Origin of the sequence: Bradyrhizobium sp. AUGA SZCCT0431, from assembly GCF_018131065.1 — a bacterium.
Classification (GTDB): domain Bacteria; phylum Pseudomonadota; class Alphaproteobacteria; order Rhizobiales; family Xanthobacteraceae; genus Bradyrhizobium.
This window is the reverse complement of the sequence record NZ_JAFCLR010000002.1, coordinates 109,016-296,936: the sequence shown is the minus strand read 5'-3', so window position 1 is coordinate 296,936 and position 187,921 is coordinate 109,016. Positions and strand designations below refer to the sequence as shown.

Sequence of the window (187,921 nt, the reverse complement as noted above, 5' to 3'; positions counted from 1 at the left end):
TCGTGTGCACTTTGTTTTGTGCAAACCGCACGCGAGACCGCGGGTGCAGCGCGCACCCGGTCTTCCCTGCGCCCTCTTTGAAGAGGGCCGGAAGTTTACAGCAAAACTCGGGCGCATTGCGTCGCGAGAATACGAAGCTATATCCACGTCGTCCCGGCGAAGGCCGGGACCCATAACCACAGGATTTAATGGTTATGCGAGATCGTCGAACAGCGTCTTCCAGAATAGACGACACGGCGTATGGGTCCCGGCCTTCGCCGGGACGACGATTGGGATATCCGGCGGCGTTTCAGCCCCTAGCTGAACGCATTCCGCAGCTTCTGCGCCATCTCGAGCAGGGCCGGATTGTGCTTCACCATGCGCTTGGTGCGGTTCAGCCCCGACATCACGCCTGCGGCGAGCTTGCCGCGCTGGCTCAGCGGGATAAAACTGTCGAAGATCGGTTCGTCGTCCTTGCAGAACAGCCGCTTGTAATCGTCCGATCCGATCCCGAGATCGAAGGCGCGATAATCTTTGGCAGCGAAGTGATCGATGATGTCGCGCATCAGGATCAGGCCGGGGCTGTATTTCGAATTGGCCGACATCGTGTAGGTGTTGAACATCATCGAGAAGCGATGGCCGTCGTCGACGCCGGTGAAGATCGCGATCACTTCCTCGTCGCATTCGAGCGCGTGGATATCGATGACGCGGTTGCCGCCGGCCACTTGTGCTGCGCAGGCGCTGCGGATGAAATCCTCGATGCCGGGCTCGGCGAATACATCAGGCAATTTCTGCTCGGCCATCCGCAGCGGCTTGATGCGGAAGAACCAGTCGAGCAACCGCGTGATGTCGGCGTCGGTGGTGGCGACGTAGTAGCGATAGCCGGGCAGGGCCTGCAGTTTGCGCGCCTTGCCCTTCAGGCGCTGCCGGAACGACTTGCTGATCAGCGTCGTAGCCTCAGCACCGCTCTCCATCTTCAACAGCGGACAGTCGTTGGCGGAGGGTTGATGCGGCAGCAGCGCGATCGGATTGGGAAGATCGCGCCAGCGCAGGGGCTGTTGATGCAGCGCCAGCACGTCGGCCTCGGAACGTTGCGAGATGGCCGCGATCAGGCCTTCGATATCGGCCCGCGTTGCGGTCGCGGCAAAATCCTTGTCCCACAGCGCCATGTTGAAGGTCGAGTGCTTGCCGCCCATGAAGCTGGCGCAGCGCGCGCCGTAGACATGCCTGACCGCGAGCGGGAGCAGCATCAACGGCCGGCGCTCCGCGTCGTACGCGATCACGATGAAGGGGGTGAGGCCTTCGCGCGCGCCGACATTGCGCTGCCAGGCGCTGACGAAGTCGAAACGCTGAAAGGGCGTGCAGGATTGCTGCTGCGCGTTTTCCAGGCCGCGCCAGATCGCTTCGGCGCCGGCCAGATCGCGGATGATGTCGATGCCGGCGATGCGCCCCGGCTTCGACCAGGTTTGCGTATCCGCCGTTCCGTTTTCAATCGCGGCAGCCATGGTCATCGCAGAACCTGTGTAGGAAATTGTTTACAATTTTCGGCTTTGGCCGACCTTCGCAGGGAAATGTCAACAAAGAGTAATAACAATGCAGGCGCGGCGGCGTACCGCGCGACCGTATTTGGGGGCGGGACGTTGGCATCGGACGTCGGGTTTTTGAAGCGGGCCCAAATGGAGCTCGCTTATTTCAGCGGCTACGCGCGGCTGAAGCAGCGCGGAAGCGGCGGCGCCGGTGTCGTGCTGCGGTTCGAACGCGTGCGCGCGCGGCAGCAGCGGCGGTTCCAGCCGCTCAAAGCGAGCGAGATCACCCCGCAATTTCTCGACCGGATGATCCGGGCTTTGAAGCGCTGGAAATACGACATCGTCTCGATGGACGAGGTATGCCGGCGCGCGGTCACGTTGCCGACGGCCAATCGGTTTGTCGCGCTGACATTTGACGGCGGCTACAAGGACGTGATGACGGCTGCCTATCCGGTGCTGGCGAAGCACGCGGTTCCCTTCACCATCTATCTGCCGACCGCGTTTCCGGACGGCCTTGGCGAAGCGTGGTGGCTGGCGCTGGAGGAAATGATCGCGCGGGAAAACCGCATCAGCCTGGTGATCGATCGCAAGGAGCGGCACTTTGCCATCCGAGGCACGTCGGAAAAATATCAGGCGTTCGAATTTCTGGTCAGCTGGATGCGGACGCTGTCGCCGCCGGATCTTTCATTCGCCATCAACGATCTCTGCAAACGCTATTCGGTCGATCTTGCGGGCCTGTCGCGCGGCGCGTCGATGGATTGGGACGACCTGACGATGCTCGCGGCCGATCCGAACGTGACGATCGGCAGCGCCACGGTGAATTACCCGGTTCTGTCGAACCTGAAAGATGCCGACGCCCAGCGCGAGATGGCGATGGGCAAGGCGGTGGCGGAAGCCGCCTTCCACCGCACCATCAAGCATTTCGCCTATCCGTTCGGCGATCCGGGCGCCTTTCGCCCGGCGCACGTGGCGATGGCGCAGGAACTGGGTCTCGCCAGCGCGGCAACCGTCCTGCCGGGCGTGGTCGCTTCGAAGGGATATACCAATCTGCACGCGTTGCCACGCGTCGCCTGGGACGGACGGCGGCGTTCGCTGCGCATGATGCGGGTGATGCTTTCGGGCGCGTTTCTGCCGCAGGTAAAGGCGAAACGAACCAATTGGGGGTGAGTGCAAAATTCAGGCGTCGGGCCGCGACATCCAGCTGATGATCGGCATCGCCGGCAGCACCCATCCAAGGCCCGCCACGACGTAGAAAATCGATTGCAGCAGCCCCGAATTGGCCAGCCAAGGCGTTTGCGCGATGGTCATGCCGAGCAGAGACCAGACCACGACGAGCACCAGCAAAAAGATGGTTCCGACGAATTTGCGGGTACGGATTGTCATGGCGGATATGTGAAGCCTTTACTGAGCTTGGAGCCTGTTGCGCGCGGGAAGGGGCGGACTATAAGGGGCGCAGCAATTCAATCAAGCATGGGCATCGAACGGGTTCAATGACCGGTATTTCCAGGAGCGAGGGGCCGCCGAACCGCGCTGTCAGGTGGTGGCTGTTTGCGGTCGCGGCCCTGATCGCGATCATGGTGCTGGTCGGCGGCGCCACACGGCTGACGGAATCCGGATTGTCGATCGTCGAGTGGAAACCCGTCACCGGAACCTTGCCGCCGCTGACCGATGCGCAATGGGCGCAGGCGTTCGAGGGCTACAAGACCATTCCGCAATATCGCGAACTCAACGCCGGCATGACTCTGGCTGAGTTCAAGACCATCTTCTGGTGGGAATGGAGCCACCGGCTGCTCGGGCGCGTGATCGGCGCGGTCTATCTGCTGCCGTTCCTGTTCTTCCTCTGGCGCGGCATGCTCGGTCCTGAGCTGAAGCGGCGGTTGTGGGTGATCTTCGGCCTCGGCGCGCTGCAGGGCGCGGTCGGCTGGTGGATGGTGGCCTCGGGCCTGACGCAGCGGGTCGAGGTCTCGCAATATCGGCTGGCGACGCATCTGATGCTGGCGCTGGTGATTTTTGCGGCGATCGTCTGGACGCTGCTGCGGCTGGCGGACCGGCCGCGGCCCGCCGCGAGTTCGCGGCTCAAAATCACCGGCCTCGCGCTGCTGGCGCTGACGTTCGTGCAAATCTATTTCGGCGCGCTGGTCGCGGGCCTGCGCGCGGGCAGGGTGTATAACACCTGGCCGCAGATCGACGGCGCTTTCATTCCCTCCGCGGCACGGCTGTTCTTCGAAGATCCATGGTGGCGCAATCTGTTCGACAACACGCTCACGGTGCAGTTCGAGCATCGCATGACCGCCTATGCGCTGCTGGCGCTGGCGGTGCTGCACGCGATCGATGCGGTCGCCTCGCGCGCCGGGACGGCCGTGGTCCGCGGCGCCTGGTGGCTGGTCGCCGCGATCGTCGTACAGGCGGTCCTCGGCATCCTCACGCTGCTGCATCAGGTGCCGATTGATCTCGCCTTGGCCCATCAGGCGGTTGCGATGGTCGTCCTGACGCTGGCGATTTTTCAGACCGAGCGGCTGGTGGCTCGCCGCACCGAGCCCGGCCCGGAGAGATTGGTTCAGCCGGTGGGGCAGCCCGGCTGAAATTGAACTATTCTAATTTGTCGTCATTGCAGGAAGTGCCCGGTTTGCAGGGCCTTTGCACAGAGATAACCAGCCTAACGTGTTTGTGTCGGACAGGACTGCTTTACTTGAAAACTCCGAACGATAAAACGAACCGAAAATAGGGGTTCGTTGATGTCCTCAGCATTCATCCAGGCCGCCGTCATCCTGCTCCGCGAGGGGCTTGAAGCCATGCTGGTGATCGCGGCGCTCGCGGGCTATCTGAAAAAGGTCGGCTCCGCGCACCGTGTCGGCGCGCTGTATGGCGGCGCGCTGGCCGCGGTTGGCGCCAGCTTCATCGCCGCCTGGCTGTTCGCGGTGCTCAATTCCGGCGACCACAGCGACGTCCTCGAAGGCGTCATCATCCTGTTCGCCGCCGCCTTGATGCTCTATGTCAGCGGCTGGCTGATGGTGAAGCAGGATCCGCGCGGCTGGCAGGATTATCTGGCGCACAAGGCCGACAGCGCGCTGGCGCAGGACACGGTGTGGGCGGTCGGCGCGCTGGCCTTCCTCGCCGTGTTCCGCGAGGGCGCCGAAACCGTGCTGTTCATCAACGCGCTGGCGAAGACCGAAGGCGGCTGGAGCGCCGGGTTGTTCGGCGGCCTTGCGGCGGCGGCGGTTGGGCTTGCCGTGCTGTTCTATTTCATCAACATGATCGCGCAAAAGCTTCCGCTGCGGCCGTTGTTCGTCATTACCTCGGCGTTCCTGTTCGCGATGGCGATCAAGTTCATCGGCGAAGCGGTGCAGGAATTCCAGGAGCAGGCCATCATCACGGTCACCGAGGTCAAGGGCAGCGCGTTCTTCACCGCGATCGGACTCAATCCGAGCATGGAGGCGCTGTCGATCCAGCTGCTGGTTATTCTGTTTGCGCTCGCGACCTATTCGGTATTCCAGCGCAACAGCCGCCTGACGCGCGAGGACAAGGCCGCCGCGCGTCCGGCCGAGTAATCCTCACGTCATTCTCAAGCGGCCTGCCGCTTGAGATCGAGATAGTCGAGCCCGATGTCGAGCGCGGCCGAGCTGTGCGTGATCCAGCCGGCCGAAATCAGGTCGACGCCGGTCGCCGCGATCGCCTTTGCGGTGGCGGCGGTGATGCGGCCGGACGCCTCGGTGATCGCCCTACCGCCGGTCATGGCTACGGCCTGCCTGAGCTCCTCGTTCGACATGTTGTCGAGCAGCACCGCGTCGACGCCGAGCGCCAGCACCTGTTCGAGCTGCGCCAGCGTGTCGACCTCGACCTCGATCTTGACGAGGTGGCCGGCATGGGCCTTGGCCCGCGCGATCGCGGTGCTGATATCGCCGGCCAGCGCGATGTGGTTGTCCTTGATCAGGATGGCGTCGTCGAGGCCAAAACGATGATTGCCGCCGCCGCCGGCGCGCACCGCATATTTTTCCAGCGCGCGCAGCCCCGGCGTCGTCTTGCGGGTGCAGACGATCTGCGCCCTGGTGCCCTTCGCGGCGGATACCAGCGAGGCGGTGGCCGTTGCAACGCCGCTGAGATGACACAGGAAGTTCAGCGCCGTCCGCTCGCCGGTCAGCAAACCGCGTGCGGGGCCTTCGATGGTCGCGATGATTTCGCCCGGCGCGACAACGCTGCCGTCGGGCCGCTCCGCACGGAGCGTGATGGCTGGCGACGCGAACTGGAAGGCGCAGCGCGCGATGTCGAGGCCAGCCACGACGCCGGGCTGCCGCGCGCGCAGCACCAGCGCGGCCTGCTGGTCGGCGGGCACAATCGCGTCCGCCGTGATGTCACCGGCGCGGCCGAGGTCCTCCAGGAGGGCGGTTCGCACGATCGGTTCGTACATGATGGGCAGGAGGGGATTCAGCGTCATGATTGGGCACTCCCAAGAGACAAGGTGTCGGATTCCACAATCTCGCGAGCGGCGTCGAGCGCCTCGGAAAGCGAGATCGACGACGGCGCGGCGGTAGCCGGCGTGTCGGGATAATCGGTGCGAAAGTGCCCGCCGCGGCTCTCCTCGCGCCGATAGGCGGCAACGGCGATCATCAATCCCACCAGCGCCGGATCGGATGCCGCGCCATCTCTGTGGGCGATCGGCAAGAGGCCCCGAACCAGCCGACCGATTGCGTTGCGGTCGCGGAGCACGCCGAGGCCTTGCGACATCATCGGCCGTAGGGTCGATGGATCGGAGGCGGGCAGGGACGTAAGGGGCGCACGCGCCTTCAATGGCCCGCGGCTCGCTCGGCTGACACTCCCCGCAACCCACTCGGCACAGACGATGGCTTCCATCAGCGAATTGCTGGCAAGCCGGTTGGCGCCGTGCAAGCCGGTGCGGGCGACCTCGCCGCAGGCCCAGAGGCCACCAACCGTGCTGCGGCCCTCAAGATCAACAGCGATGCCGCCCATGTGGTAGTGCACGGCGGGCCGCACCGGAATCGGATCGGTCGCAGGATCGATCCCGGCCATTTTGCAGAACGCGGAGATGACGGGATAGCGCTCGGCAAAATCCTTGCCTGGATGCTTCCGTGCATCGAGAAATACGCGATGATCTTCAGCGCGGCGACGCCACACGGCACGCGCGACGATGTCGCGGGCTGCGAGCTCGGCGCCGGGCTCATCCGCCATGAAACGCTCGCCGGTCTCGTCGATCAGGGTTGCGCCGTCGCCTCTGATAGCCTCGGTGAGCAGCGGCATCGGCCGCGACGGTCCATCGAACGCCGTTGGATGAAACTGGATGAACTCCAGATCCGAAAGCTTCGCGCCCGCGTGCGCTGCCAGTGCCAGCCCCTGGCCGAAGCAGCCGGCCGGATTGGTGCTGTCGAGAAACAGTCCGCCGATCCCGCCGGTCGCGATCACGACGCGGCCGGTATCGATCACCAGCGGGCCTTGCGCGTTGACCGCGAGCACGCCCTTGACAGCGTTGTCCTCGACGATCAGCCGGCGCGCCTCGACACCCTCGAGCAGCGTGATCGACGGGCAGCGGCGTACCGCCGATATCAGCGCCCGCATGATCTCCCGGCCGGTGCCGTCGCCGGTGGCATGAACAATCCGGTTGCGGCTGTGGGCGGCTTCGAGGCCAAGCCTCCAGCGTCCATCCGGCCGCCGGTCGAAGGCGACGCCGAGTTGCGCGAGATGTTCGACCGCCGCGGGCGCCGCGCGGACGATCCGGCTTGCAGTGGTTTCGTCGCAAAGCCCGGCGCCGGCGGCGAGGGTGTCGGCGAGATGCAGCGCGGGGTCGTCGTCCGCACCCATCGCCGCGGCGAGCCCGCCTTGCGCCCACAGGCTGGAGGCCTCCGCCCCCAATGGGGCCTTCGACATCACCAACACCGGCTCCGGCGCCAGTTGTAGCGCCGTCATCAATCCTGCGGCGCCGCCGCCGATGATCACCGGACGGTTGGCCAGCGCTGAAATATCCGTGCTCATATCGCCAGCATCCTCTCAACGGCGCGCCGCGCGGAGGCGGCGATCGCGGGATCGATCGTCACCTGGTGCTGATTGGTCTGAAGCGCATGGCGGATATTTTTCAGCGTGATCCGCTTCATATGCGGGCACAGATTGCAGGGCCGGATGAATTCGACATCGGGATGCAGCACCGCGACGTTGTCGCTCATCGAGCACTCGGTCAACAGCACGACACGGGGCGGGCGCTGCTGCTCGACGTATCCGGACATCGCTGCCGTCGAGCCGGAGAAATCAGCTTCCGCCACCACTTCGGGCGGGCATTCCGGATGCGCCAGAACAGTGACGCCGGGGTGGTTCTCCCGGATCTGCCTGATGTCGTCAGGCGTAAAGAGCTCATGCACTTCGCAGTGGCCCTTCCACGCGATGATCTTCACGTCGGTCTGCTTGGCGATGTTCTGCGCCAGATATTCGTCCGGCAGCATGATGACGCGTTCGACGCCGAGCGACTCCACGACCTTGAGTGCGTTGCCCGAGGTGCAGCAGATGTCGGATTCCGCCTTCACGGCGGCCGATGTGTTGACATATGTGACGACGGGCGCGCCGGGATATCGCTGACGCATCAGCCGCACGTCTGCCGGGGTGATTGAGTCCGCGAGCGAGCAGCCGGCCGCAAGATCAGGGATCAGGACGATCTTCTGCGGATTGAGCAGCTTGGCCGTCTCGGCCATGAAGTGCACGCCGGCGAGCACGATGATATCGGCGGCGACCTTGGTGGCTTCGCGTGCCAAGAGCAGGCTGTCGCCGACGATGTCGGCGACGCCGTGGAAGATTTCCGGCGTCTGGTAGTTGTGCGCCAGGATGACCGCGTTGCGTCTGCGCTTGAGGTCGAGGATGGCGTCGACGTCGCCTGCGAAGGTCGCCCATTCGGGCGGCGGGATCACGCGTTTCACCCTCTCATAAAGCGGCGCGGTGCGGGCGAGGGCGTCGGCATTGAGGCTGGCCATTTATACTCTCCATGAGCATATCATGGCTTATACTTATCCTGAGCATAACTTAAGTCAAGTGCGCGAGAGGGGCAGCTTGGTTCCGGCGACGGCCCGTTCGGCCAGGACGGCGTGGCGGAAGCGGAACAGCTTGGCGGGGCGGCCGACGGTGTCGGCGGCGATTGCGCCAGTTTCCTCAACGAGTTGCTGTTGTTCCATCAGGCGGCGGAAGTTCTGCTTGTGCACCAGCCGTCCTGCAAGCGCTTCAACACTGCGTTGCAGTTGCAGCAGGGTGAATTCCGCCGGCATCAGTTCGAATACCACGGGGCGGTACTTGATCTTGGCCCGCAGTCTTGCGATCCCGGTCGCGAGAATACGGCGGTGATCGGCCGTCATCGGCCGGCCGGGCACCAGCGTGGCCGCATTGCCGCTTTCGCGAACCGCTTCGGGAATCAGCGCGGCCTCAAAGAGCAACTCGTAACGTTGCAGCACGAGTTCTTCATTCCACTCGCGGTCTTCGAACCCGAAGGTGATCGCGGCACGCTGCCAGCGTTCGCGCTGCAACGCCGCCGAGGGCGCGGATTTCGCCCATGCACGCAGTCGCGGCGTCAGCAGTTTCGCCAGCAAAGGAGGCGGCCCTTCCCGATGATCCTCCCACGGGAAATAATCATACCAGCCGGACCAAAGGGCCTCCGCCCCTTCGCCAATCTGATCCTCGCGAGTCAGTCCCAAATAGCTGATCGACACGCTATGCGGTGATTGCGCGTCGCCGGTCCGCCCGCGATCGGCAAAAGTATAGAGCTGCTCGACATAGCCGAGCGGATGGCCGGTTTGCGCTTCGACCCACGCCCGCAAACCTGATTGCAGCGAGCGGTGCTTGAATTCGAACGGGCCACTCGGCAGCGCACCCGCATTGGCGATCGTCATGATCTTGGGTTCGCCGTCGGTCACCGCGACCAGCACGGCAACCAGATCGGCGGTGATCGCGCGCGCGGAGCTCGGTGTCTTAGTTTTTCGCGGTGGCCCTGCCACGTCCAAAAGTCCGTTTCTGTTGCAGTCGCGGCTAGCGATAGCCATAGACGCCGCCAGCATAAGGCAGGCGATTCCAGTAGGGCGTGTAGGGGCCGCCGTAATAGGGGCCATCATAGCTGTAGGAATGGCTGGTGCCGTAGTAGCCCGGCAGGGTGTTGGAGCCCGGCAGCAACGGGACGCCGTACACGCGCGGCGCATAGGGGACGACGCCGACCGGCGTGAACAGGACGTCGGGATCCTCCTCCTCGACGACAACCAGTTGCCGGCCGCGCCGCACGTATAGCGGTGCCGCCGCGGGGGCGACCGTGGTCCGGTACTTGTAGTGCGCGCGGGGCAGGCCGGGCGGCAACTGGCTGGCAGCGCGAACCGCGGCGCGCCTGGCGGCGGCGGGGTTATCGGCGCGCTTTGCCACGGCTGGGCTTTTGGCGGGTGTGGTAGCGGCCGGGCTGTCGGCAGGCTTTGCTGCTGCGGTGCCATCGGTGGCCTTGGCGGCCCCGGGGCTCTCGTCCGCGGCAGCAGTTCCGATCGCGAAAATCGCGACCAGAAATGGCGTCATCCAGCGCAGCATCGTTTGCTCCGAATCATCAAGGGCAGATCAGCGCCACTTTATGCCGGATTGAGCGTTAACGAGAGGCCTGTGATGGACGGTACCTAAGGGCAAGCCGTCATGCCCGGCCATAGCCGTCCGAAGGACGGCGTCGCTTCCGCTCGCCTATGTGCCGGGCATCCACGGCTTGCTTGGTCTTAGCGCGAAGACGTGGATGTCCGGGACATCTAGCGCGAAGACGCGCTTCGCGCTTTTGCCCGGCCATGACGACTTGATGGGCGCAAACCCTTACGCCGTCAGCGCCTGCTCCAGATCGGCGATCAGATCTTCCTTGTCCTCGATGCCGATCGACAGCCGGACCACGTCGGGGGCGGCGCCCGATTTCACCTTGGCGGCGTCGTCGAGCTGGCTGTGCGTGGTCGAGGCCGGGTGGATCACCAGCGAGCGGGTGTCGCCGACATTGGCGAGGTGCGAGAACAGTTTCAGGTTCGACACCAGGTTGACGCCGGCGTCATAACCGTCCTTGAGGCTGAAGGTGAACACCGCGCCGGCACCCTTCGGCGCGTATTTGCGCGCCAGGTTGTTGTACCTGTCGTTGGCGAGACCCGCATAGTTCACCGCGGCGACCTTGGGATGGCCGGCGAGGAATTCCGCGACGGCCTTGGCGTTCTCGCAATGCTTCTGCATGCGCAGCGGCAGCGTCTCGATTCCGGTCAGGATCATGAAGGCGTTGAACGGCGACAGCGCCGGGCCGAGGTCGCGCAGGCCGAGCACACGGCAGGCGATCGCGAAGGCGAAATTGCCAAAAGTCTCCTGGAGCTTGATGCCGTGATACTCGGGGCGCGGCTCGCTCAGCATCGGATACTTGTTGTCCTTCGACCAGTCGAAGGTGCCGGCATCGACGATGATGCCGCCGAGCGAATTGCCGTGGCCGCCCAGAAATTTCGTCAGCGAATGCACGACGATGTCGGCGCCGTGATCGATCGGGCGGATCAGGTAGGGGGTGGCAAGCGTGTTGTCGACAATCAATGGCACGCCGGCCTTGCGGGCGACGGCGGCGATCGCCTCGATATCGGTGATGCTGCCGGAGGGATTGGCGATCGACTCGATGAAGATGGCCTTGGTGTGCGGCGTCACCGCGCGTTCGAAACTTGCGATATCATCTGAATCCGCCCATGCCACGTTCCAGCCAAAACTCTTGAAGGCATGGGTGAACTGGTTGATCGATCCGCCATAGAGTTTGCGCGCGGCAATGATCTCGTCGCCGGGCATCAGCAATTGCTGGAATACGACCACCTGGGCGGCGTGTCCGGACGCGACCGCAAGCGCGGCGGTGCCGCCTTCGAGTGCGGCGACGCGTTCTTCCAGCACCGCGTTGGTCGGATTGCCGATGCGGGTATAGATGTTGCCGAAGGCCTGCAGGCCGAACAGGGATGCAGCGTGATCGGCATCGTTGAAAACGAAAGACGTGGTTTGATAGATCGGCGTCGCCCGCGCGCCGGTGGTCGGGTCAGGCTGCGCGCCCGCATGCACGGCAAGGGTTGAAAATCCCGGGTGACGATCGGTCATTCTATGCATCCTGTTTTTGGTTCGTCGAAAATGCGCGGCATGCTGATCGCAAGCCGCGTCCGCCGTCAAGGCGACCGTTTCACATATCGTGGATTAGGAACGGACGTGCTTCACGGGAGCCTGTAGCCGGGCGGCGCTCCGCGCCGTTGGCCACGTTTGCGAAACAATCGTTTCGCATATGCATTACGGCAGTTCGCTCTTGTTTTTCGCGGCGCGATCGGAGGCCGCGGTTTCACCGCCGCCGACGCTCATCCGGTTCAGCGACAGCCGCATGCCCTGCGTCGGGATCGGCGCGCGTTTCGAGCTGAGCGTTCGCGAATTGACGCCCATCCAGGAAATCTCCGACGACAGCCGTCCATATTCGATCTTCGGGCAGCGGTTCATCACGACCTTGATGCCGGCGGCTTCGGCTTTTTCCGCCGCGGCATCGTCGCGCGCGCCGAGCTGCATCCAGATCACCTTCGGCAGCGGCGACAATTTCAGGGCTTCATCGACCACCGGCATGATGTGGCTGGAATTTCGGAAGATGTCGATCATGTCGATCGGGCGGTCGATATCCCCGAGCGAAGCAACGAAGGGTTTGCCGAGCAGGCTCTTGCCGACATGGCCGGGATTGACCGGGATCATGTCGTAGCCGCGCTGTGCCAGATATTTGAACGCAAAGTAGCTCGGCCGCACATTGACCGGCGAGGCGCCGACCATCGCGATCAATTTCACGCTGTTGAGGATCGCGCGGATGTAATTGTCGTCGTAGGCGTCGTGGTTCATTTAGAGCAACCAATCATTTCGATCGTCATTGCGAGGAGCACAGCGACGAAGCAATCCATACTTTCTCTGTCGCGCGATGGATTGCTTCGCTGTGCTCGCAATGACGGAAAAAGCTATTTATCCTGCCACTTCGGCTCGCGCTTCTCGATGAAGGCGCCGATGCCTTCTTCGGCGTCGCGCGCCATCATGTTTTCGGTCATCACCTCTGCGGCATAGCGATAGGCGTCGGCGAGGCTCATTTCGGCCTGGCGATAGAAGGCCTCCTTACCAAGCTTGACGGTGTAGGCGGATTTCAGCGCAACCTTTTGCGCGAGTGCAATCGCCGCATCGCGTTCGGTGCCGGGTGGAACCACGCGATTGACGAGGCCGAGGTTTTGCGCCGTCGTGGCGTCCACCGGCTCGCCTGTGAGCAGCATTTCCATCGCCTGCTTGCGCGGCACGTTGCGCGACAAAGCCACCATCGGCGTCGAACAGAACAGGCCGATATCGACGCCGGGCGTGGCAAAGCTTGCGGCCTCGGAGGCGACCGCCAGATCGCAGCTCGCCACCAGCTGGCAACCGGCGGCGGTGGCGACGCCCTGAACCGCGGCGACCACGGGCTTCGGCAACTGCACGATCGCCTGCATCATCGCGCTGCAGGCATTCATGATCTCTGCGAAATAGGCGCGGCCGCGATCGGCATCGCTGCGGCGCGCGGTCAATTCCTTCATGTCGTGGCCGGCCGAAAACGCCGGGCCGTTGGCGGCGATGACGAGTGCGCGTACATTCTTGTCGTCGTGAATGTCCTTCAGCGCCGCATGCAGTTCGGCGATCAAGCCCTCCGACAGGCTGTTGCGCGCCGCAGGCCGGTTCAAGGTAAGCACGGCGACGCTGCCGACGTTCTCGCGCAGCAGGATCGGCGATTGATGGGCGGGCGCGCGGGCGGTCTGGGGCGACATCTCAAAAATTTCCGCTCAGTGGTTTTCTTGGGTTTTCTTTGGGCTTTGATGACAACTTAATGTAACAGGCGATCTGAAGCGAGGGCAGGGTACGGCATGGCGGCAGCGAAAATGAGCGTGGCTGAACTGGAGAAGTTCCTCCACGACGAATTCCCGCAAGCGTTCAAAGGCGGCGATATCACCATCGAAAGCGCCGATGGCGAGACCTGCCTGCTGCGCCAGCGCTATAACGAGAACATGCTGCGCCCGGGCGGCACGGTGTCGGGCCCGACCCTGATGGCGATGGCCGATTTCGCAATGTATGTGGTGCTGCTGTCGGCGATCGGACCGGTTGGGCTTGCCGTGACCACCAATCTCAACATCAATTTCCTGCGCAAGGGCCAGCCCGGACAGGACGTGCTGGCCGCGGCCCGGCTGTTGAAGCTCGGCAAGCGGCTGGCGGTGGGGGAAGTCAATCTGCTGTCGGGCACGTCGCCCGATCCGATCGCGCACGTGACGTCGACCTATTCCATTCCAAACAAATAGGCTTTTATACGGTAATATAACACCATATTTATAAGCCTTTGTTTTTACTGTTGTAATTATCGTCATTTGGCATTGACGCGCCGCGCGCGGTTCTCTAGAAACCGCGCAGTTCGGCGCAGCCTGCGCCGCAGTCCCCTTTTACGGATTTCCTCACATGAAAACCTTTTCGGCTAAGCCCGCCGAGGTGACGAAGAAGTGGGTGCTGATCGACGCCAAAGGTCTGGTGGTCGGACGGCTCGCTACCCTGGTCGCCATGCGTCTGCGCGGCAAACACCTGCCTACCTACACGCCCCACGTCGATTGCGGCGATCACGTCGTCATCATCAATGCGGCGCATGTCGTTCTGACCGGTCGCAAGCGCGACCAGAAGGTCTATTACAAGCACACCGGCTTCATCGGTGGCATCAAGGAACGCACCGCGAAGTCGATCCTCGAGGGTCGCTTTCCCGAGCGCGTGGTCGAGAAGGCCATCGAGCGCATGATCCCCCGCGGTCCGCTTGGCCGCGTGCAGATGGGCAATCTGCGCGTTTACCCCGGCGCCGAACATCCGCATGAAGCCCAGCAGCCCGAGACGGTTGATATCGCTTCGATGAACCGCAAGAACATGAGGGCCGCATAAGATGTCAGACACCATGCAGTCGCTCGACCAGTTGTCGCAGCTGAAGCCGGCAACGCCGGATGCCCCGAAATACGTCAAGAAGGTCGACAAATACGGCCGCGCTTATGCCACTGGCAAGCGCAAGGACGCGGTCGCCCGCGTCTGGATCAAGCCGGGCGCCGGCAAGATCCTGGTCAACACCCGCGAAGTCGAAGTCTATTTCGCGCGTCCCGTTCTGCGCATGCTGATCCAGCAGCCGCTGGTCGCAGCTGCCCGTGCCGGCCAGTACGACGTCATCTGCACGGTCGCCGGCGGCGGTCTGTCGGGCCAGGCGGGTGCCGTGCGTCACGGCATCTCCAAGGCGCTGACCTGCTTCGAGCCGGATCTGCGCGGCGTATTGAAGAAGGGCGGCTTCCTGACCCGCGACTCCCGTACCGTGGAGCGCAAGAAGTACGGCCGCGCCAAGGCGCGCAAGTCGTTCCAGTTCTCGAAGCGCTAATTGCTTCGCTAAAATTTGCAGCGATTGCTGCATTCAAAAACGAAGGAAAAGGGCGCTTATCAGCGCCCTTTTTGTTGTTAGTTTAGAGATGAATTAACGCAGATTTTCGCGAAAACTTTCGTACGCGTACACACGAATTTGGAACCCGAGCGTCCTAGCGTGCCAGGACTGCGGGGGCGCAGCATCACATTTCCAAATGCGCTCCCAGCATTGCATCACACTTTTACGGTGGGGCTCATGTCGTTCGATACGTCCACGCTATATCTGTTCGCGACCATGGTTGCGGGCATGCTCGGGGCCATGCTCATTTTCTTCGGCAAGCAGGAAAATGTCCCGGCGTTGAAGTGGTGGGGCACGGCCTATTTGCTCGGTGCAGCCTCGGTCGCGATCTGGACCGTCGGCGGCGCCAGCCTTGGCGGACCGCTGACGCTGGCGTTGAACGCGGTCGGCTTCATCGCCTGCGGCATGGTCTGGAATGCGGCGCGCGTCTTCCTCGGCCGCGCGCCCAACCTGCCGGGGCTGGTGTTCGGCGCGATCGCCTGGGTCGGCGTATCAGTGGCCTTGCCGTGGCTGGATCCGGCGATGCGCCTTACCGCCGGTGCGGCCATCGTTGCGATCTACGCGGCGTTGACGGCCTCGGAATTGTGGAGCGAGCGGCGGCGCAGCATGCAGAAGCGCTGGCCGACCGTTGCGGTGCCTGTCATGCATGGCTGCGTGCTGATGCTGCCGATCCTGCTCGGTGATCTGCTGCGGCCGCATGACGAAACCTTCTACAGCAGCATCTGGGTGACGGCGTTTTCGATCGAGCTCGTGCTCTATGCGATCGGCACCGTGTTCGTGATCTTCATGTTGGTGTCGGATCGTGCCGTGACCGTGCACAAGACCGCAGCGTCGATCGATCCGCTGAGCGGTATGTTCAACCGCCGCGGCTTTGCCGAAGCCTGTGCGCGGGTGATCGAACGCGAGGCCAAGGCGGGCCGGCCGGTGACGGTGATGATCTTCGACATCGACCATTTCAAGGGCATCAACGACCGTTTCGGTCATCCGGCGGGCGATGAAATCCTCAAACTGTTCTCCACCGTCGTGGTCAACAATCTGCGCATCAGCGATCTGTCGGGCCGCATCGGCGGCGAAGAGTTCGCCGCGCTGTTGCCGTGTGCGCTGGACGAGGGCGTGCTGGTGGCCGAGCGCGTGCGTGAAGCTTTCGAGGCGTCCGGAATCGTGTGCGAGGAAGGCGCTGTCGATACCACCGTCAGCATCGGCGTGGCCGGTGGGCCGGCGGGCACCGAGCTCGAAGTGCTGCTGGCGGCGGCCGACACCGCGCTCTATCAGGCCAAGCGCAGCGGCCGCAATCGCGTCGAGGCCGCCGAAGAGCTGCCGCTGTCACTGGAGCACTGGCGGCGCAAGACCGCGGGCCTTCCGGCGCCGGCCCGTGCGCAGGCTGCCGCTACCTAGAGCGTTTTCCAGCGAACCGGTCGCCGCTTCGCTTGAAACGCGCTGCAGGAAAATGCGGCGGTAACCTCGCGTTTACCATTCCGTCCATATTATTTACTTATGGAATCGATACGCTCGCGAAACCCCCAGGCTGCCCTGATGTCGCTCGAAGCGGCCGCAGTCTCCGCCCGTGGCGGCTTCGCCTGCATGTTCTCCAGCTCGGAAGAATTCGAGACAGCGCTCATAACCGAGCGCCGGGCGCAGGGCCGTTACGATCAGCGCAGAACGCGCTGGCCTGCCATCCTGTTCATCGGTTGCGCGATGATGGTCGTGGGCACGGTGCTGCTGTTCAATTGAGCCGAACTTTCGGGATGCTGATGCCGGGCGCCGCAAGGCGCCTTTTTCTTTTGGACGGCCCGGGCTAAACCACGGTTATTCCCAGCAAGAGGCTGTAACCGCCATGATCACCGAAATCGCACAAATCGACGTCAAGCCCGGCACCGAGAAGGATTTTGAAGCCGCGGTGGCCAAGGCGCGTCCGCTGTTCCTGCGCGCCAAGGGCGGCAAGGGGTTTGAGCTGCACAAGTCGATTGAGAAGCCGCAGCGCTATCGCCTGATGGCGCAATGGGAAACGCTGGAAAATCACACCGTCGATTTCCGCGGCTCGGAAGATTTTACGGCATGGCGCGGCCTGGTCGGGCAGTACTTTGCGGCGCCCCCGGAGGTCGAGCACACCGAGACGGTGCTGACGTCGGCAGGCTAAAGCGGCTTACACGATCGCCTTTTCGGCCTTGAAATGGTCGATCATGACCTTGGCGATCGCCATCAGGGGGAGCGCCAGCGCCAGCCCCCAGATGCCGAACACGACGCCGAGCAGGATCTGGAACGCGAACAGCGTGGCGGGCGGAATATCCAGCGCCTGACGCTGGATGATCGGCGTCAACACGTAGCTTTCCAGCGCATGGACGCCGAGGAACAGGATGAACGCGCTCAACGCCGCGACCCATCCGGAGGCGAGGCTCGCCAGCACCACGATCAGCCCACCGAGGATCGCGCCGACGGTCGGAATGAAGGCGAGCAGCCCGGCCTGGATGCCCAGAATGAACGAGCTGGGGATGCCGATGATGGCAAGTCCGACCCACGTGACAAAGAACACCGCGGCCATGGTGATGATCTGCGCGATCAGCCAGCGCTCCAGCGTCCAGCCGATGCGGTCGATAATGATGGTGGCACGGGCGCGGTGCTTGGCTGGCGCCATGAACAACAGCCCGTTGCGGTAAACGCTCGGTTGCACGGCAAAGGCGAGGCCCAGAAACAGCACGATAAAGAAGTTTCCGACGGCGCTCACGGTGCCCAGGATCAGCTTCAGGCTCTGGCTGAAAATGGCACCGCCGCTCGAAGCGATGGTGCTGGCGCTGGGAAGGCTATGCGGCGTTGTTGGCGCCGCCGGCGCAGACGCATCCGAAGCCGCATTGAGGCTGCCGAAGTCGAAAAAGCTGGTATCGACCCCATTCCTGTCCAGGAAGGCTTTGAGGTCGACCAACTGCGACTTGATCGTGTCGCTCAACACCTTGGTCTGTTGCGCGATGGTGGCGCCGCCGAGGAAAAGGATACCCGACAGGAGCCCGGCCAACACCAAGCCCACGACGGTGAGCCGCAGCGAATGCGGGAGTTTGACCACGCGGCCGAGCATATTGGCCATCGCGGTGAGGGCGACGCCGAGCAGCGCGCCGGCAAAGATCAGGAACAGGGTCGCGGCGAAATACCAGGTGAACAGCAAGAGTGCCGTGAACAGCACGACGCCGATGCCTCCGACCGAGATCGCCCACGCCAGATCGTTGCGGGCCAAAAGACGACCGTCAGCCGGACCTGTCACGTTGATTCCTTCCTGCAGAATATCCCGCGCCAGTCTTTCGCGAAAATTCGCCCGGGATCAAGCGGCGAGGCACGCGCCGGTTTGACGCTGCCATGCCCGGTGTGCCAAGCGGTGCAGGCTAACTAAAGCGTTTACCAGCGAAGTGGACGCCGGTTCGCGTCAAGAAAACGCGTCAAATCAAGAATCTGGAGCTCCGTTCCGATTCCATCGGAACGGAAAAGGCTCCAGCGACAGGCGCGTCGGCGAGGATGAGATGAATTTCAAATGGTTGGGGCCGGTCGCGCTGCTGGCGGCGATCTATATCGGCGACCAGATCAGGATCAACCGTCCCGGCCACAAATATCGCTTGACCGTCGAAGTCGAGACCCCCGATGGACGCAAATCGGCGAGCGGAGTCTTGGCGGTCCACCCGTATCGCGGCTACAGCGGTATCGGCCCAACCCGCACCGTGGGCGATGCCGTTTACGTCGACCTCGGCGGCGGCAAAAATCTGGTCGCGCTGCTGGCGCATATCGACAAGAAACTCGAATTCGACGGCATCAATTATGTAGCCCTGCGCGCCTACACGGCCGCCGCCGACGGCAAACGCGTGTCGTTCAATGAATTGAACCGCCAGACCGGCATCGTGCCGGTAACGGGCGCGCTGATCCCGGTGCTCGTGACGTTTGCCGACCCGGCCAATCCCGGGACCGCGCGCAACGTGCAGCCTGACGAAGCGGAGGCGACGCTGGGGAAGGGATATCGCCTCCGCGGGATATCAGCCGAGGCGGTGCCGAACGGATTTTGGCCACTCGATTTCGGCGGCGTGCTGGGCGAGCCGGTGACCCGCGCCATCCAGGCGAAACTGCCGTGGCTGAATGGCGCCGACAATTCCGCCGCGACCGCGCTTCGGGCGGCCGGTCTGCCCGGCGTCGAGGCTGTTGATGCCAGGGAAGCCTTTACGCGGAAGTAGCTGCCTTTGCCGCGCGTCAGGCCGCTCCACGAGCCAAAATGCGTGCCTTGTGCCTATTCCGACGCCGGGCTTGCCGGCACGGCCTGGGATTCGCGCGGAGCTGTAAAGCAGAAGTGGGCAGCATATCATGTTGATCCGGCACGATCTCGCAGGCATGATCGGCCAACATCATGGCTCAACCTAGAAGATCCTTGCGCAGGACGATGAAAGCAGAAATTTGGCGATGAGACGGCCCGTGGTCGGTGTGATCGGGAACGCCCATCGCATCGAAAATCGTTTCACAACCCAGATGGTCGGAGAGCGCAATCTCCGCGCTGTAGCCGACGTGTCGGGCGCACTGCCGCTGATGTTTGCGGGATCGCCCGAGATCACCGATATCGGCGCCTTGCTCGAAGCCGTCGACGGGGTGGTGCTGACAGGCGCCCGTGCCAATGTCCATCCGACCCGTTTCAAGACCGAGCCGCATGAGAGGCACGAGCCCTACGATATTCACCGCGACGACGTCGCCCTTGCGCTGGCGGAAGCCTGCGTCGCCCGCGGCGTACCGATCTTCGGCATCTGCCGCGGCTTGCAGGAAATGAACGTCGCCTTTGGCGGCTCGCTGCACCCGGAGATTCGCGAAATCCCCGGCCGCATGAATCACCGCATGCCGCGGCTGGAGAACGGCGAAATCCACCCCGATCCGTTGGTGATCTTTGCCGACCGGCATGACGTCCATCTCACCCCGGACGGCGCTTTTGCAAAGCTGCTCGGCTGCGAAACCATTCGCGTGAACTCGCTGCATGGGCAAGGCATTCTCGATCCCGGCGAGCGCGTCGTCATCGAGGGCGTGGCGGAAGACGGCACCATCGAAGCGATCCGGATTGCCGATGCACCGAGCTTTGCGCTCGGCGTGCAATGGCATGCGGAGTACGACCCGCAGCGCAATCCGATCAACCGTGCGCTGTTTGAGGCATTCGGCGAGGCGCTGAAGGCGCATCAGCGGGCGAGCTAGAAGGCGGTTTCGAACGAACAGGCGGCCGATAAACGGTCGGGCTACAAGGGGGAGGGTGCGATGCGGGACCGCCGATGGTCGAGACGCGACCTGTTGAAGGCGTCGACGGCTTCCGTTGCCGGCCTTTTATTCGCCGAGCCGGTCAAAGCCGCGGCGCCGCCGCCTTCCGAAGTGACGCCCGCGCTGATCGAGGCTGCCAAGAAAGAGGGCAAGGTGTCGTTCTATACGGCGCTTGAACTCAACACCGCCGAACGGGTGGCGCGGTCGTTCGAAGCCAAATATCCGGGTATCAGCGTCCGGGTGGAGCGTTCCGGTGCGGAGCGGATCTTCCAGCGCATCGCGCAGGAGCAGGGCAGCGGCATCAACGCCGTTGACGTCGCCAACTCGACGGACCCGGCGCATTATCTCGACTGGAAAAAGAACAACTGGCTCGCGGCCTACCTGCCGGCGGAGGTCGCCAAACATTTCCCGGCCGATCAGATCGACCCCGATGGCATGCACGCGACGTCCTGCGCCTGGCTGGAGGCCATCGGCTACAACACCAATCTCGTCAAGCGCGAGGAAGCGCCAAAAAGCTATGCCGATTTGCTCGACCCGAAATGGCAAGGCAAGATCGTCAAGGGCCATCCCGGCTACAGCGGCGCGATTCTGACCGCGACCTTCGTGCTGACGCGCGATCTCGGCTGGGTCTATCTGGAGAAACTCGCGCAGCAGAAGGTCATGCCGGTGCAGTCGGCCGCCGATCCACCAAAGAAGATCCTGCTCGGCGAGCGTGCCATCATGGCCGACGGCAACGACTACAATCTGGTGCTGGCCAAGGACCAGGGCAAACCGGTCGAGGTGGTCTACCCGACCGAGGGGGCGCCGTTGATCATCGTTCCCTCCGGAATCTTCCGCGGCGCGCCCAATCCGAACGCGGCACGATTATTTCAGAACTTCTTTTTCAGCGCCGAAACCCAGCAGATGCTGGTCGACGTGTTCGCACACCGCTCGTTTCACGCGCAGGTGAAGGAGAAGGGCGAGCACATCCCGCTGGCGAATCTGAAATTGCTCAAGGCCGATCCCGCTGCCGTGCAAGCGCAAAGCGAGGAGATCAAGGCGCGTTACACCAAGATATTCGGGGTATAATTTGATTCGAAATATCCATGTCTCTGGGACGTTGTCCGTAATTCTACGGAATCGAAAACGTGGGATCGCGGCTGAGAACTCGGCTAAGCATTGGGGTAGCTGAGGACGCCGAACAAAAGGCCTGCATTGACGACATTGGCGCGCAGCGCCGGACGCGCATTCATACTCGCACCTATTGTCGCGGCCATTTCCTGGGCGGCTTTCTGGCAGTTTTCTTAGTGATTTTATTGGGCAGTTGGTTGTCATGACTTTATGGAGCCGTCTTGCATTCGCGATGGTGTTCCTGGTCGTGGGCACCATTTGCGCTCTTGCTTTGTTCGGTGATGGTTTTGGCCGCGCGACATTCATCGTCGGGGTGATCGCGATTTTGGTCGCGCTGGTGCTTGCGGCCGCCATCGCGGGCTCGCTGTCCCGACAGCTGACCCAAATGACCCGGGCGGTCGAAGGGCTGTCGCGCGGCAAGCCGGTTGCGATGCCTTCCGAAGGTAGCCGGGAGATGGCCCCGCTATCAGCGGCGTTCGCCGAATTGTCGGGCCAGCTCGGCGCCAGGCCAAACTTGCTGGAAAACACGGTCGAAAGCATCCGCGATTGCGTTGTCGTCGCCGACGAGAATGCGGTGGTCGTCGTTGCCAACGGCGCAGCCCGCCAGCTGCTGGGTGTGGACCGCGGCTTCGACAGCCTGACGGGGGTAAGAAAATTCGCCTGTTTCCTTTCGGACGGTACCACGCCGCTGCCGATCCCGGATTCGCCGCTTGCGCGGGCGCTGCGCGGCGAACATGTCGATGATTTCGAACTCATGGTGCAGTCCGAAGGGTCCTGCGCAAAAGCCCACATCGTCGCCAACGCCCGGCCGCTGCGCGACGAACGCGGCAGGCTTTGCGGGGCGGTGACCGTGCTCCGCGACGTCACCGAACAAAAGCGAGCCCTGCAGGCTCTGGTCGACAGCGAACAGATGGCGCAGACCATCGTGAGCACCGCGCTCGACGCCTTCGTCCAGACCGACGAAAACGGCTTCGTTCTCGAATGGAGTCCGCAGGCCGAAGCCTTGACCGGGTGGACGCGGGCGGAGACGGTTGGTGTGAAGCTTGTCGAGCTGGTGTTTCCCGAACACCTTCGCGCGGCGCACCGGCAGCGGATCGCCAAATTCCTGCGCGAGACCGCCGGCGGCGCCATGGGCATGCGCTATGAGGCGCCGGCGCTGCACCGGGACGGTCACGAATTTTTTGTCGAAGTGTCGCTCACGGCGCTGCGCCGCGGCGACGGTTACATCATCAACGCCTTTGTCAGGGACATCACCCAGCGGCGCATCGCCGAGGAGCGACTGATTCAGGCGCAAAAGATGGATACGGTTGGGCAATTGACCGGCGGCATTGCCCATGACTTCAACAACATGCTTACGGTGATCACAGGCACGATCGAAATTCTGGCCGATGGCGTCAAGGACGTTCCGCACCTGGCTTCGATCACCAAGTTGATCAGCGACGCCGCCGACCGCGGTGCAAACCTCACCGCCAGCCTGCTGGCGTTCGCGCGCAAGCAGCCGTTGCAGCCGGCCGAGATCGACGTCAATGATCTTGTTCGCGAGGCCGTTCGATTGCTCGCGCCAACCGTCGGCAAGAACATCGAAATCGAGGTCGCCTTGAGCGACGACGCGTGGCCGGCATTCGTCGATCGTAGCCAACTCTCCTCCGCGGTCGTCAATCTCGCCATCAACGCCCGGGACGCCATGGCAAATGGCGGAAAGCTGACCATTGCGACCGGCAATATCACCCTGGGCGTCCCCGAGGCCGTGGCCCGCGGCGTCGAGCGCGCCGGCGATTATGTCGCCGTCGAAGTGAGCGACACCGGCACCGGGATTCCGCCGCCCATTCTCGACAAGATATTTGAACCGTTCTTTTCCACCAAGGAGGTCGGCCAGGGAACGGGGCTCGGGCTCAGCATGGTGTTCGGCTTCGCCAAGCAGTCGGGCGGAAGCGTCGACGTGCGCAGCGAGGAGGGAAGCGGCACGACGTTCACGATCTATCTGCCCAAAGCCGACACCAGTGCGCTTCAACCGTCGACGCGAGACGAGGATCTGCCGGTGCAGGGCGGCAGCGAAACGATCCTGTGCGTCGAGGACGACCGCAAGATCCGCGACTATGTGACGATGCAACTCGAGAGCCTCGGCTACAAGGTGATCTCGGCCGCCAACGCGGACGAGGCCCTGGCCATCGTCAATCAGCGCGCCAAGTTCGATCTGCTGTTCACCGACGTCGTGATGCCCGGCAGCATGAACGGCAGGCAACTGGCTGAAACGCTGATGGCCAGGCGTCCGTCGCTCCGGGTGCTCTTCACCTCCGGCTACAGCGATGGCGCGCTGCCGCTAAAGAACCGCGCGGGGCACGGGATTCCGCTTTTGACCAAGCCCTATCGGCGCGCGGAGCTGGCGCGAACGTTGCGCCGTTGTCTTGATATTGCGGTCGATCCGGCCGGCGATCCGATACCGACGCCTTATTCCGTGCAGCCGGAGCTCGAGCGTTTCCTGCGCAAGTATCCGCCGAAGGAGGGATAGAGTGCAGTCGCGAGGCGGCGGACTCGTCGTCCGCTCTATCGGTCCTATCGGAGATCATGTCGATGAACGACAGGGAAATTCTGCTCGCGATCCAGAGGCTGCTGGACGGCAAGCAATGGCACACCGAGACGGTCGATCAGATCGCCATGATCGTGGAGCGCGCCGGCTACCCTATCCGCACCTGGGGTGAAATGCCTTTTCCGCCCCGTCCCGAGCCAGCAGCAGCAGGTAGCCACATGAAATCCCGCGTCGAGACGCTCACGCCGCCGAACACACCGAACCCGATCGGTCCTTACAGTCATACCGCCAAGGTCGCCAACAGATATGGATCGGGGGGACGGCCGGCTTCGATCCGGCGACGGGACAATTGGCTGGCGCTGATGTTGGCGCGCAGACACGGCAAATCCTGAAGTCGTTCGTGGTTATGCTTGAAGCTGTCGGGTCCGACCTCAGCCATGTCACGCATATCAATATCTTCCTGCAGCGTATGTCCGACTTCGAGGCGATGAACGGGGCCTATGTCGAGATCATGGGGGACCTTAGACCCGCGCGCACGGTGATTGCCGTGCAGGAACTTCCCAAGCCCGGCGCGTTGCTGACGATGAATCTCACCGCCGTGACGCGGGAAGGATGATCCTGCGTTCTGAGCACTGGTGTTCAGGTGGGTTCAAAAACAAAAGGCGCCCCGTTCGGAGCGCCTTCGCGTTTGTGAACCGTGACATCAGCGGCGCGAACGCCGCGAAAAAATCACAGCGAATAGTACATGTCGAATTCGACCGGATGCGGGGTCATCTCGAAGCGCTCGACTTCGGTCATCTTCAGCTCGATGTAGCTGTCGATGAAGTCGTCGTCGAACACGCCGCCGTTCTTGAGGAACGCGCGGTCCTTGTCGAGGTTTTCCAGCGCCTCGCGGAGCGAACCGCACACCGTCGGGATCTGCTTCAGCTCTTCCTTCGGCAGGTCGTAGAGGTCCTTGTCCATTGCCGGACCCGGATCGATCTTGTTCTTGATGCCGTCGAGGCCGGCCATCAGCATCGCGGCGAAGCCGAGATACGGATTGGCCATCGGGTCGGGGAAACGCACCTCGACGCGCTTGGCCTTCGGGTTGGCGGTGTAGGGGATGCGGCACGAGGCCGAACGGTTGCGCGCGGAGTAGGCGAGCAGCACGGGCGCTTCATACCCGGGGACCAGGCGCTTGTAGGAGTTGGTCGACGGGTTGGTGAAGGCGTTGATCGCCTTGGCGTGCTTGATGATGCCGCCGATGTAGTGGAGGCAGGTCTCGGAGAGGTCGGCGTATTTGTTGCCGGCGAACACCGGCTTGCCGTCTTTCCAGATCGACTGGTGGACATGCATGCCCGAGCCGTTGTCGCCATAGATCGGCTTCGGCATGAAGGTAGCGGTCTTGCCGTAGATGTGCGCGACCTGATGGATGCAGTATTTGTAGATCTGCATGTGGTCGGCCATCAGCGTCAGCGTGTCGAACTTCATGCCGAGCTCGTGCTGGGCGGAAGCGACTTCATGGTGATGCTTCTCGACCTTGACGCCCATCTTGGCCATCGCGCCGAGCATTTCCGAGCGCATGTCCTGCACCGAGTCCTGCGGCGGCACCGGGAAGTAGCCGCCCTTGGTGCGGATGCGGTGACCGAGATTGCCGCCTTCATATTCGGTGTCCGAATTGGTCGGAAATTCCGAGGAGTCGAGCTTGAAGCCGGTGTTGTAGGGCATGGACGAAAAGCGCACGTCGTCGAATACGAAGAACTCGGCTTCCGGTCCGACGAACACGGTGTCGCCGACGCCCATCGACTTGACCATCGCCTCGGCCTTCTTGGCCATGCCCCGCGGGTCGCGGTTGTAGGGCTCGCCGGTGGTCGGCTCGAGCACGTCGCAGGTGATGACCATGGTGGTTTCGGCGAAAAACGGATCGATCGTCGCGGTGACCGGATCGGGCATCAGGCACATGTCGGATTCGTTGATCGCCTTCCAGCCGGCAATCGACGAGCCGTCGAACATGGTGCCTTCGGCAAAGATTTCCTCGTCGATCATGCCGATGTCGAAAGTCACGTGCTGCCACTTGCCGCGCGGGTCGGTGAAGCGCAGGTCGACGTATTTTACGTCGTTGTCCTTGATCGATTTCAGGACGTCTTTGGCGGTCTTCATGAATACCCCTTTTGGTTTCCAGGACTCTGCGACAACGACATTTTCGCAAACAACACGCACGCACAGATACAGAGTGGTGAGATATCGCAAACGAAATCAGGCCGCCGAAGCAGCCCTTTTCTTGTTTTTCAGTCGCAAAATGCGGGATAGCACCCGGCTTAGATAGCGTCCAGCCCGGATTCTCCGGTTCTGATCCGGATCGCTTCTTCGATGTTGGAGACGAAGATTTTGCCGTCGCCGATGCGGCCGGTCTGGGCGGCGCGCCGGATCGCGTCGATGGCTTTCTCGACCAAGTCATCCCCGATCACGATCTCGATTTTGACCTTGGGCAGGAAGTCCACGATGTATTCCGCACCGCGATACAGTTCCGCGTGACCCTTTTGCCGGCCGAAACCCTTGGCCTCGGTCACGGTGATGCCTTGCAGTCCGACCTCCTGAAGCGCCTCTTTCACCTCGTCGAGCTTGAACGGCTTGATGATGGCTTCGATTTTTTTCACTGAGCGCCTCCCGGGCATTTCAAATTGCAGAGCAGATAGTTTCGATGTCGCGCGTGGCGCCGTCTGGTCGTCGATCCCTGATCAGGGCCCGAAACGCTCGCAATTGCCGCGAACGCCGACGGTCCTGAGCCGGCTTCCTTACCGGCTTCCCCAAAAGCAGGGTCTATGCCAAGTTGTTAATGAGCCTGATTTTGGAATGTTTTCAGACTTTTAACAGGCAATCGGCAGAGGTCGAACCGGACGCTGCATGATACCCAAGCCTACGAAATAGGCAAACCGATCAATTGGTATGCAGCTAGTGTAAAATTGGCTACGGCCGATATCGGAAATGCCTCTGGAAAAGGCTGATAGATCGAGGATTCGGCATGGAAGTTCTGACCACCACTGAGATGGAGCGCGCCGACCGAATGACCATTGCCGCCGGCACGCCCGGCTTTGCCCTGATGATGAGCGCGGGCCAGGCCGTTGCCGAAGCCGCGATGGAACTGGTCGAGGAGGGCGCGATCGTGGTGGTTGCCGGCCGTGGCAACAATGGCGGCGACGGGTTTGTCGCTGCGGCCGAATTGGCCGCGCGCGGCCGCGATGTTTCGGTGATCCTGTTGTGCGAGCGGGACAGTCTGACGGGCGATGCGGCACTTGCGGCGAAGGGTTGGAAATACCCGGTGCTGCCGTTCAATCCCCAGGCGATCGGAAAGCCGGCGCTGATCATCGATGCGCTGCTCGGCGCCGGTCTCAATCGTCCCGTGAAGGGCGATCCGCTTGAGATGATCGAGGCGATCAACGCCAACGGCGCGCCGGTCCTCGCCGTCGATCTGCCGAGCGGCATCAACGGCACCACCGGCGCCGTCATGGATGTTGCGATCAACGCCGTCGAGACCGTGACGTTCTTCCGCAAGAAGCCGGCGCATCTGTTGCTGCCGGGACGGATGCATTGCGGCCGCGTCCACGTCGCCGACATCGGCATCGATGCGCATGTGCTGGGCGAAATCCAGCCGCAGACAACGGAAAACGTCCCGCAGGCCTGGCAGGGATGCTTTCCGGTGCCGCGTATCGATGGCCACAAATATGCGCGCGGTCACGCTGTCGTCGTCTCCGGCGACATGGCCTCAACCGGTGCGGCGCGGCTGGCGGCACGCGCCGCGCTGCGGGCCGGCGCCGGCCTCGTCACGCTGGCGTCGCCGCGCGAGGCGCTGGCGGTCAATGCTTCGGCCCTGACCGCGGTGATGATCCGCGCGGTCGATAGCGCGGTCGAATTCGCTGACATGCTGAACGACAAACGGCTCAATGCCTGCGTGATCGGGCCGGGCGCCGGAATCAGCGCGCGCACGCGCGATCTCGTCCACACCGCCTTGTCCGCGAAACGTCACCTCGTGCTCGACGCCGACGCGCTGACGAGCTTTGCGCAGGAACCGGAGCGCCTGTTTGAATCGATCAAGGCGTCCAGCGATCCGCAGGTCGTGCTGACCCCACACGAGGGCGAGTTTCCTCGGCTGTTCAGCGACATCAGCAACAAGCATCCGGGCCGCTCCAAACTCGAACGGGTGCGCGACGCCGCCTTACGCTGTGGCGCCGTGGTACTGCTGAAAGGGCCGGATACGGTGGTGGCGTCGCCCGACGGGCGCGCCAGCATCGCCGCCAACGCGCCGCCCTGGCTCGCCACCGCCGGCGCCGGCGACGTGCTGGCGGGGATCGTCGCAGGGTTGTTGGCCCAGGGCGTGCCGGCGTTCGAGGCCGCCAGCATCGGCGTCTGGATCCACGGCGAGGGCGCGCGCGAGGCGGGACCGGGCCTGATCGCGGAAGATTTGACCGAAGTGCTGCCCGCGGTGTTCCGGCGGCTCTATGACGAGTTCGGTGTTGAGTACTGATGGGCAGCTTGATTATTGAAGGTGAGTAGTTTATAAACTACAAGTGCTTGAGCTGAAGCAAACAGAGACGTTTCGGAAGTGGCGCCAGCGGCTCAAGGATCACCGCGCCCGTGCGATGATCGCTTCGCGACTGGATCGGCTGGCTCAAGGACACGCGGGCGACGCTGCACCGGTTGGCGAGGGAATCAGCGAGCTGCGTATCCACTATGGCCCCGGCTACCGTGTCTATTTTCAGAAGCGCGGAAGCACGATCATCGTTCTGCTTTGCGGGGGCGACAAAAGCACTCAGGCGAAAGACATCAATACGGCGAAGCATCTTGCCAGGGCATGGAGTGAATGAGATGGGCGAGAAGCTAACGGCTTATGATCCGGCTGAGGATCTGCTGTCCGACGAGGCGATTGCCGTATTCATGGAGGAAGCCTTCAAGACGGAAGATGCAGGCTATATTGCGCACGCCCTTGGCGTTGTTGCCCGCGCAAAAGGGATGACACAGATTGCCAACGAAACCGGGCTTTCACGTGAACAGCTCTATCGCTCGTTCAGCGCCGACGGAAATCCGACCTTGAAGACGACGATCGCCGTGATGAAGGCGCTGGGAATTGAGCTCACTGCAAAGCCCCACGTCAAAGAAGACTCCGCGGCGTGAGATGGACGAGCTTAGGTACAATCTATCAATCCCGGCGCGGAGAGATGATGGCGGTCGCTTCGCTCCACCCATCCGCTAGCCACGACGAGTTCGGTGTTGAGTATTAGGCAACTCGAATTGGCCGACATGGACGCCGCCGCGCGGGTCCATCGTACAAGCTTCGACCATGCCTTACCCTGGCTCGCCGGTCTGCACACGCCCGAGGAAGATCGCTGGTTTTATCGCGAGCGGATGTTGAAGACCTGCACGCTCTGGGGCGCGTTCGATGACAATGCCATGACCGGCGTGATCGCCTTCCACGACGACTGGATCGAGCAACTCTACGTGCTGCCGGAAGCGCAGGGGCAGGGCGTTGGGACCGAATTGCTTGACGTCGCCAAGCGCGCTTCCGCTCGGCTGCAGCTATGGACGTTCCGGCGCAACGCACCGGCGCGCCGCTTCTATGAAGCGCGAGGCTTTGTGTTGGCGGAGCAAACCGACGGTGCCGGCAACGAAGAGAAGGAACCGGATGCGCGTTATCTCTGGACGCGCGTAGCAGGCGGTCGTTAGCTCACGAGATATGTCGCCACCGCCGCCTCGTTCCATTCCAGGCCAAGTCCAGGCCCCCGTGCGGTCACGGTACCGTCGATGATCTCGGCGGGGTGGGCGAGAATGACGCGGGCGAAATCGAGGAATTCGAGCCAGTGCGCTGATGGCGTCACCGCCAGCATGTGGGCGCTGGCTTCGGCGAACAGATGGCTCGACATCGGAATGTTGGCGGCTTCCGCTTGCGCGGCGACCTGAAGCCAGCCGGTGACGCCGCCGCATTTCATCAGGTCGGGCATGATGAAGTCGCTGGCGCCGGCCGCGATCGCCTCGGCAAAGCCGCGCGGGAACCACCAGTTCTCGCCGGCCTGGATCGGCGTCGGCGAGGTCTCGCGCACCTTGGCGTGGCCTGACAGATTTTCCTGCGGCACCGGCTCTTCGATCCAGTGCAGGTCATAAGGGGCGAGGCGCGCGATGCGGCGCCCGGCTTCCGCGGGATCGAGCGACTGGTTGAAGTCGATCATCAATGCGATGTCCGGGCCGAGCAAAGCGCGTACGCCCTTGACCACCCGCTCGTCATTGGCGGCGTCGCCGTCGCCGCCCTTGATCTTGATGCCGCGAAAACCCTGTTCCAGCGAGCGGCGCAGCGCCCTCTCGTCCGCGATCGGGTCGACCACGCCATAGCTGTCATAGGCCTTGATCGGCCGCGGCGCGCCACCCAGCAGCTCGGCCAATGGCCGACCGGCAATCTGGCCGAGCGCGTCCCAATAGGCCATGTCGAGCCCGGACACCGCCATGCCGACGAGGCCCTGCCAGCCGAGCAGGCGGAATTTTGCGTCCATCGCCTTCATCAGATCAAACGGCGCAACCGGCTTGCCGACGAGTTCGCGCCCGATCTCCTCGATCAGATGCACCAGCGGCTTCACCGTCAGTTTGGCGTAGGCAAAGATATAGGAGCGTCCGGTAACGCCTTGATCGGTCGCGACATCGATCAGCACCATCGGCGCCGCGTCGATCGTTGAGAAGGCGGTCTTCACGGGGCGGGCGATCGGCACCACGAGGCCCCGGGCAGTGACGCTACGAATGGCGGGAACGGACGCGCTCATGCTGATCTCCTCACTCCACACTGTACCATCGCACCAGGCGGGGGGCGGCCCAATCGGTCGCGACGGATTCGATCAGCCAGCGTCCGGCATATTCGGCGGCAAAGGCGATGCGTTGCGTTTGGCCGGGTTCGATGGCCAGCGTATCCAGCCAGAACGGCTTCCAGCCGTCATCGAGCCGGTCGAGCAGCCGGAAGTGATGGCCGTGAAGGTGAAACACCGTTGGGGTGGCGCCGCGGTTGTTCAGGGCCAGCACAACGGTGCGTCCCGCTTTGGTACGGACCGCGGGCGCGGCGGTCGCCGCGAAGTTCGCCGGCGGCACCCAGTCGCCCTGCGGCCCGCCAAGGGCCAGTTCGGCCCGGGTTGCGCCCTTGAGGTCGAGCCGCGCCGGCAGACCGTTGGAAGGTAACGGCGGCGCCGGGGAAAGCGGGGCGGCGCGGACCGCCGGTTCGCCCGTCACGATCAGCCTGCCGATGGGGCGGGCCTCCTTGCCGTCATGGACCAGAAGCGTTGCGGTGGTCCCGGCGGGCGCCGTCACATCGATAAAGGCATCGACGCGGCCGCCTGGAGCCAGCACCAGCGCGCCGTTTCGTGCCTGGAACGGCTCGGAAGGCTGGCCGTCGATAGCCATGACGCGGACGTCGAAATTCTCGATTTTCGCCGCGATCACAGACCGCTGGCAGCCATTGATGAAGCGAATCCTGATCCGTTCATTGGTTCGCACTGTAATATCGAGCGAAAGCCTGCCATTGGCCGTCAAAACCGTTGCGGCGTCCTTGGGGTCGATTCCGGGCGCGATCGCGGTTCCGTCCGGGCGCAGCCGCCAGTCCTCGACCAGAAACACCTCGTCGCGATCGACGGCGACGGTCTCGCTTTCCCGGACCACCAATGCGCGAGCCCGCGATGGCCGTGCCTGGCCGTCGCCGAGAAGGGCCAGATCACACAGCAGCGTTCCGGCATGTCGCAGCGGCAGTTGCAGAGTTTCCTTCACCCCGGCCGCGAGCGGCGCGCGGGCCGTCAGCGATTCGACGCTCGCGGCCCCGTCGAGCCCCCGCCAATTGAGGGCAACGGGCTGCGGCAGCTCATTGGCGAGTGTGACTTCAACGGTATCGCCGCGCTTGAATCTCGTTTCCGAACCGGCGAGTGACCAAACCGGCGTCTCCGGCGCCCCTGGCCGAAGCGCAACGACATCGGCTTTGGCTTGCAGCGCCAGCGCGGCGCGGCCTTGAGCGGAGCCAATGGAGGGCCATATCGGGAGCAGGGCGGCAGCGCCCAGTCCGGCCATCAGCTCGCGTCGGTGCAGCAGGGATTTGGGGCTTGCCATGAGACCGATGCGGACCATTTTCTGGCGGCCCTGTCCAGCTGTGACGCCTTGCCTCGGGCGAGGGGCAAGAATGGCCATTTTTTTGCTGCGGACCGGTGGGCGCATGTTATAAGCCCGCCGCTCGCGGCATCGCGGCCGGACTGGATGCTTTTTACGCGGGCGTGGCGGAACTGGTAGACGCGCTGGATTTAGGTTCCAGTGACGAAAGTTGTGGGGGTTCGAGTCCCTCCGCCCGCACCAAGCGCTCTATTCAAGCGTTTGCATGACGAATACTGGAGGGCCTGTTTCCCCGGTTGGGGAGTTGGGTCAGCCGAACCACCGGCGCAGGCTTTCGAGCCCCGCGTCGATCCAATTGACAATGTCGGGGCCATCAGGCCCGACGAAACGGAAGAAGATTGACGCCATGCAGGTCACCGAAACCCTCGTCGAGGGATTGAAGCACGAGTTCAAGATCAGCGTCCCCGCATCGGATCTCGATGCCAAGGCCGGCGCCAAGCTGATCGATCTCAAGGACAAGGTGAAGCTCAACGGCTTCCGTCCCGGCAAGGTGCCGGTGAGCCATCTGAAGAAGGTCTATGGCCGCTCTGTGATGGCCGAGACCATCGACCAGACCATCCGCGACACCAACACGCAGATCTTCACCGATCGCGGCTTCCGCCTTGCGACCGAACCGAAGATCACGATGCCGACCGAGGAAAAAGAGGTCGAGGAGCTCCTCTCCGGCAAGAGCGATCTTACCTACACGGTGGCAATCGAGGTGGTGCCGACGATCCAGCTCGCCGACTTCAAGAGCTTTACCGTCGAGAAGCCGGTCGTCGACGTGTCCGACAGCGATGTCGATGACGCCATCAAGCGCATCGCCGACCAGAGCCGCCCCTATAACGCCAGGAGCGAAGGCGCGAAGGCCGAGAACGGCGATCGCGTCACCATCAACTTCACCGGCCGCATCGACGGTACGCCGTTCGAGGGTGGTACCGGCGAGGGCATCCAGGTGGTGATCGGCACCGGCCAGTTCATTCCGGGTTTTGAAGAGCAGTTGATCGGCATCGGCGCGGGCGAGACCCGCACGCTGAAGGTTGCCTTCCCGAAGAACTACGCGAGCGAAAAGCTCGCCGGCCAGCCCGCCGAGTTCGAAACCACCGCCACCGCCATCGAGGCGCCCGGCGAGACCACCGTCGATGACGAGTTCGCCAAGACGCTCGGCCTCGAATCGCTCGACAAGCTGAAGGAAGCCGCGCGTGAGCGCCTGGTCGCTGAATTTGCCGGTGCGACGCGCCAGCGCGTCAAGCGCGCGCTGCTCGACCGTCTCGACGAGAGCCACAAATTCGAAGCGCCGCCGTCGCTGATCGCCGAAGAGTTCAATCTGATGTGGAACTCGATCAAGGCCGAAATGGATTCGAGCGGCAAGACCTTTGCCGACGAGAACACCACCGAGGACGCCGCCAAGGAAGAATACCAGAAGATCGCCGACCGCCGGGTCCGCCTCGGCCTCGTGCTGTCGGAGATCGGCGAGAAGAACAAGATCACCGTCACCGACGACGAAGTCAGCCGGGCCGTGATCGAGCGGGCGCGTTCGATGCCGGGCCGCGAGAAGGAAGTCTGGGACTACTATCGCAACAATGCCAATGCGCTGGCCCAGCTTCGTGCGCCGATTTATGAAGACAAGGTGGTCGATTTCATCCTCGAACTCGCCAACGTGACCGAAAAGAAGGTTTCGCGCGAAGACCTGTTCAAGGACGAGGACGCTGAGAAAACTGCCGCTTAATCCCGGCACCTGATGTTAATGATGAACGGCGAAACCGGCATAGCGACGGCATCCGTCGCTATGAGTTCGCCTGCGAATCAGTTTGAATTTGTCTAACGCAGCTCGCAATTGCTCGGCCTTGTGGCCGGGAAATTGGCTCATATCTGTGAGTTGTCTTTGAAGTTCTGCATCACGGACGTTCGTCCACCCCTGGCAAATCAGCTTGCTTGCCGATGGATGTTCGCCCCTGCCAACCTTTGGGTGACTAATGCGCGATCCCGTTGAAACCTACATGAACCTTGTGCCGATGGTCGTCGAACAGACCAACCGCGGTGAACGCGCCTACGACATTTTCTCGCGCCTTCTGAAGGAACGCATCATCTTCCTGACCGGTCCGGTCGAAGACGGCATGTCGACGCTGATCGTCGCTCAGCTGCTGTTCCTGGAAGCCGAGAATCCGAAAAAGGAAATCTCGATGTACATCAACTCGCCGGGCGGCGTGGTGACATCGGGCCTGGCGATCTACGACACCATGCAGTTCATCCGTCCGCCGGTGACGACGTTGTGCACCGGGCAGGCGGCGTCGATGGGATCGCTGTTGCTGGCGGCCGGCCACAAGGACATGCGTTTCTCGCTGCCGAATTCGCGCATCATGGTGCATCAACCCTCCGGCGGCTTCCAGGGCCAGGCCACCGACATCATGCTGCACGCGCAGGAGATCCTGAATCTCAAGAAGCGGCTCAACGAGATCTATGTGAAGCACACCGGCCAGACCTACAAGGCGATCGAGGAAGCGCTGGAGCGCGACAAGTTCCTGACCGCCGACATGGCCAGAGACTTCGGTATTGTCGACAAGGTGATGGATAAGCGTCCGGAAGAGCCGGCGATGACCAAGACCCCGTAAGGTAACGGGTGGAGGTACCCACGCGTTGACCTTGACAGGTGGGCTCAATCGGCAAATTACGCTCTAAGCGGCTCTCTGTGCCCGAACGCAGGCAGAAAGTTCCGCTTTCGTGCTGGTTTGGCAGCGTGGTAATCGCGCAACGCTTGGGTGATTTCGGCAACTTCTCCCCGTGCGAAGGCCGAAAATCACGGTATTGTCACGGTGTCCGCTCCGTGCCCGGTTAGCGAATTCTTGATAGTCGGGTGTCAGCATGGTTGGCTGTGAGGGATCGGACAGGATCGCGGGGATTCGAGTAAACCGTGATTCGAACGGCGCGTATTGAGTTAAGGTCTTTTTTGGTACGGAATTTGCTCTATCTACTTTCAGGTCCGGCTTGGTACCGGAATGGGTCGATCGAGTGACGGGATCGAACGGCGGACGGAGAATAGAATGAGTAAGGTCGGCACGAGCGACTCCAAGAACACACTGTATTGCTCGTTCTGTGGCAAGAGCCAGCATGAGGTCCGCAAACTGATCGCGGGACCCACCGTATTCATCTGCGACGAATGCGTTGAGCTCTGCATGGACATCATCCGTGAGGAGAACAAGTCCTCGCTGGTGAAGTCGCGCGACGGCATTCCGACGCCAAAGGAAATCTGCAAGGTGCTGGACGACTACGTGATCGGCCAGAGCCACGCCAAGAAGGTGCTCTCGGTCGCCGTCCACAATCACTACAAGCGGCTCAATCACCAGACCAAGCACAACGACGTCGAACTCGCGAAGTCGAACATCCTGCTGATCGGTCCGACCGGTTCGGGCAAGACGCTGCTGGCCCAGACGCTGGCGCGGATTCTCGACGTGCCGTTCACGATGGCGGATGCGACCACGCTGACCGAAGCCGGCTATGTCGGTGAGGACGTCGAGAACATCATCCTGAAGCTGCTGCAGTCGGCCGACTACAATGTCGAGCGCGCGCAGCGCGGCATCGTCTATATCGACGAGATCGACAAGATCAGCCGCAAGTCCGACAATCCGTCGATCACCCGCGATGTCTCGGGCGAGGGCGTGCAGCAGGCGCTGTTGAAGATCATGGAAGGCACCGTTGCCTCCGTGCCCCCGCAGGGCGGCCGCAAGCATCCGCAGCAGGAATTCCTGCAGGTCGACACCACCAACATCCTGTTCATCTGCGGCGGCGCCTTCTCGGGGCTCGAGAAGATCATCTCCGCGCGCGGCCGTTCGACCTCGATCGGTTTCGCGGCGCAGGTCCTGGCGCCGGAAGACCGCCGCACCGGCGAAATCTTCCGCCACGTCGAGCCGGAAGATCTCTTGAAGTACGGCCTGATCCCGGAATTCGTCGGCCGCTTGCCGGTCGTCGCGACGCTGGAAGATCTCGACGAAGCTTCGCTGAAGAAGATCCTGACCGATCCGAAGAATGCGCTGGTCAAGCAGTACCAGCGGCTGTTCGAGATGGAGAATATCGAACTCACCTTCGCCGACGAGGCGCTTGGCGCGGTCGCCCGCAAGGCGATCGAGCGCAAGACCGGCGCGCGGGGCTTGCGTTCAATCCTCGAAAGCATCCTGCTCGAGACCATGTTCGATCTTCCGGGTCTGGAAGGCGTCGAAGAGGTGGTGATCTCGCGCGAAGTGGTCGAGGGAACTGCCCGTCCGCTCTACATCTACGCGGACCGTTCCGACCGCGCCGTCGAGAGCAGCGCCAGCGCCTGATAGGCTCTGGTCCGGGATGGATTTCTGTCCCAAACAGGACGGCTGCCGGGACATTCCGGCGGCCACAGCGGCGTAGTTATTTCGCAGTAATCCTTCGCGTTTAGCCCCATTTGGCGGGCATTTTTCGTGACTTGACACCCCCGTACCCGATAGCCACCTAATGCTGTCGGTGGCGAAGCTCATGCTTGAGATTCGTCGCCAAACGATCCGGAAATACAGGCTGCGAAGGTGGCTTGCAGCCCCGGAACCTCCCGGCACCTTGTGGCGGTTGCGCACAACAGGCGGACTGCGTGCAAGGGGGCACAACAAAAGGAATTAGGCCATGACGACCGCCAAACCCCGGCCATCTATCGTCCACGGCGAAAGCCACTCTTATCCGGTGCTGCCGCTCCGCGACATCGTCGTATTCCCGCACATGATCGTGCCTCTGTTCGTCGGCCGCGAGAAGTCGATCCGCGCGCTCGAAGAGGTGATGAAGAACGACGCGTTGATCCTGCTCGCGACGCAGAAGAACGCGTCCGATGATGATCCGAGCCCGGATTCGATCTACGAAGTCGGCACGCTCGCCAGCGTCCTGCAGCTGCTCAAATTGCCCGACGGCACCGTGAAGGTGCTGGTCGAAGGCTTGGAGCGCGCACGCGTCCAGAAATATTCCGACCGCAGCGAATATTACGAAGCCACCGCAGTTGCGCTCGCCGATACCGATGCGACCTCCGTCGAGGCCGAGGCGCTCTCGCGTTCGGTGGTGTCCGACTTCGAAAGCTATGTGAAGCTGAACAAGAAGATCTCCGCCGAAGTCGTCGGCGTGGTTCAGGCGATCACTGATTTCGCCAAGCTGAGCGATCAGGTCGCCCAGCATCTCGCCGTCAAGATCGCCGATCGCCAGGGCATCCTGGAGACGTTGTCCGTCACGCAGCGCCTGGAGAAGGTGCTGGGCCTGATGGAGAGCGAGATCTCGGTGCTGCAGGTCGAGAAGCGCATCCGCTCGCGCGTCAAGCGCCAGATGGAGAAGACCCAGCGCGAGTATTACCTGAACGAGCAGATGAAGGCGATCCAGAAGGAACTCGGCGACGACGAAGGCCGCGACGAGCTCGCCGATCTGGAAGAGAAGATTGCCAAGACCAAGCTCTCCAAGGAAGCGCGGGAGAAGGCGCAGCACGAGCTGAAGAAGCTGCGCCAGATGTCGCCGATGTCCGCGGAAGCCACCGTCGTGCGCAACTATCTCGACTGGCTGCTGTCGATCCCGTGGAACAAGAAGTCCAAGGTCAAGAAGGACCTGGTGGCCGCGCAGGAGGTCCTGGACAGCGACCATTACGGGCTTGAGAAGGTCAAGGACCGGATCGTCGAGTATCTGGCGGTGCAGTCGCGCGCCAACAAGCTGACCGGACCGATCCTGTGTCTGGTCGGACCTCCCGGCGTCGGCAAGACCTCGCTCGGCAAGTCGATCGCGAAGGCGACGGGGCGCGAGTTCGTGCGCGTGTCGCTTGGCGGCGTGCGCGACGAGGCCGAGATCCGCGGTCACCGCCGCACCTATATCGGCTCGATGCCCGGCAAGATCATTCAGTCGATGCGGAAGGCGAAGACCTCGAATCCGCTGTTCCTGCTGGACGAGATCGACAAGATGGGCGCCGATTTCCGCGGCGATCCGTCGTCGGCGCTGCTTGAGGTGCTGGACCCCGAGCAGAACGGCACGTTCGCCGACCACTATCTGGAAGTCGACTACGACCTGTCGCACGTGATGTTCATCACCACCGCGAATACGCTGAATATTCCGGGCCCGCTGATGGACCGCATGGAGATCATCCGGATCGCCGGCTATACCGAGAACGAGAAGGTCGAGATCGCGCGCAAGCACCTGATCCCGAACGCCATCTCCAAGCATGGCCTCGATTCCAAGGAATGGTCGATCGACGACGATGCGCTGCTCTTGATGATCCGCCGCTACACCCGCGAAGCGGGCGTGCGGAATCTGGAACGTGAGCTCTCCACACTCGCCCGCAAGGCGGTGAAGGAGCTGATGATGTCCAAGAAGAAGTCGGTCAAGGTCACCGAGAAGTCCCTCGAGGAATTCCTGGGTGTGCCGAAGTACCGCTACGGCGAGATCGAGAGCGAGCCGCAGGTTGGCATCGTGACGGGCCTGGCCTGGACCGATGTCGGTGGCGAACTGCTCACCATCGAAGGCGTCATGATGCCCGGCAAGGGCAAGATGACGGTGACGGGCAATCTGCGCGACGTCATGAAGGAGTCGATCTCGGCGGCGGCGTCCTATGTCCGCTCGCGGGCGATCAACTACGGCATCGAGCCGCCATTGTTCGACCGGCGTGACATCCACGTCCACGTTCCGGAGGGCGCAACCCCGAAGGACGGACCGTCGGCGGGTGTCGCGATGGCGACCGCCATCATCTCGGTCATGACCGGCATTCCGGTCCGGCACGATGTCGCCATGACCGGCGAGATCACGCTGCGCGGCAGGGTGCTGCCGATCGGCGGCCTGAAGGAGAAGCTGCTGGCGGCGGCCCGCGGCGGCATCAAGACGGTGCTGATCCCCGAGGACAACGCCAAGGATCTCACGGAGATTTCCGATGCGATCAAGGGCGGTATGGAGATCATCCCGGTCGCCCGGCTCGACGACGTCACCGCCAAGGCGCTGGTGCGGCCGCCGGTGCCGATCGTCTGGGAAGAGGACACCAAGGTGGCCGTGAAGCCCGACGCATCGGATGAAGCGGCGGGCGGCCTGACGGCCCACTGAGCGCCTGGTCCCTGAAATGATAGAACGGCGCCTTCGGGCGCCGTTTCTTTTTGGGGCTGACGAACCCGCGGAGGAGGCGATGGAGATCGACGGAAAATGCCATTGCGGCCGGGTGGCCTATCGCGCCGAAATCGATCCGGAGCGCGTTTCGATATGTCATTGCACCGATTGCCAGACCCTGACGGGTTCGCCGTACCGGGTGACCGTGATCTGTTCCGCCGAACAGGTCAGGTTGACCGGTGGGATGCCGAAAATCTACGCCAAGACCGGCGACAATGGCCGAACCCGGTTTCAGCATTTCTGTGCGGAATGCGGCTCCCCGCTGTTCACCAGCGGTGACGGCGGCCCCGACGATTGGGGCATCCGCTGGGGCAGCATCCGCCAGCGCGGCGAACTCAAGCCGGCGCGGCAAATCTGGTGCCGCTCCGCGGCGCCCTGGATCAAAGATATCAAGGGATTGCCTGGACGGCCGGGCGACTAGGGTTTCCGAACATGCGGGGGTATCCGACCCTTGCACCGAAGGGGGCCGCAGGGCTAAACAGGCGACTTGAGGGCGGCTAGCTCAGCTGGTTAGAGCATCTCGTTTACACCGAGAGGGTCGGCGGTTCGAATCCGTCGCCGCCTACCATATTTTTCAAGCACTTTGCGTTTTCGCGCGTCCGTTACGGCAACGAAACGCGCGAGGGTCGTTGTCTGTTCTGCTGCCTGCGTCTGTTCCTGTACGCTAGTTGGTACTGGTCTGCTTCCGTCTCAGCGGCCCAGTTTGAATGGACGCATAAATCGAAGCGCCCCCGTAGGAGGCATAAATGCAAATTGAAGTTCCAAAAATCGACAGCCGGGGCGGCGGAAGCTCAGCAATCATCGATTTGGAAAGCGGCAAAGCGATTGGCAGTCTGATGACCAGACAGGGGTCGGATGCTGGCGACAGACGGGCTCCTAGCAGGAGCGTCAAACTGCTCGGCAAATACGTAGGCAGGTTCGAAATTCACGAAGAATGCGTTGCTTTCGCCAAGGGCGTAGAAGAGGTCTTGAATTTTATGGTGCGGATGGAAAAGTAAAACCGCCTCAGTTGGTGACCTCTTTCTGGGCTATGCGTTGTCAAGCGGCCCAGCCCTTCTTCCGCGAAAACGCCTACTATCCGCCGATTTGAGGCTGGCCGCCGCACGCCAGTTCCGAATACCCTGCTGCCATCCGTCGTGCGTTAGAGGATGCAGGCGTCGAGTTCATTCCGGCCAAGGGTGGTAAAAGACGTTGGAGTGCGGCTCAGGGCATAGAACGAATAGGAGCGACATTTGCTTCAAGCGTTCATCGATGACAGCGGATGGGACGGCCAATCGCCTGTTTTCGTATTGGCAGGTTACGTTGCGAAGACCGAACAGTGGGACGCGTTCTCGGCCGAATGGCAAAAGGCTTTGGATCATCCTGATCCGGCTTCTATCAAGGTATTAAAAACCAACCAAATTTATCGGAACAACGTTCCGAACACGATCTTTCACGGTTGGACGGAAGAACAGCGTGATGACCGGTTGAAAATGTTCATCGCCGCCATCAATCGGCATGCGATGCACGGCATTGTCTCTGTCATTCCCATTGAACCGTATCGCAGGCTGATAACGGGAAAGTTCAAGCTCGAACAATTGGATCAGCCTTACTTTCTCGCATTCTTTGGCATTATCATCCAGCTTCTGAGGTTAACTGAAAGGCTAAAGCTGGATGACAAGCTCGAATTTGTTTTTGATGAGCAATCCATAAATAAGCCAGTGCTTGAGGCGGAATTTGAAAAGTGTATGGCGGTGTCACCGCCTCGCGCAAAATCGCTTTGCGCTGGAATGCCAAAGTTCAAGAGCGACAATGACGCGCTGCCTCTGCAAGCGGCGGACCTCATTGCTTGGCACGCACGCCGATACTATTTTGACCAATACTCCGGAAGGAATCCGCAGGATCAGCCGTCGAACGTTTTCTTCGCGCACATGTTTGAACCAAAGCATGACATTTTTAGTCTGTGGACCGAAGAGAAGATCACTGTCGCAAGAGACCACTTATTGGGACGCAGGCGTTCGCCCCCTGCTAAGGACTTGTAAGATATGTCTCGCTCATTTGAATTGATCGAACGCGCGTACCGCGAAACGGTACTGTCTTCAACACCGGGCGGTTTATAATTGCCCCGGCGTGTTTAGATGATCGCAAAACGGCATTTTGCACGGCAAGCCTCTAACGGCGCTTGTCAGCCTGCTGCTCCATTGCTCCGGCCATCATCTCACAATAATGAGCGCGAAGATCGTCGTCGGTCATCTTTTGAAGGTCCTCGAGATGCGGCGTGCTTTTTACAAGCTCTAGTAACCGCGCTCGCGGCGTATCAGCGTAACACTCCATCAGCCACTCGAACAGTTCGTAGGTGGTCGTAAGCGTGCCCTTTGGCCTGTTGCGAGGATTGCCAAAGTAAGCATCGCCATACACTCTGTAGTCGGCCATCGCCTCGTCGGTCATGCTCTGATGGATAATGATCGAACCGCCTTGCGGCGGCGTGATAGCTATGTATGCAATCTTTTCAACCTCGTTGACCGTCGCCGCCGTCACGGTGCCGACTGTTCCATCTGGGCTGCCGACTCCCTCGAATTGATAAGTTTCACCGATCTTGATGCGTTGGGCAGTAGGATCGGAATTCGGAGAACCATCGAAAGATGCGGGAAACGTCAAATATTTCTCGATAGACTCGCAAATGTTGTAAATGTCGATGTGCTCCTGCTTGCGCCGGTAAGCTTCGCTAAGTCGCATCATCCCAGGCCGATTAAATTCAGGCATTCCTAAGCCAAGCGGAAAAGCCATGATGGCAGGTGGCTCATTCAGCATCCTATGAAACGGAAGGTTCGTAACAATGACATAAGCGTCGGCCTCCCCATGACGGCGTTCGTAACCCACTAGAGCAAAATGCGCTTTTTCCACCCACGCCGGTTTGCTGCCATCGGCTGGGTTGAATGGAGTATTTAGGTCAACAAAAATTAGGCGGTCGTCTGATGCGGGCTTTTTCAATGCCTCGGTAACGTGGTGAGAAAGATGCGAAATCGGATTCTCGCTCTTAGTCCCATCGGTATCTGTCTTACCCAAAAGGCCAGACACCGAGCGCATTTTGGCTTCTACCCAATATTTCTTCCCTGTTTTGCGGGATACTGCCGTGAACTCGCAGTGCTTCGTCGCGCCGTCCGTCTCGTCTTCAAGCTCCAGCGTGAACCCAGCACGGATGAGCGTATTAGCCACGAAAGTCTCGTAGTATGCGCCTTGGAATTGCGTAGGTTCAATGAGTCGCTTTACCAAGCGAGCCTGTAGCTCTACGTTATGTGCGATCAGATACAGGCTGTAAGCCAGACCAAGGTAGCAAGCCACCACGCCTGTCACGTTGGCGCTACTGACTGTGCCCGGTTCTTTTATCGTCTCACTCTGGTATCGAGCGTACAGGTCGTACCACTGCATAATCGGATGTCGGTCTGAAAACGGCTTGAGCAGTTCTGCATTGCCCCATTCGGGACCCAATGTCCTTTTGATGTAATCGTTGAGGAAGTCAGGAAACGTTTTCCACTTTTTTGACCAATGAATTGTATTGCCGACGGCGACCATCTGGTGGTCGTTAAGCCTGTGGGAGATGATCGGCTTGCCCAAACCCTGTTGGGCACGCCGAATTTCCTCCTGCGCCTTTTGCTGACGCAATATTGCAGCAATCTGCGCCTGCGTGGGACCGCCGCTGTTTTGTTGGCGTGCGTTGATCTTGGCGTGCTCCTGCTGCTGATCTTGCCGCAAGTGGCACATTTTGTATTTCTTGCCGCTGCCGCAGTGGCATGGCATGTTCCGGCCAAGCATAGACAAAAATAGAGTGCCTCCAACCACAGGCGCGGCCACTGCTCACGGTGGCGTCTAGTTCACAGTCGAGAAATCGGACGGATTCAACGGCAGCAATATTCCCGTGGCTTGTCGGAATTCAGCGAACAGGTGCTGATCTTCTATACGAATGTCGTCGTTATCGCTGTCGAAAATGAACGAGTGCGAGAATTCCTTGCCATCGTGGGCACCGTCTAGAATGCGATAATCCAATGCCAGCGTTGGTGTTCACGGCAACGAACGGCACGATACGACGTGAACGTACGAGGAATGGCTCGACAAACGTGAGCAAAAATCCTAAATAATTCAACGGTGTTGAATTCGATCTTGGCGTTTACACCGAGAGGGTCGGTGGTTCGAATCCGTCGCCGCCTACTAGCCTTCGCGCTTCGCGCTACGGCTGTGCAAGCCAGCTAAGGCGAAGGCAGTCTCGCCGTAGCTCGAAGCGCGAAGTCGGACTTTCAGAAAGTTTCCCCACATGGATACCCCCGCAGGCCACGAGCAGAACGCCGACCAGATCGCCTACTGGAACGGGCCGGCCGGGCAACGCTGGGCCGCGCGGCAGGCGGAGCAGGACGTCGTGCTCGGGCCGGTCGCCGACCTTCTGATCGATCGCGCAAAACCCAAACCAGGCGAACGGGTCATCGATATCGGCTGCGGCAGCGGCGTCACCACGATCGCGTTTGCGCGGAAGGTCGCGCCGTCAGGCCACGCGTTCGGCATCGACATATCAGGCCCGATGCTGGAACGGGCGCGGGCGAGCGCGCCGAAGGATTTGCCGATCGACTTCGCGCTGGCCGATGCCACGGTCTATCCGTTCGCCCCCGCGAGCTTTGATCTATTGGCGTCGCGGTTCGGCGTGATGTTCTTTGCCGACCCGGTGGCGTCGTTTGCCAACATGCGAAAGGCGCTGCGGCCGACGGGCCGGCTGGCGTTCGCCTGCTGGCGCGAGCCGCGCGAAAACCCGTTCTTCATGGCGCCGCTTCAGGCTGCCTACAAGCACGTGCCAAAACTGCCGCAGCAGGGGCCGGAAGATCCCGGGCCGTTCGCGTTTGCCTCGGAGGCGCGCGTGCGCCGCATCCTGAGCGAATCCGGCTTTGCGGGAGTGGAAATGGAAGCCTGTCCGCTGTTGCTGGACGCCGCGATCGGCCGCGGCGTCGATGGGGCGGTGCAGGGTTCGCTCGAAATCGGCCCGGTGAGCCGCGCGCTGGATGGCCAGCCGGAGGAGCTTCGTGTTGCCGCGGCCAATTCGATCCGCGAAGCGCTCACGCCGTTCGCCAAGGGGGACGCCGTGCTGCTTCCGGCCTCGGTCTGGATCGTGACCGCGCGCACTACCTAAATACCGCTAGCTGTGCCCCGTCCTACTTTGCATGGGGTTGTTTTCGCGATTTTGTGTCCGGGCCCTGCGTCTCGGCCGGCTACTCGACCGGCTTGCAATATTCCGTCGAGACCGTTGCCGATTGCCGGGTTTCGCTGACGAAGCAGAAATAGAGTTTTGGACCCTTGCGCAGAAACAGTCCGGCGCCGCCGCTCGGCGTCGCCGAGGTCCCGGCGATCGCGTAGTCCTGCGCGAGCAGGGAGCTCACGGTGACTTTCTCGGCCGAGGTTTGCGCCAGGGAAGGCGCTGCGCCAAACGCGAACAACCACACAAGACAAATCGAATTTCTGATTTTCACACTATCGCTCCCGCTCGTCAGCTAGGCCTTTTCTTCCCAAATCATCGCCAGGTGCACGATGGTCTGCACCGCCTTCTCCATGTCTTGCACGCTGACCCATTCCAGCCGCGAGTGGAAGGCGTGTTCGCCGGCGAAGATGTTGGGGCAGGGCAGCCCCATGAACGACAGCCGTGAGCCGTCGGTGCCGCCGCGGATCGATGAGCGCACCGGCGTCAAGCCGGCGCGGCGGATCGCCTCGATCGCGTAAGTGACGATTTGGGGGTGGCGGTCGATCACCTGCTTCATGTTGCGGTACTGGTGCTTGACCTCCATCCGGTAGGTCGAGCGCGGATAGTCCTTCATCACGTCCTTGACGATGCCCTCCAGCAGCGCCTCTTTTTCCTTCAAGCCCTCGTCGGTGAAATCGCGCACGATGAAGCCGACGGTGGCCTTCTCCAGCGCACCGGAAATGCCGATCGGATGCAGGAAACCTTGCTTGCCTTCGGTGGTCTCCGGCGAGCAGGTTTCTCTCGGCAGGCGATCGACGATGGCGGCGGCGATCTTGATCGCGTGCTCCATCTTGCCCTTGGCGAAGCCGGGATGGGTGCTGACGCCCTCGATGGTGATGGTGGCGCCATCGGCGGAAAACGTCTCGTCCTCGATATTCCCCGCGGTCTCGCCATCCATCGTGTAGGCGAAGTCGGCGCCGAGTTTCTTCAAATCGACCTTGTCGACGCCGCGGCCGATCTCTTCGTCCGGCGTGAACAGGATCTTGATGGCGCCGTGCTTCACTTGCGGATTGTCGATCAGGAACTGCGCGGCATCCATGATCTCGGCGAGACCGGCCTTGTTGTCGGCGCCCAATAGCGTGGTGCCGTCTGTCGTGACGATGTCGTTGCCGATCTGGTCGGCAAGCGCCGGATGATCGGCGAATCGAATCACCTGCGTCGTATCAGCCGGCAGCACGATGTCGCCGCCACGATAATTGCGCACGATCTGCGGCTTGACGTCTTTGCCGCTGCAATCCGGCGAGGTGTCCATGTGCGAGCAGAAGCAGATCACCGGCACCTGCTTGTCGGTGTTGGCCGGGATGGTCGCGTAGACATAGCCGTGCTCGTCGAGATGGGCATCGGAAAGGCCCATCGCCTTGAGTTCGGCCGCCAGCACGCGGCCGAGGTCTTTTTGCTTTTCGGTGGAAGGGCAGGTGGGTGAGGCCGGATCCGACTGGGTGTCGATCACGACATAGCGCAGGAAGCGCTCGGTGACACCGTGGGTAAAGGCGAGGGGCGAAGCCAGCATGATAACCACAACAGGATTTGAGAAACGACGGCGCTCTATAACAGAAAAGCGCCATTCCGGGCCCCCGGAACGGCGCTTGAATGTCGGACCTTAAAGCGTTGCTTAGACGGCTTCCTTGAGTTCCTTGGCCGCGCGGAAGGCAACCTTCTTGCTGGCCTTGATCTGGATGGCTTCGCCGGTGGCGGGGTTGCGGCCCATGCGGGCGGCGCGCTTGCGGACCTGGAGAATGCCGAGACCGACGATACGGATGCGCTCGCCCTTCTTCAGGTGCTTGGTGATCATGGTGACCATGTCGCTCAGAATCGACTCAGCCTGCTTCTTGGACAGTTCCTGGTCCTCGGCGATAGCTGCTGCCAGATGCTTCAGCGTGATCGTCGCCGGAGTCGCTGCTTTCTTCGCCATATTCGGCCCTCCTCGGTGATGAATGGCTTTACGGAAACTTAGGCGTATCAGGCCTTAAACGATTCGGGTGGCGGGTGCCTACGCTGTTTTGCCTGCAAATAGGCCATTATTTGCATCGGCATCGCAAAAAGGCCCATTTGACAAGGGGATTCGCAACGTCCTTGACTAAAACGGGGAGGGCCTTTAAGTCCTCGCTTCTGCGCGGATCAAGACGTGATTACGCATCCGCGGGAGTAGCTCAGTTGGTTAGAGCGCCGCCCTGTCACGGCGGAGGCCGCGGGTTCGAGTCCCGTCTCTCGCGCCATTTTTCAATGGCTTAAAGACAAATCCCCCAATCGTCGGACTGGAACTCGGTTGCGCTCACACGCGGCCCGATAGTTCCAGCGTGCGCGGAAGTGGCGGTGCAGCCAACAAAAAAGCCGCCCGAAGGCGGCCGTCTTGCCGGTGCTGAGAACGAAACCCTTTAGCGGACCGCCGAGGTCTGCGAGCTGGTGATGACCACCGGTTTGCCAGCCTTCACGACCTGGGTCTGGGCCGTCTGGGTGAATTCCGAATTGGTGCGTGCCGAGATACCGAAAGCAGCCACCGCGATACCAGCCACGAGTGCCACGACCACGATCTTCAGGTGGGTGCTGCGGTCCGCTGAGTGAATTGAGTGGTTCATGTGATGCCTCCGAGGCGTCTATGCGCCATCTGATGGCAAGAGATGTACGCCCCGTCTGTTTCGGGACGGTTTCGTGGATTCCGTGAAATGGTTTCGTCCGGCGGGTTTTCGGGGCGATTTTGCGCCTTTTCGGCGTCCTTAGGCGGTTCGCCGGCCATTGCTGCAACGGCAGAAACACAGGATGAAATCCGAAAATATAATAATAACAATAAGATATGTCGCGCGCGTTGCTTACGCCTCGCGAATGAAATTCCCCGCCTCGAATTCCACCGGGGGTGCGTGCGGGTCGAAAGAGATGCCGATCGGGTCGCGGCCTGCCGCCATCGCCTCGAGCTGATCGGTCAGCAGGCGCCGGATCATCAGGATGCCGCGGTCGCTCTGGCCGAAATGCTCTTCCGAATGCAGCGTCACCGGTCCCTGGCCGACCTGGGCTTCATAATCGCCGGGGAATAGCTGGTGTTCCTGCTCGGTCATGTCCCACCAGAATTTGCCGTTGAATTTGGAGCGCATCCGCCCGATGTCGCCGGCGTTCTTGACCCGGCCGGCGACATAGATGCGGAAAGACGTGGCGTCGATCGGCAGGGTCCAGCCGATCGACTCGACGCGGGCGAATTGCGCGACGCGCGGATTGGCCACCACGCGCAGCGTGGGGAGGGCGGCTTCCGTGACGCGATAGAAAACCCTGCCGTCGTCCTGACGGCGGATCGAGCGCACGGTAACGCCGCGCGGCGAGATCTCGAACTTCACCTCCGGCATCGAGGCCATCATGTTGGTGAATTGCGGGCCGCTGAACGATCCATGCAGCACCGGCACGTGGTACGGATCGACCACGTTCTCGAAATGCTGCAGCCAGTTGCAGGGAATGATGGCGGGCCCGCCGCCGCCGATGGAAGAATCATCCGCCTCGACGAACTCGCCGTCGTCCATCTTTTCCAGGCATTCGTAGGCCGGCAGCACCGGCTTTTGCTCGGCCGGTCCCATATAGGCGAAGATCAGGCCGTAGCGTTCCTGCACCGGGTACCAGGGCTGGCGCACCTTGTCCTTGAACAGCCCGCCCTCGGGCTCGCAGGGCTGTTCGAGACAGTGGCCTTCGGTGTCGAACTTCCAGCCGTGGTAGCAGCAGCGGATGCCGTCTTCCTCGACCTTGCCGTAATACAGCGTGGTGCCGCGGTGACAGCAGCGCGCGTGCAGCAGCCCGACCCGGGCCTGTTTGTCGCGGAAGAGCACCAGGTCTTCGCCAAGCACGCGCACTTTTCTGGGGATATCGGTGGCGTCGGTGACGAGACCGACCGGGTGCCAATAACGCCGGAGCAATTCGCCCATCGGCGTGCCGCGCCCGACTGAAGTCAGCTCGGTCCGGGTCGTGGATGGCTTCATGGCATAGCCCGTGCCGAGATCGCGATCCCGCTGGGTGATGTTCACGCCGCTTCCTCCCGCCGCGGCTTTGGCGCCGCGGTCCCATGCCACCTTGCCCGAAGTGAAATCCAGATCGATGACAATGTCAACGATCACCATATTCGCTCTGATTTCCTTGGCAGGTGCGTGCTTTGTTGGCAGAGGTTGTGCGATGAGCCAGAAATCGAAAAAGCAGAGTTCGCCGCCTGCGGCTGCGGGCAATGACGAGGCGCTGGCGCCGATCACGGCGATGATGTCGTCGCGGCTGATGGTGCTGGCCAATCTGCTGAAGCGCGGCGCGATCCTGCGCTACAAGCGGCTGGCGGGGCTGTCATCGGTCGAGTTTGGCCTCGTGGCCTCGATGGGGCGGCGCCCGCCGATGAGCGTGATCAGCCTCGCCGAAGCGGTCGGCATGGACAAGGGGCAGATCAGCCGGGCGCTGGCCGAACTGGTCGCGCGCAAGCTGGTCGCCAAGGCAGCCAACCCTCGGGACAACCGCGAAGTACTGATTTGCCTGACCCGGACGGGGCTCGCCGCCCATGATGCAATTGTGGCGGGCGCGCAGGAACGCAACCGGCGTCTGCTGGAACGGCTTGATCAGGAGGAGCTGAAGCTGTTCCTCGCCCAGATCGACCGGCTGACCGAAACCGCCGCCGACATGCTCGCCGCCGAGAAAGATTTGAACTGAGGGACCGCCCGAATTGCGGGCGCCGAACGGCCGCCGTGGCGTTGGTTGACCGAGGGCGGAGCGCATCACTTTTTCGGGTCATCCCGATGCAGGCGAGGGGTGCGAAACCGTCAAGATAGCTTGTCTTGCGCCCTCTGTTGCGCTGCGCTAAGCCTCAAGAATAATTCCAATCAGCGAATCTGCGGCTGTCCGAAACCGCAGGAAAAGGTCCCGCCGATGAACGGCATCCTGCAGAATTACCTTCCACTTATGGTGTTTATCGGGGTGGCAAGCCTGATCGGTCTGGCGCTGTTGATTGCCCCGTTCCTCGTCGCGTTCCAGCAGCCCGATCCGGAAAAGCTTTCCGCCTATGAATGCGGATTCAACGCTTTCGATGACGCCCGCATGAAGTTCGATGTCCGCTTCTATCTGGTGGCGATCCTTTTCATCATCTTCGACCTCGAAGTGGCGTTCCTGTTTCCGTGGGCGGTGGCTTTCGGCAAGCTCGGCGCCACCGGCTTCTGGTCGATGATGGTGTTCCTCGCCGTCCTCACGGTCGGCTTTGCCTACGAATGGAAGAAAGGCGCGCTCGAATGGGATTGAGCCCCACCGCCGTATCGCACGGGTCTTCGCCGGTGATCGCGCCGGCCGCGACCGGCATTATCGATCCCTCGACCGGCAAGCCGGTCGGCGCCAATGACCCGTACTTCCTCGAGGTCAATCACGAACTGTCAGACAAGGGCTTCTTCGTCGCCGCGACCGACGATCTCATCACCTGGGCGCGCACCGGCTCGCTGATGTGGATGACGTTCGGTCTCGCCTGCTGCGCCGTCGAGATGATGCAGGTGTCGATGCCGCGTTACGACGTCGAGCGCTTCGGCTTTGCGCCGCGCGCTTCGCCGCGGCAGTCCGACGTCATGATCGTTGCGGGTACGCTGACCAACAAAATGGCCCCGGCGCTGCGCAAGGTCTACGACCAGATGCCGGAGCCCCGCTACGTGATCTCGATGGGGTCGTGCGCCAATGGCGGCGGATATTATCACTATTCCTATTCGGTCGTGCGCGGCTGCGACCGGATCGTGCCGATCGACATCTACGTGCCCGGCTGCCCGCCGACGGCGGAAGCGCTGCTCTACGGCGTGCTGCTGTTGCAGAAGAAGATCCGGCGCATCGGCACCATCGAACGCTAAGGTTTCAGGTCAATGGACGACGGCAAGCTCGACGCCTTGGGGCAGACGATTGTTAGCGCGCTTCCGGGTGCGGCCAGCGGCCATGCGGTCGCGTACAACGAGCTCACGATCACGGTCGACGCGACCAGAATCGTCGAGGTCGTCAAATTCCTGCGCGACGATCCCTCCTGCCGTTTCGTCAGCATCATCGACGTCACAGCGGTGGATTATCCCGGCCGCGAAAAGCGCTTCGACGTGATCTATCACTTCCTGTCCCCGACGCTGAACGGTCGCCTCCGCCTGCGCGCCGAGGCCGACGAGACCACGCAGGTGCCCTCGATCATCGACGTGTTTCCCGGCGCCGACTGGTTCGAGCGCGAATGCTACGATCTCTATGGCGTGATCTTCACCGGCCATCCCGACATGCGGCGGCTGCTGACCGATTACGGCTTCGACGGCCATCCGCTGCGCAAGGATTTCCCGCTCACCGGCTTCGTCGAGGTGCGCTACGACGACCAGGAGAAGCGGGTGCTGTACGAGCCCGTCCGCCTCAACCAGGAATTCCGCAAGTTCGATTTCCTCTCGCCATGGGAAGGCGCTGATTATCCGCTGCCCGGCGACGAGAAAGCGGAGCCGAAGGCCTGACCATGAACGAACAGAACCTGCGTAACTTCACCATCAATTTCGGACCGCAGCATCCGGCAGCGCACGGTGTGCTGCGTTTGGTGCTGGAGCTTGACGGCGAAGTCGTCGCCCGCGTCGATCCGCATATCGGCCTCTTGCATCGCGGCACCGAAAAGCTGATCGAGCAGAAGACCTATCTGCAGGCGATCCCGTATTTCGACCGGCTCGATTACGTCGCGCCGATGAACCAGGAGCATGCGTTCTGCCTCGCCGCGGAAAAGCTGCTCGGCATATCTGTGCCGCGCCGCGGGCAATTGATCCGGGTGCTCTATTGCGAGATCGGCCGCATCCTGTCGCATCTGCTCAACGTCACCACGCAGGCGATGGACGTCGGCGCGCTGACCCCGCCGCTGTGGGGTTTTGAAGAACGCGAAAAGCTGATGGTGTTCTATGAGCGCGCTTCCGGCTCGCGCATGCATGCGGCGTACTTCCGCCTCGGCGGCGTGCATCAGGATTTGCCGCCAAAACTGATCGACGACATCGACGCCTGGTGCGATCCGTTCCTGCAGGTCGTCGCCGACCTCGAAACGCTGCTCACCGGCAACCGCATCTTCAAGCAGCGCAACGTCGATATCGGCGTCGTGTCGCTGAAAGAGGCCTGGGAGTGGGGCTTTTCCGGCGTGATGGTGCGTGGCTCCGGCGCGGCCTGGGATCTGCGCAAGGCGCAGCCTTACGAATGCTATGCCGAGATGGATTTCGACATTCCGATCGGCAAGAACGGCGACTGCTACGACCGCTACTGCATCCGCATGGAAGAGATGCGCCAGTCGGTGCGCATCATGAAGCAGTGCATCGCCAAGCTGCGGGCGCCGGACGGGCAGGGGCCTGTCGTCGTCGAGGACAACAAGATCGCGCCGCCGCGGCGTAGCGAGATGAAGCGCTCGATGGAAGCGCTGATCCATCACTTCAAGCTCTATACCGAGGGCGTCCGCGTGCCGGCCGGCGAAGTCTACGCCGCGGTCGAGGCGCCGAAGGGCGAGTTCGGCGTCTACCTGGTCGCCGACGGCAGCAACAAGCCCTACAAGTGCAAGATCCGCGCGCCGGGCTTTGCCCATCTGCAGGCGATGGACCACATCTGCAAGGGCCATCTGCTCGCCGACGTCTCGGCCATCCTCGGTTCGCTCGACATCGTGTTCGGAGAGGTCGATCGGTGATGGCGCAGCCGCCAATCCAGTTTGACCGGGCTTCGGGTGCGCTTGAAGGCGCCAACCCGTGGGAGCGGCTGGCTGCGGTGGCGCTGACGCTGGGATCGAAAATATCGTCGAACTTTTCGCATCGCGGCTACAACATGTGCGCCAATCTCTTGCGCAGGACGTTGCCCGAGCGCGACATCGACGTCAGGCTGAATTCGGATGCGACGTTCGCATTCCCCTATGGCGACGGCTACTGGAGCAAGCTGCTCAACCGTTCGTTCGCCTATGAGAACGAGCTCGAATTGCTGTTCCGGGAATCGGTCGACGTCGACTACACGCTGCTCGATTGCGGCGCCAATTACGGCTACTGGTCGGTGCTGGTCTCGAGCAAGCCGTTCGGTTCGCACAAGGCGATCGCGATCGAGCCGTCGGGGCAGAATTTTCCGAAGCTGGCAAATAACGCGAGACTCAACGGCAACCGCTTCGAGGTGATGAAATGCGCGATCGGCGCCGCGCGCGGCACCGCGCGATTGAGCGGCACCAAGCATGAAGCCTTCAGCATCGCCGGCGACCAGACCGCTGGCGAGGAAGTGCCGGTCATTGCGCTCGATAATCTGATCGACGACGGCAAGGTTACGGCCGGCGGAAAATTCCTGATCAAGCTCGACGTCGAAGGCGTCGAGATCGAGGCCATGAAGGGCGGCAAGCGGCTGCTGGAGGCCGACAGCGTGATCCTGTGCGAGGAGCACGGCAACGATCCCCAGCATACCGTGTCGCGCTACATCCTCGACCAGACCCCGCTGAAGCTGATCGTCTACGATCCGCGCAGCAATCGTCTTGAAACCGTGACCGACCTTTCCATCCTCGATCGCATCAAGGTTTCAACCCACGTCGGCTACAACGTGTTCGGCACCGCAAGCGCATTCTGGCTCGACCGGATCAATGCGCTCAATGCGAAAGCCGCGCGCCGCGCGCAATGAGAGACTGAACGATGTCCGTCCGCCGCCTCGCACCAAAGGAACTGCAGCCCGCGAGCTTTACGTTCTCGGAGGAGAACCTCGCTTGGGCGAAAAAGCAGATTGAGAAATATCCGCCCGGACGCCAGGCGTCGGCGGTGATCGCGATCCTGTGGCGCGTGCAGGAGCAGCACGAGGGATGGGTTTCGGAAGCCGCGATCCGCGCGGTCGCCGACCTCCTGGAGATGCCCTACATCCGCGTGCTCGAGGTTGCGACCTTCTACACCATGTTCCAGCTGCAGCCGGTCGGCAAGAAAGCCCATGTCCAGGTCTGCGGCACCACGCCGTGCCGACTGCGCGGTGCGGAAGACATCATCAAAGTGTGCCAGAGCCGCATCCATCACGACCCCTTCCACCTCTCGAAGGACGGCAATTTCAGCTGGGAAGAGGTCGAGTGCCTGGGCGCCTGCGTCAACGCGCCGATGGTGCTGATCTGGAAGGACACCTACGAGGACCTCAACAAGGAAAACTTCGGCAAGGTGCTGGATGGCTTTGCCTCCGGCAATCCGCCGAAGCCTGGACCGCAGATCGACCGTCAGTTCTCGGCGCCGGTGGGCGGCCCGACAACGCTGAAGGAAACCACATGACGCGCGATCGCTTGTTGCGAACGGGCGGGCCGGGGAGGGCCGCTGCGATGAAGACCTGGCAGTTGATGACCCTTCACGCCCTGGCCGCGGCCACGTTCATTTTTCTGCTGCAGCGCTACGCGCTGAACGCCTCGTTCGATTCCGCCTTGTTGTGGGCGCTGACCTTCGGCGGATGCGCCGCGGGGCTCGCCTACTCACAGTCCAAACGTTGATCCCGGGAAGTTCTGGTCATGCTCGACGACAAGGATCGCATCTTCAAGAATCTCTACGGCCTGCACGATTGGGGCCTTGAGGGTGCACGCCGCCGCGGCGCCTGGGACGGCACCAAATCGATCATCGACAAGGGCCGCGACTGGATCATCAACGAGATGAAGGCCTCCGGCCTGCGCGGGCGCGGCGGCGCGGGTTTTCCGACCGGACTGAAATGGTCGTTCATGCCCAAGGAGTCCACCGACGGCCGGCCGAGCTATCTCGTCGTCAATGCCGACGAGTCCGAGCCCGGCACCTGCAAGGACCGCGAGATCATGCGGCACGATCCGCATCTTCTGGTCGAGGGCTGTTTGCTCGCGAGCTTCGCGATGAACGCGCATGCCTGCTACATCTATGTCCGCGGCGAATTCATCCGGGAGCGCGAACATCTGCAGGCCGCGATCGACCAGGCCTATGACGCCAAGCTGGTCGGCAAGGACAACCTCAATGGCTGGCCGTTCGACATCTACGTCGCGCACGGCGCCGGCGCCTATATCTGCGGCGAAGAGACCGCGCTGCTGGAAAGCCTCGAAGGCAAGAAAGGCCAGCCGCGGCTGAAGCCGCCATTCCCGGCCAATGTCGGTCTCTATGGCTGCCCGACCACCGTCAACAACGTCGAGTCGATTGCGGTCGCACCCGACATCCTGCGCCGTGGCGCGGCATGGTTCGCCGCGATCGGCCGGCCCAACAATGTCGGCACAAAACTGTTTTGTGTTTCCGGCCATGTCGAGCGGCCCTGCAACGTCGAAGAGGCGATGGGGATTCCGTTCCGCGAGCTGATCGAGCGCCATTGCGGCGGCATTCGCGGCGGCTGGGACAATCTCAAGGCGGTGATCCCCGGCGGCTCGTCGGTGCGCATGGTGCCGGCCGAACAGATCATCGATACGCCGATGGATTTCGACAGCCTCGGCAAGCTGCGCTCCGGCCTCGGCACCGCGGCCGTTATCGTGATGGACAAGTCGACCGATTTGATCCGGGCGATCGCGCGGATTTCCTATTTCTACAAGCATGAGAGCTGCGGCCAGTGCACGCCGTGCCGCGAAGGCACCGGGTGGATGTGGCGGGTGCTGACCCGCATGGCCGACGGCCGCGCCCACAAGCGCGAAATCGACATGCTGCTGGAGGTGACAAAGCAGGTCGAAGGCCACACCATCTGCGCGCTCGGCGATGCCGCGGCGTGGCCGATCCAGGGCCTGATCGCGCATTTCCGTCACGAGATCGAAGAGCGTATCGATCAGTATTCGCACAAGGCCGATATCGACGATATCGGCGTGCGCGACCCCGTTAACATGGTCGCGGCGGAGTGATGACGATGTCGCAACCGAGCTTCTGGTGGCAGAGATACGGAACGCTGGCGCAGATGGCGCAGGCGACCGTGGCGCTGCTCGGCTTTGTTGCGATCCTGCTCCAGATCAACGAGATCCGGACCGGCAACCGCGCTACCAGCGCGCGGCAGGCGTTTCTGGGCTACACCGATCTGGCGTTCAAGAATCCGAAATTCGCGCAGCCGGACTACGAGAAGATCAAGGCCGGCGGCCGCGACGAGCAGGTCCAGTACGAGAGTTTTGTCACGTACTTCCTCTACGCCTGCGAGGAAGCGCTCGGCGCGTTCGCGGGAAAGCGCGAGTGGCTGGCTTCCTGCGATTACGACCTGAAACCGCATCTGCCGTTCCTGTGCGATAAGAACGCGGTGCAGCCGGCCTATCTCGCCACCTATGGCGCCGAGACCCAGCAATGGATCAAGGCGTCGCTGAAGACCGCCAGCGTGACACCACCCGACTGCAAGCTCGGAAAGACTTGAGAGCGCAATGACCAAACTCATCGTCGATGGCAAAGAGATCGATGTCCCCCCGGAGTACACGCTGCTGCAGGCGTGTGAGGCCGCGGGCGCCGAAATTCCGCGCTTCTGCTACCACGAGCGGCTGTCGATCGCCGGCAATTGCCGGATGTGCCTCGTCGAGGTGAAGGGCGGCCCGAAGCCGGTCGCGAGCTGCGCCTGGGGCGTGCGCGATTGCCGTCCCGGTCCCAAGGGCGAGCCGCCGGAAATCTCGACGCGTTCGCCGATGGTGAAGAAGGCGCGCGAAGGCGTGATGGAATTCCTGCTGATCAACCATCCGCTGGATTGCCCGATCTGCGATCAGGGCGGCGAGTGCGACCTGCAGGATCAGGCGATGGGCTACGGCGTCGATACCTCGCGCTTTGCCGAGAACAAGCGCGCGGTTGAAGACAAATATCTGGGCGCGCTGGTCAAGACCTCGATGAACCGCTGCATCCAGTGCACGCGCTGCGTCCGTTTCTCCGCCGAGGTCTGCGGCGCGCCGGAAATGGGCGCGACCGGCCGCGGCGAGGACATGGAAATCACGACCTACCTGGAATCGGCGCTGACTTCGGAACTGCAGGGCAATCTCGTCGACATCTGCCCGGTCGGCGCACTGACCTCGAAGCCGTATGCCTTTGCGGCGCGGCCCTGGGAACTCGGCAAGACCCAGTCGGTCGACGTGATGGACGGCGTCGGCTCGGCGATCCGGGTCGATACCCGCGGCCGCGAGGTGATGCGGATCCTGCCGCGCATCAACGAGGCCGTGAACGAGGAATGGATTTCCGACAAGACCCGTCACATCGTCGACGGCCTGCGGACGCAGCGGCTCGACCGGCCCTATATCCGCCAGAACGGCCAGCTCCGCGCTGCGTCGTGGTCGGAGGCGTTCGCGGCGATTGCCGCCAAGGCCGGCCGCATCGACGGCAAGCGGATCGGCGCGATCGCGGGCGACCTTGCCGCGGTCGAAGAAATGTTCGCGGTGAAGGAGCTGCTGGCTGAGTGCGGCTCAAGCAATCTCGCGGTGCAGGGCGGCGACGCCTTCGATCCCAGGGCCGGCCGCGCGTCCTATATCTTCAACCCGACCATTGCCGGGATCGAGCAGGCCGACGCGCTGCTGATCGTGGGATCGAACCCGCGCAAGGAAGCCGCCGTCCTCAACGCCCGCATCCGCAAGCGCTGGCGCACGGGCAGGCTCAAGGTCGGCGTGATCGGCGCCAAGGCCGACCTGACCTATGATTACGATTATCTCGGCGCCGGCACGGATTCGCTCGGCGATCTCGCGGCCGGCAAGCATTCCTTCGCCGAGGTGCTCAAGGGCGCCAAGAACCCGATCGTGCTGGTCGGCGCCGGATCACTGGCGCGCCATGACGGCGCGGCGGTGCTGGCGCTCGCTGCCAAACTCGCGGTTGACGTCGGCGCACTCAAGGACGGCTGGAACGGTTTTGGCGTGCTGCAGGATACGGCGTCGCGCGCGGGCGCGCTCGACATCGGCTTTGCGGCCGGCAAGGGCAGCCTGAATCTCGCGCAAATGACGACCTTCGGCACGCTCGATGTGCTATTCCTGCTCGGCGCCGATGACGTCAAGGTGCCGGACGGAACCTTCGTGGTCTATATCGGCACCCATGGCGATCGCGGCGCGCATCGCGCTGACGTCATTTTGCCGGGCGCGGCCTATACCGAAAAATCCGGCATCTACGTCAACACCGAGGGCAGGGCGCAGATTGCCAACCGCGCCGCGTTCCCGCCGGGCGAGGCGCGCGAGGACTGGGCGATCGTCCGTGCGCTGTCGGACGTGCTGGGCAAGAAGCTGCCCTATGACTCGCTTCAGGCGTTGCGGCAGGAGCTCTTCAAGGCCGTGCCGTATCTGATCCGGATCGACCAGATCGAGCCCGGTAAGCCGGAAGAGGTGAAGGCGCTGGCCGGCAAGGGCGGCAGCGTCGACAAGACGCCGTTCAAGACGTCCGTCGAGGATTTCTACCTCACCAACCCGATCGCGCGCGCGTCGGCGGTGATGGCGGAGTGTTCCCGGCTGGCGTCCGGGCAAATGCTGACGGCAGCGGAGTGAGCGTGACCTGATGGCTGAATTCTTCGCAAGCTCGTTCTGGACCGGTTTCCTCTGGCCGCTGATCATCATGGTCGCGCAGAGCCTGCTGCTGCTGGTCGTGCTGCTGATCGCGATCGCCTACATCCTGCTTGCCGACCGCAAGATCTGGGCGGCGGTGCAGATCCGCCGCGGTCCCAACGTCGTCGGCCCCTGGGGCCTGCTGCAATCCTTCGCCGATCTGCTCAAATTCGTGCTGAAGGAGCCGGTTATTCCCTCCGGCTCCAACAAGGGCGTGTTCCTGCTCGCGCCGCTGGTCAGTTGCGTGCTGGCGCTGGCGGCCTGGGCCGTGATCCCGATGGATTTCGGCTGGGTGATCGCCAACATCAATGTTGGCGTGCTTTACATCTTTGCGATCTCGTCGCTGTCGATCTACGGCATCATCATGGCCGGCTGGTCGTCGAACTCGAAATACCCGTTCCTCGCCGCGCTGCGTTCGGCGGCGCAGATGGTGTCGTACGAAGTCTCAATCGGATTCGTGATCATCACGGTGCTCTTGTGCGTGGGCTCGCTGAACCTGACCGACGTGGTGCAGGCCCAGAACACCAGATTCGGGCTGCTCGGCTGGTACTGGCTGCCGCTGTTTCCGATGTTCGTGATCTTCTACGTCTCGGCGCTGGCCGAAACCAACCGGCCGCCGTTCGATCTGGTTGAGGCGGAATCCGAACTGGTCGCAGGCTTCATGACCGAATACGGCTCGACACCGTATCTGCTGTTCATGCTCGGCGAATACGTCGCGATCACCACGATGTGCGCTTTGGCGACGATCCTGTTCCTGGGCGGCTGGCTGCCACCGGTTCCCTACGCACCGTTCACCTGGGTGCCCGGGATCATCTGGTTCGCGCTGAAAGTGTTCTTCATGTTCTTCATGTTCGCGATGGCGAAGGCGATCGTGCCGCGCTACCGCTACGATCAACTGATGCGGCTCGGCTGGAAGGTGTTCCTGCCGCTGTCGCTGGCGATGGTGGTGATCGTCGCCGGGGTCCTGCAATTCGCGGGGCTCGCGCCGAAATGAGGTCGCTATGAGTATCAATATCAACGCAACAGCCCGCTCGCTTCTCCTGACCGAGTTCGTATCGGCGTTCTTCCTCGCCATGCGCTACTTCTTCAAGCCGAAGCCGACGCTGAACTATCCGTTCGAGAAGGGCCCGATCTCGCCGCGCTTCCGCGGCGAGCATGCGCTGCGCCGCTATCCGAACGGCGAAGAGCGCTGCATCGCCTGCAAGCTGTGCGAGGCGATCTGCCCGGCGCAGGCCATCACCATCGAGGCCGGGCCGCGCCGCAACGACGGCACCCGCCGCACCGTGCGCTACGACATCGACATGGTGAAATGCATCTATTGCGGCCTGTGCCAGGAAGCCTGCCCGGTCGATGCCATCGTCGAGGGACCGAATTTCGAATTCGCGACCGAGACCCGCGAGGAACTGTATTATGACAAGGCGAAATTGCTCGCCAATGGCGACCGTTGGGAGCGTGAGATTGCAAAATCGATCGAACTCGACGCGCCGTACCGGTGAGGTGAGGGTATGATCCTTACCGCGCTGTTCTTTTATCTGTTTGCCGGCATCTGCGTGGCGTCGGCGGTGATGGTGATTGTCTCGCGCAATCCCGTGCACTCCGTGCTGTATCTGATCCTGGCCTTCGTCAACGCCTCGGGCCTGTTCATCCTGATGGGCGCCGAATTCCTCGGCATGATGCTGATCGTGGTCTATGTCGGCGCGGTCGCGGTGCTGTTCCTGTTCGTGATCATGATGCTCGACGTCGATTTCGTCGAGCTCCGCGAGGGCTTCATGCAATATTTGCCGATCGGGCTCGTGATCGGCGGCATCTTCGTGTTCGAGCTTCTGCTTGTCGTCGGCGGCTGGGCGATCAATCCGTCCGTGACCAAGAACATCACGGCGGCAATCCCGGCCAATATCAGCAACACCGAGGCGCTCGGCCTCGTGCTCTATACGAAGTACATCCATTACTTCCAGCTCGCCGGCATGGTGCTGCTGGTCGCCATGATCGGCGCCATCGTGCTGACGCTGCGCCACAAGGTCAGCGTCAAGCGGCAGGACATCAACGTGCAGAACGCGCGGACACCGGAGCTCGCGATGAGCGTGCGCAAGGTGGCCACGGGCCAGGGCCTGCAGGACGCGGACGCGGCGGAGTGGGTGAAATGACGATCGGGCTCGGACATTACCTCTCGGTCGGCGCCATCCTGTTCACGCTCGGGATCCTCGGCATCTTCCTCAACCGCAAGAACATCATCGTCATCCTGATGTCGATCGAGCTGATCCTGCTCGCGGTCAACATCAACCTGGTGGCGTTCTCGACCTTCCTCGGCGACATCGTCGGCCAGGTGTTTGCGCTGCTGGTGCTGACGGTCGCCGCAGCCGAGGCCGCGATCGGCCTTGCGGTGCTGGTGGTGTACTTCCGCAACCGCGGTTCGATCGCGGTTGAAGACGTTAATTTGATGAAGGGCTGACGGCGCATGATCCGGAAAAGTGGAAGCCGGTTTTCCCGAACAAACGACTTCGTTTGTTCCGAGATCATGCGCAAAGGGATGCGGTAATGGTTCAGGCAATCGTCTTTCTGCCGCTGCTGGGCGCCATTCTGGCCGGCCTGATCGCCATTTTCGGCGCGCATGCCCGCAATCCGAGCGGGGATGAGGTCGAGCATCATGATGACGGCCATGGGCATGGCGCGCATGCCCATGCGACTGCCGCCCATGACGACCATGGCCACGATGACCACGGCCATGACGACCACCACGTGTCCGAACCGGCGGCCGCAGGTTCGCGCGCGGCGGAACTGATCACGACCGGCCTGCTGATGGTTTCGGCTGGTCTGTCCTGGGTCACGCTGGTTGACGTCGGCTTCATGCACCATGACGCCCGCATTGCCCTGTTCCCCTGGATCAATTCAGGGGATCTGCAGGTCGCTTGGTCGCTGCGGGTCGACACGCTGACCGCGGTCATGCTGGTCGTGGTCAACACCGTTTCCGCGCTCGTTCACCTCTATTCCATCGGCTACATGGACGAGGATCCGCACCGGCCGCGCTTCTTTGCCTATCTGTCGCTGTTCACCTTCGCGATGCTGATGCTGGTGACCTCGGACAATCTGGTCCAGATGTTCTTCGGCTGGGAAGGCGTCGGCCTCGCCAGCTATCTCCTGATCGGCTTCTGGTACCAGAAGCCGTCGGCCAATGCGGCGGCGATCAAGGCCTTCGTGGTCAACCGCGTCGGCGATTTCGGTTTCGCGCTCGGCATCTTCGCCGTGTTCATGCTGCTCAAGTCCACCGATTTCGAGACCATCTTCGCGGGCGCGCCGGGGCTCGCAGGCAAGACCATCGACGTGTTCGGCTGGCATGCCGACGCGTTGACGCTGACCTGCCTGCTGCTGTTCATGGGCGCGATGGGCAAGTCCGCCCAGTTCCTGCTGCACACCTGGTTGCCGGACGCCATGGAAGGCCCGACGCCGGTCTCGGCGCTGATCCATGCCGCGACCATGGTCACCGCCGGCGTGTTCATGGTGGCGCGCCTGTCGCCGCTGTTCGAGCTGGCGCCGAATGCGCAGGCCGTCGTGATGTTCTTCGGCGCCACCACTGCCTTCTTTGCGGCGACGATCGGCCTGGTGCAGAACGACATCAAGCGCATCGTCGCTTACTCGACCTGTTCGCAGCTCGGCTACATGTTCGTGGCGATGGGGGCAGGGGCCTACTCGGTCGGCATCTTCCATCTGTTCACGCACGCCTTCTTCAAGGCGCTGCTGTTCCTGGGCTCCGGCTCGGTGATCTACGCGATGCATCACGAGCAGGACATCCGCAACATGGGCGGGCTGAAGGATCGGATTCCCTTCACCTATATCGTGATGGTGATCGGCACGCTGGCATTGACCGGATTCCCGCTCACCGCCGGGTATTTCTCCAAGGATGCGATCATCGAATCTGCGTTCGTCTCGCATAATCCGTTCGCGATGTACGGCTTCCTGATGACGGTGGTCGCAGCCGGCCTGACCTCGTTCTATTCCTGGCGTCTGATCTTCAAGACCTTCCACGGCGAACCGCACGACCAGGAGCACTATGAAGCCGCCCACGAGGCGCCGCTGTGGATGCTGGTCCCGATCGGCGTCCTCGCCGCAGGCTCGATCCTGGCCGGCTTCCCGTTCAAGGAATTGTTCGCAGGCCACGGCGTGGCCGAGTTCTTCCGTGAGTCCCTGAAGATGCATCCGGGCATCATCGACGAGATGCACCACATCCCGGCGTGGATCGCGTACCTGCCGACCGTGATGATGGTGGTGGGCGCCTACATCTCCTACGTCTTCTACATTCGCCGGCCCTATCTGCCGGTCGAACTCGCCAATCAGCACCCGATGCTCTACCAGTTCCTGCTCAACAAATGGTATTTCGACGAGCTGTATGACCTGATCTTCGTTCGCCCGGCTAAGTGGATCGGCCACTTCCTGTGGAAGAAGGGCGATGGCTATGTCATCGACGGCTTCGGCCCCGACGGCATTTCCGCAAGGGTGCTCGATGTCACCCGTAACGTCGTGAAGATCCAAACCGGCTATCTCTATCACTACGCGTTTGCGATGCTGATCGGGGTCGCCGGACTAATCACCTGGTTCATGTTCGGCTTGGGAGGCCAGTGATGACAACCTGGCCCATTCTCTCGGTCGTCACTTTCCTGCCGCTGTTCGGCGCGCTGGTGATCTACATCAGCCGCGGCGACGACGAGGCGGCGAGAAGCAACTCGCGCTGGATCGCGCTGTGGACCACGCTCGTCACCTTTGCGGTCTCGCTGATCCTGGTCTGGCGCTTCGATGCGACCAATCCGGACTTCCAGTTCATTGAAAAGGCGTCGTGGCTGGCGAGCGGCATCACCTACCACATGGGTGTCGACGGCATTTCACTGCCGTTCGTGATCCTGACCACCGCCTTGATGCCGTTCTGCATCATCGCGAGCTGGAAATCGGTGACGATGCGGGTGCGCGAATACATGATGGCGTTCCTGCTGTTGGAAACGCTGATGATCGGCACCTTCTCGGCGCTCGACCTCGTGCTGTTCTACCTGTTCTTCGAGGGCGGCCTGATCCCGATGTTCCTGATCATCGGCGTCTGGGGCGGCCCGCGCCGGGTCTACGCGTCCTTCAAGTTCTTCCTCTACACGCTGCTCGGCTCGGTCTTGATGCTGCTGGCGATCATGGCGCTGTACTGGAACGCCGGCACCACCGATATCCCGACGCTGATGCACACCGCCGTGCCGCGCTCCCTGCAGACCTGGGCATGGCTGGCGTTCTTTGCATCGTTCGCGGTGAAGATGCCGATGTGGCCGGTGCACACCTGGTTGCCGGATGCCCACGTCGAGGCGCCGACCGCGGGCTCGGTGATCCTGGCTGCGATCCTGTTGAAGATGGGCGGCTACGGCTTCCTGCGCTTCTCGCTGCCGATGTTCCCGCTGGCGTCGCATGATTTCGCCTGGATCATCTTCTCGCTGTCGGCGATCGCGATCATCTACACCTCGCTGGTGGCCTTGATGCAGGAAGACATCAAGAAGCTGATCGCCTATTCGTCGGTGGCGCATATGGGCTTCGTCACCATGGGCATTTTTGCCGGCACCACGCAGGGCGTGGCCGGCGGCGTGTTCCAGATGGTCTCGCACGGCATCGTCTCGGGCGCGCTGTTCCTTTGCGTCGGCATCGTCTACGACCGCATGCACACCCGCGAGATCGCCGCTTACGGCGGCCTCGTGAACCGGATGCCGCTCTACGCGCTGGTGTTCATGGTGTTCACCATGGCCAATGTCGGGCTGCCCGGCACTAGCGGCTTCGTCGGCGAATTCATGACGCTGGTCGGCACCTTCAAGGTCTCGATCCCGACCGCGACCTTCGCCACGTTCGGCGTGATCCTCTCGGCGGGCTATGCGCTCTGGCTCTATCGCAAGGTGGTGTTCGGCACGCTGACCAAGCCGGCGCTCGCCAGCATCAAGGACCTCACGTTCCGCGAAGGCCTGATGCTGTTCCCGCTGGTGTTCCTCACCATCCTGTTCGGCGTCTATCCGAAGCCGGTGCTCGACATGTCGGCGGCCTCGGTTCAGCAACTCGTCAACAATTACAACACCGCCGTGACTGCCGTGAAGGCAGCCGCGTTGATCCAGTAAGGCCGCCTCCATGAGCTTCGAAAGTGCAGGTTATCAGTTGCTGCCGGTGTTGCCGGAGCTGGTGCTGGCCGCGGGTGCCATGGCACTGCTGATGCTCGGCGCCTATCGCGGCGGGGAGGGGACGACGAAGCTCGTTACAAGCCTTGCGGTATGCCTGCTGATCCTGACCGGCGCGCTGGAGCTGATGCTGCCGGCCGGCAAGCTCACGACCTTCGGCGGCAGCTTCATCGTCGACGATTTCGCGCGCTTCCTTAAAGTTCTGGCGCTGATCGGCTCAGGCGCGACCCTGATCCTGTCGGCCGAATTCCTCTCCGACCCGTCGCGGCGGACCTTTGAATTTTCGATCCTGGTGCTGCTCTCGACGCTCGGCATGATGGTGCTGATCTCGGCCGGCGACCTGATCATGCTTTATCTCGGGCTCGAACTGATGAGCCTCGCGCTCTACGTGGTCGCCGCCAGCAACCGCGACAACGCCAAGTCCACCGAAGCCGGCCTGAAGTATTTTGTGCTGGGCGCGCTGTCCTCGGGCATGCTGCTCTATGGTGCGTCGCTGATCTACGGCTTTACCGGCACCGTCAGCTTCGCCGGCATCGCGGCGGCTGCGAAAACCGGCAATATCGGGCTCGTGTTCGGCCTGGTGTTCCTGCTCGCCGGCCTCTGCTTCAAGGTCTCCGCCGTGCCGTTCCACATGTGGACGCCCGACGTCTACGAGGGCGCGCCGACGCCGGTAACCGCGTTCTTTGCTTCCGCGCCGAAGGTCGCGGCTTTGGCGGTGTTTACGCGCGTGGCGCTGACGGCATTCCCGGGCATCGTCTCGCAATGGCAGCAGATCGTCGTGTTCGTGGCGATCGCCTCGATGGTGCTGGGCTCGTTCGCCGCCATCGGGCAGAAGAACATCAAGCGCCTGATGGCCTATTCCTCGATCGGCCATATGGGTTTTGCGCTGGTCGGGCTCGCGTCCGGCACCGTCGAGGGCGCGCAGGGCGTGCTGGTCTATATCGCGATCTATGTCGCGATGACGCTCGGCACTTTCTCTGTCATCCTGACCATGAAGCGCAACGGCCAGCCGATGGAGCAGATCAGCGACTTTGCCGGTCTGTCACGCACCAATCCGCTGCTCGCCTTCGTCTTTGCGATGCTGCTGTTCTCGCTGGCCGGCATTCCGCCGCTCGCGGGCTTCTTCGCCAAATGGTACGTCTTCGTCGCCGCGATCAAGGCAGGCCTGTTCACGCTCGCCGTGGTCGGTGTGCTCGCCAGCGTCGTGGGCGCGTTCTACTATCTCAGCATCATCAAGGTGATGTATTTCGACGAGCCGGCGGGCCAGCTCGATCCGATGCGCACCGAATTGCGTGCGGTGCTGGCGGTCACGGGCATCTTCACCATCTTCTTCTTCGTCTATCCGGGGCTGCTGGTCAGCGTGGCCGCGGCCGCGGCGAAGTCGCTCTTTTAAATGGCTCTCGCGCTCGGTCCCCGGGCTACATCGGCGGGCTATCGTCTCGCCGCGTTCGACCAGGTCGGTTCGACCAATACCGAGGCCATCGCGCGCGCCCGCGAGGGCGAGCAGGGCCCGATGTGGTTTGTCACGACTGAGCAGTCGGCAGGAAAGGGCCGCCGCCAGCGCGCTTGGATCGCGCCGCGCGGCAACCTCGCCAGCAGCATCCTGGAAGTCATGGACGTGCCGCCCGCCACCGCTGCGACGCTCGGCTTTGCCGCCGGGCTCGCGCTCGAAAGCGCGCTGCAGCAGCTCAGCCTTGAAGCCAATATGCGAAGGGCGGGCGCTGACCCTTTGAAATTCCAACTGAAATGGCCGAACGACGTGCTGGCCGAGCGGCAGAAACTCGCCGGCATCCTGCTCGAGGCCGAAGCCGTCGCCGGCAACTGTCTGGCCGTGGTGGTTGGGATCGGCACCAACGTGGTCGCAGCGCCTACGGGCACGCCGACGCCCGCGACCTCGCTTGCCGCGCTCGGCGTCCATGTCGGCGCCGAAGAGCTCTTCACTGCTCTGTCGGACGCCTGGGTCGAGTTCCGCGGCATCTGGGACAATGGCCGCGGCTTTGCCGAAATCCGCAGGCTGTGGCTGGAACGCGCCGCCGGTCTCGGCGAGCCGGTCTCGATCCAGACCGGAACCGCGACTATCGCAGGCACGTTCGACACGATAGATGAAACCGGCTGCCTGATCGTCCGGACCGCAGAAGGCAAACACCTCCCGATCGCCGCGGGCGAGGTTTATTTTGGCTCGGCGGCCTCCACGGGAGCTGCCTGATGGCTAGACCAGATGAACTGACCTTTGCGCCGCTCGGCGGTGTCGGCGAGATCGGCATGAACCTGTCGATCTACGGCCTCGGCAACCGCCACGAACGATCCTGGCTTGCGGTCGATCTCGGCGTCTCCTTTGGCGACGAGGAGCATCTGCCGGGCATCGACCTGATCATGCCCGACATCCGCTTCCTGGAGAAGGAACGCAAGAACCTGATGGGGCTGGTGCTGACGCACGCCCATGAGGATCATTTCGGGGCCATCATCGATCTCTGGCCGAAGCTGCAATGCAAGATCTACGCGACCAAGTTCAGCGCGGCCCTGTTCGAGGCCAAACTGGCGGCCGAGCGCAATCCGCCGAAAATCCCGGTCACGGTGGTGCCTTCAGGAGGGCGTGTCCATCTCGGGCCGTTCAACGTCGAATTCATCCCCGTTGCGCATTCGATTCCGGAATCGCACGCGCTGGCGATCCACACTTCGGTCGGCACCGTGCTGCACACCGGCGACTGGAAGATCGATCCGACGCCCATCATCGGCCTGCCGACCGACGAGCGGCGCCTGCGCGAACTGGGCGACGAGGGCGTGCTGGCGCTGGTCGGCGATTCCACCAATGCGGTGCGGGACGGGCGCTCGCCGTCGGAAACCGAGGTCGCCGCGACAATTACGAAATTGGTAAAGGCCGCCAAGGGCCGCGTCGCCGTCACCACCTTCGCCTCCAACGTCGCGCGCCTGAAGGCGGTCGCGGATGCCGCCAAGGCCGCCGACCGTGAAGTGGTCGTGGTCGGCCGCGCCATGGAACGGGTGGTGCAGGTCGCGCGTGAAACCGGTTATCTCGACGGCGTCCAGAGTTTCCGCGGCGCCGATCTTTACGGCCATTTTCCGCCGGACAAGGTGCTGGCGCTGTGCACGGGAAGCCAGGGCGAGCCGCGCGCGGCGCTGGCGCGCATTGCCAATGACGACCATCCGCAGGTGACCCTGAACAAGGGCGACTGCGTGATCTTTTCCTCGCGCACCATTCCCGGCAACGAGAAGGCGGTCGGCAGCATCATCAACGGCCTGGTCACGCAGGGCATCGAGGTCATCACCGACCGCACCGACCTGGTCCATGTCTCCGGCCATCCGCGCCGCGACGAGCTGCGCGACATGATCTCCTGGGTGCGTCCGCAGCTGCTGATCCCCGTGCATGGCGAAGCGCTGCATCTGTCGGAGCACGCCAAGCTGGCGCGCACGGCCGGCGTCCCGAAAGTGTTGATTTGCCGCAACGGCGACCTGGTCAAGCTCGGCCCCGGCGACCCCGGCATCATCGACCAACTACCTTCGGGCCGGATTTACAAGGATGGCACCATCCTGGAGGATTCCAAGTCGCGCGCCGTGGTGGAGCGGCGGCGGATGGGATTTGCCGGCTGTGCATTCGTGGCGATCGCGATGACCGACAAGGGCGAGCTGGCCGACGATCCCGAGGTCGATCTGGTCGGCATCCCCGAGAAGAATACGGCCGGCGAGCCCCTCGACGACATCGTGTTCGATGTGGTGGTATCGACCGTGGAAGGCCTGCCGCGGGCGCGGCGGCGCGATGCCGATGCCACCGCGGAATCGGTGCGCCGTGCGGTACGCGCCGTGCTGAACGAACATTGGGGCAAGAAGCCGATCTGCCTCGTGCATGTGCTGACGATCTAGCGCGTGTTCCGCGGAATTGGGTACTAGGGGAGGAGCAACGATGCTGGGCCGGCTCAATCATGTCGCGATCGCGGTCAAGGACGCCGAGAAGGCGGCCAGGATTTATGGCGGCGCGTTCGGCGCCGAAATCTCCGGGGCGGTGCCGCTGCCGGAGCATGGCGTCATCACCGTGTTCGTGACGCTGCCCAACACTAAGATCGAGTTCATCCAGCCGCTCGGCGACGCCTCACCGATCGCCAAATTCGTCGAGCGCAACGCCGACGGCGGCATCCACCACATCTGCTACGACGTGCCCGACATCATTGCGGCGCGCGACAAGCTCATCAGCGAGGGCGCGCGGGTGCTCGGCGACGGCGTGCCCAAGATCGGCGCCCACGGCAAGCCGGTGCTGTTTTTCCATCCGAAGGATTTTTCCGGCGCGCTCGTCGAAATAGAACAGGCCTGAACCAGTATGATCCGGAAAAGTGGACACCGGTTTTCCCTCGCGACAAACGCGGAACGCGTTTGCGCGGAGATCATGCTCAAATGTGAGCATCAGATCATGATCCGATCAAATCGGAGCATGATCTGATGGCCTACAACATCTCGACGATGTTCGCGATCTACTTCGTGTTGTGGTGGGTCGTGCTGTTCGTGACGCTGCCGTTCGGCGTGCGCAGCCAGCACGAGGACGGCGAGGGCGCCCCCGGTACCGATCCCGGCGCGCCGGTCCTGGCGCGGATGGGCCGCAAGCTGATCTGGACCACGATCATATCGGCGGTCATTTTTGCCATCGCGATGTGGGCCTATTATCAGGGATTCTTTAATATCGAGCGGCTGGCCAAGCTGATGGGGACGCCGTTCTAGGGACCAATTGACTACCCAATGCATACAGGCGGCGCGGTGATGGCGCCGGCTTGCCGGGAGAACAGAAATGACTTTCCAACGCATCATGGTCGCGCTGGTGATCCTGCTCGCCGCCGGCCTTGGCGGGTCGTTCTACATGAACTGGAAGACGCTGAACCAGCTTCGAACGGTGAAAGCCTTCGTCGAGCAGGCGGTCTTCCCCGACGCGGTGGTGGCCTGCGAGAAAGCGCAGAGCTCGACGCCGTTCAAATGGACCGGCGGCAAACAGACCGCGGCGATCGGCCTGAATGCGGTCAAGCTCAACAAGGATACCATCATCGCGAGTTACACGCTGGTCGCCGACAGCGTCTATTGCGACTACGATCCGATCAAGAAAAAAGCCGATATCGGTTCCAACTTCCTCGAGCGGGATTGAACCGAAGCTCAGGCGTCAACAACCGGAGGCGACGACCGATGACCGCACGCGAGCGACCGTTGGATATCCCCCGGCCGGACCAATACCGAATTCTGCGCGAAGCCGACCTGCGCGACTATCTCGCGCAGTTTCCCGCGATCGCAAGCCAGCTTGGCGGAGCGCCGGCAACCTGGTCGATCAGCGAGGTCGGCGACGGCAATCTCAACCTCGTCTTCATCGTGCGCGGCGGGGCTGGCAGCATCGCCGTCAAGCAGGCGCTGCCCTATGTGCGCCTGGTCGGCGAGAGCTGGCCGCTGCCGCTGTCGCGTTCGTACTACGAACATCTGGCGCTCACCCATCAGGCCCGGCTGGCGCCCGGGCTGGTGCCGGCGGTGCTCCACCACGATGCGGCGCTTGCCCTGATCGCGATGGAGTTTCTTGAGCCGCATATCATCATGCGCAAGGGGCTGGTCGCCGGAACCAGTTATCCGCGCTTCGTCAACGATATCACGACCTTTCTGGCGCAAACGCTGTTCTTCAGCTCCGATCTCGCGGTCCAGGCCGCGGAGAAGAAGGAGGGCATTGCCGCCTTCGCCGGCAATCATGCGCTGTGCAAGATCACCGAGGACCTGATCTTCACCGACCCCTATCGTGTCGCCGAACAGAACCGCTGGACACAGCCCTGGCTGGACGCGACCGCGGCGCGCTTTCGCGACGACCTCGACCTGCACGTCGCGATCAGCAGGCTCAAGCTGAAGTTCATGGCTTCGCCGGAAGCGCTGATCCACGGCGACCTTCATACCGGCTCGATCATGGTGACCGAGCGCGAGACGCAGGTGATCGATCCCGAATTCGCGTTCTATGGGCCGATGGGGTTCGATATCGGCGCCGTCATCGCAAATCTCCTCATGGGCTATCTGGCCTCCAGCGGCCACGAAACTTCGCCCGGCGATCGGCGCGCCTTCGAAGCGTGGCTGCTGCAGACGGTCGAGGGCGTGTGGACGGAATTCGCGCGAAAATTCGTTGAATTGTGGCGCACCGAAGCGAAGGGCGACGCCTATCCGCCATCGCTGTTTGCCGGCGCTGATGGTGCGGTGCGCCTCGAGGCCGAACGGCAGGCCTATATGGCGCAGCTGTTTGGCGACACCGTCGGGTTTGCCGCGGCCAAGATCATCCGTCGCATCCTCGGTTTGGCGCACAATATCGACTTCGAACTGATCGAGGACCCGAAGCGGCGCGCCGTCTGCGAAGCGCGAAGCCTGCGGCTCGCACGTGCCATGATGGTGGAATCGTCCTCGTTCCCCACGATCGGCGATGTGACGAAAGCGGCACGAGAAATGCGCGACTGGCGGCCGGATTTCGGTGGGTAAGGACTAGCGGCTGGCTAGGGCGTGGTCCACTTCCGCTTTAGGCGCGGATTGCGGACTTGCTGCTGGTTCGACCCGGTTGCGAATGACCCATAACAGACATATGCACCTCCATAAAGGCGGCGGCAGAACCAGATATCCCCCGTGGTGATAGCCGTGCGCTCATTGTGGTACAGTGCCGCAAGCCGTAGCCTGGAGAGCTGTCCATGGCACAGCAGCGGGTCGAACGCAGGCTTGCAGCGATCCTTGCCGCCGATGTGGCTGGTTACAGCCGACTCATGGGCTTGGACGAGGCAGGGACAGCGCGCCGCTTGCGTGACCATCTAGCGGCAATGCGGCCGATCGTCGGAAAGCATGACGGACGGATTGTCAAGACCACGGGCGACGGCGTGCTCATTGAGTTCCCATCGGTGGTGGCAGCGGTCGAATGCGCGATCAAAGTGCAGAAGCTAATGGCCCGACGCAACGCCAAGCTGATCGCGGAACAGCGCGTGCTATTCCGCATCGGCATCAATCTCGGCGAGGTGCTGGTCGAGGGCGATGACATTCTGGGCGATGGTGTCAATATCGCAGCGCGACTCGAAGGAATTGCTGAACCCGGCGGAATCTGCTTGTCGCGTTCCGCATACGAACAGGTCAAGGGTAAGATCGCCGCCCAGTACGCTGATATGGGTGAGCAGCGCTTGAAAAACATCGCTGACCCGGTGCAGGTATTTCGGGTCAACGTCGGCTTGGCCGCTGCGGCGTCGACTCCGCAAACTCTGCCATTGCCGGACAGGCCGTCCATCGTGATTCTGCCTTTCACGAACCTCAGTGACGATCCGGAGCGCGCGTACTTCGCGGACGGCGTCACCGAGGATCTCACCACGGCGCTGTCCCGGCTTCGCTGGCTCTTCGTCATCGCCCGCAACTCGGCCTTTGTCTACAAAGACAAAGCCGTCGATGTGAGGACAATCGCCCGCGATCTGGGCGTGCGCTACGTCCTGGAGGGCAGCGTACGCACGGCTGGCCAGCGCATCCGCATCACGGGCCAGCTCATCGATGGGGAGACGGCCAAGCACATCTGGGCGGAGAAATACGATCGTGAACTGCACGACATCTTCACGGTCCAGGACGAGATCACGGAAAACATCGTTGCCGCGATCGAGCCGCACCTCTACGCCCAGGAGGGCTATCGTGCCACCCGACAGCCGCCTGAAAGCGTCGATGTGTGGGGACTCGTGGTCCGCGCCATCGACCTCATTAACAAGTTTGGCCGCAAGCACAATGAAGAGGCGCAACGCTTGCTGCGCCGCGCCATAGAGATCGACCCGAACTATGCGCGAGCGCACGCCACGCTCAGCTGGGCGATCTGGTGGGCCACGCTCTACTATTACGTTGAAGACCGCTCCGAGGGCTACAGGCAGAGCGCCTTGCACGCCCAGGAGGCGCTGCGCCTCGACCAGAGCGAGCCGTGGGCCCACATGACCGTCGGCCTCAACTTGAGCACCTCCTGCCAACACCAGCGCGCGCTGGCCGAGCACCAGGCCGCCCTCAACCTCAATCCCAGCTTCGCGCTCGCGCGCACGGCTTATGGCTGGGCGTTGTTGCGGGCGGGTCGCTTCGATGATGCGATCGCCGAAACTGCAAAAGCGCTTCGCATGAGCCCATTGGATTCCTTCGCCGGCCTTTACACCACGATCCACGGTTTGGCGTTGCTCGCGGCGCGGCGCTTTGCGGAGGCGCTGCCATATGTCCGGGCATCGGTCGCCGCCGATGCCGAATTCGCTGGGCACTACAATGCGCTCATCAGCTGCTGCGGGCATCTCGGCCTGATCGAAGAGGCGGAGGAATTCACCGCCCGCCGCAACAAGGTCGGGCCACCGCTGAGGGTGGGCGTGCTGCGCAACAATCTGCGCGGCTTCGCCCATTGCGAGGTGTTCGCGGAGGGCTTGATCAAGGCCGGCATTCCCGAATAGGCGGCGTCCTTCAAGATATGATCGACAAAGATATCAGCTCGGCGAAAGCCCTCGGCCAAGTTCGCCCGTTGCAAGCGCGCGCTCCGGCGCCGATCCGGAACACTGGACTAGCGACGTCCTGATCGCTTGAGTTCGGCGACCTGAGGCTTCTCTCCGGCCAACTTCCCCCCGGCGAGCAAGCTGCTGCAATACCACCAGACTCCACGATCGTTCGCACCCAAAAACAGGTGGGTTTGCCTGCACTCCTCATAGGTTTTGTGGTTGCGCACGTTTCTGCACGTTGGCGAAAAAAGAAACTCACTCGCCGACGCGGAGCATCCATTCCAGGGTTGGTTGCCGTACTTGAAACTTGTTTGGTAACCATCGGTGTAGTTGCTGGAAGTTCTCTCAAGTGCCGCAAATTTCGCCATTACTGAACCTGGCGCAGCCGATGGCGCCTGAACGCTTGGCGATGTCTGGCGAGATGCAACTGTGTTTGCCACCCGAGCGGACCTTTGTGGCCTTACCACCGGCCGATGCGGCCTTGCCGCCTGCCTCGGCGCGTCGACCGTGATGGTAGGAAGCGGGGTGGCGGAGCCTGTTGCGGTTTGCGACATTGCCGTACCGGTCGGGCCGCACAACAACGCAGTTGACAGGATAGCGACAGCTGAGGGCGCGAATAGGCTTGACGACATTCTCATGAGACGTTCTCCCAAATCCGGACATTAATGCCGTCCCAGGACGGCGCGGGCGCGCTCAATTTGGCCTCGGCGGGCAAGGCGAGCATGTCCTTGTCCAGGTTCATCGACATCGCCTCCAAAAAAGACGAGAAGCCCCACTGGAAGTGTCCGATGTATCTCGCGAATTTCCGCTTGTGCCCGTTTTGAAACTTTCCATGTCGGGCCGGCGGGTCGATACATTACGTTACAAAATAGGATGTCGCTTGCCTCGCCGGTTGGGTACTATGGCGTGTATGGGCAATTCGGACCACATTCTCGTCGTCGACGATGACTTGGGTTTGCGCGAACTGCTGGACCGATATTTTGTCGGCAACGGCTATCGGGTCACTACGGTGGCCAACGGCCGGCAGATGCGCGAGGTTCTCGCAAACCACCGGGTCGATCTGATCGTGCTTGACCTCATGCTGCCCGGGGACGACGGCCTCACGCTCTGTCGCAACTTGCGCGCAAATCAACCCTATGACATTCCGATCCTGATGCTGACGGCGCGCGGCGATGAAGCAGATCGTATCGTCGGCCTTGAGATGGGGGCGGACGACTATCTCACGAAGCCGTTTGCCCCGCGCGAGCTGCTCGCACGAATCCGCTCGGTTTTGCGCAGGGCCGAGATGCTGCCCCGCAACCTTGCGGCATCGGAAAAAGCCCGCCTCTTTCGCTTCGGCGAATGGAAGTTCGATACGACCGGGCGTTTCCTGGTCGACTCCAACGAAACCGTGGTCTCGTTGAGTGGCGCCGAATACCGATTGTTGCGCGTGTTTCTTGATCACCCTCAACATGTCCTCAATCGCGATCAGCTGCTCGACCTGACGCAAGGCCGTGAGACCGAAGTCTACGATCGGTCAATCGACCTTCTTGTCAGCCGCCTTCGCCAGCGATTGCGCGACGACGCCCGGGAGCCGTCCTACATCAAGACGGTGCGCAGCGAAGGCTACGTCTTTGCAGTCTCCGTCGAGGCATTGCCGGAGCCGTCATGAGCGCCCGTTTTCGGCGTATGGCGGCGCGTCTTTGGCCGGGCTCCCTGTTCGGCCGGCTGGCGATGATCCTGTTTTCCGGCCTTGTAGCTGCACATGTGCTGGCCTTCGTTTTGATTGTCCTCGACCACATGGCTATCGAAGACGAACTGGGGAATAAATTTGCTGCCGTGGACATCGCGGACTCGGTCGCTATCCTGGACTACGTCAAGCCTGAAGAAAGACCCGCTTGGCTCGACCGCCTCTCTCGACTGCACTATCGATACGTTCTCAGAGATGGGGGAGAGCTGGAAGCGGAGCCACCCAAACGACGGCAAGCAAACATCGCGCGTTTGCGGGCCCTGCTGGGGCCCGCCTACGAGGCGAATTTTGTCTACTTCGATCCACCGACGCGATCGCGACGGGGCATACTCATGCATCTGAAGGACGGTAGCCCGCTGACGCTCGAGATCTTCTGGCAGGGGGCAACCATTTCGCCATGGTTGCCGGCGGCGCTCGCCGTTCAACTCTGTATTATCGCATTCTTCGTCTGGCTTGCCGTAAAGCTCGCGACGCAACCGCTGGCGCGCCTGGAGCACGCGGCCAACAGCCTGGGTTCGGATTTGCGCGGTGAGCCGCTCCCGGAGGATGGTCCGAAGGAAGTGGCGCGCGCCGCTACCGCGTTCAACGCCATGCAGCGCCGCATTGCCGAGCAGGTCGCGGAACGGATCCAGATTCTGGCGGCGATCTCGCACGATCTTCAGACTCCGATCACGCGCATGCGGCTGCGCGCTGATTTCCTGGGTGACAGCGATGCCAAGGAAAAGCTGCAGGGCGACCTGCAGGAAATGCAGACGCTCGTCAAACAGGGTCTTGCCCTGGCGCGGGAGTACGACGACATTGGCCCCGGGGCCACCGCGCATGTCGCCGTCGAAGCATTGCGGGAGCCGTCATGAGCGCCCGTTTTCGGCGTACGGCGGCGCGTCTTTGGCCGGACTCACTGTTCCGCCGGCTGGCGATCATCCTGTTCGGCGGTCTCCTGGCTGCACATGTGCTGTCCTTTGGTCTGGTTGCCTTTAATGTCTTCGGCCTCAGCCGCGAGATAGGGGATGACTATTTCATCAGGTACATCGCGACCGCGGTCGCTATCCTCGACCGGGTCAAGCCCGAAGAACGGTCCGCCTGGCTCGAACGCCTCAGTCGACCTACATATCGGTACGTTCTCGGAGATGGGGGAGAGATAGAAGCGGCGCCACCCAAACGACGACAAGAGAGCCTGGCGCGTTTGAGGGCCATGCTAGGGGCCGGCCACGACGCGAAATCTATCTTCTACCTCGATCCACTGAATCGACGGCGGCTGGGCTGGCTCGTTCACCTGAAGGACGGCAGCCCGTTGATGGTCGAATTCGTCGCACAGAGGACGGTGATTTCGCCCTGGTTGCCCACGGCGTTCGCCGTTCAACTCTTTGCTCTCGCATTCCTCACCTGGATTGCCGTGAAGCTCGCGACACAACCGCTGGTGCGCCTCGAGCGCGCGGCCAACAGCCTGGGTTCGGATCTGCGCGGCGAGTTGCTCCCGGAGGATGGTCCGAAGGAAGTGGCGCGCGCCGCTACCGCATTCAACGCCATGCAGCGACGCATTGCCGGGCAGGCTGTGGAGCGGATCCAGATTCTGGCGGGGATAGCGCGCCGTCTTCAGACTCCGATCACGCGCATGCGGCTGCGCGCTGATTTCCTGGGTGACAGCGACGCCAAGGAAAGGCTGCAGGGCGACCTGCAGGAAATGCAGACGCTCGTCAAGCAGGGTCTTGCCCTGGCCCGCGGACGCGACGAGCTCAGCAAGCAGCGGTGTCAGACCGACCTGCATGCCCTTATCGACAGCCTCGTCTGCGACTATTCCGACGCCGGAAAATCTCTTCGCTTTTCCGGAGAACGCGGGGTGACGATTCTCACGCACCCGCAGGCCTTGCGCCGCATCATGATCAACTTGATCGATAACGGCCTGAAATTCGGCGAGGATGTCGAAGTCGCCATCGATGCGCAGCGGTCGAACGGCATCACGATCACCGTATCGGACCGGGGCCCCGGTATTCCCGACGAGCATCTGAAGTCGGTATTCTTGCCGTTTTATCGGGTCGAGGCTTCGCGCAATCGCGAAACCGGCGGCACCGGGCTTGGCCTTGCCATCGCCCAGCAACTTGCCAGCGCGCTTCGCGGGACGCTCACGCTCGCCAATCGTGATGGCGGCGGATTGGAAGCGCGCCTCGAATTTTTGCGCTGACAATACGATGACTTTGACGCGGATGATTTCGTGGCGAGATGACCGACCCGTCGCGTCCACGGGACGCAATGCGGACTCTGGCAAAATGTCTGCCCTCGGCAGATTTATGGCTTCACGGGCTAAAACGCCGGCGTCATTCCACCGACCGCTCCCGCAGCTTCTGCGCATAGACGTTGATCACCAGCGCCGCGAGCAGGATGAGGCCGCGGATCAGGATCTTCAGGAAGCTGTCGATGTTGACGTGGTCGAGGCCGTTGTTGAGGACGCCGAGCACGAACAGGCCGACGATGGTGTTGCCGATGCCGCCGCGGCCGCCGAACAGGCTGGTACCGCCGACCACGACGGCGGCGATCGAGTCGAGCAGGTAGGTGTCGAACTCGTTCTGCTGCGCGCTGCCGAAATGGGCGACGCCGAGCATGCCGCCGATCCCCGAGCAGACCGCCGAAATCACCATCACGCTGCCGAGGATGAGCTTGACGTTGAGCCCGGAATACTCCGCCGCCTCGCGGTTGCCGCCGACCATGTAAACATAGCGGCCGAAGCGCGTATAGGTCAGCACCAGATGGCCGCCGAGCAGCATCAGCGCGGCCACGATCACGATCCATGGGACACCGCCGATCGATCCCGATCCGAGCGTCGTGATCACGTCGGGCACCTTGTAGGCGATCTGGCCGCGCACCAGCAGCGCGGAAATGCCGGCGGCGATCTGCATCATCGCCAGCGTCATGATGAAGGAAGGAATGCCGATCACGGTGAGGCCGAACGCGTTGACGACGCCGAGCAGGGCGCAGAGCGCGAGCGCCAGCATGACCGCCGCCCAGCCCGGCATCGGCACGTTGGCGATGTTCACATAGGATTCCTGCAGCGTGAAATAGGCGACCGCGATGCCGGTGACGTTGGCGATGCTGGCGATCGACAGGTCGATCTCGGCGCACAGGATCACGAAGGTGAGGCCGACGGCGATGATGCCGGTCACCGAAACCTGGGTCAGGATATTGCCGAAATTGTCGAGCGTCGCAAACGATGGACTCGCGGCGGCAAAAAAGCCGGTAAGGCAGATCAGCGTCAGGAATGGCGCGATGTTGCGCATCTGCGAACGCAGGAACCTGCCGACGCTGCGCGGCCGCTTGCGATCCGCCGGGACTGTCGCGCTTTCACTGCTCGCCATTCAAACTTCTCCTCAAGCCGCTTGCAGCAGACGGTCCTTGCTGACCATCTCGTGAGCGAATTCGCGCACCACCGCGCCGCGCTTCAGGACGATGATGCGGTCGGCGAGCGACAGGACCGTCTCCGGTTCGGTCGAAAGCACGATCACGGCCAGTCCCTTGGCGCGCAGATCTCTGACGATGTTGATGACGTCGTTCTTGGCGCCGACGTCCATGCCGCGCGTCGGCTCGCACAGCACCAAGAGGCGCGGTGGATAGCTCAGCCATTTGGCCAGCGCCACCTTCTGCTGATTGCCGCCGGACAGCATGCCGAGTTCGAGTTCGACGGTCGCGGGCCTGATCTGCAACTGCTCGACCTGCCGGGTGGCGATCGACCGCTCGCGCGCAGGCTTGAGCAACAGCGCGGAAATCCGGCCCAGCACGCTGATCGAGATGTTCTTGTAGACCGGCTCCTGGTGGAACAGCATGGAGCGGCGGCTCTCGGGGACGAAGGCGACGCCGGCGTGCCGCGCCGCCGCCGTGCTGGCGAAGGACTTGGGTTCGCCGCCCACGATCAGCGTGCCGCGGTCGGGCTTGATCTTGCCAAACAGGATCCGCGCCAGCTCGAGCTGCCCGCATCCCATGAAGCCGTAGATGCCCAGGACTTCGCCGCCGCGGGCCTCGAACGAGACGTCCTGCAGGCTGCGCGCGAGCGTGAGTTCGTCTGCCTTCAGCACCGCCGGACGGTCGGTCGGCGGTGGCAGCATGATGTCGTCGGTATAGGTCTCGCCCAGCGCCTCGCTGCCCTTGCCGATCATGGCTTCGATCAGCGCCGCCTTGCTGGTCGCGGCGGATTCCGTCTCGGCGACTTTCCGGCCGTTGCGGAACACCGTCACGGTGTCGGAGACGCGCAGGATGTCCTCGATGAAATGCGAGATGAAGACGATGGCGCAGCCCTCGTCGCGCAGCCGCCGCAGCGTCGCGAACAGGCGCTCGACCTCGGGCGGCGAGAGGGCGGAGGTCGGCTCGTCGAGAATGACGATGCGGGCGCCCGAGAACAGCACGCGGGCGATCTCGATCAGCTGCTGCATGCCGATCGGCAGATCGCCGAGCCGCGACATTGGATCGACGTCGATGCCGAATTTGGCGAGCTGCTCGCCGGCCTCGCGCGCCATGCGCCGCCACTGCACGAGGCCGAAGCGGTTCGTCGGCTGGGTGCCGAGAAAGACGTTTTCGGCCACCGACAGGTCGGGAGCCACGCTCAGCTCCTGATGCACCATGGCGATGCCGGCCGCATGCGCGTCGCGGGTCGAGCGGAAACGGGTGTCCCGCCCGTCCAGCGTGAAGTGGCCGGAGAATTCCGGATGCACGCCGGCGATGATCTTCATCAGCGTGCTTTTTCCTGCGCCGTTTTCGCCGACGAGACCGTGGATCTCGCCGGCGAACAACGCAAAATCAACACCCCGAAGCGCCTCGACGCCGCCGAAGGCTTTGGTAATGCCTCGCAGTTCGAGGATGGGTGCGCGTTCCGGAATCATCAGGCTTCAGATCAGGAAATGATTCTCCATCCACTGCATGCCCGCGGCGTTGGCCTTGGTCACGACCGGGCCGTCCGTTATCACGTGCTTCGGAATGCCCTGACCGCTCTTTTCGCCCCCGGTCACCGCGGCGACGCCCGCGACGATGGCGCCGCCATGGATACGGCACGAGGGATTGCGGACGGTGGCGAACATCCGGCCTTCGCTGACCGCCTGGATCGCCGGCGGCATGGCGTCGACCCCGCCGATCAGGATATTGGTGCGGTTGCGCGCCTTCATGATGTTGTAGGCGGCGAGCGCCATGTCGTCATTGTGGAAGAAGGCGGCGTCGATCTGCGGGTATTTTGTCAAGTACGTCTCCCACAGACGCGCCGTCTTGGACACGTCCCAATCCGCCGGCTGGGTGTCGAGCACCTCGATGTTCGGGAATTGCTTCACGACGGAGGTAAAGCCCTTGGCGCGGCCTTGCGCGCCGGTGTGGCCGAGCGCGCCCTGGGTCATGATGATCTTGCCCTTGCCGCCCATGGCGTTGCAGAGCGCCTGCGTCACCGAAGCGCCCATGAATTCATTGTCGGGGGCGAGGAAGGAGTGGACGTTGATCTGGTCGAGCGGTGCGATCAGCGTGTCCATGTCGATGACCGGGGTGCCGGCGCTGATCATCTTCTGCACCGGCTGGGTCAGGGTGCCGATGCCGAACGCCTGGATGGCGACGAAATCCCACTTCTGCGACGCCATGTTGTCGATCGCGGCGCGCTGCTTGACGGCATCGAGCTGGCCGTCGAACCAGGTGACCTCGACGTTGAACAGCTTGCCCCACCATTCCGCGGCCTGCTTGCCCTGCGCGCACCAGGTGGCCTGCAGGCCGGCGTTGGAGAACGCGGCCTTCAGCGGTTTTTCGGAACGTGCGGCCTGCGCGAGCGCGGGGCTCACCCCCAAGCCGCCGAACAGCGCGGTCGCTGCGCCGGCGAACGCCGCCGACTGAAGAAGATCACGCCTGGTCGTAGAGGATTTGTCCGTCCCTGACATTGCTTGCTCCCTCGCTTTCATTTTTATGACCGAGGGCGTTGCACGCACCGCGGATGCCGGCAGTGTCTCACACTCGCCGCGCACGCGCCACCCGTTCGCTGATCACGTCATTGCTGAGGGTGCAGAAATCGATCAAGCAAGTCGAGCGGAAGCCATCCTAGCTTGTGCGCTGCAAGACCAGCTGCTCGATCTCGTCGAGCAATTTCCGCCATGCAGCATCGATCTCAGTCGACCAGTCCTGATCGAGGATTTCGCGCAGGGTCCCGGCGATCACACCGAAGAATGCGATGAACAGGTCGCGCGGCGTACCGTAGGCGTCGTGCGAGGAAATCTCGCACTCGATCATGCGGAAGTGGCCGGTGCGGGGACCTGCGAAATCCAGGATCGCATCGATCGTCAGCGCCAGCATCGAGCCCTTGACGAGTTCGCTGCCCTCGGTCCGGAACATCGTTTGTGTTTCGGGATGTGCGCTGTGCAGGCGCTCATACACCAATGGCGTCAGATCCGCGCAGCGCTCGGCGGCGATCTCAAAGCTGCGCAGAATCGGATTGGAGGACGCGATCATCTGGCGTACGCGATCTGGAGATTCTTCGAACGGCTCAGGAAGATGATCGCAGAAAAAGAAAAAAAAGAGCAGGGCACGGAGCCCTGCTCAAAAATTGTGTCGACCCTTTTACCTCGAAAATTTGGGTTTGATCTTGATTGACGAGGCGACGCTGCTTGTGCGCGTCAGGGCTCCTCCCGAGACTTGGACCACCAGACTTCAACCTTTCGGCCAGCCTGAGCCAGCACATGTAGACTATCTTTTTCCACTTGTCACCATTTTCAGCAACGATTGTTCAAAATTCCAGCAATCTGCGAAATGATTGGAATTGCACCACTATTCCTTGTGGCGCAGGGTGAGTACCCGTACTGGGTCACGGGCGCGGAGGGCCGGAATCGCCGCCTCAATCGGCTGGAACGCATCCAAAACGCCGGGTTATTTGCGCAACACAAGCGGATAAACCGGAAACCCGATCTCGACTTCGGACTCTCCCGGTGATTAGTTCTTGACCCGGATGGGTTTGCGATGCGCGCGCGGCTGAAAAATTTCCTACCCATAGTCCTGATCGCCCTGATGGTGCAGATTTTCGCACCGATCGGCGCGTGCTGGGCGGCCAGTATCGCGGCCTCCGACCCGCTCGCCGCGGCCGTGATCTGTCACGGCAATGCAGATGCCTCCACCGGCCAGAGCGACCAGACCGGGCATCGCGCGCACGATGGTTGCTGTTCGGTCTGCAGCGTGCTCCAGACCGGTGCACCGGTCGATGTACCGCAAACCGCCGACGCCGTTGTCTTCGAACGCCAGCACGCGCGCGTGGTCTGGGTCGAATTCACAACGGAGCGGTTCGGTTCCCGCGCCGGCTCGCACGCGCAAGCGCGCGCGCCTCCGTCCATTTCCTGACCTTTCGAACATCCGAACGATCGGTGCGGCCTCGGCTGCGCTGATCGCTGCAGTTCATTAACCGGCCGCGAGAGCCGGTGTCAGGAATACCACATGTTTCGCTATCATCTGCCCGCGGGCGCGCTTGCTTGCGTCGCGGTTTTTGCATCAGTTCCGACGGTTGCTCAAACCAATACGCAAACTTCGCTTCCGCCCGTCACCGTGGATGCCCCAACGCCGCAGCGGACAATTTCAGTTCGTGCACCGCAGCGCAATGCGGCGCGCGCGGCGCGGGCGTCTCGCATCCGAAATCCGGCCCCGGCTGCGCCGCCGGTTGCAAACGAACAGGCGAGGGGCCCCGCGCTGACGGTTCTCACGGTGCAACAGGCGATCCGCGATATTCAGCAGACCCCGGGCGGCGTCGCGCTCGTTCCGGCCGAGGCTTACCGGAATTCGACCGTCGCCAATACGATCAAGGATGTTCTCGATTACGTCCCCGGCGTCTTCGCGCAGCCCAAATGGGGCGACGATACGCGGCTCTCGATCCGCGGTTCCGGTCTGTCGCGTAACTTCCATCTGCGCGGCGTCCAGCTCTACATGGACGGGATCCCGATCAATACGGCTGACGGCTACGGCGATTTCCAGGAAATCGATCCGACCGCTTACAAGTATGTGGAAGTCTTCAAAGGCGGAAATGCCTTGCGGTTTGGCGCGAACTCCCTGGGCGGGGCCATCAATTTCGTCACGCCTGATGGTCGCGACCCGTTCGTGAACGGCGTGAGTGTCGATGGCGGCGCTTTCGGGTTTCGCCGGCTGCAGGCAAACGCGGGCGGCGCCAACGGGCCCTGGGACGGTTTCGTGACCGCATCGACCCAGGCCGCGGACGGCTTTCGCTATCACAGCAATGGTCAGGCGACGCGCGTCAGCGGCAATGTCGGCTACCAGTTCTCGCCCGATTTCGAGACGCGCTTCTATGTGAACGCCAATCAGGTCCGGCAACGCATTCCCGGCACTGTTACCAAGGCATCGGCACTCACGTCGCCCGAGACGGCCGCGCCGAACAACATCCTGATGGACCAACAGCGCAACATCGATACGGTGCGGCTGGCGAACAAGACGACCATCCGGTTTGAGGACACCGTCGTTGATTTCGGCGTGTTCGGCGTCGACCGCCATTTGATGCATCCCATCTTCCAGTGGCTGGACTATCGCTACAAGGATTATGGCGGCTTTGCCCGCTTCACCGATGACCGCAACATCGGCGGCTTCCGCAACGTTCTCGTCGCCGGCGTCAATGTCATCAACGGCAGTATCGACAACCAGCAATTTGCCAACATCGCCGGACAGAAGGGGGCGCTGCTGTCTTCGTCGGTCGACAAATCCCGGAACACCTCGATCTATGTCCAGGACTCGTTCTACTTCCTGCCGACGATGGCGGCCGTCGGTGGCGCGCAGTTCCTGTACGCCACGCGCGACCGTCGCGACCGCTTTCTCAGCGACGGCGATCAGTCGGGGCGGACGGAATTCAACCTGTGGAGCCCCAAGGCCGGCCTGCTGTGGGACATCGATCCGACCTGGCAGGCCTACGCCAACATCTCGCGCAGCGCCGAAGTGCCGAGCTTCGGCGAAAGCGCGAATGTGCCGGGCGTCGCGGTCATCCCATTCACCAGCATCCGGCCGCAGCGGGCAACCACCTATGAAATCGGCACCCGCGGGCGGCGCCCGGATTTGACCTGGGAACTGACCGGCTATCGCGCCGACATCAAGGACGAACTGCTGTGCCTCTACAGCGCGTTCGGCAATTGCAACGTGACGAACGCCAACCGGACCTTTCATCAGGGAATCGAAGCCGGTTTGGGCGCAGCTGTATTCAAGGGGCTGTTCGTCCCCGGCAATGCGCCAGACAAGATCTGGTTCAATCTCGCTTACACCTACAACGATTTCCGCTTCGACAACGATCCGGTCTTCGGCAACAACATCTTGCCGGGCGCGCCCGCACACTATGTTCGCGCCGAGGTGCTTTATAAGCACCCCAACGGCTTCTACATCGGACCGAACCTCGAATGGGTGCCGCAGTCCTACTATGTCGATAGCGCGAACACGCTGAAGACCGAGCCCTATGCGATCTGGGGCCTGAAGGCGGGCGTGGACAATGGCGGGACCTATTCGATGTATGTCGAAGCCAGAAATATCGCCAACAAGGCCTATATCGCGTCCGCCAGCATCATCGACAGGGCAAATCCGGCCTCGCCGTTGTTCGAGCCGGGCACTGGCCGCGCGGTATATGCCGGCGTAAAAGCGCGTTGGTGATCGATGACCGTCCCGGTGCGAACGATTCGCTCCGGGATGGTCTTGCACGGGATTCCGATCGTGGGCACGGGCGGCTGAAAACCAGGGAAGAATACAATGAACTGCTACATTCGAACCATTGTCGGCGTCGCATTGTCGGCGACGCTTTTCGCCGCGCCTTTGCGCGCGCAAGACGCCAAGGTTGGCGATCTCGTGATCACGCAAGCCTGGAGCCGCGCCACACCGGGCGGTGCCAAGATCGCGGGCGGATACCTCACCATCGAGAACAAGGGCTCGACATCAGATCGGCTGATCAAGGGCGCGGCTGATATCTCCGGCAAGATCGAGGTCCACGAGATGGCGATGAACAATGGCGTGATGACGATGCGCTCGCTCGACAAGGGGCTCGCCATCGAACCCGGCAAGACCGTAAAACTCGCGCCGGGCGGCTATCATCTGATGCTGATGGATCTCAAGGGCCCGCTCAAGCAAGGCGACAAGGTACCGCTAACGCTCGAGTTCGAAAAAGCGGGCAAGGTGACGCTGTCGCTCGACGTGCAGGGTGTCGGCGCCCAGGCGCCCGCGCATGATCATTCGGGTCATTCCGGCATGAAGAAGTAACGGCGATGGAAAGCGGTTCAATTTCGTCCTCCGATTATACCAGCATGAACATTTGAGGCCAAAAATGTCGAAGCCAGGCTTACTAGTCGCTGTCGCTGCACTCTGCGCCGCGTCTTCCGCCAACGCGCACGTGACGCTGGAGAAGCGCGAGGCGGCCGTCGGCGGTTATTACAAGGCGGTATTTGCCGTGCCGCATGGTTGCGCGGGATCGGCCACCGTCAAAATCCGGGTGCAAATCCCCGAAGGCGTGATCAGCGTCAAGCCGATGCCGAAGGCTGGCTGGACTCTCGAGACCATCAAGGGAAAATACGCCGCCGAATACGAATATCATGGCAACAAATTCTCCGAAGGCGTCAAGGAGGTGGCATGGAGCGGCGGCAAGCTGGCCGACGACAATTACGACGAATTCGTTTTCGCCAGCTTCTTGACCAGCCGCCTGAAGCCCAACACAACGCTGTATTTTCCGGTGGTGCAGGAATGCGAGCAGGGTGTCAGCCGCTGGATCGATATTCCGAAGGAAGGGTCTGCCGGGGGCCATGGACATGACGGCAAGTCGCCGGCGCCGGGCCTCAAGCTGATTTCGAAGCCGTAAATTCGATGCTACGCGCCATCGCAGCCGTCGCGGCACTGCTGGTGGCGCTCTGTTTTGCAACGGATACGTTTGCGCATGCGTCGCTGGTAGCCGCCGAACCTGCCGATGGCAGCGTCGTGGCCGAGGCGCCAAAGACTTTGCAATTGCAGTTCAACGAAAGCGTCACACCCGCGGTCGTCAACCTGATCGACGCCGCGGGCAAGACGCGCGCCGTCACGTTTCGCGCGGTCGACCAATCCGTCGTGATCGTGTTGCCTGATGATCTGCCGCGCGGGACGCAGGTCATCAGCTATCGCGTCGTTTCCCAGGACGGGCATCCCGTCGCGGGATCGCTGGTGTTTTCGATCGGCGTTGTGACGGCCGGCGCTGCCAAGTCGAATGGCGGCCCGGTTACGATCCTGATCTGGCTGGCCCGCATCGGGGTTTATGTCGGCCTGTTCGCAGGCGTCGGCGGCGCGTTCTTTGCCGTATGGATCGGGCAGGGCGCCAGCGGTGCGCGCGTGATTACGGGCGCGCTTGCCGTCGGTGTCGCGAGCGCTGTCGCCTCGCTTGGCCTGCAGGGTCTCGACTTGCTCGATCGTCCGCTCGGCGGGCTGGCGACATCAGCGCCATGGACCAGCGCGCTCGGAACCAGCCTCGGACCGTCGCTGCTGATTGCGATCGCGTCGATGGTCATCGCCTGGTTCGCGTGGCGCAGCCCGACCAGGATGACCGCCTGGGGATTGACTGTTCTCGCGATGGCAGGCGTCGGGCTGTCGCTGGCAACCAGCGGACACGCCGCAACGGCGTCACCGAAATCGCTGACGGCGCCGGCGATGTTCGTTCATGGCGTTGCCATCGCCTTTTGGGTCGGCGCACTCGCGCCTCTTGTGGTGCTGGCGCGCCAATCGACGCGAGCGGTGGTGCCGGTGCTGCAACGGTTCTCGCGCCTGGCCGTGCCGGTCGTCGGGCTTTTGGTGTTGAGCGGATTGGGTCTGGCGATCGTCCAGCTGGAGAGCGTTCGCGCGCTGATCGACACCCGCTACGGCAATATCCTGCTGGTCAAATTGGTTCTGGTGACGGTCCTGCTCGGGCTTGCCGCGCTGAACCGGTACCGCTTGACCCCGGCCGTGGCGGCCAATCCAGGGAATACGCGGCCATTGGTCGGCTCGATCCTGTTCGAATGCGTCGTGGTAGTGGGTATCCTCGCCGTGGTCGCGACCTGGCGTTTCACGCCGCCACCGCGCGTGCTGGCGGCCGCCGCGCAGGCGCCGTTGGCGATCCATATCCACACCGAGAAGGCGATGGCTCAGGTCTCGATATTGCCGGGCAAGGTGGGGTCGGACGATTTCGTGCTGCAATTGCTGACCGGCGACTTCGGCGAGCTCTCGGCCAAGGAGGCGACGCTGACGCTGAGCCTGCCGGAGCGCGGTATCGAACCGCTTGAACGTGAAGCCAAGCGCAGGCCCGACGGTTACTGGCACGCGCGCGGCGTGCCCTTGCCGGTCGCCGGCCGCTGGCGCATGCGGATCGACGTGCTGGTGACCGATTTCGAGAAGGTCACGCTGGAAGGCGAATTCGACCTGCGGTGATGGGGCGCTGCGTCGCCTTGCTTGCAAGTGCAATCTTGCGGCCAGCATGCGACAAAACAACCCGTCGGGCAAATCAGTTCTGTTTTTCGGAATTTGTGTCAATCCCCGAAATCAAAAATATTTCGCTTTTCCAGAAGACAAATCAGTGGCACATTAATAGCCATCCTGTCCCGCTCAGAGGGGCGTTGGCCAACGTCACAACGAGGGACAGGTCGCGGTGGACGCTGATGTTGCGACTGACGAGCGCAACTTGAGCGTACGGTAAAGACGCGTGGTCCTGATGCCCCGATGCTGGCGTCAAGTTCCAGAGAGGCTAACGCTTCCGAGGGGTGACGGTGACAACGAGCACGGCCCGACCGGGGAGATCGCGTTATAAGCCGTAAAGCCATTGCGCAGGGAATGTCGGATGCTCTCCGCTGCCCTGTATGCTCGTGTGCAGCTTTCTTTGCACTATTCGCACACGAGACCGCGGGTGCAGCGCGCATCCGGCATTCCCTGCGCCCTCTATTTTTGGAGGGTAAGGAATTTCTGGCAAAGCTCGGGCGCAGCGCGCCGCGAGAAGGTGAAACTGTATCCGCGTCGTCCCGGCGAACGCCGGGACCCATAACCCCAGGGAGTGGTTTTGCGGAAGGTCTCTCCTACTGAGCTTCACCTTGAGATCACGCGGTATGGGTCCCGGCCTTCGCCGGGACGACAGAATCGTATGGAGACGCACCATTCCCGTCATTGCCTGCGAAGACCAACCCGGACCTGATCGCGCCGCAATTATGGGCTCAAGATCCATGGTCAAAACGGCCGGAAATCCGCGCATCTTGCGGCTTTTTAAGGTATCCCGGCCTTGTATTTTCGTACCCGATCCGGTTTCACTGCCATTCTTCCTTATCGCCCCCTGATTCCCTGAGTTGACCCATGCGATTGTCGCGGTTTTTTCTGCCCATCCTGAAAGAGAATCCGAAAGAGGCGGAGATCGTCTCGCACCGCCTGATGCTGCGCGCCGGCATGATGCGGCAGGAAGCGGCGGGCATTTACGCCTGGCTGCCGCTGGGTTTTCGGGTGTTGAAGAAGATCGAGCAGATCGTCCGCGAGGAGCAGGACCGCGCAGGCGCCCTGGAACTGCTGATGCCGACGCTGCAGCTCGCCGACCTCTGGCGCGAGAGTGGCCGCTACGACGCCTATGGTCCGGAAATGCTGCGCATCAGCGACCGCCACAAGCGCGAATTGCTGTACGGGCCGACGAACGAGGAAATGATCACCGAGATCTTCCGCGCCTACGTCAAATCCTACAAGAGCCTGCCGCTCAATCTCTACCACATCCAGTGGAAGTTCCGCGACGAGCAGCGTCCGCGTTTCGGCGTGATGCGTGGCCGCGAGTTCCTGATGAAGGATGCTTATTCGTTCGACATCGACGAGGCGGCGGCGCGGCGCTCCTATAACCGGATGTTCGTCGCTTACCTGCGCACCTTCGCGCGGATGGGGTTGAAGGCGATCCCGATGCGCGCGGAGACCGGCCCGATCGGCGGCGATCTCAGCCACGAATTCATCGTGCTGGCCGAGACCGGCGAGTCCGGCGTCTATTGCGACAGCGACGTGCTCAATCTGCCGATCCCGGGCGACGACGTCGATTATGACGGCGATCTGACCCCGATCATCAAGCAATGGACCTCGGTCTATGCCGCGACCGAGGACGTGCACGATGCCGCGCGCTTCGACAGCGAAGTGCCTGCCGAGAAGAAGGTGCACACCAGGGGCATCGAGGTCGGCCAGATCTTCTACTTCGGCACCAAATATTCCGACGCCATGAAGGCGATGGTCGCGGGCGCCGACGGCGTCGACGTGCCGATCCATGGCGGCTCCTACGGCGTCGGCGTGTCGCGCCTGGTCGGCGCCATCATCGAGGCCTGCCATGACGATGCCGGCATCAAATGGCCCGAGGCGGTGGCCCCGTTCACCGCCGTGATCCTGAACCTGAAGCAGGGCTCCAGCGATACCGATGCGGCCTGCGAGGCGCTGTATCGCGAGCTCGAGGCCAAGGGCGTCGATGTCCTCTATGACGACACCGATCAGCGCGCAGGGGCGAAGTTCGCCGCCGCCGACCTGATCGGTATCCCCTGGCAGATTCTGGTCGGCCCCAAGGGCCTTGCCGAGGGCAAGCTCGAGATCAAGCGGCGCAGCGACGGCTCACGCGAGAATCTCAGCCCGGCGGAAGCGGTCGCCAAGATAGTTGGACGATAAGCGGAAGATAGCGGGATAAAGATTATCCACGGGGGCGGGTATTCTTGGCCATTCCCGGCCACATTTGGCCCCGAATCATGGGATTATCGAAAGATGGATGAGACCATGAACGAGACAGTCCGAACCCCGCCGTTTTCGCAGTTCGAATGGCTGTTGTCGGGGCGTTACCTGCGGGCGCGTCGCAAGGAAGGGTTCATTTCCGTCATCGCCGGTTTTTCGTTCCTCGGCATCATGCTCGGCGTCGCGACGCTGATCATCGTGATGGCCGTGATGAACGGCTTTCGCAAGGAACTGCTGGACAAGATCCTCGGCCTCAACGGACATCTCTTAATTCAGCCGCTGGAATCGCCGCTGACCGACTGGAAGGATGTCGCCGAGCGTATCAACCAGGTTCAGGGCATCCGGCTGGCCGCGCCGGTGGTAGACGGCCAGGCGCTGGCGTCCTCGTACTTCAACGCCTCGGGCGTGCTGGTGCGGGGCATACGTTCCGCGGACCTGAACAACCTCACCTCGGTCGCCAAGAACATCAAGCAGGGCACGCTGGAAGGCTTCGACGAAGGGCAGGGCGTTGCCATTGGGCGTCGGCTCGCCGATACGCTGTCGTTGCATGCCGGCGACAGCATCACATTGGTTGCCCCGAAGGGGGCCGTGACCCCGATGGGCACCACACCGCGCATCAAGGCCTACAAGGTCGCCGCGGTGTTCGAGATCGGCATGTCGGAATATGATTCGAGCTTCGTGTTCATGCCGCTGCCGGAGTCGCAGGCCTATTTCAACCGCAAGGACGACGTCACCGCGATCGAGGTGTTCACCTCCAATCCGGACAAGATCGATGCTTTCCGCAAACTGGTGACGGAAGCGGCCGGGCGGCCGGTGTTCCTGGTCGACTGGCGGCAGCGCAATTCGACCTTCTTCAACGCGCTGCAGGTCGAACGCAACGTGATGTTCCTGATCCTGACCATGATCGTGCTGGTCGCGGCGCTCAACATCGTGTCCGGCCTGATCATGCTGGTAAAGGACAAGGGCCAGGACATTGCGATCCTGCGCACCATGGGCGCCTCGCAAGGCTCGATCATGCGGATATTCCTGATCACGGGCGCTGCGATCGGCGTGGTCGGCACGCTGACCGGCTTTTTCGTCGGCATGCTGGTATGCCTGAACATCGAATCGATCCGGCAATTCCTGTCGTGGATGACCAATACCGAGCTGTTTTCGCCGGAGCTCTACTTCCTGTCCAAGCTGCCCGCCGAGATCGATTTCGGCGAGACCACCGCGGTGGTGATCATGGCGCTGACGCTGTCGTTCCTGGCCACGCTCTATCCGTCCTGGCGCGCCGCGCGCCTCGATCCCGTCGACGCGCTCCGGTACGAGTGATGGGTGAGACCATGAAGGAGACAGTTCGTACCCCGCCGTTTTCGCAGTTCGAATGGCTGTTGTCCGGGCGTTACTTGCGGGCGCGTCGCAAGGAAGGCTTCATTTCCGTCATCGCCGGTTTTTCGTTCCTCGGCATCATGCTCGGCGTCGCGACGCTGATCGTCGTGATGGCCGTGTTGAACGGCTTTCGCAAGGAACTGCTGGACAAGATCCTCGGCCTCAACGGACATCTGCTGGTTCAACCTCTGGAATCGCCGCTGACCGACTGGAAGGATGTCGCCGAGCGGATCAGCCAGATTCAGGGTATCCGGCTGGCCGCGCCGGTGGTTGACGGTCAGGCGCTGGCGTCGTCGGCGTTCAACGCCTCGGGTGTGGTGGTGCGCGGCATGCGCGCCGCTGACCTGAACAACCTCACCTCGATCTCGGGGAACATCAAGCAGGGCACCCTGGAAGGCTTCGACGAGGGGCAGGGCGTCGCGATCGGTCGCCGGCTCGCCGATACGTTGTCATTGCGTGCCGGCGACAGCATCACCTTGGTTGCCCCGAAGGGGGCTGTGACCCCGATGGGCACCACGCCGCGCATCAAGCCCTACAAGGTCACCGCCGTGTTCGAGATCGGCATGTCGGAATATGACTCAGGCTTCGTATTCATGCCGCTGCCGGAATCACAGGTCTATTTCAACCGCAAGGACGACGTCTCCGCGATCGAGGTGTTCACCAGCAATCCGGACAAGATCGACACTTTCCGCAGGCTGGTGACGGAGGCGGCCGGGCGGCCGGTGTTCCTGGTCGACTGGCGGCAGCGCAACTCGACCTTCTTCAATGCGCTGCTGGTCCAACGCAACGTGACGTTCCTGATCCTGACCATGATCGTGCTGGTCGCGGCGCTCAACATCGTGTCCGGCCTGATCATGCTGGTCAAGGACAAGGGCCAGGACATTGCGATCCTGCGCACCATGGGCGCCTCGCAGGGCTCGATCATGCGGATATTCCTGATCACGGGGGCCGCGATCGGCGTGGTCGGCACGCTGACCGGCTTTTTCGTCGGCATGCTGATTTGTCTCAACATCGAATCGATCCAGATATTCCTGTCGTGGCTCACCAACACCGACATATTTCCGCGAGAGATCTATTTCCTCTCGAAGCTTCCGGCCGAGATCGCCTTCCGCGAGACCTCTGCCGTCGTAATCATGGCGCTGACGCTGTCGTTCCTGGCCACGCTCTATCCGTCCTGGCGCGCGGCGCGCCTCGATCCCGTGGACGCGCTCCGGTATGAGTGAGGGCAAAATGGCCGAGGGCGCGGAAGATGTACCGGTGGTCTATCTCCACGAGATAAAACGCCAGTACACGCAGGGTGAGGCGACGCTGACCATTCTCAACGGCGCCAAGCTCGCGCTGTGGGCCGGGCAGTCGGTGGCGCTGGTGGCGCCGTCGGGCTCGGGCAAGTCGACGCTGCTGCATATCGCGGGCCTGCTCGAAAGCCCCGATGACGGCGAGGTCTATGTCGGGGGAGTGCCGACCTCGCAATTGTCAGACATCGACCGCACCCACATCAGGCGTTCCGACATCGGCTTCGTCTACCAGCAGCACCGGCTGCTGCCGGAATTCACCGCGCTCGAAAACGTCATGCTGCCGCAGATGATCCGTGGTCTCAAGCGCAACGAGACGATCAAGCGTGCAACGGAGATCCTGGCCTATCTCGGTCTTGGCGAACGCATCACCCATCGCCCGGCCGAACTGTCCGGCGGCGAGCAGCAGCGCGTCGCGATCGCACGCGCAGTCGCCAATGCGCCGCGGGTGCTGCTGGCGGACGAGCCGACCGGCAACCTCGATCCGCACACCGCCGATCACGTCTTCAACGCCCTGATGCAGCTCGTGAAGGCGACGCGGGTCGCGATGCTGATCGCAACCCACAACATGGAATTGGCCGGCCGCATGGACCGGCGGGTGTCGCTGGTGGACGGTCAGGTCGTCGAGCTGGAATGACGACAGCTTCACAATGGAATTGGAATCGCTCCACGCATTCGAATCTCGTTGAGCTCGGAGCGCGCTCGTCGGTTCCATCACGGATCGTTGAACGTCTCAAGCCGCACTCCGTGCCATCTCTTCAACACAATCTCACACGGCGATACCGTTGCGCGGTTCCATTGTGAATTTTCTGCGGCGAACGTGCACACAATGTTTCGAAAAGTGCCTGTAACACAATATTAACTTACGTTTTTACTGAAGTCGTTTCGCGCGCGCTGTTGCTGTGAAGTTACAGCAATTCAAACGAAGAATGATATGACGCTGCTACGGCCTTGGGGGCTGTACCAACTGGAACGGGAATTAAAAAAGATGAAGAAGGTTTTGCTTGTAACGGCCAGTCTGATCGCGCTCGGCGCGGCTGCGCCGGCAGTGGCTGCGGATCTCGCTGCGCGTCCTTACACCAAGGCGCCGCCGATGATCGCCGCTGTGTATGACTGGAGTGGTTTCTACATCGGCGTCAACGGTGGCGGCGGTTGGAGCCGCAATGAATGGGACGCGGTCGCTCCCAACGTTGCGTTTGGCCCCGAGGGTTCGCATGACGCATCGGGCGCCACGGTCGGTGGTCAGATCGGCTATCGCTGGCAGGCCGGCACCTGGGTGTTCGGCTTGGAAGCGCAGGGCAACTGGGCTGACTTCAAGGGTTCGAACACCAGCTTGCTGTTCCCCGGCTTCGTCAACCACTCGAAGATCGACGCGTTTGGCCTGTTCACCGGTCAGGTCGGTTATGCCGTCAACAACGTCCTGCTCTACGTCAAGGGCGGTGCTGCTGTGACCTCGAATCGTAACCACATCAACACCGTTGCTGGCGCGCTTGCTGCGTCCACCGGCGACGACACCCGCTGGGGTGGCACGGTCGGTGCTGGCCTCGAATACGGCTTCGCCCCGAACTGGTCGATTGGCGTCGAATACAATCACATCTTCCTGCAGGATCGGACCTACACCTTCACCACGCCGGCTGGCGTGTTCTTCGGCACCGATCGCATCAGCCAGGACGTCGATCTCGTTACCGCTCGCCTGAACTACAAGTTCGGCGGCCCGACCATCGGCAAGTACTGATCTAACTAAGTATTGATCTGAGTACTGATTTCGCTGTCCTCTAGCGAGACCATTGAAGCCCCGGGCATTGCCCCGGGGCTTTTTTTGTTGGGCGCACTGGTCGGATATCGCGGAAGTGTTTGTTAACGCGGGAGCGCGAGTCCGCTTATCGCGTCCTTAACTACAGGGCTGTCGCGGACTTGAATTAGCTCGCCGCCGGCGCATAGTTGCGCAATGGCAAGCAGCATCTGGACATCAGAAGAATTTACCTGCCCCGGTTGCGGAATGGATTACTCCGCGACGAGGGAGCAGCATCAGCACAAGCATTCGGGCAAATTCGAATGCATGGTTTGCCAGACCGAAGTCCACGCCTGGTCCGGTACCCATGATTATTTCGGCTGGAAGCCGGTCAAGAGGACATCGCCGGTCTTTGGACGAAAGACGGCCTAGCCGCGCGGGCTGGAATTGGTCAGCTCCCGAAGGCATATTCGGGAAATGAAAATAAGATTCCCCATCATCGTTTCAGCCGTCCTTCTCGCCGCCGCAGCCCTGCTGATTTTCAACGGCCGCCTTCACGCGCGCGGTCCCCATCACCCCACCACGGAATGCGGCTTCTGGGGGCCGATGGAAGCGGGGATGTCGTGCCAGTGATAAGCAAGACTCCCCAACCCAGCGACCCCAGCCTCTGATCTCTGCGACCGGAATCGGCACGCCCGGAATTGACCACCGGGGTCATCCTTCAAACTGGCTCGCGACTGACGCTTGGGTCGCGGGTCAGTGTGATTGTGGCAGGCTCGAGGGCTGGAAAACGGGCCGGGCCGGGCGCATATTTGGGGCATGGAAAACGTACACAAATGCACCTCCGTGCTGAGCCCGCTGATTGCGGAGGCCAAGACGAGCGCCATTCCTCTGGCAGAAAATGCCATCAACGAGATGGTCGCCGTGACGCCTGCACCTCAGCAAAGGGACGCCTTGGAAAGTGTTCGGTCGGTGGTGAAAGCTCACGGAGACGCGGCCGGGCCGGGCTCTCAGTGCGACTTTGCAGATGCCGTGAATGACTACATCGAAAAGCTGATGAGAGCGCTCATCTGATCCCCGAGCGCCCCGCACCCCCAACCAACGCCAAGTCCAATATAGACTCGCGACGGGAGGCGGCCCGGAGTGGGATAGTTTGATTGCGGCAGAGTTCCGGGCTGGAAAAAGGGCGGTTCCGGGCGCATATTCTGGGGATGGCGACAATTGTCCAATGCAATTGCGGCGCCGAGTACAGACGTACTGAAGAGAAGTTCTTGGTACCGCAAACAGGTGACGCGGTCTGCACGGTCTGCGGGGCTGCGCTGGAGTCGTGGTGGAATAGCGGCCACGTTCCCACATACGAGCTTATTGAACGGCCTCGGACAGAAGGCGGGAACGGCAAGCCACCCGAAACGCCCTAGCGACCCCAACCGGCTCGCCAAGCGATCACAGACATTGCGACGGGGGGACGGGGACCCAAGAATTAACCACGGGGGTCATTCTTCAAACTGACCCGCCAGGCGCGCTTGACTCTTAGAACAAAAAAGGAACAATGTTCCTCATATGTTCTTGGATCGGGAGTGCCTGCGATGTTGAGGATGTTTGTGGAAGAAGCCGCCGCTCTGGCGTCGATTACGCTGTTTGTCGGGATGATCGCGGTGTGGGCGCAGCTCATTCCCCAGCTCTGAGGTGGGGGCGGGATCGGGGCCGGCGTACCCCCAAAGCAGGTTTCGACAGCCCCTTGGGGAAAAGCCGGATGGCGGGCGCAAGCTGAGCGTTCCGCGTGGACTCCGCTAGCCCAACGCATCACCATTGGAGTTGGCGAGTCGGCGCCCGGGGAGTTTCTCGGAGAAGCCTGACGATCGCTCCCATCCACGATGCAAGAGCCCTCAAAGCGACATGTCCAACGCCGGATTCGTTCATCTCCACGTTCATTCGGCCTATTCGCTGCTGAAGGGTTCGATCAAGATCGCCAAGCTCGGCGAGCTTGCCAAAGCCGACCGCCAGCCGGCCCTGGCGCTGACCGATACCGACAACATGTTCGGGGCGCTGGAATTTTCCGACAAGATGGCGGGCTATGGCATCCAGCCGATCGTCGGGTTGGAACTCGCGGTCGATTTCGGCGACCAGGATCCCAACGCGCGCAATGCGCTGGCCGCCGCGCCTGCGCGAATCGTGCTGCTGGCGGCGCGCGAGCGGGGCTATCGCAGCCTGATGCACCTGAACTCGCGGGCGTTCCAGGAGACGCCGGTTCATCAATCTCCGCACATCAAGCTCGAATGGCTTGAAGGCTACTCGGAGGACCTGATCGCGCTGACCGGCGGCCCCGAGGGGCCGATCTCGCTGGCGCTGCACGGCGATCATTCTGCGCTGGCGGCGACGCGATGCGACCGGCTGACCAGCCTGTTCGGCGACCGCCTCTATATCGAATTGCAGCGCCACGGCATCGACAAGGAGCGCCGTGTCGAATCGGGCCTGATCGATCTCGCCTATGCCAAGGGCCTGCCGCTGGTCGCAACCAACGAGCCGTATTTCGCCAGCACTGACGACTACGAAGCCCACGACGCGCTGCTCTGCATCGCCGGCGGCCGCCTGATCGCCGAGACCGACCGCGAGCAGCTGACGCCGGATCACCGCTTCAAGACCCGCGCCGAAATGGCGGTCCTGTTCGCCGACATTCCGGAGGCCTTGGCTTCCACCGTCGAGATCGCCGAACGCTGTTCGTTCCGGCCGATGACGCGCAAGCCGATTTTGCCGCGCTTTACGGTTGGCGCGGGATCGGGATCCGATGCGGCAGGCGAAGAGGCCGCCGAACTGAAGCGTCAGGCCGAGGAGGGGCTCGCCAGGCGCCTTTCGGTGCATGGCCTGTCGCAGGGCACCTCGGAGGAGGATTACCAGAAGCGGCTGGCGTTCGAGATCGACGTCATCAACCGCATGAACTATGCGGGCTACTTCCTCATCGTTTCCGACTTCATCAAATGGGCCAAGGACAACGACATTCCGGTCGGGCCGGGCCGCGGCTCGGGCGCGGGATCGCTGGTGGCCTATGCGCTGACCATCACCGACCTCGATCCGCTTCGCTTTGGCCTGCTGTTCGAGCGCTTCCTCAATCCCGAACGCGTCTCGATGCCGGACTTCGACATCGACTTCTGCCAGGACCGCCGCGGCGAGGTCATCGACTACGTGCAGCAGCGCTACGGCCGCGATCAGGTGGCGCAAATCATCACCTTCGGAACGCTGCAGGCGAGGGGCGTGCTGCGCGACGTCGGCCGCGTGCTGCAGATGCCTTACGGGCAGGTCGACAAACTGACCAAATTGGTGCCGCAGAATCCCGCAGCCCCGGTAACGCTGGCCGCGGCGATCGAGAGTGAACCAAAACTGCAGGCGTTCCGCGACGAAGACCCCGTTGTGGCGCGCGCCTTCGACATCGCGCAGCGCCTGGAAGGACTGACCCGGCACGCTTCGACGCACGCCGCCGGCATCGTGATCGGCGATCGCCCCTTGAGCGAACTGGTGCCGCTCTATCGCGATCCCAAATCCGACATGCCGGTGACCCAGTTCAACATGAAATGGGTCGAGCCGGCCGGCCTCGTGAAGTTCGACTTTCTCGGCCTGAAGACGCTGACCGTGCTCGACGTCGCGGTCAAATTGCTCAGGCAACGCGATATCCACGTCGATCTGGCGACGCTGCCGATCGAGGACGCCCCGAGCTACCAGATGCTGGCCAGGGGCGATGTGGTCGGCGTGTTCCAGGTGGAAAGCCAGGGCATGCGGCGCGCGCTGGTCGACATGCGGCCCGACCGCTTTGAGGACATCATCGCGCTGGTGGCGCTCTATCGCCCCGGCCCGATGGCTAACATCCCGACCTATTGCGCGCGCAAGCACGGTGACGAGGAACCGGAATATCTGCATCCGATCCTGGAGCCGATCCTGAAGGAAACCTTCGGCGTCATCATCTACCAGGAACAGGTGATGCAGATCGCCCAGGTGATGGCCGGCTATTCGCTTGGCGACGCCGACCTGCTGCGCCGCGCGATGGGCAAGAAGATCCGCGCCGAGATGGAGAAGCAGCGCGCGATCTTCGTCGCCGGGGCGGTCAAGAACGGCGTGCCGAAGGGGCAGGCCGATACGATCTTCGAACTGCTCGCAAAGTTCGCCGACTACGGCTTCAACAAGAGCCACGCCGCGGCCTACGCGCTGGTGTCGTATCACACCGCCTATATGAAGGCGCACTATCCGGTCGAGTTCCTGGCCGCGTCGATGACGCTCGAACTCAACAACACCGACAAGCTGTCGGAGTTTCGCGCCGAGGCGCAGCGGCTCGGCATCAAGGTCGAGGCGCCCAACATCAACCGCTCGGGTGCGACCTTCGAGGTTGGCGAAAACACCATTTATTATGCGCTGGCCGCGCTGAAGGGCGTCGGCCCGCAGGCGGTCGAACTGATCGTGGAAGAACGGCGCAAAGGGCTGTTCACTTCGCTCGCCGATTTCGCCGCGCGCGTTAATCCGCGCGCCATCAACAAGCGCGTCATCGAAAGCCTGGCCGCCGCCGGCGCTTTCGACACGATCGATTCAAACCGCGCGCGGGTATTTGGCGGCGCCGAGGCTATTCTGGCCGCCTGCCAGCGCAGCCATGAGGCGTCGACGATCGGGCAGAACGACATGTTCGGCGGCGCCGCGGATGCTCCGACCATCATGCTGCCGCAGATCGAACCGTGGTTGCCGGCCGAGCGGCTGCGGCGCGAATACGACGCCATCGGCTTCTTCCTGTCCGGCCATCCGCTCGACGACTATGCCACGGTGCTGAAGCGGCTGCGCGTGCAGTCCTGGGCGGAATTCTCGCGCGCGGTCAAAACCGGCGCGACCGCCGGCAAGGTCGCGGCCACGGTCGTCTCGCGCATGGAGCGGCGGACTAAGACCGGCAACAAGATGGGCATCATGGGCCTGTCCGACCCGACCGGCCATTTCGAAGCGGTGCTGTTCTCCGAAGGCCTCGCGCAATATCGCGACGTGCTGGAGCCGGGGGCTGCTGTGCTGCTGCAGCTCGGCGCCGAACTGCAGGGCGAGGACGTGCGGGCGAGGGTGCTGCATGCCGAGCCGCTGGATGACGCCGCGGCCAAAACCCAGAAGGGTTTGCGGATTTTCGTCCGCGACACTAAGCCGCTGGATTCGATCGCACGGCGGCTGAACATGCCGGAGCCGGTCGTGCCCGGCGCGCCAAAGGGCCTGCCGATGAAACCGGCGCCTGCGCCGGTCGGCGGCGCCGATGGCGACGTCTCGCTGGTGATCATGCTCGACCTCGAAACCGAGGTCGAGATGAAGCTTCCCGGCCGCTTCAAGGTCTCGCCGCAGATCGCCGGCGCGATCAAGGCGGTGTCGGGCGTAGTCGACGTGCAGACGCTGTAGGCGTCACCCGTCGGCTGCCCTATCCCACAAGAATGTCTCGTTATGACTCTTGCAACCTTGCCTTGCTAATGACTATGGATGATCGGGGACAGTGTTGGGGGCGTGATGTTTTGGCGTGGTGCTGCGGTGTTGTTCGCCGCAATGTTGTTATCGGGTTGTGAAACTGCAAGGAGCGGGCTGGACTACTCGGGGATGATGCAGAAGATTGGTCCGCCAAGACCGGGACAGTCGCGCATCGTCATCCTTCGCGAAAAGGGCTTTGGTGGCATCGTTGACGGGGGTTGGCAGGTTCAGGTCGATGGACAGCCAATGAGCGGTCTCAAGACCGGCACCTATGTGTATGCCGATCGCGGAACCGGTCAGCATCAATTGGGCGCTACGGAAGCCGGCTTTCCCGGTGTTACTCGGCACGACGTCGCAACGGAATCTGGCCGCACGTATTTTTACGTGGCGAGGCCGAGCGCGCGAAAGAACGCCTTCACCGCCAACGCGGGGATGGGCGTACTCGGGCTGGTAGTCACCACGGCAATAACGTCAGCCTACAACAATCCCGGCCCTCTCGATTTCCTTCCGTTGGATGACGCCGCTGCGAAGGTCACAATTGCGGAACTTCGACTGGCCGAATAAAACAGGCCGTACCGGCGTCATGTTCTGGATGGCGCTCCGATCGGCAAGGTAGTTGAGGCGAGGGAAGCCGCCAGGGCGTTACAGCGACCGTGCGATCAACAGCTTCATGATCTCGTTGGTGCCGCCGTAGATCTTCTGGATGCGTGCATCCACGAACATCCGCGCGATCGGGTATTCCTCCATGTAGCCGTAGCCGCCGTGCAGCTGCAGGCATTCATCCGCGGTTTCCACCTGCTTCTGCGAGCACCACCATTTCGCCATGGAAGCGGTCACGGTATCGAGTTCGCCGGCGACAAGGCGTTCGACGCACCAGTCGACGAACACCCGCGCCACCATGGCCTCGGTCTTGCGCTCGGCCAGTTTGAAGGCGGTATTCTGGAATTCGATGATGGGCTTGCCGAAGGCCTTGCGCTCTTTGGTGTAGTCGGCGGTCAGCTTGATCGCGCGCTCCATCGACGCCACGGCGCCGACGGCAAGCGAGAGGCGCTCCTGCGGCAACTGCTGCATTAGCTGCACGAAGCCATTGCCTTCCTCGCTGCCCAGCAGGTTCTCCGGCGGCGCCACCGCATTGTCGAAGAACAATTCGGACGTGTCGGATGCGTGCAGGCCGATCTTGTCGAGGTTGCGGCCGCGGCGGAAACCATCATTGCCTTCTGTTTCGAGGACGATCAGCGAGATTCCCTTGGCGCCGGGCTCCCCGGTGCGCGCGACAACGATGATCAGGTCGGCGGCCTGACCGTTGGTAATGAAGGTCTTCTGGCCGTTGATGACGTAATTGTTGCCTTGCTTTCGGGCCGTCGTCCGCACGCCCTGCAAATCGGAACCGGTGCCGGGTTCGGTCATGGCGATGGCGCCGACGAACTCGCCGCTGGCCATTTTCGGCAACCAGCGCCCCTTCTGTTCCTCGGACCCGTAGTTCAAAATGTAATGCGCGACGATGGCGCTATGCACCGAGTACCCAGTCGTCACTTCCGGCACCACGGTTTCGAGATCCTCGATTACAGCCGCTTCGTAGGCGAAGCTGGCGCCCAGCCCGCCATAGGCTTCCGGGACGCTCGGCAGCAGGGCGCCCATCTCGCCCAGCGCTCGCCAGGCCGAGCGATCGACCATCTTCTGATCGCGCCAGGTCTCGGCGTGCGGCGCCAGGTCCTTGGCGAGGAACTTGCGAAACTGGTCGCGAAAGACGTCCAGCTCCTCTGTCATCCAGGAAGAACGATATTGCATGGGATCCCCGGGCTAGATGATGAGGCCGCCACCGCAGACGACGACTTGCCCACTGATGTAGTTCGATTCCGGGCTGCAGAACAGATAGACCGCATCGGCGGCTTCTTCCGGCGTGCCGCCGCGTCCGAGCGGAATCATTCTGGCCATCGCGTCGAGCATCTGAGGCTGGACCCCGACCTTGATGTCACGGCCGGCGACGTCGATGGTCTTCTGCTGGGTTTCGATCGGCTGGGTCAGGCGCGTATTGATCAGGCCGAAGGCCACGCAATTGACGTTGACCTTGTAGCGTCCCCATTCCTTGCAAAGCGTGCGCGTCAGTCCGATCAGCGACGCCTTGGCCGACGAATAGCTCGCTTGTCCGGCATTGCCGTAGAGCCCGGCAATCGAGGAGATGTTGACCACCTTGCGAAACACCTCGCGGCCGGCTTCGGCCTCTTTCTTTGCCATGATCCGGATCGGCTCGGAGGCGGCGCGCAGCAGACGGAACGGTGCGACCAGGTGGACGTCAAGCATGGCCTGGAACTGCTCGTCGGTCATCTTCTGGATCGTCGAGTCCCAGGTATAACCGGCGTTGTTGATGATGATGTCGAGGCCGCCGAATGTTTCCATGGCTGCGCCGACGAAACGGTCGGAGAAGCCGGATTCGGAAACACTGCCGTTGATCGCGATGGCTTCACCGCCTCCCTTGCGGATTTCCGCGGCGACGGCGTCGCCCGGCGCTGCATCGAGATCGTTGACCACGACCTTCGCGCCCTCGCTGGCGAGTTTCAGCGCAATCGCGCGGCCGATGCCTCGCCCCGATCCCGTGATCAGTGCGACTTTTCCCTTGAGCTTGGTCATTTGTGCTTCCTGTTCAGAGCGCGATAACGGCTTCGCCGGCAAGTTTGAGGTCGCCGTTCTCGTCCTTGGTGGTCAGCGCCAGCTTCGCGCATCGCTCGCCATCATGTTCGACGAATTCGGCAATATGCCCCTCGCAGGTCAGGCGAGCGCCAAGCTGCGTGATCGCGACGAAGCGCGTCGAGAACATGCGAAGCCGCGGGGGAGGGACCGCATCGGTCAGCGCCTGGCCGAGATAGCCCATGACCAGCATGCCGTGGGTAAAGACATCCGGATATCCGGCGGCCTTGGCGAAATCCAGGTCGACATGGATCGGATTGTGGTCGCCCGAGGCGCCGCAATAGAGCGCCAGCGTGTGGCGGTTGATCGGCGGAAACACCTTGTGGACGATGCGGTCGCCTATCGCGGGCTGGGTTTTCACGGGCGTACTCATGCGGTTGCCGGATTGAGCACGACAACGGTGCGGGCGCAGTCCGCGACATGGGTGCCGTTCTGATTGGTGACTTTGGTTTCGATGCCGACCAGGGTCATCGCGCCCCCCTTTTTGTCGGCGACGCTGACGATGCGCGGCTGGAACAGCAGCGTATCGCCGACCACCACGGGCGCCCGGTACGTGAAGCGCTGTTCGCCATGCAGCAGGCGCCCAATGTCGACGCCGATCACGGTGATGAACTCGAAGGCCTGTTCGGCGTCCATCATCTCAAGGCAGAACAGATAGGTCGGCGGCACCGGCGTCGCGGCATAGCCGGCAGCCTGCGCGGCCTTGGCATCGCCATAGACCGGATTGGTCTCGCCAAGCGTCTCGCGGAAATAACGCAGACGTCCGGGCTCGACATGCGCGGTGACAGGCGAAAGGCTGCGGCCGATGAGGGAAGGGTCAATCATGTCAGGGCCTCAGGCGCGTTCGTAGAGCGTGACGACGCAGGCCCCGCCGAGGCCGAGATTGTGCTGCAGGGCGCGCCTTGCGCCGTCCACTTGTCGTGCTTCGGCCGAACCGCGCAGCTGATGCGTCAGTTCATAGCATTGCGCGAGGCCGGTGGCGCCGAGCGGATGGCCCTTGGACAGCAGGCCGCCGGACGGATTGGTCACGGTCTTGCCGCCATAGGTGTTGTTGCCGTCGTCGATGAAGCACTCCGCGCCGCCGTCGGGGCACAGGCCGAGCGCCTCATAGGTGATCAGCTCATTATGCGCGAAGCAGTCGTGCAGCTCGACGACGTCAAGATCGTCAGGACCAATGCCGGCGGCCTCATAGACCTTGTTTGCCGCGGCGCGCGTCATGTCGAAGCCAACCACCTGCATCATGTCGCCGGCCTTGAAGGTGGAGGGGGTATCGGTGGTCATCGCCTGCGCCGCGATCCGGACGTCCTTGCGGAGGCCGTGCTGGCTGGCGAATTTCTCCGAGACCAATACTGCCGCAGCGCCCCCGCAGGTTGGCGGGCAGGCCATCAGCCGCGTCATCACGCCCGGCCAGATCACCTGGTCGTTCATGACGTCGTCAGCGCTGACTTCCTTGCGGAACAGCGCCAGGGGATTGTTCTTGGCATGCCGGCTCGCCTTGGCCCGCACCTTGGCGAACGAGGTCAGCGGCGTGCCGTATTTCTTCATGTGGCTGAGACCGGCGCCGCCGAAATAGCGCAGCGCCAGCGGGACGCCTTGCGCGTCGACCAATTTGTCGGCCGCGGCGTCGAACTCGTCGAACGCGCTCGGCCGGTCGGTGAAAACAGCGCCGAGAGCGCCGGGCTTCATCTGCTCGAAACCGAGCGCCAGCACGCAATCGAGCGCGCCTGATTCAATCGCTTGCCGCGCCATGAACAGCGCGGTCGAACCGGTCGAGCAGTTGTTGTTGACGTTGATGATGGGGATGCCGGTCATGCCGACCTGGTAGAGCGCACGCTGCCCGCAGGTTGAATCGCCGTAGACATAGCCGGCATAGGCCTGCTGGATCATCTCGTAGCCGACGCCGGCGTCAGCCAGCGCGAGCCTGGTCGCTTCCGCGCCCATCACCGGGTAGGGCGCGTTCGCGCCCGGTTTGACGAAGGGGATCATGCCGACGCCGGCAACATAGACGCTGGATGTCATGGTGCGCTCCCTTTATTACCCATTGGACTTTTTCTTACCCATGGGTAATATACGGGCCGACGGAGCCCGTCAATGCAGAGCAGGCAATAATCAGGATGGATGCACAGTCACCCGAAACCAATCCATCGCCATGGATGCCATTCGAGAGCCGCCGCCGCGCGCGCGACGAAAAACGCGAAGCCGTGCTGCGCACCGCGGTGCGGCTGTTTCTCGAGCAGGGCTATCACCGCGTCACGCTGAACGATGTCGCCGAGCGGCTGAACATCACCAAGCCGGCGCTGTACAATTATTTCCGCAGTAAGGACGAGATCCTGTTCGAATGCTGGGCGTTGGGGCAGGAAATCGTCGACGAGTTCATCGCTGAAATTGACAATGGCGGCGGCAATGCGCTCGTCAAGCTGCGCAAGCTGATCCAGGCCTATGCCGAGCAGATGACGACTGATTCCGGCGCCAGTCTGGTGCGGTTCGATGCGCGCGACCTGACCGCTGAAAACCAGAAGATCGTCCGCGCCGCCAAGAAGCGCATCGACCGGACCTTTCGCAAATACCTCGCCGACGGCGTCGCCGACGGTTCGATCAAGCCGTGCGACCCGAAGCTCGCGGCTTTTGCCATCGCAGGTTCGCTGAACTGGATCGGTCATTGGTATCAGCGCGACGGCGCGTGGTCGGCGGAAGCCGTCGCCAGCCGGTTCGCGGCTCAACTCACCGAAGGGCTGGCGCAAGACCGGCCAAGGAAACGCGGCCCGGCAACACCCAAGAAAAGCCGGCCGGCAAAGGGAGGACGGGAATGAACATCACGCACGGCCTGCGGCGCGCGCTGCAGATCAATCCAAACGGCCTTGCCATCGTCTATGGCGACCGCAAGAAAAGCTGGCGCGAGGTCGGCGACCGCGTGGCGCGGCTTGCCGCCGGCATCCGGGCACTCGGCGCGCAAGCCGGCGACCGTGTCGCGATCCTGTCGCTTAATTCCGATCGCTATCTCGAGCTTTATCTTGCCGCCGGCTGGTCCGGCACCGTGATCGTGCCGCTCAACATCCGCTGGAGCCCGCTGGAGAACGAAGACGCCATGCGCGACTGCCGCGCCGGGATCCTGTTCGTCGACAAGGCTTTTGCTGCGGTCGGCGCGACGCTCGCTCAGGCGATCCCGGGCCTCAAGCTGATCTATGCCGATGATGGGGACGCCCCCGCCGGCATGGAGGGGTATGAGGCGTTGATCGCGCGCAGCGCGCCGATTCAGGATGCGATGCGCAAAAGCGAGGATCTCGCCGGCATCTTCTATACCGGCGGCACCACCGGACGCTCCAAGGGCGTGATGCTCAGCCACGGCAATCTGATGGTCAATGCGCTGAACGCGCTCGGCGAAGGCATGTGGCCGAGCAGCACGGTCTATCTGCACGCCGCGCCGATGTTCCACCTTGCCAATGGGGCCGCGATGTATTCGGTGCTGCTGAGCGGCGGCTCCAACGTCATCATCCAGGGTTTTACGCCCGACGGCGTCGCCGGCGCGATGCAACGCGATCACGTGACCGACGTGCTGCTGGTGCCGACCATGATCCAGATGTTCGTCGATCATCCGAAACTCGGCGAGTACGACTTGTCGTCGCTGACGGGTATCGCCTATGGCGCCTCCGTCATCAGCGATGCCGTGCTCAGCCGCGCCATGAAGGCATTGCCGAATGTGCAGTTCACGCAAGCCTATGGCATGACGGAATTGTCGCCGATCGCGACGATACTGCACTGGAAGGAGCATGTCGGCGATGGCCGCGCCAAGGGGCGGCATCGCGGCGCCGGCCGCGCCACGCTCGGTTGCGAGGTCAAGATCGTCGATGCCGATGACAATGTGGTGCCCACGGGCACCGTCGGCGAGATCGCGGTGCGCGGTGACAATGTGATGATGGGCTATTGGGAGCGGCCCGAGGAAACCGCCAAGGCCATCATCGACGGCTGGATGCACACCGGCGACGGCGGCTACATGGATGAGGACGGCTTTGTCTACGTGGTCGACCGCGTCAAGGACATGATCATCTCCGGCGGCGAGAACGTCTATTCGGCCGAGGTCGAGAACGCGCTGGCGCAGCATCCGTCGGTGGCGCAATGCGCCGTGATCGGTATCCCGAGTGAGCGTTGGGGCGAGCAGGTTCACGCCATTGTCGTTCCCAAGCCTGGCGCGAGGGCAACCCCCGACGAGTTGATGGATTTCTGCAAGACGCTGATCGCAGGTTACAAATGCCCGCGCAGTGTCGAGGTCACGGAGATCCCGCTGCCATTGTCCGGCGCCGGAAAGATCCTGAAGCGTGAGTTGCGCAAGCCGTACTGGGAAAACCGCCAGCGCATGGTGAGCTGAGGCCGGCGCCTGCGCGCGCCCGCCATTCGACGCTGGCGAGGCATCCTGGATTGATGGACGTGCTGCCGGCGAGGGCTTTTCCTGCATTGCGGAGTTGTCATCGCATTTTTTTGCGATGCCGTCCGATCCGATCCGTCGTATAGTCGAGCCAAGGGGGAACTGTTCTGCATCACGGGGATACCACCTGAAATCGCAGCAACGGAGGTCCGCCATGAAAGTCAAGGAAGCGATGCACAAGGGCGTCGACTGGGTCAGCCCCGACACGCCTGTCACCGAAATCGCAAAGCTGATGCGAGCGCATGATATCGGCTGCATTCCGATCGGGGAGGACGATCAGCTGATCGGAATGGTGACCGATCGCGACATCGTCTGCAAAGGGCTTGCTGGCAACGGCTTCGATGCCAGCCGCGCCAAGGCGCGCGACGTGATGACCGAAGGTATCCACTGCTGCCGGGAGGACGATGACCTCGCCAAGGCGGTGCATCACATGGAGACGCTGAAAGTCCGCAGGTTGCCGGTGATCAACAAAAGCAAGCGGATGGTCGGCATGATCAGCCTGGGTGACATCAGCCATTCAACGTCCGGCGACGTGGTGTCCGGGTACGTCAAGAGTGTTTCAGCCCATCACTGAAGCACGGCGACGCCTCGCGATCGACACGCCTTGGAGCAACTGGTCGCGGCTGTTCAACGGCGAACGCGCGCGATGGCGTTGCTTGAGGTCGCTCGACCGGCGCTCGAGCGGCCTCAATCGTGCGTTGTGAAGTGGCCATGCCAGGCCTTCGCGGTCAATCGTGCGAACTGATCGCGGTCCAGACGGATGAGTGTAGCGTGGTCGCCAGCCTCCATGTAGATCTCGCTCTGCGCATCGATGCTGTCGTCGACGATGACATCGAGCCCAAAGCATTCGCCAACGGGTGGCACGGCCCCGCGCTCGCAGTCGCCAAACAGCTTCGCGACCTCCTCTTCACTCGCCAGATCAACCTTGTGGCCGAGCTGCATTTTCAAGGCCGGCAAATGGAGATGGCGGGAAGCCGGAAGGATCGCCATCATGTAGCCGTCCTCACGGCGAAGGACGACGCCTTTGGCCAGAGCGTCGCCTGGCACATGGCAAGCCTCGGCTGTGCGCGTCGACGACATGGTGCGGGCATGAGGGATCAGCTCGTAGGTAACGGTCTGGTCCAGGTAGTTCTGCAGGGTCGGGGAGACGGTCATAACGGTTCCTCCATTGCAACGGGCAATCCGGGCATCGGGAGGAAACTCGCGTCGTCGCCTCACGATGCGGGCGCTTGCGAATTGGGTGAAGGTTACGCCTGCCGGAAGCCGGCGACAATGCGAATCGTTCTCACCATCCCGGCCGAGATAGGGTCTTCGCGGGGGTTTTCGGCGGATTTGGGCCCCGAATGCCCGCATTTAGGGGCCCGGACCGGGCCAGCCGGCGACAAAAACCGGCCGTATTTCCTTGCTTCTGGCTGGAATCCGGCTATATACCGCGCCATCTCACACGGAAGCATGGCTCTCAAAGGCCGTCCGGTGGCAGCCGGGCCATAAGGCTCGTCTGCTCACACGCTTCCGGAGGAACCAACCGGAGAAGTATTACCATGGCGCTACCCGATTTTTCTATGCGTCAGCTGCTTGAAGCTGGCGTTCACTTTGGCCACCAATCGCACCGCTGGAATCCCAAGATGGCGGATTTCATCTTCGGTGCCCGCAACAACATCCACATCATCGACCTCGCGCAGACCGTGCCGTTGCTGCACACCGCGTTGAAGGCGGTCAGCGACACCGTCGCCAAGGGCGGCCGTATCCTGTTCGTCGGCACCAAGCGGCAGGCGCAGGACGGCGTTGCCGAGGCCGCCAAGCGGTCGGCGCAGTATTTCGTCAATTCGCGCTGGCTCGGCGGCACGCTGACCAACTGGAAGACCATTTCCGGTTCGATCAAGCGGCTGCGTCATCTCGATGAAGTGCTCAATTCCGGCGATGCCAACGCCTACACCAAGAAGGAACGGCTGACGCTGCAGCGCGAGCGCGACAAGCTCGACCGTTCGCTCGGCGGCATCAAGGACATGGGCGGGCTTCCCGACATGATCTTCGTGATCGACACCAACAAGGAAGACATCGCGATCCAGGAAGCGCAGCGGCTCAACATTCCCGTCGCCGCGATCGTCGACACCAATTCGGATCCCAAGGGCATCACCTATGTGGTGCCGGGCAATGACGACGCCGGCCGCGCCATTTCGCTGTATTGCGATCTGGTGGCCCGCGCCGCCATCGACGGCATCTCGCGCGCCCAGGGCGACCACGGCATCGACATCGGCGCTTCCGCGCAGCCGGTCCGTGAGGAAATCCCGGCTGCTCCGCAGCCGGCCGGCTTCCAGGGTCTGGCGGGTCCCCGTGGCACCGCCGACAACCTCAAAAAGCTCACCGGCGTGTCGGGTGCGATCGAGAAGAAGTTCAACGATCTCGGTATCTTCCACTATTGGCAGCTGGCCGAATTGGATCACGATACCGCGCACAAGATCGGCGAAGAGGTCGGACTTCCGAGCCGCGCCGATGGCTGGGTTGCCCAGGCCAAGGCGATGACCGCGGAAGCGGAATAATTGTAACGCCGCGTGGCCGGCCTTCCGGCCACCGGTTTGATTTCCCTGTTACGGCATTCCTGTAGCTGATGGCGGCACGGCGCAAGGCGCGCCGCGCTCGCGGCTAACGGGCAAGAAGGACATTCAACGATGGCAACGATCACTGCGGCGATGGTCAAGGAACTGCGCGAGTCGACCGGCGCAGGCATGATGGACTGCAAGGCTGCGCTCACCGAAACCGCGGGCAATATGCAGGAAGCGCAGGATTGGCTGCGCAAGAAGGGCTTGTCCAAGGCCGCGAAGAAGGCCGGCCGCGTCGCTGCGGAAGGCCTGATCGGCGCGATGACGTCGGGCAATAAGGGCGTCGTCGTCGAAGTCAATTCGGAGACCGATTTCGTCGCCCGCAACGAGCAGTTCCAGGGCCTGGTCAAGATGGTCGCGCAGGTCGCGCTTCGCGTCGGTGCCGACGTCGAAACGATCAAGGCTGCGAAGATCGGCGACTTCACCGTCGAAACCGCGATTTCGGACGCGATCGCCACCATCGGCGAGAACATGACGCTGCGCCGTGCGGCGTTGCTCGAGGTCGCCAATGGCGTGGTGGCGAGCTACATCCACGGCGCTGTCATCGACAACGCCGGCAAGATGGGCGTGCTTGTGGCGCTCGAATCGACCGGCAAGGCCGATGAGCTCGCGGCGCTCGGCCGCCAGCTCGCGATGCACGTCGCCGCGACCAATCCGCAGGCGCTCGATCCGTCCGGCCTCGACCCGGAAACCGTGAAGCGGGAAAAGGACGTGCTGGCCGACAAATATCGCCAGCAGGGCAAGCCGGAGAACGTGATCGAGAAGATCGTCGAGTCCGGTCTGAAGACCTACTACAAGGAAGTCTGTCTGCTGGAGCAGGCGTTCATCCACGACGAAAAGGGCAAATCGGTCGCGCAGGCGGTGAAGGAAGCCGAAGGCAAGATCGGAGCGCCCGTTAAGATCGCCGGATTTGTGCGCTATGCTCTCGGCGAAGGAATCGAAAAGCAGGAATCCGACTTCGCAGCCGAAGTCGCGGCGGCCAGCGGCAAGAAGTAACCGCGGTCGACAATCTTCCGGCGCCGTTGCGCCGGAGGATGCCTGCGCGGAATGAAGGAAGCGACAAGCTATGGCAGAGCCGGTCTATCGTCGCGTCGTGATCAAGATCTCGGGCGAATATCTCGCCGGCAGCCAGTCCTTCGGCATCGACCAGCCTACCGTGGACCGTATCGCCGACGATTTGATCGCCGCGCGCCAGCTCGGGGTTGAGGTGGCGGTGGTGGTCGGCGGCGGCAACATCGTTCGCGGCGTCGAAGTCTCCTCGCGTGGCGTGTCCCGCCCGACCGGCGACACCATGGGCATGCTCGCCACCATGATGAACTGCCTTGCGGTCGAGGCGGCCATCGAACGCAAGGGGACGCCGGCGCGAACCCTGTCGGCGTTCGTGATGCCCGAGATTTCCGAACTGTTCACCCGCAGTGCGACGCACAAATACCTTGCCGAGGGCCGTATCGTCCTGCTCGGCGGCGGAACCGGCAATCCGTTTTTCACCACCGACACCACGGCGGTGCTGCGGGCGGCCGAGATCGGGGCGCAGGCGGTGCTGAAGGCCACCAATGTCGATGGTGTCTACAGCGCCGATCCCAAAAAAGACCCGTCCGCCAAGCGTTTCGACCGCCTGACGCATTCGCAGGCCATCGAAGGTGGCTACAAGGTGATGGACGCGACCGCATTCGCGCTTGCCCGCGAGACTGCGCTGCCTATCATCGTATTCTCGATCGCCGAGCCCGGTTCGATAGGTGCGATCCTGCGCGGTACCGGCCACGGCACGGTTGTCGCCGGCTGACAGGCCCGCGCCACGTCGAACCGCGGGCCTGATGATGCCGGCGGATGGTTTTTTGAGGAGGGGAGAGCGTTATGCCCACACCTGGTTTTGACATCAACGAATTGAAGCGCCGCATGCAGGGCGCCACCCAGGCGCTCAAGCATGAACTGGGCGGTTTGCGCACCGGTCGTGCGGCCGCGTCCATGCTGGAGCCGGTCCAGGTCGATGCCTACGGCACGCACATGCCGCTCAATCAGCTCGCAACCGTCAGCGTGCCCGAGCCGCGGCTGCTTTCCGTCCAGGTTTGGGACAAATCCATGGTCAAGGCCGTGGAGAAGGCGATCGTCGATTCGAACCTTGGCCTGAGCCCCGCGACCGAAGGACAGGTGCTGCGCCTGCGGATTCCGGAACTCAACGAGGAACGCCGCAAGGAACTGGTCAAAGTCGCGCATAAATACGCCGAAGCGGCCAAGGTTGCGGTCCGGCACGTCCGCCGCGACGGGCTCGATACGGTCAAGAAGCTCGAGAAGAACCACGAAATCTCCGAGGACGACCAGGAGCGCCTGGCCAATGACGTGCAAAAGGCGACCGACGGGATGATTTCCGAGATCGATCAATTGCTGGCGGCGAAGGAAAAGGAAATCCTTACCGTTTAAGGCCTTAAGATCGAAACTTGAGACCGAGACTTTGCGACTGGTCCTGGAACTTTAACGATGCCGAACGCCGCCGCCCCCGCAACCGAAGGACCGGATCGAACCGGTCCCTTGCACGTGGCGATCATCATGGACGGCAACGGGCGCTGGGCGGCCGCGCGGGGATTGCCGCGCGCGGAGGGCCATCGCCGCGGCGTCGAGGCGCTGCGCCGCGTGGTTCGAGCCGCCCATGAACTCGGTGTGGTCTACCTGACGATCTTCTCGTTCAGCTCCGAGAACTGGTCGCGACCGGCGACCGAAATCGGCGACCTGTTCGGCTTGCTGCGCCGCTTCATCCGCAACGATCTGGCGACGCTGCACCGCGACGGGGTGCGGGTGCGCGTGATCGGCGAACGCGAGGGACTGGAGCCGGACATCTGCGCGCTCCTGAACGAGGCCGAGGAACTGACGCGGGCCAACACCAAGCTCAATCTCGTCGTCGCGTTCAATTACGGGTCGCGCCAGGAAATCGCCAACGCGGTGCAACGGCTGGCGCGCGAAGTGGCCGAAGGCAAGCGCGATCCGGCATCGATCGACACCAACACGCTCGGCCAATATCTCGACGCGCCCGATATTCCCGATCCCGACCTGATCATCCGCACCAGCGGCGAGCAGCGGTTGTCGAACTTCCTGATGTGGCAGGCGGCCTACAGCGAACTCGTCTTCGTGCCGATCCACTGGCCGGATTTCGACAAGGCGGCACTTGAAAGCGCGATCGCAGAATTTGCCAGACGGGAGCGCCGTTTCGGCGGTCTGGCCGCGAAAACCGGATCGTGACCGAGGGCAAGGCCGCGCCGGCGGCCGCTGCCGAACAGGATACGCGCAACCTCTCGACGCGCATCGTTGCAGCCGCAGTGCTGATCCCGCTCGCCGTCGCCATCGCCTATGCCGGCGGCTGGCTATGGACCTTGCTGGTGACGGCGGTCGCGATCGGCCTCTATGTCGAATGGCTGATGGTGGCGGGCCTCGCGGCCGACAAACGCGTGGTCGTATCGGGCGTTGCCGCGCTCGCACTGGCCGGGCTTTGTCTCGCCATCGGGTGGATCGATGCTGCGCTCGCGGTGCTGGCTGTCGGCCTGGTGGCGGTCGGCCTGATCACGCCGGCGCAGCGAAACTGGAGCGCTGCGGGATTTTGCTATGCGGCGGTGGCGGAGGTGGCGTCTGTCCTGCTGCGGCTCGATCCCGTGAAGGGCTTTATCGCGCTGATCTTCGTGCTGGTCATCGTGTGGGTGACCGATAGCGGCGGCTACTTCGCCGGCCGCGGCATCGGCGGCCCAAAACTCTGGCCGCGCGTCAGCCCCAAAAAGACCTGGGCGGGCGCCATTGGCGGCTTGGTCGCAAGTCTTGCGGTGGCCTGTATATTCGCGGTGCTGGATCTCGGGAAAATCGGGCCGCTGTTGATGATATCAGGCGTTCTTTCGGTGGTTTCTCAACTCGGCGATCTCTTCGAATCCGCGGTCAAACGGCGCTTTGGCGTCAAGGATTCGAGCCAGATCATTCCCGGCCATGGCGGGCTGTTGGATCGCCTGGACGGATTTGTTGCAGCTGTCGCGGTGGCGGCGCTGATCGGTTTCCTCTGGGGCGGCGCCGATGGCGTCGGCCGCGGTCTTATGGTTTGGTGAAAAAATGAGCGCGGTTCCATTGCGTAATAACAAGGCCGCGGCATCCGCCGCGCGCACCGTCACAGTGTTGGGCGCCACCGGTTCCATCGGCGACAGCACCATGGATTTGCTGCGCGGCGACCGCGCCCGCTACCAGGTTGAGGCGCTGACCGCCAATGGCAATGTCGAGGGGCTCTCCAAACTGGCACGAGAATTCGGCGCGCGCTTTGCGGCGGTCGCCGACCCCACCAAGCTCGGCGCATTGAAGGAAGCGCTGGCCGGCACGCGCACCGAATGCGGCGCCGGCGAAAGCGCGATCATCGAGGCCGCGGCGCGCCCGGCCGACTGGGTGATGGCCGCCGTCAGCGGCGCCGCCGGGCTGAAGCCGGCGCTCGCCGCGGTCGACCGCGGGGCGGCGGTCGCGCTCGCCAACAAGGAATGCCTGGTCTGCGCCGGCGATTTCTTCATGCAGCGCGCCGCCAAGGCAGGCGCCTGCATTCTGCCTGCGGATTCCGAGCATAATGCGCTGTTTCAGGCGCTCAGCTCCGGCAACCGCGACGAGCTTGTGCGCGTGATCATCACCGCGTCGGGCGGGCCGTTCCGCACCTGGGCCTCTACCGACATCGAGCAGGCGACGCTGGCGCAGGCGCTGAAGCATCCGAACTGGAGCATGGGCCAGAAGATCACCATCGATTCGGCGTCGATGATGAACAAGGGGCTCGAAGTGATCGAGGCGTCGTATTTGTTCGCGCTGAAGCCCGACGAGATCGATGTGCTCGTACATCCGCAGTCGATCATCCACGGCATGGTCGAATTCTCCGACCGTTCGGTGGTTGCCCAGCTCGGCGCGCCTGACATGCGCATCCCGATCGCCCATTGCCTCGGCTGGCCCGATCGGATCGTCGGTCCCTCCGCCCGGCTGGATCTCGCCAAAATCGGTCAGCTGACCTTCGAGGCGCCGGATTTCGAACGGTTTCCCGGCTTGCGGCTGGCCTACGACGCGCTGCGCGCCAGCGGCGGTCTGACCACGGTGTTCAACGCCGCCAATGAGGTGGCGGTGGCAGCCTTCATTGCCGGCAAGATCAGATTCGGCGCGATCGCACGGCTGGTCGAGGCGACCATGAACGACTGGGTCCGCTCCGGAAGCCTGGCGCCTTTGAGCTCGGCGGATGATGCGATTTCCGTTGACCATAATGCGCGAAATAAAGCTGCCTCCCTATTGCCTCAAATTGCCTTAAAGGCATCCTAGAGGGTTGGGGGCGCAGCCTTAGGCTCGCGTCGAGGGGAATCGAATGACTGAGTTTTTTCTACATAGTTTCAATACGTTGAGCAGTGGGCTCATCGGTTACATCATTCCCTTCCTGTTCGTCCTGACCATCGTTGTTTTCTTCCACGAGCTCGGCCACTTCCTGGTCGCCCGCTGGTGCGGCGTGAAGGTGCTGACCTTCTCGCTCGGGTTCGGGCCGGAGCTCGCAGGGTTCAACGACCGCCACGGCACCCGCTGGAAGATCTCGGCGATCCCGCTCGGCGGCTATGTGAAGTTCTTCGGTGACGATAGCGAAGCCTCCACGCCCTCGACCGAGGCGCTCGCCAGCATGAGCGCGGAAGAGCAGGCGGGCAGCTTCCACCACAAGAAGGTCGGTCCGCGCGCGGCCATCGTTGCCGCCGGGCCGATCGCGAATTTCATCCTGGCGATCGTGATCTTCACCTGCCTGTTCACCTTCTTCGGCAAGCCGAGCACGACCGCGCGCGTCGACAAGATCGAAGCCAACAGCGCCGCTGCGAAGGCGGGCTTTCAGGTCGGCGACATCGTCACCGCGATCGACGGCAAGACCATCGGCAGCTTCTCCGACATGCAGCGCGTCGTTGGCGTCAATGCCGGCGTTCAGCTGAACTTCACCCTCAAGCGCGGCGATGCCACGCTGCAAGTGAAGGGCACGCCGGAGCAGCGCGAAGTAAAGGATCCGTTCGGCAACGCCCACCGGCTCGGCGTTTTGGGCATCACCCGCGCGACCGCGCCGGGCGATGTCGTGACCGAACGCGTCGATCCGGCAACCGCGATGTGGCTCGGCGTCAAGGAAACCTGGTTCGTGATCGATCGCACGCTTGCCTATATCGGCGGCGTCTTTACCGGCCGGGAAGCCGCCGACCAGGTCGGTGGCCCGATTCGGATTGCCCAGATTTCGGGGCAGGTGGCCACCATCGGCCTTACCGCGCTGGTGCACCTGGCAGCCGTGCTGTCGATCTCGATCGGCCTGTTGAACCTGTTCCCGGTTCCGCTGCTCGATGGCGGTCACCTTTTGTTCTATGCGGTGGAGGCGGTCCGCGGACGCCCGCTGTCGAACCGGGCTCAGGAGATGGGGTTCCGAATCGGACTGGGTTTGGTGCTGATGCTGATGGTGTTTGCGACCTATAACGACATCCTGCATCTGGCGGCATCGTGACGCGGCTTTTTTGTGGCGTTGCCCATCGGCAACGTCTTGGAATGAAAATGGAATCGCGGGGCGATGTTCCGTTTGCCGCCTTGGGGAAATTGGCTACAAGACATGCAGAAAATGGGAATCTGCCGGTTCGTAGGGTGCGGACCAGCACAAGAATGACAAGGGCGCTTGGCGCATGATGTTTGGAATGCGAGTGCGGGGGGGCTTGTTGGCCGCCTCGATCATGTTCGCCGTGCCGGTGGCTGCCACGCTGGCGGCGGTGCTGGTTTCTGCGCCGGCTGCTGCCCAGACGGTGGCTTCGATTTCCGTGGAGGGGAATCGGCGCGTCGAGATCGAGACCATTCGCTCCTATTTCAAGCCGGGACCCGGCGGCCGGCTCGGGCAGGCCCAAATCGATGACGGTCTGAAGGCGCTGATCGAAACCGGCCTGTTCCAGGACGTGCGAATCAATCAGGCCGGCGGCCGGATCATCGTGGTCGTGGTCGAAAACGCGGTGATCGGGCGCATTGCCTTCGAGGGCAACAAGAAGGTCAAGGACGACCAGCTCTCGGCCGAAATCCAGTCCAAGCCGCGCGGCACTTTCTCGCGCCCGATGGTTCAGTCGGACGCCCAGCGTATCGCTGAAATCTACCGCCGCTCGGGCCGCTATGACGTGAGCGTCACGCCGGAAATCATTGAACAGCCGAACAACCGCGTCGACCTGATCTTCACGATCAGCGAAGGCGGCAAGACCGGCGTCAAGAACATCGAATTCATCGGCAACCGGTTCTATTCGTCCTACCGGTTGAAGGACGTCATCAAGACGCGCGAATCCAACCTCTTGAGCTTCCTCGGCGGCGCCGACGTCTACGATCCGGACCGGGTCGAGGCCGACCGTGACCTGATCCGCCGATTCTATCTCAAGAACGGCTTTGCCGACGTGCAGGTGGTGGCCGCGCTGTCCGAATACGATCCGGAGCGCAAAGGCTTCCTCGTCACCTTCAAGATCGAGGAAGGGCAGCAATACCGCGTCGCCACCGTCGACTTTCAGACCAGCATCGCGACCCTCGATGTGAACTCGATGCGCAGCTACTCGCGTGTCGGCGTTGGGTCGCTCTACAACGCCGAGGCGCTCGAAAAGTCCGTCGAGGAAATGCAGATCGAAGCCTCGCGGCGCGGCTATGCCTTCGCTATCGTGCGTCCGCGCGGCGATCGCAATTTCGAACAGCACACCGTCTCGATCGTGTTCTCGATCGACGAAGGCCCGCGAACCTATATCGAGCGCATCAATGTCCGCGGCAACACCCGGACCCGCGACTACGTGATTCGCCGCGAATTCGACCTGTCGGAAGGCGACGCCTACAATCGCGCGCTGGTCGATCGTGCCGAGCGCCGGCTGAAGAACCTCGACTTCTTCAAGTCCGTGAAGATTGTCACCGAGCCCGGCTCGTCCAGCGACCGTGTGGTCCTGATCGTCGATCTGGAAGAGAAGTCGACCGGCGATTTCTCGGTGTCGGGCGGCTATTCGACCACCGACGGCGCGCTCGCCGAGGTCAGTATTTCGGAACGCAACTTCCTCGGCCGCGGCCTGTACGCGAAGGCGTCGGTCACCTATGGCCAATACGCACGCGGTTACTCGCTGTCGTTCGTCGAGCCCTATCTGCTGGACTATCGCGTCGCGCTCGGCCTCGACCTGTTCCAGCGCGAGCAACTGGCCAACAGCTACATCTCGTACGGGACCAAGACGCTGGGCTTCAGCCCGCGGCTCGGCTTCACCCTGCGTGAAGATCTGGCCTTGCAGCTGCGCTATTCGATCTATCAGCAGGAAATCTCGCTGCCGAGCGCGCTGTCGAACTGTAACAACAACCCGAACAATGGATTGCTGGCGTTCAATCCGTCGCCGGCCTGGGTGAATCTGAACGGCGTGCCGGCCGCGACCGCACTGGGCGCTACCGACGCCTCTGGGCTCGGTCTGTGGTGCTACAGCGACGGCGAAGCTTCGCTGCCGGTCCGTAAGGAGCTGCAGAGCGGCAGGACCCTGACCTCGTCGGTCGGCTATTCGCTGAACTACAACACGCTGGACAACAACAAGAACCCGACCACGGGCTTGTTGATCGACTGGAAGCAGGACTTCGCTGGCATCGGTGGCGACGTCTCCTACATCAAGTCTGCGATCGATGCGAAATACTACACCCCGCTGGTCGCCGACATCGTCGGCCTGCTCCGCTTCCAGGGCGGCATGCTCAACCAGGTCGGCAACGACCAGCTGCGTATGCTCGATCACTTCCAGATGGGTCCGAACCTGGTCCGCGGATTCGCGCCGAACGGCATCGGACCGCGTGACATCAACCCCTACGGTACGGGCGACGCGCTCGGCGGCACCAAATATTGGGGCGCGTCTGCGGAATTGCAGATGCCGTTCTGGTTCCTGCCGAAGGAAGTCGGGCTCAAGGGTTCGATCTATGCCGACGCCGGCGGCCTGTTTGACTACAAGGGCTCGACCTCGTGGGCGCAGACCGGTGAAGTCAACGTTCCCGGTTGCGTGAGGCCGACGACCAACCCGGCGACGCCGGGCACCTGCCTCGGCCTGCAGTATGACGAAGGGAATGTCGTCCGCAGTTCGGTCGGTGTCGGCTTGATCTGGGCGTCGCCGTTCGGTCCGCTGCGCTTCGACTATGCGATTCCGATCACCAAGGGTAAGAATGACCGCGTGCAGGAATTCAGGTTCGGCGGCGGTACATCCTTCTAACAACCGGCCGGACTGCGACGGGTGGAATGGCGCAGCCGATATTCTTCAAGCAACCGCCTTCGTCGACGCTGGCTGACATCGCCGCGTTGACGAAGTCGGTATTGGTCGACCCCGCACAAGGCGGCCATGTCGTCCGGGGCCTCGCGTCGCTCGACGACGCCGGCCCGATGCATCTGGCGTTCTTCGACAACCTCAAATACGCCGACCAGCTCGCCTCGACAAAGGCCGGTGCCTGCCTGGTCAGCCCGCGTTTTGAGGCGCAGGTACCGCCTCATGTCGCGGTGCTGCGGGCCGCCCAGCCGTTCCGCGCGTTCGTGCAGATCGCGCGCCAGTGGCATGAAGACGCGTTGCGTCCGCAGTCCTGGTTCGACAATGACGCAATTGCCCCGTCAGCGATCATCGACCCGTCAGCCCATCTGGAAGACGGCGTCATCGTCGATCCGCTGGCGGTGATCGGCCCTCGGGTCGAGATCGGGGCGGGAACGGTGATCGGCGCAGGGGCCGTGATCGGGGCCGAGGTGCGGATCGGCCGGGACTGCAATGTCGGCGCGCGTACCGCGATCCAGTTCTCCCTGATCGGAAACAACGTGCTGATCCACCCGGGATGCAGCATCGGCCAGGACGGCTATGGCTTCATTTTCTTCGGCCCCGAGGGCCATCTGAAGGTGCCGCAGACCGGCCGGGTCCTGATCCAGAACAATGTCGAGATCGGCGCCAACACCACCATCGATCGCGGCAGCCTGCGCGATACCGTCATCGGCGAGGGCACTAAAATCGACAATCAGGTCCAGATCGGCCACAATGTGACCATCGGCAGGCACTGCCTGCTCGCGGCCCAGATCGGGCTCGCGGGCAGCCTGACGATCGGGGACAATGTCGCGCTGGGCGCCAAGGTAGGCATCAATAACCATCTCAAGATCGGCGACGGTGCCCAGGTCACCGCCATGAGCGGGGTGAAGGACGACATCCCGCCCAATGGTCGCTGGGGCGGTTATTTTGCAAAACCGACCAAACAGTGGTTTAGGGAGATTATTGCAGTGGAGCGACTGGTGCAGGGCGCCGCCGATCCGAAGAACGAGGGACGGGAGTGATGGAGGAGGTGCCGGTCAGGTTTGAACTCGTTGATATCAACGAGATCCTCAAGACGCTTCCGCATCGTTTTCCGATGCTGCTGATCGACCGGGTGATCAACATCCGCACCGATTACTCCGGCATCGGCGTCAAGAATGTGACCTTCAACGAGCCGGCGTTTCAGGGACATTTCCCGGAACGCCCGGTCTATCCCGGCGTGATGATGATCGAGGCCATGGCGCAGACCGCCGGCGTGATCGGCATCAAGTCGGTCGAAGGCACCGAGAAGCCGCGCGCGGTGTACTTCCTGACCATCGACAAGTGCAAGTTCCGCAAACCCGTGATGCCCGGCGACACCATCGAATACCACATGCGCTCGATCGGCCGCCGCAAGGCGATGTGGTGGTTTCACGGCGACGCCAAGGTCAATGGCACCGTGGTCGCCGAGGCCGATGTCGGCGCGATGCTGACGGATTAATTCGGGCAAGCAAAGCGAGCGCCCGACGCTCCGCTGATATGGCGGTTGAAGAACCCGCCCATCGACGGCGCGCCCATCAGGGCGTCGTACGTCTCGGCCGGCAGATCGCAATACTGGTCGTAGGATCCCCTGACCGCGACGATCAGGTGGCGCTGCGCGCGGTCGTAGCAGACGCGTTGCACGATACTGCTGCGGGTGATGTCGCGACACTCGAAACCATCCAGATCGACGCTGCTACGGCCGGCGACATCGATCGTTTCGGAAACGACCGGCGTGGCCAGCAAGTGCATGAAAATCGCCGCGGCAGCTCGGACCATGGTGTCACAGTTGCTGAAACATGCCGAGATCATACGTCACTGGACAGATCAGGCAAAGTCGCGGTAACCACCGGAAAACCCGACGATTTAGCGTCTCCCTCGTTAACGAATGCCGGACCTTTCCCGATGAGCATGATCGATCCCACCGCGCGGATTGAAGATGGCGCTGTGATCGGCGAGGGCACCTCGATCGGTCCCTATTGCATCATCGGGCCTCACGTCGTGGTCGGCGCCAATTGCAAGCTGATCGGTCATGTGCACATCACGGCGCAGACATCCATCGGCGACGGCTGCACGATCTATCCGTTCGTCTCGCTCGGCACCCCGCCGCAATCGCTGAGCTATCGCGGCGAACTGACCAAACTTGAAATCGGGGCGGGCTGCACCATCCGCGAATCCGTCACCATGAACGCCGGCACCGTGGCCGGCGGCGGCGTCACGCGGGTCGGCGAGCGCGGCTATTTCATGAACTGCAGCCATGTCGGCCATGATTGCCATGTCGGCAATGACGTGATCTTCGCCACGTCGGCCACGCTCGGCGGCCATTGCGAGATCGGCGATTTCGTCTTCATCGGCGGGCTCTCCGCCGTGCATCAATTCACGCGGATCGGACCGCAGGTGATGGTCGGCGGCGTCTGCGGCGTGCGCGGCGACGTCATCCCGTTCGGCCTCGTCAACGGCCAGTATGCGAGCCTCGAAGGCCTCAACATCATCGGCATGAAGCGGCGCAAATTCACCAAGGACCGCCTCGCCACGGTGCGCGCGTTCTATCAAAAGCTGTTCCATGGCCCCGGGATCTTTGCCGAACGGCTGAGCGAGGTCCAGCCGCTGGCGGCAAACGATCCGGCGATCGCGGAAATCCTCGCCTTCATCGGTGCGGGTAAGCATCGCGCGCTGTGCCTGCCGGCCGACGACGGCCACAAGTCCTGATGACGGGATCGCCGCAGCCCATGAGTTCAGCGGCTTCAGAGATCTCTTCACCGGTCGGCGTGATCGCGGGCGGCGGCGCCATGCCGTTCGCGGTCGCGGATTCGCTAGCCGCGCGCGGCATCGCGCCGGTGCTGTTCGCGCTGCGGGGCTCCTGCGACCCGGTGCGGGCCGAACGCTTCCGCCATCACTGGATTTCGGTCGGACAAATCGGCCGGGCGAAAAAACTATTGCGCAGCGAAGGCTGCCGCGACCTGATCTTCATCGGCACGCTGCTGCGGCCGGCGCTGTCGGAAATCAGGCTGGACTGGGGGACGATCCGCGTCATCGGCCCGATCCTGGCGGCGTTTCGCGGCGGCGACGACCATCTGCTGTCGGGCATCGGCCGGATTTTTGAGCAGGACGGCTTTCGCATGGTCGGGATCCGGCAGGTTGCCCCTGATATGCTGATGCCCGAGGGGCGCATCGCCCGCGCAACGCCGGATCCGGCCGGCGCCGCCGACATCGAGAAGGGGCGGGAAGTGTTGCGCGCGCTAAGTCCGTTCGACATCGGCCAGGCCGTCGTGGTGATCGACGGTCACGTGGTGGCGGTGGAAGACATCGAGGGCACCGACGGGCTGCTGGCGCGCGTGGCGCGCTTGCGCAGCGAGGGCCGCATCCGCGCCGGCACGGGCCGTGGCGTGCTGGTCAAGGCGCCCAAGACCAGCCAGGATTTGCGCTTCGACCTCCCGACGGTGGGGGCAACGACGGTCGAAGGCGCGGCCAAGGCAGGGCTTGCCGGCATTGCCATCATTGCCGGACAAACCATCGCGGCCGACGCGCAGGCCATGATCGAGGCCGCCGACAGCGCCGGCCTCTTCATCCAGGGGCTGCCGGCGTGATGCCGCCGCGTCCGACCACCGACACGGTGCGCAAGATCGTCCTGATTGCGACGGAGGAATCCGGCGATCGCCTCGGCGCCAACCTCATGAAAGTGTTGCGCCAGCGCCTCGGTGACGCGGTGCAGTTCGAAGGCGTCGGCGGCCGCGCGATGGCGCGCGAAGGCATGAATTCGTGGTTTCCGATCGAGGAGCTCTCGATCATCGGCCTTGCCGCCGTGGTCAAGCAGTTGCCGAAGATCCTGCGGCTGATCAAGCAAACCGCCGCGGCGGTCACCGAGGCCGCGCCCGACATTCTCGTCATCATCGACAGCCCCGATTTCACCCACCGCGTGGCGAAGCGTGTCCGCGCCAGCGATCCCAAAATTCCGATCGTCGACTATGTCTCGCCCTCGGTCTGGGCGTGGCGGCCCGGCCGCGCCCGCGCGATGCTGACTTATGTCGATCACGTGCTGGCGCTGCTGCCGTTCGAACCGGAGGCCTATCTCCGGCTTCGCGGGCCGCCCTGCAGCTATGTCGGCCATCCCCTGACCGAACAGCTCGCCTCGCTCCGGCCCAACCCTGAGGAACGGCAGCGGCGGGAAGCGCCGCCGCCGGTGCTGCTGGTGCTGCCGGGAAGCCGCCGCAGCGAAATCCGCCACCACATGGCGGTGTTCGGCCAGGCGCTGGCCCGGCTCAATGCCGAGGGCGTCGCGTTCGAACTGATCCTGCCGACCATGCCGCATCTGCAGGAGGCGGTCGCGGAAGCGCTGAAGACCTGGACGGTGCAGCCCCGCGTCGTGATCGGCGAGCAGGAGAAGCGGGCCGCGTTCCGGATCGCGCATGCGGCGCTGGCAAAATCCGGCACCGTGACACTCGAATTGGCGCTAGCGGGCGTGCCGATGGTGACGGCCTACCGGACCGGCGCGGTGGAAGCCTGGATATTGCAGCGGGTCATCAATGTGAGTTCGGTGATCCTGGCCAATCTCGTGATCGGCGAAAACGTCGCTCCCGAATTCCTGCAGCAGGACTGCACCCCGGAAAAACTATCGCAGGTACTGCGCGAACTCCTCGGCGAGTCCGCGCTGCGTCGAAAACAGCTCGAAGCCTTCGCGAACATCGACCGGATCATGTCGACCGGCAACCTGCCGCCGAGCGCCCGCGCAGCCGACATCGTGCTCTCGACGATGCGAAAGGCGCGACGGTAGGGTTAACCCCTGGGCGCCGAACCTTCCGGCCACTCCGGCAACTGATCCTTCGGATCAAACCACGTCGCGCAATCCGATCGCCAGATGTGTGCGGCGGGCCGCTTGGTGATCGGCGTGTCGAGACATCCCATCCGCAGCAGGATGTTGCCGGTGCCGGCGCGCTCGGCGACGATGTGCGAGCCGCATTGCGTGCAGAAGTAGCGCTGCTTGCCGGGCGAGGACTCAAAGCCCCGGAGCAGGCTTTCGCCCCTGGTCCAGCGAAAGCGGTCGCGCGGCACATTGGTCACCGTCGAGAACGCCGAGCCGTGCGCCTTGCGGCAGGTGGCGCAGTGGCAATGCACGATGGCGCCGGGTTCGGCGTCCACCTCATAGGCCACGCTTTTGCACATGCAGCTTCCGGTGAGCATGGTGCCTCCTAAAATCGTAGGGTGGGCAAAGGCGCCCTTGCGCCGTGCCCACCATCCCTCAACGACATTGGGGATCGAATGGTGGGCACGCTTCGCTTTGCCCACCCTACAAGAAAAAAGCCGGACGCGACTATCGCATCCGGCTTTCTTGGGTCTCGTATCCGCCAGGCCTTACTTGCGCTTGCCCATGTCGACGTAATCGCGGCGGGCGACGCCGGTGTAGAGCTGGCGCGGACGGCCGATCTTCTGCTGCGGGTCCTCGATCATCTCGCTCCACTGGCTGATCCAGCCGACGGTGCGGGCGACCGCGAACAGCACGGTGAACATCGAGGTCGGGAAGCCCATCGCCTTCAGCGTGATGCCCGAATAGAAGTCGACGTTCGGGTAGAGCTTGCGGTCGATGAAGTAGGGATCGCTGAGCGCGATCTTTTCCAGCTCCAGCGCGACCTTCAGCATCGGGTCGTCGCCGTGACCGGTCTCGGCCAGCACCGCGTGACACATCTTCTGCATGATCTTGGCGCGCGGATCGTAGTTCTTGTAGACGCGATGGCCGAAGCCCATCAGGCGGACTTCTGAGTTCTTGTCCTTCACCTTGGCGATGAACTCGGGGATCTTGTCGACCGTGCCGATGTCGGCCAGCATCGCCAGCGCGGCTTCGTTGGCGCCGCCATGCGCCGGTCCCCACAGGCAGGCGATGCCGGCGGCGATACAGGCGAACGGATTGGCGCCGGAGGAGCCGGCGATACGCACCGTCGAGGTCGAGGCGTTCTGCTCGTGGTCGGCGTGCAGGATGAAGATCTTGTCCAGCGCGTCAGCCAGCACCGGATTGATCTTGTAGTCCTCGCAGGGGACGGCAAAACACATGTTGAGGAAGTTCTCGGCAAAGGTGAGCGAGTTCTTCGGGTACACGAAGGGCTGGCCGACGGTATATTTGAAGGCCATCGCGGCCAGCGTCGGAACCTTGGCGATCATGCGCATCGAGGCGATCATGCGCTGCTTCGGATCGTTGATGTCGGTCGAGTCGTGATAGAACGCAGCGAGCGCGCCGACGGCCGCGACCATGATGGCCATCGGATGGGCGTCGCGGCGGAAGCCCTGGAAGAAGCGGGCCATCTGCTCGTGAACCATGGTGTGATGGATCACGCGGTGGTCGAAATCTTCCTTCTGCGCCTTGGTGGGAAGTTCCCCGTACAGCAAGAGATAGCAGGTCTCGAGGAAATCGCCCTTTTCGGCGAGCTGTTCGATCGGATAGCCGCGGTATTCCAGGATGCCGGCGTCGCCGTCGATATAGGTAATCTTCGACTGGCAGCTGCCGGTGGAGGTGAAGCCGGGGTCATAGGTGAACATCCCGGCCTGGCCGTAGAGCTTGGCGATGTCGATGACATCCGGCCCCACCGTGCCGCTCAGGATCGGGAAATCGTAGGTCTTGTTACCTACCGTTAGCGTTGCAGTTTTGTTGCTGGATTTTGCGTCCATCGCGAAGTCCCCGATGAAATCGTTGCGAAAACCGGGCTGACCTGATGCCGTTTTTTGGCAGATAACAAGGCAGGCCGGATTGTCTAGAAGGCGGCTTCAAAATGCGTAGCTTATTGCCCTGTGCACTGCAAGATGGCCGCCGCTAGCACATAGCAGGGGCTCCATTAGCGTTTTCCAGCGAAGTGGGTACCGGTTCGCGTGAAGAAAACGCGTCAAAACAGAAACTAAGCGCCGGCCTGATCGCCGAGCCGGGCCAGGCACTGGTCGCGCCCCAGCACCGCCAGGACGTCGAAAATCCCGGGTGAGGTCGTCCGGCCGGTCAGCGCCACCCGGAGCGGCTGGGCGACCGCGCCCAGCTTGAGATTATTCTGCTCCGCGAAATTCCGCATCGCCCCCTCGGTGCTCTCGGAATTCCAGTCGGTCACGGCTTCCAGCGCATTGCGCAGTTTGCCGATCAGTTCACGGGTTTCCGGCGTCAGCAGGGCGGCCGCTTTCGGCTCGAGCTCGAGCGGACGGTCGGCAAAGATGAAGTAGGAGCCGGCGATCAGCTCGAGCAGCGTCTTGGCGCGCTCCTTCAGGCTGGGCATCGCCCGCAGCAATTGCGCCCGCGTGGTGTCGTTGAGCTTGGCCTTCAGCTCGGCGCCATCAGGGACGTAATCCAGCAACTGTTCGAACATGGTCACGAGCGCTTGATCGTCGGCCTGGCGGATGTAGTGGCCGTTGAGGTTCTCCAGCTTGGCGAAATCGAAGCGCGCCGCCGAACGCCCGATGGCGGGCAGGTCGAACGCGTCGATCATCTCCTGGGTCGAGAAGATCTCCTGGTCGCCATGGCCCCAGCCGAGCCGGACCAGGTAATTGCGCAGCGCCGCCGGCAGATAGCCGAGCGCGCGGTAGGCCTCGACCCCGAGCGCGCCATGGCGCTTCGACAGCTTTGCGCCATCGGCGCCATGGATCAGCGGGATATGGGACATGTTCGGAATGTCCCATTCCAGCGCGTCGTAGATCTGCTTCTGGCGCGCGGCATTGATCAGATGGTCGTCACCCCGGATCACATGGGTGACGCCCATGTCGTGGTCGTCGACCACCACGGCCAGCATGTAGGTCGGGTTGCCGTCCCCGCGCAGCAGCACGAGATCGTCGAGGTTCTCGTTCTGCCAGACCACGCGGCCCTGGACCTGATCCTCGATCACGGTCTCGCCGGTCTGCGGTGCCTTGAGGCGGATGGTGGGCTTCATGCCCGCGGGCGCTTCGGACGGGTCACGGTCCCGCCACAGGCCGTCATAGAGGCGGGTGCGGCCCTCGGCGCGGGCCTTCTCGCGCATCGCCGTCAGTTCCTCCGGCGTGGCGTAGCAGCGATAGGCGCGGCCGCTGGCGAGCAGGGACTCGGCGGCCTCGCGGTGGCGGGCGGCGCGGCTGAACTGGTAGATGACGTCGCCGTCCCAATCGAGCTCCAGCCACTTCAATCCATCGAGGATCGCGGCAATCGCCGGCTCGGTCGACCGCTCGCGGTCGGTATCCTCGATCCGCAGCAGCATCTTGCCGCCATGCTTCTTGGCGTAGAGCCAGTTGAACAGCGCGGTGCGGGCGCCTCCGATGTGCAGGAAGCCGGTCGGCGAGGGGGCAAAGCGGGTGACGACGGAATCGGTCATGATTTGGGCAGGCCTATGCTTGAACGGCCGTGGTGTATAGCAGGACGGTGCATAACTAAAGTCTCGCCATTAATGTCTGGCCATTAGAGCGTTTTCCAGCGAAGTGGATACCGGTTCACGTCAAGAAAACGCGTCAACTCAAGAATCCCCGTTCCGATTCAATCGGAACGGAAAAGGCTCTAGTGTCGCCTTGGGCAAAGCAGGCTTGGCGGACCGGGGCGAATTTGGCAGAAGGGCCGCTTATCCGAGCGGGAACACGTAATGACCACAGAACCGGCAGCGGCAGAGGCAGGGCGCGATTTCATTCGCGACATCGTTCAGGCCGACCTCGATACCCAGAAGCACAGCCGGATCGTGACCCGATTTCCGCCGGAGCCGAACGGCTATCTGCATATCGGCCACGCCAAGTCGATTGCCCTTAATTTCGGCATCGCGCAGGAGTTCGCCGGCAAGTGCCATCTGCGCTTCGACGACACCAACCCGACCAAGGAAGAGCAGGAATATATCGATTCCATCCAGGCCGACGTGCGCTGGCTCGGCTATGACTGGGGAACCGATCTCTATTACGCCTCCGACTATTTCGAGCGGCTCTACGACTGGGCGGAAGGCCTGATCAAGGCCGGCCACGCCTATGTCGACGACCAGTCGCAGGAGGAAATCCGCCTCTCGCGCGGCACGCTGACGGAACCCGGCAAGAACAGCCCGTTCCGCGACCGCCCGGTGGACGAAAACCTCGATCTGTTTCGCCGCATGAAGGCCGGCGAATTCCCGAACGGCACCCGCGTGCTGCGCGCCAAAATCGACATGGCCTCCGGCAACATCAACATGCGCGATCCCGTGCTGTACCGGATCCTGCACGCCCACCATCCGCGCACCGGCGACAAATGGTCGATCTATCCGAGCTACGACTACGCCCACGGCCAGTCGGACGCCATCGAAGGCATCACCCATTCGATCTGCACGCTGGAATTCGAGGATCACCGGCCGCTCTATGAATGGCTGCTCGACAAGCTGCCGGTGCCGTCAAAGCCGCGGCAATATGAATTCGCAAGGCTCAATATCACCTACACGCTGCTCTCGAAGCGGGTGCTGACGCAGCTCGTGCGCGAGGGCCATGTCGCCGGCTGGGACGATCCGCGGATGCCGACCGTCGCCGGCCTGAAGCGGCGCGGCGTGCCGCCGGCGGCGGTGCGGGAGTTCGTCAAGCGCATCGGGGTGGCGAAATCCAACAGCGTGGTCGATGTCGGCATGCTGGAATTCTGCATCCGTGAACTGCTCAACAAGACGGCCGAGCGCCGCATGGCGGTGCTGCGGCCGCTCAAGGTCGTGATCGAGAATTATCCTGAAGGCCAGGTCGAGGAACTCGAGGCCGTCAATCATCCAGACAATCCCGATGCCGGCACCCGCCGCATCGCGTTCGGCCGCGAGCTCTATATCGAGCAGGACGATTTCATGGAGAACCCGCCGAAGAAATTCTTCCGGCTTTCTCCGGGCAACGAAGTGCGGCTGCGCTACGCCTATTTCATCAAATGCACCGGCGTCATCAAGAATGCGGCCGGCGAGGTGGTTGAACTGCGCTGCACATATGATCCCGCCACCAAGGGCGGCAACGCGCCTGACGGCCGCAAGGTCAAGGCGACCATGCACTGGCTGCCGGCGGCGCAGTCGCGGCCTGCGGAAATCCGCGTCTATAATCAGCTGTTCGCCAAGCCGAGCCCCGATGCCGGCAATTTCGCCGCCGACATCAACCCGCAGTCGCTGGAAGTGCTATCCGACGCGCGGATCGAGATCAGCGTCGCCGAAAGTAATTCGAACGAGGTGATGCAGTTCGAACGGCAGGGTTATTTCGTGCGCGACAAGGATTCGACGCCGGACAAGCTGGTGTTCAACCGCACCATCGGCCTGCGCGATACCTTTGCCAAGGAAGTCGCCAAGGGCTGACATCGGTTTCATAACGATTGGATTACCCGATGGGCAGCGCGGCCGACGACATCGCATCCGGCATTATGGGCAAATGGGCCGCGGCGTTCAGCAAACTAGATGCTGATGCACTCGCATCGCTCTATTCGAGGCATGCGCTGTTCTTCGGCTCGAACCCGAAACTGTATCGCGGGCGAGAGGGCGTCACGGCCTACTTCAAGGGATTGCCGCGGTGGCGGACATCGGCTGTCCAGTTCACCGATGTCGTGGCCGAGCAGGCCGGTCCCGATCTGGTCAATGTCGCCGGCACGGCGTCGTTCGATGCCGATCAAGGCGCGGTAAAACTGTCGGTCAAGATCACCTGGGTGATCGCCCGCGAAGACGGCGACTGGAAAATCGTCAGCCATCACGTGTCGTCGAAGACGCCGTTGATCGCGCAGTAGGCCGCGGCGCTCCACCGCTAGATGTCGTAATACAAATGGAACTCGTATGGATGAGGGCGCAGCCGGATCGGATCGATCTCTTTCTTGCGCTTGTAGTCGAGCCAGGTCTCGATCACGTCGCCGGTGAACACATCGCCGCGGAGCAGGAAGGCGTGATCGCGCTCGAGCGCGTCAAGCGCCTGATCCAGCGATCCGGGTGTCGACTTCACGTCCTTCGCCTCTGCGAGCGGCAGGTCATAAAGGTTCTTGTCGATCGGGCTGCCCGGATCGATCCGGTTGTTGATGCCGTCGAGACCGGCCATCAGCATCGCGGCAAAGGCCAGATAGGGATTGCAGGAGGGATCCGGCGAGCGAAACTCGACGCGCTTTGCCCGCGGGTTCGGCGAATACATCGGAATCCTGCAGCAGGCTGAGCGGTTGCGCTGGGAATAGACCAGGTTGATCGGAGCCTCGTAACCCGGCACCAGGCGCCGATAGGAGTTCGTGGTGGGAGCGCAAAGCCCGCACAACGCCCAGGCGTGGGTCAACAGACCGCCAATGTAGTAGCGGCCGAGCTGGCTCAACTCGGCATAGTCGCCCTTGTCGTAGAACAGATTGGTCTCGCCCTTCCACAGGGACTGGTGAACGTGCATCCCCGAGGCGTTGTCCTCGAACAGCGGCTTCGGCATGAACGTTGCGGTCATGCCGTGCTCGCGGGCGGTGTTCTTCACCACGTATTTGTACATCATCAGATTGTCCGCCATGCGGGTGAGGGTGGTGAAACGCATGTCGATTTCGTTCTGGCCGCCGGTCGCGACTTCATGGTGATGGGCTTCGATCTGGATGCCCAGCTGTTCCATCGTCAGCACCATTTCGGTGCGGAGAGCCTGCATGCTGTCGGTCGGGGGAACGGGAAAATATCCCTCCTTGGGGCGCGGCTTGTGGCCCAGATTTGGCGTTTCCTCCTTGCCCGTGTTCCAACTGCCTTCGCTGGAATCGATTTCGTGGAAGGCGAAATTGATGCCCTGTCCGTAGCGCACGTCGTCGAACACGAAGAACTCCGCCTCAGGGCCGAAATAGCTCGTATCGGCGAGGCCGCCGCCCTTCAGGTTGGTTTCGGCCTTCTGGGCGATGTAGCGGGCGTCGCGGCTATAGGATTGCCCGGTCACGGGGTCCCGGATGTTGCAGATCAGGACCAGGGTCGATGCAGGGGAATACGGATCGAGGAAGGCCGTAGTCGGGTCCGGCACGACCAGCATGTCGCTTTCCTGGATCTCCTGGAAGCCGCGAATGGATGAACCGTCGAATCCAATGCCTTCGCTGAGAGCATCGATACTCGCTGCACCCGGCGGGACGGAAAAATGCTGCCACACCCCAGGCAAGTCGGTGAAGCGCAGATCGATCATCTGCACCTTCTCGTCTTTGATCGCCTTCACGAGATCTTCGGCTGTCGCACACTTCGGAAACATGGCTTCACTCCTGTTATGGAGAGCCGCATCTTGGACATCGCGCTGCCGTTCAGCCGCGGCGAAGCGGGCTTGCGACGGGTCCAGGCCCACGTTCTGTGTTGCGGCGCCGGTAGCCTCAGCTCTGGTGGGGCCCGCGCATGATCTTCATCGCATCTTCGATATGCCGCCAGGTTCTGGCCAGTTCGACCTCGCCTTTTGCCTCGAGTTCGATGGCGTTCTGGGCGGCTTCCGCAATGGCCTTGGCACCATGTGCTTCCAGTAACTGCCGCGCATAGTCGTGGATTTCGATTTCTCGCATGGCGTCATGCTCCTCTCGTTCTGAGCGCAACCGTGAATTCCAGTCGAACTGAGAGCCGTAGACGTTGACACCTGGTCAAGCGCACCCAGTGTGCATCCTGCTGCGGCGCACTTGCAAGAACGTCTTTCGGGTGATGGGCGGCCAGGGTTGGACGACGGCGCCGGGGCAGCAGCAGCGGCAACACAACGCAGGTTGAGGAACGCGTTTTTTTGCGCGGCCCCACCATATTCATGGAGGAGAGGAGGTGAGTATCATGCGCATTCAACATTGGCAGGACGCCGGCAGCCTGTTGTTGGGCGTGTGGCTGGTCGTGTCGCCGTTCGCCCTGGGCTTTGCCGGGGCAGAAGTCGCGATAACCATCGCCCTTGGCTTGTGCGTCATTCTGTTTGCCGTAGAGGGATTCATCATTCCCTCCTATCTGGAGGAATGGGGAGAGATCCTCATCGGTCTGGCTCTGGTGGCAGTACCTTGGACGGTCGGCTACGGGTCGGTACCGGCCACGGCAAGCAGCGTGGTCTCAGGCATATTGGTGATTGTGCTTGCAGCCTGGGAACTAACGACCGATCGCGATTTCAGCACCTGGTGGCACGATCGCTGGCATCATCCAGCCAGCTGAGAAGGGTGGTTGCCGAGCCTTTGGCCCGACCGTTATCGACTTGCGGTCGGGAGGAGAGGAATTGGCTCGGCGACATCACATTGGCAAGGGCTCGGCCCGACAACGGCGGACATTCTTTCCTCCGCATTCCGCATCTGTTCCACTATCCCGCGGATAGCCACTTCCAGTAGCTTTGTGAAAACAGGGATACTCCAAGGCGTGGGATGGCGGAGCAGGGCAGCACGCCGGGCGGCAGACGGGGCTACGCCGGAACCTGGCCGCCGCGCCAGGCGGTGGCGCCGGCGGGCGGCTATGCGCCGATCAGCATCAGCGCCCTGCCGCCGTTCATCGAGACTTTGCGCACATGGGCGCGCGCGGAAGCCGGCGCAGGCCGCCTGCTGCCCTGGGTGCCAGTCGCGTTCGGCACCGGCATCGCCTTCTATTTTGCCGCCGATCATGAGCCGGTGCTGTCGGTCGCGGCCGTCACCGCCATCGCGCTGTGCGCGGCGGCGTTCTTGCTGCGGCGGCACAAAATGTTTCCGGTCGCTGTGATGATCGCTGCCGTCGCCGCCGGCTTTGCGATTGCGACCTGGAAGACGGCGCGGATCGCGCATGGCGTGCTGGCGCGGCCGATGTTCTCGGTGGCGCTGACCGGATTCGTCGAGACCCGCGACATCCGCGAGCGCACCGACCGTTTTGTGCTGCGCGTCGTGACCATGGAGAGCGCGCGCGGATCGACCAAACTCGAGCGCGTGCGGCTTTCGGTCAAGAAGGGTACCGCGCCCGCGGTCGGCAGCTTTGTCGAATTGAAAGCGCGGCTGTTGCCGCCGCTGACACCGTTGCGGCCGGGCAGTTACGATTTCGGCCGCGACATGTTCTTCTCCGGCATCGGCGCCTCCGGCTTCGTGATGGGCGCGATCAAGACCGCGGAAGCGCCTGATGGAGGCGGCTGGAAGCTGCGCTATTCGGCGTTCATGCAAGGCATGCGGGACGCGATCGATGCGCGGATCCGGACCACGCTGGAAGGCGACAAGCGCGCGATCGCGACCGCGCTTCTGACCGGCCGGCGCGACGCTATCTCCGAGCCCGTCAACGAGGCGATGTTCATCTCCGGCCTCGGCCACGTGCTGTCAATCTCCGGCTATCACATGGCGGTGGTCGCGGGCGTCGTGTTTTTTGCGGTACGGGCGCTGCTGGCGCTGTTCCCAACGCTCACGGTTGGTTTTGCGATCAAGAAATGGTCGGCGGTGGCGGCGCTGGCCGCGTCGGCATTTTATCTGTTGCTGTCGGGAGCTGAAGTCGCGACCCAGCGTTCGTTCTTCATGACGGCGGTGGTGCTGATCGCGGTCATGGTAGACCGCCGCGCCATCACGTTTCGAACGCTCGCGGTTGCGGCGCTCATTGTCTTGACCATTGCACCGGAGGCGCTGGTGCATCCGAGCTTCCAGATGTCGTTTGCGGCGACCCTCGGGCTGGTGGCGCTGGTGCAGCTCGGCATGCCGCGCCTGTTCGCGCAGCCGGATCATTCCGCGACCGCGCAGGTGGCGCTGTGGGGCGGCCGCGAGATCTCGATGCTGCTGCTGGCCTCATTGGTGGCGGGCCTCGCCACCACGCCTTACGCGGCGTTTCATTTCCACCGGGTGACGCCCTACGGCGTGCTCGCCAATCTGGCCGCGATGCCGGTGGTCTCGGCGCTGGTGATGCCGGCGGGCCTGCTCGGCCTGGTTGCGATGCCCTTTGGTTTTGACGGCGTGTTCTGGGCCATCATGGGCGTCGGCATCGACTGGATGATTGTTGTCACGCAATGGGTCGCGGCCTTGCCGGGCGCGGTCGGTCGTGTGCCGGCGTTCGGCATCGGCCCGTTGATTGCGGCGAGTATCGGCATCATCCTGCTCGGCCTGTTGCGAACGCCGCTGCGCTATGCCGGCGCGGCCGTGGTGCTGGTGGCGGCAGTGTGGGCGGCGAGGGTGCCGCAGCCGGACATCCTGATCTCCGCCGACGGGCGCAATGTCGGTGTCCGCGGCCAGGACGGCAAACTGCATTTGATGCGCGCGGCCAAGGGGACTTCGACGGGGGCTGCGAGGGATGGCTTCCTCGTCAAAGAATGGCTGGCGGCGGATGCCGACGCGCGAAAGCCTGCCGATGCCTCGCTCACCGAGGGCGTCTCATGCGACGAGAGCGGCTGCGTGACGCAAGGCGCCGGTGGCGGGTTCGTGGCATTGGCGCTGCGGCCGGAAGCGCTGGCGGATGATTGTGAGCGCGCGGCGCTGGTGGTGACCGCAAGGCAGGCGCCTGCGGCGTGCGGCGCTTCTGTGATCGATGCGGAGCGTCTGCGGCGGCAGGGCGCCATGGTGCTGCGGCGAAGCGGCAGCGGATTTACCATCGATGCCGTCAAGCCGCGGGGCGTCGATCGCCCATGGTCGCCAGCGACCGCGGGCGAGGGTGACGCGGAGACAACCATCCTCGCGCCACGCCGCAACGCGCCGCGTGCTGTCGATGCGACCCCGTCGGAAGCGGATCTGCAGGCCGAGGAATAAGGATTCACGTTCCCCGGCGGGTCGCGACCGGCGGCGCGGAATTCAACCGGTGGAAAGCGGTGTCGCCGTGTCCGCCTTCGTTGTTGTGCGCTCGGGAATCGGATGCACCACCGGCAATTGCAGCACCGTGACGCGCTGACCCTCGCAAAGCTGCGTCACCAGCACATGGCTCCCATCGGGAAATTCGATCGCGTCGTGGTGACGTTCCCTGATGTGCGGATCAATGGTGTTGAACTTGCCGACGCGGAAACCGATCGTCCGCGTCCAGATCCAGCGATTGTCGTATTTGACGTCTTGCGCGAAGGCCAGTTCGGTCCCGGGCAGCATGCAGACCGCGACTGCGGGGTCGCGTTCGCTGGCAAAGCCGCGGGTCGAGGTGCCGCGGAAGGTGGTCGATATCAGTGTCTCGCCGACCTCAGCGGGACGCGTCGCCATCGCGTGCAAACTATAGTCACACATCGGATCGCTCCCTCGTAAGAGATAGAGACCCGTGCCTCCCTCGAGGCGCTGGCCTCTATCAGAGTGGACTTGAGCAAAGTCTATTCCTGTTCTGGACATTTGTGCGACCGAAAGGCCGGCGTGCCCGATCACAAACGCGCTACGGCGGCTGCGGATCTTCGGGCATCGGCGGCAGCGGCAGTTCGAAGGCGCCGAGATGGAATTGCTCCCTTCCGTCGTCGGCAATCCCGGGCAGCGCGACCAGCGTGAACGCAGCTTCCGGATATTGCTGCCAGATCGCAAGATCTTCCGCCGTCACCGTCAGCCAGCCGAACCGGAGCATGTAGCGGCCCGGCTCGGTCACGAGTCCCGCCCTCTGCCAGGTGATCTTGGTGATCATATTGCTGACCACGTCTCGCCCCCCGGTTTTTGCGTCTTCGAGTCGAAGAAAACGCGTCAAACCACCATCCTCGCACGCACAGTTTTTGCCGCATTCTGGGCAATTGTGGGACGCGTGGCCCCATCGTTCTCCGTCAGGGCCGGGTACAGCCGTCCGAGGGACGGCGTCGCTTCCGCTCGCCTATGCCCGGCCATCCACGCGAAGGCGGCATGGCCGGCATGACGACTTCGGATAAGGAGTGACGCCACTGACGCCCGCGGAAGCGGGCCGCCCTCAGTACTTCCGGTACAGCCCGATCAGCTTGCCCTGAATCCGGACCCGGTTCGGCGGCAGGATGCGGACTTCATAGGAAGTGTTGGCGGGCTCCAGCGCGATCGAAGCGCCGCGGCGGCGGAAGCGTTTCAGGGTGGCTTCCTCCTCGTCGATCAGCGCCACGACGATATCGCCGGTGTCGGCGGTCTCGTTGCGCTGGATCAGCGCCATGTCGCCGTCGAGAATGCCGGCGTCCACCATGGAATCGCCGCGTACTTCGAGCGCGTAATGTTCGCCGGAGCCGAGCATGTCAGGCGGTACGCTGATGGTGTGGCTGCGGGTCTGCAGCGCCTCGATCGGCGTACCGGCGGCGATCCGGCCCATCACGGGAACGGCGACCGGACGGTTGCCGTCGTCCTCGGCGGGCGCGCTGGCGGCGCGGACCTTGCCGAGCGTGCCTTCGATGACGCTGGGGGTGAAGCCGCGGCGGCCGTTGCCGTTACCGGCTCCCGCAAGTTCGGGCAGCTTGATGACTTCGATGGCGCGGGCGCGGTTGGGCAGGCGGCGGATGAACCCGCGCTCTTCCAGGGCGGTGATGAGGCGGTGGATGCCGGACTTGGAGCGGAGGTCGAGCGCATCCTTCATTTCGTCGAAGGAGGGCGGCACGCCGGCTTCCTTGAGCCGTTCGTTGATGAAACGCAGAAGTTCATACTGTTTGCGCGTAAGCATCTCGAGCAATCCCCCGGTTGGCGCGTCGTAATTCGTGGTCGTTCAGTTTCGCGGTTCTTCAGTTTCGCGGTTCTCAGTTGCGAGTGCGGTCTCAAATTCGGAAGTCCAAAACTCCCGTTTGTAGACACCAGATCTCGAAACAAATCATGAACGGACACTATATGTTCGATACATGTTCCGCAACCACTTAATTTCAGGTGAACGCGCGCCGACTTCGCCCGAACAGGCCGTCGCCATGCGTCATTCCGGCAGGCGCAGGAACTCGCATGGCGCGCCTTTCGGCAGCGCCGGCGCAAACGGCGGACGTATCAAAAGCGCCCGTGCCGCAGCGAGATTTCCAAGCAGCGACGAATCCTGGTGGCTCACCGGCACCGCGATCAACGCACCGTCTTCGCGCGGCTCGAGCCGTGCGCGCAAATAGTCTTCGCGCTGGTCGTTGGCGGGAAGATCGCGGCCGAGCAGGGCGGTCTCACGCACGTGATGGATGGTTTTTCGGCCCGACAGCGCGCGAATCAGCGGCACCAGAAACAGGAAGCCGCAGACATAGGACGAGACCGGATTGCCGGGCAGGCCGATCACCCGCATCGCCCCGAGGCGCCCGTGCATCATCGGCTTGCCCGGCCGCATCGCGATGCGCCAGAACGCCATGGCGACGCCCTCGGCCTCCAGCGAGCGCTTGACGAGGTCGTGGTCGCCGACCGAGGCTCCGCCCATCGTAATCAGGATGTCGGCGCCCGATGCGCGGGCGCAGCGGATGCCCTCCGTGGTCGCCTCGACCGTGTCGGCGGCGATGCCGAAATCGACGGTCTCGGCGCCCTCGGCCCGCGCCAGCGCGCGCAGCGCGTAGCCGTTGGAGTAGACGATCTGACCGGGGCCCGGGATCGAGCCCGGCATCACGAGCTCGTCGCCGGTGGCGAGCACCGCCACTTTGGGGCGGCGATGCACGGCGAGTTCCGGATAGTTCATGCCGGCGGCGAGCGACAGATCGCGTTCGGTGAGGCGGCTTCCCCTGGTGAGCAGCACATCGCCCTCGCGGAAATCGGCGCCGGCGGCGCGGATATGCCGTCCCGGTTTGGCGGTTTCCGTGATCGTGATGTAGTCGCCGCTGGCGGCCGTGTCTTCCTGGATGATGACGGCGTCGGCGCCATCAGGGATCACCCCGCCGGTGAAAATCCTGACCGCTTCGCCCGGGGCCACCTTGCGTTCGAACGGGCGGCCCGCCGCGACCTCGCCGATCACCTTCAGCCGCGCGGAGAGATCGGCGGCGTCTGCCGATCGCACCGCATAGCCGTCCATCGCCGACATTGCCTGCGGCGGTTGCGTGCGGAGTGCGGCAAGGTCGCGCGCGAGCACGCGATGCCAGGCGGTGTCGAGTGCGACCATTTCCTCGGGCAAGGGATCGGCGCCCGCAAGGATCGCGGCCAGCGCATCAACAACCGGCATCAGGGCCACGGCAGTTTCTCCTCGATCGCGATCCAATCTGGATTCGGCCTGGGGAGCGATCGTGGGCGCTTTCATAACGGAGAGCGGTGGCGGAGGCAAAAGCGCGCCATCTTGTTGCTGAACGGCAACATCGTTCCGCAATCGCTCATGACATCAGGCGGATACCGCCGTGGACCGCGCCAGCGATTTGTTCACGTCTGCGATTCGGTTAGGGTTCCCTCGGATTGGGGTGTGGGCAGGCAAAGTTTTGGTCAGCCACGGGCTGGCTTGCACGAGCCGGTTTCGCGCGAATGCGGAGCGGACGATGACGGCGGCGATAGCGACGGCAACGGTTTCGGTATCCCCGCGCGGTGTGTTTTTTCCATCCGACCGCCGGGCGAGCCTGCTGGCGAGCAGCATGCTCTGCGGCGGGACCATGCGCAGCCTCGCGGCGGCAGCCGGGATGATGACTGTGCTCGGCGTCTCCCCGGCGTTCGCGCAATGCTACTCCACCGCGACAGGGCTGGCGGGAGACTGCACGGCCGCCGTTCCGACCGGCGCCGCCGCCACGGCCATCGGCTTCGGTGCCAACGCGAACGGAATCTTCGCGACCGCGTACGGGAACGGCGCGACCGCGAACGGCATCGCTGCGACCGCGACGGGTTCGAACAGCAACGCCACCGGCGATCACGCGACGGCGACCGGGCAGGACAGCGTCGCGAACGGCGGCGGGGCTACCGTAACCGGTCAGAACGCCAATGCCACCGGCAACTTTGCAACTGCAACCGGTCAGAACAGCCGTGCGATTGGCAATTTGGCAACGGCCACCGGTAACGGCGGATTCGCGAACGGCGATTTCGCTGCCGCCACAGGTGCGTTCAGCGCTGCGAATGGCACCAACGCGACCGCAACGGGCACGCAAAGCAGCGCCAGTGGGGACTTCGCGACGGCGACCGGCAGCAACGCCATCGCGAACGGCGCGCAGTCGACGGCGACCGGGTACAACAGCCAGGCGAACGGCGGTCAAGCCACGGCAACGGGCATGGCCAGTCAGGCCAATGGCGGTCAAGCCACTGCGACCGGCACCGGCAGTGTTGCGAACGGCGCTGCCGCGACCGCGACCGGCATGGGCAGCTTTGCCAACGGCGATCAGGCCTCCGCGACGGGCGTAAGCAGCCATGCCAACGGCCTGCAAACGACCGCGACCGGCTACGCCAGCACCGCGAACGGCGCCCAGGCAACCGCGACCGGGGTGTTCAGCGCCGCCAACGGTAACTTCGCGACGGCAACGGGCACCGGCGCCACCGCCACCGGCGACTTCGCCACCGCGACCGGCGGCTCCAGCACCGCGACCGGGGCCTTTGCCACCACCGCCGGGGCCTTTAGTTCGGCAATTGGCGCGGGCGCGACCGCGACCGGCACGAGCGCTTTCGCCAACGGCACCAACGCGACCGCGACCGGTCAAAGCAGCCGGGCAAACGGCGTCAGCGCGACCGCAACCGGGCAGGGCAGCATTGCCAACGGCGCCACCGCGAGCGCCTTCGGTCAAGGCAGCAACGCCACCGGTGCTTCGACCACCGCGATCGGCCAGGCCAGCCTCGCCAGCGCAACCGGAGCTACCGCGGTGGGCGCCAGTGCGCGCGCAACCGCGACCGGCGCGGTCGCCGTCGGCAACAATGCCGCCGCTACCGGCACCAACGCCATCGCGATCGGCAATGGCGCGGTTGCGACCGGTTCGGTCGCGGTCGGTGCGTTGGCCTCCGCCGCCAACGGCGGCGCGGCGTTCGGTGACGGCGCGGTCGCAACGGGAACGAATTCGACCGCGCTCGGCCCGAACAGCCAGGCGCTCGCGGCCAACTCGGTTGCGATCGGCAACGGCGCATCCACCAGCGTCGCCAACCAGGTCTCGATCGGCACCACCTCGAACACCTACCGGATGTCCGGCATCACGTCGGCGGCCAGCCTTGCGGCGCAAACCGGCCCGATCTCGTACGTGACGACGGACGCCGCCGGCCATCTGGCCGTGTCGAGCTTCAACGCACCGGATATTTCCGGTCTGCAGAACAATGTTGCAGCACTGCAGGGCAACGTCGCGGTCCTGCAGGGCGACGTCGCGACCCTGCAGACGCAGATGAGGCAGGCGTTCGAGGGCACCGCGGTCGCGATCGCGATGGGAGGCTCTGCGCTGCCGTCGGACAAGAAATTCGCGATTTCAACCAACTGGGGCACGTTCCGCGGGCAGAATGCCATGAGTCTGGGAGCTCAAATGCGGCTGAGCGACTATGTGGTCCTCAATGGCGGCGTTGCCGCCGGCTTTGCGCAAGGCGGCGTTGGCGGTCGCGCCGGACTGACGGTCGCGTGGTGACAACAAGGTGGTGACCGCAAAACATCATCGCTGGCGGGGTCTGATGATTGCGACCGTCATGGCGGCAAGCGTCTCCGCCGGTCATGCGCAAGCACCCGCGCAAGCGCCGAAACCGGCGCAGATCGACCGCAATGGCGTGCTGATGCTGGTCCGCTCGACGCTGCTGGCGCTCGACCAGGCCAACAAGACCGGCAATTACACCGTGCTGCGCGACATCGGCGCGCCCGGCTTTCAATCCAACTCGGCAGCGCGGCTCGGCGAGATCTTCGCCAAGCTGCGCAACGACAATCTCGATCTCTCCGGCGTCGCCGTGATCGATCCGCAGCTCAATCTGCTGCCGCAGATCGAGGCCAACGGGCTGCTGCATATGGCGGGCTTCTTTCCCTCGGTGCCGAGCCAGGTCAATTTCGATCTGTCATTCGCGCCGGTGAACGGGCAGTGGCGGCTGTTCGGCATATCGGTGTCGATCGGGCAGAGCGGGCCCGTCGCGCCGATGCCCGAACCGCCCGTTGCGCAAAAGCAGCCCGCTGCAAATGCCGCGAAACAGCCTGCGCCGGCAAAGTCCGCGCCCGCGATCAAGCTCGCGCCGGCGGACAACAAGCCGGCTGACCAGCAGCCCAGATAGCCCGGCCCGAATCCAGCGAGCGACGTAAAATGCTACCCGACGAGGCCTTGAGATCGATGAAGGTGATGTTCGCGACCCCGTGCTACATCTCGGCGGTCAGCATGCACTACGTCACCAGCATCTTTGAGCTCACCCATCACTGCAACCGGTTCGGATTGCAGTGCATCCTGCACATGCATTCGGAAAGCCTGATCACCCGCGCGCGCAACAACATGGTGCGCAAGTTCCTGTCCGACGAGACGCTGACCCATCTGTTCTGGATCGACTCCGACATCACCTTTACGCCGCAATCGGTCTGTCGCCTGCTGCTGATCGACCGCGATGTCACCGCCGGCGTCTATCCGATGAAGAATTTTAATTGGCCCGCCGCCGGCCTGCCGGCAGGCACGACGCGGGCACAATTCGAAGACCGCCATACCGAATATCCATTCAATCCGATCGGCCATGGCGCCGAGCGGGTCAGCTCCTATGCCGACGCCGACGGTTTCGTCGAGGTCGCGGAAGCGCCGACCGGCTTCATGTGCATCAAGCGCGATGTCTTCACGCGGATGATGGAGAAGTACCCAGAGCTGAAATACACGCCGGACGGGCCGCCGGGCCACCCCGAGGCACATCTGCACTGGCTGTTCTTCGACTGCATGGTCGATCCCGATTCCGGCCGCTACCTGTCGGAGGATTACGCGTTCTGCCGGCGCTGGATCGACATCGGCGGCAAGGTCTGGGTCGACCTGCAGTGCAAGCTGATGCATCTGGGGCAGCACAATTTCCGCGGCGACCTCGCCGAGAGCCTGCGTCTCCAGGGCCGGTGGTGATTTGCCGCGAGGGCAGACGTCGTTGCTAGATCCCGAGCGCGGCCAGCGCCTTTGCGACGTCGTCCGGCCCTGTCACATGCACCGCGGTCAGGCCGCGCGCCCGCGCGCCGTCGATGTTCGCGACGGAATCGTCGAAGAACACGATGCGGGAGGCGGGAACACCGATCGCCTTGACGACATGATCATAGGCCGCCGCGTCGGGCTTTCGAAGCCCGATCGTCGATGACAGGTAGATTTCGCGGAAATGGCCGAGCACGCCGGCATAGGCCTGGCTGAAATGCACGACATGCGCGTTATTGGTGTTGGAGAAGGCATAAAGCGGCAGGCGTTGTCCGGCGCGCGCCAGCGATACGGCGATATCGGGCATTTCGCCGGCGAAGATCGCGTTCCAGCCTTCCAGGAACTGGGCGTCCGATATGCCGATGCCGAGCGAGGTGCGCAGGCCTGCAAAGAATTCGGCGTCGCTGATCTCGCCCCGCTCGTGGCGATGCCAGGCGTCATTGGGCGAGAACCGCTCGACCAGGTGTGCGGGCTCGCAGCCGGCATGGCCGGCCCAGGTGGCCACCACCTTGCCGAAGTCGATATCGAGTACGACGCGTCCGAGATCGAACAGCAGCGCGTCAGCGGAGTTGGGGAGAAGCGGGGCGTTCATGCCAGACGTTTACAAAACTGCGCCGCTATGGGCAACGACTGGCTGCAGCCGGCGAAATGCGTGTTTTCGCGAGCAACTTCCGCCCAATCCAGCACTTAGGCCGGCGCGGGAGCTGTGCTAAGCGTTTGGCCGGAAAGTCCGGGGAGTGATCGCATGAAAATGATTGGCATCGTGGCTGTAATGGTCTTGCTGGCCGGGCCGGCGTTGGCCCAGCAGGCACCCGTTCAAAAATACGGGGAGCCGGACCAGGAAAAGACGCCGTCGGAGATCGCGGCGGCGAAGGAGGCCGAGCGGGCCTACAAGCGATCGCTGGGCAATATTCCCGAGCAAAAGAGCACGGATCCCTGGGGAACCGTGCGCAGCGACAATGCCGCCCCGAAAGCCGCCGCCAAGCCGCCCGCGAAGCCGAAGGCAGCCAAAACGGATACCAAGACCGAGACCACCGCAAAACAATAACAGGCATCCGCCGGCCGCTTGCCGGGACAGCGATGCCCAGGATTCCAGGGAACCGGCGAGGACGCAACAATGTCGAACACGTTGCTGTTTTCGCCGGTGACGATCCGCGGCATTGAGCTGAAGAACCGCATCGTGGTGCCGCCGATGCACCAATATTCCGCCGTGAAGGGCTTTCCGACCGACTGGCACCTGATGAACTCAGGCAAATTTGCCGCCGGCGGCGCGGGGCTTGTCGTCGAGTCGACCAAGGTCGAGCGCCGCGGTTGCGGCACGGTCGGCGATCTCGGCATCTGGGACGACGCCTTTGTCGAGCCGCTTGGCCGCCTCGTTACATTCATCCATCAGCAGAATGCGGTCGCGGGCATCCAGCTCGGCCATTCCGGCCGCAAGGCGCGCGCGACCCGGCCGTGGGAAGGCGACCGGCCGCTGCAGCGGACGCCCGAGATCGAGGATTGGGACGCCTGGTCGCCGGTGGCGCCGAGCGCGATTGCCCATAGCGAGAAATGGCCGGTGCCGAAGGCGCTGGAACGCCATGAGGTGAAAGACCTGGTGCAGGCCTGGGGCGAGGCCGCGCGGCGCGCCCATGAGGCCGGTTTCGATGTGCTCGAACTGCACGGTGCGCACGGCTATCTCGTGCATCAATTCTTGTCCGAGCGATCCAACCAGCGCACCGACGAATATGGCGGCTCCGAGGCCAACCGGATGCGCTTCATCACCGAGATCGCCGAAGCGGTGCGCACGCACTGGCCCGACCACAAGCCGCTGTTCGTCCGCCTGTCGGTGGAAGACAACGCCGGATGGGGACCGGAGCAAAGCACGCGGCTGGCGAAGATCCTCAAGGCCAAGGGCGTCGACGTCATCGACTGCTCGTCCGGCGGCATCACCGAGATGGCGCCGATCCTGGGCAAGGAAATCAAATACAGCTACCAGGTGCCGCTGTCGGACTATGTCAAACGCCACGCCGATATCATGACCATGGCGGTTGGCCTCATCATCCATGGCGACCAGGCCGAGCAGATCCTGCAGGACAAACAGGCCGACCTGATCGCGGTCGGCCGCGAAATCCTCAACAACCCGAACTGGCCGATGGACGCCGCCCTCAAGCTCGGCGTCGAAGGCCCGTTCCGCAACGTGCCGCCGCAGTTCGGCTACTGGCTCGGTACGCGGGCGAAGCGCGGCTTTGGCACGCAGCCGTCGACCTGGCAGAGCGGGCTGAACGAGGCGGGCGATAACTGTCGCTAACGGCCTTCCAAACCGAACGTGACACATCGATTGAGCGCACTGTCACCATCGTTGGCGCCGGCCGGCCCACGACGTGCGGCGGGTTGCACCGTGTTGGATGCGAAAGGCTAATCGAAGGCGACACCGATCCGGTATTCTTTCCGCCAAACAACGTGGCACGGCAGCTTGAGGCCATCTTCTGGCACAATCAATGTGAAGCTGTCAGGCACCCGGACGATATCGAATATCTCAAGCGCTGCTCCCGTAGCAGAGATATCGCGGATCATGCATTTGATCTTGTCGCCACCGTGATCAATCTTCGCGGGCTTGGCGACACGGAAGCGAGGCGCAATTCGAGTTTCGACCATAACCGGACTCTCCGGTTGAATATAAAGGATTCATCATCGGACTAAACGCCTGATGGTCGCGTCTTGGTTCTAGAACTTGATCTTTGTTCTAGAACTTGATCTTTGAATTTTGATATTCCTGACTCGTCAGGATTTCGCGGGCCGCGTCGCGCAGGTCTCTAATCATTTTGGCCGTTTCGTCCGCTGCTTTTCCAGTGGCTGTCCTGCTGTGCCCTTCGAGGCTATCCGCAGAGTCCTTCAGTAGATCAGAAATTCTCTTCAACTTAAGCATCGATTGGTCCAGCAACGAGATCAAATTTCTCGACAATAGAAACAATGCCCCAATGCGATCCAGCCTAACGTAGAAATACTGAGAGTTTCTTAACTGAAGGCAGCGCGGGTTCCGTCCTGTGGACAGTTTGAACCGTGGCTGGGTCCTGCCGCGATCCGCTTCACATCCGCTTCTCGAAGAACACACTCGCCGCAATGGATTGCGGCGCTTTCAGCGCGTAATCGCCAAACGCGGAACATTCCCGGAATCCGGTGCGTATATAGAGCCGCATCGCCGCGATCTGGCGTGTTCCTGTCTCCAGGCGCAACACGGGAAGTCCGGCGCCACGCACCTCGCCTTCGATGCGCGCGAGAATGGCGTCGGCAACGCCCTGGCCCCGCGCGGGGCCGCGCACAAACATGCGCTTGACCTCGGCATATTCAGGGAAGAGGGCGACGCCGCCGCAGCCCACCGCCGCGCCGTGACGTCGCGCGAGGAAGAAGCGGACATGCGGTTGAAAGATCGCATCGATGGAAAAGCCATGCCGCTGCTCCGGCGGATACTCCACCGCGAGCACGGCCTCGAGTTCGCCGATCAGCAGGCGCACCTCATCGGTCGCGGCCGGCGCAACTTCGATCTGCACGTCATCGCCGTTGCTCATCGGTGCTCCTTCTTAGACCCTTACGTTGGCGAGCTTAGCCCGGGTGAGCGCAGCGATATCAGGATTTCTTCAGATTCGTCCGAACAATCGCAACGAGATGCCGAAGATTGCAGGCGGCTTAACGCGATCGATCAAATGTCGAGCAATTGACATTACCGCCCACCTACCATGGTTGAACGAATCCGGTTGCGCGCCAAGCCACTTGAACGCTTTAGCTGCTATATGTCGACGCCTGAACAGGTCACCTGCGCCGCGCAGTCTCGACCGAGGAGAACATAATGGTAGATGGTGCCACCGCATCTGAGCCACCCTTCGTCCCCGACGCTCCCCTTCTCGCCGATGCCGCAACGCCTCCCGAGGCCTTCGTTCCCTCCGACGTCTCGATCTTCAGGATGCTGACCGCAGAACAGCGTCAGGAGATCCGGGGTTTCATGCGCGAGCTGGTCATTCTGCGCGGCGAAGAGCTTGTCGCGGAGGGCGATGCGTCGGACGCTTTCTTTGAAGTCGTGCGCGGCGCATTCACGGTGCAGCGCGCGGGCGACGAAGGGCTGATTGCCGAACTGGGGCCGGGCGATCTCATCGGTGAAATCGGCTTTTTTGGAAAGATCCCGCGGACGGCCACCGTAACCGCGATCAGGGATTCCTGTGTTCTCTCATTGTCGCGTGCCGCTTACAACAAAATCGCAACTGAAGCGCCCAGCATCGTTGGCTTCTTGCTTGAGGCGATGGCGCTTCGGGTGGCCGAGACGACGTCGCGCGTCGTTCCCAATCGACAACTTGCGCGCACGCGAACAATCGTGGTTCTGGAAGGGGGAAGGGAGCCGGTGCCGCCGCAGTTTTACGCGTTGCTGACGCAGGCTTTCGGCAACGCGGTCGTTGAGATCGTGACCTCCCAGCGCATCAATCAACTGTTCCCCGGACGGGATCCGGACGATGAAGAGATAACCGGCTGGCTGCATCGACTGGAGCAGGCATCCGATCTCGTCGCCTATTTTGGCGACCGGGAGCTGACGCGCTGGACCCAGAAATGCATCCGGCAATCCGACCAGGTCCTGTTCGTATGCAGGGGCAGGGCGCCGGACGATTCCCTGACCGAAGTCGAGGCCGCGGCGTCGACCTATCATCGAACCAACGAGCGGCGTCTCGTGCTCGTTCATGATGAGCGAAGCGGTGAAGTGCGCGGCACGGGCGCCTGGCTGAGGCGCATGCCCGTCTTCATGCATCACCACATATCGCTTCAGGACGACATCGATGTGCGGAGTCTGGCGCGCTTCCTGCTCGGGCGGGCGATCGGGTTTGTGGCGGCTGGCGGAGGAGGATTGGGGCCGGCGCACCTTGGAATCTACAAGGCGTTTCGCGAACGCGGCGTTGACTTCGATATCTTCGTCGGGACCAGCGTCGGGGCTGCCATGGTCGCCGGCTTCGCCAAGAACCTCGAAGCTGAAGATCTTGATCGAGGCACGGACGATATCTTCGTCAAGAGCCGGAGTTTCAAGCGCCCCACATGGCCGCGATACTCCCTGCTTGACCACAAGGCCCTCGACCGCGCGCTTGCGGAGGCGCTCGGCGCGGATTGCAACATCGAGGATTGCTGGAAGCCGTTTGCCGCCGTGGCAACCAATCTCTCCACCCAGGCCGGCGAAGTCATTCGTACCGGTTCGCTGTGGCAGGCCGTGCGGGCGTCGGCTTCAATTCCCGGCATCCTGCCGCCGTTCTATACCAAGGATGGCTCGATGCTGGTTGACGGCTGTCTGATCGACAACATCCCGCTCGCGCCGATGCACAATCTGAAGCGCGGACCCAACCTGGTGGTCCATTTTGGCAAGCAGGAAATCGAACGCTTCGAGGTGGATTACGATGCGCTTCCGGGACGCCTCAAGCTGATTTCCAGTCTGCTGCTGCCGTTTGGCAGAAAGCGCCTGCCAAGGGCGCCATCGGCGGTCAGCGTGCTCTGGCGCAGCCTGCTGGTGCATCAGCGCGTGGATTCGATTCCGGTGGGTCCCGCCGATTTTGTGATGCGTCCACCGACCATTCCCGGCGCCAAGGTCATGGAGTTCGACAACCACAAGCGCGTTTTCGAAGCGTCCTATCTGTGGGCGAAATCGACGCTTGAAAGCGCGGAAGGCGGCGATCAGCAAGCAGCACTACTCGCGATCCTTTCAAAGGGCTCGCCATTGCGCGCCGCTGCCGGCCGGACGTTCGCCGAGCTGGCCGCAAGCTGAGTTCAAGCGTCGCTTTGACGCCTGCATATCTATCATTTGAATAAAATTCATCCGGTTTGTGGGTTTCACCGCGAAAGCGAAACTGAAACCATTTTCCGTCCCACAGAACTAATCTCTGCAATTCACGAAGTCGTGCAGAAACGTTGCCTGCTTATGCGTCCGTTCCATCGCGTGAATGGAAGCGCAATCTAAGGAGACGATCATGCAAACGACTTTTGCCGAGACCAGCGCATCCGCCCGAGAGAATGGAATCTCCTGGCTGAACGAGGCCGGCATCGATCTGTCTCAGATGACGCTGCGGCTTGGCTGCGCCAGGACGAGCGTGGAGCTCGACCACTTTCTCAGGAGGTTGCTGCCGGCGCATCGCGAGGTGATCGAACTCGTCGACTTCGCGCTGAAGTCCGTCGAGGAGGCAAGCGAGATCATCGGCCTCCCGCAGGCGACGATCAAGACGCGCTTGTTCTACGCCCGCAAGGCGTTGGTCGACGTGGTCAGGTATCAGAGCAACGACCGCGTTGCGGCGTAGTGCGCTCCCGGGGAGGGCCCGACCTCCTCGACCATTCACGTATATTCACAGAGGAGCCGATCATGAATTCGATCGAATGGCTGCACAGCTCGATAAATGCGAATTGCAACTCTCCCGCGCTCGCACCAATGCTCCAAGGCGAAGTGCTCGACGTCGCCACGACCTTCGTAGCCACGGCAGCCGCGGCGGTTTTCGAAATTGTGCGGTTGCGGACCGGAAAGTCGGTGGTGATCCGCTTGCTTGAACCTGATGACCGCGAGGCGCTGCAGGCCTACTTCGAGGCGCTGTCGCCGGCCGCGCGGCGCAATCGGTTCACGGGCGCCAGCCATGGCCCTTCGGATCGGGAGCTGGATTTGTTGTTTCGTTCCAGCGCGGATAATCGCTTCGCTGTAGTCGCGGTGATGACGGTGAATGGCGTCGAAACGATCGTCGCCGAAGCCTGCTATGCGTTCGACCGGGCAACCGGCGGCCTGGAGTTCGGCGTTTCCGTCCACGATGACCACCGGGGCTGCAACATCGGCTCTGCATTACTTTCGAATCTCGAGCGCCTCGCAGCGGCATTCGGCGCCCGCCATATCTTCGGCGACACGCTGCGGACCAACAATGAGATGCAGGCGCTGGCGCGCAAGGCAGGCTTTGCCTTCGTCAATATGCCGGGCAATTGGTGTGAGCGACGCATGGTGAAGCCGTGCCTGGCGGCGTTGGGGACGATGCTTGGCGGCGTCATGCCGGGGTTCGGGGCGGCCGGAAAGCTGTCTGTCGCCTGATCCGATGCGATCGGCCTGAGGCAGGCCAGCCGCCGCGATGGTCGCCAGGCCGTTCGGGCCTGCGTGCAATGATGCCCCGCGACAAAACGACCCGACGGGCAAATCAGTTCTGATTTTCGGAAATGCTGTCAAGCCCTGAAATAAAAAATATTTCGCTTTTCCAGAAGGAAAATCAGGTGCATATCTTTGGCCATCCCGTCCCACTCAGAGGGCGTCGGCCGTCGTCACGGACGTTGGACGGGTTGCGGTGGACGCAACAGTTGCGACTGACGAGCGCGGCTGTAGCGTACGGTGAAGTCGTGTGGTCCCGACGCCCCGATGCTGGCGTCAAGTTGGTGGAAAGCTCAGGCTTCTCACTGATGACGGTGACAACGAGCTCGGCCCGACCGAGGAGAGCACGAAGTAAGCCGTAAAGCCATTGCGCAGGGAAGGCCGGGTGTTCTCCGCTGGACCTGTATGCTCGTGTGCGCACTCTTGTTGCACAATTGCACACGAGACCGCGGGTGCAGCGCGCACCCGGTCTTCCCTGCGCCCTCTGTTTGAAGAGGGCAAGGAAATTTCTGGCAAGCCTCGGGCGCATTGCGTCGCGAGATCGCGAAGCTATGTCCACGTCGTCCCGGCGAAGGCCGGGACCCATAACCCCGGCGAGAAGTTTTGCGAATGGTCTCTGCTACCGAGGCTTCATCGAGAGATCACGCGGTATGGGTCCCGGCCTTCGTCGGGACGACGAGAGACGTGATTGCTGCCTCGCTCGAATGACGTCGAAGCGGTTATGGAATCAGCACCCTTACGTCCCGCAGAACGTCTGCAGCACGCGTTGCTCCGGCTGTGGCGGATCGGCATAGCCGGCGTACGCAGGCTGGTCCTCGAACGGCTTTGCCAGCACGCTCAGCAATTCCTCGAACGGCGCGTAATCGTCGTTATTCATCGCGGCCTGAATCACGGCTTCGACGCGATGGTTGCGCGGGATGAAGGCGGGATTGACGGCGCGCATCGCGGCGTGTCGCTCGGTTGCCGATTGCGGCTCGTCCGAAAGGCGCTGCCGCCAGCGCACCGCCCATTCGTCGAACGCGGCGGGCTCAGTGAACAATTGCCGCACGCTGTCATTGTCTGCGTCCAGCGCGAGATCGGCGAGGCGGCGGAAGGTGAGGGTGAAGTCGGCCTGGTTCTTGGCCATGGCGTCGAGCAGGTCCTGCACCAGCGCCTCGTCGCCGTCACGCTGATCGAACAGGCCGATCTTGGCGCGCAGTCCGGCCTGGTAGGCGGTGGTGAATTGTTCGGCGAATTCGCCGAGGATGAATTGCGCCTGTTCGATCGCCTTGTCCTTGTCGTCGGACAACAGCGGCAGCAGGCATTCGGCGAGCCGCGTCAAATTCCACAGCGCGATCTGCGGCTGGTTGGCGTAGGCGTAGCGGCCCATCTCGTCGATCGAGGAGAACACCTGCGCGGGGTCGTAATGGTCCATGAACGCGCACGGGCCGTAATCGATGGTCTCGCCCGAGACCGAGCAATTGTCGGTGTTCATGACGCCATGGATGAAGCCGACCAGCAGCCAGCGCGCGACCAGATCGGCCTGCCGCGCCACCACGCCTTCCAGCAGCGCGTGATAGGGGCGCTCAGCCTTGGCGGCCTCCGGATAGTGGCGCGCAATCGCGTGGTCGGCGAGCTGGCGCACGCCGTCGGTGTCGCCGCGCGCGGCGAAGAACTGGAAGGTGCCGACCCGGATATGGCTCGCGGCGACGCGGGTCAGCACCGCGCCGGGCAGCATGGTCTCGCGCTGCACGCGTTCGCCGGTGATCACGGCCGCGAGCGAGCGCGTCGTGGGAATGCCGAGCGCGAACATCGCCTCGCTGACGATGTATTCCCGCAGCACTGGGCCCAGCGCGGCGCGGCCGTCGCCGCGGCGGGAAAACGGCGTCGGGCCGGAACCCTTGAGCTGGATGTCGCGCCTGATGCCATCGGCGTCGATGACTTCGCCGAGCAGGATGGCCCTTCCGTCGCCGAGCTGCGGCACGAACTGCCCGAACTGGTGGCCGGCATAGGCCATCGCGATCGGGTCGGCGCCATCAGGGACGCGCTTGCCAGCCAGGATATCGGCACCCTCGGGGCTCGAAAGGACCTCCGGATCGAGGCCGAGATGGACGGCCAGCGCCCGGTTCAGCTTGATCAGCCGGGGGGCCGCCACGGGGGTGGGGGCCACGCGGGCGAAAAAGTTCGCCGGCAGCGCCGCATAGGTGTTCTGGAACGGGAAATGGACGGTCATGACCACAAAGATAGGCGCGCCCGGGGGATAGGCAAAGGGCTCACGCCCGATAGGTTCGAAATGCCGCTTTTTGGGCCAAAACAGGGGCCGCCACTGGTTGCCGCGCCTGACCTCGTCGGGTAAACCCTGCCGCAGCTCGGGCAGGCCTTGTTCCCCGATTCTTGTCGTGATTCCTGGCCCTCGATTCGACCTCCAATATCAGTTTTTGGGATTTCCATGCATCGCTACCGGTCACATACATGCGGCGCGCTCCGCGACAGCCACATCGGCGAAACCGTTCGCCTCTCGGGCTGGTGCCACGTCATCCGCGACCATGGCGGCGTGCTGTTCATCGACCTGCGCGACCATTACGGCATCACCCAGTGCGTGGCCGACAAGGACTCGCCGGCGTTTGCGGAAGTCGAAAAGTTCCGCTCGGAGTGGGTGGTGCGGATCGACGGCAAGGTGCGCCATCGTCCCGAAGGCACCGTCAATGCCGAACTGCCGACCGGCAAGATCGAGATCTATGTCAGCGCGGTCGAAGTGCTGGGGCCTGCCGGCGAGCTGCCGCTGCCGGTCGCAGGCGAGCAGGAATATCCTGAGGACATAAGGCTTAAGTACCGTTTCCTCGACCTGCGTCGCGAGAAACTGCACCAGAACATCATGACCCGCGGCGCGATCGTCGATTCCATGCGCAAGCGGATGAAGGAGCAGGGCTTCTTCGAGTTCCAGACCCCGATCCTGACCGCGTCCTCGCCGGAAGGGGCGCGGGACTTCCTGGTGCCGTCGCGGATTCATCCGGGAAAATTCTACGCGCTGCCGCAGGCGCCGCAGCAGTACAAGCAGCTCCTGATGATGTCGGGCTTCGACCGCTACTTCCAGATCGCGCCGTGTTTTCGCGACGAGGACCCGCGCGCCGACCGCCTGCCGGGCGAATTTTATCAGCTCGACGTCGAGATGAGCTTTGTCGAGCAGGAGGACGTGTTCGCGTCGATGGAGCCGGTGATTACCGGCGTGTTCGAGGAATTTGCCAAGGGCAAGCCGGTGACAAAAGGCTGGCGGCGGATACCGTTCGCGGAGGCCTTGAAGAAATACGGCAGCGACAAGCCGGACCTGCGCAACCCGCTCGAGATGCAGGACGTCTCCGAACACTTCCGCGGCTCCGGCTTCAAGGTGTTCGCGCGGATGCTGGAAGATCCGAAGAACCAGGTCTGGGCGATCCCCGGACCCGGCGGTGGCTCACGCGCGTTCTGCGACCGGATGAACTCCTGGGCGCAAGGCGAGGGCCAGCCCGGCCTCGGCTACATCATGTGGCGCGAGGGCGGCGAGGGCGCGGGTCCGCTCGCCAACAACATCGGACCGGAACGCACCGCCGCAATCCGCAGCCAGCTCGGGCTGAAGGAGGGCGATGCCGCGTTCTTCGTCGCCGGCGACCCCGACAAGTTCTGGAAGTTCTCTGGTCTCGCGCGCACGAAAGCCGGCGAGGAGTTGAACCTGATCGACAAGGACCGGTTCGAGCTCGCCTGGATCGTCGACTTCCCGATGTATGAGTATGACGAGACTGAGAAAAAGGTCGACTTCTCGCACAACCCGTTCTCGATGCCGCAGGGCGGCCTCGACGCACTCAACGGACAGGACCCGCTGACCATCAAGGCGTTCCAGTACGACATCGTCTGCAACGGCTACGAGATCGCTTCCGGCGGCATCCGCAACCACAAGCCCGAGGCGATGGTGAAGGCGTTCGAGATCGCGGGCTATGGCGAGAAGGACGTCGTCGAGCGGTTCGGCGGCATGTACCGCGCGTTCCAGTACGGCGCCCCGCCGCACGGCGGCATGGCGGCCGGCGTCGATCGCATTGTGATGCTGCTCTGCGGCACCACCAACCTGCGCGAGATCTCGCTGTTCCCGATGAACCAGCAGGCCGTCGATCTGCTGATGGGCGCGCCGTCTGATGTCGCGATCAAGCAGCTGCGCGAACTGCACATCCGGCTCAATCTGCCGGACAAAGGCTAGCGTAGGGGTTAAAGCGTTTTCAAGCGAAGTGGACCCCGGTTCGCGTTAAGAAAACGCGTCAAATAAGGAGTCTACAGTCCCGTTGAAGCCTCGATCCGGAATTGCGCCAGCGCAACCATCGGGTCGGTCTTCAACAACTGCATGAGCTGCAGCGCCGGCACCTTGCCGAGCGGGGTCAGCTTGATGTTGAGCGTCTGGCCCGGGCTCTCGACAAAGCGGGCGACTGCTTCCACGGCGGCGACGGCGTCGGGATTGGTGGCCGCGGCCTGTTCGCTGCCGGACCTGATGCCCTCGACGATGGCGCTCCGCGCCGCCTCGCGGCTGACGTTCTGGAGGCGGGCATATTGCGCGACCGCAAGGTCGATCCCGCCGGTATCACGCAGCGTGAGGTCGATCGTGCCGGCCTCGATCTGTCCGGCCATGGTCGCCGCCTGCACCGCATTGGGCGAAAATACCCCGCGCGGCACGTTGGCGAGCGACATCCGAAGCGACGCCTTGGCGATGCCGCCGAGGTCGAGCGTCACCGGTTCGAGCGCGAATGCGCGTGACGCCTCCGTCCAGGCTGCGCCGAGATCAAGATCGATGGCCGCCTTGTCGAGGCCGGCCGTGACCAGCACCTTCTGGCCGGGATCGCGCGCATCCAGCGGGGCTGACATCTTCAGTGCCAGCCGCAACTTGCTCGGGATCGACCCGATGAAATTGCCCCAATCGAGGTTGAAGGCGTCGATGTTGACCGGCCGGCCCGTGTCCTTGAAGGGCGCCGCGAGCGCCTTGAGTTCGACACCCTCGATCAGCGCCAGCATTCCGAGTGCCTGGTCGGGCGGTGGCTGCTGCGACGGGTTGGAGAACAGCGCCGACATCCGCATCAGGTTGGCGACATCGAGCGATTTGAGCGCGAAGCGGCCGACCTTGAGGGGGCCTTGTGGCGTGCGGCCATCGAGGCCCTCGATCGCAAATTCGTTGACCTTGCCGCTGTCCAGATTGAAGCGCATCGCCGACAGCTTGATCGGGCCCTGCGGTGTCTCGACCGCGAGGCCGTGTATCTCGGCATTTCCGATCCGCAAGCCCTCGTACAGCTTGGCCACCTTCTCGATCATCGCGCGCGCCTGCGCGGGCGTCGGCGGCGCGGCGCCGGGCGGCGGTATCATCGCCAGCAGATCCGCAAGTTGCATCCGCGACGGCCGCAGGCCGACCTCGTCGATCGTCATGCCGTCGATCCGCATCTTCAGGCCTTGCCCGGACGTGACGACATAGGGACCCGTCGTGATCTGCCGGTAGGTCCGGTAATACTGGTCGTCGCTAGCCTTCTGCGGGTCGAAGAGTGCGGCCACCGCTGTCGTGTCGATGTCGTAGCCTGCGATATTGGCGAGGTTGCCGGTGAGCTTGTCCGGCTTGCCCCCCGCGGGTTGGGCATTGACCGTGAAAACCGCGCCGTCGATCTTCGTGCTGGCGACCTTGCCGTCCTTGATGCCCTGCATCGCAAGGCCGGTATAAGCGACCTCGCCACCGCCCGGCGTCGCAACGCCGGAGTTGATGGTCCCGGTCAGGCTGGGAGCGGTGATCGACGTCGCCGCGATGCCGGCGAACTGCTCGAGCACGGACCGGTAGACGTCGGCAAAGGACGACGAAGCCGGCGATCGCTGCAGGCTGGCGGGGCCGGAATAGTCCTTCACAATGACCCGCGGCACCTTGTAGGCAAGGCTCAGAGCCGGCTGCGGGGCCATGGCCGCGCTGATCTCGACATCGGCGATTTCGATGCTCTCGGCAGAGAATCGCGCCGCGTCCGGCTGGCTGACACCAGACGCTGTGAGGCTGCCGATCTTGACGCTGGTCGGGGGTTGCGCAGCCGATTGAGCTGTGATCTCGGCGATCGTGACCGTGCGGCTCAAGAGGTCGAACGACACCTTGCCGTGGCTCGCCTTGCCGCCTGCCGCGCGAACCTGTTCAAGCGCGGCGTCGACCTCGCTGGCTATCCGATGCTGGGTATAGAACTGAAAGCCGAAGAACCCTCCCACCGCGATCACGATTGCGGCAACCAGGCCGCTCAGAACCTTTACCATTCGGGCAGCTCCGGTTGCCGGTTGGGCGGAGGGCAATTTGCCGTTGTCGGTCGAATGACCGGGGATGGGGAGGAGCTATGCTACCGGGTTCGATCGTTTGCGTCGATCCGCCAGCCTCCGGGCCCTGTTGATGGGGGCGCCATCAGCTGTTGCATCCAAGCGGTTGCGCGTGCTTCACATCCGGCTCAATCTGCCGGCAAACTGACCTCGTCCGGACGTGGCGAAGAAATAAAAGATCCGGACCGGGAACGCGGGAGTATGCATGTCGTCTTATTCTGAAGATCTCCATTCCGCGGCACTGGCGTATCATCGGCTGCCGCGGCCCGGTAAACTGGAAATTCAGGCCACCAAGCCGCTCGCCAACCAGCGCGACCTGGCGCTGGCCTATTCGCCGGGCGTTGCGGCCGCCTGTACCGAAATCGCCAACAATCCGGCTGAAGCGGCGACCCTGACCGCCCGCGCCAACCTGGTAGCCGTGGTCTCCAACGGGACGGCCGTGCTCGGCCTCGGCAATATCGGCCCGTTGGCGTCGAAGCCGGTCATGGAAGGCAAAGCGGTCCTGTTCAAGAAATTCGCCGGGATCGACGTCTTCGACATCGAGATTGCCGCCGATACGATCGAGCGCGTGGTCGAGACGGTGGCGGCGCTGGAGCCGACCTTCGGCGGCATCAATCTGGAGGACATCAAGGGCCCGGAGTGTTTCGAGATCGAGGCGCAGCTCAAGGCGCGCATGAAGATTCCGGTGTTTCACGACGACCAGCATGGCACCGCCATCATCGTCGCCGCCGCGATCACCAATGCGCTGCTGCTGAACGGCAAGAAGCTCGCCGACGTCAAGATCGTCTGCTCCGGGGCGGGTGCTGCCGCGATCGCCTGCCTCAATCTCCTGGTGTCGCTCGGCGCGCAACACAAGAACATCTGGGTCTGCGATATCGACGGCGTCGTGCACGAGGGCCGCAACACACTGATGGACCGCTGGAAGGCGGTCTATGCGCAGAAGACCGACAAGCGCGTGCTCGCCGACGTGATCGGCGGCGCTGATATCTTCTTGGGGCTATCCGCGCCCAACGTGCTGAAGCCGGAAATGGTCAAGGCGATGGCGGACCAGCCGCTGGTCATGGCGCTGGCCAATCCGAATCCGGAAATCATGCCGGACGAGGCGCGAAAAGCGCGCCCCGACGCGATGATCTGCACCGGGCGAAGCGACTTCCCGAACCAGGTCAACAACGTCCTGTGTTTCCCATTCATCTTCCGCGGCGCGCTCGACGTCGGCGCCACCGGGATCAACGAGGAAATGAAGCACGCCGCGGTGGAGGCAATCGCGCAGCTCGCGCGCGATCCGCCGTCGGACGCGGTGGCGCAGGGCTTCGACAGCGGCGAAACGCAGGGGTTTGGACCCGGCTCGCTGATCCCGAGCCCGTTCGACCCCCGCCTCATCCTGCGGATCGCGCCGGCTGTCGCGAAGGCCGCGATGGATTCCGGCGTGGCGACACGGCCGATCAAGAATTTCGACGAATACACCGCGCTGCTGGAACGCTTTGCGTTCCGCTCCGGCCTGGTCATGAAGCCGGTATTCGCCAAGGCGAAATCCCAGCCGGTGCGCGTGATCTATGCCGAGGGCGAGGACGAGCGCGTGCTTCGCGCCACCCAGGTGGTGCTTGAAGAGAAACTGGCGCGCCCGATCCTGGTCGGGCGCCCCTTGGTGGTCGAAGCCCGGATCAAGCGGTTCGGGCTTTCGATCAAGGCCGGACAGGATTTCGACCTCGTCAATCCCGAGGACGATCCGCGCTACCGCTCCTACGTCCAGACCTATATCGACGTCGCCGGAAGGCGCGGTGTCACGCCCGAGGCCGCGCGCACCGTGGTTCGCACCAACGCCACCGTTATCGCAGCACTGGCGGTGGTTCGCGGCGAGGCCGACGCGATGATCTGCGGCGTCGAGGGCCGCTACATGAGCCATCTGCGTCATGTCCGGGAAATCGTCGGCTTCCTGCCGGGCGTCAGCGATTTCGCGGCATTGTCGATGATGATCACCAGCAAAGGCTCCTATTTCATCGCCGACACGCAGGTGAGGCCCAATCCGAGCGCCGAGGAATTGGCCGAGATGGCATCGCTGGCGGCGATCCACGTCCAGCGCTTCAACATGAAGCCCCGCGTTGCCTTCGTGTCACATTCCGACTTTGGCAGCTATGATACCGAGTCTTCGCGCAAGATGCGCCTTGCCACCGCCTTGCTGCAGGAAAAACATCCGGAGATTGAGGCGGACGGTGAAATGCAGGGCGATACCGCGCTATCGGCGGCTGCGCGCAAGCTCGTGCTGCCGCATTCGAAGCTGGAAGGCGAGGCCAACATCCTGATCATGCCGAACCTCGATACCGCCAACGTCGCCTATCAGATGATCAAGGCGCTGGCCGATGCGCTGCCCGTGGGACCCATTCTGATCGGACCGGCGCGTCCAGCGCATATTCTTACCCCGGGGGTGACCGCGCGCGGCATTCTCAACATGACGGCGGTTGCCGCCGTCGAGGCTCAGGAGCGCGCAGGCCGTTCGCAACCGACCCTGTTCGGCTAGTTGATGTCGGCGGGTTCTAACGCGGGTGGTTTCGATTTGATCGTTTGAAAAGCAGGGGCGAAACGCTCATAATCGCCTTGCGCGACCGCTTGTGACATTGCATTGCCATCCAGTGAGGCCGACCCATGCCAGCGTTCTTTACTTTCGGACGAGTTTTGTTCGCCGTGCTCTTCATCTACACGGGAGCGACCAAGCTCTTCGGCATCCAGCAGACGGCGGATTTTATCGCGTCCAAGGTGACCATTCCCACGCTGCTCGCGCCCTATACGTCGCAGCTCGAAACCATCACGGGCATGTCGACGCCGCAATTGCTGGCGCTTTCGATCGGCGGGTTCGAGATCATCGCCGGGCTGATGATCGCGGTTAATTTCGGCGCGCGGTTCTTTGCGATCCTTCTGATCTTCTTCGTGCTGACAGCCACCTTCTATTTCCACGATTTCTGGAATCAAGCCTCGCCCGAGAACGCCAAGACGCTGATCGATGCGTTGAAGAATCTCTCGATCATCGGCGCCCTGTTCATGATCGCGGGCTACGGCCGCGGGCCGCGATCGTCGGAGCCTGCCTACGACGTCTAGAGCGGACGTGCGCTCAGGTCCGCCGCCATGGCGTGACGGTGACGTCAGCCGCCGGGTCGAGTATTTGCGGTTGTCCGGCGCGTAATCCGTGCGATGCCAACACCTGTTGCGGCGAGCGCGCGGGCACCCCGGGGAAGCAGGGCTCGCCGTCCGGCAGCCGCACGTGCGGGGCCTGTGACAGCCAGAACACGTCGTAGCGGTCCATGAACATGCCGAACACGTAGGGGCCGCCGATCACGGCGACCGTGCCGGCGCGAACCCCGACTTGCGTGCAGGCGGCCTCAAAGGAGGCGCCGGCCGGATTCCACAGCGTGGCGTTGGGATTGGAGGGATCGGGCGCAATCGCGCGAACCCTTCGCGTCAGGATAAGGCGCTTGCGCCGCGGCGAGTTCGGCTGGTCCTCGAAGGAATTGCGGCCGTGCAGGATCAGGTCGGCGCGGTCGAGGGCGGCTGTGAAGAACCGCTTGTCGCCCTCGAATTTCAAATCATCAGGCATGACATTGCTGGCGTTCGCCAGCATGCCGTCCGCCGAGACGATAACGTAGCCTTCGATGCGCAGCGCCGGCATGGACTTGTCGCCGAGTCGAAGCCGATTATTCCGAGATCGTCTGCACGACGCTGGAGACCGGGCGGGAGCTTACGGTCGGCAGCTTGGCTTCCTTCAGCAGTTCTTCGTCAGATTGCGGGAGGGTCTGCACCGGCGTTTTGGCGCGCATCGCAACCACCTTGTAGCCGCCGGCCTTCAGCTTCTTCAGGAGCTCGGGCAGCGCCTCGGCGGTGTGCTTCTGGAAATCGTGCATCAGGATGATGCCTTTACCCAGCTTGTCGACCTTGCGCATCACGGTATCAACGATGGTCTGCGCTTTGCTCGCTTTGAAGTCGAAGGAGTCGAGATCGCAAGAGAAGATCGCAATGTTGCGGGTGCCGAGATAGGTGACGATTTCCGGCGGATGCTGCAGCGCCGGGAAGCGGAAGAACGGTGCCGGCGAGGTGCCGCCGAGCGCCCACTTGACCGCGCTAAAGCCTTTTTCGATCTCGTCCTTGCGCTGCTGCTCGGTCAGTTTCTTGTTGACCAGGGCTGCGTGTGACCAGGTATGTGAACCGATCGCATGTCCGGCTGCATAGACCTGTTTGAGAATTTCCGGATAATAGGTGGCATGCTTGCCGATCGGGAAGAAGATGCCCGTGGTGCATTCTTCGGCGAGCGTCTTCAACACCGACGGCGTGTTGACCGGCCACGGGCCGTCGTCGAATGTCAGCACGACTTCCTTGTCGCGCAGGAAGTCCAGATCCTTGAAATGTTCGAAGCCGAAGCCGGGACCGCCTGTCGTGTCGATCTCGACGGTGCGTCCGACGCCGAGTGCATTCGGGTTGGTGCATGGAGGCCGGGCCGGAGCGGCCGCGGCTTTCGGGGCAGACGCTGCCTGGGGCGCCGCGGCAGCGGGCGCTGGAGCGGCCGCCGGCGCAGCCGCGCCCTTGGCCGGCGCCGTTTGCGACCAGGCCGCGCTTGAGGTCAACAACGAAACCGCGCCTGCAAAGATCAACCCTGCCGCAATACGCATCTTGTTTTCCTTAAATGATCCCGCGTCCGGTACCGGCTTTGCCGTCGCCCGGCCGCTTCCCGCCCCAACCCACAATACCCTAGTTGCAGCGACCTCGCCAAGGCAACGGCTGTCACACAGGCCGCCGATTTGTCGCCGAACCGGTTAATTCAGGGGATTATTCCCGCTGTTTCCATGCATTGCCCGCAAGCGACCCGTTAGCCGCTTCGTTCGGAAACACCTTGTGCGAGCGACCGCGCAATCGCGGTCTTCACCCGCGTATCCGAGGGGTCGACGGATTCGGGGAAGACTTCGGCGATATAGCCGTCGCGGCCGATTAGATATTTGTGGAAGTTCCACCGCGGAACATCCTTTGGCCGCGCTTCTGCTGCCCATTTATAGAACGGATGCGCATTCGGCCCTTTCACGATGGCCTTGGCCGATATCGGGAAGGTCACGCCGTAATGGTGATGCGCGGTTGCTGCGATTTCGGTCGCGCCGCCTGGTTCCTGGCCGCCGAAATCGTTGGAGGGAACGCCGACGATCATCAGGCCGCGGTCGCTGAACTGCGTCCACAATTCCTGCAGCCCCTTATATTGCGGCGTGAAGCCACAAAGCGAGGCGGTGTTGACGATCAAGAGGGGACGGCCGGCATATTCCGAAAGCCTGATATCGCCGCCGGCCAATCCGCCAAACGAGAACGCGTAGGCAGTGATCCGGCTCATGCCGGCCTGCGCGTTGGCGATACGGCCCGAGCCGATGCCCGCAATGGCGGCCAGCGTTGCCGTCATCATGGTTCTGCGGTCGATCATGGCCGGCCTCGCGCGAGATTCATCGGCGCAAAGCATAGCAGAGCAGGTGAACCGGCGCCGCTCAACAAGCTGTTATGGCGCGAGTTAGCGCAGCGGAACGATGAAGTCGGTGCCTTCGCCGGTTTCGCCGGTGTTGATGCCGTGATCGGACACCACGATCGAGCCGCCCGTCGTCAGGGCCTCGGAGATGCGCGCCATCGCTTCCGGTGGCACGGTGATGCGGTCCAGTGCTTCGGCCGGGCTGTTCGGCGCCGGTGCCGGCTTGGCTTCGGCCGGGGCTCCGCCGGCGACCTTGCGCCGGCGCGAGGCGCGCTCGTCTTCTTCCTTGAGGGCCGCGTTGCGGGCGGTCACCGGCAGTGACACCACCGACCAGCGCAGGAGATTGGGATCGTTCTTGTCGACTTCCGCCGTGAACACATGCGTGCCCAGCATCCGCTCGCTCGGCGCGATCGTCACGGGCACGTCGAACAGCGGCGTGAAATTCTGCCGTACGTACAGTTTGCCATCCTTGCGGCTGACGAACACCGCGATCTGCCCGGTGCGCTTCGGTTCCGGCTTCGCCGCGGCCTTCTCGACGCCTGGCAGGCGCGACGGATCCTTCTTCACATCGGGCGCGACGGCAGGTGCATCGGCGATCGCCTTGAGGGGCTCTGCCGGTTTCCCCGCTGCCTTTGGTGCTTCAGTTTTCGTTGTATCGACCTTGGGCGCGTCCGCCTTGAGCGTCCCGGTTTTCACCTCGTCCGACTTCATCTCGTCCGGTTTCGCGTCAGCCGATTTGGCCTCGACCGGGGCGTCGCTGGCGGAGATTTCGCTCTTGGTCGTGTCGCCGGTCTCAACCGATTTGACCTCGGCCGTTGCAGCATCCGACGGTTTGGACTCGGACGATGTCACTTCGGCCGGATTGCTGTCGGTGGACGCGGCGTCGGCGCTCTTGGCGGGCTCCGCCTCAGCGTCCGATTTCGCCGGCTCGGACTTCGCGGCTTCGCCGGATACCGGCATCCTGCTCGCCGAGGACGAAGCATCGGACATCGTCACGGCTGCATTGGTCGCCGGCATGGCTCCGCTGGCATCCGCAGTGTGGGTTCGTTCGCGCAACGGCGTCCGATCGGGGGTGCCGTGACCGACGGTCGATCGCAATTCGAGGCTCGCGTCTGAACTCGCGGACTTCATTTCGGATCCAGCGTCCGCGCCCTTGTCGGATTTCACCGCCGGCGCGTCCGACATCGGTTCGTCGGCGGCCACAGGTTGCGGCACGACCTTCTGCGCCACCAACAGCGGGTGCGAGAAACTCGAAGGCGTCATTTCGCCGGGCGTGACGATGACCCGCGCGCCCATCTTGGTCCAGTTCCACATCTTCGCGGCAAAGGCCATCGGCAAACGGATGCAGCCGTGCGACGCCGGATAGCCGGGCAGGGCGCCGGCATGCATCGCGACGCCCGACCAGGTGATGCGCTGCATGAAGGGCATCGGCGCGCCGCTGTAGATGTTGGAGTGGTGCATCTTGTGCTTCTGGATGACGCTGAACACACCCATCGGGGTCGGATGGCTTTTCGTGCCAGTCGACACCGGACTTTCCGCGAAGATTCCGTTGGCGTCGTAGACCCTGACCTTTTGCTGGTTGATCGAGATCGCGATGATCAGGGGCCCCTGCGGCTTGGCGCGGATTTCCTTTTCGGCGGCCACCATGGCCTTCGAGGGCTTGCGCGCGCGCTGCTTGCGCGGCTGGGCGGTGGGTGCCGGCCGGTAGAAGCTGGGGTCGGAATCCTGCCAGTAATACAGGGCGGCGTCGGCGTGGGAGGAGGCACCGATGGTGCCTGCGGCAACCAGAATAGCTATCTGCCAAAATCGCTGGTTCGCACTGCTTACGCTTGTACTATTCAACCCAAAAAGCCGATGCCCGCTCACGCCCAAATTCCCTGAGTCCAGATCGTCGAATCCGATGTTCCGATAATCATTTGTTGTTGCAGACGCGAAAAGCGTTCACCAGCTTAAGCCCTCTAAATCTGCGCTTTTCGCCGCAAGCGTAGCAAAAAAGCCTCACATTCCGTTAAACGCGGGCTCCCCCGCACCGTTCCTCGCCTTCCTGTGCGGCATTTGCACATTACATAACCGGTGGGTCCTTCAGCGGAGATAGAAATGACATTCAAGGCCATCGGTAAGTGTGACAAGTCATGGAGAAATCTGGCCTTGGGCGTGTCGTTGGCTGTGTTGGCGGTGATGGTTTGGCAGGCCGGCCCGGCCTTTGCCGCCGACGAGCCGGACCTGATCTTCCGTCGCTCCACGGTGTTCAAATGGCTGAGCCCAAATGACAAGCTTGCAACCTACGGTGTCGACGACCCCGAGGTCGACGGCGTGGCCTGCCATTTTACGGTACCGGAGAAGGGCGGTTACAAAGGCTGGCTCGGGCTTGCCGAGGAAGTTTCAGATATTTCACTGGCCTGCCGCCAGATCGGGCCGATCCGGTTCAAGGGCAAGATGTCCCAGGGCGACGACATGTTTCGCCAGCGCCGTTCGCTGTTCTTCAAGAAAATGCAGATCGTCCGCGGCTGCGATCCCAAGCGGAACGTGCTGGTCTACATGGTTTATTCGGACCGGCTGATCGAGGGGTCACCCAAGAACTCGACATCTTCGGTGCCGGTCATGCCCTGGGGAGCCGCCGACGCCGCGGTGCAGAAATGTGGCGAGTTCATCCAATAGTGGTCCGGGCCCGGCGGCCGTCCCGGGGCTTACCGCTTCACCGGATTGGGATGTGGGCGGACATCTGAGCAGTCCTTGATGTTAGGGCCCCTGGCCTTGGGCTCGTGGCAGCCGACCAGCCGCACGAATTTTTGTGGCGAGCCCTGATTGTCGCCCATGACCGGTGCGCCCTGCTGCGACATCGCACCAGCCATCTGTTGCTGGCCGGATTTGCGGGGCGAGGATTGATTGCCAACACTGATGTTGCCATTGCCCACGACGGCTATCCTTTGTTGGATTGTGAAACGGAACAACGCCGAACCAACAGGAAAAGTTGCACGGGTGTTTGCTTGGGTCGGTCGGACCCACGCTTCGGTTCACAGTTGAGTTTGCTGCGCTGCGGCCTATTCAGCAGACAATGATTAAGAACTTGGAGTAAGAACTTGCGACGGCGCATCGAACCGGCCGGCAGCAACGGGCGTCTCATCTCCAGATGGTAAATGGAGACGTCAGATGCGCGCCCTCAGCTGCATAATTGCTCTGGTTTTCGTACTGACCGGCCCGTCGCTGGCCGGCAGCGCCGATCGCGACATGCCGGGGGTAGGGACGTTCACCTATTGCGGATCGCCGGTGGTGACGCCCGATCCCGATTTGAGCGCTGTCGACAGCGAGTGAGGCAGTTTTCGCCTCTCTCCGGCGGTGCACGGCAGGGCCCAGACTCAAAATCGCGAAAACAACCCCATGCAAAGTAGAATGGCCCCGGCTCGCAGGTGACCTGTACCTCTGTCCAGCCATTGATCGCTATATTGAAATCATTGGATTTTTATCGCCAATGTTTCGTCCCGGCGGGCCGACGAAACAATTCACCCCTGCGATGAAACCATTTTCCGCTTCTGGCGCAGATATCCCGAAACAGCCGTTGGTTATCACTCTGCCAACGAAACGGCGGGGACGCCGGCACCCAAACTGGAGACAGTCAAATGCGGACCATCAGCTTCATCCTCGCCTTCGCCTTCATCCTGGCTGGTCCCTCGATCGCTGGTTCCTCGGACCAGGGCTTGCCCGGCATCGGCACCTTCTCCTACAACGGCGCACCGGTGACGACCTCGGCTCCACAGTCGATCGTTGTCGCAGCTGTCAACTAATCGCAGCTAACAGCTCGCAAGAGAATTTGCCGGTAAAGGCCCAGTATGTTTGTACGTTTTTGTTCCGCTGCGATTTTGGTTTCCTGCCTGCTGGGCGCTTCAGCCCAGGCCCAAACCCAGTTAACGGCGCAGATGCGGTTCCAGCAGGGGCCGATCGGCTCCATGTTCAAGCTCCCCGATCCCCGCGGTGAGTTCGTACGGCTGTGCGCGCCCCACATGGTGGGACGCTGGGCGCATCCCGAAACCGTTTGCAGTTGCTTGCACGATCACGCCGCCGCGACCGTCGAGGACAATGACCTGCGCGAAGCCTTGCTGCGCGGCATCAGCGAGACCGGCGTGCCCACGATCGAGACCGCTTGGGTGCCGCCGTCGAAGCAGTCCGAAATCGGCCCAACCTTCACCAAGATCGCCAAGCCGACGCTGCAATGCATGTTCGAGCCGTCGTCGAACTAGTTCACCCAAAATCTCAAACAACCACTGGCTAACGGCGGTCGTCACGGGCTCGACAAGCCGTCCCCGCCATGATGTGGCAATGTTGTTCGATGATCTGCGGGGAGAACGCGAGGGCGTTCGCCCCGCGCGCGGGAGTCCGCCGATGCAGCAGCGACGAATTTTTTCCACATATCTCCTTGCATGCTTTCTTTGTGCTTTGACGGTCCCAGCCTTTGCCGCACCCGACGAGGAGCTGTTGGGCAAGGACAAGGGCTATCCGGTCGGCACCCGCTCCAACTGGTTCTTCGACGAGGGCGTGCGGGTTGGATCATTCAGCCATCTGGACGAGATCCTTCCACACAACAGGCTGAGCAAAGCCGCATCTCCGCTGCCGCTTGCGCCGGCCGGCGGCGAAACAAAGCTCGGCTACCGGTTCGAAAACCAGAGCTGGACACTCGATGATTTTCTCGCGCACCAGCGCGTCACCGGGCTATTGGTGATCAAGGACGGCACGGTCCTGTTCGAGCGCTACCAGTACGATCGCAAGCCGTCCGACCGCTTCATCTCGCATTCGATGGCGAAATCCATCGTCAGCCTGGCGGTCGGGATGGCGCTCGCCGAGGGCCGGATCACCTCGTTGGATGATTTGATTTCGAAATACGTGCCCAAACTTGCCGGCAGTGCTTATGGCGAGACCACCATACGCAGTGCCTTGCGCATGTCGTCCGGCGTGCAGTTTAGTGAAATCTACGACGGCAAGGACGATCTGACGCGGTTCGTGATTGCCCGCAGCCGCGATGGATCGATATCAGCGCTGCGCCAATTCGAGACCCGCGAAGCCGAGCAGGGCGTGCGGTTTCACTATGCTTCCAGCGAGACCGTCTTGCTGGCCGTGCTGCTTCGCGAGGTCACCGGCACCACACTCAGCCAATACCTGACCACGCGGCTCTGGCAGCCGATGGGCGCCGAAGCCGACGCGACCTGGACCACGACGGCGGACGGCACCGAAGCTGCATTGGGAAATTTCAATGCGACGCTGCGCGATTACGGGCGTCTGGGAATGCTGCTGGCCAATGATGGCGCGGTCGGTGGCAAGCAGATCGTGCCGAAGGACTATCTGCTGGACGCGACCGACTGGCGCCGGCAGCCCGCGGCGTTCGCGCCGGGGAAGGCCACGCCGTATTTCGGGTACGGCTATCAGTTCTGGCTCTACCCCGGCGAGAAGCGAAGGTTTGCCTTGCTAGGTGTTTATGGCCAGTCGATCTTTGTCGACCCCGAGCTCAAGCTCGTCATGGTGGTCACGGCCGCAGCCAAGAATGCCAATGTCGGAAAGGAATCGTTCGCCTTCGAACGCGGCGCCGTTTGGCGCGGGATCGTCGACACATACGGCAGGTAAGGCTCGGCGCGCCAGCGCCTCTGCATCCGGGCTATGTGGCTGGCGCTGTCCGCGACACGCGCGAGGTCTGGGCGAGCTATTTCCTGTTGCAGGATCGGGCCCGCGTGCTCGCTCTGCTCGCTGACCTTCTCAAGCAGGTGTCGGATGAAACGGCGCGGATCGATGTCGCCGCCTTCGGCCACGCTTCAAGCGGCGAATTGATCTGACGTCTTACAGCCTGCGCCGGTAACGGCGTCGGATTGTCGAACGGCGGCGCTCGGTGACCTCTTTGGGGTCAATCGCGTCACTTTGGCCGTCGGCCGACTACTTCCGGTCTTCCCCTGTAAACGGGTCGCCAGGGCCAGTTGTCTCAAAAGTGCCAATGGCAGACATCGCAGCAGAACTCGCGTGTCCGCACAAGTGCGGAAGCCGAGCGGTAATCGTCTTGCTCATGAGCCCTACAGTCCAATAAATCCACGCAGCTTGTTGACCGTTTCGGCGGCGTCCTTGGCTTCCTCGGTGGTCAGGACGATGACCTCGCCAGTACGCTCGTGCAAGACGCTGTGATGGATTGCCGCGCCTGAAAGGCCGTCAACGTTCGACTTCACCGCGATGTCGTCGATATTGGAGAGCGCGAACTCGACAGGCTTCTTGTTCCACAGCAGCATTTTTTGCTGCAGCGTTGCCTTGCCGGAATCCTTGTCGAGCGTAAGCGTTGTTGAGCCTGCTTTCAAAACGAGCTTGCGCGGTGTTTCTTCGATATTAGCCATGGCAGGTTCCCCGCTGGTTACCTACTTTCACATGTTAATTATCGGGCGATGCCTGCCCCGAAGCAACCGGTGCGCCGTGTCGAGCGACAAATTGACGCCAATGCCAGACTGTTTTTCGTAGCGACTTCCGAAACGGGTCATTCGTGTCGGTTTGGCCGGACCACGGCGACTGCCGGTCTACATCGGTGAACGGACATTCTCAGGATGGGAGACATGTCTCAAAGGTGCCAACAACGGAAGTGTCCTTTGACAGTCTGGCGTCTAGTTGAAGCCCTTGACCTTGCTGTCCTTCTTCCACAGCGCCTCGTCGTATTCAGCTTCCGATAGCAGCCACTTCAATTCGTCGTGGTCTTGAGGCCGCGCATGGACACGAGCTTTTCCTCACGAAATCGGAGAATGAGCCATGCGGTCTCATCGAAACCGTTTGCAAGCTTTCCGGCGTGAGAATACACGATCTGAGCAGCTTCCGACTTCGACGGCGGTCCCAACGCCGTGATTACCTCCTGACGCGACATACCTAAATGCAGCTTGCCGTCCAAGACGAGGGGCGCGAACTTTTCCGGGATGATGGCGCAATCGGTCGAGGTCTCGGTGCCTTTCTCGGTGAGCTCTTCAACGATCTCTGTGACGAGATGGTCCGGGCCGCCCATCTCTCCGTGGGACACGACCCATAATCGATGCTGCGCGCGCCTATAACACAGCCAATAGATGCTACCTCCAGCGTCGCCCTGGTGTTGGATGGTCCCTTCGCCCACGGCTTTGCGGACCGCGCCGAGCGGCGTCTCCTCGAAGCGGCCGGCGAATGCGCCTAGCGAAAAGCGGGTCGCCAATCTCTTCACCACCGTCGGCGGCACGCGCTCGAACGCATGTTCGTCGACTGGCGGCGGCGGTGTCTGCGCGGAGCAGTCGTTCGCGGGGATCGCGAAAAGGAGAAGCAGCAAGAAGAGCGTCTTTCGACCATCAACTCCGAATTGCCTTGCATTGGAGATTGAGCACTTCTGGAATAGCTCCTTTCCCTTGGCAAGGATGGCGTCAACATCGAGGTCTTTGACGCGGCCAGCCGCTCTGTCCGCCAGTCCTTTATATATTTCTCGCCTCAGCAGGTCGCGCCCAGCCGTCGAGAGTGCGGGCGTCAGTTTCTGGGTGTCGGACACGTCAGTCTATCTCCTGCGATGGTGCCGCTTCCAGACGTCGAGCCATGTCAGCGCCGCCCCGTCATCTTGCTCAATTCTTTCGATACGCGCTTCACAGCCTTCAGGCCGTCTGGATCGGCCGGAGCGAGTTGAGAGTGCATCTTAAAGTCAGCCAATGCCGCTTGCAGACTGCGTTTCTTCTCCCACGCCATGCCGCGGTTGTAATAGGCTTTGGCAATTTTCGGATCGAGCTGGATCGCCTGGCTAAAATCCGCGATGGCCCGGTCGAGGTCGCCCCTGTTGCCCCAGGCGCTGCCGCGGTTGACGTAGGCGCTCCCATATTTCGGATTGAGCTCGATCGCCTGGTTATAGTCCGCGATGGCCCGGTCGTATTTGCCCCCGGCGCTCCAGGCGCTGCCGCGGCCGTAGTACGCTTCAGCATCTTTCGGGTCGAGCTGGATCGCCTGGTCGAAGTCCGCGATGGCCCGGTCGAGGTTGCCCTTGGAACCCAAGGCGCTGCCGCGGTTGAGGTAGGCGACCCCATATTTCGGATTGAGCTGGATCGCCTGGTTATAGTCCGCGATGGCCCGGTCGAAGTCGCCTTTGTGGAACCAAATGTTGCCGCGGTTGCTGTACGCAGCCGGATACGTCGGATCGATCCGCATCGACTCGTTGTAGTCAGCCACTGCGCGGTTGGGATCGCCCTGTGCCTGGTACGCCCCGCCGCGACGCGTATACAGCCGCGCGAGGCTTCGCCCGGTGTATTGGTGCGACTCGATGGCGCGCGAGCACTCTGTGACCGCGAGGTCATCTGACAGCTTTATGCAGAAATCCAACTCGTCTGCGGCTGCCACTCTCGGCAACCCGGCGAGAACCACCACGGCCATGCATGCTAACAACCGGTATGTTGAGAAGCGCATCTGCATCGCACGTGGTCTCCGCACGTTGGTCGGAGCAGCCGGAACAACCGACCGCCATTCTCCGGACGTTCATTTGTCCTTTAGTCGGGGCGCGGAACAAATGGTTCATCAGCGATGATTGGACGCTCGGTTTCCGCTTCGGGGCAACCGCTACACTTTGACAGTAGACCGCGAACTTCTGCTCGTCCCCGATCAACGGACATCGCCGAACGAGTACGTCAGGTCCGAAAGGTGCCCCAAAAGCGGTCGCATGGCGTGATTGCTGCGCGGTGACCCGTCAGTATGAACCTCTCTGGCCTCTGAAGACACAAAGGGCGGGTATGTCGCGCAAGAACCGCGACGGAGGCAAATGTGATGAAGGCCATGAAAGCATCTATCCGCATTGCGGTCACCGCGCTGGCCCTGAGCCTGTCAGTCATCGTGCCATCCTACGCCGAGCAGGATGAGGCAAGCCGTCTCAACCAGGAATCCAACGAACTCTATCGGGTCGGAAAGTACGCGGCAGCGCTTCCGCTGGCCCAGCAGTTGTTGGCCATTCGCGAGAAGGAGTTTGGTCCCGATGATGCAATGGTCGCCATGCCACTGAATGACCTGGGCACGATCCACTACAATCTGGGTCAATACGCCGTTGCCGAGCCATTGTACAAGCGTTCATTGGCTATCAAGGAGAAGACACTCGGTCCGGACCATGCCGAAGTCGCAAGCGTGCTGAATAATCTCGGCGAACTCTACCGCACGACAGAGCGTTTTGCCGAGGCGGAGCCGCTCCTCAAGCGGTCGATCGCCATTCGTGAGAAAACGGTCGGTCCTGACGATCCGGACATCGTGCTGGCGCTGAGCAACCTGGCCGCTCTCTATAGCAATCAGGGTCGATACGACCAGGCCGAGCGGCTGTTCAAGCGCGGGCTGGCCGTTCTCAAGAAGGCGCACGGTCCGAGCGATCCGAACGCCACGGTTTTGATGAATAACCTGGCCGATGTCTACACCAACCGGCATCGTTATGCCGATGCCGAGCGGCTGCTCAAGCGGTCGATAGCCGTGACCGAGAAAGCGTTCGGTCGCGACCATCTTGATGTTGCGCAGGCGCTGAACAATCTGGCCACTGTTTATGGGCGACAGGGCCGTAACGCCGACGCCGAGCGGCTTTACAAGCGGTCGGTGGCCACCTTCGAAAAGACGGTCGGCCCGAACCATCCGGACCTCGCGGATGTCCTGGAAAACCTGGCCCGTCTCTACAAGTATCAGAGCCGCTACGCCGATGCCAACGCGCTTTTCAAGCGGTCGATGGCCATTCGTGCGAAGGCAGGCTCGCCTGCCTGAGATTGCGACTATCGCGGTTTAATGAGTACACGCCCTACCGCCTCTGCTTCGTCCCCAGGCGCGCAATGCATTTGCGGACGCGCAGCACGCCCGATGTCGTCATCTGCGAGCCCGAGATTTCCTTGATCTGTCCGGCCGGGCAGGTTCCGTCGTCGACGAGGATGCGCTGACCGAGCCGCAGATCGACGATATTCCGCTCGTTGGGGACGACCTGCTGAGCGGCGGCCGGTGAAGCGAGCAGGCACAAGGCAAGGCCGGCGGAAACCGCAAGAGCCGGGGCCGTCACGGCCTTCGTGATTGCCAAATTGACCTCCCTCACTTGCTCTGGATCTTCAGCCCGTCGGGGCCGAGATTGATCTGCACGCCCTCGGGCTGTTTCTTGGCCTGATAGAGATTGTAGCCGAGCACGCCGACGGCAACGGCCAGTACGCCGATGATGAGATACATAACGTTGCGATTCGCTGGCATTCGGTGTCTCCATCGTGACGAGTGCTTCACGCATTTAGCGGATGCGTCGACGATTCTCCTAGGCGCCAGGTTAGCGCGCTGCTCGGGATCGCGCCGACGCGGGCTTTCGCGATTTGCCGGCTCTGGTTCCATGAGCGTCAGCCTTGCGGGCGCCGCGCAGCGCGGCCAACGACGCCTTCGCAAGTTTCTCAGCCGATGCCTTCAACTGCGGAAGCGGGTGACCAGCAAACCCCAGCACAAATCCCGGCAGCGGCTGCGCGCGATGATAGGTTTCGGCCAGCAGCCAGCCTTCGACGCCGGCCGCGGTCTTCGCCTGCGAGGCAACCATTGGGTCGACCGACGGCTCGAACCGCGCCACCAGGTGCAGGCCCTGCGATGGCACCGGCACGGACAGGCGGCCTTCCGATGCTGTTGTCAGCGTCGATGCCAGCACGTCGCGGGCCTCGCGGTAGAGCCCGCGCACCCGCCGCAGATTGGCGGCGAACGCGCCGGAATTCAGCATGTCCGCGACAGCGCCTTCCAGCAGCGTGCCGGGAAAGCGATCGAGCGCGGCGCGCGCCGTCGTCACCGGCCCGATCAGCCTCTCGGGCAGCGCGCAATAGCCGATCCGCAGGCCGGGAAACAGCGTCTTTGAAAACGTGCCCATGTAGATCACGCGCTGCAAATGATCGATGCCAGCAAGCGACAACAATGGCGCGCCGTCATACCTGAACTCGCTGTCGTAATCGTCTTCCAGTACGAAAGCGTCGGCGTCCCTGGCCCAATCGAGCAGTTCCAGCCGGCGGCTCATCGACATCTGCACGCCGAGGGGAAACTGGTGCGAGGGCGTCACATAGGCCGCGCGCGCCGATGGCGCTGACGTGCGGCCTTTGGCGACGATCAAGCCTGATGCGTCGACCGGAACCGGGGCCGGGCGGTAGCCGCAGTGCTCGATGGCGCGCCGCGCGGCGGGATAGCCGGGGTCCTCGCACCAGACCTGATCGGCTGGCCTCAGAATGGCGCTGAGCACGATCCGCAGGGCGTGCTGGGTTCCCGAGGCCAGCATGATCTGGTCCGGATCGCAGCGCAGCCCGCGTGCCGACAGCAGATGGTCGGCGATCGCGGTGCGAAGCTCGCGGCTGCCGCGGGGATCGCCGTAGTGCAGGTGATCGGTCCCGAAGGCGCGCATCCGCCGCCCGACAAAGGACCGGAAGCGCTGCAGGGCCCGCTCGTCGATATGCGTGCAGCCGAGCGACAGGGTGCCTTGCGGCGGCGTCTCGATGACGATCCTGGCCTTGCCGGCGCCGCTCACCTGCGCGGGGATGCGCGCGGCGACGAAGGTGCCCGAGCCGACGACGGCGACCGCAAACCCGTCTGATATCAGCCGCTCATAAGCCGTCGTGACCGCGTTGCGCCGAAAACCGGTCTGGCTTGCCAGCGTCCGCGAGGGCGGCAGCGGTTCGCCGGGCTTCACGATGCCGCTGACGATGGCGTGGCACAGTGCCTGATAGAGCCGGTGCGGCGAAGAGGCCCGCGGCGTCACATGCGGCCCGGAAAGGTCGAGCGGCAGTTCGGTCTTCCGTGGCGGCGCCGGAGAATTGGTCGGAATTTTTCGCATGGAATTGGCACTATCGCAGACCAAATTGGCCGGTACAACTGCTGTCATCATTCACTGATCCTGACAGGAGCTGTCGTGACCGTAAGCGAAGCCGCCAATTCGTATCCCGTGTCGCCGCGCAACCGGGTGAAGCGCCTGCATGAGCGCGGCCGCTACGATCACGCGACGGTCCACGGCCTGCTGGACGCGTCGATGCTGTGTCACGTTTCCTATGTGATCGACGGCCAGCCCTATTGCACGCCGACGTTCTTCTGGCGGGAAGGGAGCAGGCTATACTGGCACGGCAGCAGCGCCAGCCGCATGCTGGAGAACCAGTCGGACGGGCAGAAGGTGTGCCTGACGGTCGCGCACCTCGACAGCCTTGTGCTGGCAAGGTGCGGCTTCAACCATTCGGCCGACTACCGCGCCGTGATGGCCTTCGGCACCGCCTACATCGTCACCGACCCGGACGAGAAAGCGCGCGCGCTTGTCGCGATGGTCGACCGGTTCTTTCCCGACCGCACCGCCTCCTTGCGGCAAAGCACCAAGCAGGAAATCAAGGCGAGTGCCGTCATCGCGATGGAGATCGAGCAGGCGTCGGCCAAGATCCGCACCAAGGGCGTCGCCGACGATGACGAGGACTATGCGTTGCCGATCTACGCCGAGCGCATTCCGGTCCGCACCGTGATCGGCGCGCCGGAACCGTGCCCGCGGTTGTTAGCCGGTGTCAAACGGCCGCAATCGCTGCGCGCCTATTCGGAAGGCCGTCTGCTCGATGACGCCTTGCGGGAGGCCCATCTTCTGCATTACCCCGTCGGCTGAGCCTCTTTTGTTTTGACGCGTTTTCTTCACGCGAACCGGTCTCCACTTCGCTTGAAAACGCTATGTGTTAGGGTGCCGGTTCTCATCACCTGCTAGATTCTCGATTGGAGCCGCCGCATGACCACCGATACGCAACAAAGAATCCTCGACGCCGTCGATGCCGGGTTTGATGCGCAGCTTGCGACGACCCGCGACTTTGTCGCGATCCCCTCGACCCGCGGCGCCGAGGGGCCGTGCCAGGACATGATCGGCGATCTCCTGCGCGCGCGGGACTACGAGGTCGATGATTGGCATATCGATGTCGAGGATTTGAAGGATCTGCGCGGCTTCGGCCCGATCGAGCATGATTTTTCCAAGGCGCGCACCGTGGTCGGCACCTACCGTCCGCGGAGCAATGGCGGCAAATCGCTGATCTTGCAGGGGCACTGCGACGTGGTGCCGGCCGGCCCGCTCGACATGTGGGAGACGCCGCCATTCTCGCCCGTGATCAAGGACGGCAAGATGTATGGCCGCGGCGCCTGCGACATGAAGTCGGGCACCATCGGCGCGCTCTATGCGCTGGATGCGATCAAGGCCGCCGGCCTGCGGCCGACCGCGCGGATTCACTTTCAGTCCGTGATCGAAGAGGAGAGTACCGGCGTCGGTGCGCTCTCGACCCTGCAGCGCGGCTACCGTGCCGACGCCTGCTTCATTCCGGAGCCGACGGGCGGCAAGATGGTGCGTTCGCAGGTCGGCGTGATCTGGTTTCGGTTGAGGGTGCGCGGCGTTCCCGTGCATGTGGCTTACGCGGGCTCCGGCTCGAATGCGATCATGGCGGCCTATCATCTGGTTCATGCGATCGGCAAGCTCGAGGCCGAATGGAACGAGCGCGCCAAGGCCGATCCGCATTTCAAGACGCTGACGCATCCGATCAACTTCAACCCCGGCATCATCAAGGGCGGCGACTGGGCTTCCAGCGTGCCGGCGTGGTGCGATGTCGATTGCCGCATTGCTGTACTGCCGGGCTGGTCGATCAAGGATTGCCAGAAGGAGATTCTGGCCTGCGTCTCCGCGGCCTCGCGCGACCACCGCTTCCTCTCCAACAATCCGCCCGAGGTGCAATGGTCGGGCTTCCTGTCGGAAGGCTATGAGCTGAAGGACGCTGCCGCACCGGAAGCTGCCTTCGGCAAGGCGTTTGGCGCCGTCTATGGCGGCAAGGTCGAGGACCTCGTCTTCACGGCGCTGACCGATACCCGGTTCTATGGCCTGAACTACAACATCCCGAGCCTGTGCTTCGGCGCCAGCGGCGCGGCGATCCACGGCTTCAACGAATATGTCGATCTGGATTCGCTGCGGAAATCGACCAAGGCCACCGCGCTGTTCATCGCGGAATGGTGCGGGGTGGAGAAGGTGTAAACTCTAGACTCTTATTTTGACGCGTTTTCTTCACACGAACCGGTATCCACTTCGCTGGAAAACGCTCTACGGCTTTGCTTTGAAGCTTTCGACCATCGCGCGGAACTCCGGCAAGGCCTCGTCAAATCGCTCCGGCGGCGCCATGCCCAGCAGGACAAAGGGGCGTCCCGACGGATAGAGCGCAACGACGAGGTAGCGGAGCGGGCGGCCACCGGCGCCTTTGCCCTCTCCAAGATATTCGAAGCCGGCCATGGTCGACGTCGTGAGCGGTCTGGTGCTCAGGATTTTCTGGTCGGTGATGGTTCTCGAGTTGAGAAATTGCTGTTCTCCGAAGCGCTGCTGATCAGAGGGCGCAATGGTGGCTTCGGTGGCGAGGCTGACGATGAAGCCGACATCGTCCAGCTTCCCCTCCGGTGGAGGCGGCGTTTCCTTCAGCAACAGGCCCCTGCCGGCCAGGGGCTTGCGATACGCAAAGCGCGCTGTCGGCTCGATCGAAAACGGCAGGGCGGCGATCGGATCGCCCGAGGCCGTCGCATGGATGCGGACGCTGGCAAGCGCGGCGCGGATCACGGCATCCGACAGCTGCTTTGGCGCAGGCTTGGCGATCGAGACGGTCAACATTCCGGTCATGTCGGGGCCGTTGATGACCATCAGCCATTTGTCAAAAACCTGATTCCCGGCGCGTTGCTCCGCACGCACCGTAATCTGCTCGTAGGGCACCCCCTCGATCGTCTCCGTCGACAGCAGGCGCATCCCTCGCTTGGCCATCGCTTCAGCTGTGAGGCCGTTACGGAACTGCGTGAACGCGACCGGAGGGAATTCCGCGATCAAGATCGATGCATGGTGCGCCTGATCCTGAAAGCCTGTGAATGTCGTGGCGACGACAAAGCCCTTCGGTGGCGCGAGACTGATGCGGCTGCCCGGTGGCGTGATCGGATCGGCAGCGTTGGCGAGGCCGGCGAAGAGGCCGCCGGCCAGAGCCAGGCCGAAAGCAAGATGTCGCTTCGCTGTCGATAGTCGCCACATGCTTGCACAACCCTCTCTACGTCACGTTCAACACGATGATCCCGAGATCGTTTGTTCCTCAAGTGAGCGCGCCGGTTCAATGTCGGCTGTCAGTCTCGCTGCGGCCAGAGCGCCTTCACGATCGCATCCAGCCCGTCGGTCAGCGCGGCCGGACCGGGCTGCAGGATCAGCGGCGATTTGATCTCGACGATGCGGTTGTTGCGCACCGCCGGGACATCGCTCCAGCCCGGTCGTTGCCTGATCCGGTCAGGCACGACCTTCTTGCCGCACCATGAGGCCAGGATCACGTCGGGCGCGGTGTCGCGCACCGTGTCCGCCGAAATGACCCGGTCCTTGGCAGCCTGCTGAAACCGGAGCTTTGGCAATACGTCTTCGCCGCCGGCAATCTCGATCAGTTCGGACACCCAGCCGATGCCGCTGATGATGGGATCGTCCCACTCCTCGAAATAGACTTTTGGTTTGGGTGAGGGACGGGGCGTCGCTGCAATCGTGGCGAGGCGCTGCTCAAAGCTGGTGGCAAGTTGCTCGGCGCGATCGGCGGCACCGACCAGTGCGCCGAGCGTGCGGATCATCGCCAAAATCCCGGCGACGTCGCGCTGGTTGAAGACATGGATGGCGACGCCGGCGCGCACGAGTTCGGCGACGATGTCGGCCTGCAGGTCGGAGAAAGCCAGCACCAGATCCGGCTGCAGCGCCAGGATCTTCGGAATGTCCGCCGAGATGAAGGCCGATACCCGCGGCTTCTCGCGGCGTACCTGCGGCGGCCGCACTGCATAGCCGGAGACGCCGACGATGCGGTCCTGGTCGCCGAGCAGATACAGCGTCTCCACGGTCTCTTCGGTGAGGCAGACGATCCGGCGGGGCGGGAACTGGCGCATGGGCACCATATGCAGAATTAACGCGGTCTTGTCACGGCACCATTACCTCCGAGGTCATTGCCTGATTTACCTGGCTCCTCCATGCTTCCTGCGGAATCGTTTGAAGGAAGTACGGGAGGAATTATGACGCTGCTGGAAAAAATCCAATCGATGAAGATGCCGTTCGCGGAATTGAAGGGCGTGACCTTTGTCGAAGCCGACCAGGACCGCGTGGTAGCACGGATGCTGGTGCGCCCCGAGCTCTGCACGCTGCGCAACACGATTCACGGCGGCGCGGTGATGGCGTTTGCGGATTCGGTTGGCGCCGCCGCGACCGTCATCAATCTGCCCGAGGATGCCAAGGGCACCACCACGATCGAGAGCAAGACCAATTTCATCGGCGGCGCCAAGGAAGGCAGCACGGTGATTGCGACCGCGACCCCGGTGCACCGGGGACGACGCACGCAGGTCTGGCAGACCCGGCTCGAGACCGACGATGGCAAGCTGGTCGCGATCGTCACCCAGACCCAGATGGTGCTGTAGGCGGCGTCCGGTCGCGGTCTATAGCCTTATCGGTTCTGATTGAATCAGAACCGAAGCTCTAGACTCTTGTTTTGACGCGTTTTCTTCACGCGAACCGGTATCCACTTCGCTCGAAAACGCTTTAGATGGCGTCCGTCTGCACGGCGTTCAGCATTCCGGTACGCGGGTGACAATCCAGATATTCAAAGAAGGCTTCGTCGGCCCGCGCCACCGTGACCTCGTGATAGAGCCGCAGCTTCGCGGCAGGACCCAAGGTCGACAGATATTTCATCGCGGCGCCAAAAATCCGGACATGGGTCGGATGCGATTCCGCCCATCGCTCCAGGGCCGCGAGGCTCTTCCACCAGCTCATGCCGTAGGATTTTTCGCTCCGTGTGCCGTCGGGCGCGACCACCGTCATATAGCGGTTGGCGTAACAGCCGATCGAGCGGCCGTCATCGCGCAGGAAGTCCATGCCTTCCCGCAACACCGGCTCGACGTCCTCGAGGTACATTTTGCGTTCGGAGGCTTCGGTATCACCCCAATCCTGGCCCGACCGGATCAGGCACACATTGTCCGAAGGGATGACCCTGATGCGGGCGCCATCACGGACAGCGGTGATGTTTCCTGATGGCGCCATCTCGCTGCTCTGGGATTTTGGAATGCGATCACGCATGCCGCCCCAATAGGCGTGCTCCTGAATCTCGCCGCTCATGCCGTCGGCGAGAACCGCGACGCCTTCGGGTCTTCCGAGGGACGAGAACAAGGTCTCATAGCCTTCCACGCTGGGATGCAGCACCTCGATGAACGTGCCCACACCGCCGGCGTTTCGTCGCTCGCCGGTCCAGCCCTCGCGCGCCGCTGGGAACCAGCCATCGAACCTGGCGCGATCGTCCCAATAGGCCACCGTGACGACATTGGTGAAACCGGCTTCATCAATATAGCGCGCCCGGTCCCAATGCGCTGGGCCGCCATTCTGCCCGAAAGCGGCGACGATCCACGCCAGCGCCTGCTCGGCGGCTTCTGACGGCTCGCCGCGGGTCTGGACGCCGAAATAGGCCATCACCACCCGCGCCACGGCGGGCTTGTGGCGCGCCACGAACGACGGGTAGGGCGGCGCATAATCGTCCGGGACGCGACGGTGGCGTGTGCGCGCGCTTCGCAGATGGTCCGGGATCGCGGATTCCATGGGCTCGCTCCTCGTCAGCTGGCAGAACCTTCTAAAGCTCTCAGGCCTGAAGCCTGATTTCGCTCATGACCTCGGCATCGACCGGCAGCGTGAAATGCTCGACGCGGTTGGCGCGGGACGTGTTGAGCAGCAGCCGCGTGACATCAGGCCGGGAATAATGTCCGGCGGGATCGGCGGCGTTCTTCGCCACCCCGATCATGCCGAGATCGATATCGGCATAGAGAATGCCTTCCTGATCGGGCGGCAGTTTTTCGGCGAGCGAACTGCCGTCCGGCCCAAAGATCACCGCGTGACCGCCACCGGCATGCAGGAACGCGTGCTTCTCGGGGGAGTCGCAGAGCTCGTCGATCATGGCCTGCGAGACCACGGCGCAGGGAGCGAGGACGAAGCATGAGCCCTCGACCGCGTAGATCTTGCTCGCGGCATTGTTGACCTCATGGCCGAGGGCATGCGCGAACGGGTCGTACAGCGAGAAGCTCGGCCAGGCGCCGACGTGAACCTGCTCGTTCTGGGCGTACATCGCGTATTTCGACAGCGGCTGCAGATGTTCCCAGCAGCACAAGGCCCCGAGCCGGCCGACATCGGCGCGATCATGCACGGCAAGGTCGCTGCCGTCGCCTTCGCCGAACACGGTGCGTTCGGCATGGGTCGGCCGCAGCTTGCGGCGCTTGGCGATGGTCTCGCCGTCGGGCCCGATCAGCCATTGCGCGATGTAGAGGCTGCCGCCGGCGCGTTCGGAGAGGCCGAGGACCGCGGTCAGCTTGGCGCGCTTGACGGCCTTGCTGATCCTGTCGGCTTGCGGGCTGCCGAACGCCAGCGAGTTGTCGAAATAGCGCTGCACGAAGCCGCGGCCGATCGCCCAGGCGGGCGCACCGAGCCAGATCTGCCACGGATATCCGGGAATGAAGGTTTCGGGAAACGCGATCAGTTTGGCGCCTTGGGCCGCGGCCTGTTCGATCAGCGCGATCGTCTTGTCCACAGTCGCATCGAGATCGAGAAAGACCGGCGCGGCCTGAACCACCGCTACCTTGTACTTCTGGTGCACGAGACCCATCGAAATCATCCTTCTGCGTTGGGAGATAAGGCAATCGCTGGGTCGAAAGCCTACCGCCGCCCCTGGCCGTGGCGCTTGTCCGTGGCAGAACGAAAACTTGTCTTAACTTGCAATGGTCAGCCGTGACGGCGTCGAGCCAGGCACGTCGCCGCAGGCGGCGGGCGTTGTGCCGCCGCGGGAGGCCAGACCGATCGGAGGAGAATTTATTGCGGCGGGTGCTCGCGCCATTCGCGCGGCGAAGCGCCGTACCTCTGCTTGAAGATCCGGCTGAAATGGGCGAGGTCGTTGAAGCCCCACGCGAATGCGATGTCGCTGATGTGCCGGGCCGCATGCGCCGGGTCCGACAGGTCGCGCTTGCACCGCTCCAGGCGCTGCATCTGGACATAGCCGCGGAACGAGTGCTGCTCGTCGGCCATCAGATCGCTGGCATAGCGCGGCGAGATTCCGGTGGCCGCGGCAACCCGCGAGATCGACAGGTCGGGATCGCTCAGGTGCGTCAGGATGTAATTCTTGAGCCGATAAAGCAGCGCAGAGCGGTGAAACGACTGATCCGACGAACGCGCATGCATCCGATCGGCGAAGGCCATGGCAATGAGATCCAGTCCCTGATCCAGGAGGCGGGAAGCAGTGGCGGGATCGACGTGGTCGACGACCTTGCTGGTGCTAACCAGAAATTCGTAAGCCAAGCCTTCCAGGGGCCGACTGCTGCAGAAGGTGGTCGCGGTCAGCGCGTCGAACGCGCCGATGCGTTGCTGCAGAAGTTTTCGCGGCATCTGCAGGATCGTTTGTGAAAAACTGTCATCGAAGCGCAGCTCGTAGGGGCGGGTGGTGTCGTAAATGACGAACTGTCCCGCGGACACGACGGCATCGCGGCCGTCCTGATACACGCCGTTGACGCCGTGGTTGCCCAGCGCCACCAGCACGTAATCCTCGCTGGCGCGTGCGATCCGGGATGGCGTGCGGAACACCCGCTGGGCGCAGGAATCGACGCGGGTAAACGTCGCGCGGCCGATCGCGGATTGTGAAACCGCGCCCCAAAATCCCTCCCGCATATCGGAGTGGCAATCGAGACCGACAAAGGTGTCGCAGACGATGTCCTGCCAGACCGCAAGGCGTCGATCCGGAACTGAAGAACTCGTGTCGAGCACGACAGCCACGATGGGACCTCCGGGAACCGGGGTAAGTGTGAGCCAAAGCCCGGCTCAAATCCAGTGTGTGCAAATAGCTTGCCGGGCGCCGCGACTGGCGTCGATTTGGTTACCGAATTGTTAAGCGGGGAATGGCTTTTTATTAGGCATTTGAAGGGGTTGAACTTCATATTGCGATGCACAATATAGGTGGTCTAGGGATTCGACGCCTCCTCGAGGGCCACCACGAGGAGTTATGACTATGAACTACCAGACTACCGCTCCGAGCCGCGCCAAGGGCACCGTTCGGATTCTAAGCCAGCAAGAGGAATTGCCGCTGCTGCGCGATCACCTTTTGCGGCTCGACCGCACCAGCCGCCATGATCGCTTTCATGGCTTCATGGACGACAGCTTCATTGAACGCTACGCCGAAAAATGCGCCAACGACGGCACTGTGATCATTGGCTATTTCGAGGATGGCGTGGTGCGCGGCGCCGCCGAACTGCATCCGCCGGAGCAATCGCCTGACGCATTGCCGGAGATCGCCTTCAGCGTGGAGAGCTCGGTACGGCGCAAAGGCGTCGGCAGCATCCTGTTCAGGAAGCTGATCGCGGAGGCGCGGGCCAAGGGTTACAAGAGCCTGCGGATCACCACCGGCGCGCAGAATGAAGCGATGCGGGCGCTCGCCAACAAGTTTGGCGCACACCTGACGTTCCGCTACGGCGAATCCACCGGCAGCATCGATCTGGCCAAGCAGAACCAGCCGGAAGGGGCGCCGTCCGCAATGGCGACGACGCTCGAGGCCGCACGGGCGATCACGAACTTCAATCGTGCTTATTGGGCCATGATGCTGAGAATGTCCGGCTGGGGCCGGACGGCCTGACCGGAAGGCCCATCGATAGAGCCCCGTTCCGCTTGCATCGGAACGGGGCTCTGTATTTTTTGATTTGACGCGTTTTCTTGACGCGAACCGGTGCCCACTTCGCTTGAAAAACGCTTTGGCGGCAATTCGCGGATCTCCTGGATCGCGCGGATTGCCCGGGGGCCTTTAACACTAAGATCTTCAGGAATGGACTTCAGGTACCAGTGCGCTTGTCGTTACCGAAGCGCCTGATCACCTTGCGTTCGACCACGACAGAGCGCTGGGCGCCTTGCTCGCCCGTGATGACGCGGGTGGCGGACCGCGCAACCGCGCGGCCGGTCTTCTTCACCTCAGCCAGCACTTCTTCGTACGGCAAGCCCATCAGTGCTGCGGCGATTTCCGCCTGCTGCTGCTGATCGTCGGTAATGCCGACGGCGGCGAAGATCGCTTCCTCCAGCGTCGGCGGATCGCGCCGTACGCGCCGGGTGCCATATTTCGTGTTCCAGTCTTCGCTCATCGGGGCCTCGCATCTGATGCGGAGATACCTAAGTGCCCTTATGTTGCATTGCAATATGAATTTGGCGTGGCATTACAGCCATGCACCTACAATTTCTCCAGTCTGGTAGCGTCGTACAGTTCGATGGACGTGGCGGCCGCAGCCAGCGATTGCAGCGATTTGACGAAATCGCGCGAGGCGGGGACCGCGAAATGGTTAAGCAGCGCGGCGCGGTCGGCCCATTGCTCGAAAAACACCAGCCGCAGCGGGTTTTCGCAATCGACATGCACGGTGTGCGAGATGCACCCCGGTTCGCTGCGCGAACGATGGACGTGCTCGAGGCTCAGGCGGCGGACCTCGTCGAAACTGTCCTGGCGCGCCGTCACACTGCCGGTAACCACGATCATGTTGTCCTCCCGGTTTCACCGTCCTTGTCGGGACTATTCGGCGGCGGCCAGATCCAGCGGTTGTTGCGGCCAGCGTTTCAGCGCAGCACGCCCGGCATCGGTCAGCACGTAGATTCCGCGCTCGGCGCGATCGAACCAGCCATAGACATTGTGCAGCAAAATCTTGCCGGCGTCCGGCATCTCGATCCGCAAATCCTTCACGCGCCGCGGGCCACCCGAAAGCGCCGCAGCACAGGCCAGCGCCTGCTGGCGATAGGCCGTCATGATCGGCGCGCGCGTAGAGCCGCCCATCGCCGGATCGCCCTTGCGTCGCTCATGCTCCCTGATCAGCCGCGAGCGTTTCTTGGGATTGGGGCGAGGGGCTGTCGTGGCGGGTTTGACGATCACCTCGACGTCGCCGGTGTTGGTGACCGCGAGCATGCCAAAGCCAAGCCGACGACAGAGGTTGCGATAGCGGGCGTCACTTTCGCGGCCCTTGCCGCGTGCCGACAATTTGGCCGCGAGCCACACCTCGTCACAGGCGCCGGCGCGATCGACCGCCTGCAGGATCAGTTCGAGATTGAATGTGAGCTTCAATTCCCCGATCACCACCACCGGCGGATCGTCGCCGCTGAGCGCCACCAGGTCGCAGCCGCCGATCTCGCCCTTGACCGTGAAGCCGAGCTTTTCAAGGAAGCGTTTGACGGGCAGGTAAAGCGCGGTTTCCAACTACAGGCTCCGGCGGCAAAGCGGCCGCGACTCAGTGTCACGAGTTTAGCCCGGATTTGGCCAAATCGCGCGTAAGCGGCTATCTTGGCCGGCGGGACAGACAAACGGGCGCGATCCAATGCTGCGCAGGCTTGCGGACTGAGGATTTAAACCCGCCCGCTCACCGGCAGCAGCGCGCCGGTGACGGCGGAGGCGGCATCGCTGGCGAGGAACAGGATCACGTCGGCCAGTTCTGTTGGCCTTACCCATTTGCTGAAATCGGCTTTCGGCATGCTGGCGCGATTGGCTGCGGTGTCGATGATCGACGGCAGCACGGCGTTCACCGTAATCCTGCCCTTGTATTCGGCGGCGAGCGCTTCGGTCAGGCGATGCACGCCGGCCTTGGACGCGGCATAGGCGCCCATTCCGGCGCCCGCCTGCAGCGCGCCAAGCGCGCCGACATTGACGATCCGTCCGGCACCGGACGCGGTCAGGTGCGGGATCGCCGCGCGCGAGGCGTTAAGCGCAGTCGTGACGTTGAGCGCGTACATGCGCTGCCACGTCTTCGGATCGCCCTCAATGACCGTCTCGAACGCAAAACCACCGGCGATGTTGATCAGCGCGTCTAGTTTGCCGAAATGCGATGCCGCGGCATCGATGGCCTTCTTCGCCGCCGCCGCATCGGTCAGGTCGACACCGCCGAGTTCGAACTGGTTTGATGTAGCCGGCACCTGCGTCGGCGCGTGGTCCACGCTCGCGACCCTGGCGCCGGCCGCCAGCGCTTGGTCAACGACAATGCTGCCGAGCGCGCCGAGGGCGCCGGTCACGACAATGACTTTTCCATCCATAATGGGCCTCCGCGGTAATGAACGGCAACTATCGTCAGGATTTTCATCAGCAATGCGGCGAATTTCACGTCCAAAAAGGCCGAAGCGGCGATGCGGACTACGTAAGACTACGGATCAGGGGGTGATCCGTAAAATTTGCGCAAGTTGCGTAAGTCGATTTCAGAAGCTCGATCGCTATAAGGGAGTCCAATCCAAGGCAGGGGCATCACGATGGGATCACTACCCGACCACGGTTTACCGCTCGTTCAGCTTAAGGAGCAGCGGCGGGACCTGGTGGTCGCGCTGCAAAACCGCAACGGTCCAATCAAGGACTGGGAGCTGATGCAGATTGCGGCGATCCAGCAGGCGATCCAGGCGTTCGAGGATGTCATCGCCGATCTCGATGCAGAAATGGAAATGGAAGCCGCGGCCTGAGCGATCGCGAGGCACACTCGCGCCGAAAGTCGGCCGCGCGAATCGTTTCGATGCGGCGGGTGAAACACGATTAAATCAGGATTGCAGATAGAGCGCCGCGAGCGCCGCGCGCTCCTTTTCGCCAAGACCGATGCCGTCGCGGAGATAAGCTTCGAGACTGCCATAGTCGGCGTCAATGGCTTCGAACGCAGCGCTGAGGAACGCGGGCTGCACCGAACCCAGCACCTGCTTGACGTGATCAGGCAGGTCGCTGCTGGCGGCGGGATCCCTGCGGTAGAATTGGTTGGTCAACAAATAATCTTCCGCAATCACCTCGTCGGGAACGCCGAGCGTATGCAGGATCAGCGCACAGGCGAAGCCGGTGCGATCCTTGCCGGCGGTGCAATGGATCACCAGCGGGGCGCGGTCTTCCAGCAGATGCGCAAACAGCGCCCGGAAGCGCGGCGTATTTTGCTGCACATAGCTGCGGTAGGAATCGCGCATCACCTCGACGGCGTGGTCGGTCGACAGCGCCGTGCCGCTGGCGGCGATGGCACGAAGTGCGGCGACCACCGTTGGCTCCACCGGCAGCGAATGCACGGTAATATCGGCCAGGCCGCACACCGCCTCGGCGCGCTCCGTCGTGCCTCGAAAATCGAACGCGCTCTTGACGCCGAGCGAGCGCAAGACCGCAGCGTCATCATCGGTGAGATGGCCAAGATGGTTGGACCGGAACATCTGCCGCCAGCGTACCGTGCGGCCGTCCCGGGTGAGATAACCGCCGAGGTCGCGGAAATTGCTGGCGCCAGCAAGATTGAGATGACGGGCAGGGGAATCTGACATCGGGGCTGCCTTACGGAATTCTTGATCGAATTCTTGGAGATGCAATTCTTGTGCGGCGATCGAGCCGGGGTGTGTCGCGTCTTGCCCTCTGGTCTATACTCGGGCCGTCAGGAGGAGAATATGAATAATCGCAAGATCGCTGGTTTCGCGGCGGCGTTGCTTCTGGGAACGATGTTTTTGGGAGCGGTCGGCTCGTCGGCCGCGTTGGCACAGGCGACTTTCAAAAATTATCGTTGCGCCGACGGCACGCAATTCATTGCCGGGTTTTTCCGGTACGATTCACGCGCCCATCTGCAACTCGATGGCAAGGCGGTGACGCTGAAAAAGGGTGTGGCGTTTTCGGGGTCGCGCTATACGGGCCGCGGGATTACCCTGAAAGTCACAAAGGCCGGGCTCACCACGCTCAAGCACGCCAAACGGCCGGTAACGGCATGCGAACTGACGTAAAAACAAGGTTTGCATGAAAAAGGGCCGAAACGATTGCGTTCCGACCCTTTTCTACTTCACCGACCGCGCCTGAACTCTTTGACGCGGATTTACCGAACATTGGGCTGGCATCAGTGGTCACGCCCAGGCTTGGTTTCCTCGATGGCCGCTGCGTGGTACCAGCTGCCGCTGCAGTCCGCGACATCGACCGCCGGCGCGGCAAAGTCGGGCTTGGTCTCGCCATAGCGACGTCCCGCCAAGGCCGACCGGCCCCCGGCTGGGAATTGATAGATCTTGGCAGATCCCTCATTCACACCTGTATTGATCATCCTGGTCTCTCCTGGATCGAGCGAACCACCATGGTGCGCCCGACTCGTTCTCCGTTAGTTACCGAGACTGCGATATCGTTCGCGCCCTCCCGGAATGCAAATTGCTCAAATAAAGTCATCTAATGTGCATTTTATAGGCACTTCCTGTTTTGCTTCGTGTGAGGCAATGGGCAGGTGACTAACGCTTGAGCCGGGGGGAAGGTTGCCGGCCGCGACCGAACCTCCCGCCGAATGGCGCAAAAGGCTGCTGCAGCTTTAATCGGGCCGGGAGCTGCGGACCGAAACTGCCGTAGAATCGGGCTTCAGGCGGGCTCGAAAGCGCCTTTTGGCCGCCTGGCGCGCATGTCAGGCGCGCTTCTATGTCGCATCAAAAAACGCACGCGCGACGGTGGACAGCCCAACGCCGTCCAGTGCCGCGTTGCAGCGTTTTGGCACTTTAATTGCTTGGTAAGAAACGGCCTGACGTGGCCGGGTACACGTGTGCGGGGACTGCAGGGCTTCTAACCTCCAAAGTCCGAGGTTTCCGCACCTAGCAGCATTAAACTCAAGAGAGGCTCAATGACCAAGTACAAGCTCGAGTATATCTGGCTCGACGGGTATACGCCGACACCGAATCTGCGCGGCAAAACACAGATCAAGGAATTCGCTTCGTTCCCGACGCTCGAGCAGCTCCCGCTGTGGGGCTTCGATGGCTCATCGACCATGCAGGCCGAAGGCAGAAGCTCGGATTGCGTGCTCAAGCCGGTTGCGGTTTATCCCGACGGCGCGCGCAAGGACGGCGTCCTGGTGATGTGCGAAGTCATGATGCCGGATGGCGTCACCCCGCACGCGACCAACCGGCGCGCCACCATTCTTGACGACGAAGGCGCGTGGTTCGGCTTCGAGCAGGAATATTTCATGTACAAGGACGGCCGGCCGCTCGGCTTCCCGACCTCGGGTTATCCTGCGCCGCAGGGCCCGTATTACACGGGCGTCGGCTACAGCAATGTTGGTTCGGTCGCGCGTGAGATCGTCGAGAAGCATCTCGAGCTCTGTCTTGCCGCCGGCATCAACCACGAGGGCATCAACGCCGAAGTGGCGAAGGGCCAGTGGGAATTCCAGATCTTCGGCAAGGGCTCCAAAAAGGCCGCCGACGAAATGTGGATGGCTCGCTACCTGTTGCAGCGCCTGACCGAAACCTACGGCATCGACATCGAGTATCACTGCAAGCCGCTCGGCGACACCGACTGGAACGGCTCGGGCATGCACGCCAACTTCTCGACGGCCTATATGCGCGAGACTGGCGGCAAGGCCTACTTCGAAGCGCTGATGGCAGCCTTTGAGAAAAATCTCATGGAGCACATTGCCGTCTACGGGCCTGACAACGACAAGCGTCTGACCGGCAAGCACGAGACGGCTCCCTGGAACAAGTTCAGCTACGGCGTGGCTGACCGCGGCGCCTCGATCCGCGTGCCGCACTCGTTCATGAAGAACGACTACAAGGGCTATCTCGAAGACCGCCGCCCGAACTCGCAAGGCGACCCCTACGCCATCGCTTCGCAGATCCTGAAGACGATTGCCGAAGTTCCGACGGCTGCCAAGTCGGCCGCGGCCTAAACCACGCCGCATACACGGACGGGGGCGTCCGGATGCAACCCTGACCCGCCAAAGCGTGCCCGCTTTGGCGGGTCATTGCGTTGCGATGACGTTGCCTCAAATGCATCGATTCAAGCCCTTTGCCCGATTCAAGCCGTTCCCCTGCGTTATGAACCGCGCTAGATAGCCGATGCGCTTGCCGGGGACACGGCCATTGCTCGAGGGTTTCTACAAGATCAGGTTCCAGCTCAACGACGCGGTCGGCCGCAGCGTGATGTATGTGCGCGCCGGCAAGATGCTCGGCGGCAATTCCGCCTTTGCTCATATCGGCACTTATCAGGAGGAAGCCGATGGCGAGCTTGTCATCGAGATCAAGACCGTTCGCCATAATCCCGACCCGAATTACCGCGCGATGGCCGGCACCGACGACGCGACCCTGCTGGCGCGGGGCAAGCCGGATGGCAATCTCTACCGGTTTGAAGGCGGCCTCAAGGAATTGCCGGGTGCGAAATTCAGCTCGGTCATGACACCGATCGGAGAGGAGGAGATCCCGATCGCCGGAGGCGTCGGCCAGGATGGTATCGTCAACGGCCTCTATTCCATTCACATCCGCATGCTCGACGGCGTCGACGGCGGCCTGACTGGCGTGATGCTGCTCAATGACGGCCGCATCCTCGGCGGCGACGCGTCGTTCTACTACATCGGCAGCTACACCTCGGAGAAGGGCCGCTGGAAGGGCCAGATCCTCAATCAGGAGCACACGCCGGCAAGGGGCGAGAACCCGGTGTTCGGCGGCCATGAGGTCGGCATTGGCTTTGCCGGCACCTGCGACGAGCAGGGGGCGCTGCTGGAGGCCACCGCGCTTGCGGGCAAGCGTAGCCTCCGCCTGACAGCCGTGCTCAAGCTGATGCATCGGGCGTAACGCCATGGACAATGCCGTGCGCGTGCTCTCGACACTGGCCCTGAAGGGCGCGGTTCAAAATCTGGCTGGGCATTATGAGGTAGCCGGCGGTGTGCGCATCGATGCCGATTTTGCGCCGACATTGGCGCTGCTGGATCGCCTGCGCGGCGGCGAGGGCGCCGACGTCGTTATCCTGACCCGCGAGGGGCTCGACGACATGGCCCGTGAGGGGCGCGTGGTGGCGGATAGCTGCGTGGATCTCGCGCGGTCCTATGTCGGCCTGGCGGTGAAAGCGGGCTTTGCCCATCCCGACATCGCAACCGAGCCCGCGCTGCGCGCGGCGCTGCTTGCCGCCCGTTCGGTGGCCTATTCGCGGATCGGCGCCAGCGGCATTTTGTTCGCGCAGTTGATCGAGCGCTTGGGTATTGCATCCGAGATCAATGCGAGAGCGTGCATCATCCCGTCGGGTTTCACCGCCGAACGGCTGGTCACCGGAGAGGCCGATCTGGCCGTGCAGCAGATCAGCGAACTGAAGCAGGTCGGGGGTATCGAGGTTATTGGCCCGATTCCTCGCGAGCTGCAAACGCCCGCGGTGTTTTCCGCCGGCCGCGTGGCGGCCTCTGGCAAGGTTGCTCAATCGGACCGGCTGTTGCGGTTTCTCGCCTCGCGCGAGGTTGCGCCGGTGCTGCGCGAGAGCGGGCTTGAGCCTTGAATTTGGGAGCCTTGAATTTGCCTGCCGGTCGACGCAACCTGTCGCCCCATGAGGACGCTGTTTCACGGGGTCGCGGTTGCGATAGGTGTGTTGGTGTTGCCCGTTCTGGCGCGCGCGCAATCGGCCGATCTCGTGCTCTGCGACCGCGTCGCCGCCGATCCGTCCGATCCCGATAAGCCGGCCGACGTGAAGGGCACGCCTGAGATTGCGGCCTCCGATATCGCCACCGCGATCAAATACTGCAGGATCGCCGCGAGTTCATCGCGGCGGGCGACGTACCAGCTCGGACGCGCCTACGCGGCCAACCGGCAAACACAAGAGGCGGTCGCGGCCTGGCGCAAGGCGGCCGAAAAAGG

At 62.7% G+C, this 187,921-nt stretch carries 186 protein-coding genes and 3 tRNA genes (1 of these 189 only partly in view); 121 read left to right on the top strand and 68 right to left on the bottom strand.

Annotated features, from left to right (window positions below):
- Nucleotides 1-296: 296 nt before the first annotated feature.
- Complete coding sequence (locus JQ567_RS03170; RefSeq protein WP_212437421.1) at nt 297-1,490, bottom strand: GNAT family N-acetyltransferase; 1,194 nt, start codon at nt 1,488-1,490, stop codon at nt 297-299.
- A 129-nt stretch (nt 1,491-1,619) separates the two neighbouring features.
- On the opposite strand from JQ567_RS03170, the gene JQ567_RS03165 reads away from it, so the two are divergent.
- Nucleotides 1,620-2,672 (top strand): polysaccharide deacetylase family protein, encoded by a 1,053-nt coding sequence (locus JQ567_RS03165; protein WP_212437420.1) that lies wholly within the window; start codon nt 1,620-1,622, stop codon nt 2,670-2,672.
- Nucleotides 2,673-2,681: 9 nt separating this feature from the next.
- On the opposite strand, the gene JQ567_RS03160 is transcribed toward JQ567_RS03165, so the two are convergent.
- Nucleotides 2,682-2,888: a DUF2842 domain-containing protein gene (locus JQ567_RS03160; RefSeq protein WP_192733494.1), complete on the bottom strand. Its 207-nt coding sequence runs from the start codon at nt 2,886-2,888 to the stop codon at nt 2,682-2,684.
- A 107-nt stretch (nt 2,889-2,995) separates the two neighbouring features.
- Here JQ567_RS03160 and JQ567_RS03155 point away from each other — a divergent pair, with 107 nt between their 5' ends.
- Nucleotides 2,996-4,087, top strand: a complete 1,092-nt coding sequence (locus JQ567_RS03155) for a COX15/CtaA family protein (protein WP_212437419.1) — start codon at nt 2,996-2,998, stop codon at nt 4,085-4,087.
- Nucleotides 4,088-4,210: 123 nt separating this feature from the next.
- Entirely contained in the window at nt 4,211-5,053 is an 843-nt protein-coding gene (locus JQ567_RS03150) for an FTR1 family protein (RefSeq protein ID WP_312017335.1), read from the top strand.
- Between the two features lie 14 nt (nt 5,054-5,067).
- Here the strand turns inward: JQ567_RS03150 and nadC are convergent, their stop codons facing one another.
- The 8 genes from nadC to JQ567_RS03110 all read right to left on the bottom strand — a co-directional run bounded on the left by nadC (nt 5,068) and on the right by JQ567_RS03110 (nt 13,303).
- Nucleotides 5,068-5,937: a carboxylating nicotinate-nucleotide diphosphorylase gene (nadC, locus tag JQ567_RS03145; RefSeq protein ID WP_212437417.1), complete on the bottom strand. Its 870-nt coding sequence runs from the start codon at nt 5,935-5,937 to the stop codon at nt 5,068-5,070.
- Complete coding sequence (locus tag JQ567_RS03140; protein ID WP_212437416.1) at nt 5,934-7,487, bottom strand: L-aspartate oxidase; 1,554 nt, start codon at nt 7,485-7,487, stop codon at nt 5,934-5,936. Before JQ567_RS03140 ends, nadC begins: the two co-directional genes overlap by 4 nt.
- Nucleotides 7,484-8,470 carry a quinolinate synthase NadA gene (nadA, locus tag JQ567_RS03135; RefSeq protein ID WP_212437415.1) on the bottom strand — a complete coding sequence of 329 codons (987 nt, stop codon included), beginning with the start codon at nt 8,468-8,470 and terminating at the stop codon, nt 7,484-7,486. The genes JQ567_RS03140 and nadA overlap by 4 nt, the downstream gene beginning before the upstream one ends.
- Before the next feature lie 54 nt (nt 8,471-8,524).
- Nucleotides 8,525-9,541 (bottom strand): NUDIX hydrolase, encoded by a 1,017-nt coding sequence (locus JQ567_RS03130; protein ID WP_409363573.1) that lies wholly within the window; start codon nt 9,539-9,541, stop codon nt 8,525-8,527.
- The gene (locus JQ567_RS03125; protein ID WP_212437414.1) at nt 9,513-10,049 is read right to left on the bottom strand and encodes a hypothetical protein; all 537 of its coding nucleotides are present in this window, start codon (nt 10,047-10,049) and stop codon (nt 9,513-9,515) included. Before JQ567_RS03125 ends, JQ567_RS03130 begins: the two co-directional genes overlap by 29 nt.
- 267 nt (nt 10,050-10,316) lie before the next feature.
- Complete coding sequence (locus JQ567_RS03120; RefSeq protein WP_212437413.1) at nt 10,317-11,597, bottom strand: O-acetylhomoserine aminocarboxypropyltransferase; 1,281 nt, start codon at nt 11,595-11,597, stop codon at nt 10,317-10,319.
- A gap of 183 nt (nt 11,598-11,780) precedes the next feature.
- Complete coding sequence (locus JQ567_RS03115) at nt 11,781-12,365, bottom strand: CoA-binding protein (protein ID WP_212437412.1); 585 nt, start codon at nt 12,363-12,365, stop codon at nt 11,781-11,783.
- Between the two features lie 113 nt (nt 12,366-12,478).
- A complete protein-coding gene (locus JQ567_RS03110) occupies nt 12,479-13,303 on the bottom strand; it encodes an enoyl-CoA hydratase (protein WP_212437411.1) in 825 nt (274 codons plus the stop codon).
- A 96-nt stretch (nt 13,304-13,399) separates the two neighbouring features.
- On the opposite strand from JQ567_RS03110, the gene JQ567_RS03105 reads away from it, so the two are divergent.
- From JQ567_RS03105 to JQ567_RS03080, 6 genes are all read left to right on the top strand, one after another.
- Nucleotides 13,400-13,828: a PaaI family thioesterase gene (locus JQ567_RS03105; RefSeq protein WP_192733483.1), complete on the top strand. Its 429-nt coding sequence runs from the start codon at nt 13,400-13,402 to the stop codon at nt 13,826-13,828.
- 154 nt (nt 13,829-13,982) lie between these two features.
- On the top strand, nt 13,983-14,447 hold the full coding sequence (rplM, locus tag JQ567_RS03100) for a 50S ribosomal protein L13 (protein WP_212032288.1): 465 nt from the start codon (nt 13,983-13,985) through the stop codon (nt 14,445-14,447).
- A gap of 1 nt (nt 14,448) precedes the next feature.
- Nucleotides 14,449-14,925 carry a 30S ribosomal protein S9 gene (gene rpsI / locus JQ567_RS03095; protein ID WP_212032287.1) on the top strand — a complete coding sequence of 159 codons (477 nt, stop codon included), beginning with the start codon at nt 14,449-14,451 and terminating at the stop codon, nt 14,923-14,925.
- Between the two features lie 237 nt (nt 14,926-15,162).
- A complete protein-coding gene (locus JQ567_RS03090; protein ID WP_212437410.1) occupies nt 15,163-16,380 on the top strand; it encodes a GGDEF domain-containing protein in 1,218 nt (405 codons plus the stop codon).
- A gap of 99 nt (nt 16,381-16,479) precedes the next feature.
- Complete coding sequence (locus JQ567_RS03085; protein ID WP_212437409.1) at nt 16,480-16,716, top strand: hypothetical protein; 237 nt, start codon at nt 16,480-16,482, stop codon at nt 16,714-16,716.
- Between the two features lie 103 nt (nt 16,717-16,819).
- Complete coding sequence (locus JQ567_RS03080) at nt 16,820-17,122, top strand: antibiotic biosynthesis monooxygenase (RefSeq protein ID WP_192733478.1); 303 nt, start codon at nt 16,820-16,822, stop codon at nt 17,120-17,122.
- A 6-nt stretch (nt 17,123-17,128) separates the two neighbouring features.
- Here the strand turns inward: JQ567_RS03080 and JQ567_RS03075 are convergent, their stop codons facing one another.
- Nucleotides 17,129-18,235: an AI-2E family transporter gene (locus JQ567_RS03075; protein ID WP_212437408.1), complete on the bottom strand. Its 1,107-nt coding sequence runs from the start codon at nt 18,233-18,235 to the stop codon at nt 17,129-17,131.
- A gap of 253 nt (nt 18,236-18,488) precedes the next feature.
- Between JQ567_RS03075 and JQ567_RS03070 the strand changes: the two genes are divergently transcribed.
- The 6 genes from JQ567_RS03070 (at nt 18,489) to JQ567_RS03050 (ending at nt 24,494) form a co-directional block, all read left to right on the top strand.
- A complete protein-coding gene (locus JQ567_RS03070; RefSeq protein ID WP_212437407.1) occupies nt 18,489-19,187 on the top strand; it encodes a hypothetical protein in 699 nt (232 codons plus the stop codon).
- Nucleotides 19,188-19,410: 223 nt separating this feature from the next.
- A complete protein-coding gene (locus JQ567_RS03065; RefSeq protein WP_192733475.1) occupies nt 19,411-20,181 on the top strand; it encodes a gamma-glutamyl-gamma-aminobutyrate hydrolase family protein in 771 nt (256 codons plus the stop codon).
- A gap of 60 nt (nt 20,182-20,241) precedes the next feature.
- On the top strand, nt 20,242-21,309 hold the full coding sequence (locus tag JQ567_RS03060; protein WP_212437406.1) for an extracellular solute-binding protein: 1,068 nt from the start codon (nt 20,242-20,244) through the stop codon (nt 21,307-21,309).
- A gap of 244 nt (nt 21,310-21,553) precedes the next feature.
- Entirely contained in the window at nt 21,554-23,860 is a 2,307-nt protein-coding gene (locus JQ567_RS03055; RefSeq protein WP_249165186.1) for a PAS domain-containing sensor histidine kinase, read from the top strand.
- A 56-nt stretch (nt 23,861-23,916) separates the two neighbouring features.
- Entirely contained in the window at nt 23,917-24,270 is a 354-nt protein-coding gene (locus tag JQ567_RS37990) for a hypothetical protein (protein WP_249165185.1), read from the top strand.
- Nucleotides 24,228-24,494 carry a RidA family protein gene (locus JQ567_RS03050; RefSeq protein ID WP_249165184.1) on the top strand — a complete coding sequence of 89 codons (267 nt, stop codon included), beginning with the start codon at nt 24,228-24,230 and terminating at the stop codon, nt 24,492-24,494. Before JQ567_RS37990 ends, JQ567_RS03050 begins: the two co-directional genes overlap by 43 nt.
- A 113-nt stretch (nt 24,495-24,607) precedes the next feature.
- Here JQ567_RS03050 and glnA (JQ567_RS03045) read toward each other — a convergent pair whose 3' ends face one another.
- Both glnA (JQ567_RS03045) and JQ567_RS03040 read right to left on the bottom strand, forming a co-directional pair.
- The gene (gene glnA / locus JQ567_RS03045; protein ID WP_192733471.1) at nt 24,608-26,017 is read right to left on the bottom strand and encodes a type I glutamate--ammonia ligase; all 1,410 of its coding nucleotides are present in this window, start codon (nt 26,015-26,017) and stop codon (nt 24,608-24,610) included.
- Nucleotides 26,018-26,175: 158 nt separating this feature from the next.
- Nucleotides 26,176-26,514 carry a P-II family nitrogen regulator gene (locus JQ567_RS03040; protein WP_011441447.1) on the bottom strand — a complete coding sequence of 113 codons (339 nt, stop codon included), beginning with the start codon at nt 26,512-26,514 and terminating at the stop codon, nt 26,176-26,178.
- Between the two features lie 365 nt (nt 26,515-26,879).
- Between JQ567_RS03040 and JQ567_RS03035 the strand changes: the two genes are divergently transcribed.
- The 4 genes from JQ567_RS03035 to JQ567_RS03020 all read left to right on the top strand — a co-directional run bounded on the left by JQ567_RS03035 (nt 26,880) and on the right by JQ567_RS03020 (nt 29,575).
- Nucleotides 26,880-28,379 (top strand): NAD(P)H-hydrate dehydratase, encoded by a 1,500-nt coding sequence (locus JQ567_RS03035; RefSeq protein WP_212437405.1) that lies wholly within the window; start codon nt 26,880-26,882, stop codon nt 28,377-28,379.
- Nucleotides 28,380-28,422: 43 nt separating this feature from the next.
- Nucleotides 28,423-28,719 (top strand): type II toxin-antitoxin system RelE/ParE family toxin, encoded by a 297-nt coding sequence (locus tag JQ567_RS03030; RefSeq protein ID WP_212437404.1) that lies wholly within the window; start codon nt 28,423-28,425, stop codon nt 28,717-28,719.
- 1 nt (nt 28,720) lies between these two features.
- Nucleotides 28,721-29,026, top strand: a complete 306-nt coding sequence (locus tag JQ567_RS03025; protein WP_212437403.1) for an addiction module antidote protein — start codon at nt 28,721-28,723, stop codon at nt 29,024-29,026.
- Nucleotides 29,027-29,152: 126 nt separating this feature from the next.
- Nucleotides 29,153-29,575 carry a GNAT family N-acetyltransferase gene (locus JQ567_RS03020; protein ID WP_212437439.1) on the top strand — a complete coding sequence of 141 codons (423 nt, stop codon included), beginning with the start codon at nt 29,153-29,155 and terminating at the stop codon, nt 29,573-29,575.
- On the opposite strand, the gene JQ567_RS03015 is transcribed toward JQ567_RS03020, so the two are convergent.
- Nucleotides 29,572-30,657, bottom strand: coding sequence for an enolase C-terminal domain-like protein (locus JQ567_RS03015; protein ID WP_212437402.1), 1,086 nt, complete (start codon nt 30,655-30,657; stop codon nt 29,572-29,574). The genes JQ567_RS03020 and JQ567_RS03015 overlap by 4 nt on opposite strands.
- A gap of 10 nt (nt 30,658-30,667) precedes the next feature.
- Nucleotides 30,668-31,978 (bottom strand): multicopper oxidase family protein, encoded by a 1,311-nt coding sequence (locus tag JQ567_RS03010; RefSeq protein ID WP_249165183.1) that lies wholly within the window; start codon nt 31,976-31,978, stop codon nt 30,668-30,670.
- A gap of 155 nt (nt 31,979-32,133) precedes the next feature.
- On the opposite strand from JQ567_RS03010, the gene JQ567_RS03005 reads away from it, so the two are divergent.
- The 9 genes from JQ567_RS03005 (at nt 32,134) to JQ567_RS02965 (ending at nt 41,160) form a co-directional block, all read left to right on the top strand.
- Nucleotides 32,134-32,218 (top strand) — tRNA-Leu (locus JQ567_RS03005).
- Nucleotides 32,219-32,381: 163 nt separating this feature from the next.
- Complete coding sequence (tig, locus tag JQ567_RS03000) at nt 32,382-33,743, top strand: trigger factor (RefSeq protein ID WP_212437401.1); 1,362 nt, start codon at nt 32,382-32,384, stop codon at nt 33,741-33,743.
- Nucleotides 33,744-33,990: 247 nt separating this feature from the next.
- Nucleotides 33,991-34,626 (top strand): ATP-dependent Clp protease proteolytic subunit, encoded by a 636-nt coding sequence (locus tag JQ567_RS02995; protein ID WP_192733466.1) that lies wholly within the window; start codon nt 33,991-33,993, stop codon nt 34,624-34,626.
- Between the two features lie 429 nt (nt 34,627-35,055).
- Nucleotides 35,056-36,330, top strand: a complete 1,275-nt coding sequence (gene clpX, locus JQ567_RS02990; RefSeq protein ID WP_027537232.1) for an ATP-dependent Clp protease ATP-binding subunit ClpX — start codon at nt 35,056-35,058, stop codon at nt 36,328-36,330.
- A 322-nt stretch (nt 36,331-36,652) separates the two neighbouring features.
- Nucleotides 36,653-39,079: an endopeptidase La gene (gene lon / locus JQ567_RS02985; RefSeq protein WP_212437400.1), complete on the top strand. Its 2,427-nt coding sequence runs from the start codon at nt 36,653-36,655 to the stop codon at nt 39,077-39,079.
- 79 nt (nt 39,080-39,158) lie between these two features.
- Nucleotides 39,159-39,560 carry a GFA family protein gene (locus JQ567_RS02980; RefSeq protein WP_212437399.1) on the top strand — a complete coding sequence of 134 codons (402 nt, stop codon included), beginning with the start codon at nt 39,159-39,161 and terminating at the stop codon, nt 39,558-39,560.
- Nucleotides 39,561-39,630: 70 nt separating this feature from the next.
- A tRNA-Val gene (locus tag JQ567_RS02975) sits at nt 39,631-39,707 on the top strand.
- A gap of 178 nt (nt 39,708-39,885) precedes the next feature.
- Nucleotides 39,886-40,137, top strand: a complete 252-nt coding sequence (locus JQ567_RS02970) for a hypothetical protein (protein ID WP_212437398.1) — start codon at nt 39,886-39,888, stop codon at nt 40,135-40,137.
- A gap of 234 nt (nt 40,138-40,371) precedes the next feature.
- On the top strand, nt 40,372-41,160 hold the full coding sequence (locus JQ567_RS02965) for a DUF3800 domain-containing protein (RefSeq protein WP_212437397.1): 789 nt from the start codon (nt 40,372-40,374) through the stop codon (nt 41,158-41,160).
- 130 nt (nt 41,161-41,290) lie between these two features.
- On the opposite strand, the gene JQ567_RS02960 is transcribed toward JQ567_RS02965, so the two are convergent.
- A complete protein-coding gene (locus JQ567_RS02960) occupies nt 41,291-42,931 on the bottom strand; it encodes a YecA family protein (RefSeq protein ID WP_249165199.1) in 1,641 nt (546 codons plus the stop codon).
- 496 nt (nt 42,932-43,427) lie between these two features.
- Between JQ567_RS02960 and JQ567_RS02955 the strand changes: the two genes are divergently transcribed.
- Nucleotides 43,428-44,288, top strand: a complete 861-nt coding sequence (locus JQ567_RS02955; protein WP_212437395.1) for a class I SAM-dependent methyltransferase — start codon at nt 43,428-43,430, stop codon at nt 44,286-44,288.
- A gap of 79 nt (nt 44,289-44,367) precedes the next feature.
- On the opposite strand, the gene JQ567_RS02950 is transcribed toward JQ567_RS02955, so the two are convergent.
- The 3 genes from JQ567_RS02950 to JQ567_RS02940 form a co-directional block, all read right to left on the bottom strand.
- Nucleotides 44,368-44,535, bottom strand: coding sequence for a hypothetical protein (locus JQ567_RS02950; protein ID WP_212437394.1), 168 nt, complete (start codon nt 44,533-44,535; stop codon nt 44,368-44,370).
- A 111-nt stretch (nt 44,536-44,646) separates the two neighbouring features.
- Nucleotides 44,647-45,903, bottom strand: coding sequence for a peptidase T (gene pepT, locus JQ567_RS02945; protein ID WP_212437393.1), 1,257 nt, complete (start codon nt 45,901-45,903; stop codon nt 44,647-44,649).
- A 102-nt stretch (nt 45,904-46,005) separates the two neighbouring features.
- Nucleotides 46,006-46,305, bottom strand: a complete 300-nt coding sequence (locus tag JQ567_RS02940) for an HU family DNA-binding protein (RefSeq protein WP_212208117.1) — start codon at nt 46,303-46,305, stop codon at nt 46,006-46,008.
- Between the two features lie 227 nt (nt 46,306-46,532).
- Between JQ567_RS02940 and JQ567_RS02935 the strand changes: the two genes are divergently transcribed.
- Nucleotides 46,533-46,609 (top strand) — tRNA-Asp (locus JQ567_RS02935).
- A gap of 159 nt (nt 46,610-46,768) precedes the next feature.
- On the opposite strand, the gene JQ567_RS02930 is transcribed toward JQ567_RS02935, so the two are convergent.
- The gene (locus tag JQ567_RS02930) at nt 46,769-46,969 is read right to left on the bottom strand and encodes a hypothetical protein (RefSeq protein ID WP_212437392.1); all 201 of its coding nucleotides are present in this window, start codon (nt 46,967-46,969) and stop codon (nt 46,769-46,771) included.
- Nucleotides 46,970-47,200: 231 nt separating this feature from the next.
- The gene (locus JQ567_RS02925; protein WP_212437437.1) at nt 47,201-48,391 is read right to left on the bottom strand and encodes an aromatic ring-hydroxylating dioxygenase subunit alpha; all 1,191 of its coding nucleotides are present in this window, start codon (nt 48,389-48,391) and stop codon (nt 47,201-47,203) included.
- A 145-nt stretch (nt 48,392-48,536) separates the two neighbouring features.
- Between JQ567_RS02925 and JQ567_RS02920 the strand changes: the two genes are divergently transcribed.
- From JQ567_RS02920 to JQ567_RS02785, 28 genes are all read left to right on the top strand, one after another.
- Nucleotides 48,537-49,052, top strand: a complete 516-nt coding sequence (locus JQ567_RS02920) for a MarR family winged helix-turn-helix transcriptional regulator (RefSeq protein WP_212437391.1) — start codon at nt 48,537-48,539, stop codon at nt 49,050-49,052.
- Between the two features lie 216 nt (nt 49,053-49,268).
- Nucleotides 49,269-49,634 carry an NADH-quinone oxidoreductase subunit A gene (locus JQ567_RS02915; RefSeq protein WP_212263548.1) on the top strand — a complete coding sequence of 122 codons (366 nt, stop codon included), beginning with the start codon at nt 49,269-49,271 and terminating at the stop codon, nt 49,632-49,634.
- On the top strand, nt 49,625-50,221 hold the full coding sequence (locus JQ567_RS02910) for an NADH-quinone oxidoreductase subunit B family protein (protein ID WP_192733457.1): 597 nt from the start codon (nt 49,625-49,627) through the stop codon (nt 50,219-50,221). The genes JQ567_RS02915 and JQ567_RS02910 overlap by 10 nt, the downstream gene beginning before the upstream one ends.
- 12 nt (nt 50,222-50,233) lie before the next feature.
- Nucleotides 50,234-50,845, top strand: coding sequence for an NADH-quinone oxidoreductase subunit C (locus JQ567_RS02905; RefSeq protein WP_212437390.1), 612 nt, complete (start codon nt 50,234-50,236; stop codon nt 50,843-50,845).
- A 2-nt stretch (nt 50,846-50,847) separates the two neighbouring features.
- Nucleotides 50,848-52,038, top strand: coding sequence for an NADH-quinone oxidoreductase subunit D (locus JQ567_RS02900; protein WP_212437389.1), 1,191 nt, complete (start codon nt 50,848-50,850; stop codon nt 52,036-52,038).
- Nucleotides 52,038-52,997, top strand: a complete 960-nt coding sequence (locus JQ567_RS02895; RefSeq protein WP_212437388.1) for an FkbM family methyltransferase — start codon at nt 52,038-52,040, stop codon at nt 52,995-52,997. The genes JQ567_RS02900 and JQ567_RS02895 overlap by 1 nt, the downstream gene beginning before the upstream one ends.
- 11 nt (nt 52,998-53,008) lie before the next feature.
- Nucleotides 53,009-53,620, top strand: coding sequence for an NADH-quinone oxidoreductase subunit NuoE (nuoE, locus tag JQ567_RS02890; protein WP_212437387.1), 612 nt, complete (start codon nt 53,009-53,011; stop codon nt 53,618-53,620).
- On the top strand, nt 53,617-53,832 hold the full coding sequence (locus tag JQ567_RS02885) for a hypothetical protein (protein WP_212437386.1): 216 nt from the start codon (nt 53,617-53,619) through the stop codon (nt 53,830-53,832). The genes nuoE and JQ567_RS02885 overlap by 4 nt, the downstream gene beginning before the upstream one ends.
- 18 nt (nt 53,833-53,850) lie before the next feature.
- Nucleotides 53,851-55,176: an NADH-quinone oxidoreductase subunit NuoF gene (gene nuoF, locus JQ567_RS02880; protein ID WP_212001216.1), complete on the top strand. Its 1,326-nt coding sequence runs from the start codon at nt 53,851-53,853 to the stop codon at nt 55,174-55,176.
- Nucleotides 55,177-55,181: 5 nt separating this feature from the next.
- On the top strand, nt 55,182-55,670 hold the full coding sequence (locus JQ567_RS02875) for a hypothetical protein (RefSeq protein ID WP_212437385.1): 489 nt from the start codon (nt 55,182-55,184) through the stop codon (nt 55,668-55,670).
- A 7-nt stretch (nt 55,671-55,677) separates the two neighbouring features.
- The gene (nuoG, locus tag JQ567_RS02870; protein ID WP_212437384.1) at nt 55,678-57,753 is read left to right on the top strand and encodes an NADH-quinone oxidoreductase subunit NuoG; all 2,076 of its coding nucleotides are present in this window, start codon (nt 55,678-55,680) and stop codon (nt 57,751-57,753) included.
- Between the two features lie 10 nt (nt 57,754-57,763).
- Nucleotides 57,764-58,804: an NADH-quinone oxidoreductase subunit NuoH gene (gene nuoH, locus JQ567_RS02865; RefSeq protein ID WP_192733448.1), complete on the top strand. Its 1,041-nt coding sequence runs from the start codon at nt 57,764-57,766 to the stop codon at nt 58,802-58,804.
- A 13-nt stretch (nt 58,805-58,817) separates the two neighbouring features.
- A complete protein-coding gene (gene nuoI, locus JQ567_RS02860; RefSeq protein WP_212263767.1) occupies nt 58,818-59,306 on the top strand; it encodes an NADH-quinone oxidoreductase subunit NuoI in 489 nt (162 codons plus the stop codon).
- A gap of 9 nt (nt 59,307-59,315) precedes the next feature.
- Nucleotides 59,316-59,954, top strand: a complete 639-nt coding sequence (locus tag JQ567_RS02855; RefSeq protein WP_212437383.1) for an NADH-quinone oxidoreductase subunit J — start codon at nt 59,316-59,318, stop codon at nt 59,952-59,954.
- Nucleotides 59,951-60,259 carry an NADH-quinone oxidoreductase subunit NuoK gene (gene nuoK / locus JQ567_RS02850; RefSeq protein WP_029584477.1) on the top strand — a complete coding sequence of 103 codons (309 nt, stop codon included), beginning with the start codon at nt 59,951-59,953 and terminating at the stop codon, nt 60,257-60,259. The genes JQ567_RS02855 and nuoK overlap by 4 nt, the downstream gene beginning before the upstream one ends.
- An 86-nt stretch (nt 60,260-60,345) precedes the next feature.
- A complete protein-coding gene (gene nuoL, locus JQ567_RS02845; RefSeq protein ID WP_212437382.1) occupies nt 60,346-62,424 on the top strand; it encodes an NADH-quinone oxidoreductase subunit L in 2,079 nt (692 codons plus the stop codon).
- The gene (locus JQ567_RS02840) at nt 62,424-63,932 is read left to right on the top strand and encodes an NADH-quinone oxidoreductase subunit M (protein WP_212437381.1); all 1,509 of its coding nucleotides are present in this window, start codon (nt 62,424-62,426) and stop codon (nt 63,930-63,932) included. Before nuoL ends, JQ567_RS02840 begins: the two co-directional genes overlap by 1 nt.
- Before the next feature lie 10 nt (nt 63,933-63,942).
- Nucleotides 63,943-65,382 (top strand): NADH-quinone oxidoreductase subunit NuoN, encoded by a 1,440-nt coding sequence (gene nuoN / locus JQ567_RS02835; RefSeq protein WP_212437380.1) that lies wholly within the window; start codon nt 63,943-63,945, stop codon nt 65,380-65,382.
- Nucleotides 65,383-66,195, top strand: a complete 813-nt coding sequence (locus JQ567_RS02830; protein WP_212437379.1) for a biotin--[acetyl-CoA-carboxylase] ligase — start codon at nt 65,383-65,385, stop codon at nt 66,193-66,195. It abuts the gene before it with no gap.
- Nucleotides 66,195-67,865, top strand: a complete 1,671-nt coding sequence (locus tag JQ567_RS02825) for a ribonuclease J (RefSeq protein WP_192733441.1) — start codon at nt 66,195-66,197, stop codon at nt 67,863-67,865. The genes JQ567_RS02830 and JQ567_RS02825 overlap by 1 nt, the downstream gene beginning before the upstream one ends.
- A gap of 40 nt (nt 67,866-67,905) precedes the next feature.
- Nucleotides 67,906-68,310, top strand: a complete 405-nt coding sequence (gene mce, locus JQ567_RS02820) for a methylmalonyl-CoA epimerase (RefSeq protein ID WP_192733440.1) — start codon at nt 67,906-67,908, stop codon at nt 68,308-68,310.
- Between the two features lie 125 nt (nt 68,311-68,435).
- Nucleotides 68,436-68,711 carry a DUF1467 family protein gene (locus tag JQ567_RS02815; protein ID WP_212263533.1) on the top strand — a complete coding sequence of 92 codons (276 nt, stop codon included), beginning with the start codon at nt 68,436-68,438 and terminating at the stop codon, nt 68,709-68,711.
- Between the two features lie 67 nt (nt 68,712-68,778).
- Nucleotides 68,779-69,126, top strand: a complete 348-nt coding sequence (locus JQ567_RS02810; RefSeq protein ID WP_212437378.1) for a hypothetical protein — start codon at nt 68,779-68,781, stop codon at nt 69,124-69,126.
- 38 nt (nt 69,127-69,164) lie between these two features.
- The gene (gene mtnK / locus JQ567_RS02805) at nt 69,165-70,475 is read left to right on the top strand and encodes an S-methyl-5-thioribose kinase (RefSeq protein ID WP_212437377.1); all 1,311 of its coding nucleotides are present in this window, start codon (nt 69,165-69,167) and stop codon (nt 70,473-70,475) included.
- Nucleotides 70,476-70,678: 203 nt separating this feature from the next.
- Complete coding sequence (locus JQ567_RS02800) at nt 70,679-72,430, top strand: adenylate/guanylate cyclase domain-containing protein (protein ID WP_212437376.1); 1,752 nt, start codon at nt 70,679-70,681, stop codon at nt 72,428-72,430.
- 952 nt (nt 72,431-73,382) lie between these two features.
- Nucleotides 73,383-74,123 (top strand): response regulator, encoded by a 741-nt coding sequence (locus JQ567_RS02795; RefSeq protein WP_212437375.1) that lies wholly within the window; start codon nt 73,383-73,385, stop codon nt 74,121-74,123.
- Nucleotides 74,120-75,055, top strand: a complete 936-nt coding sequence (locus tag JQ567_RS02790; RefSeq protein ID WP_212437374.1) for a HAMP domain-containing protein — start codon at nt 74,120-74,122, stop codon at nt 75,053-75,055. Before JQ567_RS02795 ends, JQ567_RS02790 begins: the two co-directional genes overlap by 4 nt.
- Nucleotides 75,052-76,380 carry an ATP-binding protein gene (locus tag JQ567_RS02785; RefSeq protein WP_212437373.1) on the top strand — a complete coding sequence of 443 codons (1,329 nt, stop codon included), beginning with the start codon at nt 75,052-75,054 and terminating at the stop codon, nt 76,378-76,380. The genes JQ567_RS02790 and JQ567_RS02785 overlap by 4 nt, the downstream gene beginning before the upstream one ends.
- A 133-nt stretch (nt 76,381-76,513) precedes the next feature.
- On the opposite strand, the gene JQ567_RS02780 is transcribed toward JQ567_RS02785, so the two are convergent.
- The 4 genes from JQ567_RS02780 to JQ567_RS02765 form a co-directional block, all read right to left on the bottom strand.
- Entirely contained in the window at nt 76,514-77,548 is a 1,035-nt protein-coding gene (locus tag JQ567_RS02780; protein WP_212437372.1) for an ABC transporter permease, read from the bottom strand.
- Nucleotides 77,549-77,560: 12 nt separating this feature from the next.
- The gene (locus tag JQ567_RS02775; protein ID WP_212437371.1) at nt 77,561-79,063 is read right to left on the bottom strand and encodes a sugar ABC transporter ATP-binding protein; all 1,503 of its coding nucleotides are present in this window, start codon (nt 79,061-79,063) and stop codon (nt 77,561-77,563) included.
- Nucleotides 79,064-79,069: 6 nt separating this feature from the next.
- Complete coding sequence (locus JQ567_RS02770; protein ID WP_212437370.1) at nt 79,070-80,089, bottom strand: sugar ABC transporter substrate-binding protein; 1,020 nt, start codon at nt 80,087-80,089, stop codon at nt 79,070-79,072.
- 157 nt (nt 80,090-80,246) lie between these two features.
- Complete coding sequence (locus tag JQ567_RS02765) at nt 80,247-80,654, bottom strand: globin (protein WP_212437369.1); 408 nt, start codon at nt 80,652-80,654, stop codon at nt 80,247-80,249.
- Here JQ567_RS02765 and JQ567_RS02760 point away from each other — a divergent pair.
- From JQ567_RS02760 to JQ567_RS02695, 14 genes are all read left to right on the top strand, one after another.
- Nucleotides 80,562-80,795 (top strand): hypothetical protein, encoded by a 234-nt coding sequence (locus JQ567_RS02760; protein ID WP_212437443.1) that lies wholly within the window; start codon nt 80,562-80,564, stop codon nt 80,793-80,795. The two genes, JQ567_RS02765 and JQ567_RS02760, sit on opposite strands and share 93 nt — an antisense overlap.
- 363 nt (nt 80,796-81,158) lie before the next feature.
- The gene (locus tag JQ567_RS02755) at nt 81,159-81,533 is read left to right on the top strand and encodes a DUF2946 domain-containing protein (RefSeq protein WP_212437368.1); all 375 of its coding nucleotides are present in this window, start codon (nt 81,159-81,161) and stop codon (nt 81,531-81,533) included.
- 93 nt (nt 81,534-81,626) lie between these two features.
- Nucleotides 81,627-83,822 (top strand): TonB-dependent receptor, encoded by a 2,196-nt coding sequence (locus JQ567_RS02750; RefSeq protein WP_212437367.1) that lies wholly within the window; start codon nt 81,627-81,629, stop codon nt 83,820-83,822.
- A 96-nt stretch (nt 83,823-83,918) separates the two neighbouring features.
- Complete coding sequence (locus tag JQ567_RS02745; protein WP_212437366.1) at nt 83,919-84,422, top strand: copper chaperone PCu(A)C; 504 nt, start codon at nt 83,919-83,921, stop codon at nt 84,420-84,422.
- Nucleotides 84,423-84,486: 64 nt separating this feature from the next.
- Nucleotides 84,487-85,014: a YcnI family protein gene (locus JQ567_RS02740; protein ID WP_212437365.1), complete on the top strand. Its 528-nt coding sequence runs from the start codon at nt 84,487-84,489 to the stop codon at nt 85,012-85,014.
- A gap of 5 nt (nt 85,015-85,019) precedes the next feature.
- Nucleotides 85,020-86,585, top strand: a complete 1,566-nt coding sequence (locus tag JQ567_RS02735; RefSeq protein WP_212437364.1) for a copper resistance CopC/CopD family protein — start codon at nt 85,020-85,022, stop codon at nt 86,583-86,585.
- 909 nt (nt 86,586-87,494) lie between these two features.
- Nucleotides 87,495-88,817, top strand: coding sequence for a proline--tRNA ligase (proS, locus tag JQ567_RS02730; protein WP_212437363.1), 1,323 nt, complete (start codon nt 87,495-87,497; stop codon nt 88,815-88,817).
- A 93-nt stretch (nt 88,818-88,910) separates the two neighbouring features.
- The gene (locus JQ567_RS02725) at nt 88,911-90,191 is read left to right on the top strand and encodes a lipoprotein-releasing ABC transporter permease subunit (protein ID WP_212262410.1); all 1,281 of its coding nucleotides are present in this window, start codon (nt 88,911-88,913) and stop codon (nt 90,189-90,191) included.
- Nucleotides 90,191-91,471 carry a lipoprotein-releasing ABC transporter permease subunit gene (locus JQ567_RS02720; protein ID WP_212437362.1) on the top strand — a complete coding sequence of 427 codons (1,281 nt, stop codon included), beginning with the start codon at nt 90,191-90,193 and terminating at the stop codon, nt 91,469-91,471. Before JQ567_RS02725 ends, JQ567_RS02720 begins: the two co-directional genes overlap by 1 nt.
- Nucleotides 91,464-92,177 carry an ABC transporter ATP-binding protein gene (locus JQ567_RS02715; RefSeq protein ID WP_409363572.1) on the top strand — a complete coding sequence of 238 codons (714 nt, stop codon included), beginning with the start codon at nt 91,464-91,466 and terminating at the stop codon, nt 92,175-92,177. Before JQ567_RS02720 ends, JQ567_RS02715 begins: the two co-directional genes overlap by 8 nt.
- A gap of 351 nt (nt 92,178-92,528) precedes the next feature.
- Nucleotides 92,529-93,275 (top strand): outer membrane protein, encoded by a 747-nt coding sequence (locus JQ567_RS02710; protein ID WP_212437361.1) that lies wholly within the window; start codon nt 92,529-92,531, stop codon nt 93,273-93,275.
- Between the two features lie 816 nt (nt 93,276-94,091).
- Nucleotides 94,092-94,346 carry a hypothetical protein gene (locus JQ567_RS02705; RefSeq protein WP_212437360.1) on the top strand — a complete coding sequence of 85 codons (255 nt, stop codon included), beginning with the start codon at nt 94,092-94,094 and terminating at the stop codon, nt 94,344-94,346.
- An 822-nt stretch (nt 94,347-95,168) separates the two neighbouring features.
- Nucleotides 95,169-98,675 (top strand): DNA polymerase III subunit alpha, encoded by a 3,507-nt coding sequence (gene dnaE / locus JQ567_RS02700; RefSeq protein WP_212437359.1) that lies wholly within the window; start codon nt 95,169-95,171, stop codon nt 98,673-98,675.
- Between the two features lie 192 nt (nt 98,676-98,867).
- Nucleotides 98,868-99,302: a DUF2846 domain-containing protein gene (locus JQ567_RS02695; protein ID WP_249165181.1), complete on the top strand. Its 435-nt coding sequence runs from the start codon at nt 98,868-98,870 to the stop codon at nt 99,300-99,302.
- 78 nt (nt 99,303-99,380) lie between these two features.
- On the opposite strand, the gene JQ567_RS02690 is transcribed toward JQ567_RS02695, so the two are convergent.
- The 5 genes from JQ567_RS02690 to JQ567_RS02670 are packed head-to-tail and all read right to left on the bottom strand — an operon-like array spanning nt 99,381 to nt 103,442.
- Nucleotides 99,381-100,526: an acyl-CoA dehydrogenase family protein gene (locus tag JQ567_RS02690; RefSeq protein ID WP_212437358.1), complete on the bottom strand. Its 1,146-nt coding sequence runs from the start codon at nt 100,524-100,526 to the stop codon at nt 99,381-99,383.
- Between the two features lie 12 nt (nt 100,527-100,538).
- Nucleotides 100,539-101,366 carry an SDR family NAD(P)-dependent oxidoreductase gene (locus JQ567_RS02685; protein WP_212437357.1) on the bottom strand — a complete coding sequence of 276 codons (828 nt, stop codon included), beginning with the start codon at nt 101,364-101,366 and terminating at the stop codon, nt 100,539-100,541.
- Between the two features lie 13 nt (nt 101,367-101,379).
- Nucleotides 101,380-101,796 (bottom strand): MaoC family dehydratase, encoded by a 417-nt coding sequence (locus tag JQ567_RS02680; protein WP_212437356.1) that lies wholly within the window; start codon nt 101,794-101,796, stop codon nt 101,380-101,382.
- On the bottom strand, nt 101,793-102,248 hold the full coding sequence (locus tag JQ567_RS02675) for a MaoC family dehydratase N-terminal domain-containing protein (RefSeq protein ID WP_212437355.1): 456 nt from the start codon (nt 102,246-102,248) through the stop codon (nt 101,793-101,795). The genes JQ567_RS02680 and JQ567_RS02675 overlap by 4 nt, the downstream gene beginning before the upstream one ends.
- Before the next feature lie 9 nt (nt 102,249-102,257).
- The gene (locus JQ567_RS02670) at nt 102,258-103,442 is read right to left on the bottom strand and encodes a lipid-transfer protein (RefSeq protein WP_212437354.1); all 1,185 of its coding nucleotides are present in this window, start codon (nt 103,440-103,442) and stop codon (nt 102,258-102,260) included.
- A 95-nt stretch (nt 103,443-103,537) separates the two neighbouring features.
- Between JQ567_RS02670 and JQ567_RS02665 the strand changes: the two genes are divergently transcribed.
- From JQ567_RS02665 to JQ567_RS02655, 3 genes are all read left to right on the top strand, one after another.
- The gene (locus JQ567_RS02665; RefSeq protein ID WP_249165180.1) at nt 103,538-104,233 is read left to right on the top strand and encodes a TetR/AcrR family transcriptional regulator; all 696 of its coding nucleotides are present in this window, start codon (nt 103,538-103,540) and stop codon (nt 104,231-104,233) included.
- Nucleotides 104,230-105,786, top strand: a complete 1,557-nt coding sequence (locus tag JQ567_RS02660; RefSeq protein WP_212437353.1) for a long-chain fatty acid--CoA ligase — start codon at nt 104,230-104,232, stop codon at nt 105,784-105,786. Before JQ567_RS02665 ends, JQ567_RS02660 begins: the two co-directional genes overlap by 4 nt.
- A 211-nt stretch (nt 105,787-105,997) precedes the next feature.
- The gene (locus tag JQ567_RS02655; protein ID WP_212437352.1) at nt 105,998-106,417 is read left to right on the top strand and encodes a CBS domain-containing protein; all 420 of its coding nucleotides are present in this window, start codon (nt 105,998-106,000) and stop codon (nt 106,415-106,417) included.
- Between the two features lie 113 nt (nt 106,418-106,530).
- On the opposite strand, the gene JQ567_RS02650 is transcribed toward JQ567_RS02655, so the two are convergent.
- Nucleotides 106,531-106,998: an aminoacyl-tRNA deacylase gene (locus tag JQ567_RS02650; RefSeq protein WP_212437351.1), complete on the bottom strand. Its 468-nt coding sequence runs from the start codon at nt 106,996-106,998 to the stop codon at nt 106,531-106,533.
- Nucleotides 106,999-107,384: 386 nt separating this feature from the next.
- Here JQ567_RS02650 and JQ567_RS02645 point away from each other — a divergent pair, with 386 nt between their 5' ends.
- From JQ567_RS02645 to fabZ, 11 genes are all read left to right on the top strand, one after another.
- On the top strand, nt 107,385-108,383 hold the full coding sequence (locus JQ567_RS02645; protein ID WP_192733409.1) for a 30S ribosomal protein S2: 999 nt from the start codon (nt 107,385-107,387) through the stop codon (nt 108,381-108,383).
- Nucleotides 108,384-108,512: 129 nt separating this feature from the next.
- Nucleotides 108,513-109,439 (top strand): translation elongation factor Ts, encoded by a 927-nt coding sequence (gene tsf / locus JQ567_RS02640; RefSeq protein WP_212437350.1) that lies wholly within the window; start codon nt 108,513-108,515, stop codon nt 109,437-109,439.
- Between the two features lie 70 nt (nt 109,440-109,509).
- Nucleotides 109,510-110,226 (top strand): UMP kinase, encoded by a 717-nt coding sequence (gene pyrH / locus JQ567_RS02635; RefSeq protein ID WP_192733407.1) that lies wholly within the window; start codon nt 109,510-109,512, stop codon nt 110,224-110,226.
- Between the two features lie 71 nt (nt 110,227-110,297).
- Nucleotides 110,298-110,861, top strand: coding sequence for a ribosome recycling factor (gene frr, locus JQ567_RS02630; RefSeq protein ID WP_212001459.1), 564 nt, complete (start codon nt 110,298-110,300; stop codon nt 110,859-110,861).
- A 57-nt stretch (nt 110,862-110,918) separates the two neighbouring features.
- Nucleotides 110,919-111,674: an isoprenyl transferase gene (locus JQ567_RS02625; protein WP_212437349.1), complete on the top strand. Its 756-nt coding sequence runs from the start codon at nt 110,919-110,921 to the stop codon at nt 111,672-111,674.
- On the top strand, nt 111,671-112,519 hold the full coding sequence (locus tag JQ567_RS02620) for a phosphatidate cytidylyltransferase (protein WP_212437348.1): 849 nt from the start codon (nt 111,671-111,673) through the stop codon (nt 112,517-112,519). The genes JQ567_RS02625 and JQ567_RS02620 overlap by 4 nt, the downstream gene beginning before the upstream one ends.
- A gap of 4 nt (nt 112,520-112,523) precedes the next feature.
- Nucleotides 112,524-113,747, top strand: a complete 1,224-nt coding sequence (gene dxr, locus JQ567_RS02615; RefSeq protein ID WP_212437347.1) for a 1-deoxy-D-xylulose-5-phosphate reductoisomerase — start codon at nt 112,524-112,526, stop codon at nt 113,745-113,747.
- Nucleotides 113,748-113,790: 43 nt separating this feature from the next.
- Complete coding sequence (rseP, locus tag JQ567_RS02610) at nt 113,791-114,942, top strand: RIP metalloprotease RseP (protein ID WP_212437346.1); 1,152 nt, start codon at nt 113,791-113,793, stop codon at nt 114,940-114,942.
- Nucleotides 114,943-115,114: 172 nt separating this feature from the next.
- Nucleotides 115,115-117,667: an outer membrane protein assembly factor BamA gene (bamA, locus tag JQ567_RS02605; protein ID WP_212437345.1), complete on the top strand. Its 2,553-nt coding sequence runs from the start codon at nt 115,115-115,117 to the stop codon at nt 117,665-117,667.
- Nucleotides 117,668-117,693: 26 nt separating this feature from the next.
- Nucleotides 117,694-118,758 (top strand): UDP-3-O-(3-hydroxymyristoyl)glucosamine N-acyltransferase, encoded by a 1,065-nt coding sequence (gene lpxD, locus JQ567_RS02600; protein WP_212437344.1) that lies wholly within the window; start codon nt 117,694-117,696, stop codon nt 118,756-118,758.
- On the top strand, nt 118,758-119,216 hold the full coding sequence (fabZ, locus tag JQ567_RS02595) for a 3-hydroxyacyl-ACP dehydratase FabZ (protein WP_192733399.1): 459 nt from the start codon (nt 118,758-118,760) through the stop codon (nt 119,214-119,216). Before lpxD ends, fabZ begins: the two co-directional genes overlap by 1 nt.
- Here the strand turns inward: fabZ and JQ567_RS02590 are convergent.
- Complete coding sequence (locus JQ567_RS02590) at nt 119,213-119,506, bottom strand: KTSC domain-containing protein (RefSeq protein WP_312017334.1); 294 nt, start codon at nt 119,504-119,506, stop codon at nt 119,213-119,215. The two genes, fabZ and JQ567_RS02590, sit on opposite strands and share 4 nt — an antisense overlap.
- Nucleotides 119,507-119,659: 153 nt before the next feature.
- On the opposite strand from JQ567_RS02590, the gene lpxA reads away from it, so the two are divergent.
- The 3 genes from lpxA to lpxB are packed head-to-tail and all read left to right on the top strand — an operon-like array spanning nt 119,660 to nt 122,525.
- Nucleotides 119,660-120,463, top strand: coding sequence for an acyl-ACP--UDP-N-acetylglucosamine O-acyltransferase (lpxA, locus tag JQ567_RS02585; protein ID WP_212437343.1), 804 nt, complete (start codon nt 119,660-119,662; stop codon nt 120,461-120,463).
- 20 nt (nt 120,464-120,483) lie between these two features.
- Nucleotides 120,484-121,341: an LpxI family protein gene (locus JQ567_RS02580; RefSeq protein ID WP_212437342.1), complete on the top strand. Its 858-nt coding sequence runs from the start codon at nt 120,484-120,486 to the stop codon at nt 121,339-121,341.
- Nucleotides 121,341-122,525 (top strand): lipid-A-disaccharide synthase, encoded by a 1,185-nt coding sequence (gene lpxB, locus JQ567_RS02575; protein ID WP_212437433.1) that lies wholly within the window; start codon nt 121,341-121,343, stop codon nt 122,523-122,525. The genes JQ567_RS02580 and lpxB overlap by 1 nt, the downstream gene beginning before the upstream one ends.
- Nucleotides 122,526-122,527: 2 nt before the next feature.
- Here lpxB and JQ567_RS02570 read toward each other — a convergent pair whose 3' ends face one another.
- The 3 genes from JQ567_RS02570 to gltX form a co-directional block, all read right to left on the bottom strand.
- Nucleotides 122,528-122,914: a GFA family protein gene (locus JQ567_RS02570; RefSeq protein WP_249165179.1), complete on the bottom strand. Its 387-nt coding sequence runs from the start codon at nt 122,912-122,914 to the stop codon at nt 122,528-122,530.
- A 189-nt stretch (nt 122,915-123,103) separates the two neighbouring features.
- Nucleotides 123,104-124,408 carry a citrate synthase gene (gene gltA / locus JQ567_RS02565; RefSeq protein WP_212262361.1) on the bottom strand — a complete coding sequence of 435 codons (1,305 nt, stop codon included), beginning with the start codon at nt 124,406-124,408 and terminating at the stop codon, nt 123,104-123,106.
- Between the two features lie 224 nt (nt 124,409-124,632).
- Nucleotides 124,633-126,057, bottom strand: coding sequence for a glutamate--tRNA ligase (gene gltX, locus JQ567_RS02560; protein WP_212437340.1), 1,425 nt, complete (start codon nt 126,055-126,057; stop codon nt 124,633-124,635).
- A gap of 261 nt (nt 126,058-126,318) precedes the next feature.
- Between gltX and JQ567_RS02555 the strand changes: the two genes are divergently transcribed.
- Entirely contained in the window at nt 126,319-127,998 is a 1,680-nt protein-coding gene (locus JQ567_RS02555) for a glutamine--tRNA ligase/YqeY domain fusion protein (protein ID WP_212437339.1), read from the top strand.
- Between the two features lie 29 nt (nt 127,999-128,027).
- Nucleotides 128,028-128,420, top strand: a complete 393-nt coding sequence (locus tag JQ567_RS02550; protein WP_212437338.1) for a nuclear transport factor 2 family protein — start codon at nt 128,028-128,030, stop codon at nt 128,418-128,420.
- 17 nt (nt 128,421-128,437) lie between these two features.
- Here JQ567_RS02550 and glnA (JQ567_RS02545) read toward each other — a convergent pair whose 3' ends face one another.
- Both glnA (JQ567_RS02545) and JQ567_RS02540 read right to left on the bottom strand, forming a co-directional pair.
- Nucleotides 128,438-129,868 carry a type I glutamate--ammonia ligase gene (gene glnA / locus JQ567_RS02545; protein ID WP_212437337.1) on the bottom strand — a complete coding sequence of 477 codons (1,431 nt, stop codon included), beginning with the start codon at nt 129,866-129,868 and terminating at the stop codon, nt 128,438-128,440.
- A gap of 115 nt (nt 129,869-129,983) precedes the next feature.
- On the bottom strand, nt 129,984-130,166 hold the full coding sequence (locus JQ567_RS02540) for a hypothetical protein (RefSeq protein WP_212437336.1): 183 nt from the start codon (nt 130,164-130,166) through the stop codon (nt 129,984-129,986).
- A 253-nt stretch (nt 130,167-130,419) separates the two neighbouring features.
- Here JQ567_RS02540 and JQ567_RS02535 point away from each other — a divergent pair, with 253 nt between their 5' ends.
- Both JQ567_RS02535 and JQ567_RS02530 read left to right on the top strand, forming a co-directional pair.
- The gene (locus JQ567_RS02535; protein WP_212437335.1) at nt 130,420-130,782 is read left to right on the top strand and encodes an SPW repeat protein; all 363 of its coding nucleotides are present in this window, start codon (nt 130,420-130,422) and stop codon (nt 130,780-130,782) included.
- Between the two features lie 203 nt (nt 130,783-130,985).
- The gene (locus JQ567_RS02530; RefSeq protein ID WP_212437334.1) at nt 130,986-133,298 is read left to right on the top strand and encodes a ComEC/Rec2 family competence protein; all 2,313 of its coding nucleotides are present in this window, start codon (nt 130,986-130,988) and stop codon (nt 133,296-133,298) included.
- 42 nt (nt 133,299-133,340) lie between these two features.
- Here the strand turns inward: JQ567_RS02530 and JQ567_RS02525 are convergent, their stop codons facing one another.
- From JQ567_RS02525 to glp, 4 genes are all read right to left on the bottom strand, one after another.
- Complete coding sequence (locus JQ567_RS02525; protein ID WP_212437333.1) at nt 133,341-133,757, bottom strand: hypothetical protein; 417 nt, start codon at nt 133,755-133,757, stop codon at nt 133,341-133,343.
- Between the two features lie 139 nt (nt 133,758-133,896).
- On the bottom strand, nt 133,897-134,136 hold the full coding sequence (locus tag JQ567_RS02520; RefSeq protein ID WP_212437432.1) for a hypothetical protein: 240 nt from the start codon (nt 134,134-134,136) through the stop codon (nt 133,897-133,899).
- Nucleotides 134,137-134,409: 273 nt separating this feature from the next.
- A complete protein-coding gene (lexA, locus tag JQ567_RS02515) occupies nt 134,410-135,117 on the bottom strand; it encodes a transcriptional repressor LexA (protein WP_192733386.1) in 708 nt (235 codons plus the stop codon).
- A 240-nt stretch (nt 135,118-135,357) separates the two neighbouring features.
- Nucleotides 135,358-136,569, bottom strand: a complete 1,212-nt coding sequence (gene glp, locus JQ567_RS02510) for a gephyrin-like molybdotransferase Glp (protein ID WP_212437332.1) — start codon at nt 136,567-136,569, stop codon at nt 135,358-135,360.
- Nucleotides 136,570-136,864: 295 nt separating this feature from the next.
- Here glp and JQ567_RS02505 point away from each other — a divergent pair, with 295 nt between their 5' ends.
- Genes JQ567_RS02505 through JQ567_RS02495 form a run of 3 tightly spaced genes read left to right on the top strand, consistent with a single transcriptional unit; the run spans nt 136,865 to nt 140,341 of the window.
- Entirely contained in the window at nt 136,865-138,904 is a 2,040-nt protein-coding gene (locus JQ567_RS02505; RefSeq protein WP_212437331.1) for a YadA-like family protein, read from the top strand.
- 43 nt (nt 138,905-138,947) lie between these two features.
- Nucleotides 138,948-139,529 (top strand): hypothetical protein, encoded by a 582-nt coding sequence (locus JQ567_RS02500; protein WP_249165178.1) that lies wholly within the window; start codon nt 138,948-138,950, stop codon nt 139,527-139,529.
- A 29-nt stretch (nt 139,530-139,558) separates the two neighbouring features.
- Complete coding sequence (locus tag JQ567_RS02495; protein WP_212437330.1) at nt 139,559-140,341, top strand: hypothetical protein; 783 nt, start codon at nt 139,559-139,561, stop codon at nt 140,339-140,341.
- A gap of 25 nt (nt 140,342-140,366) precedes the next feature.
- Here JQ567_RS02495 and JQ567_RS02490 read toward each other — a convergent pair whose 3' ends face one another.
- Nucleotides 140,367-140,993 carry an HAD-IA family hydrolase gene (locus JQ567_RS02490; RefSeq protein ID WP_212437329.1) on the bottom strand — a complete coding sequence of 209 codons (627 nt, stop codon included), beginning with the start codon at nt 140,991-140,993 and terminating at the stop codon, nt 140,367-140,369.
- A 153-nt stretch (nt 140,994-141,146) separates the two neighbouring features.
- On the opposite strand from JQ567_RS02490, the gene JQ567_RS02485 reads away from it, so the two are divergent.
- Together JQ567_RS02485 and JQ567_RS02480 are read left to right on the top strand one after the other, a co-directional pair.
- Nucleotides 141,147-141,449: a hypothetical protein gene (locus JQ567_RS02485; protein ID WP_212437328.1), complete on the top strand. Its 303-nt coding sequence runs from the start codon at nt 141,147-141,149 to the stop codon at nt 141,447-141,449.
- Nucleotides 141,450-141,518: 69 nt separating this feature from the next.
- Entirely contained in the window at nt 141,519-142,691 is a 1,173-nt protein-coding gene (locus tag JQ567_RS02480; RefSeq protein ID WP_212437327.1) for an NADH:flavin oxidoreductase/NADH oxidase, read from the top strand.
- 107 nt (nt 142,692-142,798) lie between these two features.
- Here JQ567_RS02480 and JQ567_RS02475 read toward each other — a convergent pair whose 3' ends face one another.
- Both JQ567_RS02475 and JQ567_RS02470 read right to left on the bottom strand, forming a co-directional pair.
- The gene (locus JQ567_RS02475) at nt 142,799-143,038 is read right to left on the bottom strand and encodes a PilZ domain-containing protein (RefSeq protein ID WP_212437326.1); all 240 of its coding nucleotides are present in this window, start codon (nt 143,036-143,038) and stop codon (nt 142,799-142,801) included.
- A gap of 431 nt (nt 143,039-143,469) precedes the next feature.
- Nucleotides 143,470-143,949 (bottom strand): GNAT family N-acetyltransferase, encoded by a 480-nt coding sequence (locus tag JQ567_RS02470; RefSeq protein WP_212437325.1) that lies wholly within the window; start codon nt 143,947-143,949, stop codon nt 143,470-143,472.
- Between the two features lie 278 nt (nt 143,950-144,227).
- Here JQ567_RS02470 and JQ567_RS02465 point away from each other — a divergent pair, with 278 nt between their 5' ends.
- The 3 genes from JQ567_RS02465 to JQ567_RS02455 all read left to right on the top strand — a co-directional run bounded on the left by JQ567_RS02465 (nt 144,228) and on the right by JQ567_RS02455 (nt 147,464).
- Nucleotides 144,228-146,171: a cyclic nucleotide-binding and patatin-like phospholipase domain-containing protein gene (locus JQ567_RS02465; RefSeq protein ID WP_249165177.1), complete on the top strand. Its 1,944-nt coding sequence runs from the start codon at nt 144,228-144,230 to the stop codon at nt 146,169-146,171.
- 202 nt (nt 146,172-146,373) lie between these two features.
- Nucleotides 146,374-146,697 carry a sigma factor-like helix-turn-helix DNA-binding protein gene (locus tag JQ567_RS02460; protein WP_249165176.1) on the top strand — a complete coding sequence of 108 codons (324 nt, stop codon included), beginning with the start codon at nt 146,374-146,376 and terminating at the stop codon, nt 146,695-146,697.
- A 62-nt stretch (nt 146,698-146,759) separates the two neighbouring features.
- Complete coding sequence (locus JQ567_RS02455; RefSeq protein WP_212437323.1) at nt 146,760-147,464, top strand: GNAT family N-acetyltransferase; 705 nt, start codon at nt 146,760-146,762, stop codon at nt 147,462-147,464.
- 787 nt (nt 147,465-148,251) lie between these two features.
- Here JQ567_RS02455 and JQ567_RS02450 read toward each other — a convergent pair.
- Complete coding sequence (locus JQ567_RS02450) at nt 148,252-149,727, bottom strand: YdiU family protein (RefSeq protein ID WP_212437430.1); 1,476 nt, start codon at nt 149,725-149,727, stop codon at nt 148,252-148,254.
- Nucleotides 149,728-149,943: 216 nt separating this feature from the next.
- Between JQ567_RS02450 and aspS the strand changes: the two genes are divergently transcribed.
- Nucleotides 149,944-151,719, top strand: a complete 1,776-nt coding sequence (gene aspS, locus JQ567_RS02445) for an aspartate--tRNA ligase (protein ID WP_212437322.1) — start codon at nt 149,944-149,946, stop codon at nt 151,717-151,719.
- Nucleotides 151,720-151,790: 71 nt separating this feature from the next.
- Here aspS and JQ567_RS02440 read toward each other — a convergent pair whose 3' ends face one another.
- The gene (locus JQ567_RS02440) at nt 151,791-153,779 is read right to left on the bottom strand and encodes a hypothetical protein (protein WP_212437321.1); all 1,989 of its coding nucleotides are present in this window, start codon (nt 153,777-153,779) and stop codon (nt 151,791-151,793) included.
- Between the two features lie 262 nt (nt 153,780-154,041).
- Here JQ567_RS02440 and JQ567_RS02435 point away from each other — a divergent pair, with 262 nt between their 5' ends.
- Together JQ567_RS02435 and JQ567_RS02430 are read left to right on the top strand one after the other, a co-directional pair.
- The gene (locus tag JQ567_RS02435) at nt 154,042-156,351 is read left to right on the top strand and encodes an NADP-dependent malic enzyme (protein ID WP_212437320.1); all 2,310 of its coding nucleotides are present in this window, start codon (nt 154,042-154,044) and stop codon (nt 156,349-156,351) included.
- 125 nt (nt 156,352-156,476) lie between these two features.
- Nucleotides 156,477-156,926 carry a DoxX family protein gene (locus tag JQ567_RS02430; protein ID WP_212437319.1) on the top strand — a complete coding sequence of 150 codons (450 nt, stop codon included), beginning with the start codon at nt 156,477-156,479 and terminating at the stop codon, nt 156,924-156,926.
- A 13-nt stretch (nt 156,927-156,939) separates the two neighbouring features.
- Here JQ567_RS02430 and JQ567_RS02425 read toward each other — a convergent pair whose 3' ends face one another.
- From JQ567_RS02425 to JQ567_RS02410, 4 genes are all read right to left on the bottom strand, one after another.
- Complete coding sequence (locus tag JQ567_RS02425; protein ID WP_212437318.1) at nt 156,940-157,494, bottom strand: dihydrofolate reductase; 555 nt, start codon at nt 157,492-157,494, stop codon at nt 156,940-156,942.
- A 25-nt stretch (nt 157,495-157,519) separates the two neighbouring features.
- Nucleotides 157,520-158,488, bottom strand: a complete 969-nt coding sequence (locus JQ567_RS02420) for a polysaccharide deacetylase family protein (RefSeq protein WP_212437317.1) — start codon at nt 158,486-158,488, stop codon at nt 157,520-157,522.
- 197 nt (nt 158,489-158,685) lie between these two features.
- The gene (locus tag JQ567_RS02415) at nt 158,686-159,279 is read right to left on the bottom strand and encodes a glutathione peroxidase (RefSeq protein WP_212437316.1); all 594 of its coding nucleotides are present in this window, start codon (nt 159,277-159,279) and stop codon (nt 158,686-158,688) included.
- A gap of 84 nt (nt 159,280-159,363) precedes the next feature.
- The gene (locus JQ567_RS02410; RefSeq protein ID WP_212437315.1) at nt 159,364-161,160 is read right to left on the bottom strand and encodes a L,D-transpeptidase family protein; all 1,797 of its coding nucleotides are present in this window, start codon (nt 161,158-161,160) and stop codon (nt 159,364-159,366) included.
- A gap of 336 nt (nt 161,161-161,496) precedes the next feature.
- On the opposite strand from JQ567_RS02410, the gene JQ567_RS02405 reads away from it, so the two are divergent.
- The gene (locus JQ567_RS02405) at nt 161,497-161,976 is read left to right on the top strand and encodes a CreA family protein (protein WP_249165195.1); all 480 of its coding nucleotides are present in this window, start codon (nt 161,497-161,499) and stop codon (nt 161,974-161,976) included.
- A gap of 29 nt (nt 161,977-162,005) precedes the next feature.
- On the opposite strand, the gene JQ567_RS02400 is transcribed toward JQ567_RS02405, so the two are convergent.
- Nucleotides 162,006-162,233 carry a hypothetical protein gene (locus JQ567_RS02400; RefSeq protein WP_312017333.1) on the bottom strand — a complete coding sequence of 76 codons (228 nt, stop codon included), beginning with the start codon at nt 162,231-162,233 and terminating at the stop codon, nt 162,006-162,008.
- A gap of 235 nt (nt 162,234-162,468) precedes the next feature.
- Here JQ567_RS02400 and JQ567_RS02395 point away from each other — a divergent pair, with 235 nt between their 5' ends.
- The 5 genes from JQ567_RS02395 (at nt 162,469) to JQ567_RS02375 (ending at nt 165,134) form a co-directional block, all read left to right on the top strand.
- Nucleotides 162,469-162,630 carry a hypothetical protein gene (locus JQ567_RS02395; protein WP_212437313.1) on the top strand — a complete coding sequence of 54 codons (162 nt, stop codon included), beginning with the start codon at nt 162,469-162,471 and terminating at the stop codon, nt 162,628-162,630.
- A 305-nt stretch (nt 162,631-162,935) separates the two neighbouring features.
- On the top strand, nt 162,936-163,100 hold the full coding sequence (locus tag JQ567_RS02390; RefSeq protein ID WP_192733364.1) for a hypothetical protein: 165 nt from the start codon (nt 162,936-162,938) through the stop codon (nt 163,098-163,100).
- A gap of 45 nt (nt 163,101-163,145) precedes the next feature.
- Complete coding sequence (locus JQ567_RS02385) at nt 163,146-163,553, top strand: hypothetical protein (RefSeq protein ID WP_212437312.1); 408 nt, start codon at nt 163,146-163,148, stop codon at nt 163,551-163,553.
- Between the two features lie 235 nt (nt 163,554-163,788).
- Complete coding sequence (locus JQ567_RS02380; protein ID WP_212437311.1) at nt 163,789-164,928, top strand: serine hydrolase; 1,140 nt, start codon at nt 163,789-163,791, stop codon at nt 164,926-164,928.
- 35 nt (nt 164,929-164,963) lie between these two features.
- Nucleotides 164,964-165,134, top strand: coding sequence for a hypothetical protein (locus tag JQ567_RS02375; RefSeq protein ID WP_212437310.1), 171 nt, complete (start codon nt 164,964-164,966; stop codon nt 165,132-165,134).
- A 231-nt stretch (nt 165,135-165,365) separates the two neighbouring features.
- Here the strand turns inward: JQ567_RS02375 and JQ567_RS02370 are convergent, their stop codons facing one another.
- The 3 genes from JQ567_RS02370 to JQ567_RS02360 form a co-directional block, all read right to left on the bottom strand.
- Entirely contained in the window at nt 165,366-165,677 is a 312-nt protein-coding gene (locus JQ567_RS02370) for a hypothetical protein (RefSeq protein ID WP_212437309.1), read from the bottom strand.
- A gap of 335 nt (nt 165,678-166,012) precedes the next feature.
- Nucleotides 166,013-166,831, bottom strand: a complete 819-nt coding sequence (locus JQ567_RS02365; protein ID WP_212437308.1) for a hypothetical protein — start codon at nt 166,829-166,831, stop codon at nt 166,013-166,015.
- A gap of 47 nt (nt 166,832-166,878) precedes the next feature.
- A complete protein-coding gene (locus JQ567_RS02360; RefSeq protein ID WP_212437307.1) occupies nt 166,879-167,736 on the bottom strand; it encodes a tetratricopeptide repeat protein in 858 nt (285 codons plus the stop codon).
- 348 nt (nt 167,737-168,084) lie between these two features.
- On the opposite strand from JQ567_RS02360, the gene JQ567_RS02355 reads away from it, so the two are divergent.
- Complete coding sequence (locus JQ567_RS02355) at nt 168,085-169,050, top strand: tetratricopeptide repeat protein (RefSeq protein WP_212437306.1); 966 nt, start codon at nt 168,085-168,087, stop codon at nt 169,048-169,050.
- Between the two features lie 34 nt (nt 169,051-169,084).
- Here JQ567_RS02355 and JQ567_RS02350 read toward each other — a convergent pair whose 3' ends face one another.
- The 3 genes from JQ567_RS02350 to JQ567_RS02340 form a co-directional block, all read right to left on the bottom strand.
- Nucleotides 169,085-169,354 carry a DUF6719 family protein gene (locus JQ567_RS02350; protein WP_212437305.1) on the bottom strand — a complete coding sequence of 90 codons (270 nt, stop codon included), beginning with the start codon at nt 169,352-169,354 and terminating at the stop codon, nt 169,085-169,087.
- Nucleotides 169,355-169,365: 11 nt separating this feature from the next.
- Nucleotides 169,366-169,518 (bottom strand): hypothetical protein, encoded by a 153-nt coding sequence (locus JQ567_RS02345; RefSeq protein ID WP_212437304.1) that lies wholly within the window; start codon nt 169,516-169,518, stop codon nt 169,366-169,368.
- A gap of 70 nt (nt 169,519-169,588) precedes the next feature.
- Complete coding sequence (locus JQ567_RS02340; RefSeq protein ID WP_212437428.1) at nt 169,589-171,115, bottom strand: PLP-dependent aminotransferase family protein; 1,527 nt, start codon at nt 171,113-171,115, stop codon at nt 169,589-169,591.
- Between the two features lie 75 nt (nt 171,116-171,190).
- Between JQ567_RS02340 and JQ567_RS02335 the strand changes: the two genes are divergently transcribed.
- On the top strand, nt 171,191-171,916 hold the full coding sequence (locus tag JQ567_RS02335) for a pyridoxamine 5'-phosphate oxidase family protein (RefSeq protein WP_212437303.1): 726 nt from the start codon (nt 171,191-171,193) through the stop codon (nt 171,914-171,916).
- Between the two features lie 117 nt (nt 171,917-172,033).
- Nucleotides 172,034-173,311 carry an ArgE/DapE family deacylase gene (locus tag JQ567_RS02330; protein WP_212437302.1) on the top strand — a complete coding sequence of 426 codons (1,278 nt, stop codon included), beginning with the start codon at nt 172,034-172,036 and terminating at the stop codon, nt 173,309-173,311.
- A 66-nt stretch (nt 173,312-173,377) separates the two neighbouring features.
- On the opposite strand, the gene JQ567_RS02325 is transcribed toward JQ567_RS02330, so the two are convergent.
- Nucleotides 173,378-174,337 carry a hypothetical protein gene (locus JQ567_RS02325; RefSeq protein WP_212437301.1) on the bottom strand — a complete coding sequence of 320 codons (960 nt, stop codon included), beginning with the start codon at nt 174,335-174,337 and terminating at the stop codon, nt 173,378-173,380.
- Between the two features lie 89 nt (nt 174,338-174,426).
- Nucleotides 174,427-175,215, bottom strand: a complete 789-nt coding sequence (locus tag JQ567_RS02320; RefSeq protein ID WP_212437300.1) for a cobalamin-binding protein — start codon at nt 175,213-175,215, stop codon at nt 174,427-174,429.
- 123 nt (nt 175,216-175,338) lie between these two features.
- Here JQ567_RS02320 and JQ567_RS02315 point away from each other — a divergent pair, with 123 nt between their 5' ends.
- Nucleotides 175,339-175,737, top strand: a complete 399-nt coding sequence (locus tag JQ567_RS02315) for a PaaI family thioesterase (protein WP_212437299.1) — start codon at nt 175,339-175,341, stop codon at nt 175,735-175,737.
- A gap of 121 nt (nt 175,738-175,858) precedes the next feature.
- Here JQ567_RS02315 and JQ567_RS02310 read toward each other — a convergent pair whose 3' ends face one another.
- The 3 genes from JQ567_RS02310 to JQ567_RS02300 all read right to left on the bottom strand — a co-directional run bounded on the left by JQ567_RS02310 (nt 175,859) and on the right by JQ567_RS02300 (nt 179,116).
- Complete coding sequence (locus JQ567_RS02310) at nt 175,859-176,905, bottom strand: phenylacetaldoxime dehydratase family protein (protein ID WP_212437298.1); 1,047 nt, start codon at nt 176,903-176,905, stop codon at nt 175,859-175,861.
- 40 nt (nt 176,906-176,945) lie between these two features.
- Entirely contained in the window at nt 176,946-177,959 is a 1,014-nt protein-coding gene (locus tag JQ567_RS02305) for a carbon-nitrogen hydrolase family protein (protein ID WP_212437297.1), read from the bottom strand.
- A gap of 203 nt (nt 177,960-178,162) precedes the next feature.
- Nucleotides 178,163-179,116, bottom strand: coding sequence for a helix-turn-helix domain-containing protein (locus tag JQ567_RS02300; protein ID WP_312017332.1), 954 nt, complete (start codon nt 179,114-179,116; stop codon nt 178,163-178,165).
- A gap of 232 nt (nt 179,117-179,348) precedes the next feature.
- Here JQ567_RS02300 and JQ567_RS02295 point away from each other — a divergent pair, with 232 nt between their 5' ends.
- Nucleotides 179,349-179,969, top strand: a complete 621-nt coding sequence (locus JQ567_RS02295) for a GNAT family N-acetyltransferase (RefSeq protein WP_212038118.1) — start codon at nt 179,349-179,351, stop codon at nt 179,967-179,969.
- A gap of 193 nt (nt 179,970-180,162) precedes the next feature.
- Here the strand turns inward: JQ567_RS02295 and JQ567_RS02290 are convergent, their stop codons facing one another.
- The 4 genes from JQ567_RS02290 to fabG form a co-directional block, all read right to left on the bottom strand.
- Nucleotides 180,163-180,465 (bottom strand): hypothetical protein, encoded by a 303-nt coding sequence (locus JQ567_RS02290; RefSeq protein WP_212392024.1) that lies wholly within the window; start codon nt 180,463-180,465, stop codon nt 180,163-180,165.
- Nucleotides 180,466-180,551: 86 nt separating this feature from the next.
- Complete coding sequence (locus JQ567_RS02285; protein WP_212437296.1) at nt 180,552-180,851, bottom strand: putative quinol monooxygenase; 300 nt, start codon at nt 180,849-180,851, stop codon at nt 180,552-180,554.
- 33 nt (nt 180,852-180,884) lie between these two features.
- Nucleotides 180,885-181,559, bottom strand: coding sequence for a DUF2161 domain-containing phosphodiesterase (locus JQ567_RS02280; protein WP_212437295.1), 675 nt, complete (start codon nt 181,557-181,559; stop codon nt 180,885-180,887).
- 146 nt (nt 181,560-181,705) lie between these two features.
- Complete coding sequence (fabG, locus tag JQ567_RS02275) at nt 181,706-182,386, bottom strand: 3-oxoacyl-ACP reductase FabG (protein WP_212437294.1); 681 nt, start codon at nt 182,384-182,386, stop codon at nt 181,706-181,708.
- A gap of 273 nt (nt 182,387-182,659) precedes the next feature.
- On the opposite strand from fabG, the gene JQ567_RS02270 reads away from it, so the two are divergent.
- Nucleotides 182,660-182,800: a hypothetical protein gene (locus JQ567_RS02270; protein WP_249135235.1), complete on the top strand. Its 141-nt coding sequence runs from the start codon at nt 182,660-182,662 to the stop codon at nt 182,798-182,800.
- Between the two features lie 75 nt (nt 182,801-182,875).
- Here the strand turns inward: JQ567_RS02270 and JQ567_RS02265 are convergent, their stop codons facing one another.
- A complete protein-coding gene (locus tag JQ567_RS02265) occupies nt 182,876-183,622 on the bottom strand; it encodes a tyrosine-protein phosphatase (protein WP_212437293.1) in 747 nt (248 codons plus the stop codon).
- 21 nt (nt 183,623-183,643) lie between these two features.
- On the opposite strand from JQ567_RS02265, the gene JQ567_RS38805 reads away from it, so the two are divergent.
- Nucleotides 183,644-184,069, top strand: a complete 426-nt coding sequence (locus tag JQ567_RS38805; protein ID WP_312017331.1) for an MliC family protein — start codon at nt 183,644-183,646, stop codon at nt 184,067-184,069.
- A gap of 110 nt (nt 184,070-184,179) precedes the next feature.
- On the opposite strand, the gene JQ567_RS02255 is transcribed toward JQ567_RS38805, so the two are convergent.
- Nucleotides 184,180-184,377: a DUF2735 domain-containing protein gene (locus JQ567_RS02255; RefSeq protein WP_212414723.1), complete on the bottom strand. Its 198-nt coding sequence runs from the start codon at nt 184,375-184,377 to the stop codon at nt 184,180-184,182.
- 558 nt (nt 184,378-184,935) lie between these two features.
- Here JQ567_RS02255 and JQ567_RS02250 point away from each other — a divergent pair.
- The 4 genes from JQ567_RS02250 to JQ567_RS02235 all read left to right on the top strand — a co-directional run.
- Nucleotides 184,936-185,973 (top strand): glutamine synthetase beta-grasp domain-containing protein, encoded by a 1,038-nt coding sequence (locus tag JQ567_RS02250; RefSeq protein ID WP_212437292.1) that lies wholly within the window; start codon nt 184,936-184,938, stop codon nt 185,971-185,973.
- Nucleotides 185,974-186,166: 193 nt separating this feature from the next.
- Nucleotides 186,167-186,874 carry a GrlR family regulatory protein gene (locus JQ567_RS02245; protein ID WP_212437291.1) on the top strand — a complete coding sequence of 236 codons (708 nt, stop codon included), beginning with the start codon at nt 186,167-186,169 and terminating at the stop codon, nt 186,872-186,874.
- Between the two features lie 4 nt (nt 186,875-186,878).
- Nucleotides 186,879-187,565 (top strand): substrate-binding domain-containing protein, encoded by a 687-nt coding sequence (locus JQ567_RS02240; RefSeq protein WP_212437290.1) that lies wholly within the window; start codon nt 186,879-186,881, stop codon nt 187,563-187,565.
- Nucleotides 187,566-187,613: 48 nt separating this feature from the next.
- Nucleotides 187,614-187,921: the 5' end (the start) of a tetratricopeptide repeat protein gene (locus JQ567_RS02235; RefSeq protein ID WP_212437289.1), read on the top strand. Its footprint extends 520 nt past the window's final position; 308 of the gene's 828 nt are visible here — the first part of the coding sequence; the start codon lies at nt 187,614-187,616; its stop codon lies beyond the right edge, outside the window.

Excerpts from the sequence above, each read along its gene's own strand:
- JQ567_RS03170 (WP_212437421.1), bottom strand. The coding sequence starts at position 1,490 with ATGACCATGGCTGCCGCGATTGAAAACGGAACGGCGGATACGCAAACC.
- JQ567_RS03160 (WP_192733494.1), bottom strand. The coding sequence starts at position 2,888 with ATGACAATCCGTACCCGCAAATTCGTCGGAACCATCTTTTTGCTGGTG.
- JQ567_RS03155 (WP_212437419.1), top strand. The coding sequence starts at position 2,996 with ATGACCGGTATTTCCAGGAGCGAGGGGCCGCCGAACCGCGCTGTCAGG.
- nadC (WP_212437417.1), bottom strand. The coding sequence starts at position 5,937 with ATGACGCTGAATCCCCTCCTGCCCATCATGTACGAACCGATCGTGCGA.
- JQ567_RS03140 (WP_212437416.1), bottom strand. The coding sequence starts at position 7,487 with ATGAGCACGGATATTTCAGCGCTGGCCAACCGTCCGGTGATCATCGGC.
- nadA (WP_212437415.1), bottom strand. The coding sequence starts at position 8,470 with ATGGCCAGCCTCAATGCCGACGCCCTCGCCCGCACCGCGCCGCTTTAT.
- JQ567_RS03130 (WP_409363573.1), bottom strand. The coding sequence starts at position 9,541 with ATGCTGGCGGCGTCTATGGCTATCGCTAGCCGCGACTGCAACAGAAAC.
- JQ567_RS03125 (WP_212437414.1), bottom strand. The coding sequence starts at position 10,049 with ATGCTGCGCTGGATGACGCCATTTCTGGTCGCGATTTTCGCGATCGGA.
- JQ567_RS03120 (WP_212437413.1), bottom strand. The coding sequence starts at position 11,597 with ATGACCGATCGTCACCCGGGATTTTCAACCCTTGCCGTGCATGCGGGC.
- JQ567_RS03115 (WP_212437412.1), bottom strand. The coding sequence starts at position 12,365 with ATGAACCACGACGCCTACGACGACAATTACATCCGCGCGATCCTCAAC.
- JQ567_RS03110 (WP_212437411.1), bottom strand. The coding sequence starts at position 13,303 with ATGTCGCCCCAGACCGCCCGCGCGCCCGCCCATCAATCGCCGATCCTG.
- JQ567_RS03105 (WP_192733483.1), top strand. The coding sequence starts at position 13,400 with ATGGCGGCAGCGAAAATGAGCGTGGCTGAACTGGAGAAGTTCCTCCAC.
- rplM (WP_212032288.1), top strand. The coding sequence starts at position 13,983 with ATGAAAACCTTTTCGGCTAAGCCCGCCGAGGTGACGAAGAAGTGGGTG.
- rpsI (WP_212032287.1), top strand. The coding sequence starts at position 14,449 with ATGTCAGACACCATGCAGTCGCTCGACCAGTTGTCGCAGCTGAAGCCG.
- JQ567_RS03090 (WP_212437410.1), top strand. The coding sequence starts at position 15,163 with ATGTCGTTCGATACGTCCACGCTATATCTGTTCGCGACCATGGTTGCG.
- JQ567_RS03085 (WP_212437409.1), top strand. The coding sequence starts at position 16,480 with ATGGAATCGATACGCTCGCGAAACCCCCAGGCTGCCCTGATGTCGCTC.
- JQ567_RS03080 (WP_192733478.1), top strand. The coding sequence starts at position 16,820 with ATGATCACCGAAATCGCACAAATCGACGTCAAGCCCGGCACCGAGAAG.
- JQ567_RS03070 (WP_212437407.1), top strand. The coding sequence starts at position 18,489 with ATGAATTTCAAATGGTTGGGGCCGGTCGCGCTGCTGGCGGCGATCTAT.
- JQ567_RS03065 (WP_192733475.1), top strand. The coding sequence starts at position 19,411 with ATGAGACGGCCCGTGGTCGGTGTGATCGGGAACGCCCATCGCATCGAA.
- JQ567_RS03060 (WP_212437406.1), top strand. The coding sequence starts at position 20,242 with ATGCGGGACCGCCGATGGTCGAGACGCGACCTGTTGAAGGCGTCGACG.
- JQ567_RS03055 (WP_249165186.1), top strand. The coding sequence starts at position 21,554 with ATGACTTTATGGAGCCGTCTTGCATTCGCGATGGTGTTCCTGGTCGTG.
- JQ567_RS37990 (WP_249165185.1), top strand. The coding sequence starts at position 23,917 with ATGTCGATGAACGACAGGGAAATTCTGCTCGCGATCCAGAGGCTGCTG.
- glnA (WP_192733471.1), bottom strand. The coding sequence starts at position 26,017 with ATGAAGACCGCCAAAGACGTCCTGAAATCGATCAAGGACAACGACGTA.
- JQ567_RS03035 (WP_212437405.1), top strand. The coding sequence starts at position 26,880 with ATGGAAGTTCTGACCACCACTGAGATGGAGCGCGCCGACCGAATGACC.
- JQ567_RS03025 (WP_212437403.1), top strand. The coding sequence starts at position 28,721 with ATGGGCGAGAAGCTAACGGCTTATGATCCGGCTGAGGATCTGCTGTCC.
- JQ567_RS03020 (WP_212437439.1), top strand. The coding sequence starts at position 29,153 with ATGGACGCCGCCGCGCGGGTCCATCGTACAAGCTTCGACCATGCCTTA.
- JQ567_RS03015 (WP_212437402.1), bottom strand. The coding sequence starts at position 30,657 with ATGAGCGCGTCCGTTCCCGCCATTCGTAGCGTCACTGCCCGGGGCCTC.
- JQ567_RS03010 (WP_249165183.1), bottom strand. The coding sequence starts at position 31,978 with ATGGCAAGCCCCAAATCCCTGCTGCACCGACGCGAGCTGATGGCCGGA.
- tig (WP_212437401.1), top strand. The coding sequence starts at position 32,382 with ATGCAGGTCACCGAAACCCTCGTCGAGGGATTGAAGCACGAGTTCAAG.
- JQ567_RS02995 (WP_192733466.1), top strand. The coding sequence starts at position 33,991 with ATGCGCGATCCCGTTGAAACCTACATGAACCTTGTGCCGATGGTCGTC.
- clpX (WP_027537232.1), top strand. The coding sequence starts at position 35,056 with ATGAGTAAGGTCGGCACGAGCGACTCCAAGAACACACTGTATTGCTCG.
- lon (WP_212437400.1), top strand. The coding sequence starts at position 36,653 with ATGACGACCGCCAAACCCCGGCCATCTATCGTCCACGGCGAAAGCCAC.
- JQ567_RS02980 (WP_212437399.1), top strand. The coding sequence starts at position 39,159 with ATGGAGATCGACGGAAAATGCCATTGCGGCCGGGTGGCCTATCGCGCC.
- JQ567_RS02970 (WP_212437398.1), top strand. The coding sequence starts at position 39,886 with ATGCAAATTGAAGTTCCAAAAATCGACAGCCGGGGCGGCGGAAGCTCA.
- JQ567_RS02960 (WP_249165199.1), bottom strand. The coding sequence starts at position 42,931 with ATGCTTGGCCGGAACATGCCATGCCACTGCGGCAGCGGCAAGAAATAC.
- JQ567_RS02955 (WP_212437395.1), top strand. The coding sequence starts at position 43,428 with ATGGATACCCCCGCAGGCCACGAGCAGAACGCCGACCAGATCGCCTAC.
- pepT (WP_212437393.1), bottom strand. The coding sequence starts at position 45,903 with ATGCTGGCTTCGCCCCTCGCCTTTACCCACGGTGTCACCGAGCGCTTC.
- JQ567_RS02940 (WP_212208117.1), bottom strand. The coding sequence starts at position 46,305 with ATGGCGAAGAAAGCAGCGACTCCGGCGACGATCACGCTGAAGCATCTG.
- JQ567_RS02930 (WP_212437392.1), bottom strand. The coding sequence starts at position 46,969 with ATGAACCACTCAATTCACTCAGCGGACCGCAGCACCCACCTGAAGATC.
- JQ567_RS02920 (WP_212437391.1), top strand. The coding sequence starts at position 48,537 with ATGAGCCAGAAATCGAAAAAGCAGAGTTCGCCGCCTGCGGCTGCGGGC.
- JQ567_RS02915 (WP_212263548.1), top strand. The coding sequence starts at position 49,269 with ATGAACGGCATCCTGCAGAATTACCTTCCACTTATGGTGTTTATCGGG.
- JQ567_RS02910 (WP_192733457.1), top strand. The coding sequence starts at position 49,625 with ATGGGATTGAGCCCCACCGCCGTATCGCACGGGTCTTCGCCGGTGATC.
- JQ567_RS02905 (WP_212437390.1), top strand. The coding sequence starts at position 50,234 with ATGGACGACGGCAAGCTCGACGCCTTGGGGCAGACGATTGTTAGCGCG.
- JQ567_RS02900 (WP_212437389.1), top strand. The coding sequence starts at position 50,848 with ATGAACGAACAGAACCTGCGTAACTTCACCATCAATTTCGGACCGCAG.
- JQ567_RS02895 (WP_212437388.1), top strand. The coding sequence starts at position 52,038 with ATGGCGCAGCCGCCAATCCAGTTTGACCGGGCTTCGGGTGCGCTTGAA.
- nuoE (WP_212437387.1), top strand. The coding sequence starts at position 53,009 with ATGTCCGTCCGCCGCCTCGCACCAAAGGAACTGCAGCCCGCGAGCTTT.
- JQ567_RS02885 (WP_212437386.1), top strand. The coding sequence starts at position 53,617 with ATGACGCGCGATCGCTTGTTGCGAACGGGCGGGCCGGGGAGGGCCGCT.
- nuoF (WP_212001216.1), top strand. The coding sequence starts at position 53,851 with ATGCTCGACGACAAGGATCGCATCTTCAAGAATCTCTACGGCCTGCAC.
- JQ567_RS02875 (WP_212437385.1), top strand. The coding sequence starts at position 55,182 with ATGTCGCAACCGAGCTTCTGGTGGCAGAGATACGGAACGCTGGCGCAG.
- nuoG (WP_212437384.1), top strand. The coding sequence starts at position 55,678 with ATGACCAAACTCATCGTCGATGGCAAAGAGATCGATGTCCCCCCGGAG.
- nuoH (WP_192733448.1), top strand. The coding sequence starts at position 57,764 with ATGGCTGAATTCTTCGCAAGCTCGTTCTGGACCGGTTTCCTCTGGCCG.
- JQ567_RS02855 (WP_212437383.1), top strand. The coding sequence starts at position 59,316 with ATGATCCTTACCGCGCTGTTCTTTTATCTGTTTGCCGGCATCTGCGTG.
- nuoK (WP_029584477.1), top strand. The coding sequence starts at position 59,951 with ATGACGATCGGGCTCGGACATTACCTCTCGGTCGGCGCCATCCTGTTC.
- nuoL (WP_212437382.1), top strand. The coding sequence starts at position 60,346 with ATGGTTCAGGCAATCGTCTTTCTGCCGCTGCTGGGCGCCATTCTGGCC.
- JQ567_RS02840 (WP_212437381.1), top strand. The coding sequence starts at position 62,424 with ATGACAACCTGGCCCATTCTCTCGGTCGTCACTTTCCTGCCGCTGTTC.
- nuoN (WP_212437380.1), top strand. The coding sequence starts at position 63,943 with ATGAGCTTCGAAAGTGCAGGTTATCAGTTGCTGCCGGTGTTGCCGGAG.
- JQ567_RS02830 (WP_212437379.1), top strand. The coding sequence starts at position 65,383 with ATGGCTCTCGCGCTCGGTCCCCGGGCTACATCGGCGGGCTATCGTCTC.
- JQ567_RS02825 (WP_192733441.1), top strand. The coding sequence starts at position 66,195 with ATGGCTAGACCAGATGAACTGACCTTTGCGCCGCTCGGCGGTGTCGGC.
- mce (WP_192733440.1), top strand. The coding sequence starts at position 67,906 with ATGCTGGGCCGGCTCAATCATGTCGCGATCGCGGTCAAGGACGCCGAG.
- JQ567_RS02815 (WP_212263533.1), top strand. The coding sequence starts at position 68,436 with ATGGCCTACAACATCTCGACGATGTTCGCGATCTACTTCGTGTTGTGG.
- JQ567_RS02810 (WP_212437378.1), top strand. The coding sequence starts at position 68,779 with ATGACTTTCCAACGCATCATGGTCGCGCTGGTGATCCTGCTCGCCGCC.
- mtnK (WP_212437377.1), top strand. The coding sequence starts at position 69,165 with ATGACCGCACGCGAGCGACCGTTGGATATCCCCCGGCCGGACCAATAC.
- JQ567_RS02800 (WP_212437376.1), top strand. The coding sequence starts at position 70,679 with ATGGCACAGCAGCGGGTCGAACGCAGGCTTGCAGCGATCCTTGCCGCC.
- JQ567_RS02795 (WP_212437375.1), top strand. The coding sequence starts at position 73,383 with ATGGGCAATTCGGACCACATTCTCGTCGTCGACGATGACTTGGGTTTG.
- JQ567_RS02790 (WP_212437374.1), top strand. The coding sequence starts at position 74,120 with ATGAGCGCCCGTTTTCGGCGTATGGCGGCGCGTCTTTGGCCGGGCTCC.
- JQ567_RS02785 (WP_212437373.1), top strand. The coding sequence starts at position 75,052 with ATGAGCGCCCGTTTTCGGCGTACGGCGGCGCGTCTTTGGCCGGACTCA.
- JQ567_RS02780 (WP_212437372.1), bottom strand. The coding sequence starts at position 77,548 with ATGGCGAGCAGTGAAAGCGCGACAGTCCCGGCGGATCGCAAGCGGCCG.
- JQ567_RS02775 (WP_212437371.1), bottom strand. The coding sequence starts at position 79,063 with ATGATTCCGGAACGCGCACCCATCCTCGAACTGCGAGGCATTACCAAA.
- JQ567_RS02770 (WP_212437370.1), bottom strand. The coding sequence starts at position 80,089 with ATGTCAGGGACGGACAAATCCTCTACGACCAGGCGTGATCTTCTTCAG.
- JQ567_RS02765 (WP_212437369.1), bottom strand. The coding sequence starts at position 80,654 with ATGATCGCGTCCTCCAATCCGATTCTGCGCAGCTTTGAGATCGCCGCC.
- JQ567_RS02755 (WP_212437368.1), top strand. The coding sequence starts at position 81,159 with ATGCGCGCGCGGCTGAAAAATTTCCTACCCATAGTCCTGATCGCCCTG.
- JQ567_RS02750 (WP_212437367.1), top strand. The coding sequence starts at position 81,627 with ATGTTTCGCTATCATCTGCCCGCGGGCGCGCTTGCTTGCGTCGCGGTT.
- JQ567_RS02745 (WP_212437366.1), top strand. The coding sequence starts at position 83,919 with ATGAACTGCTACATTCGAACCATTGTCGGCGTCGCATTGTCGGCGACG.
- JQ567_RS02740 (WP_212437365.1), top strand. The coding sequence starts at position 84,487 with ATGTCGAAGCCAGGCTTACTAGTCGCTGTCGCTGCACTCTGCGCCGCG.
- JQ567_RS02735 (WP_212437364.1), top strand. The coding sequence starts at position 85,020 with ATGCTACGCGCCATCGCAGCCGTCGCGGCACTGCTGGTGGCGCTCTGT.
- proS (WP_212437363.1), top strand. The coding sequence starts at position 87,495 with ATGCGATTGTCGCGGTTTTTTCTGCCCATCCTGAAAGAGAATCCGAAA.
- JQ567_RS02725 (WP_212262410.1), top strand. The coding sequence starts at position 88,911 with ATGGATGAGACCATGAACGAGACAGTCCGAACCCCGCCGTTTTCGCAG.
- JQ567_RS02720 (WP_212437362.1), top strand. The coding sequence starts at position 90,191 with ATGGGTGAGACCATGAAGGAGACAGTTCGTACCCCGCCGTTTTCGCAG.
- JQ567_RS02715 (WP_409363572.1), top strand. The coding sequence starts at position 91,464 with ATGAGTGAGGGCAAAATGGCCGAGGGCGCGGAAGATGTACCGGTGGTC.
- JQ567_RS02710 (WP_212437361.1), top strand. The coding sequence starts at position 92,529 with ATGAAGAAGGTTTTGCTTGTAACGGCCAGTCTGATCGCGCTCGGCGCG.
- JQ567_RS02705 (WP_212437360.1), top strand. The coding sequence starts at position 94,092 with ATGGAAAACGTACACAAATGCACCTCCGTGCTGAGCCCGCTGATTGCG.
- dnaE (WP_212437359.1), top strand. The coding sequence starts at position 95,169 with ATGTCCAACGCCGGATTCGTTCATCTCCACGTTCATTCGGCCTATTCG.
- JQ567_RS02695 (WP_249165181.1), top strand. The coding sequence starts at position 98,868 with ATGATGCAGAAGATTGGTCCGCCAAGACCGGGACAGTCGCGCATCGTC.
- JQ567_RS02690 (WP_212437358.1), bottom strand. The coding sequence starts at position 100,526 with ATGCAATATCGTTCTTCCTGGATGACAGAGGAGCTGGACGTCTTTCGC.
- JQ567_RS02685 (WP_212437357.1), bottom strand. The coding sequence starts at position 101,366 with ATGACCAAGCTCAAGGGAAAAGTCGCACTGATCACGGGATCGGGGCGA.
- JQ567_RS02680 (WP_212437356.1), bottom strand. The coding sequence starts at position 101,796 with ATGAGTACGCCCGTGAAAACCCAGCCCGCGATAGGCGACCGCATCGTC.
- JQ567_RS02675 (WP_212437355.1), bottom strand. The coding sequence starts at position 102,248 with ATGATTGACCCTTCCCTCATCGGCCGCAGCCTTTCGCCTGTCACCGCG.
- JQ567_RS02670 (WP_212437354.1), bottom strand. The coding sequence starts at position 103,442 with ATGACATCCAGCGTCTATGTTGCCGGCGTCGGCATGATCCCCTTCGTC.
- JQ567_RS02665 (WP_249165180.1), top strand. The coding sequence starts at position 103,538 with ATGGATGCACAGTCACCCGAAACCAATCCATCGCCATGGATGCCATTC.
- JQ567_RS02660 (WP_212437353.1), top strand. The coding sequence starts at position 104,230 with ATGAACATCACGCACGGCCTGCGGCGCGCGCTGCAGATCAATCCAAAC.
- JQ567_RS02655 (WP_212437352.1), top strand. The coding sequence starts at position 105,998 with ATGAAAGTCAAGGAAGCGATGCACAAGGGCGTCGACTGGGTCAGCCCC.
- JQ567_RS02650 (WP_212437351.1), bottom strand. The coding sequence starts at position 106,998 with ATGACCGTCTCCCCGACCCTGCAGAACTACCTGGACCAGACCGTTACC.
- JQ567_RS02645 (WP_192733409.1), top strand. The coding sequence starts at position 107,385 with ATGGCGCTACCCGATTTTTCTATGCGTCAGCTGCTTGAAGCTGGCGTT.
- tsf (WP_212437350.1), top strand. The coding sequence starts at position 108,513 with ATGGCAACGATCACTGCGGCGATGGTCAAGGAACTGCGCGAGTCGACC.
- pyrH (WP_192733407.1), top strand. The coding sequence starts at position 109,510 with ATGGCAGAGCCGGTCTATCGTCGCGTCGTGATCAAGATCTCGGGCGAA.
- frr (WP_212001459.1), top strand. The coding sequence starts at position 110,298 with ATGCCCACACCTGGTTTTGACATCAACGAATTGAAGCGCCGCATGCAG.
- JQ567_RS02625 (WP_212437349.1), top strand. The coding sequence starts at position 110,919 with ATGCCGAACGCCGCCGCCCCCGCAACCGAAGGACCGGATCGAACCGGT.
- dxr (WP_212437347.1), top strand. The coding sequence starts at position 112,524 with ATGAGCGCGGTTCCATTGCGTAATAACAAGGCCGCGGCATCCGCCGCG.
- rseP (WP_212437346.1), top strand. The coding sequence starts at position 113,791 with ATGACTGAGTTTTTTCTACATAGTTTCAATACGTTGAGCAGTGGGCTC.
- bamA (WP_212437345.1), top strand. The coding sequence starts at position 115,115 with ATGATGTTTGGAATGCGAGTGCGGGGGGGCTTGTTGGCCGCCTCGATC.
- lpxD (WP_212437344.1), top strand. The coding sequence starts at position 117,694 with ATGGCGCAGCCGATATTCTTCAAGCAACCGCCTTCGTCGACGCTGGCT.
- fabZ (WP_192733399.1), top strand. The coding sequence starts at position 118,758 with ATGGAGGAGGTGCCGGTCAGGTTTGAACTCGTTGATATCAACGAGATC.
- JQ567_RS02590 (WP_312017334.1), bottom strand. The coding sequence starts at position 119,506 with ATGCACTTGCTGGCCACGCCGGTCGTTTCCGAAACGATCGATGTCGCC.
- lpxA (WP_212437343.1), top strand. The coding sequence starts at position 119,660 with ATGAGCATGATCGATCCCACCGCGCGGATTGAAGATGGCGCTGTGATC.
- JQ567_RS02580 (WP_212437342.1), top strand. The coding sequence starts at position 120,484 with ATGAGTTCAGCGGCTTCAGAGATCTCTTCACCGGTCGGCGTGATCGCG.
- lpxB (WP_212437433.1), top strand. The coding sequence starts at position 121,341 with ATGCCGCCGCGTCCGACCACCGACACGGTGCGCAAGATCGTCCTGATT.
- JQ567_RS02570 (WP_249165179.1), bottom strand. The coding sequence starts at position 122,914 with ATGTGCAAAAGCGTGGCCTATGAGGTGGACGCCGAACCCGGCGCCATC.
- gltA (WP_212262361.1), bottom strand. The coding sequence starts at position 124,408 with ATGGACGCAAAATCCAGCAACAAAACTGCAACGCTAACGGTAGGTAAC.
- gltX (WP_212437340.1), bottom strand. The coding sequence starts at position 126,057 with ATGACCGATTCCGTCGTCACCCGCTTTGCCCCCTCGCCGACCGGCTTC.
- JQ567_RS02555 (WP_212437339.1), top strand. The coding sequence starts at position 126,319 with ATGACCACAGAACCGGCAGCGGCAGAGGCAGGGCGCGATTTCATTCGC.
- JQ567_RS02550 (WP_212437338.1), top strand. The coding sequence starts at position 128,028 with ATGGGCAGCGCGGCCGACGACATCGCATCCGGCATTATGGGCAAATGG.
- glnA (WP_212437337.1), bottom strand. The coding sequence starts at position 129,868 with ATGTTTCCGAAGTGTGCGACAGCCGAAGATCTCGTGAAGGCGATCAAA.
- JQ567_RS02540 (WP_212437336.1), bottom strand. The coding sequence starts at position 130,166 with ATGCGAGAAATCGAAATCCACGACTATGCGCGGCAGTTACTGGAAGCA.
- JQ567_RS02535 (WP_212437335.1), top strand. The coding sequence starts at position 130,420 with ATGCGCATTCAACATTGGCAGGACGCCGGCAGCCTGTTGTTGGGCGTG.
- JQ567_RS02530 (WP_212437334.1), top strand. The coding sequence starts at position 130,986 with ATGGCGGAGCAGGGCAGCACGCCGGGCGGCAGACGGGGCTACGCCGGA.
- JQ567_RS02525 (WP_212437333.1), bottom strand. The coding sequence starts at position 133,757 with ATGTGTGACTATAGTTTGCACGCGATGGCGACGCGTCCCGCTGAGGTC.
- JQ567_RS02520 (WP_212437432.1), bottom strand. The coding sequence starts at position 134,136 with ATGATCACCAAGATCACCTGGCAGAGGGCGGGACTCGTGACCGAGCCG.
- lexA (WP_192733386.1), bottom strand. The coding sequence starts at position 135,117 with ATGCTTACGCGCAAACAGTATGAACTTCTGCGTTTCATCAACGAACGG.
- JQ567_RS02505 (WP_212437331.1), top strand. The coding sequence starts at position 136,865 with ATGACGGCGGCGATAGCGACGGCAACGGTTTCGGTATCCCCGCGCGGT.
- JQ567_RS02500 (WP_249165178.1), top strand. The coding sequence starts at position 138,948 with ATGATTGCGACCGTCATGGCGGCAAGCGTCTCCGCCGGTCATGCGCAA.
- JQ567_RS02495 (WP_212437330.1), top strand. The coding sequence starts at position 139,559 with ATGCTACCCGACGAGGCCTTGAGATCGATGAAGGTGATGTTCGCGACC.
- JQ567_RS02490 (WP_212437329.1), bottom strand. The coding sequence starts at position 140,993 with ATGAACGCCCCGCTTCTCCCCAACTCCGCTGACGCGCTGCTGTTCGAT.
- JQ567_RS02485 (WP_212437328.1), top strand. The coding sequence starts at position 141,147 with ATGAAAATGATTGGCATCGTGGCTGTAATGGTCTTGCTGGCCGGGCCG.
- JQ567_RS02480 (WP_212437327.1), top strand. The coding sequence starts at position 141,519 with ATGTCGAACACGTTGCTGTTTTCGCCGGTGACGATCCGCGGCATTGAG.
- JQ567_RS02475 (WP_212437326.1), bottom strand. The coding sequence starts at position 143,038 with ATGGTCGAAACTCGAATTGCGCCTCGCTTCCGTGTCGCCAAGCCCGCG.
- JQ567_RS02470 (WP_212437325.1), bottom strand. The coding sequence starts at position 143,949 with ATGAGCAACGGCGATGACGTGCAGATCGAAGTTGCGCCGGCCGCGACC.
- JQ567_RS02465 (WP_249165177.1), top strand. The coding sequence starts at position 144,228 with ATGGTAGATGGTGCCACCGCATCTGAGCCACCCTTCGTCCCCGACGCT.
- JQ567_RS02460 (WP_249165176.1), top strand. The coding sequence starts at position 146,374 with ATGCAAACGACTTTTGCCGAGACCAGCGCATCCGCCCGAGAGAATGGA.
- JQ567_RS02455 (WP_212437323.1), top strand. The coding sequence starts at position 146,760 with ATGAATTCGATCGAATGGCTGCACAGCTCGATAAATGCGAATTGCAAC.
- JQ567_RS02450 (WP_212437430.1), bottom strand. The coding sequence starts at position 149,727 with ATGACCGTCCATTTCCCGTTCCAGAACACCTATGCGGCGCTGCCGGCG.
- aspS (WP_212437322.1), top strand. The coding sequence starts at position 149,944 with ATGCATCGCTACCGGTCACATACATGCGGCGCGCTCCGCGACAGCCAC.
- JQ567_RS02440 (WP_212437321.1), bottom strand. The coding sequence starts at position 153,779 with ATGGTAAAGGTTCTGAGCGGCCTGGTTGCCGCAATCGTGATCGCGGTG.
- JQ567_RS02435 (WP_212437320.1), top strand. The coding sequence starts at position 154,042 with ATGTCGTCTTATTCTGAAGATCTCCATTCCGCGGCACTGGCGTATCAT.
- JQ567_RS02430 (WP_212437319.1), top strand. The coding sequence starts at position 156,477 with ATGCCAGCGTTCTTTACTTTCGGACGAGTTTTGTTCGCCGTGCTCTTC.
- JQ567_RS02425 (WP_212437318.1), bottom strand. The coding sequence starts at position 157,494 with ATGCCGGCGCTGCGCATCGAAGGCTACGTTATCGTCTCGGCGGACGGC.
- JQ567_RS02420 (WP_212437317.1), bottom strand. The coding sequence starts at position 158,488 with ATGCGTATTGCGGCAGGGTTGATCTTTGCAGGCGCGGTTTCGTTGTTG.
- JQ567_RS02415 (WP_212437316.1), bottom strand. The coding sequence starts at position 159,279 with ATGATCGACCGCAGAACCATGATGACGGCAACGCTGGCCGCCATTGCG.
- JQ567_RS02405 (WP_249165195.1), top strand. The coding sequence starts at position 161,497 with ATGGTTTGGCAGGCCGGCCCGGCCTTTGCCGCCGACGAGCCGGACCTG.
- JQ567_RS02395 (WP_212437313.1), top strand. The coding sequence starts at position 162,469 with ATGCGCGCCCTCAGCTGCATAATTGCTCTGGTTTTCGTACTGACCGGC.
- JQ567_RS02390 (WP_192733364.1), top strand. The coding sequence starts at position 162,936 with ATGCGGACCATCAGCTTCATCCTCGCCTTCGCCTTCATCCTGGCTGGT.
- JQ567_RS02385 (WP_212437312.1), top strand. The coding sequence starts at position 163,146 with ATGTTTGTACGTTTTTGTTCCGCTGCGATTTTGGTTTCCTGCCTGCTG.
- JQ567_RS02370 (WP_212437309.1), bottom strand. The coding sequence starts at position 165,677 with ATGGCTAATATCGAAGAAACACCGCGCAAGCTCGTTTTGAAAGCAGGC.
- JQ567_RS02360 (WP_212437307.1), bottom strand. The coding sequence starts at position 167,736 with ATGCAGATGCGCTTCTCAACATACCGGTTGTTAGCATGCATGGCCGTG.
- JQ567_RS02355 (WP_212437306.1), top strand. The coding sequence starts at position 168,085 with ATGAAGGCCATGAAAGCATCTATCCGCATTGCGGTCACCGCGCTGGCC.
- JQ567_RS02345 (WP_212437304.1), bottom strand. The coding sequence starts at position 169,518 with ATGCCAGCGAATCGCAACGTTATGTATCTCATCATCGGCGTACTGGCC.
- JQ567_RS02340 (WP_212437428.1), bottom strand. The coding sequence starts at position 171,115 with ATGCGAAAAATTCCGACCAATTCTCCGGCGCCGCCACGGAAGACCGAA.
- JQ567_RS02330 (WP_212437302.1), top strand. The coding sequence starts at position 172,034 with ATGACCACCGATACGCAACAAAGAATCCTCGACGCCGTCGATGCCGGG.
- JQ567_RS02325 (WP_212437301.1), bottom strand. The coding sequence starts at position 174,337 with ATGTGGCGACTATCGACAGCGAAGCGACATCTTGCTTTCGGCCTGGCT.
- JQ567_RS02320 (WP_212437300.1), bottom strand. The coding sequence starts at position 175,215 with ATGCGCCAGTTCCCGCCCCGCCGGATCGTCTGCCTCACCGAAGAGACC.
- JQ567_RS02315 (WP_212437299.1), top strand. The coding sequence starts at position 175,339 with ATGACGCTGCTGGAAAAAATCCAATCGATGAAGATGCCGTTCGCGGAA.
- JQ567_RS02310 (WP_212437298.1), bottom strand. The coding sequence starts at position 176,905 with ATGGAATCCGCGATCCCGGACCATCTGCGAAGCGCGCGCACACGCCAC.
- JQ567_RS02305 (WP_212437297.1), bottom strand. The coding sequence starts at position 177,959 with ATGGGTCTCGTGCACCAGAAGTACAAGGTAGCGGTGGTTCAGGCCGCG.
- JQ567_RS02295 (WP_212038118.1), top strand. The coding sequence starts at position 179,349 with ATGAACTACCAGACTACCGCTCCGAGCCGCGCCAAGGGCACCGTTCGG.
- JQ567_RS02290 (WP_212392024.1), bottom strand. The coding sequence starts at position 180,465 with ATGAGCGAAGACTGGAACACGAAATATGGCACCCGGCGCGTACGGCGC.
- JQ567_RS02285 (WP_212437296.1), bottom strand. The coding sequence starts at position 180,851 with ATGATCGTGGTTACCGGCAGTGTGACGGCGCGCCAGGACAGTTTCGAC.
- fabG (WP_212437294.1), bottom strand. The coding sequence starts at position 182,386 with ATGGATGGAAAAGTCATTGTCGTGACCGGCGCCCTCGGCGCGCTCGGC.
- JQ567_RS02265 (WP_212437293.1), bottom strand. The coding sequence starts at position 183,622 with ATGTCAGATTCCCCTGCCCGTCATCTCAATCTTGCTGGCGCCAGCAAT.
- JQ567_RS02255 (WP_212414723.1), bottom strand. The coding sequence starts at position 184,377 with ATGATCAATACAGGTGTGAATGAGGGATCTGCCAAGATCTATCAATTC.
- JQ567_RS02250 (WP_212437292.1), top strand. The coding sequence starts at position 184,936 with ATGACCAAGTACAAGCTCGAGTATATCTGGCTCGACGGGTATACGCCG.
- JQ567_RS02240 (WP_212437290.1), top strand. The coding sequence starts at position 186,879 with ATGGACAATGCCGTGCGCGTGCTCTCGACACTGGCCCTGAAGGGCGCG.